200 protein-coding genes, 1 tRNA gene and 1 pseudogene (1 of these 202 running past the window's edge) are annotated in these 227,356 nt (G+C 72.1%); 81 read left to right on the top strand and 121 right to left on the bottom strand.

From position 1 onward, the window contains the following. Window positions 1-143: 143 nt before the first annotated feature. The 17 genes from ITJ64_RS12825 to ITJ64_RS12745 form a co-directional block, all read right to left on the bottom strand. Complete coding sequence (locus ITJ64_RS12825) at window positions 144-449, bottom strand: YggT family protein (protein ID WP_370545177.1); 306 nt, start codon at window positions 447-449, stop codon at window positions 144-146. A gap of 7 nt (window positions 450-456) precedes the next feature. Next, window positions 457-966, bottom strand: a complete 510-nt coding sequence (locus ITJ64_RS12820) for a cell division protein SepF (protein ID WP_173180812.1) — start codon at window positions 964-966, stop codon at window positions 457-459. A gap of 41 nt (window positions 967-1,007) precedes the next feature. Next, window positions 1,008-1,694, bottom strand: coding sequence for a YggS family pyridoxal phosphate-dependent enzyme (locus ITJ64_RS12815; protein WP_194681174.1), 687 nt, complete (start codon window positions 1,692-1,694; stop codon window positions 1,008-1,010). Window positions 1,695-1,744: 50 nt separating this feature from the next. Then, window positions 1,745-2,968, bottom strand: a complete 1,224-nt coding sequence (ftsZ, locus tag ITJ64_RS12810; protein WP_194681173.1) for a cell division protein FtsZ — start codon at window positions 2,966-2,968, stop codon at window positions 1,745-1,747. Between the two features lie 159 nt (window positions 2,969-3,127). After that, the gene (locus ITJ64_RS19390; protein WP_194681172.1) at window positions 3,128-4,228 is read right to left on the bottom strand and encodes an FtsQ-type POTRA domain-containing protein; all 1,101 of its coding nucleotides are present in this window, start codon (window positions 4,226-4,228) and stop codon (window positions 3,128-3,130) included. Further along, complete coding sequence (gene murC / locus ITJ64_RS12800) at window positions 4,225-5,640, bottom strand: UDP-N-acetylmuramate--L-alanine ligase (RefSeq protein ID WP_194681171.1); 1,416 nt, start codon at window positions 5,638-5,640, stop codon at window positions 4,225-4,227. Before murC ends, ITJ64_RS19390 begins: the two co-directional genes overlap by 4 nt. Window positions 5,641-5,725: 85 nt before the next feature. Continuing rightward, complete coding sequence (gene murG, locus ITJ64_RS12795; RefSeq protein WP_194681170.1) at window positions 5,726-6,829, bottom strand: undecaprenyldiphospho-muramoylpentapeptide beta-N-acetylglucosaminyltransferase; 1,104 nt, start codon at window positions 6,827-6,829, stop codon at window positions 5,726-5,728. Then, a complete protein-coding gene (gene ftsW / locus ITJ64_RS12790) occupies window positions 6,826-8,040 on the bottom strand; it encodes a putative lipid II flippase FtsW (RefSeq protein ID WP_370545176.1) in 1,215 nt (404 codons plus the stop codon). The genes murG and ftsW overlap by 4 nt, the downstream gene beginning before the upstream one ends. Further along, entirely contained in the window at window positions 8,000-9,547 is a 1,548-nt protein-coding gene (murD, locus tag ITJ64_RS12785) for a UDP-N-acetylmuramoyl-L-alanine--D-glutamate ligase (protein WP_194681168.1), read from the bottom strand. The genes ftsW and murD overlap by 41 nt, the downstream gene beginning before the upstream one ends. Further along, window positions 9,544-10,638, bottom strand: coding sequence for a phospho-N-acetylmuramoyl-pentapeptide-transferase (gene mraY / locus ITJ64_RS12780; protein WP_194681167.1), 1,095 nt, complete (start codon window positions 10,636-10,638; stop codon window positions 9,544-9,546). The genes murD and mraY overlap by 4 nt, the downstream gene beginning before the upstream one ends. Beyond that, window positions 10,635-12,086 carry a UDP-N-acetylmuramoyl-tripeptide--D-alanyl-D-alanine ligase gene (gene murF / locus ITJ64_RS12775; protein WP_194681166.1) on the bottom strand — a complete coding sequence of 484 codons (1,452 nt, stop codon included), beginning with the start codon at window positions 12,084-12,086 and terminating at the stop codon, window positions 10,635-10,637. Before murF ends, mraY begins: the two co-directional genes overlap by 4 nt. Before the next feature lie 4 nt (window positions 12,087-12,090). Continuing rightward, window positions 12,091-13,677 (bottom strand): UDP-N-acetylmuramoyl-L-alanyl-D-glutamate--2,6-diaminopimelate ligase, encoded by a 1,587-nt coding sequence (locus tag ITJ64_RS12770; protein ID WP_194681165.1) that lies wholly within the window; start codon window positions 13,675-13,677, stop codon window positions 12,091-12,093. A gap of 15 nt (window positions 13,678-13,692) precedes the next feature. After that, complete coding sequence (locus ITJ64_RS12765) at window positions 13,693-15,519, bottom strand: penicillin-binding protein 2 (protein WP_194681164.1); 1,827 nt, start codon at window positions 15,517-15,519, stop codon at window positions 13,693-13,695. A gap of 12 nt (window positions 15,520-15,531) precedes the next feature. Further along, window positions 15,532-16,209, bottom strand: a complete 678-nt coding sequence (locus ITJ64_RS12760) for a hypothetical protein (RefSeq protein WP_194681163.1) — start codon at window positions 16,207-16,209, stop codon at window positions 15,532-15,534. Next, complete coding sequence (gene rsmH / locus ITJ64_RS12755) at window positions 16,206-17,162, bottom strand: 16S rRNA (cytosine(1402)-N(4))-methyltransferase RsmH (protein WP_194681162.1); 957 nt, start codon at window positions 17,160-17,162, stop codon at window positions 16,206-16,208. Before rsmH ends, ITJ64_RS12760 begins: the two co-directional genes overlap by 4 nt. Before the next feature lie 137 nt (window positions 17,163-17,299). Beyond that, window positions 17,300-17,731, bottom strand: a complete 432-nt coding sequence (mraZ, locus tag ITJ64_RS12750; protein ID WP_179548226.1) for a division/cell wall cluster transcriptional repressor MraZ — start codon at window positions 17,729-17,731, stop codon at window positions 17,300-17,302. Between the two features lie 246 nt (window positions 17,732-17,977). Further along, complete coding sequence (locus ITJ64_RS12745; RefSeq protein ID WP_194681161.1) at window positions 17,978-18,373, bottom strand: DUF3040 domain-containing protein; 396 nt, start codon at window positions 18,371-18,373, stop codon at window positions 17,978-17,980. Between the two features lie 77 nt (window positions 18,374-18,450). On the opposite strand from ITJ64_RS12745, the gene ITJ64_RS12740 reads away from it, so the two are divergent. Next, window positions 18,451-19,560: a polyprenyl synthetase family protein gene (locus tag ITJ64_RS12740; protein WP_194681160.1), complete on the top strand. Its 1,110-nt coding sequence runs from the start codon at window positions 18,451-18,453 to the stop codon at window positions 19,558-19,560. A 71-nt stretch (window positions 19,561-19,631) separates the two neighbouring features. Here ITJ64_RS12740 and ITJ64_RS12735 read toward each other — a convergent pair whose 3' ends face one another. Next, window positions 19,632-19,973, bottom strand: coding sequence for an Rv2175c family DNA-binding protein (locus ITJ64_RS12735; RefSeq protein ID WP_370545175.1), 342 nt, complete (start codon window positions 19,971-19,973; stop codon window positions 19,632-19,634). 160 nt (window positions 19,974-20,133) lie between these two features. On the opposite strand from ITJ64_RS12735, the gene pknB reads away from it, so the two are divergent. Continuing rightward, a complete protein-coding gene (gene pknB / locus ITJ64_RS12730; RefSeq protein ID WP_228508846.1) occupies window positions 20,134-22,146 on the top strand; it encodes a Stk1 family PASTA domain-containing Ser/Thr kinase in 2,013 nt (670 codons plus the stop codon). Window positions 22,147-22,232: 86 nt separating this feature from the next. On the opposite strand, the gene ITJ64_RS12725 is transcribed toward pknB, so the two are convergent. From ITJ64_RS12725 to ITJ64_RS12715, 3 genes are read right to left on the bottom strand one after another with little or no spacing between them, the layout of a single operon-like run. Then, window positions 22,233-23,576 carry a class II 3-deoxy-7-phosphoheptulonate synthase gene (locus ITJ64_RS12725; RefSeq protein ID WP_194681157.1) on the bottom strand — a complete coding sequence of 448 codons (1,344 nt, stop codon included), beginning with the start codon at window positions 23,574-23,576 and terminating at the stop codon, window positions 22,233-22,235. A gap of 60 nt (window positions 23,577-23,636) precedes the next feature. Further along, the gene (locus tag ITJ64_RS12720; RefSeq protein WP_173180792.1) at window positions 23,637-24,335 is read right to left on the bottom strand and encodes a lysophospholipid acyltransferase family protein; all 699 of its coding nucleotides are present in this window, start codon (window positions 24,333-24,335) and stop codon (window positions 23,637-23,639) included. 2 nt (window positions 24,336-24,337) lie between these two features. Continuing rightward, the gene (locus ITJ64_RS12715; RefSeq protein WP_194681156.1) at window positions 24,338-25,285 is read right to left on the bottom strand and encodes an ROK family glucokinase; all 948 of its coding nucleotides are present in this window, start codon (window positions 25,283-25,285) and stop codon (window positions 24,338-24,340) included. 102 nt (window positions 25,286-25,387) lie between these two features. Here ITJ64_RS12715 and ITJ64_RS12710 point away from each other — a divergent pair, with 102 nt between their 5' ends. Beyond that, the gene (locus ITJ64_RS12710) at window positions 25,388-27,211 is read left to right on the top strand and encodes a long-chain fatty acid--CoA ligase (protein ID WP_194681155.1); all 1,824 of its coding nucleotides are present in this window, start codon (window positions 25,388-25,390) and stop codon (window positions 27,209-27,211) included. 19 nt (window positions 27,212-27,230) lie between these two features. On the opposite strand, the gene def is transcribed toward ITJ64_RS12710, so the two are convergent. Together def and ITJ64_RS12700 are read right to left on the bottom strand one after the other, a co-directional pair. Beyond that, window positions 27,231-27,722, bottom strand: a complete 492-nt coding sequence (gene def, locus ITJ64_RS12705) for a peptide deformylase (protein WP_194681154.1) — start codon at window positions 27,720-27,722, stop codon at window positions 27,231-27,233. Between the two features lie 58 nt (window positions 27,723-27,780). Continuing rightward, window positions 27,781-31,194, bottom strand: coding sequence for a pyruvate carboxylase (locus ITJ64_RS12700; protein ID WP_194681153.1), 3,414 nt, complete (start codon window positions 31,192-31,194; stop codon window positions 27,781-27,783). Window positions 31,195-31,269: 75 nt separating this feature from the next. Here ITJ64_RS12700 and ITJ64_RS12695 point away from each other — a divergent pair, with 75 nt between their 5' ends. Beyond that, window positions 31,270-32,079 carry a ParA family protein gene (locus ITJ64_RS12695; protein WP_194681152.1) on the top strand — a complete coding sequence of 270 codons (810 nt, stop codon included), beginning with the start codon at window positions 31,270-31,272 and terminating at the stop codon, window positions 32,077-32,079. A 593-nt stretch (window positions 32,080-32,672) separates the two neighbouring features. Here the strand turns inward: ITJ64_RS12695 and ITJ64_RS12690 are convergent. The 3 genes from ITJ64_RS12690 to ITJ64_RS12680 all read right to left on the bottom strand — a co-directional run bounded on the left by ITJ64_RS12690 (window position 32,673) and on the right by ITJ64_RS12680 (window position 34,544). Beyond that, on the bottom strand, window positions 32,673-33,221 hold the full coding sequence (locus ITJ64_RS12690; RefSeq protein WP_194681151.1) for a MerR family transcriptional regulator: 549 nt from the start codon (window positions 33,219-33,221) through the stop codon (window positions 32,673-32,675). A gap of 139 nt (window positions 33,222-33,360) precedes the next feature. After that, window positions 33,361-34,062, bottom strand: a complete 702-nt coding sequence (locus ITJ64_RS12685; RefSeq protein ID WP_194681150.1) for a MerR family transcriptional regulator — start codon at window positions 34,060-34,062, stop codon at window positions 33,361-33,363. Beyond that, entirely contained in the window at window positions 34,062-34,544 is a 483-nt protein-coding gene (locus ITJ64_RS12680; RefSeq protein WP_173180782.1) for an FHA domain-containing protein, read from the bottom strand. Before ITJ64_RS12680 ends, ITJ64_RS12685 begins: the two co-directional genes overlap by 1 nt. 100 nt (window positions 34,545-34,644) lie before the next feature. Between ITJ64_RS12680 and ITJ64_RS12675 the strand changes: the two genes are divergently transcribed. Beyond that, window positions 34,645-35,454, top strand: coding sequence for a DUF1295 domain-containing protein (locus tag ITJ64_RS12675; RefSeq protein ID WP_194681149.1), 810 nt, complete (start codon window positions 34,645-34,647; stop codon window positions 35,452-35,454). Here the strand turns inward: ITJ64_RS12675 and ITJ64_RS12670 are convergent. After that, window positions 35,447-36,277, bottom strand: coding sequence for an aldo/keto reductase (locus ITJ64_RS12670; RefSeq protein WP_194681148.1), 831 nt, complete (start codon window positions 36,275-36,277; stop codon window positions 35,447-35,449). The two genes, ITJ64_RS12675 and ITJ64_RS12670, sit on opposite strands and share 8 nt — an antisense overlap. A gap of 9 nt (window positions 36,278-36,286) precedes the next feature. After that, window positions 36,287-36,739 (bottom strand): pilus assembly protein CpaE, encoded by a 453-nt coding sequence (locus ITJ64_RS12665; protein WP_194681147.1) that lies wholly within the window; start codon window positions 36,737-36,739, stop codon window positions 36,287-36,289. 75 nt (window positions 36,740-36,814) lie between these two features. Here ITJ64_RS12665 and ITJ64_RS12660 point away from each other — a divergent pair, with 75 nt between their 5' ends. Beyond that, complete coding sequence (locus ITJ64_RS12660; RefSeq protein WP_194681146.1) at window positions 36,815-38,281, top strand: FAD-dependent oxidoreductase; 1,467 nt, start codon at window positions 36,815-36,817, stop codon at window positions 38,279-38,281. On the opposite strand, the gene ITJ64_RS12655 is transcribed toward ITJ64_RS12660, so the two are convergent. Continuing rightward, on the bottom strand, window positions 38,220-38,879 hold the full coding sequence (locus tag ITJ64_RS12655; protein ID WP_194681145.1) for a Pr6Pr family membrane protein: 660 nt from the start codon (window positions 38,877-38,879) through the stop codon (window positions 38,220-38,222). The two genes, ITJ64_RS12660 and ITJ64_RS12655, sit on opposite strands and share 62 nt — an antisense overlap. A 229-nt stretch (window positions 38,880-39,108) precedes the next feature. Here ITJ64_RS12655 and ITJ64_RS12650 point away from each other — a divergent pair, with 229 nt between their 5' ends. Beyond that, window positions 39,109-40,119: an alpha/beta fold hydrolase gene (locus ITJ64_RS12650; RefSeq protein WP_194681144.1), complete on the top strand. Its 1,011-nt coding sequence runs from the start codon at window positions 39,109-39,111 to the stop codon at window positions 40,117-40,119. A 3-nt stretch (window positions 40,120-40,122) separates the two neighbouring features. Here the strand turns inward: ITJ64_RS12650 and ITJ64_RS12645 are convergent, their stop codons facing one another. Beyond that, on the bottom strand, window positions 40,123-40,704 hold the full coding sequence (locus ITJ64_RS12645; RefSeq protein ID WP_173180774.1) for a PadR family transcriptional regulator: 582 nt from the start codon (window positions 40,702-40,704) through the stop codon (window positions 40,123-40,125). Window positions 40,705-40,805: 101 nt separating this feature from the next. On the opposite strand from ITJ64_RS12645, the gene ITJ64_RS12640 reads away from it, so the two are divergent. Continuing rightward, window positions 40,806-41,762 carry a Dyp-type peroxidase gene (locus ITJ64_RS12640; RefSeq protein ID WP_194681143.1) on the top strand — a complete coding sequence of 319 codons (957 nt, stop codon included), beginning with the start codon at window positions 40,806-40,808 and terminating at the stop codon, window positions 41,760-41,762. A gap of 17 nt (window positions 41,763-41,779) precedes the next feature. Here ITJ64_RS12640 and ITJ64_RS12635 read toward each other — a convergent pair whose 3' ends face one another. Beyond that, the gene (locus tag ITJ64_RS12635) at window positions 41,780-43,150 is read right to left on the bottom strand and encodes an NtaA/DmoA family FMN-dependent monooxygenase (protein ID WP_194681142.1); all 1,371 of its coding nucleotides are present in this window, start codon (window positions 43,148-43,150) and stop codon (window positions 41,780-41,782) included. 55 nt (window positions 43,151-43,205) lie between these two features. On the opposite strand from ITJ64_RS12635, the gene ITJ64_RS12630 reads away from it, so the two are divergent. Continuing rightward, window positions 43,206-43,832: a helix-turn-helix domain-containing protein gene (locus ITJ64_RS12630; RefSeq protein ID WP_194681141.1), complete on the top strand. Its 627-nt coding sequence runs from the start codon at window positions 43,206-43,208 to the stop codon at window positions 43,830-43,832. On the opposite strand, the gene ITJ64_RS12625 is transcribed toward ITJ64_RS12630, so the two are convergent. The 4 genes from ITJ64_RS12625 to ITJ64_RS12610 all read right to left on the bottom strand — a co-directional run bounded on the left by ITJ64_RS12625 (window position 43,807) and on the right by ITJ64_RS12610 (window position 49,067). Further along, the gene (locus ITJ64_RS12625; RefSeq protein ID WP_194681140.1) at window positions 43,807-45,552 is read right to left on the bottom strand and encodes a cell wall metabolism sensor histidine kinase WalK; all 1,746 of its coding nucleotides are present in this window, start codon (window positions 45,550-45,552) and stop codon (window positions 43,807-43,809) included. The two genes, ITJ64_RS12630 and ITJ64_RS12625, sit on opposite strands and share 26 nt — an antisense overlap. Further along, a complete protein-coding gene (locus ITJ64_RS12620; protein ID WP_194681139.1) occupies window positions 45,552-45,920 on the bottom strand; it encodes a response regulator in 369 nt (122 codons plus the stop codon). The genes ITJ64_RS12625 and ITJ64_RS12620 overlap by 1 nt, the downstream gene beginning before the upstream one ends. Then, window positions 45,917-46,330, bottom strand: coding sequence for a response regulator (locus tag ITJ64_RS12615; RefSeq protein ID WP_194681138.1), 414 nt, complete (start codon window positions 46,328-46,330; stop codon window positions 45,917-45,919). The genes ITJ64_RS12620 and ITJ64_RS12615 overlap by 4 nt, the downstream gene beginning before the upstream one ends. Window positions 46,331-46,520: 190 nt before the next feature. After that, window positions 46,521-49,067, bottom strand: coding sequence for a cell wall-binding repeat-containing protein (locus ITJ64_RS12610; RefSeq protein ID WP_194681137.1), 2,547 nt, complete (start codon window positions 49,065-49,067; stop codon window positions 46,521-46,523). A gap of 320 nt (window positions 49,068-49,387) precedes the next feature. On the opposite strand from ITJ64_RS12610, the gene ITJ64_RS12605 reads away from it, so the two are divergent. Continuing rightward, window positions 49,388-52,036 carry a helix-turn-helix transcriptional regulator gene (locus ITJ64_RS12605; RefSeq protein ID WP_194681136.1) on the top strand — a complete coding sequence of 883 codons (2,649 nt, stop codon included), beginning with the start codon at window positions 49,388-49,390 and terminating at the stop codon, window positions 52,034-52,036. 37 nt (window positions 52,037-52,073) lie between these two features. Here the strand turns inward: ITJ64_RS12605 and ITJ64_RS12600 are convergent, their stop codons facing one another. Beyond that, complete coding sequence (locus tag ITJ64_RS12600) at window positions 52,074-53,378, bottom strand: glycosyltransferase (RefSeq protein WP_194681135.1); 1,305 nt, start codon at window positions 53,376-53,378, stop codon at window positions 52,074-52,076. A gap of 330 nt (window positions 53,379-53,708) precedes the next feature. On the opposite strand from ITJ64_RS12600, the gene ITJ64_RS12595 reads away from it, so the two are divergent. The 4 genes from ITJ64_RS12595 to ITJ64_RS12580 are packed head-to-tail and all read left to right on the top strand — an operon-like array spanning window position 53,709 to window position 58,749. Beyond that, the gene (locus ITJ64_RS12595; protein WP_228508664.1) at window positions 53,709-55,058 is read left to right on the top strand and encodes a nucleotide sugar dehydrogenase; all 1,350 of its coding nucleotides are present in this window, start codon (window positions 53,709-53,711) and stop codon (window positions 55,056-55,058) included. A gap of 34 nt (window positions 55,059-55,092) precedes the next feature. After that, window positions 55,093-56,115: an NAD-dependent epimerase/dehydratase family protein gene (locus tag ITJ64_RS12590; RefSeq protein WP_194681134.1), complete on the top strand. Its 1,023-nt coding sequence runs from the start codon at window positions 55,093-55,095 to the stop codon at window positions 56,113-56,115. Next, a complete protein-coding gene (gene glmS, locus ITJ64_RS12585) occupies window positions 56,115-57,926 on the top strand; it encodes a glutamine--fructose-6-phosphate transaminase (isomerizing) (RefSeq protein WP_194681133.1) in 1,812 nt (603 codons plus the stop codon). Before ITJ64_RS12590 ends, glmS begins: the two co-directional genes overlap by 1 nt. A 7-nt stretch (window positions 57,927-57,933) precedes the next feature. Then, window positions 57,934-58,749: a hypothetical protein gene (locus ITJ64_RS12580; protein WP_194681132.1), complete on the top strand. Its 816-nt coding sequence runs from the start codon at window positions 57,934-57,936 to the stop codon at window positions 58,747-58,749. Between the two features lie 71 nt (window positions 58,750-58,820). Here ITJ64_RS12580 and ITJ64_RS12575 read toward each other — a convergent pair. The 10 genes from ITJ64_RS12575 to rplU all read right to left on the bottom strand — a co-directional run bounded on the left by ITJ64_RS12575 (window position 58,821) and on the right by rplU (window position 65,649). Further along, a tRNA-Ala gene (locus tag ITJ64_RS12575) sits at window positions 58,821-58,893 on the bottom strand. A gap of 80 nt (window positions 58,894-58,973) precedes the next feature. Beyond that, window positions 58,974-59,345 carry a ribosome silencing factor gene (gene rsfS, locus ITJ64_RS12570; RefSeq protein WP_194681131.1) on the bottom strand — a complete coding sequence of 124 codons (372 nt, stop codon included), beginning with the start codon at window positions 59,343-59,345 and terminating at the stop codon, window positions 58,974-58,976. Between the two features lie 38 nt (window positions 59,346-59,383). Next, the gene (locus tag ITJ64_RS12565) at window positions 59,384-60,454 is read right to left on the bottom strand and encodes a hypothetical protein (protein ID WP_194681130.1); all 1,071 of its coding nucleotides are present in this window, start codon (window positions 60,452-60,454) and stop codon (window positions 59,384-59,386) included. Further along, entirely contained in the window at window positions 60,451-61,125 is a 675-nt protein-coding gene (nadD, locus tag ITJ64_RS12560; protein WP_194681129.1) for a nicotinate-nucleotide adenylyltransferase, read from the bottom strand. Before nadD ends, ITJ64_RS12565 begins: the two co-directional genes overlap by 4 nt. 8 nt (window positions 61,126-61,133) lie before the next feature. Next, window positions 61,134-61,355: a hypothetical protein gene (locus ITJ64_RS12555; RefSeq protein ID WP_194681128.1), complete on the bottom strand. Its 222-nt coding sequence runs from the start codon at window positions 61,353-61,355 to the stop codon at window positions 61,134-61,136. A 45-nt stretch (window positions 61,356-61,400) separates the two neighbouring features. Further along, entirely contained in the window at window positions 61,401-62,651 is a 1,251-nt protein-coding gene (locus ITJ64_RS12550) for a glutamate-5-semialdehyde dehydrogenase (RefSeq protein WP_194681127.1), read from the bottom strand. Between the two features lie 10 nt (window positions 62,652-62,661). Next, on the bottom strand, window positions 62,662-63,468 hold the full coding sequence (proB, locus tag ITJ64_RS12545; protein ID WP_194681126.1) for a glutamate 5-kinase: 807 nt from the start codon (window positions 63,466-63,468) through the stop codon (window positions 62,662-62,664). After that, window positions 63,465-64,973 carry a GTPase ObgE gene (obgE, locus tag ITJ64_RS12540; RefSeq protein WP_194681125.1) on the bottom strand — a complete coding sequence of 503 codons (1,509 nt, stop codon included), beginning with the start codon at window positions 64,971-64,973 and terminating at the stop codon, window positions 63,465-63,467. Before obgE ends, proB begins: the two co-directional genes overlap by 4 nt. Window positions 64,974-65,067: 94 nt before the next feature. After that, complete coding sequence (gene rpmA / locus ITJ64_RS12535; protein WP_194681124.1) at window positions 65,068-65,328, bottom strand: 50S ribosomal protein L27; 261 nt, start codon at window positions 65,326-65,328, stop codon at window positions 65,068-65,070. A 12-nt stretch (window positions 65,329-65,340) separates the two neighbouring features. Beyond that, on the bottom strand, window positions 65,341-65,649 hold the full coding sequence (rplU, locus tag ITJ64_RS12530; RefSeq protein WP_173180753.1) for a 50S ribosomal protein L21: 309 nt from the start codon (window positions 65,647-65,649) through the stop codon (window positions 65,341-65,343). A gap of 157 nt (window positions 65,650-65,806) precedes the next feature. Between rplU and ITJ64_RS12525 the strand changes: the two genes are divergently transcribed. After that, the gene (locus ITJ64_RS12525) at window positions 65,807-66,109 is read left to right on the top strand and encodes a DUF4031 domain-containing protein (RefSeq protein WP_194681123.1); all 303 of its coding nucleotides are present in this window, start codon (window positions 65,807-65,809) and stop codon (window positions 66,107-66,109) included. A gap of 10 nt (window positions 66,110-66,119) precedes the next feature. Here ITJ64_RS12525 and ITJ64_RS12520 read toward each other — a convergent pair whose 3' ends face one another. Further along, a complete protein-coding gene (locus ITJ64_RS12520) occupies window positions 66,120-69,155 on the bottom strand; it encodes an Rne/Rng family ribonuclease (protein ID WP_194681122.1) in 3,036 nt (1,011 codons plus the stop codon). Between the two features lie 307 nt (window positions 69,156-69,462). Here ITJ64_RS12520 and ITJ64_RS12515 point away from each other — a divergent pair, with 307 nt between their 5' ends. Then, entirely contained in the window at window positions 69,463-70,077 is a 615-nt protein-coding gene (locus ITJ64_RS12515) for a vitamin K epoxide reductase family protein (protein ID WP_370545174.1), read from the top strand. 1 nt (window position 70,078) lies between these two features. Here the strand turns inward: ITJ64_RS12515 and ndk are convergent, their stop codons facing one another. The 5 genes from ndk to ITJ64_RS12490 all read right to left on the bottom strand — a co-directional run bounded on the left by ndk (window position 70,079) and on the right by ITJ64_RS12490 (window position 76,521). Continuing rightward, window positions 70,079-70,501, bottom strand: coding sequence for a nucleoside-diphosphate kinase (gene ndk / locus ITJ64_RS12510; protein ID WP_194681121.1), 423 nt, complete (start codon window positions 70,499-70,501; stop codon window positions 70,079-70,081). Window positions 70,502-70,524: 23 nt separating this feature from the next. Continuing rightward, on the bottom strand, window positions 70,525-70,923 hold the full coding sequence (locus ITJ64_RS12505) for a DUF4233 domain-containing protein (protein ID WP_370545173.1): 399 nt from the start codon (window positions 70,921-70,923) through the stop codon (window positions 70,525-70,527). Then, window positions 70,920-72,236 carry a folylpolyglutamate synthase/dihydrofolate synthase family protein gene (locus ITJ64_RS12500; RefSeq protein WP_228508827.1) on the bottom strand — a complete coding sequence of 439 codons (1,317 nt, stop codon included), beginning with the start codon at window positions 72,234-72,236 and terminating at the stop codon, window positions 70,920-70,922. Before ITJ64_RS12500 ends, ITJ64_RS12505 begins: the two co-directional genes overlap by 4 nt. A gap of 157 nt (window positions 72,237-72,393) precedes the next feature. Beyond that, the gene (ileS, locus tag ITJ64_RS12495; RefSeq protein ID WP_194681119.1) at window positions 72,394-75,714 is read right to left on the bottom strand and encodes an isoleucine--tRNA ligase; all 3,321 of its coding nucleotides are present in this window, start codon (window positions 75,712-75,714) and stop codon (window positions 72,394-72,396) included. A gap of 231 nt (window positions 75,715-75,945) precedes the next feature. Further along, window positions 75,946-76,521 carry a TetR family transcriptional regulator gene (locus tag ITJ64_RS12490; protein WP_194681118.1) on the bottom strand — a complete coding sequence of 192 codons (576 nt, stop codon included), beginning with the start codon at window positions 76,519-76,521 and terminating at the stop codon, window positions 75,946-75,948. A 98-nt stretch (window positions 76,522-76,619) separates the two neighbouring features. Between ITJ64_RS12490 and ITJ64_RS12485 the strand changes: the two genes are divergently transcribed. The 5 genes from ITJ64_RS12485 (at window position 76,620) to ITJ64_RS12465 (ending at window position 83,274) form a co-directional block, all read left to right on the top strand. Next, complete coding sequence (locus ITJ64_RS12485) at window positions 76,620-78,275, top strand: ABC transporter substrate-binding protein (RefSeq protein ID WP_370545172.1); 1,656 nt, start codon at window positions 76,620-76,622, stop codon at window positions 78,273-78,275. A 7-nt stretch (window positions 78,276-78,282) separates the two neighbouring features. Beyond that, window positions 78,283-79,269, top strand: a complete 987-nt coding sequence (locus ITJ64_RS12480) for an ABC transporter permease (protein ID WP_194681117.1) — start codon at window positions 78,283-78,285, stop codon at window positions 79,267-79,269. Continuing rightward, on the top strand, window positions 79,266-80,123 hold the full coding sequence (locus tag ITJ64_RS12475) for an ABC transporter permease (protein ID WP_194681116.1): 858 nt from the start codon (window positions 79,266-79,268) through the stop codon (window positions 80,121-80,123). Before ITJ64_RS12480 ends, ITJ64_RS12475 begins: the two co-directional genes overlap by 4 nt. Beyond that, the gene (locus tag ITJ64_RS12470) at window positions 80,120-81,805 is read left to right on the top strand and encodes an ABC transporter ATP-binding protein (protein WP_194681115.1); all 1,686 of its coding nucleotides are present in this window, start codon (window positions 80,120-80,122) and stop codon (window positions 81,803-81,805) included. Before ITJ64_RS12475 ends, ITJ64_RS12470 begins: the two co-directional genes overlap by 4 nt. 83 nt (window positions 81,806-81,888) lie before the next feature. Continuing rightward, a complete protein-coding gene (locus ITJ64_RS12465; RefSeq protein WP_194681114.1) occupies window positions 81,889-83,274 on the top strand; it encodes a hypothetical protein in 1,386 nt (461 codons plus the stop codon). Between the two features lie 4 nt (window positions 83,275-83,278). Here the strand turns inward: ITJ64_RS12465 and ITJ64_RS12460 are convergent, their stop codons facing one another. From ITJ64_RS12460 to ITJ64_RS12435, 6 genes are read right to left on the bottom strand one after another with little or no spacing between them, the layout of a single operon-like run. Next, entirely contained in the window at window positions 83,279-84,643 is a 1,365-nt protein-coding gene (locus tag ITJ64_RS12460; protein WP_194681113.1) for an NtaA/DmoA family FMN-dependent monooxygenase, read from the bottom strand. A gap of 52 nt (window positions 84,644-84,695) precedes the next feature. Then, window positions 84,696-85,724 carry a LacI family DNA-binding transcriptional regulator gene (locus tag ITJ64_RS12455; protein WP_194681112.1) on the bottom strand — a complete coding sequence of 343 codons (1,029 nt, stop codon included), beginning with the start codon at window positions 85,722-85,724 and terminating at the stop codon, window positions 84,696-84,698. A gap of 9 nt (window positions 85,725-85,733) precedes the next feature. Then, a complete protein-coding gene (locus tag ITJ64_RS12450) occupies window positions 85,734-86,549 on the bottom strand; it encodes an ABC transporter permease (protein WP_228508662.1) in 816 nt (271 codons plus the stop codon). Next, a complete protein-coding gene (locus tag ITJ64_RS12445; RefSeq protein WP_194681111.1) occupies window positions 86,546-87,364 on the bottom strand; it encodes an ABC transporter ATP-binding protein in 819 nt (272 codons plus the stop codon). The genes ITJ64_RS12450 and ITJ64_RS12445 overlap by 4 nt, the downstream gene beginning before the upstream one ends. Then, the gene (locus tag ITJ64_RS12440; RefSeq protein WP_194681110.1) at window positions 87,361-88,443 is read right to left on the bottom strand and encodes a zinc-binding dehydrogenase; all 1,083 of its coding nucleotides are present in this window, start codon (window positions 88,441-88,443) and stop codon (window positions 87,361-87,363) included. Before ITJ64_RS12440 ends, ITJ64_RS12445 begins: the two co-directional genes overlap by 4 nt. Then, a complete protein-coding gene (locus ITJ64_RS12435; protein WP_173180737.1) occupies window positions 88,440-89,576 on the bottom strand; it encodes an ABC transporter substrate-binding protein in 1,137 nt (378 codons plus the stop codon). The genes ITJ64_RS12440 and ITJ64_RS12435 overlap by 4 nt, the downstream gene beginning before the upstream one ends. 221 nt (window positions 89,577-89,797) lie before the next feature. Between ITJ64_RS12435 and ITJ64_RS12430 the strand changes: the two genes are divergently transcribed. The 5 genes from ITJ64_RS12430 (at window position 89,798) to ITJ64_RS12410 (ending at window position 94,388) form a co-directional block, all read left to right on the top strand. After that, a complete protein-coding gene (locus tag ITJ64_RS12430; RefSeq protein WP_194681109.1) occupies window positions 89,798-90,220 on the top strand; it encodes a hypothetical protein in 423 nt (140 codons plus the stop codon). A 133-nt stretch (window positions 90,221-90,353) separates the two neighbouring features. Then, on the top strand, window positions 90,354-91,466 hold the full coding sequence (locus tag ITJ64_RS12425) for an LLM class flavin-dependent oxidoreductase (protein ID WP_194681108.1): 1,113 nt from the start codon (window positions 90,354-90,356) through the stop codon (window positions 91,464-91,466). Next, a complete protein-coding gene (locus tag ITJ64_RS12420; RefSeq protein WP_194681107.1) occupies window positions 91,463-92,110 on the top strand; it encodes a cysteine hydrolase family protein in 648 nt (215 codons plus the stop codon). The genes ITJ64_RS12425 and ITJ64_RS12420 overlap by 4 nt, the downstream gene beginning before the upstream one ends. Next, window positions 92,107-93,441 (top strand): NtaA/DmoA family FMN-dependent monooxygenase, encoded by a 1,335-nt coding sequence (locus ITJ64_RS12415; RefSeq protein WP_194681106.1) that lies wholly within the window; start codon window positions 92,107-92,109, stop codon window positions 93,439-93,441. The genes ITJ64_RS12420 and ITJ64_RS12415 overlap by 4 nt, the downstream gene beginning before the upstream one ends. A 95-nt stretch (window positions 93,442-93,536) precedes the next feature. After that, complete coding sequence (locus ITJ64_RS12410) at window positions 93,537-94,388, top strand: DUF559 domain-containing protein (RefSeq protein ID WP_194681105.1); 852 nt, start codon at window positions 93,537-93,539, stop codon at window positions 94,386-94,388. Between the two features lie 102 nt (window positions 94,389-94,490). Here the strand turns inward: ITJ64_RS12410 and ispG are convergent, their stop codons facing one another. The 5 genes from ispG to ITJ64_RS12385 form a co-directional block, all read right to left on the bottom strand. Next, window positions 94,491-95,642, bottom strand: coding sequence for a flavodoxin-dependent (E)-4-hydroxy-3-methylbut-2-enyl-diphosphate synthase (gene ispG / locus ITJ64_RS12405; RefSeq protein WP_194681104.1), 1,152 nt, complete (start codon window positions 95,640-95,642; stop codon window positions 94,491-94,493). A gap of 178 nt (window positions 95,643-95,820) precedes the next feature. Then, window positions 95,821-97,152, bottom strand: coding sequence for a site-2 protease family protein (locus ITJ64_RS12400; protein WP_194681103.1), 1,332 nt, complete (start codon window positions 97,150-97,152; stop codon window positions 95,821-95,823). 111 nt (window positions 97,153-97,263) lie between these two features. Continuing rightward, a complete protein-coding gene (locus ITJ64_RS12395) occupies window positions 97,264-98,349 on the bottom strand; it encodes a 1-deoxy-D-xylulose-5-phosphate reductoisomerase (protein ID WP_194681102.1) in 1,086 nt (361 codons plus the stop codon). A 236-nt stretch (window positions 98,350-98,585) separates the two neighbouring features. Further along, window positions 98,586-99,569 carry an FKBP-type peptidyl-prolyl cis-trans isomerase gene (locus ITJ64_RS12390; RefSeq protein WP_194681101.1) on the bottom strand — a complete coding sequence of 328 codons (984 nt, stop codon included), beginning with the start codon at window positions 99,567-99,569 and terminating at the stop codon, window positions 98,586-98,588. An 82-nt stretch (window positions 99,570-99,651) separates the two neighbouring features. Continuing rightward, the gene (locus ITJ64_RS12385; protein WP_228508659.1) at window positions 99,652-101,184 is read right to left on the bottom strand and encodes a DHA2 family efflux MFS transporter permease subunit; all 1,533 of its coding nucleotides are present in this window, start codon (window positions 101,182-101,184) and stop codon (window positions 99,652-99,654) included. 79 nt (window positions 101,185-101,263) lie between these two features. Here ITJ64_RS12385 and ITJ64_RS12380 point away from each other — a divergent pair, with 79 nt between their 5' ends. Next, a complete protein-coding gene (locus ITJ64_RS12380; protein ID WP_194681100.1) occupies window positions 101,264-102,397 on the top strand; it encodes a glycoside hydrolase family 76 protein in 1,134 nt (377 codons plus the stop codon). Here ITJ64_RS12380 and ITJ64_RS12375 read toward each other — a convergent pair. Next, a complete protein-coding gene (locus ITJ64_RS12375; RefSeq protein WP_194681099.1) occupies window positions 102,394-102,798 on the bottom strand; it encodes a hypothetical protein in 405 nt (134 codons plus the stop codon). The two genes, ITJ64_RS12380 and ITJ64_RS12375, sit on opposite strands and share 4 nt — an antisense overlap. Window positions 102,799-102,811: 13 nt before the next feature. Beyond that, window positions 102,812-103,279: an OsmC family protein gene (locus ITJ64_RS12370; RefSeq protein WP_194681098.1), complete on the bottom strand. Its 468-nt coding sequence runs from the start codon at window positions 103,277-103,279 to the stop codon at window positions 102,812-102,814. Between the two features lie 52 nt (window positions 103,280-103,331). Between ITJ64_RS12370 and gabT the strand changes: the two genes are divergently transcribed. After that, entirely contained in the window at window positions 103,332-104,699 is a 1,368-nt protein-coding gene (gene gabT, locus ITJ64_RS12365) for a 4-aminobutyrate--2-oxoglutarate transaminase (RefSeq protein ID WP_194681097.1), read from the top strand. Window positions 104,700-104,755: 56 nt separating this feature from the next. Then, entirely contained in the window at window positions 104,756-105,730 is a 975-nt protein-coding gene (locus ITJ64_RS12360) for an asparaginase (RefSeq protein WP_194682133.1), read from the top strand. Between the two features lie 39 nt (window positions 105,731-105,769). Here ITJ64_RS12360 and ITJ64_RS12355 read toward each other — a convergent pair whose 3' ends face one another. The 11 genes from ITJ64_RS12355 to ITJ64_RS12305 all read right to left on the bottom strand — a co-directional run bounded on the left by ITJ64_RS12355 (window position 105,770) and on the right by ITJ64_RS12305 (window position 124,400). Continuing rightward, window positions 105,770-106,573 carry an ABC transporter permease gene (locus ITJ64_RS12355; protein WP_194681096.1) on the bottom strand — a complete coding sequence of 268 codons (804 nt, stop codon included), beginning with the start codon at window positions 106,571-106,573 and terminating at the stop codon, window positions 105,770-105,772. Beyond that, window positions 106,570-107,481 (bottom strand): ABC transporter permease, encoded by a 912-nt coding sequence (locus ITJ64_RS12350; RefSeq protein ID WP_194681095.1) that lies wholly within the window; start codon window positions 107,479-107,481, stop codon window positions 106,570-106,572. Before ITJ64_RS12350 ends, ITJ64_RS12355 begins: the two co-directional genes overlap by 4 nt. 9 nt (window positions 107,482-107,490) lie before the next feature. Next, window positions 107,491-108,690, bottom strand: coding sequence for an ABC transporter ATP-binding protein (locus ITJ64_RS12345; RefSeq protein WP_194681094.1), 1,200 nt, complete (start codon window positions 108,688-108,690; stop codon window positions 107,491-107,493). Continuing rightward, window positions 108,690-109,916, bottom strand: a complete 1,227-nt coding sequence (locus ITJ64_RS12340) for a PotD/PotF family extracellular solute-binding protein (RefSeq protein WP_228508817.1) — start codon at window positions 109,914-109,916, stop codon at window positions 108,690-108,692. The genes ITJ64_RS12345 and ITJ64_RS12340 overlap by 1 nt, the downstream gene beginning before the upstream one ends. 164 nt (window positions 109,917-110,080) lie before the next feature. Continuing rightward, window positions 110,081-110,716, bottom strand: a complete 636-nt coding sequence (locus ITJ64_RS12335) for an FHA domain-containing protein (RefSeq protein WP_194681092.1) — start codon at window positions 110,714-110,716, stop codon at window positions 110,081-110,083. Beyond that, window positions 110,713-113,244 (bottom strand): transglutaminase domain-containing protein, encoded by a 2,532-nt coding sequence (locus ITJ64_RS12330; protein WP_194681091.1) that lies wholly within the window; start codon window positions 113,242-113,244, stop codon window positions 110,713-110,715. Before ITJ64_RS12330 ends, ITJ64_RS12335 begins: the two co-directional genes overlap by 4 nt. Window positions 113,245-113,372: 128 nt before the next feature. Beyond that, entirely contained in the window at window positions 113,373-114,617 is a 1,245-nt protein-coding gene (locus ITJ64_RS12325; RefSeq protein WP_194681090.1) for a DUF58 domain-containing protein, read from the bottom strand. A gap of 245 nt (window positions 114,618-114,862) precedes the next feature. Next, entirely contained in the window at window positions 114,863-115,834 is a 972-nt protein-coding gene (locus ITJ64_RS12320) for a MoxR family ATPase (RefSeq protein WP_194681089.1), read from the bottom strand. An 18-nt stretch (window positions 115,835-115,852) separates the two neighbouring features. Further along, on the bottom strand, window positions 115,853-122,074 hold the full coding sequence (locus tag ITJ64_RS12315) for an Ig-like domain-containing protein (protein WP_194681088.1): 6,222 nt from the start codon (window positions 122,072-122,074) through the stop codon (window positions 115,853-115,855). Then, window positions 122,071-123,546: a serine/threonine-protein kinase gene (locus tag ITJ64_RS12310; protein WP_194681087.1), complete on the bottom strand. Its 1,476-nt coding sequence runs from the start codon at window positions 123,544-123,546 to the stop codon at window positions 122,071-122,073. The genes ITJ64_RS12315 and ITJ64_RS12310 overlap by 4 nt, the downstream gene beginning before the upstream one ends. 8 nt (window positions 123,547-123,554) lie before the next feature. Then, complete coding sequence (locus ITJ64_RS12305; protein ID WP_194681086.1) at window positions 123,555-124,400, bottom strand: protein phosphatase 2C domain-containing protein; 846 nt, start codon at window positions 124,398-124,400, stop codon at window positions 123,555-123,557. A gap of 284 nt (window positions 124,401-124,684) precedes the next feature. Between ITJ64_RS12305 and ITJ64_RS12300 the strand changes: the two genes are divergently transcribed. Genes ITJ64_RS12300 through ITJ64_RS12290 form a run of 3 tightly spaced genes read left to right on the top strand, consistent with a single transcriptional unit; the run spans window position 124,685 to window position 128,160 of the window. Beyond that, on the top strand, window positions 124,685-125,152 hold the full coding sequence (locus ITJ64_RS12300) for an Lrp/AsnC family transcriptional regulator (RefSeq protein WP_173180713.1): 468 nt from the start codon (window positions 124,685-124,687) through the stop codon (window positions 125,150-125,152). Next, window positions 125,149-126,588, top strand: a complete 1,440-nt coding sequence (locus ITJ64_RS12295) for an aspartate aminotransferase family protein (protein ID WP_194681085.1) — start codon at window positions 125,149-125,151, stop codon at window positions 126,586-126,588. The genes ITJ64_RS12300 and ITJ64_RS12295 overlap by 4 nt, the downstream gene beginning before the upstream one ends. Window positions 126,589-126,603: 15 nt before the next feature. Beyond that, a complete protein-coding gene (locus tag ITJ64_RS12290; RefSeq protein WP_194681084.1) occupies window positions 126,604-128,160 on the top strand; it encodes an FAD-binding oxidoreductase in 1,557 nt (518 codons plus the stop codon). 377 nt (window positions 128,161-128,537) lie between these two features. On the opposite strand, the gene ITJ64_RS12285 is transcribed toward ITJ64_RS12290, so the two are convergent. After that, complete coding sequence (locus ITJ64_RS12285; RefSeq protein WP_194681083.1) at window positions 128,538-129,938, bottom strand: DUF4192 family protein; 1,401 nt, start codon at window positions 129,936-129,938, stop codon at window positions 128,538-128,540. Window positions 129,939-130,151: 213 nt separating this feature from the next. Continuing rightward, on the bottom strand, window positions 130,152-130,706 hold the full coding sequence (locus tag ITJ64_RS12280) for a YceI family protein (protein WP_194681082.1): 555 nt from the start codon (window positions 130,704-130,706) through the stop codon (window positions 130,152-130,154). A 189-nt stretch (window positions 130,707-130,895) separates the two neighbouring features. On the opposite strand from ITJ64_RS12280, the gene ITJ64_RS12275 reads away from it, so the two are divergent. Continuing rightward, on the top strand, window positions 130,896-132,134 hold the full coding sequence (locus ITJ64_RS12275) for a hypothetical protein (protein WP_194681081.1): 1,239 nt from the start codon (window positions 130,896-130,898) through the stop codon (window positions 132,132-132,134). 83 nt (window positions 132,135-132,217) lie between these two features. Here the strand turns inward: ITJ64_RS12275 and ITJ64_RS12270 are convergent, their stop codons facing one another. Together ITJ64_RS12270 and ITJ64_RS12265 are read right to left on the bottom strand one after the other, a co-directional pair. Further along, on the bottom strand, window positions 132,218-133,234 hold the full coding sequence (locus tag ITJ64_RS12270) for a DNA-3-methyladenine glycosylase (RefSeq protein ID WP_194681080.1): 1,017 nt from the start codon (window positions 133,232-133,234) through the stop codon (window positions 132,218-132,220). Between the two features lie 39 nt (window positions 133,235-133,273). Next, window positions 133,274-134,176, bottom strand: coding sequence for an NUDIX domain-containing protein (locus ITJ64_RS12265; protein ID WP_194681079.1), 903 nt, complete (start codon window positions 134,174-134,176; stop codon window positions 133,274-133,276). A 58-nt stretch (window positions 134,177-134,234) separates the two neighbouring features. On the opposite strand from ITJ64_RS12265, the gene folP reads away from it, so the two are divergent. The 3 genes from folP to ITJ64_RS12250 are packed head-to-tail and all read left to right on the top strand — an operon-like array spanning window position 134,235 to window position 136,443. Further along, entirely contained in the window at window positions 134,235-135,131 is an 897-nt protein-coding gene (gene folP, locus ITJ64_RS12260) for a dihydropteroate synthase (RefSeq protein WP_194681078.1), read from the top strand. A 23-nt stretch (window positions 135,132-135,154) separates the two neighbouring features. Continuing rightward, a complete protein-coding gene (locus tag ITJ64_RS12255) occupies window positions 135,155-135,952 on the top strand; it encodes a pyrimidine reductase family protein (protein WP_194681077.1) in 798 nt (265 codons plus the stop codon). Beyond that, window positions 135,949-136,443 (top strand): GNAT family N-acetyltransferase, encoded by a 495-nt coding sequence (locus ITJ64_RS12250; protein WP_194681076.1) that lies wholly within the window; start codon window positions 135,949-135,951, stop codon window positions 136,441-136,443. Before ITJ64_RS12255 ends, ITJ64_RS12250 begins: the two co-directional genes overlap by 4 nt. 58 nt (window positions 136,444-136,501) lie before the next feature. Here the strand turns inward: ITJ64_RS12250 and ITJ64_RS12245 are convergent, their stop codons facing one another. After that, entirely contained in the window at window positions 136,502-139,009 is a 2,508-nt protein-coding gene (locus tag ITJ64_RS12245) for an RNA helicase (RefSeq protein WP_194682132.1), read from the bottom strand. A 142-nt stretch (window positions 139,010-139,151) separates the two neighbouring features. On the opposite strand from ITJ64_RS12245, the gene ITJ64_RS12240 reads away from it, so the two are divergent. From ITJ64_RS12240 to ITJ64_RS12225, 4 genes are all read left to right on the top strand, one after another. After that, window positions 139,152-139,601 carry an RNA-binding S4 domain-containing protein gene (locus tag ITJ64_RS12240; protein WP_194681075.1) on the top strand — a complete coding sequence of 150 codons (450 nt, stop codon included), beginning with the start codon at window positions 139,152-139,154 and terminating at the stop codon, window positions 139,599-139,601. Window positions 139,602-139,667: 66 nt separating this feature from the next. Continuing rightward, a complete protein-coding gene (locus ITJ64_RS12235; RefSeq protein WP_194681074.1) occupies window positions 139,668-141,689 on the top strand; it encodes a hypothetical protein in 2,022 nt (673 codons plus the stop codon). Window positions 141,690-141,809: 120 nt separating this feature from the next. After that, entirely contained in the window at window positions 141,810-142,463 is a 654-nt protein-coding gene (locus ITJ64_RS12230; RefSeq protein WP_194681073.1) for a TetR/AcrR family transcriptional regulator, read from the top strand. 96 nt (window positions 142,464-142,559) lie between these two features. Next, a complete protein-coding gene (locus ITJ64_RS12225; RefSeq protein WP_194681072.1) occupies window positions 142,560-143,150 on the top strand; it encodes a TetR/AcrR family transcriptional regulator in 591 nt (196 codons plus the stop codon). Between the two features lie 10 nt (window positions 143,151-143,160). Here the strand turns inward: ITJ64_RS12225 and ITJ64_RS12220 are convergent, their stop codons facing one another. From ITJ64_RS12220 to ITJ64_RS12210, 3 genes are read right to left on the bottom strand one after another with little or no spacing between them, the layout of a single operon-like run. After that, entirely contained in the window at window positions 143,161-144,894 is a 1,734-nt protein-coding gene (locus ITJ64_RS12220) for an FAD-binding oxidoreductase (RefSeq protein ID WP_194681071.1), read from the bottom strand. Next, window positions 144,891-145,625, bottom strand: a complete 735-nt coding sequence (locus tag ITJ64_RS12215) for a 1-acyl-sn-glycerol-3-phosphate acyltransferase (protein WP_228508654.1) — start codon at window positions 145,623-145,625, stop codon at window positions 144,891-144,893. The genes ITJ64_RS12220 and ITJ64_RS12215 overlap by 4 nt, the downstream gene beginning before the upstream one ends. Next, complete coding sequence (locus ITJ64_RS12210) at window positions 145,622-146,422, bottom strand: SDR family oxidoreductase (protein ID WP_194681070.1); 801 nt, start codon at window positions 146,420-146,422, stop codon at window positions 145,622-145,624. Before ITJ64_RS12210 ends, ITJ64_RS12215 begins: the two co-directional genes overlap by 4 nt. Before the next feature lie 102 nt (window positions 146,423-146,524). Between ITJ64_RS12210 and ITJ64_RS12205 the strand changes: the two genes are divergently transcribed. Genes ITJ64_RS12205 through ITJ64_RS12190 form a run of 4 tightly spaced genes read left to right on the top strand, consistent with a single transcriptional unit; the run spans window position 146,525 to window position 151,108 of the window. Beyond that, a complete protein-coding gene (locus ITJ64_RS12205; RefSeq protein WP_194681069.1) occupies window positions 146,525-147,481 on the top strand; it encodes a hypothetical protein in 957 nt (318 codons plus the stop codon). Continuing rightward, window positions 147,478-149,829, top strand: coding sequence for an SDR family oxidoreductase (locus tag ITJ64_RS12200; RefSeq protein ID WP_194681068.1), 2,352 nt, complete (start codon window positions 147,478-147,480; stop codon window positions 149,827-149,829). The genes ITJ64_RS12205 and ITJ64_RS12200 overlap by 4 nt, the downstream gene beginning before the upstream one ends. An 18-nt stretch (window positions 149,830-149,847) precedes the next feature. Continuing rightward, on the top strand, window positions 149,848-150,642 hold the full coding sequence (locus ITJ64_RS12195; RefSeq protein ID WP_179548133.1) for a ferritin-like domain-containing protein: 795 nt from the start codon (window positions 149,848-149,850) through the stop codon (window positions 150,640-150,642). Window positions 150,643-150,670: 28 nt separating this feature from the next. Continuing rightward, window positions 150,671-151,108: a YdeI/OmpD-associated family protein gene (locus ITJ64_RS12190; RefSeq protein WP_194681067.1), complete on the top strand. Its 438-nt coding sequence runs from the start codon at window positions 150,671-150,673 to the stop codon at window positions 151,106-151,108. A gap of 16 nt (window positions 151,109-151,124) precedes the next feature. Here ITJ64_RS12190 and ITJ64_RS12185 read toward each other — a convergent pair whose 3' ends face one another. Then, window positions 151,125-151,286, bottom strand: a complete 162-nt coding sequence (locus ITJ64_RS12185; RefSeq protein WP_179548131.1) for a hypothetical protein — start codon at window positions 151,284-151,286, stop codon at window positions 151,125-151,127. Between the two features lie 100 nt (window positions 151,287-151,386). On the opposite strand from ITJ64_RS12185, the gene ITJ64_RS12180 reads away from it, so the two are divergent. Further along, entirely contained in the window at window positions 151,387-152,013 is a 627-nt protein-coding gene (locus tag ITJ64_RS12180; RefSeq protein ID WP_370545267.1) for a DNA-3-methyladenine glycosylase I, read from the top strand. 59 nt (window positions 152,014-152,072) lie between these two features. After that, window positions 152,073-152,411 (top strand): GNAT family N-acetyltransferase, encoded by a 339-nt coding sequence (locus ITJ64_RS12175; RefSeq protein WP_194681066.1) that lies wholly within the window; start codon window positions 152,073-152,075, stop codon window positions 152,409-152,411. On the opposite strand, the gene ITJ64_RS12170 is transcribed toward ITJ64_RS12175, so the two are convergent. From ITJ64_RS12170 to ITJ64_RS12160, 3 genes are all read right to left on the bottom strand, one after another. Further along, complete coding sequence (locus ITJ64_RS12170) at window positions 152,408-152,794, bottom strand: VOC family protein (RefSeq protein ID WP_194681065.1); 387 nt, start codon at window positions 152,792-152,794, stop codon at window positions 152,408-152,410. The two genes, ITJ64_RS12175 and ITJ64_RS12170, sit on opposite strands and share 4 nt — an antisense overlap. 104 nt (window positions 152,795-152,898) lie before the next feature. After that, window positions 152,899-153,660, bottom strand: a complete 762-nt coding sequence (locus ITJ64_RS12165; RefSeq protein WP_194681064.1) for a dienelactone hydrolase family protein — start codon at window positions 153,658-153,660, stop codon at window positions 152,899-152,901. 29 nt (window positions 153,661-153,689) lie between these two features. Then, window positions 153,690-155,288 carry an AMP-binding protein gene (locus ITJ64_RS12160; protein ID WP_194681063.1) on the bottom strand — a complete coding sequence of 533 codons (1,599 nt, stop codon included), beginning with the start codon at window positions 155,286-155,288 and terminating at the stop codon, window positions 153,690-153,692. A 119-nt stretch (window positions 155,289-155,407) separates the two neighbouring features. Between ITJ64_RS12160 and ITJ64_RS12155 the strand changes: the two genes are divergently transcribed. Then, window positions 155,408-156,382 carry an NAD(P)H-quinone oxidoreductase gene (locus ITJ64_RS12155; RefSeq protein WP_194681062.1) on the top strand — a complete coding sequence of 325 codons (975 nt, stop codon included), beginning with the start codon at window positions 155,408-155,410 and terminating at the stop codon, window positions 156,380-156,382. Window positions 156,383-156,408: 26 nt separating this feature from the next. Here the strand turns inward: ITJ64_RS12155 and ITJ64_RS12150 are convergent, their stop codons facing one another. Next, on the bottom strand, window positions 156,409-157,425 hold the full coding sequence (locus ITJ64_RS12150; protein ID WP_194681061.1) for a DnaJ domain-containing protein: 1,017 nt from the start codon (window positions 157,423-157,425) through the stop codon (window positions 156,409-156,411). A gap of 119 nt (window positions 157,426-157,544) precedes the next feature. Continuing rightward, the gene (locus tag ITJ64_RS12145) at window positions 157,545-158,414 is read right to left on the bottom strand and encodes a universal stress protein (RefSeq protein ID WP_194681060.1); all 870 of its coding nucleotides are present in this window, start codon (window positions 158,412-158,414) and stop codon (window positions 157,545-157,547) included. A gap of 149 nt (window positions 158,415-158,563) precedes the next feature. On the opposite strand from ITJ64_RS12145, the gene ITJ64_RS12140 reads away from it, so the two are divergent. Next, window positions 158,564-159,616, top strand: coding sequence for an LLM class flavin-dependent oxidoreductase (locus tag ITJ64_RS12140; RefSeq protein WP_194681059.1), 1,053 nt, complete (start codon window positions 158,564-158,566; stop codon window positions 159,614-159,616). A 53-nt stretch (window positions 159,617-159,669) separates the two neighbouring features. On the opposite strand, the gene ITJ64_RS12135 is transcribed toward ITJ64_RS12140, so the two are convergent. Together ITJ64_RS12135 and ITJ64_RS12130 are read right to left on the bottom strand one after the other, a co-directional pair. Continuing rightward, window positions 159,670-160,173, bottom strand: a complete 504-nt coding sequence (locus ITJ64_RS12135) for a methylated-DNA--[protein]-cysteine S-methyltransferase (RefSeq protein ID WP_194681058.1) — start codon at window positions 160,171-160,173, stop codon at window positions 159,670-159,672. Continuing rightward, the gene (locus ITJ64_RS12130) at window positions 160,170-161,756 is read right to left on the bottom strand and encodes an Ada metal-binding domain-containing protein (protein WP_194681057.1); all 1,587 of its coding nucleotides are present in this window, start codon (window positions 161,754-161,756) and stop codon (window positions 160,170-160,172) included. The genes ITJ64_RS12135 and ITJ64_RS12130 overlap by 4 nt, the downstream gene beginning before the upstream one ends. Window positions 161,757-161,921: 165 nt before the next feature. Here ITJ64_RS12130 and ITJ64_RS12125 point away from each other — a divergent pair, with 165 nt between their 5' ends. From ITJ64_RS12125 to ITJ64_RS12115, 3 genes are all read left to right on the top strand, one after another. Then, window positions 161,922-162,989, top strand: coding sequence for a M4 family metallopeptidase (locus ITJ64_RS12125; RefSeq protein ID WP_194681056.1), 1,068 nt, complete (start codon window positions 161,922-161,924; stop codon window positions 162,987-162,989). Next, on the top strand, window positions 162,967-163,395 hold the full coding sequence (locus ITJ64_RS12120) for a protealysin inhibitor emfourin (protein ID WP_228508653.1): 429 nt from the start codon (window positions 162,967-162,969) through the stop codon (window positions 163,393-163,395). The genes ITJ64_RS12125 and ITJ64_RS12120 overlap by 23 nt, the downstream gene beginning before the upstream one ends. A 72-nt stretch (window positions 163,396-163,467) precedes the next feature. Further along, the gene (locus ITJ64_RS12115) at window positions 163,468-164,388 is read left to right on the top strand and encodes an ABC transporter ATP-binding protein (RefSeq protein ID WP_194681055.1); all 921 of its coding nucleotides are present in this window, start codon (window positions 163,468-163,470) and stop codon (window positions 164,386-164,388) included. 393 nt (window positions 164,389-164,781) lie between these two features. Here ITJ64_RS12115 and ITJ64_RS12110 read toward each other — a convergent pair whose 3' ends face one another. Next, window positions 164,782-165,675 (bottom strand): oxygenase MpaB family protein, encoded by an 894-nt coding sequence (locus ITJ64_RS12110; protein ID WP_194681054.1) that lies wholly within the window; start codon window positions 165,673-165,675, stop codon window positions 164,782-164,784. Between the two features lie 58 nt (window positions 165,676-165,733). On the opposite strand from ITJ64_RS12110, the gene ITJ64_RS12105 reads away from it, so the two are divergent. Further along, complete coding sequence (locus ITJ64_RS12105; protein ID WP_228508651.1) at window positions 165,734-166,966, top strand: geranylgeranyl reductase family protein; 1,233 nt, start codon at window positions 165,734-165,736, stop codon at window positions 166,964-166,966. Between the two features lie 45 nt (window positions 166,967-167,011). Here ITJ64_RS12105 and ITJ64_RS12100 read toward each other — a convergent pair whose 3' ends face one another. Further along, window positions 167,012-168,943 carry a cellulase family glycosylhydrolase gene (locus tag ITJ64_RS12100; RefSeq protein ID WP_370545171.1) on the bottom strand — a complete coding sequence of 644 codons (1,932 nt, stop codon included), beginning with the start codon at window positions 168,941-168,943 and terminating at the stop codon, window positions 167,012-167,014. Window positions 168,944-169,041: 98 nt separating this feature from the next. Here ITJ64_RS12100 and ITJ64_RS12095 point away from each other — a divergent pair, with 98 nt between their 5' ends. Together ITJ64_RS12095 and ITJ64_RS12090 are read left to right on the top strand one after the other, a co-directional pair. Next, window positions 169,042-169,794 (top strand): class I SAM-dependent methyltransferase, encoded by a 753-nt coding sequence (locus ITJ64_RS12095; RefSeq protein WP_194681053.1) that lies wholly within the window; start codon window positions 169,042-169,044, stop codon window positions 169,792-169,794. Window positions 169,795-169,900: 106 nt separating this feature from the next. Continuing rightward, complete coding sequence (locus ITJ64_RS12090; protein ID WP_194681052.1) at window positions 169,901-171,307, top strand: LssY C-terminal domain-containing protein; 1,407 nt, start codon at window positions 169,901-169,903, stop codon at window positions 171,305-171,307. Window positions 171,308-171,314: 7 nt separating this feature from the next. On the opposite strand, the gene ITJ64_RS12085 is transcribed toward ITJ64_RS12090, so the two are convergent. The 6 genes from ITJ64_RS12085 to ITJ64_RS12060 form a co-directional block, all read right to left on the bottom strand. After that, window positions 171,315-172,064: a DUF429 domain-containing protein gene (locus ITJ64_RS12085; RefSeq protein ID WP_194681051.1), complete on the bottom strand. Its 750-nt coding sequence runs from the start codon at window positions 172,062-172,064 to the stop codon at window positions 171,315-171,317. Between the two features lie 13 nt (window positions 172,065-172,077). Then, entirely contained in the window at window positions 172,078-172,434 is a 357-nt protein-coding gene (locus ITJ64_RS12080) for a hypothetical protein (protein ID WP_194681050.1), read from the bottom strand. A gap of 101 nt (window positions 172,435-172,535) precedes the next feature. Beyond that, window positions 172,536-173,507, bottom strand: coding sequence for a diacylglycerol kinase family protein (locus tag ITJ64_RS12075; RefSeq protein WP_194681049.1), 972 nt, complete (start codon window positions 173,505-173,507; stop codon window positions 172,536-172,538). Between the two features lie 25 nt (window positions 173,508-173,532). Next, window positions 173,533-174,429 carry a hypothetical protein gene (locus tag ITJ64_RS12070; RefSeq protein WP_194681048.1) on the bottom strand — a complete coding sequence of 299 codons (897 nt, stop codon included), beginning with the start codon at window positions 174,427-174,429 and terminating at the stop codon, window positions 173,533-173,535. Between the two features lie 87 nt (window positions 174,430-174,516). Further along, window positions 174,517-175,152, bottom strand: a complete 636-nt coding sequence (locus ITJ64_RS12065) for a hypothetical protein (RefSeq protein WP_194681047.1) — start codon at window positions 175,150-175,152, stop codon at window positions 174,517-174,519. Between the two features lie 38 nt (window positions 175,153-175,190). Then, the gene (locus ITJ64_RS12060; RefSeq protein ID WP_194681046.1) at window positions 175,191-175,616 is read right to left on the bottom strand and encodes a hypothetical protein; all 426 of its coding nucleotides are present in this window, start codon (window positions 175,614-175,616) and stop codon (window positions 175,191-175,193) included. 80 nt (window positions 175,617-175,696) lie between these two features. Between ITJ64_RS12060 and ITJ64_RS18945 the strand changes: the two genes are divergently transcribed. Both ITJ64_RS18945 and ITJ64_RS12050 read left to right on the top strand, forming a co-directional pair. Continuing rightward, entirely contained in the window at window positions 175,697-176,329 is a 633-nt protein-coding gene (locus ITJ64_RS18945; RefSeq protein ID WP_228508649.1) for a TetR/AcrR family transcriptional regulator, read from the top strand. Window positions 176,330-176,475: 146 nt separating this feature from the next. Next, window positions 176,476-178,068 (top strand): MDR family MFS transporter, encoded by a 1,593-nt coding sequence (locus ITJ64_RS12050; RefSeq protein ID WP_194681045.1) that lies wholly within the window; start codon window positions 176,476-176,478, stop codon window positions 178,066-178,068. 85 nt (window positions 178,069-178,153) lie between these two features. On the opposite strand, the gene ITJ64_RS12045 is transcribed toward ITJ64_RS12050, so the two are convergent. The 6 genes from ITJ64_RS12045 to ITJ64_RS12020 form a co-directional block, all read right to left on the bottom strand. Then, the gene (locus ITJ64_RS12045) at window positions 178,154-179,446 is read right to left on the bottom strand and encodes a glycosyltransferase (RefSeq protein ID WP_194681044.1); all 1,293 of its coding nucleotides are present in this window, start codon (window positions 179,444-179,446) and stop codon (window positions 178,154-178,156) included. Then, window positions 179,443-181,962, bottom strand: coding sequence for a glycoside hydrolase domain-containing protein (locus ITJ64_RS12040; protein ID WP_194681043.1), 2,520 nt, complete (start codon window positions 181,960-181,962; stop codon window positions 179,443-179,445). The genes ITJ64_RS12045 and ITJ64_RS12040 overlap by 4 nt, the downstream gene beginning before the upstream one ends. A 230-nt stretch (window positions 181,963-182,192) precedes the next feature. Then, a complete protein-coding gene (locus ITJ64_RS12035; protein ID WP_194681042.1) occupies window positions 182,193-182,762 on the bottom strand; it encodes a hypothetical protein in 570 nt (189 codons plus the stop codon). Between the two features lie 35 nt (window positions 182,763-182,797). Beyond that, the gene (locus tag ITJ64_RS12030) at window positions 182,798-183,301 is read right to left on the bottom strand and encodes a hypothetical protein (protein ID WP_194681041.1); all 504 of its coding nucleotides are present in this window, start codon (window positions 183,299-183,301) and stop codon (window positions 182,798-182,800) included. Further along, on the bottom strand, window positions 183,298-184,494 hold the full coding sequence (locus tag ITJ64_RS12025) for a hypothetical protein (protein WP_194681040.1): 1,197 nt from the start codon (window positions 184,492-184,494) through the stop codon (window positions 183,298-183,300). Before ITJ64_RS12025 ends, ITJ64_RS12030 begins: the two co-directional genes overlap by 4 nt. Before the next feature lie 264 nt (window positions 184,495-184,758). Continuing rightward, the gene (locus ITJ64_RS12020) at window positions 184,759-185,343 is read right to left on the bottom strand and encodes a cupin domain-containing protein (RefSeq protein WP_194681039.1); all 585 of its coding nucleotides are present in this window, start codon (window positions 185,341-185,343) and stop codon (window positions 184,759-184,761) included. Window positions 185,344-185,599: 256 nt separating this feature from the next. Here ITJ64_RS12020 and ITJ64_RS12015 point away from each other — a divergent pair, with 256 nt between their 5' ends. Genes ITJ64_RS12015 through ITJ64_RS12000 form a run of 4 tightly spaced genes read left to right on the top strand, consistent with a single transcriptional unit; the run spans window position 185,600 to window position 189,010 of the window. Beyond that, on the top strand, window positions 185,600-186,448 hold the full coding sequence (locus ITJ64_RS12015; RefSeq protein ID WP_194681038.1) for a hypothetical protein: 849 nt from the start codon (window positions 185,600-185,602) through the stop codon (window positions 186,446-186,448). Continuing rightward, entirely contained in the window at window positions 186,445-188,058 is a 1,614-nt protein-coding gene (locus ITJ64_RS12010; protein WP_194681037.1) for a polysaccharide deacetylase family protein, read from the top strand. The genes ITJ64_RS12015 and ITJ64_RS12010 overlap by 4 nt, the downstream gene beginning before the upstream one ends. A gap of 47 nt (window positions 188,059-188,105) precedes the next feature. Continuing rightward, window positions 188,106-188,510, top strand: coding sequence for an ArsR/SmtB family transcription factor (locus tag ITJ64_RS12005; protein WP_370545170.1), 405 nt, complete (start codon window positions 188,106-188,108; stop codon window positions 188,508-188,510). A gap of 14 nt (window positions 188,511-188,524) precedes the next feature. Continuing rightward, a complete protein-coding gene (locus tag ITJ64_RS12000) occupies window positions 188,525-189,010 on the top strand; it encodes an SRPBCC domain-containing protein (protein WP_194681036.1) in 486 nt (161 codons plus the stop codon). Between the two features lie 6 nt (window positions 189,011-189,016). Here ITJ64_RS12000 and ITJ64_RS11995 read toward each other — a convergent pair whose 3' ends face one another. Beyond that, a complete protein-coding gene (locus tag ITJ64_RS11995; RefSeq protein ID WP_194681035.1) occupies window positions 189,017-190,420 on the bottom strand; it encodes an anthranilate synthase component I family protein in 1,404 nt (467 codons plus the stop codon). 208 nt (window positions 190,421-190,628) lie between these two features. Here ITJ64_RS11995 and ITJ64_RS11990 point away from each other — a divergent pair, with 208 nt between their 5' ends. Then, on the top strand, window positions 190,629-191,795 hold the full coding sequence (locus tag ITJ64_RS11990) for a TerC family protein (protein ID WP_194681034.1): 1,167 nt from the start codon (window positions 190,629-190,631) through the stop codon (window positions 191,793-191,795). 504 nt (window positions 191,796-192,299) lie between these two features. Then, on the top strand, window positions 192,300-192,653 hold the full coding sequence (locus ITJ64_RS11985) for a hypothetical protein (protein WP_194681033.1): 354 nt from the start codon (window positions 192,300-192,302) through the stop codon (window positions 192,651-192,653). Between the two features lie 41 nt (window positions 192,654-192,694). On the opposite strand, the gene ITJ64_RS11980 is transcribed toward ITJ64_RS11985, so the two are convergent. Next, window positions 192,695-193,042 (bottom strand): hypothetical protein, encoded by a 348-nt coding sequence (locus tag ITJ64_RS11980; RefSeq protein WP_194681032.1) that lies wholly within the window; start codon window positions 193,040-193,042, stop codon window positions 192,695-192,697. Window positions 193,043-193,328: 286 nt separating this feature from the next. Between ITJ64_RS11980 and ITJ64_RS11975 the strand changes: the two genes are divergently transcribed. Both ITJ64_RS11975 and ITJ64_RS11970 read left to right on the top strand, forming a co-directional pair. Beyond that, window positions 193,329-193,535 (top strand): hypothetical protein, encoded by a 207-nt coding sequence (locus ITJ64_RS11975; protein WP_194681031.1) that lies wholly within the window; start codon window positions 193,329-193,331, stop codon window positions 193,533-193,535. Between the two features lie 206 nt (window positions 193,536-193,741). Continuing rightward, the gene (locus tag ITJ64_RS11970; protein ID WP_194681030.1) at window positions 193,742-193,942 is read left to right on the top strand and encodes a hypothetical protein; all 201 of its coding nucleotides are present in this window, start codon (window positions 193,742-193,744) and stop codon (window positions 193,940-193,942) included. A 122-nt stretch (window positions 193,943-194,064) separates the two neighbouring features. Here ITJ64_RS11970 and ITJ64_RS11965 read toward each other — a convergent pair whose 3' ends face one another. Continuing rightward, the gene (locus ITJ64_RS11965) at window positions 194,065-194,418 is read right to left on the bottom strand and encodes a hypothetical protein (protein ID WP_194681029.1); all 354 of its coding nucleotides are present in this window, start codon (window positions 194,416-194,418) and stop codon (window positions 194,065-194,067) included. Next, window positions 194,415-194,654: a hypothetical protein gene (locus ITJ64_RS11960; protein WP_194681028.1), complete on the bottom strand. Its 240-nt coding sequence runs from the start codon at window positions 194,652-194,654 to the stop codon at window positions 194,415-194,417. The genes ITJ64_RS11965 and ITJ64_RS11960 overlap by 4 nt, the downstream gene beginning before the upstream one ends. A gap of 122 nt (window positions 194,655-194,776) precedes the next feature. Between ITJ64_RS11960 and ITJ64_RS11955 the strand changes: the two genes are divergently transcribed. Next, window positions 194,777-195,916, top strand: coding sequence for a serine hydrolase domain-containing protein (locus ITJ64_RS11955; protein WP_194681027.1), 1,140 nt, complete (start codon window positions 194,777-194,779; stop codon window positions 195,914-195,916). Between the two features lie 40 nt (window positions 195,917-195,956). On the opposite strand, the gene ITJ64_RS11950 is transcribed toward ITJ64_RS11955, so the two are convergent. Next, window positions 195,957-196,619, bottom strand: a complete 663-nt coding sequence (locus ITJ64_RS11950; RefSeq protein ID WP_194681026.1) for a hypothetical protein — start codon at window positions 196,617-196,619, stop codon at window positions 195,957-195,959. A gap of 289 nt (window positions 196,620-196,908) precedes the next feature. Between ITJ64_RS11950 and ITJ64_RS11945 the strand changes: the two genes are divergently transcribed. The 4 genes from ITJ64_RS11945 to ITJ64_RS11930 all read left to right on the top strand — a co-directional run bounded on the left by ITJ64_RS11945 (window position 196,909) and on the right by ITJ64_RS11930 (window position 200,923). Next, window positions 196,909-198,354 (top strand): GH1 family beta-glucosidase, encoded by a 1,446-nt coding sequence (locus ITJ64_RS11945; protein ID WP_194681025.1) that lies wholly within the window; start codon window positions 196,909-196,911, stop codon window positions 198,352-198,354. Between the two features lie 88 nt (window positions 198,355-198,442). After that, window positions 198,443-199,006 (top strand): TetR/AcrR family transcriptional regulator, encoded by a 564-nt coding sequence (locus ITJ64_RS11940; RefSeq protein ID WP_194681024.1) that lies wholly within the window; start codon window positions 198,443-198,445, stop codon window positions 199,004-199,006. A 74-nt stretch (window positions 199,007-199,080) separates the two neighbouring features. Next, a complete protein-coding gene (locus ITJ64_RS11935) occupies window positions 199,081-199,917 on the top strand; it encodes an SDR family NAD(P)-dependent oxidoreductase (protein WP_194681023.1) in 837 nt (278 codons plus the stop codon). Window positions 199,918-200,020: 103 nt separating this feature from the next. Continuing rightward, a complete protein-coding gene (locus ITJ64_RS11930) occupies window positions 200,021-200,923 on the top strand; it encodes a siderophore-interacting protein (RefSeq protein WP_194681022.1) in 903 nt (300 codons plus the stop codon). A 33-nt stretch (window positions 200,924-200,956) separates the two neighbouring features. Here ITJ64_RS11930 and ITJ64_RS11925 read toward each other — a convergent pair whose 3' ends face one another. Together ITJ64_RS11925 and ITJ64_RS11920 are read right to left on the bottom strand one after the other, a co-directional pair. Beyond that, on the bottom strand, window positions 200,957-202,663 hold the full coding sequence (locus tag ITJ64_RS11925; protein ID WP_194681021.1) for a PQQ-binding-like beta-propeller repeat protein: 1,707 nt from the start codon (window positions 202,661-202,663) through the stop codon (window positions 200,957-200,959). Continuing rightward, window positions 202,660-203,253: an RNA polymerase sigma factor gene (locus tag ITJ64_RS11920; RefSeq protein ID WP_194681020.1), complete on the bottom strand. Its 594-nt coding sequence runs from the start codon at window positions 203,251-203,253 to the stop codon at window positions 202,660-202,662. The genes ITJ64_RS11925 and ITJ64_RS11920 overlap by 4 nt, the downstream gene beginning before the upstream one ends. 87 nt (window positions 203,254-203,340) lie before the next feature. On the opposite strand from ITJ64_RS11920, the gene ITJ64_RS11915 reads away from it, so the two are divergent. From ITJ64_RS11915 to ITJ64_RS11900, 4 genes are all read left to right on the top strand, one after another. Beyond that, on the top strand, window positions 203,341-204,117 hold the full coding sequence (locus tag ITJ64_RS11915; RefSeq protein ID WP_194681019.1) for a 1-acyl-sn-glycerol-3-phosphate acyltransferase: 777 nt from the start codon (window positions 203,341-203,343) through the stop codon (window positions 204,115-204,117). Window positions 204,118-204,228: 111 nt separating this feature from the next. Then, complete coding sequence (locus ITJ64_RS11910) at window positions 204,229-205,710, top strand: NAD(P)/FAD-dependent oxidoreductase (RefSeq protein ID WP_194681017.1); 1,482 nt, start codon at window positions 204,229-204,231, stop codon at window positions 205,708-205,710. Window positions 205,711-205,791: 81 nt separating this feature from the next. Further along, a complete protein-coding gene (locus ITJ64_RS11905; protein WP_194681014.1) occupies window positions 205,792-207,099 on the top strand; it encodes a cell wall-binding repeat-containing protein in 1,308 nt (435 codons plus the stop codon). A 268-nt stretch (window positions 207,100-207,367) separates the two neighbouring features. Further along, complete coding sequence (locus ITJ64_RS11900) at window positions 207,368-208,687, top strand: cell wall-binding repeat-containing protein (RefSeq protein ID WP_370545169.1); 1,320 nt, start codon at window positions 207,368-207,370, stop codon at window positions 208,685-208,687. A 21-nt stretch (window positions 208,688-208,708) separates the two neighbouring features. On the opposite strand, the gene ITJ64_RS11895 is transcribed toward ITJ64_RS11900, so the two are convergent. Next, entirely contained in the window at window positions 208,709-210,385 is a 1,677-nt protein-coding gene (locus ITJ64_RS11895; RefSeq protein WP_228508645.1) for a SulP family inorganic anion transporter, read from the bottom strand. 135 nt (window positions 210,386-210,520) lie between these two features. On the opposite strand from ITJ64_RS11895, the pseudogene ITJ64_RS19385 reads away from it, so the two are divergent. Together ITJ64_RS19385 and ITJ64_RS19380 are read left to right on the top strand one after the other, a co-directional pair. Next, window positions 210,521-211,240 (top strand): annotated as a pseudogene (locus tag ITJ64_RS19385) (epoxide hydrolase family protein); the annotation flags it as partial. Window positions 211,241-211,278: 38 nt separating this feature from the next. Then, complete coding sequence (locus tag ITJ64_RS19380) at window positions 211,279-211,740, top strand: alpha/beta fold hydrolase (protein ID WP_370545279.1); 462 nt, start codon at window positions 211,279-211,281, stop codon at window positions 211,738-211,740. On the opposite strand, the gene ITJ64_RS11885 is transcribed toward ITJ64_RS19380, so the two are convergent. Together ITJ64_RS11885 and ITJ64_RS11880 are read right to left on the bottom strand one after the other, a co-directional pair. Then, window positions 211,731-212,780, bottom strand: a complete 1,050-nt coding sequence (locus ITJ64_RS11885) for a hypothetical protein (RefSeq protein WP_194681012.1) — start codon at window positions 212,778-212,780, stop codon at window positions 211,731-211,733. The genes ITJ64_RS19380 and ITJ64_RS11885 overlap by 10 nt on opposite strands. 102 nt (window positions 212,781-212,882) lie before the next feature. Next, entirely contained in the window at window positions 212,883-214,538 is a 1,656-nt protein-coding gene (locus tag ITJ64_RS11880; protein WP_194681011.1) for an ABC-F family ATP-binding cassette domain-containing protein, read from the bottom strand. Between the two features lie 203 nt (window positions 214,539-214,741). On the opposite strand from ITJ64_RS11880, the gene ITJ64_RS11875 reads away from it, so the two are divergent. Together ITJ64_RS11875 and ITJ64_RS11870 are read left to right on the top strand one after the other, a co-directional pair. Further along, on the top strand, window positions 214,742-215,827 hold the full coding sequence (locus ITJ64_RS11875; RefSeq protein WP_194681010.1) for a cell wall-binding repeat-containing protein: 1,086 nt from the start codon (window positions 214,742-214,744) through the stop codon (window positions 215,825-215,827). A gap of 160 nt (window positions 215,828-215,987) precedes the next feature. Beyond that, window positions 215,988-217,241: a LuxR C-terminal-related transcriptional regulator gene (locus tag ITJ64_RS11870; RefSeq protein WP_194681009.1), complete on the top strand. Its 1,254-nt coding sequence runs from the start codon at window positions 215,988-215,990 to the stop codon at window positions 217,239-217,241. Between the two features lie 6 nt (window positions 217,242-217,247). On the opposite strand, the gene ITJ64_RS11865 is transcribed toward ITJ64_RS11870, so the two are convergent. The 3 genes from ITJ64_RS11865 to ITJ64_RS11855 are packed head-to-tail and all read right to left on the bottom strand — an operon-like array spanning window position 217,248 to window position 220,957. Continuing rightward, window positions 217,248-217,928, bottom strand: coding sequence for a hypothetical protein (locus tag ITJ64_RS11865; protein ID WP_194681008.1), 681 nt, complete (start codon window positions 217,926-217,928; stop codon window positions 217,248-217,250). Between the two features lie 12 nt (window positions 217,929-217,940). Continuing rightward, window positions 217,941-219,494, bottom strand: coding sequence for a GMC family oxidoreductase (locus tag ITJ64_RS11860; protein ID WP_194681007.1), 1,554 nt, complete (start codon window positions 219,492-219,494; stop codon window positions 217,941-217,943). Further along, complete coding sequence (locus ITJ64_RS11855; RefSeq protein WP_194681006.1) at window positions 219,491-220,957, bottom strand: alpha/beta fold hydrolase; 1,467 nt, start codon at window positions 220,955-220,957, stop codon at window positions 219,491-219,493. The genes ITJ64_RS11860 and ITJ64_RS11855 overlap by 4 nt, the downstream gene beginning before the upstream one ends. Window positions 220,958-221,115: 158 nt before the next feature. Here ITJ64_RS11855 and ITJ64_RS11850 point away from each other — a divergent pair, with 158 nt between their 5' ends. Together ITJ64_RS11850 and ITJ64_RS11845 are read left to right on the top strand one after the other, a co-directional pair. Continuing rightward, window positions 221,116-221,904 carry a hypothetical protein gene (locus ITJ64_RS11850; protein ID WP_194681005.1) on the top strand — a complete coding sequence of 263 codons (789 nt, stop codon included), beginning with the start codon at window positions 221,116-221,118 and terminating at the stop codon, window positions 221,902-221,904. Next, on the top strand, window positions 221,904-222,365 hold the full coding sequence (locus tag ITJ64_RS11845) for a hypothetical protein (protein WP_194681004.1): 462 nt from the start codon (window positions 221,904-221,906) through the stop codon (window positions 222,363-222,365). Before ITJ64_RS11850 ends, ITJ64_RS11845 begins: the two co-directional genes overlap by 1 nt. On the opposite strand, the gene ITJ64_RS11840 is transcribed toward ITJ64_RS11845, so the two are convergent. Together ITJ64_RS11840 and ITJ64_RS11835 are read right to left on the bottom strand one after the other, a co-directional pair. After that, entirely contained in the window at window positions 222,362-224,107 is a 1,746-nt protein-coding gene (locus ITJ64_RS11840) for an AarF/UbiB family protein (RefSeq protein WP_194681003.1), read from the bottom strand. The genes ITJ64_RS11845 and ITJ64_RS11840 overlap by 4 nt on opposite strands. A gap of 5 nt (window positions 224,108-224,112) precedes the next feature. Next, window positions 224,113-224,667: a PadR family transcriptional regulator gene (locus ITJ64_RS11835; protein ID WP_194681002.1), complete on the bottom strand. Its 555-nt coding sequence runs from the start codon at window positions 224,665-224,667 to the stop codon at window positions 224,113-224,115. 344 nt (window positions 224,668-225,011) lie between these two features. Between ITJ64_RS11835 and ITJ64_RS18940 the strand changes: the two genes are divergently transcribed. Further along, window positions 225,012-226,739 (top strand): ABC transporter permease subunit, encoded by a 1,728-nt coding sequence (locus tag ITJ64_RS18940; RefSeq protein ID WP_370545168.1) that lies wholly within the window; start codon window positions 225,012-225,014, stop codon window positions 226,737-226,739. A gap of 91 nt (window positions 226,740-226,830) precedes the next feature. Continuing rightward, on the top strand, window positions 226,831-227,356 hold the start of the coding sequence (locus ITJ64_RS11820; protein WP_194681001.1) for a PotD/PotF family extracellular solute-binding protein. 548 nt of this gene lie beyond the right edge of the window; the window shows 526 of its 1,074 coding nt (coding positions 1-526); the start codon lies at window positions 226,831-226,833; its stop codon lies beyond the right edge, outside the window.

The following is a 227,356-nucleotide window of genomic DNA, read 5'->3' as shown; positions in this document are numbered from 1 at the left end:
CACCTTTATTGCTCTGACAGACAGTGATAACGCGTTGCTAACCGTAGCAACATTCCTGACGAACGTCCCATGAACGGGTCGATCGGGGCGGTGCGAGTGCTTTCAGACTACATGCGCCCCCGGTCGGGGCACATGGCCGAGCCTCAGGATGCGCGCAGGAAGCCCGCGACCGAGAGGCCGATGATCACGATGAGCATCACGATGCTCCAGCCGAAGTCGAGGGCAACGGGGCCCACGCGCAGCGGCGGGATGATGCGCCGGAAGAACCGGATGGGCGGGTCGGTGACCGTGTAGGCCACCTCCGCCACCACCAGGAGCGCGCCGGTCGGCCGCCAGTCACGGCGGACCGTCCGGACGAGGTCGAGGATGAACCGACCCCACATCAGGAAGAAGTACAGCAGCAGCGCGAAATAGACGACGGTCGCGATGATCGCTACGAGTGAACCCACTCAGCAATTATGACTGGACGAAGAAGGACGACTCCGCACGGGCCTCGCCACCGGCGTCTCCGGAGACCGAGACGTGCGACGGGGAGAGCAGGAAGACCTTGCTGGTGACGCGCTCGATCTTGCCGTAGAGGCCCTGCGAGAGGCCGCCGGCGAAGTCGATCAGACGGCGCGCATCGGCATCCGTCATCTGCGAGAGGTTCATGATGACCGGGATGCCCTCGCGGAAGTTCTCGGCGATGACCTGGGCATCCTTGTACTGCTTGGGGTGCACGGTGAGGATTTCGTTCATTTCAGCAGGAGCCACATTCTTCGTCTGAGTGGTGTGCGAGGTCTTGCGGAGGGGGGTCACCGGCGCACGGGTGGCCTGGGGCGCGGGGGCCTGGCTGGGAGCTGCCTGAGGATGCGGCACGGGCGCGACGGGCGCCTGTCGCTGCGGCTCGGCGGCGGGAGTCTCGTAGTCGAGCTCCTCGTCGGCGAGTCCCAGGTAGACCATGGTCTTGCGGAGCGGGTTGGCCATCGGAACCTCCGGTTGGGTGCGTGTTCTTCCTACCCCCGAGATTAATCGCGGGGCGGGCGATTTCCGGTGATTGCCGTCCCGATCCGCAGGTGTGTCGCGCCCTCGGCGATCGCCTCGGCGAAGTCGTTCGACATGCCGGCCGACATCCAGCGCGCCTCGGGCACGACCGTGCGCACCCGGTCGCCGACGGCCCGGAGCCGGGCGAAGGCGGCGCGCGGCTCCTCGTCGAGGGGGGCGACCGCCATCACGCCGAGAAGGCGAAGACCGGATGCCCGGGCCACCCGCTCGGCGAGGGCCTCCGCCTCGTCGGGCCGCACTCCCCCGCGCTCGGGGTCGTCGGTGAGATTGACCTGGAGGAACGCGTCCAGTGGCCCGCCGCCCTCGGCGGGCACGGCCAGGGCGTCGACGAGCGCCTCGCGGTCGAGCGAGTGCAGCACGGTGGCGTACTCGCGGGCCTGGCGCGCCTTCTTGGTCTGCAGCTGGCCGACGAAGTGCCAGGCGAGTCCGAGGTCGGCGAGCTCCACGGCCTTCTCGCGCGCTTCCTGGTGGCGGTTCTCGCCGAAGTCGCGGAGCCCGGCGGCGTGCAGCTCGCGCACGAGCGAGGCGGGGTGGAACTTCGTGACCGCGATGAGGGTCAGCTCGTCGCGGGTACGACCGGCGGAGCGCGCCGCCTCCGAGATCTCGGATTCGACGCGCTCGACCCGCTCCGCGGGAGTGGGCTCGGTCACTACTGGAGGACGTCGGTCACTTGAGGAACCCGGTCACTTGAGGAAGCCGGTCACTTGAGGAAATCCGGGACGTCCAGGTCGGCGTCGTCGTCCTCGGAGGCCGGGTCGAGCGCCACGGCACCGGTGAGGCCGAGGTCGGCCGACGGGGTCGACCAGTGCTGCGCCGGAGCGGGGGCGGCGGCGGGCGCCTCCTCGGCGGGCTCGGCGCGCTGGTCGCGGCGCAGGGTCGCGGCCGCGCCGCCGCCTCGGCCGAACGGGTCGACCTCCTCGGCGTTGCCGACGAAGCTGCCGCGGCGCGACTCGACCGCCGGGGTGTTGGCGTTCGGCTCCCCGCCGTCGAAGCCGGCGGCGATGACGGTGACGCGCACCTCGTCGCCGAGGGTGTCGTCGATGACCGCACCGAAGATGATGTTCGCCTCGGGGTGCACCGCGTCCTGCACGAGCTTCGCGGCGTCGTTGATCTCGAAGATTCCGAGGTTCGACCCGCCCTGGATCGACAGCAGCACGCCGTGCGCGCCGTCGATCGACGCCTCGAGCAGCGGCGACGCCACGGCGAGCTCGGCGGCCTTGATGGCGCGGTCGGCTCCCCTCGACGAGCCGATGCCCATGAGTGCGGAGCCCGCGCCCTGCATGACCGACTTGACGTCGGCGAAGTCGAGGTTGATGAGGCCGGGGGTGGTGATCAGGTCGGTGATGCCCTGCACACCGGCGAGCAGCACCTGGTCGGCGGTCGAGAAGGCCTCGAGCATGCTGATGCCGCGGTCGCTGATCTCCAGCAGGCGGTCGTTCGGCACGACGATGAGGGTGTCGACCTCGTTCTTCAGCGTGGCGACTCCGTCCTCGGCCTGGGCCGCGCGGCGCTTGCCCTCGAAGCCGAAGGGCTTCGTGACGACACCGATGGTCAGCGCGCCGATCGACTTGGCGATGCGGGCCACGACGGGCGCGCCGCCGGTTCCCGTGCCGCCGCCCTCGCCGGCGGTTACGAAGACCATGTCGGCGCCCGCGAGGGCTTCCTCGATCTCCTCCGCGTGGTCCTCCGCCGCACGGCGGCCGACCTCCGGGTCGGCACCGGCACCGAGGCCACGGGTGATCTCGCGGCCGACGTCGAGCTTGACGTCGGCGTCGCTCATCAGGAGCGCCTGCGCATCCGTGTTGATGGCGATGAACTCGACTCCGCGGAGACCGAGCTCGATCATGCGGTTCACGGCGTTGACGCCGCCTCCGCCGATACCGACGACCTTGATCACGGCGAGGTAGTTCTGGTTTGAAGTCACGTCCGGCCTCCGCTGGAACCTTAAAGTTCGACTTGAAAGTTAAAGTTATTCCGAGTATGTATTTCCTACGACGACGCTACGGGAGGATGCTCCCCACGGCCGCGAATCCCACCGCGTGTCGCGATCGGATCGTGCGGATCCGGCTGACGCGGCCGCGTCTCAGCGGATGACCGGGCTCTGCGGGCTCGACACGTCGTACTCCACCGGCAGCGACGGGTCCTGGGTCGCGATCAGCTTCTGCAGGATCTGGGCCTTCAGCTCGCTCTCGTCCGCGTCTCCCCAGACGACCCGCTGCCCGGCTCCCGCGAAGACCATCGTCACGCTGTCGGGTGTGGTGCCGCTGATCCGGTCGACCTGCGCGAGCAGGGTGTCGGGCAGCGACATCAGCACGGCGGCGGCCGCCTGGAACCCGGGACTTCCGATCTCGGTGCCGGTGAGGTCGAGCACGGGGAAGCCGGGGATCCGCTCCCCCGACTGCTGCACGACGACGCCGGCCGCGTCGATCAGGTCGAAACCGGTGGCGGTCTGCAGCAGGGCGACGGGCCGGCGCTCGACGATGCGCACGGCGAGGGTGTCCGGCGGGCGGGCCTCCACCGAGTACGACTCGATGTAGGGGAAGCCCGCGAGGTCGCGCTCGATCGCGCCGTAGTCGACCAGGGCGAGCGGCTTGCCGAGCTGGTCGTCGAGGGCCGAGCTCACAGTGGCGGGGTCGAGCCGGGTGGTGCCCTCGACGGCGAGCTGGCGCACGGCGAGCAGCGGCGAGTAGGCCGTCAGCAGCACCACGAGCACGAGACCGGCGAGGGTGCCGCCCACGATCATCCAGGTGATCCGCCGGCGCCGGGAGCGCTGCGTGAAGCGGCGGGCCTCCGAGCGCTCGAAGCGACGCCGGGCGGCCGTGGCCTTGCGCAGCTCCCGCTTCGCGTCGGGCCCGGCCGTGCGCTTCCGCCCGGCGGCCGGCGGGCTGTCGGGCTTCCGGGGTGCGGTGCTCTCCGCCGGCAGCGTCACACTGCGGGTGCGCCCGAGGGCTCCGGTGAGATCGACCGGCCGCGAGGGGTCGACCGGGCGGCCCCGGTCGAGAGGCTCGATCGGCTGGGTGGCGTCCTGATCCCGCGACGGGCCCGCGGAGCGCGACGGCGCTGCGGGGCGCACCGCCGGGGTGGCCCGCGGCGCGCGCGGCGCCCGCTTCGGCCGCTCCGCCGGCGGTTCGGCGGCCGACGGCGGCGGTGGAGGGGGCGGGGTGATGCCCGGAGGCCGCTTCACTCCCCGGCGACGCCCGCGACCGAGCGGGACTCCAGCTGCTCCAGCAGCTGCGGCACGATCAGGTTGACGTCGCCGCAGCCGAGCGTGACGACGAAGTCGCCCGGCTGGGCGACGGCGGCGAGGTGCTCGGCGGCGCGCTGCCAGTCGTCGACGTAGGCGACCTTCGAGGCGTCGTCGAAGCGCGAGGAGACGAGCTCGCCGGTGACGCCGGGGATCGGGTCCTCCCGGGCCCCGCAGACCTCGAGCACGATCGTGTAGTCGGCGGTGCGCTCGAGCGTCTCGGCGAACTCCCCCGCCATCAGCTTCGTGCGGCTGTACAGGTGCGGCTGGTGCACGGCGATGATCCGGCCCTCGCCCACGACGGTGCGGGCGGCGGTGAGCGCCGCGTCGACCTCGGTCGGGTGGTGGGCGTAGTCGTCGTAGACGCTGACGCCGCCGACGGTGCCGTGCAGCTCGAACCGCCGGCCGGTGCCGCCGAACGCGCCCACCGCGGCGATGGCCGCATCCGGAGCGAAGCCGAGACCCACCAGCACCGCGACCGCGCCGGCCGCGTTGATGGCGTTGTGGTGGCCGGGCACCCGCAGGCCGGCCGGGTAGCTGACGCCCTCGTAGTCGAGGGTGAAGCGCACGGGCCCATCGGTCTCGATGGAGTGCACCCGCAGGTCGGCGTCGGCGGCCTCGCCGAAGCTCAGCACGCGCTGGTGCGCGAGCCGCTCCTTCACCCGCAGGGCGCCGGCGTCGTCGGAGGAGATGACGACGAGCTCGGAGGCGGCGTCGGCGAAGGTGACGAAGGCGTCCTCGACGGCCTCAACCGAGCCGTAGTGGTCGAGGTGGTCGGGGTCGACGTTGGTGATCAGCGCGACCGCCGTGTCGTAGAGCAGGAACGAGCCGTCGCTCTCGTCGGCCTCGACGACGAACAGCTCGCCGTCGCCGAAGGCCGAGCTGGTGCCGAGCTCGGAGATGACCCCGCCGTTGACGAAGCTCGGGTCGGCGTCGAGGCCGAGGAGGCCGGTGACGATCATGCCCGTCGAGGTGGTCTTGCCGTGCGCACCCGCGACGGCGACGAGGCGCTTGCGGTTGGTCAGCCAGGCGAGCGCCTGCGAGCGGTGCAGCACGGTGAGGCCGCGCTCCTTTGCGGCGAGGTACTCGGGGTTGTCGGGCCAGAGCGCGCTGGTCACGACCAGGGTGTCCGCGTCGCCCACGTTCGCCGCGTCGTGCCCGACGGCCACGGGGATGCCGAGCGCGCGCAGCTTGGCCGCGGTCTTGGAGTCGCTGCGGTCGGACCCGGTGACGGTCAGGCCGGCGGCCTGGAACAGCCGGGCGATGCCGCTCATGCCCGCGCCGCCGATGCCCACGAAGTGCACGGCGCCGAGCGTCTCGGGGATGGTCAGGCTGAGGTCGGGCTTGATCACGGGTTCATGCCCTTTCTGATCGGGGCTCGGTGGGGCGGGGTTCTCGGATGCTCGGTGCTGCCGGACATCCGACACAACGTTACGCTCACCGGCGCCCGCCCCCGTCACGAGCCCGTGCGCGCGCGACGAGGTCGGCGACCCGCTCGGCCGCGTCGGGGATGCCGACCGAGCGCGCGGCGGCCGCCATCGCGTCGATGCGCGGACGATCGCCGAGCAGCGGCACCAGTTCCGACGCGACCCGGGCCGGGAGGAACTCCGCGTCGGGCACGATCGTCGCCCCGCCCGCGTTCACGAGGTCGAGCGCGTTGAAGCGCTGCTCGCCGTTGCCGACGGCGTAGGGCACGAGGATCGAGGGGACCCCGACGACGGCGAGCTCCGAGACGGTCGATCCGCCGGCCCGCGACACCGCGAGGTCGGCGGCGGCCAGTGCGAGGTCCATGCGGTCGCAGTAGCTGAGGAAGGTGTAGCCGGGCAGGCCCGGGTCGGCGACCTCGGCCTGGTTCCCCGCGATGTGCAGCACGTTCCAGCCGGCTCCCACCAGGGCGGGTGCCGAGGCCACGACGGTGGCGTTGATGCGGCGGGCGCCGAGCGATCCGCCGGTGACCAGGAGCGTCGGCCGGGCGGGGTCGAGCCCGAAGGCCGCGGCCGCCTCCGCGCGCGCGGCGTCGCGGGCGACGGGGTCGGCCAGGGCGGTCACCTCGCGCCGGAGCGGCATGCCGGTCAAGGTCGCGTTCGGCAGGCGCGTTGCGGCGAAGCTGACGCCCACCCAGGGGCTGAAGCGCGCGCCGAGCACGTTGGCGAGCCCCGGCTTGGCATTGCCCTCGTGGATGACGAACGGCACCCGGGCGCGGCGCGCTCCGAGGTACCCCGGCGCCGAGGCGTAACCGCCGAAGCCGACCACCGCGTCGACACCGCGCGAGCGGATGAGCGCGGCGACCTGGGCGATCGTGCGGCGCAGGGCATCCGGGAACCGCAGGGCGGCCCCGTTCGGCCGGCGCGGGAACGGGAGCTTCGGGATGGTGAGCAGCTCGTAGCCGCGCTCGGGCACGAGCCGGGCCTCGAGGCCCTCGGCGGTGCCGAGCACGAGCACGGTCGCGTCGGGCTCGCGACGGCGCAGTTCGTCGGCCGTGGCCAGCAGCGGGTTCACGTGGCCCGCGGTGCCGCCCCCGGCGAGGAGGTACGTCGTCATCGGGCGGCCGCCTGCTCGTTCTGCGAGTTCTCGCGCGCGATCGCCAGCACGATGCCGATGGCGGCGAGCGTGGTGAGCAGCGCCGACCCGCCCGACGAGATCAGCGGCAGTGGCACGCCGAGCACGGGCAGCACACCCAGCACCACGGCGATGTTCACGAAGGCCTGGCCGATCAGCCACACCATCACGGCGCCGGTGGCCACCCGCGAGAACATGTCGGTGGACGAGCGGATGATGCGCACGAACGCGACGGCCAGCGCGATGAACAGCAGCAGCACGACGACTGCGCCGATCAGCCCGAGCTCCTCGCCGATGATGGCGAAGATGTAGTCGTTGTCGGCGGCCGGCAGCCACGACCACTTGGCGCGGGAGTTGCCGAGACCCACGCCGAAGACGCCGCCGCTCGCGAGTGCCCAGAGGCCGTGCTGGGCCTGCCAGTCGGTGCCCTCGTAGTCGGCTCCGCTGCCGGTGAAGAACGCCATGATGCGCGTGGTGCGGCTCTCGCTCGAGAAGGCGACGACCACGGCGATGAGGGCTCCCGCGATGACGGGGAGGAAGAGCATCCTGAGCTTGATGCCGGCGTAGAACAGCGCACCGAACACGAGGCCGGCCATGATCATCACGGTGCCGAGGTCGCCGCCGAGGAGCACGAGCAGGATGGCGCCGCCCGCCACCGGGAGGATGGGGATGACGACGTGGCCGAGCTGCCCGAGCAGCGGCTCCTTCTTCGTCAGGATCGACCCCATCCAGATCACCAGGGCGAGCTTCACGAGCTCCGAGGGCTGGAAGTTGAAGCTGCCGACGCCGATCCAGTTCAGGTTGCCGCCGACCTCGATGCCGAGCGGGGTGAACACGAGCAGCTGAACGCCCACGGCGACGAAGATCGCGACCCATGCCCAGCGCTTGAAAAAGCGGATGGGCAGGCGCGAGATGACGAGCATCAGCGGGATGCCGATCAGGGCGAACATGCCCTGCTTCCAGAACACGCCGAAGAAGCCCTGGCGGCCGACGTAGGAGTCGATCGAGCTCGAGGAGAGCACCATCACGAGGCCCAGCAGCACCAGGAACAGCGTGGTGCCGAGCAGCAGGAAGTAGTTGCCCGACTCGGCGGTGAAGACCTGGCCGAGCGAGATGCGGGCCGAGCGGGGGCCGCCGTCGAGACGGGTGCGGTCAGTGGGCCGCGGGAGGCTCCGGGAGGGCGTCGTGGTCACCGTCTGTACCTCCCACGTGCTTGCGCACAGCCTCCGCGAATCGGTCACCGCGGTCGGCGTAGTCTGCGAACTGGTCCATCGATGCCGCGGCCGGGGCCAACAGCACGACGTCTCCGGGCAGAGCCGCACCGGCCGCCAGGGCGACCGCCGCGGTCATCACGTCCTCAGTCTCTGCGTGATCGACCTCGAACAGCGGAAGCTCCGGCGCGTGTCGCCGGATGGAGGCGAGCACCTCGCTGCGGTCGACGCCGATCACCACGGCGGCGCGCACGCGGCGGCGCCCCTGGCCCCCCTCGCCTACGGCCGACTGCACGAGCGGGTCGATGTCGACGCCCTTCAGCAGCCCGCCGACCACCCAGACCACCGACTCGTAGGCCTTGATCGAGGCGGCGGCGGCGTGCGGGTTGGTGGCCTTGGAGTCGTCGACCCAGGTCACTCCCCCGGCGCTCACCACGTGCTCGATGCGGTGACGGTCGAGGCTGAAGCCGGCGAGGGCGGCACGCACGGCCTCGACCGAGATGCCGTAGCTACGGGCCAGGGCCGCGGCCGCCAGCACGTCGGCGACGGTGTGCGGCGCGCCGAGTCCGCGGAGGGCGAGCTCGTCGACGGTCGCGATCTCGAGGGCCGAGTCGCGGCGCTCCTCGAGGAAGGCGCGGTCGCAGAGGATGCCGTCGACGATGCCGAAGTCGCTCGGGCCGGGCACGCCGAGCCCGAAGCCGATGGCGCGGGCGCCCTCGACGACCTCGGCCTCCTCGACCATGCGCATGGTGAGCTCGTCGGACTTGTTGTAGACGCAGGCCACCTGGGTCTTCGAGTAGACCCGCGCCTTGGCGGCGGCGTAGGCCTCGAACGAGCCGTGCCAGTCGAGGTGGTCGTCGGCGACGTTCAGCACGACCGATGCCCAGGGCGACATGCTCGAGGTGGAGTGCAGCTGGTAGCTCGAGAGCTCCACCACGAGCACGTCGAAGCCCTCGGGGTCGCGGATCGCGTCGAGCACCGGGATGCCGATGTTGCCGCACGGGGCGACGCGGTGCCCGGCGGCCAGCAGCATCGAGGCGGTGAGCTGCACGGTGGTGGTCTTGCCGTTGGTGCCGGTCACGGCGATCCAGTCGGCGGGACGGCCCGTCTGCGGGTTCACGACCTTGTCGCGCAGGCGCCAGGCCAGCTCGACGTCGCCCCAGACCGGGATGCCGCGGGACTCGGCCCACGCGATCAGGGCGTCGTCGGGGTGGTAGCCGGGAGACGCCACGACCAGCTCGGGTTCGTGCTCGACGAGCGCATCCGGGATCTCGCCCGTCGGGGCCAGCTCGAGCCGGGCGCCGATCACGGGCACGAGGTCGGAGTACTCCTTCGACGCCTTCGCGGCGACGACGAGCACCGAGGAGCCGAGCTCGGTGAGGGTGTCGGCCACCGAGAAGCCGGTCATGCCGAGGCCGAGCACGGCGACACGCAGGCCGCTCCAGTCGGCGTGCCAGCTGGTCAGCCCCTCGAGGCGCTCGGCACTCATCGGGACAGCCACTCGAGGTAGAACGACCCCACGGCGCCGGCGACGAAGAGGCCGGCGATGATCCAGAAGCGCACCACGATGGTGACCTCGGCCCAGCCCTTCATCTCGAAGTGGTGGTGCAGCGGGCTCGCCCGCCAGATGCGCTTGCCCTTGGTGAGCTTGAAGTAGGTCAGCTGCACGGCGACCTGGCCGGCCACGATCACGAAGATGCCGCCGATCAGGATGAGCAGCAGCTCGGTGCGCGACAGGATGGCGAGAGCCGCCAGCGCGCCGCCGAGGGCGAGCGAGCCGGTGTCGCCGAGGAAGATCTTGGCGGGGTTGGTGTTCCACCAGAGGAAGCCGATCAGGGCGCCGACGATGCTCGCCGCCACGACCGCGAGGTCGAGCGGGTCGCGCACGTCGTAGCACTTGTCGAGCACGTCGAGGTCGAGCGTGGCGTTGGCGCAGGACTGGTTGAACTGCCAGAAGCCGATCACGATGAACGAGCCGATGGCCAGGATGCTCGACCCGGGCGCCAGGCCGTCGAGGCCGTCGGTGAGGTTCACTCCGTTCGAGGTGGCGATCACCATCACGCAGATCCAGATGACGAAGGCGATGGTGCCGAGGATCAGACCCCACGACAGGAAGTCGAACGGCAGGTCGCGGATGAAGGAGATCTGCGTCGAGGCCGGGGTCTCGCCCTGCGTGTTCGGGAACTGGATCGCGAGCAGCGCGAAGATCACCCCGACGATCACCTGACCGGTGATCTTCGCCCACGGGGTGAGGCCGAGGCTGCGTTCCTTGTGCACCTTGAGGAAGTCGTCGAGGAAGCCCACGATGCCGAGCCCGGTCATCAGGAACAGCACCAAGAGGCCCGACATCGTCGGCGCCTCCTGGGTGGCCAGCGCCGAGACGAAGTAGCCGAAGAGCACCGCGAGGATGATCACGATGCCGCCCATGGTGGGCGTGCCGCGTTTCACGTGGTGGGCGTCGGGGGTGTCGACGTTGATGAATTGGCCCCACGCGAAGCGCTTGAACAGCCGGATGAACACCGGTGTCAGGAAGAGCGAGAACGCCAGCGAGATCGAGGCCGAGGCGAGAAGGGTGATCATGTCGTCGCCTCCGCGATCTTGTCGCCGAGGAAGCGCAGGCGCGCCGAGTTCGACGACTTCACCAGCACCAGGTCGTCGGGCCGCAGCTCGGCGGCGATCAGCGCGTAGGCCTCGTCGGCGTCGGCCGCGAAGACGGCCTCCCCGCCCCACGATCCCTCGTGCTCGGCGGCGAGGTGGATGGCGCGGGCGCCCTCGCCCACGACGAAGAGCTTGCCGATGTTCAGCCGCACGACCATCCGCCCGATGCGGTCGTGCTCCTCGACGGAGTACGGCCCGAGCTCGCTCATCTCGCCCAGCACGGCGACCGTGCGCTGCCCGGGGGCGGCGATCTGGGCGAGGGTCTTCAGCGCGGCCGCCATGGAGTCGGGGCTCGCGTTGTAGGCGTCGTTGATGACGGTGGGGCGGTCTCCGCCGCCCATCACCTCCATGCGCCAGCGCTCGGCCCGGGTCACGGTCTCCAGCGCGGCGACGATGTCGTCGATGCCGACGCCGAGCACGTGCGCCGCGGATGCCGCCGCGAGGGCGTTCATCACGTGGTGCTCGCCGAGCACGGCGAAGCGCACGGGGCGCGACTGCCCGTCGGGCAGGTGCAGGGTGAAGGTCGTGCCCGAGGCGCTCGCCTCGATCTCGGTGGCGCGCACCCCGGCGTCGTCGCCGAGGCCGAACCAGAGCACGCGGGCGCGAGTCTTCCCGGCCATCCCGGCCACGCGGGCGTCGTCGCGGTTGAGCACGGCGACGTCGCTCTCGTCGAGGTCGATCACCATCTCGGTCTTGGTCGCGAGCGTGGTCTCGATGCCGCCGAACTCCCCGGCGTGCGCGAGGCCCACCGTGAGCACCACGCCGACGTCGGGCTTCGCCATGCGGATCAGCCGGGTGATCTCGCCCTTGCCGCTCGCCCCCATCTCAGCCACCAGGAACCGGGTGGTCGGCGTGAGCTTCAGCATGGTCAGCGGCGCGCCCACCTCGTTGTTGAACGAGTCGCGCGGCGCGACGGTCTCGCCGACGCGCTCGAGCACGGCGCGCAGCAGGTTCTTGGTGGTCGTCTTGCCGTTCGACCCCGTGATGCCGACGATCTTCAGGTCTCCGGATGCCCGTACCCGCCGCACGACGTCGGTGGCGAAGTGGCCCAGCGCGATCACCGAGTCGTCGACGACGATCTGGGCGACGGGCAGCTGCCGGCCGGCCTCACGCTCGGAGTCGGCGAAGGCGTGCTCCACCACCACGAGCGCGGCACGCGACTCGACGGCCGCACCGACGAAGCGGTGGCCGTCGTCGAACTCACCGCGCTTGGCGACGAACACGTCGCCCTCGCCGATCAGCCGGGAGTCGGTGTCGACGGTGCCGTTCACCACCGTCGCCGGGGAGTACCCGGCGTCGGCGGCCGCGTCGGTGATCACGAGTTCGCCCTGGAGCGCCTCCGCGATCTCGGTCAGTGTGAGATCGAGCATGTCGTCAGAGCCATCCGTGTTCGTGCAGCGCACTGCGCGCGTCGTCGCGGGCGGAGTAGGGGATGCGCTCCCCCGCGACCTCGTGGTAGTCCTCGTGGCCGGGACCGGCGTAGAGGATGACGTCGCCCTCGCCCGCGAGGGAGAGCGCCGTGCGGAAGGCGGCCCGCGGGTCGGGCACCTCGTGGATCTCGCGATCGGGCACGGCCGCCCGCGCGCCGGCGATCAGCGCGGCGCGGATGGAGGCCGGGTCCTCGAAGCGGGGGTGGAAGTCGGTGACCACCACGGCGTCGGAGAGCCGGGCCGCGATCGCGCCCATCTCCTCGCGCTTGGAGGGGTCGCGGTCGCCGTCGGCGCCGAAGAGCATGATCACGCGTCCGTCGGAGACCCGGCGGATCGACTCGAGCGTCGAGGTGAAGGCGTCGGGGCTGTGGCCGTAGTCGATGTAGACGATCGGGCCCGACTCGCCGGAGACCTTCTCGGCCCGGCCCGGGATGTACACGTCGATGCCGGCGACGAAGCCGTCGTCGTCGATCTCGGCGCCCTCGGCGTCGTGCGGGATGTTCAGGGCGTGCGCGATGGCGTCGAGATCGAAGCCCGACTCCACCAGCATCACGATGGCGAGGGCCGCGTTGGCGGCCATGTACGACCCGAGCAGCGGCACCGAGGTGGTGAGCGTGCGGTGGTCGGGGCCGCGCAGGGTGAAGGTGGTGCGCTCGGGTCGCTCCTCGTCGATCGTCAGCGTCCACTCCGCGTCGGCGGCGGGGTCGGTGGCGATCGTGGTGATCGGGATACGCGACTCCTGGGCGAGCCGGCCGCCCCAGTCGCCGTCGACCATCACCACGCCGCGGCGGGCGCGGTCGGGCTGGAACAGCTCCCGCTTCGCCGCGTAGTAGACGTCCATGGTCTCGTAGTCGTCGAGGTGGTCGTGGGTGAGGTTGGTGAACCCGACCACGTCGAAGACGATGCCGTCGACGCGGTGCTGGGTGATGGCCTGCGCCGAGACCTCGAGCACGACCGAGCGCACGTCGGCCTCGCGCATCCGTGCCAGCATCGCGTGGATCTCGGTGGCCTCGGGGGTCGTGAGCTTGGAGACGATGACCTCGTCGCCGATGCGCCGCTCGGCGGTGGTGCTGATGCCCGCGACGACGCCCAGCTGACGCAGGATCGCCTCGAGCAGGTAGGCCACGCTCGTCTTGCCGTTGGTGCCGGTGACGCCGAACATCGTCGGCGGCTCCTCGCGGGTGCGGTAGATCCAGGCCGCGAGCTCGCCGAGCGCGAGGCGCGGCTCGGGGGTGACGATGATCGGCAGGCCGGCGTCGGCCGCGATGCGGGCGCCCTCGTCGTCGGTCAGGATCGCGACGGCCCCGGCCTCCTTCGCGGCCGCGGCGAAGCGGGCGCCGTGGTGCCGCTTGCCGGCGAGCCCCACGTAGAGGTCGCCGGGAACGACGTCGTGCGACGACAGAGTGATGCCCGACACGACCTCGGAGACGGGCAGGCCGCGCTGCTCGAGGCCGAACTCCTCCACGAGATGCGGCAGGGACCGCTCGATCGGATGCTCGGGTCGAAGCGCCGAAGAACCCCGATCAGCCACTGGTCTCCTTGGTGCTCAATACGTCGTCGGCAGGTCTGGCGAAGGAACGGTGGAGGGAAGCACGCGCTTCTCCTTCAGCACCTGCGACATGATCTTCTGGAAGACCGGCGCCGCAGCCAGGGCCGACTCAATGGTAACGGGCTTCGCGATGGTGACCGAAACGACGTACTGCGGGTCCTCCGCCGGAGCGAGGCCGGCGACCGAGGTGATGTAGCTGTCGCCGTAGGCACCCGACCCGTCGCTCATCTGCGCCGTTCCGGTCTTCGCGGCCACCCGGTAGCCCGGGATCGACAGCTCCTTCGAGGCGTAGCCGCCCGAGACGACGGTCTCCAGCATGTTCACGACGTCGGTCGAGACGGTGCTCGGCACGATCTGCTCGCCCGTCGCATCCGGAACCTGCGTCATCGTGCCGTCCTCGGCCTTGCAGCCGTCGAGGAGCTGCACGGGCAGGCGCACGCCGCCGTTGCCGAGGGTCTGGTAGAGGCTCGCGATCTGGATGGCGGTGTTCGACACGCCCTGACCGAAGGTGGTGGTGAGGTTCGTCTGGTCGTCCCACTCGTCCCACGGCGCCAGGATGCCGCCCGACTCGGCCGGGAAGCCGACCTCGCTGGGCTTCGTCATGTGGAACTTCTCGATGTAGTCGTAGCGCTGCTGGCTGGAGAGCAGCTCGCCGAGCATCGCGGTGCCGGTGTTCGAGGACTCCTGCATGACGCCGGCGAAGGTGAGCCGCAGCGGGTCGACGTGGAACTCGCTGTCGCGGGTCGACGCCCCGTTCGGGTCGGTGTAGATGAACGGCGCCTCGACCTGGGTGCCCACGTTCGCGAGCCCCGCGTCGAGCACCGAGGCCGCCGTCAGCGCCTTGAAGGTCGAGCCGGGCTCGAACGGCGACTGGAAGGCGATGGAGCCGCGCTGGTCGGCCGGGGTGGCGTCGATGTCGTTGGGGTCGACGCTCGGGTAGTCGGCGACGGCGAGCAGCTTGCCGGTCTTGACCTCCTGCACCACCACCGTGCCCCAGGCGGCGCCGGTCTCCTGGATGCGCGCCAGCAGCGCCTGCTGCGAGAACCACTGCAGGTCGCTGTCGAGCGTGAGCACCGCGGTGCCGCCCTGCTGCGCCTTCACCACGGTCTCGCTCGATCCGGGGATCGCGACGCCGTCGGCTCCCCGCTCGTAGGTCTCGACGCCGTCGGTGCCGGTGAGGCACTGGTTCTGCATCTGCTCGATGCCGGAGAGCCCGACCTCGTCCTCGGTTCCGGCGCTGTCGCCGGTCTCGGTGGCGCCCGGGTCGGCGTCGGGATCTTCGCCCATGAAGCCCACCACGCTGCCGGCGACGGCTCCGTTGGGGTAGGTGCGCACGGGGTTCGACTCGTAGTAGAGCCAGGGGATCTCGAGGTCGCGGATGGCGCGGAAGGCGTCGACGTCGATGCCCGTCACGACGACCACGTGGTTCGAGGAGGGGTCGGCCGTTAGCGTGCCGTAGACCTGCTCGGGGGTCTGGCCGATGACCGCGGCGATCTCGCCGGCGGCCTGCAGCGCGGTCACGTCGACGGTCTTGCCGTCGTCGCCCGTGCGCTCGAAGTCGGTGACCGACTTCGGCGAGGCGGTGACGTCGTAGCGCAGCACGGTCGTCGCCAGCACCGTGCCGTCCTCGTCGACGATGTCGCCGCGGAGGCCGTAGGAGGTGGTCTCGGCCGACAGCTTGTCGAACGACTCGGCGTTCAGCGTGTCGGCCTGCACGATCTGGATGCTGACCAACCGGATCACGAAGACGGCCACGACGGCCATCACGGCGACGACGGCGACGGCGGCGCGACGCCGGGTGGTGCGGTTCGCGGCGGTGTTCACGAGCGCCGGGGATCAGCGGGTCGTCGGGGAGGGAAGAGCACCCGTCCACGGTACGTCGGCGGGCGCCTCGGCCACGGGAGGCGCGCTCGCCGTGTCGGCGGTCGCGGCGGCATCCGCCGCTGCTCCGGCCGCCGCAGCGGCCGCGGCGTCGGCCGGGGTCGCCGCGGTGCCCGTCACGGGGTTCAGCGAGGCGTTCGGGATGAGCGACTGCCCGGCCGTGATGGCCCCGGTCGCTCCGCTGGCCGCGACCGGCGAGCCGAGCACGGCGCCGTCGGAGAGCCGCAGGTAGACCGGAGCGCTGTTGGCGACCATGCCGAGCGCCTCGGCGCTGGCAGCGAGGTTCTGCGGCGACGACAGCGAGTCGTACTGCTCGCTCAGTGTCTGGTTGGTGCGGTCGAGCTCCTTCTGCTGCTGCTGCAGCGAGGAGATCTCGTAGGCGCCGTCGGAGAGCCCGATCGAGAGCATCAGCTGGGTGACGACGATGGCGAGCACGCCGGTGACGACCACGGCCGCGTAGGCGATCTTCGGGCGGGCCCGGCGCTGCTGGCGGGTCGGCACGACCTGGATGCGCCGCGGCGCGATCGGGTGCTCGACGCCGGGCAGGTCGAGGTCGAAGTCGGGCTCGACCGCGACCGCCTGGGCGAAGGCGGCACGGGGGCGGCTCATGGATGCACTGGCCAGGTTCGTCATGCGATCCTCCTGATTCGTTCTGCTGCACGGAGGCGGACGGGGATGGAACGGGGGTTGCGGGCGCGCTCGTCGTCGTCGGCGAGCTCGGCGCCGCGCACCAGGAGCTTCAGCTCGGGCCGGTGCTCGGGCAGCTCGACCGGCAGGCCGGCGGGAGCGGTCGAGGCGGCGCGCCTGGTCAGCTCGCGCTTGACGATGCGGTCCTCCAGCGACTGGAAGGCCAGCACGACGATGCGGCCGCCGACGACCAGGGCGTCGATGGCTTTGGGCAGGGCCCGCTCGAGCACCGAGAGCTCGGCGTTGACCTCGATGCGGAGGGCCTGGAAGACGCGCTTGGCGGGGTGGCCGGAGTTCGAGAACTTGGCCGGCGTGGCCGCCTGGATGATGTCGACGAGCTGACCCGACCGCAGGATCGGTGCCTCGTCGCGGGCCCGCACGATGAACCGGGCGTAGCGGTCGGCGAGCTTCTCCTCGCCGTAGTCGCGGAAGATGCGGCGGAGGTCGGCCTCGGAGTAGGTGGCGACGATCTCGGCGGCGGTGAAGGCCGCCGTGTCGTCCATGCGCATGTCGAGCGGCGCATCCTTGGAGTAGGAGAAGCCGCGCTCGACCTCGTCGAGCTGCATCGACGAGACGCCGAGGTCGAACAGTACGCCGTCGACCTCGTCGATGCCGAGGCCCTCGAGGGCCTCGTCGATCTCGTCGTAGACGCAGTGCACGAGGTCGATGCGGTCGGAGAAGCGCTCGAGCCGCTCCCCCGCCAGGCGGAGGGCGTTCGGGTCGCGGTCGAGGCCGACGAGGTGCAGCTCGGGAAAGGCCTCGAGGAAGGCCTCGGAGTGACCGCCGAGCCCGAGGGTGCAGTCGACGAGCACGGCTCCGGGGCGGCCGAGGGCCGGGCCGAGGAGCTCGATGGAGCGTTCGAGGAGAACCGAGGTGTGGATGCCGGAGTAGTCGGTCATGGTGATGCGGCCGGTGCTTCGCAGTCCCTGATCCCCGTCCGTTCCGACCTGCCACCGGGGAAGTGCGGCAGGGCGTCCGACCTGGCACCGGGGAAGTGCGCCAGGGCGATGAACGGCTGGGAGTCAGGGACGACGACTCAGAAGAGGCCGGGGATCACCTCCTCGTCGGTGTCGGAGAACGCGGCCTCCTGGGCCTCGAGGTAGGTGGCCCAGGCCGTGGCGTCCCAGATCTCGGCGCGCGAGCCGACGCCGATGACGACGAGGTCGCGGTCGAGGCCGGCGTAGCTGCGGAGCGGGGCCGGGATGGTGACCCGGTGCTGCTTGTCGGGCGTCTCGGCGCTGGCCCCGGAGAGGAACACGCGCTGGTAGTCGCGGGCCTGCTTGCTGGTGACGGGCGCCTGCCGGATCTTCTCGTGCAGGTTCTCGAACTCGCGGGTGGAGAACACGTACAGGCAGTTCTCCTGGCCGCGCGTCACGACCATGCCCCCGGCCAGCTCGTCCCGGAACTTCGCCGGGAGGATGATGCGCCCTTTGTCGTCGAGCTTGGGTTCGTAGGTGCCAAGGAACATCTACCTCCCCGTTCTCTCCGGCCAGATTGTGTGGGCTTGACCTCCACTTTACTCCACTCCCTTCCACATACCTACGACATTCGGGCTCAATGTGGGCTCATACGCAAAAACTTCCGCGTCAATGCACGGAAGTTCGGGGTGGAGGGGAATGGAGGGAGATGGGCGGCCGGGACGGGCATCCGGGCACAAAAAAAGACCGGCCCGAGGGCCGGTCTTCTTCAGGGGAGGAAAAGGGAGGGCAGTGCCCTACTCGCCGCGATCGTCGTCGCGTCGCTCCCAGCGGTCGTTGAGTCGATCCATGAAGCCGGACTTCGACGAGGCCGTGGCGCCGCCGCGACCCGTCGTGGGCGTTCCGCCGAGCGGGGCCTTGGGGGCCGGACCGCGGGAGGTTCGTCTCAGGGCGAGCAGCACGCCGCCGAACATGGCGACGAAGCCGGCCAGACCGATCAGCGGCTGGTGCAGCACCACGCCGACGATGACGACGCCGAGCCCCAGGATCCCGACCAGGATCCCCAGCACGAGCGCGCCGTAGTTGAGTCGACCTCGCGCCCCGCTGACGGCCGACACGAAGTCGGCGTCGTTGTGGTAGAGACTGCGCTCCATCTCATCGAGGAGTCTTTGTTCTTGCTCCGAAAGCGGCATCCTATTTCACCTCAGGCTCGGGACCGACGCGTGATACTTGCTGATTGTAGTGCGCGGGGTCTAGCTAGGCTAGGCGAGTGATGGAAAGCCCGCGCCTAGTCAATCTCGTCGATGCTCGGATCGTGGAGTTCCTCGCATCGCGCGAGTCCATTCTCGGTCGTGTGGCCCCCGACCTCGCCCCCTTCTCCCGGTTCTCGCGGGATCTTCTCAGCGGCGGCAAGAGGTTCAGGGCCCTGTTCTGCTACTGGGGCTGGCGGGCGGTGTCGCCGGCCGCCACCGCCTCGGCCGTGCCGGGCGAGAAGGAGCTCGACTCCCTGGTCGACCTCTGCGCCGGCCTCGAGCTCTTCCACGCCGCCGCGCTGGTGCACGACGACATCATCGACAACTCCGACACGCGCCGCGGCATGCCCTCGGCGCACCGGCGGTTCGAGACGCTGCACGCCGACGGCGGCTGGCGCGGCGACCGTCGCACGTTCGGCGAGGGCAGCGCCATCCTGCTCGGCGACCTGCTGCTCGCCTGGAGCGACGAGCTGATCGCCCGGGCCGTGCTCGGCGCCCCCTCGCTCGAGACCCATCTCGCCGCCCGCGAGGCGGTCGACACCATGCGCACCGAGGTCACGCTCGGCCAGTACCTCGACCTGCTCGAGGAGCGTGCCTGGGCGACCACCGACCCCGAGGCGTCGCTCGAGCGCGCCGAACGGGTGATCGTCTACAAGTCGGCGAAGTACAGCGTCGAGGCCCCGCTCGTGATCGGGGCGTCCCTGCGCGGCAGCTCGCCCGAGCAGACGGATGCGCTGCGGCGCTTCGGGCTCCCGCTCGGCATCGCGTTCCAGCTGCGCGACGACGTGCTGGGCGTCTTCGGCGACGCCGAGCTCACGGGCAAGCCCTCGGGCGACGACCTCCGCGAGGGCAAGCGCACGGTGCTCGTCTCGCTCACCCGCTCCCGGCTCGACCCCTCGTCGCGGCGGCTCTTCGACGAGCTGCTCGGCGATCCCGAGCTCGACGAGGGCCAGATCCGGATGCTGCAGCAGACCATGGTGGGCACGGGTGCCGTCACCGAGGTGGAGGGCATGATCTCCCGCCGCCTCCGCACCGCGCTCGAGGAGCTCGACCGCGCCCCGCTAGGCGACACGGCCAAGGCCGAGCTCACGAGCCTCGCGAAGCGCCTCGTGAACCGCCAGGCCTAGACCGGGTCGCGCAGACGGCCCTTCGTGGGCGCAGCACGGGCCGTTTGCGCGACCCGGGCTCCGGATGCGCGCTAGAAGTCCTGGGCCTGGGCGATGCGGCGCACCTCGGCCTTGCGGCCGGCGCGCAGCGCGGCGATCGGCGTGGCGTCGAGCAGCTCGTTCGGCGACAGCAGCCACTCGAGGATCTCGTCGTCCTTGTACCGGTTGTCGGCGAGCACCATGATGGTGCCGCGCAGCTCGGTCAGCGGCTCGCCGTCGCGGATGAACTCCGCCGGCACCGAGAGCACGCCGTCGCGGCGCGTGGCCACCAGGTGGTGGTCCTCGATCAGGCGCCGCACCTTGCTCGGCGTGAGGCCGAGCAGGTCGACGAGGTCGGGAACGGTCAGCCACTCGGTGGCGGGCAGATCAGTCACCAGTACAGATTGCCACGCGCCGGGGCGCCGGTCGCAATCGGCTCTCATCACGAATGCATAAAAATGCGCATCCGGATGCCCGATCGCCCGGTGTCTATGCGGCCAGGGCGATGCCCCCCTCTCTAGACTCGGAACTGTGACAAGCGCCCCGCCCGACCCGATGATCGGACGTCTCATCGACGGCCGCTACTCGGTGCGTTCGCGCATCGCGCGCGGCGGCATGGCGACCGTCTACCTCGCCACCGACCTGCGCCTGGAGCGCCAGGTGGCCATCAAGATCATGCACGGCCACCTCGCCGACGACGCGGTCTTCAAGGAGCGCTTCGTGCAGGAGGCCCGCTCGGCGGCCCGGCTCGCGCACCCGAACGTCGTGAACGTCTTCGACCAGGGCCAGGACAGCGACATGGCGTACCTCGTCATGGAGTACCTGCCCGGAGTCACCCTGCGCGACCTTCTCAAAGACTACGGAAAGCTCACCACCGAGCAGACCGTCGACGTGATGGACGCGGTGCTCGGCGGCCTCGCCGCCGCCCACAAGGCCGGCATCGTGCACCGCGACCTCAAGCCCGAGAACGTGCTGCTGGCCGACGACGGCCGCATCAAGATCAGCGACTTCGGCCTCGCCCGCGCCGTCTCGGCCAACACGGCCACCGGGCAGGCGCTGCTCGGCACGATCGCCTACCTCTCCCCCGAGCTGCTCACGCGCGGCACCGCCGACGCCCGAAGCGACATCTACGCGGCCGGCATCATGATGTACGAGATGCTCGTCGGCGCCCAGCCCTACGTGGGCGAGCGGCCGATGGCCATCGCCTTCCAGCACGCGAACGACCCGATGCCCGTGCCGAGCGTCGCGCAGCCCGGTGTGCCCGAGCAGCTCGACGACCTCGTGCTCTGGGCCACCGCGAAGAGCCCCGACGATCGGCCGAGCGACGCGCGCGAGATGCTCGAGCGGCTGCGCGAGGCCGAGCGCGAGATCGTCGGAGCACGTCCGGTCACGAACGCGACCGGTCGCACCGTGGTGCTGCCCGAGACCTTCGACGCCGACCTCGACCACGCCCAGACGCAGGTGCTCGAGTCGCGCCGCCGTACGGGCCAGATGGCCGCCGTGGGGGGCGCGACCGGTGAGACCACGGCCTACGGGTCGCCGCTCATCCCGCCCACCGGTCCGATCCCGCCCGGGTCGCCCGGCTCCCCCGGCTCGCTCGCCGCGCTGAACGACAGCGGGCCGCACTCCGAGACACGGCAGCGGTTGGCCACCAAGACGGGCCGGCGCAAGCGCCGGGGGCTCTGGGTGTTCGCGCTCATCCTGTTCGTCGCGGCCGGGCTCGGCACCGGCGCGTGGTACTTCGCCGCGGGCCCGGGTGCGATGCTCACCGTGCCCGACGTCACGTCACAGGCTCCGGATGCGGCGGTCGCCACCCTGCAGGGTCTCGGCCTCGAGGCCTCCCAGTCCCCGGCCACCAGCCCCACTGTCCCTGCGGGCTCGGTGATCGGCACCGACCCCGCCTCGGGCACCAGCGTGCAGACCGGGTCGGGCGTCTCGGTGCTCGTCTCGTCGGGGCCCGCGATGCTCCCCGTGCCGACCCTGACCGGTATCCCGGAGGATCAGGCGCGCTCCGCCGTCGAGGAGGCGGGCTTCACGAACACCGACTCGCAGACGCAGTTCAACGGCGACGTCGAGGCCGGCGTCGTGCTCGCGGCGCTCGACGCGGCGGGCAACCAGCTCGGCGCGGAGTACGGCGAGCAGCAGCCGGTGACCCTCGTGGTCTCGCTCGGCCCGGTGCCCGGCGTGATCGGCCAGACGCTCGAGGAGGCGCAGGCGACCCTGTCGGCCGTCGGTCTCGTGGGCGTCGAGGGCTCCTCCGACTTCAACGAGGAGGTGCCGGCCGGCCAGGTCTACAACGCCGTGCTGCCGTCTGACATCGTGCACCAGGGCGACTCGATCACCCTCGACATCTCCCGCGGCCCCGAGCCGGTCACGGTTCCCTCCGACATCGTGGGGCAGTCCTGGGCCGACGCCAAGCCGAAGCTCGTCGAACTCGGCTTCGACCTGCGCTACAACGCGGTGGCCGACGCCCTCCCCGACGCCTTCAAGATCAGCGCCACCGACCCGGCGCCGGGCACGAGCCTCCCCCGAGGCTCCTCCCTCACGGTCTCCTTCAGCGTCTTCTAGCGGCCCACCCCAGGCGAGTTGCCGAAAAACGCCCTATCCGAGCTCCGGAAGGGCGTTTTTCGGCAAGTCGCCGGGTGGCCTGGGCGTCAGGCGCGGGCGGCGCTCGAGACCTTGAGCTCCTCGGCCACGAGGAAGGCGAGCTCGAGCGACTGCATGTGGTTCAGGCGCGGGTCGCAGAGCGACTCGTAGCGCGTCGAGAGGGTGGCCTCGTCGATGTGCTCCGACCCGCCGAGGCACTCGGTGACGTCGTCACCGGTGAGCTCGACGTGGATGCCGCCCGGGTGCGTCCCCGCCGCCCGGTGCGCCTCGAAGAAGCCCTTGACCTCGTCGACCACGTCGTCGAAGCGACGCGTCTTGTAGCCATTGGGCGTCGTCAGTCCGTTGCCGTGCATGGGGTCGGTGACCCAGAGCGGCAGCGCGTCGCTCGACTTGATCGCCTCGAGCAGCGGGGGCAGCGCATCCCGGATCTTGCCCGCGCCCATGCGCGTGATGAACGTCAGCCGCCCGGGCTCGCGCTCGGGGTCGAGCTTGTCGATCAGGCGCAGCATGTCGTCGGCGGTCGTGGTCGGGCCGAGCTTCACGCCGATCGGGTTGCGCACCCGCGACAGGAAGTCGACGTGCGCGCCGTCGAGCTCGCGCGTGCGCTCCCCGATCCAGATGAAGTGGCTCGAGGTGTTGTACGGCGTGCCCGTGCGCGAGTCGATGCGCGTCATAGGCCGCTCGTAGTCGAACAGCAGACCCTCGTGGCTGACGTAGAACTCGGTGCGCTTCAGCGCCTCGAAGTCGGCGCCGCACGCGACCATGAACTTCACGGCGCGGTCGATCTCGCCGGCCAGCTGCTCGTAGCGCACGTTGGCGGGGTTCGAGGTGAAGCCCTTGTTCCACATGTGCACCTGGCGCAGGTCGGCGAAGCCGCCCTGCGTGAAGGCGCGGATGAGGTTCAGCGTCGAGGCGGCCATGTGGTAGCCGTCGAGCAGGCGCTTCGGGTTCGCGGTGCGCGACTCGGGCGTGAAGTCGTAGCCGTTCACGATGTCGCCGCGGTAGGCGGGCAGCGTGATGCCGTCGCGGGTCTCGGTGTCGCTGGAGCGCGGCTTGGCGAACTGCCCGGCCATCCGGCCCATCTTGATGACGGGCATCGAGGCGCCGTAGGTGAGCACGACGGCCATCTGCAGGATGGTCTTCACCCGGTCGCGGATCTGGTCGGCCGTGGCGCCCGCGAAGGTCTCGGCGCAGTCGCCGCCCTGCAGGAGGAAGGCCTCACCCCGGGCCGCCGTGGCGAGCCGGGAACGCAGGTTGTCGACCTCGCCCGCGAAGACGAGCGGCGGCAGCGTGGCGATCTCGCGCGAGACGGCCTCGACCGCGGTCTGGTCGGGCCAGGACGGCTGCTGCTTCACCGGGAGGGTGCGCCAATAGTCCAGACCCGCGATCACCGATTCATCCGCTTCGACGATTTGCTCTGTTGGATCTACCACTGGTTTGGATTCCCGTATCTATTTGGCGGTGGCGCGCGGTCGCACGCGTTTCTCCTTGACCGAAGTCGCATAGACGTCCGCGTATTCCTGGCCTCCCAGGCGGTGCAGCTCGTACATGATCTCGTCGGTCACGGAGCGGAGGATGAACCGGTCTGATTCCAGTCCCTCGAACCTACTGAAATCTAGTGGCTCCCCGATGACGATGCCAATCCGCCTGATCTTCGGCAGCTTCGTGCCGATGGGCATGACCTTCTCGGTGTCGATCATGGCGACCGGGATGATCGGCACATGCGCCTCGAGCACCATCCGTGCGACGCCGGTGCGTCCGCGGTAGAGCTTCGCGTCGGGGCTCCGGGTGCCCTCGGGGTAGATGCCCAGCAGGTCGCCGCGCGCCAGCACCCGGAGGCCCGTGTTCAGCGACGCCTCGGAGGCCTTGCCGCCCGCGCGGTCGATCGGCAGCTGCCCGGACGCGATGAAGAACAGCCGCACCAGGAAGCCCTTGATGCCCTTGCCGGTGAAGTACTCGCTCTTGGCGAGGAACGACACCTGCCGGTCGACCACCACGGGCAGGAACACCGAGTCGCTGAACGAGAGGTGGTTCGAGGCGAGGATCGCGCCGCCCGAGGCGGGGATGTTCTCGAGCCCGATCACCCAGGGCCGGAACAGCGTCTTCAGCACCGGGGCGATGAGCAGGTATTTCGCGAGGAAGTAGAACACGGTCAGATCGATTCGGCGTACTGACGGGCGAGGTCGGCCGCGCCGACGACACCGGCGTCGTTGACGAGCTCGGCGATCGCGAAGGCGGGTTCGGGGTGGTACCCCCGGGCCGGCAGGCTCTCGAGGAACGATTGGCGGATGGGGTCGAGCAGCAGGTCGCCGGCCTGGGCGACCCCGCCGCCGATCACGAACAGCTGCGGGTCGAGCACCGCGCCGAGACTCGCACAGGCCTGGCCGATCCAGGTGCCGAGGGTACGGAGTGCGGACAGGGCGCCGGGGTCGCCGATGGTCACCAGCTCGCTGACGTCCTGACCGGTGAGCACGCCCTTCCGCTGCCGCACCGAGGCCAGCACCTGACCGATGCCGCCCGCGTCGGCCAGCTCGTTCGCGAGCCGGAGCAGCGCTCGGCCGGAGCCGTACTGCTCGATGCAGCCGTGGGCCCCGCATCCGCAGGGCAGGCCGCTGGGGACCACCCGCATGTGCCCGAGCTCGGCGCCGGCGCCGAAGCCGCCGCGGAACAGCCGGTCGCCGCTGACGATCGCCCCGCCGACCCCCGTGCCGATGGTGAGCATGACCATGTCGCTGACCAGTCGGCCGGCGCCGAAGCGGAACTCGGCCCAGCCGGCCGCGTTCGCGTCGTTCTCGACGATGATGTGCATGCCCAAACGGTCCTGGAGCTTCTCGCGGAACGGCTCGTTGCGCCAGTTGATGTTGGGCGCGTAGTAGACGACCGACTGCGAGGCGTCGATGAAGCCGGCGGCGGCCACCCCGACCGCGGCGATCTCCTCGCCCTCGGCCAGGCTCTGCACCATCGCGACGACGGAGTCCTCGATGACCTGGGGCTCGGCCGCGATGGTGGGCGTGCGATCGTGCTTGACGATCGTGCCGAACTCGTCGACGACCGCTCCGGCGATCTTCGTGCCGCCGATGTCGATGCCGATGGCGCGCATGGAGGTTCCTTCCGACCGGGCGAAACGGCGCCCCCGGGAAGCCCCGGGCGCACCAAGTAGAGTGTAGAGGAGAAGAACCTGACCGGTACCGAAGGAGCTGCCGTGGACCAGTACGAGAACCCTCCCGCCGTCACAGCCGACCCCGGGGCGAACGTCACCGATCTGCTCGTGGAGCGGGTGCGCCAGACCCCCGACCAACCGCTCTTCGCGGTTCCCGAGAACGGCGGCTGGCGTGACATCACCGCCGCCGAGTTCCTCACCCAGGTGAAGGCCGTGGCCAAGGGCCTGATCGCGGCCGGCATCGAGCCGGGCGACAAGATCGGCCTGATGTGCCACACCCGCTACGAGTGGACGCTGATCGACTTCGCCACCTGGTTCGCCGGTGCCGTGCTCGTGCCGATCTACGAGACCTCCTCCCCCGCGCAGGTGCAGTGGAACCTCAGCGACTCGGGCGCGACCGCGATCATCGTCGAGACGGCCGACCACTTCGCCCGCTTCGACGAGATCCACGCCGACCTGCCGCTGGTCACCCGCGTCTGGCAGGTCGACCTGGGCGACCTCGACAAGCTCGCCGCGACGGGGGGTGCGGTGTCCGACGACGAGGTCGAGCGCCGCCGCAACCTCGCGCAGGGCTCCGACCTCGCCACGCTCATCTACACCTCGGGCACGATGGGGCGGCCCAAGGGCTGCGTGCTGACCCACTCGAACTTCGTCGAGCTGAGCCGCAACGCCGCGGTCTCGATGGCCGACGTGCTCGCCCCCGGGTCGTCGACGCTGCTGTTCGTCACCACCGCCCACGTCTACGCCCGGTTCATCTCGGTGCTCTCGGTGCACGGCGGCGTGAAGGTCGGCCACGAGTCGAACACGAAGAACCTGCTTCCGGCGCTCGGGTCGTTCAAGCCGACCTTCCTGCTCGCCGTGCCGCGCGTGTTCGAGAAGGTCTACAACTCCTCCGAGCAGAAGGCCGAGGCCGGCGGCAAGGGCAAGATCTTCCGTGCCGCCGCGGCGGTCGCCGTGCAGCACTCCGAGGCGCTCGACGCCGGGCACGTGCCGCTCGGGCTGAAGCTGCGCTTCGCCGTGCTCGACCGCCTGGTGCTCTCCAAGCTCCGGGCCGCCCTCGGCGGGCGCGTCAAGTACGCCGTCTCGGGCTCGGCCCCGCTCGGTCACCACCTCGGCCACTTCTACCGCAGCCTCGGCGTCAAGATCCTCGAGGGCTACGGCCTCACCGAGACCACCGCGCCGGCCACGGTGAACGTGCCCGAGCAGTTCAAGATCGGCACCGTCGGCCCCCCGCTGCCGGGCGTCGCGGTGAAGCTCGCGGGCGACGGCGAGATCCTGATCAAGGGCGTCAACGTCTTCGCGGGCTACTGGAACAACCCCGAGGCGACCGCCGAGGTGATGGACGGAGAGTGGTTCAAGACGGGTGACATCGGCACCCTCGACGACGACGGCTTCCTCACCATCACCGGCCGCAAGAAGGAGATCATCGTCACCGCCGGCGGCAAGAACGTCGCCCCGGCCGTGCTCGAGGATCCGATCCGCGCGAACCCGGTCGTGGGGCAGGTCGTCGTGGTCGGCGACCAGCGTCCGTTCATTTCGGCGCTGATCACGCTCGACTCCGAGATGCTTCCCGTGTGGCTGAACAACAACGGCCAGGATGCGACGATGAGCCTCACCGAGGCGGCCGTCAACCCGGCGGTGCTGGCCGAGATCCAGCGGGCCGTCGACACGGCCAACGCCCTCGTCTCGCGGGCCGAGTCCATCCGCAAGTTCGTGGTGCTCACCGACGAGTTCACCGAGGACAGCGGGCACCTCACGCCCAAGATGTCGATCAAGCGCAACGTGATCCTCAAGGACTACGCGGCGGTCGTCGACGGCATCTACTCGGCGGCCCCGGCCACCGAGGGCCAGTCGCTGGTATTCTGAGCCTTCCGACCCGCGACGGTCAGAACCAGTTCGACTCGCGCACCTGCCGCATGGCCTCGCGGCGGGTGGGCTTGTCGAGCCGGTCGAGGTAGAGCAGGCCGTCGAGGTGGTCGGTCTCGTGCTGCAGCGCCTGGGCGAGCACGCCTGTGCCCTCGACGACGACCTCGTTGCCGTCGAGGTCGGTGCCGCGGGCCTTCGCGTAGGGGTAGCGGCTCGTCTTGAACCAGAGCTCGGGCACCGAGAGGCAGCCCTCGTCGACGAGCTCGGGCTCGCCCGAGGTCTCGACCAGCACCGGGTTCAGGATGTAGCCGACCTGCCCGTCGACGTTGTAGCTGAACGCGCGCAGGTTCACCCCGATCTGCGCGGCGGCGACGCCGGCGCGGCCGGGCACCATCACGCTGTCGAGCAGGTCCTCGACGAGGGCGCGCACGCGGTCGTCGATCTCCACGATCGGGTCGGACACGGTCTTCAGCACGGGGTCGCCGAACAGGCGGATCTCGCGAACAGTCACAGCGGTGGTTCTCTTTCGGTGTCTTCGGGCGGGGTCGGCGGGGCGACCCCGGTCGGGTTCAGGATGCGGGGGTCACCACGGCGATCAGGTCACCGGCCTCGACCTGCTGGGTGGTGGGGATGGCAAGGCGGGAGACGGTGCCGGCGATCGGGGTGGTGATCGCCGCCTCCATCTTCATCGCCTCGATGGTCGCGACGGGGGCGCCGGCCTCGACGGTGTCGCCCACGGCGACCTTCACGGTGACGACGCCGGAGAACGGAGCCGGCACCTGCCCGGGCTGGGCCGCATCCGCCTTCTCGGCCGTCTTGGTCTCGACCTTCACCGAGCGGTCGCGCACGTTCACCGGGCGCAACTGCCCGTTGAGGGTGGTCATGACGGTGCGCTCGCCCTTGTCGTCGACCTCGCCGATCGCCTCGAGTCCGACGAACAGGCGCACGCCGCGGTCGATCTCGACCACGTGCTCGGTGCCCTGCTGCAGCCCGTAGAGGTAGTCGACCGTGTCGACCACGGACAGGTCGCCGAACAGTTCGCGGAGCTGCTCGAAGGTGCGGGTCGGGGCCGGGAACAGGAGCCGGTTCAGGGTCGCGCGCCGTTCGCGGCCGTCCGCATCCGGTGCGATCGCGGCCAGGTCGGCGTCGTCGACCGGGGTGACCCCGACCTTCACGTCTCGGCCCGCGAGCACCTTGGTGCGGAACGGCTCGGGCCAGCCGCCCGGCAGCTCGCCGAGCTCGCCGGCCATGAAGCCGACGACCGAGTCGGGGATGTCGTAGTTGCCGGGGTTCTCTTCGAAGTCGGCCGGATCGGCCTTCACCGCGGCGAGGTGCAGGGCGAGGTCGCCCACGACCTTCGACGACGGGGTGACCTTCGGGATGCGGCCGAGGATCTTGTTCGCCGCGGCGTAGAGGTCCTCCACCCGCTCGAAGTCGTCGGCGAGACCCAGCGCGATGGCTTGCTGGCGCAGGTTCGACAGCTGCCCGCCCGGGATCTCGTGGTTGTAGACGCGCCCGGTGGGGCCCGCGAGGCCCGACTCGAACGGCCGGTAGACCTGGCGCACCGCTTCCCAGTAGGGCTCGAGGTCGCTGACGGCCGCAAGCGACAGCCCCGTGTCGCGCTCGGTGTGGGCCAGGGCGGCGACCAGAGCGGATGCGCTGGGCTGACTCGTGGTGCCCGCCATCGGTGCGCTGGCCACGTCGACCGCGTCCGCGCCCGCCGCACTGGCGGCCAGCAGCGTCGCGAGCTGCCCGCCGGCGGTGTCGTGCGTGTGCACGTGCACCGGCAGGTCGAACCGCTCCCGGAGGGCCGACACCAGCTTGGCGGCGGCGGCCGGGCGCAGGAGGCCCGCCATGTCCTTGATCGCCAGCACGTGCGCGCCGGCCGCGACGATCTCGTCGGCCAGGCGCAGGTAGTAGTCGAGGGTGTACAGGTCTTCGGCCGGGTCGAGCAGGTCGCCGGTGTAGCAGACGGCGACCTCGGCGATCGTGGTGCCGGTGGCCAGCACCGACTCGATCGCGGGGCGCATCTGGTTCACGTCGTTGAGGGCGTCGAAGATGCGGAAGACGTCGACGCCGGTCGCGGCGGCCTCGCGCACGAAGGCGTCGGTCACCTCGGTCGGGTACGGGGTGTAGCCGACGGTGTTGCGGCCGCGCAGCAGCATCTGGATCGCCACGTTCGGCAGGGCCTCGCGCAGCACGGCGAGGCGCTCCCACGGGTCCTCCCCCAGGAAGCGCAGCGCCACGTCGTAGGTCGCGCCGCCCCAGGCCTCGACGCTCCACAGCTCGGGCGTGAGCCGGGCGACGTAGGGCGCGACCGCGACGAGGTCGCGGGTGCGCACGCGGGTCGCCAGGAGGGACTGGTGGGCATCCCGCATCGTCGTCTCGGTCACTGCGAGGGCGGTCTGCGCCCGGAGCGCCTCGGCGAACCCGACCGGGCCGAGCTCGAGCAGCCTCTGCCGGCTGCCGGCCGGGGCAGGCACGGTGAGGTCGACGGCGGGGAGCTTGTCGACCGGGTGCACGGTCACCGTGCGCGGCCCGTTCGGCTGGTTCACGGTGACGTCGGCGAGCCAGTTCAGGATCTTCGTACCGCGGTCTTTCGACGGATGCCCGGCCAGCAGCTGCGGCCGCTCCTCGATGAAGCTCGTGCTGAGGTCGCCGGCGGCGAACGACGGGTCGTCGAGCACGCCCTGCAGGAACGGGATGTTCGTGGACACGCCCCGGATGCGGAACTCCGCCAGCGCGCGGCGCGCCCGTCGCACGGCGGCCGGGAAGTCGCGGCCGCGGCAGGTCATCTTCGCCAGCATGGAGTCGAAGTGGGGGCTGATCTGCGCGCCGACGTCGACGGTGCCGCCGTCCAGGCGCACGCCCGCGCCACCGGGTGAGCGGTAGGCGGCGATCTTGCCGGTGTCGGGGCGGAACCCGGCGGTCGGGTCCTCCGTCGTGATGCGGCACTGCAGGGCGGCGCCGTGCAGCACGATGTCGTCCTGGTGCATGCCGAGCTCGTCGAAGGTGCTGCCGCTCGCGATCAGCATCTGCGACTGCACGAGGTCGACGTCGGTGACCTCCTCGGTGACCGTGTGCTCGACCTGGATACGCGGGTTCATCTCGATGAACACGTGCTGCCCGGCCCGCTCGCCGACCGTGTCGACCAGGAACTCGACGGTGCCCGCGTTCACATAGCCGATCGACTTCGCGAACTTGATCGCATCCGAGTGCAGGGCCGCGCGCAGCTCGTCGGAGATGTTCGGGGCCGGGGCGATCTCGACGACCTTCTGGTTGCGGCGCTGCACCGAGCAGTCGCGCTCGAAGAGGTGCAGGGTCTCCCCCGTCGCATCCGCGAGGATCTGCACCTCGATGTGACGGGGCCGGAGCACCGCCTGCTCGAGGAACATCGTCGCGTCGCCGAAGGCACTGTCGGCCTCGCGCATGGCGGCCTCGAGCGCACCGCGGAGCTCCTCGCGGGTCTCGACCCGGCGCATCCCCCGGCCGCCACCGCCCGCGACGGCCTTGGCGAAGACCGGGAAGCCGATCTCGTCGGCCGCGGCGACCAGCACGTCGAGGTCGGTCGTCGCCGGCGAGGACTTCAGCACGGGCACCCCGGCCGCGATCGCGTGCTCCTTCGCGGTGACCTTGTTGCCCGCCATCTCGAGCACGTGCTCACCCGGGCCGATGAAGGTGATGCCGTTCTCGGCGGCGGCCTTGGCCAGCTCGGGGTTCTCCGACAGGAAGCCGTAGCCGGGGTAGATCGCGTCGGCGCCCGACTCCTTCGCAACCCGGATGATCTCGCTCACATCGAGGTAGGCGCGCACCGGATGCCCGACCTCACCGATCTGGTACGCCTCGTCCGCCTTCAAGCGATGCATCGAGTTGCGGTCTTCGTAGGGGAACACCGCGACGGTCTTCGCACCCAGCTCGTACGCGGCCCGGAACGCACGGATCGCGATCTCCCCGCGGTTGGCGACCAGAATCTTCGTGAACATGGAGACCTTTCAGGCGCATGCGCGTACAGCGAACAGTTAGGTAGTCAAAGCCTAGTGAAGGTAACGTTGTCGACTGTGCATGTACTCAGCGTCTCTTCCCTCAAGGGGGGTGTGGGCAAGACCACAGTGACGCTCGGACTCGCTTCCGCCGCGTTCGCCAAGGGTCTCCGCACCCTCGTGGTCGACCTCGACCCCCAGTCCGACGTGTCCACGGGCATGGACATCCGTGTCGCCGGCCACCTCAACGTGGCCGACGTGCTGGCCTCTCCCAAGGAGAAGGTCGTGCGCGCGGCGATCGCGCCCTCGGGCTGGACGAAAGACCGCGGCGGCAAGATCGACGTCCTGATCGGCAGCCCCTCGGCCCTCAACTTCGACGGGCCGCACCCGTCGATCCGCGACATCTGGAAGCTCGAGGAGGCCCTGGCCACCGTCGAGAGCGAGTACGACCTCGTGCTGATCGACTGCGCCCCGTCGCTGAACGCGCTCACGCGCACCGCCTGGGCGGCCTCCGACCGCGTGTCGGTCGTCACCGAGCCCGGACTGTTCTCGGTGGCCGCCGCCGACCGCGCCCTGCGCGCGATCGAAGAGATCCGGCGCGGCCTCTCCCCCCGACTGCAGCCCCTCGGCATCATCGTGAACCGCGTGCGGTCGCAGTCGCTCGAGCACCAGTTCCGCATCAAGGAGCTCCGCGACATGTTCGGCCCGCTGGTGCTCTCGCCCCAGCTGCCCGAGCGCACCTCCCTCCAGCAGGCGCAGGGCGCTGCCAAGCCCCTGCACGTCTGGCCGGGCGAGGGCGCCCAGGAGATGGCCCGCAACTTCGACCTCCTCCTCGAGCGCGTCATGCGCACGGGCCGCGTCGGCGAATACGCCGACCTCAAGGCCTGAGCTAGCTGCTTCGCGGGCCGGTGCGGCGCGACGGCTGCGCCGCCGTGCCGCGCCGGCGCGCTCAGGCGTCGCCGGTCCCTGCCCGGCGCCGCGCGACGTGTTCGGGTGCGGTCGCTCACGCGGCCGCGCCCTCACCGGTGGTCACCGGGTACGGCCCGCGGCCCCCACTCGCGACCGCCCTCCCCCGCGAGTGGTCGCTCGCTCGCGCCCTTGTTCGCTCACGCGCCCGAGTGGTCAGTAGTTGCGCCAAAGGCGCCGCGTTCGCGCCGAAACTGACCACTCGCGAGCGGAGACGCGTCACTTCGGGCGTGCTGCGCCGCGGGGCTCCCGCGACTGGTCGCTCGTTCGCCCGAGTGGTCAGTAGTTGCGCCAAAGGCGCCGCGTTCGCGCCGAAAGTGACCACTCGCGGGCGGGGGACGCGTCGCTGAGCGGGAGGCGCGCCGCGGGGCTTCGGCGAGTGGTCAGTATTTGCGCCGAAGGCGGTGGGTTCGCGCCGGAAGTGACCACTCGGGGGCGGGGGCGCGTCACGGAGGGTGAGGTGCGCCGAGGCGCGGCGCGGCGCCGCGCGGCGGGCCGCCGCCGGGGAGGGGCGGTCAGCTGATCTTGCGGGAGGCGCGGCGGGCCGCGAGTTCGTCGGCCGGGTCGGTGACGACCGAGTCGAGGTCGACGAGCGAGTGCTCGACCTCGCGGAGGACCTTGCCTACGGCGATGCCGAAGACGCCCTGGCCGCGGCTGACGAGGTCGATGACCTCGTCGTTGGAGGTGCAGAGGTAGACGCTGGCGCCGTCGGACATGAGCGTCGTCTGGGCGAGGTCGTTGATGCCGGACTCGCGCAACTGGTTGATCGCCGTGCGGATCTGCTGCAGCGAGATGCCGGTGTCGAGCAGCCGCTTCACGAGCTTCAGCACGAGGATGTCGCGGAACCCGTACAGGCGCTGCGAACCGGATCCGGCGGCCCCGCGCACGGTGGGCTCGACGAGCGCGGTGCGCGCCCAGTAGTCGAGCTGACGGTAGGTGATGCCGGCGGCACGGGCGGCGACGGCACCGCGGTAGCCGTTGGCGTCGTCGAGGTCGGGCAGTCCGTCGGTGAACAGGAGGCCGAGGTCGTAGCGAGAATCGTCGCCTTGGCTGAGCTCGCTCATCGGGGCCTTCCGTCGTCGGGCGCACCCGGAACCGGATGCATCACGTCAACGCTATCGACGCAGACCCCCCGGGGCAACGACCGCGCCGTTTGCACCCCCGGCGTGTCGCGGACGCGCGAGAGATCGTGACCGGATCGTGTCACGGGACGATGCGGCTGAGCGCCGACCGGATGAGACTCGACCGCACGACCTCGAGCTGCCCCGCGATCTCGACGGCCAGCTCGGCGGCCTTGACGCGGCTCGACGGGTCGCGGCGACGCGCCACCGGCATCAGGGCGCTCTCGATGAGACCGAGCTCGCGCTCCGCCGCCTGCCGGAACCCGCGCAGGTGCCGGGGCTCGATGCCGCTGCGCTGCAGCTCGACGAGCGCCTTCAGCACGATCAGCGAGTCTTCGCCGTAGGTCTCGGCCGGCGTGATCACCGACGCCGAGAAGGCATCCTGCACCAGCATCGGCGTCGCACCAGCCTCGCGCGTGAGCTCCTCGCGGCTGAGTCGCCGCCCCGTCTGCAGAATGGATGCGCCACCCGGCAGCGCCGCCCCCGGCATCGGCGGGTTCAGCCCCGCGTCGACGTCGGCGAGGTAGTCCTTGATCACCGCGAGGGGCAGGTAGCAGTCGCGCTGCAGCGTCAGGATGAGCTTCAGCCGGCTCAGGTCGTTCTGCGAGAACTTGCGGTAGCCCGACGGGGTGCGGGCCGGATGCACGAGCCCGCGCTCCTCGAGGAAGCGCAGCTTCGACGGGGTGAGGTCGGGGAACTCGGTGGTCAGCCTCGCGAGCACCTGACCGATGCCGAGGAGCGGCGCGCCGGGCTGCTGCCCGGGCGCGGGAGCGGCGTTCGGCACTACTCTCCCGCGGCGGTGACGACGTCGATGCGCGACGGGTAGAACGTGAGCCGGAACTTGCCGATCTGCACCTCGGCCCCGTCGTCGAGCAGGGCCTCCTCGACCCGGGCCCCGCCGACGTAGGTGCCGTTCAGCGACCCGAGGTCGCGCACGATGAAGGTGTGGCCGTGGCGGGAGAACTCCGCGTGGCGCCGCGAGACGGTGACGTCGTCGAGGAAGATGTCGGCGTTGGGGTGCCGGCCGACCGTGGTGGTGGAGGTGTCGAGCAGGAAGCGCGCACCGGCGTTCGGCCCGCGGCGCACGATCAAGAGCGCCGAACCGGACGGCAGCGCCGCGATGGAGTCGAGCTCCTCGCCGCTGACACCGCCCTCGAGGGCCGCTAGCTGCGCGGCGAACTCGCCGGTCAACGACAGGGTCGTGTCACCGGTGGGGGTGGGCACGGTGATCCGGGTCGTGCGGTCGTCGTTCACGTTGCTCGTCATCCTGCTGCCCTCCTTGCTCCGTCCAGCGTAGTCGATCGGGAGGGGTGCAGAACCCGCGAATCTGCCGAGCGGCCGGGCACCCGTGCCCTACTATTCGACCATGATCCCGTTGCTGGCCTCGGTCTGGGTGCTGATCGCGAGCGTGCTGGTCACCTGGGTGCTCTCCCTCGTCACCCGCGAGTACTCCTGGGTCGACCGGATCTGGTCGATCGTGCCGGTGCTCTACGTCTGGATCTTCGCCGGCGCGACCGGCTTCACCGACCTCCGGCTGGTGCTGATGGCCTCCGTCGTGACGCTCTGGGGCGCCCGCCTGACGTTCAACTTCGCCCGCAAGGGCGGCTACGGCCGCGGGGGCCAGGACTACCGCTGGGGCATCCTGAAGAAGCGGATGCCCGCAGCCGCGTTCCAGGTGTTCGACCTGCTGTTCATCGCGGGCTTCCAGAACCTCGTGCTCTGGCTCATCGCGATGCCGGCCTACTTCGCCTACCAGCATCGCGCGACCCCGTTCGGGCTGCTGGACATCGCGCTGCTCGTGCTCTTCGCGGCCGCGCTCGTGGGCGAGTCGATCGCCGACGAGCAGCAGTGGCGCTTCCACCGGCGGAAGCAGGCGGGCACGGCGCAGATGCCATTCCTCACGACCGGGCTGTTCCGCGTGAGCCGCCACCCGAACTATTTCTTCGAGCTGGCCCAGTGGTACCTCTTCTTCGGCGTCGGCGCGGTGGCCGCTGGCACCGTGCTGCAGTTCTCGGCGCTCGGGCCCCTGCTGCTGACCGTCGTCTTCATCGGCTCGACGATCTTCACCGAGAGCATCTCCCGCGGGAAGTACCCCCAGTACGACGCCTATCGCCGGACGACGTCGGCGCTCGTCCCGTGGTTCCCCCGCAGGACGAGCGCCGAGCCCGCTAGTTGAACTCGAGCGGGTTGGTGCCGTTGCGGCCGTCTTCTCCGCGGTCGAGCGTCGCGATGGTGGCGATCTCGGAGGCCGAGAGCTCGAAGTCGAAGACGTCGAAGTTCTGAGCCATGCGGCCTTTGTCGTTGCTCTTCGGGATGACGATGTTGCCCACGTCGAGGTGCCAGCGGATGATCGTCTGCGGAACCGACTTGCCGTGCGCCTCGGCGATCGCGGCGAGCTCGGGCGACTCGTTGATCTTGCCCTGGCCGAGCGGCCCCCAGGCCTCGATGGCGATGCCCTGCTCGGCGGCGAACGCGCGCAGCTCGGCCTGCTGGAAGTCGACGTGCAGCTCGACCTGGTTGACGGCCGGCACCACGTCGGTCTCGGCGATCAGGCGCTCGAGGTGATCGATGGTGAAGTTCGAGACGCCGATGGCCTTGGCGCGGCCGGACTGCGCGATCTCGATCAGCCCGCGCCAGGCGTCGACGTAGGTGTCGCGCTCGGGGGTCGGCCAGTGGATGAGGTACAGGTCGACGTAGTCGGTGCCGAGCCGGGCCAGGCTCTTCTCGAAGGCCTCGAGGGGCCGGGTCTGGTCGTCGTTCCAGAGCTTCGTGGTGATGAAGAGGTCGTCGCGGGCGATGCCGGACTCGCGCACGGCGTGGCCGACGCCCTCTTCGTTCTGGTAGATGCGGGCCGTGTCGAGGTGGCGGTAGCCGACGTCGAGGGCGTCGCGCACCACGCGGTTCGTCTTGTCGGGATCGACCCTGAAGACGCCGAAGCCGAGCTGCGGGATGGTGGTGCCGTTGTTCAGGGTGACTGTGGGGACTGAGTTCTCCGTCATCCCTTCACCCTATGACTCCCCGCCGACACCCGCCTCGTCGTCAGCGACCAGACTGCGGACGATCAGGTCGAGCACAGCTTCGCCGTAGGCGTCGGCCGCGCTCAGCGCCTCGTACCGTCGCTCGTCGCCCCGGATCACGGCCGTGACGAGGTAGAGCGTGTCGCCGTCGACCCGCTCGGTGGTCAGCGAGACGAAGCCGTCGCGCAGCAGCTCCCGCAGCTGGTCCTCCCGCGGCAGCCAGAGCGTGTCGCCGAGATCGACCGAGTCGAGCGCCCACTCGGTGGTGCCGTTGAAGCCGATCAGGCTGCCACCCGGATGCTCGTGCACCTCGACGGTCATCTCGCTGACCGTGTACACCTCGCCGCCGGCCTCGGCCGTCTCGATGACGAAGCCGTCGCCCGAGCGGGGGTGCCAGCGGAGCCCGGCGGTGCGGAGCGCGCGGGCGAGCTCGATGGAGATCATCTCCCCATCATTACAGCGTCGGCTAACGTTGAGGTGACCGCACGGGCTCACCGAGGCAGAAACGGCACCGCAGAATTGGCAATCGAGCGACGAACCTTCCTCGCAGGGGCCGTGTCGGCCCTGTCGCTGGCCGCGCTGACGGCGTGCACGCCCGACGCCCCCCGGCCGACGCCCACGCCGACCGGATCGCCCGCCCCGACGCCGCTCTCCCCCGTTCCGCGCCCGGCCGGGTACCTCCGCAGCTCCTGGTCGACCGACCCGTTCTCGCTCGGCTCGTTCAGCAGCACGCCGGTCGGCGCGGGCCCGGGCGACCGGGCGACGCTCCGCGAGACCGTGGGCGACCGGGTGGTCTTCGCCGGCGAGGCGGTGGCGTCCGAGCATCCGGGAACCCTGCAGGGCGCCCTCGAGTCGGGAACCTCGGCCGCCGAGCGGGTGCGCGCGATCGCCGACGACGGTGAGCGCATCGCCGTGATCGGGGCCGGGCTCGCGGGGGCGACGGCGGCCCGGGCACTGGCCGACGCCGGTTTCGACGTGGTGGTGCTCGAGGGGCGCGATCGGGTGGGCGGGCGCATCCTGACCCGGGAGGAGAGCGGATGGCCGTTCCCGGTCGAGCTCGGCTCCCCCACCGTGTCGGGCGCCGACATCGACGACGCGCTGCTGGCCTCCGACGTCGACACGCTGAGCCTCGCGGGCGACTCCGAGGTGCGCACGGCCTCGGGCGAGGTCGACCCGCCGAGCACGGTGGGGCCGGATGCGGTGTCCGCCGCCGTGGCGTGGGCCCGCGCCCAGCCCGCCGACGTCTCGCTCGCCTCGGCCCTGTCGGCCTCCGGCGCCGAGGCGGTGCCGACCGCGCCCGACGCCGACGGCGTCTCGCCGGCCGACCGGCTGGCGCACTACCTCGACACCGCGGTGGCCACCCGGGCGGGCGCCAGCGCGTTCGAGCTCTCGGCGTCCTACGGTGTCGCCGAGCCGCCGTCCGGCGACGGGCCCGACGCCCCCCGCCTCGTCGTGGGCGGGCTCGACGCCGTCGTGGAGGCCGCGCTCGACGATCTCGACGTGGTGCTCTCGAGCACGGTCATCCGCATCGGGTACGACGACGACGGGGTGAGCCTCCGGCTCGGCCGCGGCGAGTCGCTGAACGTCGACCGCGTGGTGGTGACCGTGCCGCTGGGTGTGCTGAAGACCGGGGCGATCGAGTTCGCCCCGGCGCTGCCGCAGCCGACCCTCGACGCCATCGACGCCCTGGGGGTGGGCGAGCTCGAGCAGCTCTGGCTGCGCTTCGACGAGCCGTTCTGGTCGACCGAGGCGACCGTTCTCTCGGTGATCGACGACACCGCCGTGGTGGCGGAGTGGATCAACCTGCTGCCCTCGACGGGTCAGGCGATCCTCGTGGGGCTGACCGCGGCCGACGACGTGCCCGTGGGAGCTGCCCTCGGCGACGACGAGTTCGTCGAGGCGGCCCTCGCGACCCTCGTGCCGTTCATCGACCCCGACGCCGTCGCCACCCCGACCGCCACTCCGGAGCCGACGGCAGCCGGCTGATCCAGGCGAGCAGGGCGGTGATGCCCGCGAACAGCGCCAGGGCGATGCCCGCGTAGAAGACGAACTCGGGCGGCGTGACCTGGCCGGGGTCGAGGAAGAAGTACGGGTACCAGCCCACGATCGACCCGCGGATGAGCGTGAACACGCCCCAGACGATCGGGAACCCGAGCGAGATCGGCACCGTGCGCCAGAGCAGGCGCGGGCGGCCGATGCCGACGATCCAGTCGAGGATCAGGTAGCCGGGGATCCAGAAGTGCAGCACCTGGCTGGAGAGCGGCACCTCGATGCGGTACTGGTGGCTCGAGGCCTGGGTGACGATGGTGCCGAAGACGATGCCCGAGACGATCACGTAGGTCGTCACGATCCCACGGATGCCGCCCGCCCAGGCGGAGAGGCGCCGGCGGGACGGGCGCAGCATCGCGAGCCCCGAGGCGGCGAGCACCAGCACGTTCACGGCGTTGCTCTGGAAGGTGAAGTAGAGGAAGTAGTTGACCGTCGAGAAGGTGCTGAAGCCGAGCGTGTACTCGACGTCGAAGACCAGGGCCACCACCGCGACGACCGCCACCGCGAGTCGGACGAGGGCGGCAGCACGTCGCACGCGGGCTCCGATCGTCGGAAGGATGCCGGGGCCTCCGGCCGGTCGTGCATCTACGCTAGTCGCTCGTGGCCGGAGGGCCCGTCGCCCGGGCCGCCCGGCGCCCTGGTGGGCAATCCGGTCGAGCCGCCGGCTCCGAAGAATCGACGTGGCTCCATTGCACGATGCCCACGAGCCCGGACGACCCGATCAGAACCCTGCTGAGCCGGTCGAACCCACCCGGCGCTCCGGCATGACCCGACACGACTCAGACGACGACCCACCGCGCTCCGGCCCCGGGTCGTCGACCCTGCGCGCGTTCTACGCGCCCTTCGAGCTCGTCCACGACCCCGCGCGGGTCGGACTGCGACGCCGGGAGGTGCGCACGCGGGTGGGGCCCGTGGTGCTGCACGCCGGCGAGCGTCGCGGCGACGGCCCGGCCACCGTGCTCCTGCACGGTGCCGCGGGATCGTGGACGACGTGGACGCCCCTGCTGCTGGCCGCGGCGGCCGAGGGCTGCCGTCCCACCGACATCGTCGTGCTGGACCTGCCCGGCTGGGGCGAGTCGCCGCTGCCCGACCGTCCGCTGTCCAACGGCCGCTCGGCGCTGACGATCGACGCCTACGCCGGCGCGGTGCGGGATGCGGTCGAAGCCCTCGGCTACCGCTCCTGGCACCTGGTCGGCCACTCGATGGGCGGGCTGATCGCCCTGCACCTCGCGGCGCGCGAGCCGGCCCGCACCGAGTCCGTCGTCGTGGTGTCCCCGACCGGTCCGTCGGTGCTGGAGGCGGCCGCGCACCCGGTGCGCTCGTTCACCCGGGAGCCCGCGTTCGTCTGCCTCCGCGCCGTGATGTCGGCCTTCTCCCGCGGGGGCCGCACCGCCTCGGTGCTGCTGCGGGCGCTCGACCGGATGCACGTGCTGCGCCCCGTGGTCGCGCCCCTGTTCGCCCGGCCGTCCCAGATCCCGCCCGGCGTCGCCTCGGCGCTGGCACGCGAGGTGCGCCCGGAGGCGTTCTCGATCGCGGCCCGCCTGGCGGCCGGCTACGACCCGGAGCGATGGAGCACCATCACCGCGCCGGTGCGGGTGCTCCGCGGGCGCCGGGACGCCTTCGCGGCCGAGACCGACGACGCGCGCCTGGCCGGGCTGCTGCCCGGCTCGACGCTGACGGTGCTCCCGACCGCGGGTCACTTCGCCCACCTCGAGGCGCCCTTCGCGGTGCTCGACGAGCTCGGCTCGTCGGTCTGCGCGGGCGCCGGAGGCTAGCCGCTACTCGGCCAGGATGAGGTAGAGGGCGCGGCGCGCCTCGTCGATCTTCTCGACGGCCTGAGCGCGCTGCTCGTCGGTGGCCGCCGTGCGGAACTGGTGCAGCACGCCGAGGAGCTTCGCGGCGCTGGCCTGGAACTCCTGGTCGGCAGGCGACTGACCGGCGGTGGCCTGCCAGGCGCGCTCCAGCTCCTCGCCGTGCTCGGCCACGTAGGCCCGCCCGGAGTCGCTCAGCTCGAACTCGGTGCGCCGGCCGTCTCCGGTGGAGACGATCAGCTCCTCATCGACGAGCTGCTGAAGAGTGGGGTAGATGGAGCCGGGGCTGGGGCGCCAGACTCCGCCGGTCTTCTCGGCGATGGCCTTGATCAGGCCGTAGCCGTTCGAGGGCGACTCGGCGAGCAGCGACAGGATGGCCGCCCGCACGTCTCCGCGCTGGGCCCGGCCTCCACGACCGCCGCGCGGCCCGAAACCGGGGCCGAAGCCGCCGCCGAAACCGCCGGGGCCGAAGCCCGGACCGAAACCGCTGCCGGGGCCGTGCCCGTGGGGAGAGCGCTCGAAGGAGGGGGTGTGATGAATGCGTCGCATGAGCATCCGCCTTTCGTTGTCAAATCTGAATGTCGCGACTGTTCGCGATAGCTTTACGATATATCGGTACTGTTCGGCTGTCAAGCCAATAGGATTTCGTCATGCACGACGAAGCGTGGGACCGCACCCCCATCCAGCCGCAGAGCGTCGACGCGCCCCTGTCGACCTCGGCCATCTTCCTGGTGGTCTCGATCGCCGAGGGCGACGAGGCGGCCGAGCGGGTGCGGGACGTGATCTCCGACATCGGCGGGCTCGTGCGCGCCGTCGGCTTCCGCGACCTCAACGGGCACCTCTCCTGCAACGTCGGCATCGGCTCCGACGCCTGGGACCGGTTCGGCCAGGATGCCCGTCCCGCGCAGCTGCGCCGCTTCTTCGAGGTGCGCGGGCCGGTGCACACGGCTCCCTCGACCCCGGGCGACCTGCTGTTCCACATCCGGAGCGAGCGGGCCGATCTCGCCTTCGAGCTGGAGCGGCTGCTGCTCGGAAAGCTCGGCGACGCCGTGACGGTGGTCGACGAGACCACGGGCTTCCGCTACTTCGACTCGCGCGACCTGCTCGGCTTCGTCGACGGCACCGAGAACCCGACCGGCGCCGGCATGGCGCACTGGTCGATCGTCGGCGAGGAGGACGAGGCCTTCGCGGGCGGCAGTTACGTCGTCGTGCAGAAGTACCTGCACGACCTCACCGCCTGGAACACGCTGCCGGTCGAGCTGCAGGAGAAGATCATCGGCCGCACGAAGCTCGACAACGTCGAGCTGGAGGACGAGCCCGGTGCGCGCAAGTCGCACAAGGGGCTCGCGACGGTCGTCGACGCGAACGGGGTGGAGCACGACATCCTGCGCGACAACATGCCGTTCGGGCGGCCCGGGGCCGGGGAGTTCGGCACCTACTTCATCGGCTACGCCCGCGAGCTCTGGGTGATCGAGCAGATGCTGCGCCAGATGTACGTGGGCGACCCCGTCGGGTCGTACGACCGGATGCTCGACGTCTCGATCCCCGTCACGGGCACGACCTTCTTCGTGCCGTCGAACGACGTGCTCGAGGGCCTCGCCCCCTAGGCGCCGCCCGCACGCGGTCAGCGCCCCGCGCGGAAGGCGTGCCCCCGGTGCGTCGCGGGCAGGTGCGGCCCGCCCTCGGGGAAGAAGCGCTCGCGCAGCGTGTCGCCCGTGTACTCGTCGCGGGCGAGCCCCCGCTCCCGCAGCACGGGAAGAAGCAGCTCGATCAGGTCGTCGTAGGTCTGGGGCGTCAGGTGCGGCTGGATCAGGAAGCCGTCGACGCCGGTGGCCGCCACGAACTCCTCGATCTGGTCGGCGACCTCGTCGGGGCTGCCGACGAAGACGCTGCCGTTGATGCCCGTGCGGCGGAAGTTCTCGAGGATGTCGCGCACCAGCGGGGCCGGCGTGCCGTCCTTGCCGAGGTAGCGCTCGAGGTTCGACTGCCCCATCTCGGTCTCGGTCTGGGCGATCGGCTTGTCGGGGTCGAGCGCCAGCAGGTCGATGCCGGTGTTGCCGGCGTAGATCGCCGCGGCGCCCTCGTCGCTCGACAGCTCCAGCATCCTGGCGTGCTTCGCCCACGCCTCCTCGCTCGTCGGGGCCGTGATGAACAGGGCGCCGACCAGGATCTTGATCGCGTCGGCCGGGCGCCCTGCGGCGACGGCGCTCTGCCGGATGCCCGTCACGTTCGCCGCGACGGTGGCGGGCTCTCCCCCGCCGACGAACACCGCCTCCGCGTTGCGCCCGGCGAACTCCCGCCCGCGGCCCGAGGCCCCCGCCTGCACGAGCAGCGGCGTGCGCTGCGGCGACGGCGGCAGGTTCAGGATGCCGTCGGTGCGGAAGTACGGGCCCTCGTGGTGCACGAGATGCACCTTCTCCGGGTCGGCGTAGACGCCCGTCGCCTTGTCGAGCACGAGCGCGTCGTCCTCCCAGGAGCCCTCCCAGAGGGTGAGGCTGACGTCGACGTAGTCGTCGGCCATGTCGTAGCGGAGGTCGTGCCGGATCAGCTCCTTGCCCATCAGCGCCGCGGCCGTGGCGCCGGAGGAGCCGGTGACGATGTTCCAGCCGATCCGGCCGTCGGTGAAGTGGTCGAGGGTCGCGAAGCGGCGGGCGTTCGCGGCCGGCGGCTCGACGGTGGTCGACGTCGTCAGGATGAAGCCGAGCCGCTCGGTCACGGCCGCGAGGGCGGAGATCAGCGGCATCGGGTCACCGTGCGGGATGCCCCGGCCCTCGCGCACCGACGCCGGGATCAGCTGCCCGTCCAGCGCCGGGAAGCCGTAGCTGTCGGCCAGGAAGAGGAAGTCCAGGCGCGCGTCCTCGAACTTCTTCGCGAGCCCGGTCCAGTGCGAGAGCTTCGTGAACTCCGCCGAGGTGTCGTCGGGATGCTGCCATGCCGATCCGACGGTGCCGTTCGGGCCGATGTACTGGAAGATGCCGAGGAGGAGAGGCTGCATGGCTATATTTATGACATAAATATCTTTCCACGGTGTTACCGGAGGTGTCAGGCGGATGAACGATGGCGGCGGGGTGGAGCGCTCGACGCGGCCGCTCGATGACGACGCCGTCGCGATGGGGGCGCGCATCCGGGCCCTCCGGCACGAGGCCGGCCTGACCATGGTGCGGCTGGCGGCGGCGACCGGGGTGTCGCAGCCGTTCCTGAGCCTGGTCGAACGGGGGCACGCGCGTCCCGGCCTCGCGACGCTCGCCCGCCTCGCCGAGGCGCTCGGCGTGCCGTCGGGATCGCTGCTCGCCCGGCCGGCCGCGAGCCGCGTCACGGCGGCCGGGGTGGACGTGGTGCACGTCGAGGCGGAGGGCAGGGCATCCGCCGGTCACCCGGGAGAGCTCACCGTGTGGCAGCTCGCGCAGCTGCCCGGCGGACTGTTCGCGACCGAGATCGTCGGGGAGGCCGCCGGGGACGGGGGGCAGCGCTTCGCGGAGTTCGCCGACCACGACGAGGAGGAGTTCCTCTACCTCCTGGCGGGGGTGCTCGAGGTGGAGCTCGGCGACGGCACCGTGCACCGGCTCTCGGCCGGCGACACCCTCGCCCTCGGCGCGGGGGTGCGCCACCGCTGGCGCGCGGACGGCCCGGAGGGCTTCCGGGCCGTGACCGTCACGTCCGGACGGCACTCCCACTGACGCTCGCGCGCGGCAGGGCGATCGCGATCGAGGTGCCCTCGCCGAGCACGCTCGAGATGTCGATCCGGCCACCGTGCGCGGTGACGATGGCCTTCGTGATGGTGAGGCCGAGGCCAACCCCCTGCACGGCGTTCTTGGTGGCGGTGCCCGCCCGGAAGAAGCGCTCCGACAGCCGGTGCAGCTCGTGCTCGGCGATGCCGTAGCCCGTGTCGCCGACGACGATGCGCACCTCGTCGGGCGCCGACTCGAGCGCCACGGTCACCGATCCGCCGCGGGGCGTGAACTTGACCGCGTTGGAGAGGATGTTGTCGACGGCCTGGCCGAGCCGCACCGGGTCGGCCCCGAGCACGAGCTCTCCCGCGGCGACCTCCGAGCGCAGTTCGACGCCGGCGGCCTCGGCGACCGGCCGAGCGCTCTCGAGCGCGGCGCGCAGCACACCCGGCAGATCGGTCGGGACGGCCTGCACCCGGAAGCCGCCCGAGTCGACCTGGGCCGTGAAGAGCAGGTCGCCGACGAGCTGGAGCAGCCGGCGCGCGTTGCGGTCGACGACACCGAGGTACTTCTCCTGCTGCCGGCTGAGCGGCTCGTCGTCGTCGGAGCGGAGCAGCTCCACGTAGCCGAGGATCGAGCTGAGCGGCGTGCGCAGCTCGTGCGAGATCAGCCCCGCGAACTCGTCTTTCAGGCGCTCGATCTCCTTGGCGTCGGTCTCGTCGGTGGCGACGAAGACGAAGCCGGCGGGCTCACCCTCCTCGTCGAGCCGTTCGGCGATCGACACCTGGGCGGGGAAGACGCTGCCGTCCTTGCGGAGGTAGCTCCAGTCGCGCACGTCGCGGAGTCCGGCGCGGGCCGTGCCGACGAGGCCGGCGAAGTCGCGCAGCTCCTCGCGCCGGTGCAACTCGGTGACGTTCAGCCGGCCGATCGCCTCCTGCGCGGTGTAGCCGAGCAGCGATGCGGCACCGGGGTTCCAGACGGTGACGAGCCCCGACCGGTCGGTGCCGATGATGGCGTGGCCCGTGATGTCGTTCCAGACCCCGTCGAGCAGCGCGTTCGCGTTGATCGCCTGCAGCTCGCGCTTGCGGGCGGCCCGGTTGGCCCGCTCCAGGGTCTCCACCAGCCGGTCGCGTTCGGCGTTCAGCTCCTCGAGCTGCTGCAGCCGGCGGTTCACCACCCGGGCGATCTGGTTGATCAGCACGGCCGCGATCGTGAAGGCGACCGGGGTGAAGACCAGGCGCACCGCATCCGCCGGGCTGGTGACCGCGGAGATGCCAAACAGGAACGGCAGAGCGATCGTCAGCACGACGCCGGCGGCGGCGATGACCACCGAGCGGACGCCCGGCTCCGACGCGATCCAGACCAGCGGGATGATCATCAGGGCGCCGAACGGCGACCCCTGCCCGTCGGTGCCGAGGCGGAGCAGGGCGGCGGCGACGAACGTCGTCACCGGGACGGCGAGCTCCCAGCCCGGGGCGAGGGTCGTGCGCGGCAGCACGAAGGCGAAGGCCGCCGCGGCCAGCACGAGCACGTCGGCGACGATCACGAGGGCCGGCACGACCTCCACCACGACGGGCGAGAGCAGCACCAGGTTCGCCAGCACGAAGGCGACGATCGCGGCGACCTGCTTGAGCAGCGGCGACCACGAGCCGAACGAACCGCCGCGGCGATGAGCGGATGTGCGGGCCGCGGCCACCCGGACGGTCGCCGGGTCCCTCTGACCGTCCATCAGACTCGGTCGGCGACGCCGCGCATGAACTCGACCAGCTCGCGCACCTGGAAGGGCTTCGTGATCAGCCCGTTGGCCCCGGCGAGGTGCACCGCCTCGGCGGTGCTCGGCTGCGCGTTCGCGGTGATGATCAGCACGTGCTGCTCGCGCAGCTCGTCATCGGCGCGGATGCGCTGCACCAGTTCGAGCCCGGTGAGGCCCGGCATCGAGATGTCGAGCACCGCGAGGTCGATCTCGTCGGCCTTCAGGGCCTCCCACGCGGAGAGCCCGTCGCCGACGGCGGCGGCCACCTCGTAGCCCGCCTTCTCCACGGCGATCGAGACGAGATCGCGCAGATCGGCGTCGTCGTCGGCAATCAGAACCTTCATCGTCCCTGTCCCCCATCGTCATCGGCCTCGACGGCCGCGGACGCGGCCGGGAAGAGCGGAGTGAGCGTTCGCGCCACGTCGGCGGCGGTGAACGGCTTCGGCAGCACCCCGTCGACGATCGGGAACTCCTCGAGCCCCAGCACGGAGGTGACGACCAGCACGCAGTCGGGCACCTCCTGCTTCATGGTGCGCACGAGCTGCCAGCCGTCGATGCCGGGCAGCAGGAGGTCGATGATCGCGACCGCGGGCACGAGACGACGGTAGGAGTCGATCGCGGCCTCGGCGGTCGTCACGACCACGACGTCGTAGCCCAGCCGCTCGAGATGCAGGCGGAGCAGGTCACCCTGATCGGCGGAGTCGTCGACCACCAGAGCGGTGCGGCCGGTGACCGGGATGCTGCTGGGGGTCACGCCGAGATCCTCTCGCGCCCCGGTCTCCCTGGATCCGGCACGGATACAGGCTGAGAGCGCTACCAGCATCCTGGCACGCGGGGGGCCCGGGGTCCAACCGGTGTCGACGGGTGTCGGCCGGACACGCGGATGCCGGCGGCACCCCCGCAGGGATGACCGCCGGCCGGCCGCGTCGCGCGAGTCGTGCGTGTCAGGACACGTACGACCCCGCGGCCGTGGCCACCGCCGCCGACACCGCTTGGGTGCCACCGACGATGACGATCTTGCCGGGGTTCAACCGGTCGAGCTCCGCCTTCACGGCCGCCGGGATGCTGTCCCGCGTGACGAGCAGCACCGGCCCGCCCTGCTTGGTGGCCGCCGCGGCGCCGGACAGGGCGTCGGGGAAGTTCTGACCCGACACCAGGTAGACCACGGGCACGCCCGGGGTGAAGGTCGCCGCCGACACCGCCGCCGAGACCACGAAGCGGTCGGCACCCGCGATGCGGGTCGTGGGGGCGATCGCCTTCAGCGCCTTCTCGACCGCGGGCGAGAGCGACACGGTGCCGCCGAGCATCACGATCTTCGCGGGCTTCAGCCGCCCCAGCTCGGTCGCGATGGCCGCGGGCACCGAGGTCGGCGTCACCAGGAGCAGCGGAGCCTTCTTCAGACCGGCCGCGGCACCGCCCGACAGGGCGTCGGGGTAGTTCGCGCCGGAGGCCACGTAGACCACGGGGGCGTTCGGGGCGAACACCGCCTTCGACACCGCCGCCGAGACCGCGAAGCGGTCGGCACCGGCGATGCGGGTGGTCGGCGCGGTCGCCTTGAGCGAGGTGACGACGCTCTCCGCGATCGCCGCGGTGCCGCCGAGCACCACGATCTTCGCCGGCTTCAGCCGGGCGAGCTCGGCCGCGATCACCGTCGGAACGGCGTTCTTGGTGACGAGCAGCACCGGGCCGCCCTGCGCTCCGGCGGCGGGACCGGCCGACAGCGCGTCGGCGAAGGTCTCGCCCGAGGCGATGTAGGCCACCGCCACTCCGGGCGAGAACACGCCGGCCGAGGCCGCCGCCGAGGTGGCGAAGCGGTCGGGGCCGTCGTAGCGCACCGTCTTGGCATCCGCCGGCTGCACCGCCGCCGTGGCCGCGGAGGTCGCGGTCAGCGGCGCGTAGCCGTCCTTCGTACCCGACACCGCGATGGTGAGCGTGGCCCCGACGTCGGCGGTGGTGGGCACGTAGCTGAGGCCGGTGGCACCGGCGATCGCCGTGCCGTTGCGCTTCCACTGGTAGGTCAGCGCCACCGGGGCCGGAGCCCAGGGCGCGACCGTCGCGGTGAGCACCGCACCGACCTGCGCGGTGCCGGCCACGGTCGGCAGCACGGGGCTGATCGCCAGGAGCGGGGCACCGTTGCTGTCGTAGAGGGCGTAGTCGTCGGTGATCAGCTCGCCGTTGGCGGTGATGTTCAGGCCGAAGCTGATGCCGGTGACGTCGGCCGGGATGGCCGGGGTGGTGAAGTTCGCCTCGGTGTAGATGGTGGCGGGGGCGAACAGGGGGCTCGACGTCCAGTACTTCCAGACGCCCAGGGTGTCGCGGGTGTAGACGGCGAACTGGGTGTTCGCGGTGGACATGTAGAACGCCCGGAGGGAGTAGGTCGCGCCCGGGGTGACCGTGGGCGAGCATCCGGATTCGTCGAACAGGGCGAGCAGCTTCGCGTCGCCGTCGACGTAGTTGGTCACGGTGACCTTCTCGGCAGTGGCCCCGGTGCGACCCGGGGTGACGGTGCTGAAGACGGGCGTGTTGGAGCCGAAGCTCGAGCCCCACCAGCACTGCGGGATGTTCGCGACGGCGCCCGGGGTCTCCAGGCTCGGGTTCGTGACACCGTTCTCGCCGGGGCCGGGGGCCGGAGCGAGCGGAGGGCCGGCGACGACGGGCTTGACCGCTCCGCCGACCGCCTGCTGCACGGTCTTGACGGTGCCGTTGCCGCCCGCCTGCCACTGGGCGAGCCAGGTGGTGAACTCGTCGAACAGCGCCGAGCTGATCGTGGCGTTCTCGGGCGAGGTGTCACAGGTCGAGGCGCAGATGTGGTGGAACGTCAGCTGCACCCAGCCACCGACCGCGTCGGCCGCGGTGACGGTGGACTGCAGGCGGGCGAGGTCCCAGGTGCTGTCGACCTGGTCGGCCGCGGCCGTGAGCGTCGGGTCGGCCGGCGGCAGGGTCTCGGAGACCGCGCAGTCGGCACAGGGCGTACCGGGCGCCGTCTTCAGGTCGCCGAGGCCGCGGGCGGTGTTGTAGCCGCAGTCGGCGACCGTCTGCTGCACCGCGGGCGTCGACGAGGCGAAGGGATAGGCGAAGCTCGTCACCGAGTAGCCCCAGTTGGTGAGGTTCACCCGGTCGTTGCAGACCTCGCGCTTCACGTCGTCGGCTCCGAGGGTGGCGAGGTCGAGGTGGTGCACCGTGTGCCCGCCGATCTCGTTGCCCGCACCGGCGATGGTGGCGACCTCGGGGCGGGTGAGGTAGCCCGGCTGGTCGACGTAGCCCGAGATGAGGTAGAAGGTGCCCTTCAGGCCCTTCGCGTTCATCGTGGCGGCGGCCGCCAGTTGGTCGGCGTTGCCGTCGTCGAAGGTCAGCGAGACGACGGTGCTGCCCGCCGCCTGCGCGGGGGCCGCCGGGGCGACGACGGCGAACCCGACGAGGGCCGCCGCCGCCACCGCGATGGAGAGCAGGCCGGCGGTGAACCGCCGGGAATGGACTGTGGACTCGGTCATCTTCGACCCCCTGTTGCTGCCGGAGCCGGCGCCCTGCCCCCAGACGGCGGCGACGACGGCGGAACGCGGAGGGCGTTCCAGGGGCGACGGTAACAGCGCCGGAGAGCCCCGCTCACGCACCTTTCCCGCACCCCGGGGATGCGGTTCCGATGCGGTTATCCGCACTACTTCTGTGCAGGCGCTGAGATTGCTCGCGCCGACACGCCCGGCAGGAGCACAATGTCCCTACTTCGTGGCGACTGTCGATTCCACTTCGTTGGGGGACGTCGGAGGAACTCTCGGCTCGATGTGACGCTCATCCGAGCCCATTGGAGCGCTGCATGAAATTCCTCGCCAGAGCCGTCGAGCTCGATGCGATCGCGCGCCTCGCCGCGTCGGCCGCCGGCGGGGCGCTCGTCTTCACCGGCGAGCACGGCATCGGCAAGTCGCGGCTCATGCAGGAGGCGCTCGACCGCTCGGTGCTGCACGCCGTGCTGGTGCAGACGAACCCCGCCGAGGCGGCCTGGCCGCTCTCGGGCTTCTCCGCGGTGTTCGCGTCGATCGACGATCCGCGCGCCGTCGAGTTCGCGGGCCGCTTCACCCTGCGCTCGACGGAGCCGCAGCAGGTCTTCGCGGCGGCCCGCGACCTGCTGACGATGCTCCGCGGGCTCGGGCTGCCGCCGCTGCTCATCCTGATCGACGACCTCGACCGCATGGACGAGATCAGCCAGACCCTGATCGGCTTCATGGCCGGGCGGCTCGCCGGCACCGGCCTCCGCTTCGTCGCGACCGCCAAGCGGCTCGGCGGCGACCACATGCTCGCGTTCCGCGAGTCGCCGCTCGCGCCGCTCAGCTTCGCCGAGGCCGCCGAGCTGGTGCAGGGCGAGCTCGGCCCGGTCGCCGACGCGGGCACGGTGCAGATCCTGGCCGCCCGCAGCGGCGGCAACCCGCTCGTGGTGGAGCAGTCGGCCCGCGCGCTGACCCGCGACCAGATCGTCGGGCGCGAGGCGCTGGTGCTGCCGATGCGGCCGCCGAAGGCCACGAAAGCCCTCGCGGCCGAGCTCCTGGACCCCCTCTCCCCCGTCGCCCGTGCCGTCGCCGACGACGTGGCCATGGCATCGCTCAGCGACGTGGGGCTCATCACGGGCGACGACGTCACGCGCGTCGACGCGCTCGAGGAGCTGCTCTACTCCGGCCTCGTCGACGTGCACGGTCAGGTGGTGCGGATGCACGACCCTCTGCTGCGCTCGTACCTGTACTGGAGCCTCGAACCGCACCGCCGTCGCGACCGGCACCAGGAGCTCGCCGCCCTCGCCGCCGGAGCCGACGGCCCCCGCGGACGCAACCGCGCCTGGCACGAGAGCTTCAGCCCCACGGGCCGGGCGGCGGTCGGCGGCCTGCTCGACGCGGCCTCGGCCCTCGCCGAGGACGGCGAGACCGACGCCGCGGTCGAGTTCGCCGAACGGGCACTGCTGATCGAGCCCGAGCTGAGCCGCGCCCACCGCGGTCTGCACCGCTTCGCGTCGGTGCTCGCGCTGCAGGGCATGCTCGACCTCGCCTCCCGCTACCTCGCCCGGGTGCGCGTCGACGTCCCGTCCCCCGCGCTCAGCCTGAAGCTCGCCTCCACCCGCATCGGCATCGAGCTCTCCCGCAGTCACGTCGTGCCGACCGACGACGTCGAGTCGTCCGTGAGCCTGTACGGCGACGACGACCCGGTCGGTGCGGCCGAGCTGCTCAGCATGGTGTCCTCGTTCCACAGCGGGCGGTGGGACCTCGAGGAGGCCCGCCGCTGGCAGCGCCTCGCCGCTCTGTTCGTGGCGAAAGCGGGCGGCGCGGCCCCGGCCGGGTTCATCGACGCGAGCGGCATGATCGACGCGATCGACGGCCGCGAGGAGGTGCGTCCGGTCGCCGCCCGGCTGAGCTCCGACGAGCTGCACGACCTGCCCGTCGGCTCGCTGATCGCCTTCGCGACGGTGCTCTGCTACCAGGAGCGCTACGCCCAGGCCCGGCGGGTCGTGAACGTCGTCCTGCACGACCATCCCACCGAGCACCTCGCGCGCTCCTGGGCCTGGAGCCTCTCCCTGATCAACGAGATCCGCGCCGGCGACTTCCACCGGGCGCACGCCGTGGTCGATAACTGGACGGCCGAGCCCGTCGACAGCGAACCGCCGCACGCCGCACGCACCCTCGCGATGACCTGGCACGCCCTGACGCTGGGACTCCACGACGAGGCCCAGGAGCTCGCCGAGGAGTGCTCGGCCCTCGCCTCGGCCGAGCGGAACCCCGCGGTGCTGGCGCGCCTGTCGACCTTCCTCGGCACCGACGCGCTGCTCCGGCGCGACATCGACGAGGCCGTGCGTCTGCTCGGCCTCGCCGACGCGGGCTCGGTGCAGATCGAGAACCCCGGCCTGGTGCGGCACTCGGCGAACCTGATCGAGGCCTACGTGCTCTCCGACCGCCGCACCGAGGCCGAGGCGGTGATGCAGCGGCTGCTCCGGCAGCAGCACGAACGACCGAGCGAGTGGCTCGAGCTCGCGGTGGCGCGCTCGGCCGCGATGCTCGCCCCCGACGACGAGGCGCCGGCGCAGCTCGCCGCCGCCGTCACCCTGCACGAGGAGCGCGCCTGCGACTACGAGCTCGGCCGCATGCTCACCGTCCAGGGCGACCGGCTCTCGCGGCTCGGCCTCCGGGGCGAGTCCGAGGCCGCCCTCGCCATGGCCGCCGCCACCTTCGAGCGGGCGGGCGCCACCCTCTGGGCCCGCCGCGCCTCGGCCGGTGAGCCGGTCGTCGTGCGCGACGCCGACAGCATCCTGGCCCTCCTGAAGGCCGAGGAGCGGGTGATCGCCGAGTTGGTCAGGCGGGGTCTTCGCAATCGCGAGATCGCCGGCGAGCTGTTCATCTCGCTGCGCACCGTCGAGCTGCGGCTGACGCACATCTACCGCAAGGTGGGGGCCCGCTCGCGCTCGCACCTGGCGTCGCTGCTGAACTGACGAGCGCCCGCGGCGGGCTGACGCCGGCCCGCCGCCCTCAGGCGACGGGAGCGGCGACCGGCCGCCGCGACGGGCTCGTCCACTGCCCCGTCGACCGCCGGAACGCCGCCTTGTACAGCGCCACCAGGCAGAGCAGGGCGTCGGTCACCCGCAGCAGCGGGAAGACGAGTCCGTAGGCGAGATAGGCCACCCGGCGCGACACGACGGCGGCGAGCAGCGTGAGGAGGTAGTCGGGCACGACGACACCGAGCACCAGCGCGAGCGGGGGCAGAGCATCCGCCAGCCCGTCGAGCGGCTCGCCCGCCGGGAGCCCGAGCCCGCCCGCGAGGGTGACCGCCGTCGACACCGCGATCACCGGCAGCACGAGCACGAGCACGACGCTCGAGACCAGCAGCTCGACGATGAACAGCCCGAGCGAGAGCCAGAACGCGCTCAGCCGGAACCGGTGCCGCAGCACGGTCTGCCAGAAGCCGAGGTTCCAGCGCTCGACCTGCTTGACGTAGTCGACGAGTTCATCCGGGTCCTGCGTGTGCGCGATGGCGCTGTGCGGGTGGAAGGCGATGCGGCCGAGGCGCTTGGCGTGCACCTCGAAGGTCATGTTGTAGTCCTCGATCTTCAGGCCCGGGGCCGCGATGTCGATGTCGGCCAGGATGCGCGTGCGGTACATGCTGGCGAAGCCGGGCACGATCGGCACCACGTTCACGAAGCGTCCCGCCTGGCCGAACTTGAACAGGTACTGCATGGCGACGTACACGCGCTCCCGGTAGGCCACGAGGATGCGCCCGGCCCGCGTGGGCGAGCGCGGGGTGAGCAGCGTCGTCGCCCGCCCCGCGACGGCCACCACCCCGGGGTCGTCGAAGGCCCGGAGGCCCGTCTCGAAGTAGTCGGGGGCGAGCCGGGTGTCGGCGTCCAGCAGCATCACGACGTCGAAGCGCTCGGCGAGCTCGAAGTGCCGGATGGCCTCCACCAGCGCTCCCGCCTTGCCGCGGTTCGGGTTCAGCTCGAGCACCGTCGCGCCGTGCTCGCGGGCGATGTCGGCGGTGGCGTCGGTGGAGCCGTCGCTGACCAGGAAGAGCTGCACGCCCGCCTGCAGGGCCTGGAGCGCCGCCAGGGTGCCGCCGATCACGGGCTCCTCGTTGTGCGCGGCCATCAGCACGGCGACCCGGTCGCGGTCGGGCCGGCCCGCGGCGAGAGTGGTGACGGGCGGCTCCCCGGTGGGACGGTGGGTGACCCGGCGGAGCGGGGCCAGCCGGGCGGCGACGAGGCGGATGACGCCCGCGGTCGTCCAGATGAGGGTGCTCAGCCCGAAGACGAGCAGCAGGGTGATCACGAACGCCGACATCGAGGGCTCCCTCCCGCCTCGCGCGGGGAGAAGCCTCCTCGCGTCCCTCCACGGTAGGGGCGGACCGGGCGGGCGGTCGGGCCCGGATCCCGCCGTCCTCGTGCGGGAAGCCGCAAACCCCGCGACCGCGACCGCAAGCCCACGCCAACCCCGCGGGGGAACCCGCACTCCTCGCCGATCGCGTTGACGACGCCAGCCGCCGCCGCGGATGGTGAGGACCGGGGGCCAGAGCCGGACGTTCCGCTCATCCGCCCACCAGGACGACTGCAGCCGCTGCAGGGCGGTCCGCACCACGGACAGAGGTCCGCACGGACAACGAGGGGAATGACGATGACGACGTTCGAGAGCATCAGCCGGCCGACCGACGAGGAGGCGTGGCTCGCCACCATGGCACCGCCGCTGGCGGCGCCGGCCCGCCACGAGTTCGACTTCGACGTCGCGATCGTGGGGCTCGGCTACGTGGGGCTGCCCACGGCGCTCGCCTACCACGCCAGCCACAGCCGGGTGCTGGCGCTGGACGTCTCGGCCCGCCGCATCGACACGATCCGCGCCCAGGGCGCCGATCTGCTCGACAGCGACCGGCTGCGGCTGGCCGAGGCGCTCGACCGCCCCGACTTCGTGCTCACGAGCGACCCCGAGCAGCTGCGCCGGGCGGCCGCCGTGATCGTCTGCGTGCCGACCCCGATCGACGAGCACCTGGTTCCCGACCTGTCCATCCTGCGGGCGGCGTGCACGACCATCCTCTCGACGGTCACCCCCGGGCAGACGCTGATGCTGACCTCCACCACCTACGTCGGCTGCACCGACGACCTGCTGGTGAAGCCGCTCACCGAGATGGGCCTCAGCGTCGGCAACGACGTGTTCGTGGCCTTCAGCGCCGAGCGCATCGACCCGGGCAACGCGTCGTTCGGGCACGACGAGGTGCCCCGCGTCGTGGGCGGGGCGACGCCGCAGTGCGAGGAGGAGGCGACCCGGCTGCTGCTGCGCTACGTCACGACGGTGCACCGGGTGCGCTCGCTCGCCGCGGCCGAGATGACCAAGCTCCTGGAGAACACGTTTCGCGCCGTCAACATCGCCCTCGCCAACGAGTTCGCAGACATCTGCAGCTCGCTCGACATCGACGTCGCCGATGTGATCGACGCCGCCTCGACGAAGCCCTACGGCTTCATGCCCTTCCTCCCCGGCCCCGGGGTCGGCGGGCACTGCATCCCCTGCGACCCGCACTACCTGCTGTGGCAGCTGAAGCGCTCGCGGGTCGCGGCGCCGATGATCACCCAGGCCATGACCGAGATCTCGGCCAGGCCCCACCGCGTGGTCGACCGGGTGCAGACCGTGCTCTCCCAGCAGGGGCGCGGCATGACGGGCGCCCGGGTGCTCGTGGTGGGCATCGCCTACAAGCCCGACGTGGAGGACCTGCGGGAGTCGCCCGCCCTCGAGATCCTCGACGAGCTGATCCGGCGCGGAGCGCGCGTCGGCTACCTCGACGCGCACTTCGACAGCGTCGCCCTTGCCGGCGGCAGCTCCCTCGCGGGCATCGTCGACCCGGTCGCGTTCGACGCCGACCTCGTGCTGCTGCACACCCGGCACCGCGACACCGACCTGAGCTGGATCGACGACCGTCAGATCGTGCTCGACACCACCTACCGCGGGGTCGACGTGGCCCACCGCGTGAACCTCTGACCCCCGCCGCACCGGCAGAAAGAACAGTGAACTGATGCGTACCATCGTGACCGGCGGCGCCGGCTTCATCGGCAGCCACCTCGTCGACCACCTCCTCCGCGCGGGCGACGAGGTCGTCGTGCTCGACGACATGTCGACCGGCTCCCCCCGCAACCTGCTCGACTCGCTCGTCGACCCCCGGCTCAGCATCGTGCACGGCTCCGTGCTCGACCGCGACCTGCTCCTCCAGACGGTGAAGGGCGCCGACCGGGTGTTCCACCTCGCCGCCGCCGTCGGTGTGAAGCTGATCGTCGACCACCCGCTGGCGAGCCTCCGGGTGAACATCCACGGCACCGAGAACGTGCTCGACGCCTGCTCGGCCACCGGCGCCACGCTGCTGCTGGTCTCCACCAGCGAGATCTACGGCAAGAACACCTCCGACCGCCTGCACGAGAACTCCGACCGGGTGCTCGGCTCGCCGCTGCGCTCCCGCTGGACCTACGCCGCCGCCAAGGGCATCGACGAGGCCTTCGCCCACGCCTACTGGAGCGAGCACGGCCTCGACGTCACCATCGTGCGCCCGTTCAACACCGTGGGGCCGCGTCAGACGGGCCGCTACGGGATGGTCGTGCCGAACCTCGTGGGTCAGGCCCTCCGCGGCGAGCCCCTCACCGTCTACGGCGACGGCGAGCAGACCCGCTGCTTCTCCTACGTCGGCGACGTCGTGCCCGCCATGGTGCGGCTGCTCGAGGAGCCGAGCGCGACCGGAGACGCCTTCAACCTCGGAGGCGCGGAGGAGGTCTCGATCAACGCCCTCGCCCGTCGCGTGATCCAGGTCACCGGCAGCTCGAGCGACGTCGTGCACGTCGACTATGCCGACGCCTACGCGGCCGGCTTCGAGGACATGCGCCGCCGGGTGCCGGACTACAGCAAGGCCGCCGCCCTCGTGGGCTTCGACCCCGCGACGCACCTCGACGAGATCATCCGCCGCGTGGCCGAGAACCTCGGCGGCCGCTCCGACGAGCGCGCCGGCGGACTGCGCGCCGGCGGCCTGCCCGCCGCCGCCGGACGACACTGATGTGCGGCATCGTCGCGGCCCGCACCACGGAGCCGGTCGCGCCCATCCTGCTCGGCGCGCTCAAGCTGCTCGAGTACCGCGGCTACGACTCGGCGGGCGTCAGCATCCGCACGAGCGGCGGGGACTCCGCGACCACCCGCACCATCGACCGGGTCGAGTCGCTCGAGGCCCGGGTCGGCGCCTGGTCGGGCGCCGAGCTGCCCGGCACCGGCATCGGCCACACCCGCTGGGCGACGCACGGCGCCGTGACCGAGCAGAACGCGCATCCGCACCAGGACTGCTCGGGGCGCCTCAGCCTCGTGCACAACGGCATCATCGAGAACGCGGGAGCACTGCGTCGCGAGCTCGAGGAGCAGGGTCACGTCTTCGCCTCCGAGGTCGACAGCGAGGTGATCGGCCACCTGGTCGAGGAAGGCCTCCGGCACGACGACGACCTCGCCCGTGCCGTCACGGCCGCCGTCGGGCGACTCGAGGGCTCCTGGGCCGTCGTCGTGCTCGACGGGCAGACCGATCGGCTCGTCGCCGCCGCGCACCGTTCACCGCTGCTCGTGGCGCGCTCGGCCCGCGGGGTCTTCGCCGCCAGCGACATCAACGCGATCGGCGAGTGGGTCGAGCACTTCCAGGCCATGCGCGACGGCGACGTCGTCGAGCTCGCCGACGAGCTCCGCTGGAGCCGCGGCGGGCTCGCGAGCGAGGAGCCGCCGATGGCCGATTCCGTCTGGACGGGTGCGTCGATCGGCGTCGACGGGCATCCTGACTTCATGAGCAAGGAGATCGCCGAGCAGCCCGACGTCGCGGCCCGCATCGTCGACCGCCTGGCGCCGCACGTGCTCGACGGCTCGCTCTGGGCCGATCTCGCCCTGCCGCACTTCGACCGGGTGACCGTGCTCGGCTGCGGCACCTCGCTGAACGCCGGGCGGATGATCGGCGGCGCCCTCTCGTCGCTCGGCCGGGTGCCCGTGCGCACCCTCGTGGCCAGCGAGGCGGCCGACGCCGTGATGGAGCCGCGCACCCTGGTGCTCGCGCTCAGCCAGTCCGGCGAGACGGCCGACCTGCTGAACGCCATCGAGCACCTCGACCTGACCCGCTCCTCGCTCGTCGCCATCACGAACAACGAGCACTCCACCCTCGCCAGGCGGGCCGACTCGGTGCTGACCTGCGACGCCGGCCCCGAGATCGGGGTGGCGGCCACGAAGACCTTCGTGGCGCAGGTGATCACCGGGGTGGCCGCCGCCCTGTCGGCCCTGGTGGCGAGCGAGCGGATGCTCCGCTCCGACGCCGTGCGCCACAGCGACGAGCTCCGGCTGATGCCCGAGCTGCTCGCGCACGCCATCGCGGTGTCGCACGAGGTGCTGCCCGCCATCGTCGCCGACGTGCTCGACGAGCCGGGGTTCCTCTTCCTCGGCCAGGGCACCGGAGTCGTGCTCGCCGCCGAGGGGGCCCTGAAGCTGAAGGAGCTGAGCTACCGGTGGGCCGAGCACCAGCCCGCCGGCGAGCTCAAGCACGGTCCGCTCGCCCTCGTCGATCGGGGCACCCCGGTGCTCGTGATCGACTCCGGCGACCCGAGGATCGACCGCAGCATCGCCGAGGTCGACGCGCGGGGCGGGCGGATCGTGCGCATAGGCGGCCCGGGCAGCACCGTGCCCGTGGTCGGGCTCGGCCGGCCGGCCGGGCCGATGGCCGGAGCCCGGCGCTGGGGACCGCTGGAGGCCGTCGTGCCGCTGCAGATCTTCGCCCGCGACCTCGCCCTCGCGCTCGGCCGCGACGTCGACAAGCCCCGCAACCTGGCCAAGTCGGTCACGGTCGAATGAGCGCTCCATGAGCCCTCTCCCCAAGCCGCGGTGCCGGGCGGTGATCAGTCGCCCCGGGCCCCCCACCGGTCGACGCATCGCCCGGCACCGCCTTCCCGCCGCCGTCGCCCTCGTGGCGGCGGCGGCACTCCCCCTCGGCGGCTGCAGCCTGCTGCCCGACGGGGACCTCTCCGGCGGGTACCCGCTGCACACCGGCATCGTCGCGACGACGTTCTGGGTCGGCGAGGTCTTCGACCCGACCGCCTCCGACGGCAGCCAGGTCTACTCCACCTATGACTCGCTCTGGATGGAGAGCTTCGGCGGCTGCGACGGCACAGAGGTCGACGGGGTCTGCCAGACCGAGCCCCGCAGTGCGGAGGACGACTTCTTCCCCAGCGCGACGGTGCCGCTCGAGAATCCGTTCTACCTCGACCTGCCCTTCGACGACGTCAACGACCCGGGCGCCTTCGCCCGGCGCGACGAGGTCGTGCCCTGGGCCGGGCAGGAGCCATACCGCTCGCACCAGGGCGACCGGCTGTTCAGCTACCTGAAGAACCGGTGGGTGGAGCTCTCCTACGCCGGAGCCACCTGCTACGCCCAGATCGAGGACGCCGGTCCGGGCGAGTACGACGACGCGGAGTACGTCTTCGGCGACGACGACCCGCGACCGCTGAACGACCGCTACGGCGGAGCCGGAATGGACGTCTCCCCGGCCGTCGTGGGCTGCCTCGGCTTCGACGAGCTGAACGGCGAGCAGGCGGGCGTCTCGTGGCGCTTCGTCGAGGAGGCGGACGTTCCCGAGGGGCCGTGGACCCGCATCGTGACGACGAGCCAGGTGCGCTGAGGCGCCCCGCTCCCCGCCTCGCCGGGAACGACGAAGCCCCCGGTCTCTCGACCGGGGGCTTCTCGTTTCGGTGGACCCGAGGGGATTCGAACCCCTGACCCCCTGCATGCCATGCAGGTGCGCTACCAGCTGCGCCACGGGCCCATTCTCATGGGCGCCATTTCCGCCTTGCGGCTGAAACAACTTGTCTAGGTTACTACATCTTCAGACCGGCTGTGACCACATCAGGCCTCGGGCGCGGTGACTGCCAGCGGCACGACCGGGCAGTCCTTCCAGAGGCGCTCGAGGGAGTAATACATGCGGTCCTCCTCGTGGAAGACGTGCACGACGAGGTCGCCGAAGTCGAGCAGGATCCACCGGCCCTCGGACATGCCCTCACGACGGAGCACCTTGCTGCCGCTCTCGCCCAGACGGTCCTGGATCTCCTCGGCGATGGCGATCACGTTGCGCTCGTTGCGGCCGGAGGCCAGCAGGAAGACGTCGGCGAGGGGCAGCGGGCCCGAGACGTCGAGGGCGACGAGGTTCTCGGCCTGCTTGGAGTCGGCGGCCTCGGCGGCCAGCTGGGCGAGTTCGATGGATGCGGTGGAAGCGGTCACGAAGACTTTCTGATGAGTGCGGGGTGCAGACGGCAGGTCTAGAAGACCTGGAAGACGAAGACGGCGAGCAGCAGCCCGACGACGCCGACGGCGAGCACGCCCGCCGTGATGGCGAGCACCACGGGCGCGTTGGCCCTGGCCCGCTTCGGAGGGGCGATCAGCGAGGTCGAGGAGGTGTTCGTGCTGATGGCACGGCTCGCGCTGACCGGAGCGACGTCGGAGCCGCTCTGCTCGGCCTCGGAGCGCTCGAGGAGCGTGTCGAGGTCGTTGGACTCGAGGCCCGACGCGGGTGCGCCGAGCGAGCCGAAGCTCTTGGGCAGGTCGATCGACCCGGTGATGATGACCTCGCCGGTCTCGTCGAGCGCGGTGCCGACGTCGCCCGAACCGGGGACGGTCGGCAGCACCAAGGCGCTGGTCGTCGAGATCGAGTTCGTCGCCGCCGTGTTGCGCAGCGAGATGAGATCGTCGAACGAGGAGGGGAGCTCGTCGCTCGAGGGGTGGACGCGGTCGTTCGGGCTCTGGAACACGGGGGCCAGGTTCGGCTCGTCACCGGCTCCCGGCGTCGGCGTGCCGGCGGAGACCGGGGCGGGCTCGTCGATCACCATCTCCTCGACGACCGTGTCGTCGTCGGAGTCGTCGGTGTCGGAGTTCGGCACGATCTCGGCGTGCTCGGCCGTGTCGTCGGGCTGCGCCTCGTCGGGCGGCGACTGCACGAGCACGGGGTCGGAGATGGGCACGACCTCGATGATGGGCTGGGGGGAGCCGGCGGGCTCGGCGTCGTCGACGGCCTCGTCGGGCGAGACGACCTCGGGCACGATGGTGTCTTCGTCGACGCCCTCGTGCACCGTGTCGGCATTCTGCACCGTGTCGGAATCGTGCGTATCGGTGTTCTGCACCGTGTCGGCCGGGCCCTGCTCGCGCACGACGCGACGGGAGCCGCCCGCGGAGACGGGGGCGTTGGTGGCGGCGGCATCCGCCTCGGCGGCGCCCTCCGCGGCGTCGGTGGGCGCGCCGTCGTCGCCCTCTTCGGGCAGGGGCGCCTGGCCCTGGCGCTCCATTTCACGCAGCTGACGCCGCGTGAGCGGCTGACCATCGTGTGACAAGCTCATTCAACACTCCGATATAGATGGTGCTTGGTGATGTACTGAACGACACCGTCGGGTACCAAGTACCACACCGGAAAACCCCGGCCGACCCGGCTGCGACAGTCAGTGGACGATATCGCAAGCGCCGGAACTTCCAGATAGCTTACGTCGTGCCGTGGCAAAGACGAAACCGCGAAGGTGTGACCGGGCCGGGAGACCGCCACGAAGTGGGCGAGATCCCAGAGCGCGTCGACGTCCTTCCAGTTGAGGATCTGCGCGATCGCGTCGGCCCCCGAGATGAAGAAGAGGTCGGCGTCGGGGTGCGCGGCCTGCAGGTCGCGCAGGGTGTCGATCGTGTACGTCACTCCGCCGCGGTCGATGTCGACGCGGCTGACGGTGAAGCGGGGGTTCGAGGCGGTCGCGATGACCGTCATGAGGTAGCGGTGCTCGGCGGGGGTCACCGGCTCCTTGTGCCAGGGCCGCCCGGTGGGCACGAAGACGACCTCGTCGAGGTCGAAGGAGGTGGCGACCTCGCTGGCGGCCACAAGGTGGCCGTGGTGCACGGGGTCGAAGGTGCCGCCCATCACGCCGATGCGGCGCCGGCCCTGGCGCTCGACGGTCGGTTCGCCCTCAGGCTGCCGGGTCGGGTCGCCCGGCTCCCGGGTCGGGTGCCCCGCAGGCGTCGAAGAGGTCATGGACCGGACTAGTGATCCGCACCCGTGCGGTCGGCGTGGCCGTGGACGTCGTGCGACGAGGCGAACTTGGCCGACTTCTGCGGGTGACGGTTCGCGACGTCACGGTAGCTCCAGGTGACGAAGCCGAGCGCGATGAAGATGACGGCGGCGATCAGGCCGAAGACGATCGGGGGCATCGGAAGAGCGACGGGCTCGTTGACGGCGGCGAGCGTGCTCACGAGTACGGACATTGCTTCTCCCGGTGTTTCGGACGGAACGACCCTTCTACGATACCGCTAACCGCGGGACTGGCCCGACCCCCGCACCGTCCACTTCGTGCTGGTGAGCTCCGGCAGCCCCATCGGGCCGCGCGCGTGCAGCTTCTGCGTCGAGATGCCGACCTCGGCCCCGAAGCCGAACTCGCCCCCGTCGGTGAAGCGGGTGGAGGCGTTGACCATCACGACGGCGCTGTCGACCTCGTTCAGGAAGCGCTCGGCGTTGCCGAGGTCGTTCGTGATGATCGACTCGGTGTGATGGGTGGAGTAGCGGCGGATGTGCTCCATCGCCTCGTCGAGGCCCGCCACCACCCGCACCGACAGGTCGAGGCTCATGTACTCGGTCGACCAGTCCTCCTCGGTGGCCGGCACCGCGTCCGGGAAGATCGCACGGGTCGCCTCGTCGCCGTGCACGGCGACCCCGGATGCCCGCAGCCGCCCCAGCACCGACGGCAGCAGCCGCTCGGCCGCCGCCTCGTGCACCAGCAGCGTCTCGACCGCGTTGCAGACGCTCGGCCGCTGCACCTTGGCGTTGTGCACGATGTCGACCGCCCACTCCTCGTTCGCCGAGGCGTCGAGGAAGACGTGCACGACACCGTCGCCCGTCTCGATCACGGGCACCGTCGACTCCGTGACGACCGCCTGGATCAGTCCGGCGCTGCCGCGCGGGATGAGCACGTCGACGCCGCCGCGGGCGCGCATCAGGCGGGTGCCGCCCTCGCGCCCGAACTCGTCGACGGTCTGCACGGAGGCCGGCGGGAGGCCGGCCGAGCCCAGGGCATCCTGGATCAGGGAGACCAGCACGCGGTTGGTGCTCTCGGCCGCGGAACCGCCGCGCAGCACGGCCGCGTTGCCGCTCTTCAGGGCGAGGGCCGCGATGTCGACCGTCACGTTCGGGCGCGCCTCGTAGATGACCCCGACGACGCCGAAGGGCACCCGCACCTGGTCGATGCGCACCCCGTTGGGCAGCTTGCTGCCCCGGATGCTCTCGCCCACCGGGTCGGCGAGGGCGACGATCTCGCGCACCGCCGAGGCCAGGGCGACGATGCGCTCGGGGGTGAGGCGCAGCCGATCCTGCAGGGCGGTGGACAGGCCGTTCTCGCGACCGCTCGCGAGGTCGGCCTCGTTGGCCAGGAGGATCTCGTCGGCCCCGGACTCGAGGGCCGTCGCGATGGCCTCGAGGCCACGGTTCTTGGCGTCGGACGTGGCGGTGGCGAGCGTGCGGGAGGCCGTTCGGGCGGCGGCCAGCTTCTCGTCGAAGGCGTCGGGCATGCCCGAGAGTCTACGGGGCGGGTGCGAAGAAGGTGCCGATGTCGGCACCCGTGAGCGCCTCGGCCACCCGGCCCGTGGAGGTGACGAGCACCGCGGTTCCGGAGGCCGCCGCGAGCCGCGCGGCGCTGACCTTGGTGGCCGCTCCCCCGGTGCCGACGCCGGCCGCGCCGATGTCGCCGAAGGTCACCCCGGCCAGGTCGTCGCCGACCGGCACCTCGCTGATCATCACGGCCCCCGGCTCCTGCGGGGGGCGGGTGTAGAGCGCGTCGACGTCGGAGAGCAGCACGAGCGCGTCGGCCTCGACGAGCTGCGAGACGAGGGCGGCGAGCCGGTCGTTGTCGCCGAAGCGGATCTCGTGGGTGGCCACCGTGTCGTTCTCGTTCACGATCGGCAGGATGCGGAGGCCGAGCAGCCGGTCCATGGCGCGCTGCGCATTGGAGCGGTGCGTCGGGTTCTCGAGGTCGCCGGCGGTGAGCAGCACCTGACCGGCGGTGATGCCGAAGCGGCGGAGGCTGTTCTGGTAGCGGTAGATCAGCACGTTCTGGCCCACGGCCGCGGCGGCCTGCTGGGTCGCCAGGTCGTTCGGCCGCGCGTCGAGCTTCAGGAACGGCATGCCGGTCGCGATGGCGCCAGAGGAGACCAGGATGATCTCGGTGCCGCGCGCGTGCGCGGCCGCCAGGGCGTCGACGAGGGGTTCGATCTGGCCCGCGTTGTCGCCGCTGATCGACGAGGAGCCGACCTTGACGACCACACGCCGGGCCGACGGGATACCGCTGCGGGTCGTGACCCGGGCGCGGCCGTCGTGACCGTCGGTCACGACTCGTCCTCGTCGTTCCAGAGCCCCGCTTCCCTCTCGCGCACGAGCTCGGCCCGGGCCTCCGCCTTCGCGTCCATCAAGTCGTAGTAGTCGTCGCGGCGCTCCACGTTGGTGCGGCGGCGACCGCCGTCCAGGCGCGGGTCGGAGCCGCGCGGGGCGACCACGAGCTCGGCCGTGGAGGTGAGGGTGGGCTCCCAGTCAAACACGATCGCGTTGCCGCGGCCGATGACGACGGTCGAGCCCGAGACGGCGCCCTTCTTGAACAACTCGTCCTCGACACCGAGCTTCGCGAGCCGGTCGGCCAGGAAGCCGACGGCCTCGTCGTTGGTGAAGTCGGTCTGCTGCACCCAGCGCTCAGGCTTCGTGCCGATGATGCGGAAGACGTCGCCGTAGCTGCCGCCCTCGACCTCGATGCGGAAGCCGGACTCGTTGACGGCGCGGGGGCGCAGCACGATCTTCGCGGGCGCCGGGTTCTCGGCGGCCTCGCGGCGGGCGCGGTCGACCAGCTCGGCGAGGGCGAACGACAGCTGCCGCAGGCCCTCGTGGCTCGCGGTCGAGATCTCGAAGACCTTGTAGCCACGCTCCTCGAGCTCGGGCCGCACGAACTCCGCGAGCTCGCGGGCCTCGGGCACGTCGATCTTGTTCAAGGCGATCAGCTGGGGGCGCTCGAGCAGCGGCACCTGGCCCTCGGGCACCGGGTAGGCGCCGAGCTCGCCGAGGATGACGTCGAGGTCGCTGATCGGGTCGCGGCCGGGCTCGAGCGTGGCGCAGTCGAGCACGTGCAGCAGGGCGCTGCAGCGCTCGACGTGACGCAGGAACTCCAGGCCCAGGCCCTTGCCCTCGCTGGCGCCCTCGATCAGACCGGGCACGTCGGCGATGGTGTAGCGCGTGCCGCCCGACTCGACGACCCCGAGGTTCGGGTGCAGCGTGGTGAAGGGGTAGTCGGCGATCTTCGGCTTCGCGGCCGACATCGCGGCGACGAGGCTCGACTTGCCGGCCGACGGGTAGCCCACCAGGGCGACGTCGGCGACCGTCTTGAGCTCGAGCAGCACGTCGCCGGTCCAGCCGTCGGTGCCGAGCAGGGCGAAGCCCGGGGCCTTGCGCTTGGTGGTGGCGAGCGACGCGTTGCCGAGCCCGCCCTGACCGCCCTCGGCGATCACGAAGCGCATGCCGGGCTCGCTCATGTCGATGATCTCGGCGCCGTCGGCGTCTTTCACGACCGTGCCGACGGGCACGGGGAGCTCGAGCTCCTCGCCGTTGGCCCCGGCGCGGTGGTCGCCCATGCCGGGCCCGCCGTTCTGCGACGAGCGGTGCGGGGCGCGGTGGAAGCCGAGCAGCGTGGTGGTCTGCGGGTCGCTGACGAGCACGATGTCGCCGCCGTGGCCGCCGTTGCCGCCGTCGGGGCCGGCCAGCGGCTTGAACTTCTCGCGGCGCACGGACACACAGCCGTTGCCGCCGTTGCCCGCCTTGAGATGGAGGGTCACATGGTCGACGAAAGTCACCATTTGCGGTTACCTCACGATCTTTCTGGAGAACGAACGACGATGGGCGGGCCGAAGCCCGCCCATCGCGCGAAGATGATGCCGAAGCGCCGGGAGGTTACTCCGCGACCGCCGCGACGATGTTGACGACCTTGCGGCCGCCCTTCTGGCCGAACTCGACCGAACCGGCCGAGAGGGCGAACAGCGTGTCGTCTCCGCCACGGCCGACGTTCACGCCGGGGTGGAAGTGAGTGCCGCGCTGGCGGACGATGATCTCGCCGGCGCCGACGACCTGGCCGCCGAAGCGCTTGACACCCAGACGCTGAGCGTTGGAGTCACGACCGTTGCGAGTGGAGCTCGCACCCTTTTTGTGTGCCATGTTTCCTGATCCCTACTTGATTCCGGTGACCTTGACGCGGGTGAGCTCCTGGCGGTGGCCCTGGCGCTTCTTGTAGCCGGTCTTGTTCTTGAACTTCTGGATGACGATCTTCGGGCCGCGGAGGTCGTTGAGGACCTCGGCGGTGACCTTCACCTTGGACAGCGACGACGCGTCGGAGGTGATGGTGTCACCGTCGACGAGCAGCACGGCCGCCAGCTCGATGTTGCCGTTCTCGTCGGCCTTGATGCGATCGAGGGTGACGATCGTGCCGACCTCGACCTTTTCCTGCCGACCACCGGCGCGCACAACTGCGTAAACCAATTTACGTACCTAACTCTTCTTCGGGGCCCTCACGAGCGCACTCTGCAGCTCATGGAAGTCTTGGCAAACGGCGGAGCGACGCTCCACGCACACCAGCGGTCAAGCCTACTCGACGGAGTGATTTCGGTCAAACCGGGGCGAGTGGGATACTCGCACCATGACCGTGCTGATCGACGAGCCGATGTGGCCAGCCCACGGTACCATCTGGGGCCACCTCGTAAGCGACGACTCGCTGGAGGAGCTGCACCGCTTCGCCCGGGCGGCCGGACTGCCACCCCGGAGCTTCGATCTCGACCACTACGACGTGCCCGTCGACCGGCACGACGAGCTGGTGGCCGCGGGCGCGGTGCCGGTCAGCTACCGCGAGCTCGTGGTGCGGCTGCGCGCCAGCGGGCTGCGGGTGCGCGGGCGGGACCGGGACGCGGAGCGCGCCCACCGGGGGGCGCGCTCCGCGCACTAGCGGGAGCGGCTCAGGAGTCGCTCGACTCCGCGGGTGCCGAGACGACGGCGGTCGTCGACACGCGGCGGCTGCGCGAGCGGCCCTGCCCCGGCTGCTTCGGCGCCGGGAGGGCGTCGAGCACGGAGTCGAGAAGGTGCGACGCCTCCTCGGGCTTCACGCGCGGGGCGCGGGCGGCCTTCGTGACGGGGATGTCGAGGATCGCGATCGCGGGCTCGTCGTCGGCGGCGGGCTCGGCGACGGCGGGCTCCGCAGCCAGGGGCTCGGCGGCTGCGGGCTCGGCGACGGGCGCCTGCTCCGGTGCGGCCGGCTCGGTCGGTGCGTCGAGGACGACCGGAGCGGACACCTCGTCGAACGACGGGGCGGAGACCGGCTGAGCCGGCTCCGACGCCTCGTGAGCGGCCTCGGTGGCGGGCGCCTCGGCGGGTGACTGGGCAGCGGGTACCTCGGTGGCGGCCTCCGCCTCGGCGGCTTCGGCGGCCGGGGTCTGCTCGGCGTCTCCGCGGGAGTGGCGCGACTTGCGGCGCCGCGTCGAGCGCTCCGCCGCGACCGCCGCGTCGGGGCGACGGGCGGGCTCGGCGGCGGGCGCCTCGGCGGCGGCCGCCGGAGCGTCGGACGGGGCGGCGGCCGGCTCGGTCACGGGGGCGGGACCGGCATCCGGAGCTTGCCCGTCGGCGTGCTTGGCCGCGGCGATCGTCGAGGCCGCGATCTGCGCGAGCGCGTTCTTGGCGTTCTCGGTGATGGCGTGGGTGCCGCCGACGGGAGCCGTCTGCGAACCGGAGCCCGTGGAGCCGTTGCCGTTCGAGCCGGAGCCGTTGCCGTTGCCGTTGGAGCCGTTGCCGTTCGAGCCGCCTCGGCCGTTGCGGCGGCCGGCGCCGTTCGAGCCGTTCGACCCGCCGTTGCCGGAGCCGCCGTTCGACCCGGCCGAGGACTGCTGGCTCGAGCGGTGCTTCACGACGGGGTCGTGGTGCACGATGATGCCGCGGCCGGCGCACTGCTCGCAGGGCTCGCTGAACGACTCGAGGAGGCCCAGGCCGAGCTTCTTGCGCGTCATCTGCACGAGTCCGAGGGAGGTGACCTCGGCCACCTGGTGCTTGGTGCGGTCGCGGCTGAGGCACTCGATCAGGCGCCGGAGCACCAGGTCGCGGTTGGACTCGAGCACCATGTCGATGAAGTCGACCACGATGATGCCGCCGATGTCGCGCAGGCGCAGCTGGCGCACGATCTCCTCGGCGGCCTCGAGGTTGTTCTTCGTGACCGTCTCCTCGAGGTTGCCGCCCGAGCCGACGAACTTGCCGGTGTTCACGTCGACGACCGTCATGGCCTCGGTGCGGTCGATCACGAGCGAGCCGCCCGAGGGCAGCCAGACCTTGCGGTCGAGGGCCTTCTCGATCTGCTCCGAGACGCGGTACTCGTCGAACGCGTCCTTCTCGCCCTCGTACTTCTCGACGCGGTCGAGCAGGTCGGGGGCGACGGCCGCCAGGTAGTTCTCGATGGTCGCCTGGGCGTCGTCGCCCGAGATGACGAGCTTGTGGAAGTCCTCGTTGAAGACGTCGCGGACGATCTTGATCAGGAGGTCGGGCTCGGAATGCAGCAGGTGCGGGGCCTGCTGCTTCTGCACCTGCTCGCTGATGTGGGCCCACTGCGCGGTGAGGCGGTTGACGTCGAGCGTCAGCTGCTCCTCGGTGGCGCCCTCGGACGCGGTGCGCACGATGACGCCCACGTTCTCGGGCAGCACCTCCTTGAGGATGCGCTTCAGGCGCGCCCGCTCGGTGTCGGGGAGCTTCCGCGAGATGCCGTTCATCGAGCCGTTGGGCACGTACACGAGGTAGCGGCCGGGGAGGCTGACCTGGCTGGTGAGACGGGCGCCCTTGTGGCCCACGGGGTCTTTGGTGACCTGCACGAGCACGGTGTCGCCCGACTTCAGGGCGAGCTCGATGCGGCGGGGCTGCGAGCCCTTGCCCTCGTTGTTCTCGGCCGCGGCGTCCCAGTCGACCTCGCCGGAGTAGAGCACGGCGTTGCGGCCTCGGCCGATGTCGACGAAGGCCGCCTCCATGCTCGGCAGCACGTTCTGCACCTTGCCGAGGTAGACGTTGCCGATCAGCGAGGCGTCCTGCGCCTTGGCGACGTAGTGCTCGACGAGCACCCCGTCCTCCAGCACGGCGATCTGGATCTTGTCGTTCTTGGCTCGCACGACCATCTGACGGTCGACGGCCTCGCGGCGGGCGAGGAACTCGGCCTCGGTCACCACGGGGCGGCGGCGGCCGGCGTCGCGGCCGTCGCGGCGGCGCTGCTTCTTGGCCTCGAGGCGGGTGGAGCCCTTGATGCGCTGCGGCTCGGTGATGAGCTCGGGCTGGCGCTCCTCGCGCTCGCGCGGGGTGCGCACCTTGACGACGGTGTTCTCGGGGTCGTCCTGGCCGCCGCGGGTGTCTTCGCCGGAGCGACGGCGGGAGCGGCGGCGCACCGAGGACTCGGCGGCCTGCTCGTCGCGGTCGCGGGGGTCGCGGTCGCGGGGGTCGCGGTCACGGTCGCGCGGGTCGCGGTCACGCGGCGGCAGCGGCGGGAGGTCGGGCAGGTCGGGCGCCTGGAAGATCAGCGACGTCGTGCTCAGCGCCCGGGGGCGCTCGGGCGCCTGGAACGCGGAACCGGCGGCGCTGAACGGGGCGAGGCCCGGCTCGTCGTCGTGCGGCTCGGCGTCGAGCACGGGGGCGTCGGGAGCAGGGGCGTCGGGCACAGGGGCGTCGGGAGCCTGCTCGGCAGCGGGGGCCTCGGGGGCCGCCGCCTCGGGAGCGGGCGCCTCGGGAGCGGGTTCGGCCGGGGCCACGTCCGCGGGCGCCTCGGCTTGGGCCTGAAGTACCTCTACGGGCACCTCGGGCTCGGCCGGCGCCGCGGGCTGCGGCTCGGGCGTCGTGGGGGCGTCGCGGTACGAGGTCACCGGAGCATCCGTCTTCTTGCCCGCCCGGCGGCCGCCGAACAGCCGCGTCTTGCGCCGGCCCGTTCCCTCCTGGTTGTTCGCGTCGTTGTCATTGTGTGAACTGTTCTCCACCATCTCTGGTGCACTCCTTGCCAGCCAGGGGCTCTCACCCACCGGCAGGTACTCTCACGAGCGAAGGTCCGCCTGCGCGTCTCCTCCGCTGATCTCGCTCATGCGCCGGCCCGCCCGCTGGCGGACCCGGTCGCTCTGTCTGTCTTCGTGTCGGGGTCTGACGCCTCGTGGGGCAGCGCGCGTGCGGTGCCCCGGGACGATGAGCCCGGAAAGCCTTCGTTGGCGGTTTCGATGACGATCACCGAAACCTCCGTCGATTATCGCACGCATTCCCAGAATGCTCGCGAACGCGCTCTGCGATACTGGCCGGGTGCCTGCCGAAACAGCTGAATACCGCCGCCCGATCGGCCTCGCCGTTCTGCTCATCGTGGCGGGGGTGCTGGGCTGGTACTCCTCGTTCGATCTGACGCTCGAGAAGATCCAGACGCTGATCAACCCCGACTACGTGCCGAGCTGCAACATCTCGCCGCTGGTCACCTGCGGGCCGAACATGGCGAGCGAGCAGGGCTCGGTGTTCGGCTTCCCGAACCCGATCATCGGCGTCGCGGCCTTCATCGCGCCGATCGTGGTGGGCATGGCCATCCTGGCCGGGGCGCGCTTCGCGAAGTGGTTCTGGGTGCTGTTCAACCTGGGCTTCGTGGGCGCCGTGGCGTTCATCGTCTGGCTGATGGGCGTCAGCATCTTCGTGCTCGGCACCCTCTGCCCCTACTGCATGCTCGTCTGGGCCTCGGTGATCCCGATGTTCTGGTACGTCACCGCTTACAACGTGAAGCAGGGCCATTTCGGCAACGGCCGGAGCAGCCGCGAGGTCGGGGCGCTCGTCTACCCGTGGATGTGGACGCTCGTGCTGCTGAGCTTCCTGGTGATCGTGGTGCTGGCGCAGCTGCGGCTGGACGCCGTCACCACGATCCTCCGGATGCTCTAGCTCAGCCGAACCAGAGCGCGAGCTCGCGCTGCGCCGACTCGGGCGAGTCGCTGCCGTGCACGAGGTTCTGCTGCACGGCGAGGCCCCAGTCGCGGGCGAGGTCGCCGCGGATGGTGCCGGGAGCGGCCGTGGTGGGGTCGGTGGTGCCGGCCAGCGAGCGGAAGCCCTCGATCACGCGGTTGCCCGCGATGCGGAGCGCGACGATCGGGCCCGACTCCATGAACTCGACGAGGGGCTCGTAGAACGGCTTGCCCTGGTGCTCCTCGTAGTGCGACGCCAGCAGCTCCCGGTCGGGCTCGATCAGCTTGATGTCGACGAGCTGGTAGCCCTTCGCCTCGATCCGGCGCAGGATCTCGCCGGTCAGGTTGCGGGCGACGCCGTCGGGCTTGACGAGGACGAGGGTTTCTTCGACGTAGGTGGTCATGCCGTAAACCCTAGCGAATGAAGCTAGACGGTCTCCGCCGCGGGGCCGTCGGGGGCGTCGCGCTCCTCGGCCTCCTGCGCGGCCCGCCAGGCGGCGCGCTGGCGGTCGATCTGGGCGCCCTTGACCATGCAGTAGATCCACAGCCCGATGAAGATCGCCGCGACGATCGCGAGCGAGGGCACGAGGAAGCAGGCCGCCACGATCACGGCCTGCAGCGCCCAGCCGAGCCAGTAGCCCCAGCGGAAGCGCAGCAGCGCGACGTTCGCGACGAGCAGCAGGCAGAGCACCGCGCCACCGATCAGCGCGGCGGGCGCCGGCAGCGCCTTCAGCCCGAAGATCACCAGCGCCGCGAAGAACATCACGATCGACTCGAAGCCGAGGACGATCGAGGCGAGGCTCCGGCGGACGGATGATCCCCTCACTCGGTCTCGCCCTTCCAGCCCTCACGGGCGGCCAGCGTGATGACCTCTCCCACGAGGGTGATCGAGCCCGTCACGAGCACGGCGCCCTTCTCGGTCTCGCCGGCCAGCTCCCGCGCCTGCTCGAGCGCGTCCTCGAGCGACGGCTCGACGAGCACGCGATCGGCACCGGCGATTCCGACGACCACCGAGGCGAGCTCGTCGGGATCGATCGCCCGCTCGGAGGAGCTCGACGTCACGACGAACTCCGACACCACGGGGTCGAGCGCACGGATGATGCCCGCCACGTCCTTGTCGGCCAGGATGCCGACGACCGCGACCACCTTGTCGAAGGTGAAGTACTCCCCCACGGCGGTGGCCAGCGCCTCGGCGCCTCCGGGGTTGTGCGCGGCGTCGACGAGCACGGTGGGCTCGGTGCCGACGAGCTGCAGGCGGCCGGGCGAGGTGGCCGTGGCGAGCCCCTCGGTCACGACGTCGTCGGCGAGGGCCTGGGTGCCGCCACCGAGGAAGGACTCCACCGCCGCGATGGCGACGGCGGCGTTGTGGCCCTGGTGGGTTCCGTAGAGCGGCAGGAACACGTCGCGGTAGGTGCCGGCGAGGCCCTGGATCGTGACGAGCTGGCCGCCGACCGCGACCGTGGAGTCGAGCATCCGGAATGCCGTGCCCTCGACGGCGAAGGTCGCCTCGGAGAGCTCGGCGGCGCGCTCGAGCTCGGCCAGCGCCTCGGCCGGCTGGGCCGCGGTGACGACCTGGGCCGAGGGCTTGATGATGCCGGCCTTGGTGCGCGCGATCTCGGCGACGGTCGAGCCGAGCCGGTTGGTGTGGTCGAGCGAGATGGGGGTGATCACGGCCACCTGGCCGTCGCCGACGTTCGTCGAGTCCCACTCGCCGCCCATGCCGACCTCGATCACGGCCACGTCGACCGGCGCCTCGGCGAACGAGGCGAAGGCGAGCACCGAGAGGGCCTCGAAGAAGGTCAGGTGCGGTTCCCCCGCGGCCTCCAGCTCGCTGTCGACGAGCTCGAGGAAGGGCTCGATGTCGCCCCAGTTCGACGCCAGCGCCTCGTTCGTGATGGGCACGCCGTCGATCATGATGCGCTCGTTCAGGCGCTCGAGGTGGGGGCTCGTGAACAGGCCCGTGCGAAGGCCGAGTGCCCGCAGCAGGCTCTCGGTCATCCGGCTCGTCGAGGTCTTGCCGTTGGTGCCGGTGATGTGGATGATCGGGTACGCGTGATGCGGATCGCCGAGCAGCTCGACCACCCGCCGCGTGGCCGAGAGCCGGGGCTGGGGCTGCGCCTCCCCGAGGCGCGAGAGCAGCGCCTCGTAGACGGCGTCGCCCTGCTCGACGTACTCGTCGGGCGCGTCGAGACCGACGCGGTCGAAGTCGTCGCCGGGCGAGACGCCCGCCTCGGTGCCGTTCTCGTTCTCGTCGGGGTCGTCAGCGGGCGGGCCGAAGTCGCCGCCGAAGAAGTTGTCAGACAAGGGCGTTCTCCAATTCGATCGACACGCGGCCAGAGGCCCCCACCGGCACGGGCTTCACCCGCTCCTCCTCCGAGATCTCCGCGAGCACCGGGACACCGGCCGCCAGCACCTCGCGGCCGACCAGCTCGAGCAGCTCGGGGAACTCGGCGAAGCTGCTGCGCGATTCGTCGTCGAGCTTCAGGGTGAGACGGATGCGGTCGGTGACGAGCAGGTTGCTCGACTTGCGCTGGCTCTGCACCGCGCGGATGACGTCGCGGGCGAGACCCTCGGCCTCGAGCGCGGCGGTGAGCGTGGTGTCGAGCAGCACGAAGCCGCCGGAGGGCAGCAGCGCCAGCGCTGTGCTCCGCCCCGACTCCCCCTCGGCCGAGTCGGCCGCGGCCTCGAGCACGAGCTCGTACTCGCCCTCGAGCAGGTCGATGCCGCCGGCGTTCACGACGCCGTTGATCTCGTTCCAGTCGCCCGAGCGGGCGCCCTTGATGGCCTGCTGCACGCTCTTGCCGAGGCGCGGGCCGGCCACGCGGGCGTTCACCGTGAGGCGCGAGGTGATGCCGAACTCGGCGGCGCTCGTGGCGTGCTGGTCGACGAAGCTCACACTCTTCACGTTCAGCTCGTCGCGGAGGATCGCCTCGAACTGCGCCAGGTTCGACGCGTCGTCGGTGACGATGGTGAGCCCGGCGAGCGGGAGGCGCACGCGCAGGCCGTTCTGCTTGCGCAGCGACAGCGCGGTGGACGAGATGGCGCGTACGGTGTCCATGGTGTGCACGAGGCCGGCGTCGGCCGGGAAGTCGTTCTCGTCGGGCCAGTCGGTCAGGTGCACGCTGCGTCCGCCGGTGAGGCCCTTCCACATCGCCTCGGCGACCAGCGGGATGAGCGGCGCGGCCACCCGGGTCACGGTCTCCAGCACGGTGTAGAGGGTGTCGAACGCGGCGTGGTCGTCGCCCGACCAGAAGCGGTCGCGCGAGCGGCGCACGTACCAGTTGGTCAGCACGTCGGCGAAGTCGCGGAGCTTGGCCGAGGCGACGGTCGCGTCCAGCGCCTCGAGGTCGGCGGTCACCGACTGCACGAGCTCGCGGGTCTTGGCCAGCAGGTAGCGGTCGAGCACGTCGGTCGAGTCGGTGCGCCACTGCGCCTCGTACCCGCCCTCGGTGGCCGAGTTCGCGTAGAGGGTGAAGAAGTAGTACGTGCTCCACAGCGGCAGCAGCAGCTCGCGCACGCCCTGGCGGATGCCCTCCTCGGTGACGACGAGGTTGCCCCCGCGCAGCACCGAGCTCGACATCAGGAACCAGCGCATCGCATCCGAGCCGTCGCGGTCGAAGACCTCGGACACGTCAGGGTAGTTGCGCAGCGACTTCGACATCTTCTGCCCGTCGGAGCCGAGCACGATGCCGTGGCTGATCACGTTGCGGAACGCCGGCCGGTCGAACAGCGCGGTCGAGAGCACGTGCATCACGTAGAACCAGCCGCGGGTCTGACCGATGTACTCGACGATGAAGTCGGCGGGGCTGTGGGTGCGGAACCAGTCCTGGTTCTCGAACGGGTAGTGCACCTGGGCGAACGGCATCGATCCCGAGTCGAACCAGACGTCGAAGACGTCGGGGATGCGGCGCATGGTGGAGCGCCCGGTGGGGTCGTCGGGGTTCGGCCGGGTGAGGTCGTCGATGAAGGGCCGGTGCAGGTCGGGCTCGCCGTCGCGGTTCAGCGGCAGCGTGCCGAAGTCGGCCTCGAGCTCGGCCAGCGAGCCGTAGACGTCGACGCGCGGGTACTCGGGGTCGTCGCTCTTCCACACCGGGATGGGCGAGCCCCAGTAGCGGTTGCGCGAGATCGACCAGTCGCGGGCGCCGGAGAGCCACTTGCCGAACTGCCCGTCCTTGACGTTCTCGGGCACCCAGTCGATCTGCTGGTTGAGCTCCTCCATGCGGTCGCGGATGCTCGTGACGCGCACGAACCAGCTCGACACCGCCTTGTAGATCAGCGGGTTGCGGCAGCGCCAGCAGTGCGGGTAGCTGTGCTCGTAGCTCGCCTGGCGCATCAGCCGGCCCTCGGCCTTCAGCAGCTGCGTGAGCGGCTTGTTCGCCTCGAACACGTGCTGCCCGGCCACGTCGGAGACGGTCGAGAGGAAGCGCCCGCCGTCGTCGACCGAGATGATCACGGGGATGCCGGCGGCCTCGCAGACCTTCTGGTCCTCCTCGCCGTAGGCGGGCGCCTGGTGCACGATGCCGGTGCCGTCGGTGGTCGAGACGTAGTCGGCCACGAGGATCTGCCAGGCGTTCTGGGTGCCCCACTTCTCGGTGTCGGCGTAGTAGTCCCAGAGCCGCGCGTAGGCGACGCCCTCGAGTTCGCGGCCCGTCAGGGTGCGGGTGACGGATGCGCGGGCCTCGTCGGCCGAGTCGTAGCCGAGCTCCTTGGCGTAGTTGCCGACCAGGTCGCTCGCGAGCAGGTAGTCGGCGACGAGCACCGTCTGCCCGCCCTCCCCTTCGCGCGCCACCTCGGCGTCGGCGGTTCCGTTCGGACCGGCGGGCACCACGGCGTAGTCGATGTCGGGGCCGACCGCGAGCGCCATGTTGGTGGGCAGCGTCCACGGCGTCGTCGTCCAGGCGAGGGCGCGCACGGCGGTGAGCCCGAGCGCCTCGGCGCGCGATCCGACGAGCGGGAAGGTGACCGTGACCGTCTGGTCCTGGCGCATCTGGTAGACGTCGTCGTCCATCCGCAGCTCGTGGTTGGACAGCGGCGTCTCGTCCTTCCAGCAGTAGGGCAGCACGCGGTAGCCCTCGTAGGCGAGGCCCTTCGTGTGCAGCTGCTTGAAGGCCCAGAGCACGCTCTCCATGAACGTGGTGTCGAGCGTCTTGTAGTCGTTGTCGAAGTCGACCCAGCGGGCCTGGCGGGTGACGTAGGCGCGCCACTCGTCGGTGTACTTCAGCACGGACTTGCGGGAGGCGGCGTTGAAGACCTCGACGCCCATCTCCTCGATCTGGCTCTTCTCGGTGATGCCGAGCTGTTTCATCGCCTCGAGCTCGGCCGGCAGGCCGTGGGTGTCCCAGCCGAAGCGGCGGTCGACCTTCTTGCCGCGCATGGTCTGGAAGCGCGGGAACACGTCCTTGGCGTAGCCGGTGAGCAGGTGCCCGTAGTGAGGCAGGCCGTTGGCGAACGGCGGGCCGTCGTAGAAGACCCACTCGGCGCCGCTCTCGCGGTTCGCGATGGACGAGCGGAAGGTGTCGTCGCCCTTCCAGAAGGCGAGCACGCCCTCCTCCACCTCGGGGAAGCTCGGCGACGGGACGACGGAGCTGAACTCGTCGGAGTCTTTGGGGTACGTCATGGTTCTCCTGGACGGCCTGATCGGTGCTGCCTGTTCCACGAGGACGGTGGGCTCTCACCCGCCGTGGTACCACCTCGCTTGCCGCCCGGTGCGTTCGCCCCGGATGGCCGCTCGTTCATAGGCTGTGACGGGCCCGACCCGTTCGGTTCTACTTGGCCTCCGGTCGCCCGGCCGCCGTTCTTCCGAAGACTCCCCGGTGATGGCCGGTTCACAGTCGTTCAGTAGGCGATTCTAACCGATGCCGAAGCCCGAGAGCACAGGATGCACGACCTTCTGCAGATACGTCTCGAGCGGTGCGCGCTCCGGTCCGTCGGCGGCCCACCGCCCCACGGCGGCCGAAGCGGCACCCACCACCGCGAGGGCGATCCCCCGTGCGGTCAGGGCGTCGAGGCCGCGACCGAGGACGAAGGCCTCGACGACTCCGGCGTGGGCGAGCGCGCGGGCGAGTCCGGCGGCCTTCAGCTCCTCGTCGATGCCCATCACCTCCCACTGGGTGAGCACGAGCGGCGCTCGGCCGGGGGTGAGGGCGGCCGCCGTCGTGACGAGGGCCGCCTCGACGGCGGCCAGGGGGTCGGTGCTCGCGGGGGCTGCGGCGAGAGCATCCGTCAGCACCGCCCGGCTCGCGTCGAGCTCGACCCAGAGCAGATCGGCCTTGCCGGGGAAGTAGTTGAAGAAGGTGTTGCGGCTGACCCCGGCGCGGCGCGTGATCTGCTCGATGGTGGTCTTCGCGTAGCCCTGCTCGAGGAAGAGCTCGGAGGCGGCCTCCTCGAGCATCCGCTGCGACGAGGCCCTGGGCCGACCGGCCATTCTCGCTCCCGGGAATAAATAGATCGCGTACAAGAATTAGACTGGGTGACGATCACAGCAGATCGCCCTCCCACCATCCCATACAGAACGGCTCCGTCGTGCCCCTGCGTCACCGCTCCCTCGCCCTCTCCCTCGCCGGGCTGGCCACCGCCTCCGCCCTGCTGCTGGCCGGATGCTCGGCCGACGCCGGACCGTCGGACACCCCCGCGACTCCCGTCGCCGGCGGCACCCTCACCTACGCGACCGGCTTCGGCGAGCCCACGTGCCTCGACCCGCACGTCGGAGGCAACATGCCGCAGGCCCTCGTGGGCACCAACGTGCTCGAGTCGCTGTTCTCGCAGGACGAGACCGGCGCCATCGTGCCCTGGCTCGCTGAGTCGGGCGTCGCGGCCGAGGACGGCCTGAGCTGGGACGTCACCCTCCGCGACGGCATCGCGTTCACCGACGGCACGCCGATGGATGCCGCCGCGGTCGCCGCGAACGTCGCGCACATGAAGGACCCGGAGACCGCCTCCTCGACCGCGATCCTCGCGCTCGGCAAGGTCTCCTCGGTCGAGGTCGTCTCCCCCACCGTCGCCCGCTTCGTGCTGAGCGAGCCCGACAGCGCGCTGCTCGAGTCGCTCGCCCAGACCTGGCTCGCGATGGAGTCGCCCGCCGGCCTCGAGCGCGGCATGGGGGCCAACTGCGAGGCGCCGATCGGCACCGGCCCGTTCGTGTTCTCGGAGTGGGTCAAGCAGGACCACGTGACCCTCACCCGCAACGACGACTGGACCTCGGCGCCTGCGGGCGCGACCCACGAGGGCCCGGCCTACCTCGACACGATCGAGTGGCGCTTCATCCCCGACCCGGCCACCCGCTTCGCCGCGCTGCAGTCGGGCGAGGTCGACGTGATCGACGAGATGCAGCCCGACAACGTCGTGGCCGCGACCGCCGACGGCAGCGGCCTCGACGTGCTCACCGGCGCGCTGCCCGGAGCCTCGATCCGCCTCGAGCTGAACTCGGGCTACGCGCCGTTCGACGACGAGTCGGTGCGAAAGGCCTTCATCGCCGCGGCCGACGTGAACCCGGGCATCCAGAGCCTGTTCTTCGGCACCGTCGAGCGCTCGTACTCGGTGCTGTCGTCGTCGACGCCGTTCGGCGCCTCGTTCGAGGACGACTACGCCATCGACGCCGACAGGGCGAACCAGCTGCTCGACGAGGCCGGCTGGACGTCGCGCGACTCCGAGGGCTACCGCACCAAGGACGGCGAGCGGCTGACGGTCGACTTCCCTGTCTCGACGAACCAGTCGATCCCGGCGGAGGTGTCGCTGTTCGAGCAGATCCAGGCCACCACGAAGGCGGTCGGCTTCGACGTCGAGCTGCACCCGATGGACCTGTCGAGCTGGTACGCCGCGCTCGGCTCCTGGGACTTCGACCTGACCAGCGCGATCTACACGAAGAACTCCCCCGACGTGCTGCGCATCCTCTACGACTCGGAGAACATCATCCCGGCGCCGAGCGGCTACCACCCGAACAACGCGCACGTGTCGATCCCCGAGCTCGATGACGCCGTGACCGCGGCGGGGCAGACCACCGACCCCGACGAGCGGGCCGCCCTGTACGAGAAGGCGCAGCAGTTGCTGGCCGACGGCGCGTACGTGCTGCCGCTGTACGACCACCTGCAGAAGATCGGCTACGGCGACCGGGTGCAGGGGCTGTCGCTCCTGCCGACGCTGCAGATCCCGTACTTCGGCGACACCTGGGTGAGTGAGTAGCGGGCGGATGCGCGGCGGCGCGCTGCGCGGCGGCGCCCTGCGCGGGGGTGCCCTGCGCGTCGGGGCCCTGCGCGTCGCGGCCGCTCTCGGCGGCGCCGTGTTCGTGCTCTGGGCGGCGGCGACCCTGACGTTCTTCGGGCTGCGGCTGATCCCGGGCGACCCGGCGCAGGCCGTGCTGGGCGGGCCCGGATCGCAGGCGAGCGCCGAGGCGCTGGCCGCCGTGCGCACCGAGTACGGCTTCGACCAGCCGATCTGGGTGCAGTACCTGCGCTACCTCGGCCGGCTCGTCTCCGGCGACCTCGGCTCCTCGTACTCGCAGCGGCAGTCGGTGGCATCGATCATCGGCAGCCAGATCGGCGGCACCCTGCTGCTGGCCGTGCTGGCCCTGACCGTCGCGTGGCTGCTCGCCCTCGGGCTCGCCGTGTGGTCGACCCGCGGGGGCCGCGTCGCCGCCGCCGTCGGCTCGGGCCTCGAGATCGTCGCCGCCGCGGTGCCGCACTTCTGGCTGGCGACCGTGCTGGTGCTCGTGTTCAGCACGACCCTGCGCTGGTTCCCCGCGGTCAGCACCGACGCGCCGGCCGGGCTGGTGCTGCCCGTGCTGACCCTCGCGCTGCCGCTCGCCGGATTCCTCGGCCAGGTCATGCGCGAGTCGGTGCTCGACGCCCTCGAGGCGCCGTTCGTGCTCTCGGCCCGCGCCCGCGGCGAGGGCGAGGCGGGTGTGCGGTGGCGGCACGTGCTGCGGCACGGGGCGCTGCCCGGCATCGCCCTCTCGGGCTGGGCGTTCGGCTGGCTGATCTCCGGCGCAGTGGTGGTCGAGACGATCTTCGCCCGGCCGGGGCTCGGGCGCACGCTGCTGAACGCCGTGCAACTGCGGGACGTGCCGCTCGTGATCGGCGTCGTGCTCGTGGTGGCGGTGGGGTACGTGGCGATGACGCTGCTGACCGACGTCGTGTCGCGGATCGCCGACCCGCGGCTGGCGGGGGTGCGAGCATGAGCCTTCCTCCCGTGTCGACGGTGGCCGCCGTCGCTCCGGCCGACCGGCGCGGGCGACGGATGATCGGCCCCGCCCAGTGGGTCGCCGTCGCCGTGCTGGCGCTGCTCGTCGTCGCAGCCGTGGCGCCCGCGGTGCTCGCACCGGGAGACCCGTTCGCGATCGCCCCTGTCGACGCGTTCCTGTCGCCGCGGTGGGGGCATCCGCTCGGCACCGACGAATCGGGCCGGGACATCTACACCCGCATCGTGCACGGCGCCGGCACCTCGCTCGTGATCGGCGTCGCCGCGACCGCGATCGGCATCGTGCTCGCGCTCGTGCTGGGACTCGCCGCCGCGCTCGGCGGGCGGTTCGTCGACTTCGGCGTGAACCGGCTGCTCGAGGTGCTGTTCGCGTTCCCCGGGCTGCTGCTGGCGCTGCTCGTGATCACGGTCTACGGGCCGGGCATCGTCACCTCGACCATCGCGGTGGGGCTGGCGACGGCGCCGGGGTACGCGCGGATCATCCGGGCCCAGGCGCGCTCGGTCGCGACCTCGCCGTACGTGGAGGCGGCCGTGGTGCTGGGGCGGTCGCGGGGGCGGATCCTGGTGCGGCACATCCTGCCGAACGCCGTGCTGCCCGTGTTCGTGCTGGTCACGCTGGGCGTCGGGCAGGCGATCGTCTGGGCTGCCGCGCTCAGCTACCTCGGGCTCGGTGCCTCGCCGCCCGCCGCCGAGTGGGGCGCGATGCTCTACGCGGGCAAGAACTACCTGGCGACGGCGTGGTGGATGACGTTCTTCCCAGGGCTCGCGATCGTGCTGGCGGCCGCGGCGACGACGGTGCTGGGGCGGGCGCTGCAGACGCGGGGGGCGCGATGAGCGGCGTGCCTGGCGAGGTTCTGCTGCGGGTCGAGGGGCTGCGGGTCGGGTTCGGCGGGCGGGGGGCCCGGCGCGGTCCGGCGGTGGTCGACGGGGTGTCCTTCACGCTCGAGGCCGGGCGGGCGCTCGCGATCGTGGGCGAGTCGGGGTCGGGCAAGTCGGTCACCGCGCGATCGCTGGTGGGGCTGGCGGGTGCCGGGGCCTGGACGTCGGCGACGGCGCTGAAGGTGGGCGGAGCATCCGTTCTCGGAGCGGTCGGCGCCGACGGGATCGCCCGGGGCCTCTCGGGCGCCGCCTGGCGACGGCTTCGCGGGCGGGAGGTCGGGCTGGTCGTGCAGGACGCGCTCGTGTCGCTCGACCCGCTGCGGCCGATCGGGCGCGAGATCGGCGACGCGCTGCGGCTGCACACCAGGCTCTCGGCGGCCGAGCGGCGCGCGCGGGTGCTCTCCCTGCTCGAGTCGGTCGGGATGCCCGACCCCGCCTCGCGCGTGCACCAGCGCTCGGGCGAGCTCTCGGGCGGCCTGCGCCAGCGCGCGCTGATCGCCTCGGCGCTGGCCGCGTCGCCGCGCCTCGTGATCGCCGACGAGCCGACGACGGCGCTGGACAGCACGGTGCAGGCGCAGATCCTCGCGCTGCTCGAGGGCGTGCGCGACGCCGGAACCGGGCTGCTCTTCATCAGCCACGACCTCGCGGTCGTGTCCCGCATCGCCGACGACGTGCTCGTGATGCGCGCGGGCCGCGTCGTCGAGTCGGGGCCGGCGGCACAGGTGCTCGGCGACCCGCAGCACGAGTACACGAAGGCGCTGCTGCGCGCGGTGCCGACGGGGGTGCCGCGCGGGGTGGCGCTGAGCGCGGCGGCAGCGTCGCCGGCGCGACCCGTGCCCGCCGCCGCGTCGACGGCCGCTCGGCCGGTGCCTCCTGTGTCGGCGGCTCCCGTGCTGGAGATCTCGGGCGTCTCGAAGCGGTTCGGCGACCGGCTCGCGGTCGACGACGTCACGCTGACACTCCCCGCGGGCACCACCCTCGGCCTCGTCGGCGAGTCCGGATCGGGCAAGACCACCCTCGCCCGCATCGCCCTCGGCCTCGCCGACCCCGACGCGGGCACCGTGCGCCTCGACGGGCTCCCCTGGGCGCCCGGCCCCGAGCGCGACCGCCGCTCCCGACGTCCGCTCGTCGGCGCCGTCTACCAGGACGCCCTCTCGTCGTTCGACCCGCGGATGACCGTGCGGCAGATCCTCGCGGATGCCCTCCGGGGAGCATCCGCCGCCCGCCCCGTCGATGAACTGCTCGCCGAGCTGCTCGACAATGTCGGGCTCTCACCGTCGCTCGCCGGAGCCCGCCCCCTCGAGCTCTCGGGCGGACAGCGCCAGCGCGTCTCCATCGCCCGCGCCCTCGCTCCGTCGCCGCGCGTGATCGTGCTCGACGAGCCGGTGTCGGCGCTCGACGTGTCGATCCAGGCGCAGATCCTCGACCTGCTCGACCGGCTGCAGCGCGAGCACGGCGTCGCCTACCTCTTCATCTCGCACGACCTCGGCGTGGTGCAGCACATGAGCGACACGCTCGCCGTGATGAAGGACGGTCGCGTGCTCGAACAGGGACGCGCATCCGCTGTCTTCGACAGCCCGGCGCACCCGTACACGCAGGCGCTGCTGGCAGCGGCCCCGCGCATCCGCCTCGGCTGAACCCGCCGTATCCCCGGGGGCCTTCCGCCGCTACACTCTCGCGCAACACGCGCGACGTGCGCGTGCCCGCCACGGAGGTCGCCATGCCCGAGAACGTCAGCTCCACCGCCCTCACCACCGATCCGGTCTCGCCGGAGTTCGAGCGGCGGTTTCCCCGCCGCTTCCTGTTCGCGGGCGCGGCGGCCGGCGTCGCCGCCCTCTCCCTCGCCGGCGCCCCGGCCGCCGAGGCGGCTCCCGCCACGACCCCGTGGACGCTCGGCGGCAACACCGGCGTCACCACGAGCAACTTCCTCGGCCCGACGAATGCGGGTGCACCGCTGGTCTTCAAGACGAAGAACGACTCCGCCTCGAGCCTGAGCGAGAAGATGCGGCTCTCGGCCATCGGCCGGCTCGGACTCGGCGTCACCGACCCGAAGGCCCGGCTGGACGCGGTCGGGAGCACGATCGCGGTGCAGGGCACGAGCACCGCCGCCACCACGGCGGGCCGGGCGCTCTCGGGCATCGCCAAGGGCGGGTACGGCGTGTTCGCGAAGTCGAACGAGACGGCGGCCTACTGCGACGGCGGAGGCCTCGGCGTCTATGCCCGGGGAGCCATCGCCGTGCGCGGGGAAGGAACGACGTACGGGGGCGCCCTGTCTGGGGCCGACACCGGCCTGCAGGCCGACGGAGCCGTCTTCGGCGTGCGGGCGTTCGGGGCGACCGCCGTCTACGCGTCGGGCACCGACTACTCCGTACGCGCCACCGGGGGCCAGTACGCCGTGCTCGCCGAGAACGGCGGCACGGCGAGCGTGCGCGGCAACAGCCCCTATGTCGGCGTCTGGGGCGATGGCGCCACCTTCGGGGTCTACGGGCGCGCGACGGGTGCCGGCGGAGAGAACTACGGCCTGTTCGGCTCGTCCGCGAGCCCGCAGGGCTACGCCCTCTACGCCTCGGGGAACGCCCGGGTCACGGGAACCCTCTCGAAGTCGGCCGGCTCTTTTCAGATCGACCATCCGCTCGACCCCGACAACAAGTGGCTCTCGCACTCCTTCGTCGAGTCGCCCGACATGATGAATGTCTACAACGGCAACGTCACCACCGATGCGAAAGGCGACGCGACCGTGACGCTGCCCGACTACTTCGAGGCACTCAACCGCGACTTCCGCTACCAGCTGACCGTCATCGGCGGCGGGTTCGCGCAAGCGATCGTCTCGCGGAAGATCGCGAAGAACAGCTTCGCGCTGAAGACCGACAAGCCCGGCATCGAGGTGTCGTGGCAGGTCACGGGCATCCGTCACGACAGCTACGCGGAGGCGAACCCGATCGTCGTGGAGACCGCGAAGACCCCGGCCGACACGGCGCGGCGCGGCGCGGGCGCCGAGCCGGGCAGCGGCCCGGTCGAGGCCCCGGTCGCGCCGCTCCCGGACGCGGCCGTCGTCCCGCCGGCACCCACCGCACCCAAGGCCTCGGCTTCGACGACGGCCCCCTGACGGCTCAGGCGCCCTGCTCGAGGTTCTTCGTCGAGGGGCGGAAGCCCGGGTGCGGGCCGGGGAAGCCGAGGCGTTCGCGCAGGGTGAGCGAGCGGTCGGGCTGCCGCCACGCACCGCGGGCCTCGAGTTCGGGCAGCACCAGGGCGATGAACTCCTCGTAGGCCCCGGAGTCGCCGAAGGTGGGCTCGAGCAGATAGCCGTCGAGGTCGGCGGTCTCGGCCGTGGCGATGAGCTCCTCGGCGACCTCGGCCGGCGAGCCGGTGATCACGAAGCCGCGCTCCTGCACCCGGAAGGCGTCGAGCACGTCCTGCACCGTCTCGATGCCGGGCATGGAGCGGTACCGGTCGAGCGGGGTGTGGCCCTGGTCGGTGCCGGCGATGTCCGCGATCGGCATCGAGCGGTCGAGGGCGCGCAGGTCGATGCCGGTGAAGCCCGCGAACAGCACCGCCGCGTCGTCCATCGAGAACTGCTCCTCGAGCTCCCTGCGCTTCGCGAGCGCCTCCTCGCGGGTCGGGGCCACCGTGACCGTGACGCCGCTGATGATCTTGAGGTCGTGCGGGTCGCGGCCCGCGGCGGCGACCCGGGAACGGATGTCCTGCGAGGCCGTGCGCGCCTGCTCGGCGGTCTGGCCCTGGATGAACATCGCCTCGGCGTTTCGCGCGCCGAAGTCGCGGCCCCGCCCCGACATGCCGGCCTGGAACAGCACCGGGGTGCGCTGCCGACCCGGCGGCACCTTGAACAGCCCGTGGCTGGAGAAGTGCTCGCTGCGGTACGACACGGGGCGGATCCGCACGGGGTCGATCAGCGTGTTGCTCTCGCGGTCGAAGACCCAGGCGTCGTCGTCCCAGACGTCCTCGAGCAGGCTGCGCGCGAGGTCGACGAACTCGTCGGCCACGTCGTAGCGGGCGTCGTGGTCGAACTGGGTGATGCCGAACAGCTGCTCGGTGACCTGGGCGGTGCTGCCGGTGACGACGTTCCAGCCGATGTGCCCGTTCGTGAAGGCGTCGAGGGTGGCGAAGCGCCGGGCCGTGGGAAACGGCTGCTCGAGCGAGGTCGACGAGGTCACCACGATGCCGAGCGAGGGGGCGGCCTGCGAGAGCGCAGCGACGAGCAGCATCGGGTCGTAGCCCGGGAACAGGATGCCGTGCGTCAGCACCTCCTCGGGCACGTCGCCGTCGATCTGCGGGTAGCCGTAGCTGTCGGCGAAGAGGATGAAGTCGAAGCCGGCGTCGTCGAGCGTCTTCGCGAGCCCGGCCCAGTACTCGGGGCTGCCGTAGCGGTCGCCCCGGCCGTTCGGGTGCCGCCACGTCGGGACGCCGTTGGAGGGGGTGAGGATCTCGAACACGCCGAGGGAGAGGGGCTTGACCATGCCTCCAGCATCGCCGAGGCGATCGGGCCGCCGCGAGCCACCCTAAAACGTTTTACACACTCGTAACGCGACGCGTCGACGCCCGTTCCACGAGTGTCACGGGGAAGACCGTCACCTCGGGCGCTCCCCCGTGGGTGACGAGCTCGACCAGCTGCTCGAACGCGCGGCGGGCCATGCCGGCGGAGTCCTGGCGCAGCGTGGTGAGGGCCGGGGTGATGCGGGACGCCCAGCTGATGTCGTCGAATCCGCAGACGAGCAGGTCGTCGGGGACGACCCGGCCGAGGTCGTGCGCCTCGAAGGTGGCGCCGATGGCCTGGTTGTCGGTGCAGGCGAAGAGGGCGTCGACCTCGGGGTGCCGGGCGAGCATCCGGCGCACCCCCTCGCGGCCGCCCTCGAAGGAGTAGGGAGCGGTCACCCGATGGAGGCGGGCGGGGTCGACCCCGCGCCCGGCGAGCCCCGCGGCGAAGCCGGCGCTGCGCTGGGCGGCCGTGGTGAGGCTGGCCGGGCCGGCGAGCAGGCCGAAGAACGTGCCGCCGACGTCGACGAGATGTTCGGCGGCGAGCCGTCCCCCGCCGGCGTTGTCGGAGTGCACGCCGCCGATGCCCTCGAGCTCGAAGCCCTCGTCGACGGCCACGATCGGCAGGCCGCCGGCGAGAGCCGGAGCGAGCATCGTCGCCCTCGGGTTCGTGGAGAACAGCAGCACGCCGTCGACCGAGCCGGCGAGCCGGGTCAGCGACGCCGACTCGCGCCCGGCGTCGAAGCCGGTGTTGACGAGCGAGAGCTGGAAGCCCGACTCGTCGGCCAGCCCCTCGATCACGCTCACCATGCCCGCCCAGAACGGGTTCGTCACGTCGGGGATGACGAGGCCGATGCTCCGGTGGAGCCCCGTGCGGAGCGACCGCGCGACCCCGTTCGGCCGGTAGCCGAGCTCGGACGCCGAGCGGAGCACCCGCTCCACGGAGTCGGGGCCGACGCGGCGCGCGCCTGTCAACGCGTTGCTCGCGGTGGCGATGCTCACCCGCGCGTGCTCGGCGACGTCGCGGAGCGTGACCGGGCCGCGGCCGGGCGGGACGATCTTCATGTGCCGACGCTACCAGCGCACCACCAGGCGTTCGAGGAGCCCCACCAGACCGAGCAGCGCCAGCGTGGTGAGGGCCGAGAAGAAGATCGCCGCCCACATCTGCGGCAGGTTGAGGTACGTGGTCGCCATCACGATCACCGCACCGATCCCCTTGCTCGAGCCGGTGAACTCCGACACCACCGCGCCGATCACGGCCGCCGCCACCGACAGACGCGCCCCGGCGAAGATGTAGGGCAGGCTCGACGGCACCCGGAGCCGGAAGAACACCTCCGTGCGCGACGCCGACATCGCGTCGAACACCTCCAGGGCCTGCGGGTCGACCGCGCGGAGCCCGGTGATCGAGTTGATCAGGGTCGGGAAGAAGGCGCTGAGCGCCGCGACGATCACGTGCGGGATCTGGTTGAACCCGAACGCCACCACGAGAGCGGGAGAGATCGCGACGATCGGCGTGACGTTCAGCAGCAGCGCCACGGGCATGATCGCGGCCCGCAGGAAGCGGAAGTGCACGATCGCCGCAGCCAGCAGCAGCGCGACGACCACGCCGATCACGAAGCCGAGGAGCGCGGCCTCGAGCGTCACGAGGAGGTTCTCGAGATAGAACTCCGGCCGCCCCGCGATGTCGGTCACGATGTCCTGGATCGGCGGCAGCACGCTCTTGAACGTCGCCGCGGTCCACTGCCAGGCGATCGCGAGCAGCACGAACAGGGCCAGCGGGGCGCCCACCGTGAGCAGGGCCCCTCCCGTGCGCGAGGACATCCGCGGGCGGCCGCGGCGCGCGGGCGCGACGGCCACCGCGGGGTTCAGGGGATCGATTCCGACGGTCATTCGTCACCCTCCCAGGCGCTCCAGAGGATCTGTTTGACCTGCGCGACCTTGGCGGTGAACTCCGACGTCTCCGTGAGCTCCCAGGTGCGCGGCCGGGGCAGGTCGATGTCGACCACCTCGCGGATGCGGCCCGGCCGTGGGCTCATTACCACGACCCGGTCGCTCAAGAGCACCGCCTCCATCGCCGAGTGGGTGACGAAGACGATCGTCTTGCGGTGGTGCTCCCAGAGCTCCAGCAGACGGATGCGCAGGGTGTCGCGGGTGAGCTCGTCCAGTGCCGAGAACGGTTCGTCCATCAACATCAGCGGCGCCCCCTGCGCGAATCCGCGCGCGATCGAGGCACGCTGCCGCATCCCGCCGGAGAGCTGGTCGGGGCGGGAGGCGCGGAAGTCGCCGAGCCCCACCTCCTCGAGGATGCCGACGGCGGCCTCCGGCCGCCGGGTGGTCGCACCGCTGCGGTCGGCGCGGGTGTTGACCACCGACGACAGCGAGGCGTTCGACTCGATGTCGAGCCAGGGCAGGAGCGCCGAGGACTGCGGGATCCACGCGATGTCCTTTCGCGACGACGCCTGTTTCGGGGTGCTGCCGAAGATCGAGATCTCTCCCGTGGTCTGGGTGTCGAGCCCGGCGATCAGCCGCAGCAGCGTCGATTTGCCGCAGCCCGACGGGCCGAAGAGGGTGATGAACTCCCCCTGCTCGATGGTGAGGTCGACGCCCGTGAGCGCCTCCACGGTCTTCTTGCCGCGGGTGTAGGTGCGGCCGACCCCGGTGAGTTCGATCTGCGCCGTCGTGTCGCTCATGGCTGTGTCGCTCATGCGGCGTCCTTCCGTTCGGGTGCGGTGGAGGTGGAGAACGACGGGCCGAGCACGACGATCTTGCCGAAGAAGGCGTCGCTCTCGAGCCGCGCCTCGGCCTCGGGAAGCTGCTCGAACCCCCACACGCTGTCGATCACGACCTCGAAGTGGCCGGTGCCGAACGCCGCGACCGCCGCCGCCATGTCGGCCCGGCTGTAGCTGCCGTGCCCGATGATGCTGCGGCCGCGCTGGTAGAGGTCGGGAAGGTGCAGCTCGGTGTCGAGCCCGTCGGTGGTGCCGGAGAGCACGACCCGGCCGCCCGCGCGGGTGGCGCGGAGGGCCTGGCCGAGGAAGCGTCCGCCGACGTGGTCCCAGACCAGGTCGGCACCCCGGCCGTCCGTGGCGCCGAGCACCTCGGCGACCCAGTCGTCGGTGGCCGTGCGGTCGATCACGAGCCGGGCGCCGCTCTGCTCGGCCCGCGTCTTCTTGGCGGGGCCCGAGACGAGGGCGATCACGTCGGCCGCGTGGGCGAGCGCGATCTGGATGCCCGCCGCCCCGAGACCCGAGCCGGCGCCGGGGATGACGACGGTCTCCCCCGCGCGCAGCCCGCCGGCTCCGAGCAGCCCTCGCCAGGCGGTCGCGCCGGCGACCGGCACGGCGGCGAGCCGCGCGAGCGAGTCGGAGTCGTCGGTCGCCACGTCCACCACGGTGCAGTTGCGCGCCGGGACCGTGACCAGTTCGGCCATCCCCCCGTCGCGCGTGGAGCCGATGGTCTGGAACGCCTCGCAGTACGTCGGCGTCTCGGCGAGGCACAGCTCGCACCGGCCGCAGCTGACGACCGGATCGATCAGCACCACGGCGCCGAGCAGGTCGTCCGCCGCTCCCGCCGCCACGACCTCCCCGATCAGGTCCATCCCCGCCACGTGGGGCACGGTCATGCCCGGGATGACGGGCTCCCGCCGCTGCAGCACGTCGAGTCGATTGAGGGCGACCGCGAGCATCCGCACCGTCACCTCGCCGTCGGCGGGAGCGGGTGCGGCGACCTCGGTCAGCCGCCGCACCTCCGGCCCCCCGAACCCCGTCTGCAGCCAGGCTCTCACGGAGCGGGCCAGATGAGCTCGGTGCCGTCGTGGATGGCCTCGATGAAGCTCGGGTCGATCGCGGCCTCGACGTCGGGCTCGGCCTTGACGAGGTCGAACTGCACGAGCATGTCGGCCTCCGGCGTCCACTGCTCGACGGTCTCGCCGCCGATCGGCAGGCCTTCGGGCTGGCTCTCGTCGATCAGGCCGACCTCCGTGGCCCAGCGGGCGCGGCTCGACTCGAGGTCGTAGCCCGCATCCGACAGCGCCTCGGCGTACGACAGCGCCTCGTCGAGGTTCGCGTCGGACTCGTTGATCCAGTCGTAGGAGTACAGGCTCGCGCGCAGGAAGTCCTCGACCGCGGTGGGGTGCTCCTCCTTGAAGGTGTTGTTGACGATCTGGGTGTTGAAGGCCGACTCGATGCCGTACTCGGCCGGGTCCCACTCCGTGATGTCGTAGTCCTGAGCCTTGAGCGCCAGCGGCTCGTTCGACTTGTACCCCGTCAGCGCCTGCACCTGGTCGTTCGGCAGGATGGTCGGGTCATAACCCACCGACACCCAGTTGATCGTCGCCGGGTCGACGTCCTCGGCGAGGAACATCGCCTGGATCTGCGGCGGGATCGCACCCTTGTAGCCGGCGGTCAGGCCGCTGAAGTCCTTGAGCGACGCCGGTCCGCCGTCGGTCATCGTCATCAAGGTGATCGCCACGGTGTTGCCGTAGGTCGCGACTCCCGAGATGTCGGCGCCATTGTCGATGGCGACGAGCACGTCGGAGGGGCTGCCGACCCCGGCGAACTGGGCGGTGCCGGCGCTCACGAGCTGGGCGTTGTTCGAGCCGGGCTGCAGGGTGACGTCGAGGCACAGGTCCTCGAACACACCCCGTTCCTTGGCCGTGATCACGTCGAGGAGGCCGGCCGACGCGACGTAGCCGAACGAGGTCAGGAAGGTGATCGGGCCGGCCGCCTCGTTCTCGGCGCAGCGCTCGGCGCTGATCAGGTCGCTGCCGCCCGAGGCCGAGGCGCTCGGCTCGGAGGCGGTGCTCGAGCCCGAGCATCCGGTGAGCACGAGGGCTGAGGCGGAGAGGGCCGCGAGGGCCACGAGGGGCTTGGTCTTCAGGAGCGAGGGCTTGGTCTTCAGGAGCGGTGCAGGTGACATACGAGGCCTTCCGAGAGGCGCCGGGGAGGTCCCGGCTGACTGAGGGGGGAATTTCGTGGAGCCGGCGTGCCCGTGATGGAGCTGCGTGAGCGATCGCGTGTTCGGCACACTAACAACACCCCGCGCCCCGATGTAAATCGTTTTATTTCGAGCGTGTAAAAGGTTCGTCACGGACTCTTTGCGCCGCCCGCTGCACTGGCATCCTGTTCGCGGGTGGTGAGATGAACGAGACGGACAGCACGCGCTACGGCCCCGGGAGCCCGGAGGCCGAGGCGGCCGCGGCCCTCGCGGAGCACCTCGGCACCGCCCTCCGGCCCCGTCGGCTGACCCTCCCCGACGGCACCGCCGTCGAGGTCGAGGCGATGGACGCCGAGGGCACCGTCGTCGCCCAGTTCGTGCTGAACGGCGGGGCGGTGAAGTCGACCCTGCGCAACAAGGTGGCGGCCGATCTGTTCAAGCTGGTCTGGGTGCGGCAGGCCCTGGTTCCGGATGCTCGCGCCGTGCTCTGCGTCAGCCCCACCGTCGCCACCCTCCTCGCCCGCCGCGGCTGGCTCGCCGCCGCCGCGCGCGACCTCCGCATCGCCGTTCTCGTGGTGCAGGGTCCCGGCCGCGTGGAGCCGCTGACGGAGTCGTCCGCGGCGTAACCCGCCCGAAACGCGGGGTTCCTATACTCGGACCAGGCTGGACTCCGCGACGCAACCACGGTTCGCATCGCACGCTTCCCACCGTGTCCTGGTTCGTCGGCGTCCGCCGGCGCACTCGAACTGGAGGAGCACCATGTCCGCATCACCTGTTTCGCCCGTGCCGCCCGCGTCGCCTGCGTCGCCCGTTTCGCCCCGCGAGTACGGCGTCTTCCTGCCCAACGCTGCCGGCGGATGGCTCGTCTCGACGACGGCCCCGTACCCGCCCGCCGACTACGACCACAACAAGCAGATCGCGAAGGTCGCCGAGGAGATCGGCCTCGACTTCGTGATGGCCATGGCCAAGTGGCGCGGCTTCGGCGGCTCGACCGACCACTGGGGCGAGACCATCGAGTCGATGACGATGATGGCGGGCATCGCCGAGGCCACCGAGAGGGTGAAGGTCTGGGCCACGATCCACGCCAACATGCAGAACCCGGCCTTCGCCGCGAAGGTCTTCACGACCCTGCAGCAGATCAGTCACGGCCGCGCCGGCATGAACATCGTGAATGGCTCCTACGCCGACGAGTTCGAGCAGATGGGAATATGGGACGCGGACATGACCAAGGACGAGCGCTACCGCATGACCGCGGAGTGGGCCCACCTCGTCACGCGGCTCTGGAGCGAGGACTCGGTGACGCACGCCGGCGAGTTCTACACCCTCACCGACTGCCAGTCCCGGCCGCATCCGGTCATAAGGCCCGAGATCATCAACGCCGCGACCTCGCCGGCGGGCCGGGCCTTCCAGGCGCAGTACGCCGACGGCGCGTTCCTCGGTGCCGACACCCTCGAGGACATGCGGGCCTCCTCCCGCGACGTGCACGACCGAGCGGCCTCGCTCGGGCGCTCGGTCAAGACCTACGCGATGCTCACGGTGGTGCTCGGTGACACGGATGCCGACGCCACCGCCCGGGCCACGGAGTACGGCCGCGGGCTCGACCGGGTGGCCCTGGCGAACATGCGGAAGTCATGGGGCATGCCCGAGGAGCGGGCGCTCGCCTGGGCGGAGGGCGCCGACGGCGAGCAGGCCTTCCAGACCGTGTACGTCGCGGGCGGTCCGTCGAGGGTCGTGGAGCACATCGCGACCGTGATGGACACCGCCGAGCTCGACGGGCTGATGCTGATCTTCCCCGACTACCTGGCGGATCTTCCGGTGTTCGGGGAATCCGTGCTGCCGGAGCTGCGAAGCCTCGAGGGGGTGCGGGCATGAGCGGGGACGAGGACGTGCGCGGGGCCGGGTTGCGTGCGGCCGGGCATCCGGTGCTCGTGCTGGTCGACGTGCAGCGCGACTTCGCCGACCCGGCGCTCTTGGCCGAATGGGGTGTCGACGAGGCGGGCCTCGCCGCGGTCGACGCCGCAGTCACCCGGTGCGGCGAGCTCGTGGAGACCGCGCGACGGCTCGGTGTGCCGGTGGTCTGGGTCGAGCTCGCCTACGACCCGGCGCGTCCCTGGCGGGCGAGCGCGTGGCTGCAGACCGGGAACCTCGACTCCCCCACCGACGCCTTCCCCTGTGTGGCCGGGAGCCCCGGTGCCGAATGGTGGCGGCTCGCGCCCGGCCCCGATGAGCCCCGGGTGCCGAAGCGGTTCTACAGCGGTTTCGTGGGGACCTCCCTCGCCGGGGTGCTCGACGAGCTGCAGGCCGGCTGGCTGGTGGTCGCCGGGCTGACGACCGAGTGCTGCATCCAGGCGACGGCGACGGATGCGGCCCAGCACGATCTGCCGGTCGTCATCGCCCGGGACGCGACCGCCGCCTATGACGTCGCCCTGCACGAGGCGGCACTCGCGAGCATGGCGCTGAACGTCGCCGACGTGCGGGGCGTCGCGGACATCGAACGACTCTGGAGCGCCGCATGACCGGGATGCACACCGCCTTCGACCTGTCGTTCGCCCACACCGAGGGGCGCTGGGCGCGGCCCGGGTCGTGGATCGGCGCCGGCTTCCCCGACGTGCGGATCTATCAGGAGATCGCCCGCACCGCCGAGCGCGCCGGGGTCGACCTGCTCTTCTTCGGGGACGGAAGCGGCATCCCCGACACCTGGCGCGGTTCGATGGACGCGGCGCTGGAGTGGGGCATCCAGTGGCCGCGCCACGACATGAGCCCGGTCGTGACGTCGATGGCCGCGGTCACCGAGCGCATCGGCTTCGGGCTGACCTACTCGTCGACCTTCCTGCATCCGTTCACCGTGGCCCGGCTGCTGAACTCGCTCGACCACGTGACGAACGGGCGCATCGCCTTCAACGTCGTGGCGTCGGCGCGCGGGGCGGACGCCGCCAACTACGGCTTCGACGAGCGGATGGACCACGACGAGCGCTACGACAGGATGAGCGAGTTCATGGCCGTCTGCCGGGCACTCTGGGCATCCGTACCGGCCTCGGCGATCATCGCCGACCGCTCGTCGGGACGGTTCGCCGACCCCTCGCAGATCGCCGCCATCGATCACGTCGGGCGGTACTTCCGCGTGAAGGGGCCGCTGGCCAGCATGCCGAGCCCCCAGGGGTCGCCCGTACTCGTGCAGGCGGGCAACTCGCCGAAGGGCATCGCGACCTCGGCGGAGTTCGTGGAGCTCGTGTTCGGCTTCGGCGGGAGTGTCGCCGGCCAGCAACGGCACCGTTCTGCCCTGGACGCGGCGCTCGTCTCCGCGGGGAGGGACCCCGCCTCAGTCGGGATCCTCTGGGCGACGCAGGCGATCGTGGGGCGGAGCGCCCGTGAGGCGGCAGCTCGGCGCGACGAGGTCGCGGCGTTCTGGCACGAGGAGGCGGTGGGCGCGTTCCTCTCGCACAACGTCGGCTTCGACTTCTCGACGCTGCCCGAGCGCTTCACCCTCGGCGAGCTGATGGACGAGGTCAAGCGCGTGCAGGGCGCCCAGGGCGGCTTCGTCGGGGCACTCGTCGCCGAGCTCGGGCCGTCGGCGTCGCTCACGCGGGCGGAGCTGTTCGAGCACGGCTGGCGGCACGCGACCGGACTCGACCACACGCTCTGCGGAACGGCCGCCTCCATCGCCGACGAGCTCGAGCAGAACTTCGCCGCCACCGGTTCGCGCGGCGGCTACATGTTCGCCAGCCCCCTCGCCGCACCCTCGGGCGTCGCCGACCTCGCGGAGCTCCTGGTGCCCGAACTCCGCCGCCGCGGCGCCCTCGCGCCCCGCTACCCCGGCCCCACCCTCCGCGACAACCTCCGCCCCTGACCCGTCCCCTCCTGCACAGACGCGGCCGGCATTCGGCCGTCCACCATCTGCACCTCGACCTCACCGGGCGTTGTTTCTTTAACCATCCTCGGTGGATGATCGAGCAGCTGGCGTCGGCGGGAGGCGTGGCGTCAGTATCGGCGTTTGCCGGGCGCGGGATCCCACCGCGGGAGGTCGACGCGGCCGTTCGGGCCGGCACCATCCGCCGACTGCGACGCGGCTGGGTGGCCCTGCCCGACGCCTCGGCCCTCCTGGTCGATGCGGTCACCATCGGCGGCGCTCTCAGCTGCACCTCGCTCCTCGACCACAGACAGGTCTGGACCTCCCATGATGGCCGGCTGCACGTGCGGGTCGCGCCGCATGCCGGCCACTCCCGCTCGGTGGATCGCGCCGCACGGTTGCATCGCTCGGCGCTGATCGCCCCACCGCGCACCGCGTTCGACGACGTCGCGACCGCGCTCGCCTGCGCATCCCTGTGCCAGTCGAGGCTGGATGCGGTCGTGTCGCTCGACTCGGCGCTCGGCCAGGGCCTGGTGACGATAGCCGAATTGCGACGGGTCCTCGCGCCCCTTTCGGTGGTGCACCGCGACCACCTGCTGCTGGTCGACCCCGCCTCCGGCTCGGGCCTCGAGACCAAGGCCCGGTTGCGCATCCGGAGTCGGCGGGTGCGACTGCGGAGCCAGGTTCAGATCGAGGGCGTCGGCCGGGTCGATCTGCTGCTCGGCGACCGTCTTGTGCTCGAGCTGGACGGGTACCGCTGGCACTCGTCGAGGACGGCGTTCGAGGAGGACCGGCGCCGTGAACTCGAGCTCGCCCGGCGCGGGTACCGCGTGCTCCGGCTCAGCTGGCGGCAGGTCACGTTCGACTGGGACGCGTGTGAGCGGGTGATCCTGCAGCTCGTGCGGGCGGGCGAGCACCGATGGCCGCCGGGCGGCCGCCGCGCGTGACCCCACAGGTCGGTCCGGGAGGAGAATCGGGCCCTTGACCCGTATATGGGGTCAAGGGCAGCATTCTCCTCCCGTACCGACGCTGATGCACGGCGGGGCGGGTCAGACCGTGACGACCTCGGGGGCGCCGAGCTCGCCGGGGGGCATCTCGGCCGCCAGGCGGTTGGCCTCCTCGATCAGGGTCGCGACGATCTCCGACTCGGGGACGGTCTTGATGACCTCGCCCTTGACGAAGATCTGGCCCTTGCCGTTGCCCGAGGCGACGCCGAGGTCGGCCTCGCGGGCCTCGCCCGGACCGTTCACGACGCAGCCCATCACGGCGACGCGGAGCGGCACGGTCATGCCCTCGAGCCCGTCGGTGACGTCGTTCGCGAGCTTGTACACGTCGACCTGCGCACGCCCGCAGGAGGGGCACGACACGATCTCGAGCTTGCGCTCCCGCAGGTTCAGCGACTGCAGGATCTGCAGCCCGACCTTGACCTCCTCGGCCGGCGGGGCCGACAGCGAGACGCGGATGGTGTCGCCGATGCCCTCCGACAGCAGGATGCCGAACGCGGTCGCGCTCTTGATCGTGCCCTGGAACGACGGCCCGGCCTCGGTGACACCGAGGTGCAGCGGCCAGTCGCCGCGCTCGGCGAGCAGGCGGTACGCCTTGACCATGACGATCGGGTCGTTGTGCTTGACCGAGATCTTGAAGTCGTGGAAGTCGTGCTCCTCGAACAGCGACGCCTCCCAGACGGCGCTCTCGACGAGCGCCTCGGGGGTGGCCTTGCCGTACTTCTCGAGCAGGCGCGGGTCGAGCGAGCCGGCGTTCACGCCGATGCGGATCGAGACCTCGGCGGCCTTGGCCGCGGCGGCGATCTCGCCCACCTTGTCGTCGAACTTGCGGATGTTGCCGGGGTTCACGCGAACCGCCGCACAGCCCGCGTCGATCGCGGCGAACACGTAGTTCGGCTGGAAGTGGATGTCGGCGATCACCGGGATCTGCGACTTCTTCGCGATGATCGGCAGCGCCTCCGCGTCGTCGCGCGACGGCACCGCCACACGCACGATGTCGCAGCCCGAGGCGGTGAGCTCGGCGATCTGCTGCAGGGTGGCGTTGATGTTCGGCGTGGGAGTCGTGGTCATCGACTGCACGCTCACCGGGGCGTCGCCGCCCACGAGGACCTTGCCGACCTTGATCTGGCGGGACTTCCGACGGGGAGCGAGGGTTTCGGGCGGGGGTTTGGGCATCCCCAAGTTGACTGCAGGCACGGGTTCAGTCTAGATCCGCTGGCTGGATGCACGGTCAGGGCGGGCCGCATCCTGAGTGTCGCCCGAGCCTCGGCCGACAAGGCGCGGGGCTGCGGGTGACGAGCGGATGCGCGGCCGGAGCGGTCGGCGCCCGTGCGGTGGTGCCGTGGTGACGAGCGGATGCGCATCCGCTCGCCCGTCAGCCGAAGAGGTCGATCGGCTTCACGATGTCGGCGTACACCAACAGCGCGGTCATTCCGCCGAACAGGATGACGACCGCGAAGGTGAGCGGCATCAGCTTCGCCGCGTCGACCGGCCCCGGGTCGGGGCGCTTGAAGAGCTTGGCGAAGAAGCGGCGGATGCCCTCCCAGAGCGCTGACACGACGTGGCCGCCGTCGAGCGGGGTGAGCGGCACGAGGTTGATCACGAGCAGCGCGATGTTCAGCGAACCGAGGAGGCCGAGCAGGCTCGCGGCCTTCGACGCGAGCGGGATCGTGTCGATCGAGGCGATCTCGCCCGCGACGCGACCGACGCCGACGACGCTGATCGGACCGTTCGGGTCGCGCTCGCCCGAGCCGAAGGCGGCCTGCGCGACGTCGTAGAGGCGCTGCGGGAGGTTCGCGACGAGGGCGACCGTGTGGCCGATGTTCTCGCCGATGAAGGCCGGGACCGCCGTGATCGGCTGGGGCACGAGCTCGCTCGCGGCGCCGATGCCGACGAAGCCGACCTCCTCGGTGAGGTTCTGGCCGTCGGGGCCGGTGGCGATCTTGCCGTCGTCGCCGTAGACGTAGCGCTCGGTGAGGAGCGGCGTGAGGCTCAGGGTCTGCTCGGCGCCGTCGCGCTCGACCACGACCGGGAGGGTCTCGCCGGCGGCGTCGCGGATGATCGCGGTCGACTGCTCCCAGGTGTCGATCGGGGTGCCGTCGATGCTGACGAGGGTGTCGCCCGGCTGGAGACCGGCCGCGGCACCGGGCGAGGGCTGGTCGCCGGTCTCGCAGGTCTGGCGCTCGCTGGTGGCGGGCAGCACGCAGGCCGACACGCTTCCGATGGTGGTCGAGGACTGGGCCGTGCCGAAGCCGACGAGCGTGATCGAGAAGAACAGCACCGCGAGGACGAGGTTCATGAACGGCCCGCCGAGCATCACGATGACGCGCTGCCAGACCGGCTTGCGGTAGAAGGCGCGGTCGTCCTCGTCGATGCCGATGGTGAGCTGGGACTGCTCACGCGCATCCTGAGCCATCGACTGGAAGAAGCCCGTGCTGTTGGCCACCGCCTTCTGGCCCTGGCGGCGCGGCGGGAACATGCCGATCATCGAGATGTAGCCGCCGAGCGGGATGGCCTTGAAGCCGTACTCGGTCTCGCCGCGGCGGCGCGAGAACACGGTGGGGCCGAAGCCGATCATGTACTGCGTGACCTTGATGCCGAACAGCTTCGCGGGCACCAGGTGGCCGACCTCGTGCAGGCCGATGGAGACGGCGAGCCCGACGGCGATGATGAGCACGCCGAGAATGAACTGCAGGACCGTTTCCACAGGAGGACACTACCCGCCGGCCCGATGGCGGCGCTGATCGTTGGCTGAACGGATGCTCGACGCGCTCGTCGCGCCCGTCGCGCCCAGCGAACCTGGGCGCGCCCGATGGCGCTAGTGGGCGGCGATCAGCTGGTCGGCGGTGGCGCGCGCCCAGAGCTCGGACTCGGCGAGCGACTCCCGCGTGACCGCCTCGCCCGGCATCTCGTGCGCGTCGACCACGCGCTGCACCGTGTCGACGATGTCGAGGAAGCCGATGCGCCCCGCGTGGAAGGCCGCGACCGCCTGCTCGTTGGCCGCGTTGAACACGGCCGGGAAGCTGCCGCCCGCGCGCCCGACCTGCTTCGCCAGGGCGACGGCGGGGAAGGCGACCTCGTCGAGCGGGGCGAAGGTCCAGTCGTGCGAGACGGTCCAGTCCAGCGGGGTGCCGACGCCGGCGACGCGGTTCGGCCAGTCGAGGCCGAGCGAGATCGGCAGGCGCATGTCGGGGGGTGAGGCCTGGGCGATGGTCGACCCGTCGACGAACTCGACCATCGAGTGCACGACCGACTGCGGGTGCACGGTCACCTCGATGTCAGCGTAGGCGACGTCGAACAGCAGATGCGCCTCGATCACCTCGAGGCCCTTGTTCACGAGGGTGGCGGAGTTGGTGGTGACGACGAGGCCCATGTCCCAGGTGGGGTGGGCGAGGGCCTCGCCGGGCGTGACGTCCTTCATCTGGTCGCGGGTGCGGCCGCGGAAGGGGCCGCCGGAGGCCGTCAGGACGAGGCGCGAGACCTCGGCCGCGGTGCCCGAGCGGAGGGCCTGCGCGATGGCGGAGTGCTCGGAGTCGACGGGCACGATCTGGCCCGGGCTCGCCGCGCCGCGCACGAGGTCGCCGCCGACGATGAGGCTCTCCTTGTTGGCGAGGGCGAGGGTGCGTCCGCTCTCGAGGGCGGCGAGGGTGGGGCCGAGACCGACGCTGCCGGTGATGCCGTTCAGCACGACGTCGGCGTCGATGTCGCGTACGAGCTGCTCGGCCTCGATCTCGCCGAGGCCGGTGTCGGCGACGCCGAACTCGGCGGCCTGGGCGTCGAGCACCGTGCGGTTGGATCCGGCGACGAGGCCGACCACCTCGAAGCGCTCGGGATTGGCCCGGATCACATCGAGCGCCTGAACGCCGATGGAGCCGGTGGAACCGAGGATGATGACGCGTCTCACCCCGCCATCATCTCGCATCCGCCCGAACCGCGCTCGGGGCGGCGACCGGCCGGCCGGCTGCGGCCTTCGCGCACGCCCGGCAGGTGCCGAGCGCGTGGTCAGTCCGGCGGCCGGCTCCCGTGCGCGAACGCCCACCGGTCGCAGAGGTGCCGGATGGCCGGGCACCCCGGGTGGAACGCGGACGGGGCCGGCCTCGGTGGAGGTCGGCCCCGTCGGGGTGGTGGTGCTGCGGCGGGTTAGGCCGAGGCGCTCGCCAGGATGTCGACGACGAAGACGAGCGTGTCGGTGCCCGAGATGCCGGCGGCGGTGTTGCCCTCGGAGCCGTAGCCGAGCTCCGGCGGGATCACGACGAGCACCTGGGATCCGACGGTCTGGCCGACGAGGGCCGCCGCGAAGCCCTTGACGACGCCCGTGGTCTGGAACGTGGTCGGACCGCCGGTGCCCCAGCTCTGGTCGAAGACCTTGCCGGTGCCCCAGATGACGCCCTGGTACTGGACGGTGACGTTGTCGCCGTCGCCGACGACCGCGCCGTCGCCCTTCTTCAGGGTCTCCATCTGGAGGTCGGTCGGCGGGTCGGCGTCGGGGATCGTGACGGTCGGGGCGCCGTCGTCGGCGAGTTCGACGGTCGGGAAGCCGTCCTGCGCAGGCTGGTCGACGCCGTTCGCGCGGTCGGGGATGATCGCCTCGACGTCGGCCACCATGACGAGCGAGTCGGTCGCCGCGACGCCGAGCGACTCGTTGCCCTGGTCACCGAACGCCTCGGCCGGCGGGATGACCGCGACGACGCGCGAGCCGACCGTGCTGCAGAGCACGGCCTTCAAAAGGCCCGGGATGTACTGCTTGTCGTCGGTGCTGAGCTGCAGCGCGGTGCCGCCCGCGTCGAGGGTGGAGAAGACCTTGGTGCCGCTGGTGCCGTTGTAGACGGTGAAGTCGACGGTGGCGGTCATGCCCGTGTCGATGGTCTCGCCGTCACCCTCGATGGCGACGGTGCGCTCGGTGGTGTCGACGTTCAGCGGGCCGGTGAAGCTCGTGGTGGGCAGGGCGCCGAAGTCGCCGGTGACGGTGACGGCCTTCGAGGCGCTGCCGTCGGTGGCGCACTGGACGGCGTCGGCGGCCGGGGACGAGGTCGCGTCGTCGGTCGAGGGGGTCGAGGCCGAGCAGCCGGCCAGCAGGAGCGTGGCGGCGACGGCTGCGGCGGCGAAGGCCGGGAGTGAGCGCATGAGTCCTCTTCGTGACAGTGGGGGGAAGCGCCCAGTCTCGCCCAGCCGCCTTGCAGCAAGCTGGTGACGCGCTGGGAGCGCCTCAGCCGGCGGGGCTGCCGGGGGCGGGGGCGGCCGGCGACGACGTGGGCGCGGCGGGGGTGGGCGCCGGCGCGCTCGGGGCGGGCGCCGGCCCACCCGGGGTGGGCGCCGAAACACCCGGGGTGGGCGCCGAAACACCCGGGGTGGGCGCCGACACACCCGGGGTGGGGGCGGCGCGCTTGGGGTTCTGGATGCCGGCGAGGGAGACGAGGCCGCCCGCCACGAAGAAGATCGCCGTGACGAGGACGACGCGGTGGAAGCCCTCGAGGTCGAGCACGGCCGTGCCCGCGATGAGGCTCGCGAGCGCCACCGCGATCAGGCCCGCGACCCGCGAGACCGCGTTGTTGACCGCCGAGGCGATGCCCGAGCGCGCCGGGTCGATGGCGCCGAGGATGGCCGCGGTGAGCGGGGCGACGGTGATCGACATGCCGAGCCCGAACACGATGACCGCGGGCAGCACCTGCGTGAGGTAGTCGGCACTCTCGTCGACCCGGAGCATCAGCAGGAAGCCGGCACCCGCGAGGATCGGGCCCACCGTCATGAACAGCCGCGGCCCGATGCGCCCCGACAGCCGCCCGAACAGCGAGGAGAGCGCGATGAGCAGCAGGCTCGTCGGGATCATCGCGAAGCCCGCCTCGGTGGCGCTGTAGCCGGCCACCTGCTGCAGGAACACCGCGATGCTGAAGAAGCCGAGCGACAGTGCTCCGTAGATGAGGAAGGTCGAGATGTTGCCGACCGAGAAGTTGCGCACCCGGAACAGCGCGAGCGGCAGCATCGGCTGCTTCGCGAGCCGCTCGTTCACGAGGAACCCGGCGAACGCGAGCACCCCGACGACGAGCGGCACGAGCACGACGGGCGAGCCCCAGCCGAAGTTGGCCTGCTCGATCAGGGCGAACACCGGCAGCCCGAGACCGAGGATGCCGAGCACCGCACCGAGCACGTCGATGCGCGCCCCGGTGGCGTGATGCGCGTCGCGCGGCAGCCGCGCCACGAGGAACACGGCGACGACGATCGGCAGCACGTTGATGCCGAACACGAGCCGCCAGGACAGCTGGTCGACGAGCACCCCGCCGAGGATCGGCCCGGCGATGTTCGCGACGCTGGTGAACGCCGTCCAGGTGCCGATGGCGCGGCTCTGCGCCGCCCCGCTGAAGTTCGCCAGGATCAGGGCGAGCGAGGAGGGCACGAGAAGCGCCCCGGCGACGCCCTGCAGCCCGCGCGACACGATCAGGAACTCGATGGTGGGCGCGAAGGCGCACGCGAGCGACGTCATCCCGAAGCCGATCAGCCCGACGAGCAGCACCCGCTTGCGGCCGAACACGTCGCTCAGCGACCCGGCCAGCAGGATGACTGCGCCGAGCGTGATCAGATAGGCGTCGACCACCCACTGCTGCGACGACAGCTCGCCCCCGAGCTCACGACTGATGGCGGGCAGGGCGACGTTGATGACCGTGGCGTCGAGGAACGAGATGAACGCGCTCAGGATCGCCACGATCAGCACGAGGCGCTGCGGGGAGGACATCTTCTCGGCCATCTGCTCAGTCTCGTGCATCCGTGCCCGCGCGACGACAGCAGGATGTCGAATGTGCACCGATCCGCCGTAGGGTGTGGCTGTGCAGGAGCAGACGCGCGCCGCAGCCGAGCGGGCAGCAGCGGTGCACGCCGCCGCCGAGCGGGCAGCAGCCGTGCACGCCGCCGCCGAGCGGGCTCAGCGCACGCTCGACCGCACCTTCACGCTCGGCCTGCTCCCCGGCGCCGCCCTGAACGTCGCCCCGCCGAGCCTCCGCCGCCTCCCGCAGCTGCTCCCCCTCAACCACTGGTGGCTCTCCCACCTGATCGACGCCCGCCTCGACGCCTTCCACCGCACCGGCGACGAGCACCGCCTGCGCCAGGCCGAGAGCGTGCTGCGCCTGCTGAGGGTCCGCAACCGCGGCCTCGCCAACGACTACTTCGACGACATGGGCTGGCTGACCCTCGCCCTGATCGGCCTCTTCGACGCCACCGCCGACCCGCGGCACCTCCGCGACGCCGAGGCGCTCTGGCAGCGCATCCGCACCCGTGGCTGGAACGACCGAGAGGGCCCGAGCGTCGCCTGGCGCGAACAGCAGCCCGCCTACAAGAACGCACCCAGCAACGGCACCTTCGCCCTCGCCTCGGCCCGACTGCACGCCCGCACCGGTGAGCCGCGCTATCGCGACGCCGCCGACGAGACCGTCGGCTGGCTCGAGCAGCGCCTCGTCGCCGCCGACGGCACCGTGCTCGACGGCGTCAATCGCGAGGGCGACCACCGCGTCGACGCCGAGTGGGTCTTCAGCTACAACCAGGGCGTGGTCGCCGCGGCGATCCTCGAGCGGGCCTGGGTTCCGGATGCTCCCGCCGCCGCAGCCCGGATCGCCCGCGCCGCGCTCCCCCACCTGGCCCCGCACGGTCTCGTCGAGGGCGAGACGGCCCGCGCCGACCACGCCGGCGGAGGCGACGCCGGCCTCTTCAAGGGCATTCACATCCGCTACCTGGCCGAGGTGGCTGCCGCGCTGCCTGCCGGGCCAGACCGAGAGGCTCTCACACTCTTCATCGCCGGGTCGACGGATGCCCTGATCCGCACCCAATCGGCAGCAAGAACCGGCCGCGTGGGCGACGACTGGAGCCGCCCGGCCCCACCGGCGACGTTCCTCTCCACCCAGCTCGCGGCCACCCTCGCGCTCGAGGCGCGCTGGCGCCTGGATCGGATGACTCGAGCCCCGGCCTAGCCCCGCTCAACGACGTGCACCTCGAGCCCAGGCCACACGCCATCGGGCGCCGCGACGTCCACCGTCACCGTGCGCGCGAGGTCCACTCCCGGTGGCCCGACGAGCGGCCGGATGCCCGCCACCTCGTCCACTGCGACGACGAACCGCTGCCACCCCTCCCGAACCGGCTCAGCACCCGCACCGCCACCCGGAAACGCCGGATCGGCGATCGACGCCCCCACCCGCACCGCCCCGACGGAACTCACCGCGACCGCCGTCAGCTCCACCGTCCGGCTGATGGCCGAGGCCGCATCGGCCGTAGCGCCCACCAGAGCCAGAGCCTCCGCCCGGAACTCCTCCCCGAGAGTCCCCCGGAGCGTGCGCCCGACCAGGACGAGGTGCACCGCATCCCCGCCGCTCATGCCCGCGGGACGATCAGCCGACGACGAGGCGCGGCTCGTGCCGCACCGGGAAGTTCACCGAGTTGGCGATGAAGCACGCCTCGCCCGCCTCGTGATGCAGGGTCGCGAACAGCTCGTCGTCGAGCGGCGCCGAGACGGTGACGACGGGGTGCAGCGTGACGGAGGTGAACCGGCCCCCGTCGCCCTGCTGCTCCATGGTGCCCCGGGCGGCATCCGTGTAGTCGGTGACGACCACCCCGTGCTTCACCGCGACGTGGAGGAAGGAGAGCATGTGGCACTCGGCGAGGGCGGCGAGCAGCAGCTCCTCGGGGTTCCAGCGGTCGGCGTCGCCGTGGAAGGTGCGGTCGGCCGAGGTCTCGAGCTCGTGCTTGCCGGCGGCCGTGACGACGCTCTGCCGGCCGTACTCGCGGTAGCCCCTCGTGCCGGTGCCGCGATTGCCAAGCCAGGCGACATCGACGCTGTAGTGATGCTCACGATTCACCCGGCCATGCTAGCGCGGGGCCACAGGAAGGCTGGCCTAAACTCGGAGGACTATGACTGACATCCTCGACACCCCCGTCGCCACCCCCGTCTACACGGTCCCCCAGGAGCGGAAGATCGTCACCGCCGTTCCCGGCCCGAAGTCGGAGGAGCTGCACCGGCGACGCCTGGAGGTCGTGCCGCCCGGTGTGTCGAGCGCGCTGCCGGTGTACATCGCGAAGGCGAACGGCGCCATCCTGGTCGACGTCGACGGCAACCAGTTCATCGACCTCGGCGCCGGCATCGGCGTCACCACGATCGGCCACACCGAGGCCTCGGTCGTCGCGGCCGCCGCGGCCCAGCTGCAGGACGTGACGCACACGCTGTTCACCATCACGCCCTACGAGGAGTACGTGCGGGTCGCCGAGCTGCTCGCCCAGCACACCCCCGGCGACTTCGCCAAGCGCACCGTGCTCGTGAACTCGGGCGCGGAGGCCGTCGAGAACGGCGTCAAGATCGCCCGCAAGCACACCGGCCGCAACGGCGTCGCGGTGCTCGAGCACGCCTACCACGGCCGCACCAACCTCACGATGGCCATGAACTACAAGGCCTCGCCCTACGCCACCGGCTTCGGGCCCTTCGCCGGCGACGTCTACCGTGCGCCGAACTCCTACCCCTACCACGACGGCCTCTCGGGCGCCGAGGCGGCGGCCCGCACCATCGCCTACCTCGAGAAGACGGTGGGCGCCGCCGACCTGGCCTGCCTCGTGGTCGAGCCGATCCAGGGCGAGGGCGGCTTCGTCGTGCCGGCCGAGGGCTACCTCACCGCGCTCCAGGAGTGGTGCACCGCCGAGGGCATCGTCTTCATCGCCGACGAGATCCAGTCGGGCATGGCCCGCACGGGTGAGTACTTCGCGAGCACCCACTTCGGCCTCGTGCCCGACATGGTGCTCTCGGCCAAGGGCATCGCGGGCGGCCTGCCGCTCGCCGGCGTCACCGGCCGCGCCGAGATCATGGACTCCGCCCAGCCCGGCGGCCTCGGCGGCACCTTCGGCGGCAACCCCGTCGCAGCGGCCGCCGCGGTGGCCGTGTTCGAGTCGATCGAGTCGAACGACCTGCTCGCCGAGGCGGCCCGCATCGAGACCGCTCTGGTCGGCGGCCTCACGTCGCTGCAGAAGAAGTACGACATCATCGGCGAGATCCGCGGCATCGGCGCGATGATCGCGATCGAGCTCGTGCAGCCCGGCACCGCCGAGACCACGAAGGCCCCCAACACGGATGCCGTCAATGCGATCGTGTCTTACGCGACCCAGCGGGGCGTGCTCGTGCTTACGGCCGGCACCTACGGCAACGTGCTGCGCTTCCTGCCGTCGCTCGCCACGAGCGACGCGCTGATCGCCGACGCGCTGTCGGTCATCGACGAGGCGTTCGCGCAGCTGTGAGCGGGCAGCACGCGCGGGTCGAGCCGGTGAGCGAGGGCGGGTCGCGCGGGGACGGCATGCCCGGCACCGCCGGCCTCGCCGAGTCGGTCGAGCTCGCCGTGCTCGAGCGCAACGGCTTCGTCGAGTCGCGCCACATCGGCTCAGCCGTCGTGCTCGACGCCGCCGGCGAGGTGGCGATCGCGGTCGGCTCCCCCGAGCTGCCCGTCTACCCGCGCTCGTGCATGAAGCCGTTCCAGGCCCTCGCCGTGCTCGAGTCGGGCGTCGAGCTCGACCCGGTGCAGACGGTGCTCGCCACGGCGAGCCACGCGGCCACCCCCGAGCACGTGCGCGTGGTCGACTCCATCCTCGAGAAGGCCGGACTCGACGCCGACGACCTCGGCTGCCCGCCCGACTGGCCCGGCGACTCCGCCGCCCGCGACGGCGTCATCCGAGCGCACGGGCATCAGGAGCGCATCCTGATGAACTGCTCGGGCAAGCACGCCGCCATGCTGCTCGCCTGCGTGCAGAACGGGTGGGACACGGCGAGCTACCTCGACCCCGCGCACCCACTGCAGCAGCGCATCCTCGCCGTGGTCGAGCGCGAGACCGGCGCTCCCGTCGCGCACTCGGGGGTCGACGGATGCGGTGCTCCCGTGCACGCGATGTCCCTGGTCGCCCTGGCCCGCGGCATCGGCCGTCTGCGCCGGGCCACCGAGGGTCCGGCGAAGCAGCTCACCGAGAGCATCCTCGCGAACGGGTGGGCGATCGATGGGCCGGGACGGGCGAACACCGTCGTCATCGACCGCCTCGGCGTGGTGGCGAAGCTCGGCGCCGAGGGCGTCATGGTGATGGCGACGCCGGATGGCGCATCCGTCGCCCTGAAGATGCTCGACGGCTCTCTGCGCGCGGCCACGGTCGTGGCGCTCGAGCTGCTCGCCCGGCACGGTTCGATCACCCGCGAGCAGGTCGCCGAGCTGACGCCCGAGCTCGGCCTCGCGGTCTACGGCGGCGCGAACCCCGTCGGCACCATCCGCGTCTCCCCCACGCTGTAAACGGCCCACCCTGTAGCGGGCGTGCCCTGTGACGGGGTCTCAGCCCATCTGCCGCGCGAGCCGCTTCGCCCTAGCCGCCCGCGAGACCTGCGTCACCACCACGATCACGATCGCCAGCAGGAACACCGCCGACGCGATCACGTTCACCTGCGCCGGGATGCCGCGAGCGGCCGCGATGTAGATGAACTTCGGGAAAGTGTCGACCGCGCCCGAGTTGAAGTTCGTGATGATGAAGTCGTCGAACGAGAGCGCGAACGACAGCAGCGCCGCCGCCGCGATGCCGGGGATCAGCAGCGGGAACGTGATGCGCCAGAACACCTGCCCGGGCGAGCCGTAGAGGTCGCGCCCCGCCTCCTCGAGCGCCGGGTCGAGCGACGCCACGCGCGCCTTCACCGTCACCACCACGAAGCTGATGCAGAACATGGTGTGGGCCAGGATGATCGTGCCGAGCCCCTTCTCGGCGCCCACCGTCAGGAACTGCGCGGCGAGGCCGGCGCCCAGCACCACCTCGGGGGTCGCCATCGGCAGGAACAGCAGCAGGCTGATCGCCGACCGCGCCTTGAACCGGTAGCGCACCAGCGCGATCGCGATCAGGGTGCCGAGCGCGGTGGCGAGCACCGTCGCGACGACGCCCACGAGGATGCTGTTGCCGAACGCCTCGCAGAGCCCCTGCGTGTTGCAGACCGTGAGCCACTTGTCGAGCGTGAAGCCCTGCCACGCGATGTTGAGCTTGCCCGAGTCGTTGAACGAGAACACGAAGGTGTACGCGATCGGGATGAGCAGGAAGACGAGGGCGATGATCGTGTAGATCCAGAGCCCGAGGCCCTTCGTGCGGCGGTTCATACGAGGTCCTCCGTTCCGGAGCGGCGCACGTAGACGCCGACGATCACCAGGATGACCGCCATCAGCACGATCGACAGCGCCGCGGCCGCGGGGTAGTTCTGCAGCACCAGGAAGTTCGCCTCGATCGCGTTGCCGACCATCGCCGTCGACGAGGAGCCGAGGAAGTCGCGACTCGCGTTGATGTAGTCACCGGCCGCCGGGATGAAGGTCAGCAGCGTGCCCGACACGATCCCGGGCATCGACAGCGGGATGGTGACCTTGCGGAAGACCGTGAACGGGCTCGCGTAGAGGTCGGCGCCCGCCTCGATGTACCGGAGGTCGAGCCGTTCGAGCGTCGCGTAGAGCGGCAGCGTCATGAACGGGATGAAGTTGTAGGTCAGACCGAAGATCACCGAGAAGGTGGTGCCGGTGAGGTGCCCGTCCGACGGGAGGATCGCGACCGCCTTCAGCGCCTGGACGATCGGCCCCTCATCCGACATGATCTGCTTCCAGGCCAGCGTGCGCAGCAGGAAGCTGATGAAGAACGGCGCGATCACGAGCGTCAGCAGCAGGCTCTGCAGGAGCGGCCAGCGCCGGGCCTTCACCCCGATCACGTAGGCGATCGGGTAGCTGATCACGAGCGCGAGCACGGTCGCGACGAGCGCGTAGCCGAACGCGCGCAGGATGAGCGGCCAGTACTCCCCCACCGAGTCGCTGTAGTTCTGCCAGTTGAAACCGGCCTGGTACTCCCCGATGTCGCCGTCGAGAACGGGCTGCTGGAACGAGGTGAGCACCAGCGAGATCAGCGGCGTGAGGAAGAAGAGAACGAGGTACAGGATGCCCGGCAGCAGCAGCACGAGCGCGATGAAGCTGCGCTTCCTCGGCGCCTGCTCGACGGCCGGGGTCGACGCGAACGCGGTGAAGGCCATGCCCGCGCCCTACGCCTGCTCGAGCTCTTCTTCGAGCGCGATGCGGCGCTGGATGGCGATCGACTCCGTGGAGTCGTCCGCCACGAAGCGCGGCACCGTGCCCGGCTCGTCGTCGAGCCCGAAGCCGTGCTCGACGTTCCACGACAGCCACACCTCGGCGCCCACGTTCACGACCGGCCCGAAGACCATGTTCTGAGCGAACACGACGAGCTCGCCGACGTGCGGCACCTCGACGAGGTACTGGGTGCTGACGCCCGAGAACGACACGTCGGTGACCCGGCCCGGGCCGAGCACGTTGCGCCCGGTCTCGGCGGCCGGCGCCGTGGTGAGCAGCGTGACCTTCTCGGGCCGCACGCCGATCGCGACCTCGCCCGCGTGACGACGGCTCCGGATGCGCGGCACCACGATCGGCACCCCGGCCACGTCGACCGTGATGTGGTCGGGCCCGCTCGCGACGACGTCGCCCGTGAACAGGTTCGACTGCCCGAGGAAGTTGGCGACGAACGCCGTGCGGGGCAGCTCGTAGAGCTCCTCGGGGGCGCCGAGCTGCTCGATGCGGCCCTTGTTCATCACCGCGACGGTGTCGGCCATGGTCATGGCCTCCTCCTGGTCGTGGGTGACATGCAGGAACGTGAGCCCGACCTCGGTCTGGATGGTCTTCAGCTCGAGCTGCATCTGGCGCCGGAGCTTCAGGTCGAGCGCCCCGAGCGGCTCGTCGAGCAGCAGCAGGGCCGGGCGGTTGACGATGGCGCGGGCCAGTGCGACGCGCTGCTGCTGGCCGCCCGAGAGCTGCGCGGGACGGCGGGACGCGAGGTGGTCGAGCTCGACCAGCTTCAGCGCCTCGTGCGCCTTCGCGACCGCGTCGCCGATCTTGCGGCGCTTCAGCCCGAAGGCGACGTTCTCGAGGATCGTCATGTGCGGGAACAGCGCGTACGACTGGAACACCGTGTTGACCGGCCGCTGGTAGGGCTTCGTCTCGGTGACGTCCTTGCCGCCGATCAGGATCTTGCCCTCCGTGGGCTCCTCGAGCCCGGCCACCAGCCGGAGCGTCGTCGTCTTGCCGCAGCCGGAGGGGCCGAGCAGGGCGAAGAACGAGCCCGCCGGGATCGTCAGATCCAGGTCTTCGATGGCGGTGAAACCGGGGAACCGCTTGGTGATGCCGGTCAGCTGGAGGTCGGCGCCGCTCTCGGCGAAGGATGCGATGGCCATCAGCTGCCCAGCAGCACCTTCTGGAACTGGGCCTGGTAGTCGTTCTCCTCCTGCGGGGTGAGGGTGCGGAACACGTGCACCGTGCTCAGCGTGTCCTCGTCGGGGAAGATCAGCTGGTTCGCCGCGAGCTCGGGGTCGATGGCGTCCATCGCCTCCTTCGCTCCGTTGACGGGCGTCACGTAGTTGACCCAGGCGGCGAGCTCGGCCGCGACCTCGGGCTCGTAGTAGTAGTTCATGACGGCCTCGGCGTTGGCCTTGTGGGTCGCACCCATCGGCACGACGAAGGTGTCGTTCCAGAGCGTGCCCCCCGCATCCGGAATAGCGAACTCCCACTTGTCGCCCGCCTGCGCGTTCAGCGAGGTGATGTCGCCCGACCAGCAGATGGCCGCGTAGGTGTCTTCGGACTGCAGGTCGTTGAGGTAGGCGTTGCCCTTGATGTTGCGGATCTGGCCGTTCTCGACCTGCTCGGTGAACGCATCCATCGCGTTGGCGAACTCGTCGTCGCCCCACTCTCCGGTGATGTCGGTGCCCTGGTTCAGCATGATCAGGCCCATGGTGTCGCGCATCTCGCTGAGCACGCCGACGCGGCCCTTGAGGTCGGCGGCCCAGAGGTCGTCGACCGACTTCAGGCCGTTCGGCACCTTCTCCTTGTTCCAGCAGATGCCGGCGAAGCCGCCCTGCCAGGGGAGCGAGAGGTTGCGGCCCTTGTCGAAGTCGGGGTTCGCGAAGCTGTCGCTGAGGTTGGCGATGTTCGGGATGTTCGCGTGGTCGAGCTCCTGGAGGTAGCCGTTGCGGACGAGCCGGGCGACCATCCAGTCGGTGAGGCAGACCGTGTCGGCGCCGATGGCCTGACCGAGCGCGAGCTGGTCCTTGACCTTGGCGTAGTAGCTGTTGTTGTCGTCGACGGCCACGTTGTAGGTGACGGTGATGCCCGACTCGTTCTGGAAGCCCATCAGGGTGGGGTAGTCGCCGGCGTCGTCCTCGTCCATGTAGGCGGGCCAGTTGTCCCAGGTGAGGGTCTTCTCGGTGGCGCTGACGTCTTTCGCGGGGGTCAGCTCCTTCTTCTCCGAGGGTGCGCAGGCGGCCAGCGCGAGCGCCGTGGCACCGACGCCGGTGGCGCCGAGGAAGCCACGTCGCGTGAGCTGAAGGGCCCGGGCACGCTGCAGCGCCTGGGAGTGCTTGATCGCCTGCAGGATCTGGGGGTCTCGCGGAGTGCGCACGGTCATCATCCTCCCTGAAATAAGTGACTCGATACTGGCACACGGGCGCTGCGGAGGGTTAGCGAGAACGACGAAAAACACGCCTCGGAAACATACTCGTTACGAAATCAGTGTCCGAAGCGGGGTTCGACCGCTCTTTCCGCAGGTGGAGCGGCGTCGCGGGGTCGCGGTCAGCGCACGTCGAACCACTCGTCACCGATGCCGACCCGGCTGCCGCGGGGCACGGGGGTGGGAACGCCCGGCTCCAGCTCGGCGCTGCGCGCGCGGCCGGCGGGGTCGCCCGGGGCCGCCTCGGGGTCGGGCGGGGTGACGACGCGGGTGCCGTTGGAGGAGCGGCGGTCGGTGATGACGAGGGTGTCGCCGGTCACGTCGAACGCGAGGTGCGTCTTCGAGACGCTGCGCTGCGGGTCGATCAGCTGCACGCGGTAGTCGACGTGCTCGCCGTCGGCGGGCTGGGGGTTGCGGCCGACGAGGCCCGGGCCGTGCACGTGGATGCTCTCGCCGGTGCTGAAGACGAGGGTGAACGGGGTGGGCGCCGGCGGTTCGGGTGTTGCCCGGGGGGCGGGCTGCTGCTGAGGCTGCGGCGTTGCTCGGGAGGCGGGCTGCTCGCGGGCAGGTCGCTCGGGGGCCGGCGGCGGGGTCGCGGCGCGGGCGGCGGCTTCGGCCGCGAGGGCCTCGAGGAGGGCGCGGCGGTCGTGCCGGGCGGTGTCGCCGAGAGTGGGGCGCGGGGCGATCGCCGAGGTTCCGCACTCTCCGCACAGCACGGCGCCCGCGCTCAGGGTCGTGCCGCAGGTTCTGCACTTCACCGCTCGGTCCGCCTGTTCATCTCCTTGCCATGATAGGTGCGGAGCGACCGCAGCGAGAGCCGGGCCCGCAGGCGCGCGAGCCCGCCCTCCCGGGCGAGGAGGTGTCGGCGTTCGGCATCCGATGCGGCCCAGAGGGCGTCGAGCTCGGCCGCCGTGGGCTCGCCGGGGCCGTACAGCGCGGCGTCGACGCGCTCGGCGAGCAGCAGGCCGCCCTCGGAGTCGAGGGCCACCGCGGCCTCCCGCCGAGTCGCCCGGGGCGGCGGCGGCTCGCCCCGGTCACGGGCGGTGTCGACGAGCTCGGCCCAGCTGCCGGCGGCCCGCGCTCGGGCGCTGCCGGTGCTCCGCCGGCGTCCGCGCCGTCGCGCCTTCAGCGCCAGCACCGTCAGGAACGGCGCCAGCAGCACCGCGAGCACCGCCAGGCCGAGGCCCGCGCCGAGGACGATCGCGAGCAGCGGGCCGGCGTCCTCCGTGCGCGGGTCGGGCTCGTCGTCGCTCTGCTGCGCGGGAGTACCGCTGGCGTCGTCGTCGAGCCCCTCGGAGGCCGGCGGCAGCACCTCGGGGGGCTGCACCGAGGTGGGGGTGTCCTCGAGCGCGCTCGGCGGGACGGGGCGGAGCTCGGGCGTGGGATCGATCGCGACCCAGCCGGCGCCGGCGGTGTAGACCTCGATCCAGGCGGTCGCGTCGCGCCCCCGGACGACGATGCCGACGTCGGCTGCGTCGTCGGCGGGAGCCGGCGCGGTGGCTGCGGGCGTCGACGCGGTGTCGGCGGCGTCCGACGGCACCACGAAGCCGACGGCGACGCGGGACGGGAAGCCCGCGGCCCGCGCGAGCAGGGCGGCAGCCGCGGCGTACTGCTCCGCGTCGCCGAGCATGGGGGACGCGGTGAGGAGCTCCTGGAGGCGGTCGGCCCCGTGTCCGGATCGGCTGAAACCCTCGTCGCCCGGCGCTCCCGACCGGTAGCCGCTGTGCAGTCCCGCCACGATGCCGGCGAGGCGCTCGCCCGGCGGCCGCGAGTCGGGGGCCCACTCCGCGAGTCGCTCGGACAGCGCATCCGGAGCCGTCGCCGCGGGAGTCGCCGCCGCGCCCGGCTCGAGCTCGGCGAGCGAGTCGGCGTCGGCGAACGGCGCGGAGGCCGCGCCCGTCACCGTGTACCCGTCACCCGCGCGCAGGCCCGCGAGATCGGCGACCGTCGCCAGCCGAGTGCTCGCGAACAGCGCGTTCTGCAGCGCGGCCCCGTCGGGACCGCTGAACTCGACACTTGACGCACTGTCGGGCAGCGGCACCCACACCCCCGAGTACCCCTCGACCGCGACCGACACGTCGCCGCCGGCGGCCCCTGCCCCTGCCCCTGCGCTCGTGCCGTCGTCGAGAGCACCGTCGCCGGTCGCACCGAGGCGGCCGGTCACCCGCTGGAACCGGTCGACGGGCCCGGCGGACGCAGCCCACACGGCCGGGGTGTCGGTTCCGGCGGCCGTGAAGACGACACCGTCGTAGGCGTCGAGGCGGGCGAGGGCGAGGCGGGATCCGGGCTCGGCGCCGGTCACGGTGAGCAGGGTCGCGTCGGCCGCGGGATCCTTCAGGAGCGCGCGCAGCCCGGACAGCGGACTGGCGTAGTCGCGGGCGTCGAACGACGGCTCGACCGCCTCCCGGGCGACCATCCGGTCGGGGGCCGGAAGCGCCCCCACCGCGAGCACGGCCACCACCGCGGCCCCCGCGACGAGCGCCACCGCGACCCCCCGCGACCGAGCTCCCCCGGCCCCCGAGCTCACTTCCGGCGAACGGCCAATCGACGCGGGCCCGTCCGACGCGGGCCCGTGCGACGCCGGCCCGTCCGACGCCGTCGCGCCTGACCTCCGCCGCGGCCCCACCGCGCCGGAGCCCGGAAGCGGCCACGACTTGTCGGAGCCAGACCCCGACACCTCCCCACCCGAGCCAGACCCCAACGCCGACCCACCCGAGCCGGAACCGGGCGACACGCGGAGCGATTCCGGGCGGGGCCTGACGAGGACGAGCCAGAGCAGTGACGCGGCCGCGAAAGCCCCGCCCACGAGACCCGGCGCGAATCCGCGGGCGGAGCCGAGCGCGATGCCCGCGACCAGCACCGCCGTCGGCAGCAGCAGCGCGGCCGCCGGGCGGGAGGTGCGGGTGGCGATCGTGGTGCCGACGACCGCCGCCGCGAGGGTGAGCGAGAACACCGGGACGAGCAGCGCCTGGTAGTCGCCGACGGGCAGCTCGATCGTGACGAGCTGGTGCCAGCCGGTGGCCGTGGTGACGATCAGGTCGAGGAGGCCCTCGCCAGACGGCAGCACTCCGCCGAGCGCCTTGCCGGGCACCGCGAACGGCACTCCGAGCACGAGCCACGCGACGACGGTCGCGCCGAGCACGACCGGCCCGCTCCACCTGAACGCCGCACCGAGCGCACCGATCGCCACCCCCGCCACGATCGCGACACCCGCCGCCAGCACGAACGACAGAGACTCGTGCACCGGCCACCAGGCCGCCGCGGCGACCGCGAGCAGCAGCGCCATCCCGGCTGCGCGGCTCCGGATGCTCCGGGCGGCCGCGCGCCCCCCGCCCCCGCGTCGAGGCCGTCGCGACGGCGGCGCCACCGACGGCGGCGAGGGCGTGGGGACAGTTCCGACCGGGGATATCGCCGTCATGCGCCCACCGCCCGAGTCAGCCCCCGCACGAGGTCGTCGAGGTAGCCGATGCGCATGATCCGCAGCGCACCGACGCGCACGACGGTGGCCGGGGACTCGGGCGCGGCCACGACCGCGACCACCTCGACCCCCGGCGCGAAGTGCGACGCGGCGGCGCGCAGGCGGCGGGCAGGCACGGTCGACCCGCACACCACGAAGACGAGCGAGGCGTCGGGCGCCTGTTCGGCGACCACGCGGGCCAGCGCGGCGACCGACGCGGCACCGGGCGTCTCGTCGATGCCGCTCAGGTCGTCGAGCAGCTCCCGCCGCCCCCGCGATCGCAGCCGGCCCGCCTCACCGCGGGTGCGTGGAGCGCCGGCGAAGACCGACAGGCTCGTGCCGTCGGCGATCGCCCGGGTGCCGATCGACCCGACCGCGCTCACGGCGAGCTCGAACTCCTCGTCGGAGGCGTAGTCGTCGGGCGCGAGCGACTGCAGCACGATCAGGTGGCTCCGCCGGGTCTGCTCGAACTGCCGCACGAGGAAGCTGCCCGTCTTGGCGGTGCTCTTCCAGTGGATGTGACGCCGGTCGTCCCCCGCCACATACGGCCTGAGTGCGTGGAACGCGATGTCGCTGTCGGTGAGGTCGGGGGTCGCGATGCCCTCCAGATCGCGCAGCAGTCCGCTCGTCGAGACCGTGAGGGCAGCGGTCGCCGGATGCACGTACAGCACCGCCCGCCCGCTCCGCGGCGACTCGCGCCGGGCGAACCCGAACGGATCGCGGCGCACCAGCGTCACGGGCCCCAGCTGCACGATCCCCCGCCGCCCGGCCGGCACCGGCAGCCGCACCTCGCGGGACTCCCCCGCTGCGACAGGCGGCAGACGGATGCTCGCCACCGCGTCGCCCACGGGCAGCTCGGCATCCTGACCCCGCTGCGCTCTGCCGCGCTGGCGCCGCCCGCCCCGACCGCCTCCGTCGCTCTGACCACCACCGCTCTGACTATCGCCGTCGCCGGTCACGCGGACGACGACCGTCGCCGTGCCGCCCGCGACGACCTGGCGTTCGAGCACCGAGATGTCGACCCCGCCCGAGCTGCGGCCGACGAGGAAGAGGGCGGCGACCACCGCGAGCAGGGTGGCGGCGAGGCCGACGACGACGAACTCGGTCCAGCCGAGGGCGACGCCGAGCCCGAGCCCGATGACGGCGGCCGCCACGACGGCCCACCCCGCGGCCGACACGGCGACCGGACGGACCGCGGCCACGGTGGGCGCGGCGGAATCGGGCTGCCGAGCATCCGTCGACCGGCCACCGAAGCCGGAGACCCCACGACCAGAGCCGGAATCACCGGGGCCGCCGGGACCGCCGGTGCGAGGACCGACGAGGTCGCCGGTGCGAGGCCCGCCGGGGTCGCTGGGGTTGCCTGTGCCGGGGTCGCCTGCGCCAGGACCGCCGGGGCCGGCGGAGCGGCCGGGGCCACGGGGGCGGCCGGGGCCGGGTCGTCGACCGGTCATGCCCCCGGTGCGTCCCCGGGAGGTGCGACGTCGAGCAGCACACGCGAGATGACGCCGAGGGCCGTGACGCCGTCGAACTCCGCCTCGGGGTCGAGCACGAGGCGGTGCGCGAGCACGGGGCCCGCGAGCGCCTTGACGTCGTCGGGCACGACGTAGTGCCGGCCGTCGGACGCCGCGTAGGTCTTGCTGGCGCGAACCAGGGCGAGCGCGGCGCGCACGCTGCCGCCGAGCCGGGTCTCCTCGGCGTCGCGGGTGGCCTGCACGAGGCGGGTGACGTAGTCGTTGATCGCCGCGTCGACGTGCACCGAGCGGGCCTCGGACGCCAGGAGGGTGACGCCCTCGGCCGTGATCACCGCCGGCTTCGCCTCGCCGTGGGCGCGCTCGGTGGCTCCCTCGAGGATGCGCAGCGTCGTCGCGTGGTCGGGGTAGCCGATGGACGTCTTGATCAGGAAGCGGTCGAGCTGCGCCTCGGGCAGCCGGTAGGTGCCCGCCTGCTCGATCGGGTTCTGGGTCGCGATCACCATGAACGGCTCCCCGACCGGGTGGGAGACCCCGTCGACCGTGACGCGCCCCTCTTCCATCACCTCGAGCAGCGCCGCCTGGGTCTTGGGGCTCGCGCGGTTGATCTCGTCGGCGAGCACCACGTTGGCGAAGACCGGCCCGGGGTGGAAGTCGAAGGCACCCGTGCGCTGGTCGTACACGCTGACACCCGTGATGTCGCCGGGCAGCAGGTCGGGCGTGAACTGCAGGCGGCTCGACGAGCCCCGCACGCTGTCGGCGATCGCCCGCGCCAGCGAGGTCTTGCCCGTTCCCGGCGCGTCCTCCAGGAGCAGGTGGCCCTCGCTGAACAGGGCGACCAGCGCGAGTCGGATGACGTGCGCCTTGCCGTGCAGCGTCTGCTCGATCGTCGCGGTGAGGCGGTCGAAGACGTCGGCGAACCGGGCCGCCTGTTCGCTCGTCATCGTCATCGTGGTGCTGCCTCTCTGTTAGCCACGGTACACATAGTGGTGGTCGCCGATCTGCACCGCGAGACCGGCGTCGCCGGGGGCCGCCGGGGTCGCCGGGGTGCAGGAACCGGGCAGCACGATCTGCCCGCCGGGCTCCCCCTCGGGGGTGATCGCCCCCGTACCGCAGGTGTAGCCGGGCGTCAGGGTTCCGTTCACCGGCTCGCCCGCCCAGGTCCAGCGGGTGCCGTCGTAGCTCGGTGCTCGGTCGAAGGCGAAGGTGAGCGACGGCTCGGGCGCCGTGACGGTGTCGGAGAACGATCCGCACACCTCCGCCGCCCCCCAGCGGTTGCAGGCCTGCAGCTGGAAGCGGTACGCCTCACCGAAGGCGCCGCCCGTGAGCGAGCGCGGGAAGCCGCCGAGGGTGAACGACTGCGCCTCCCCGGTCGGCGACCCTCCGGCGTCGACCCGGCGCACCCGGTAGCGGGTGTCTCCCGAGAGCGTGCCCGACACCGGCGCGGCGAGCACCTGCGCGTCGAACTCGGTGCCCGTCTGAACCATGGCGACCGAGACCTGCCCCGCCTGCACCTGGCCCGGGCTCGGATAGGCGACCGCCGCCGCCACCGGCGAGGCGACGCAGCCGGCCGCGTTGTAGCCCCACACCACGAAGCCGTAGGCCGCGTCGACGTCGGTCAGCCCGGTGAAGGTCGCAGAGCCGGCGCCAGCGCCGAGCGCCTGCTGCACGAGCACGTCGCCGCCCACCACGGGTGCCGTCGGCCGGCCCGGCGCGGGTGTCGAGACCGAGCAGGCCTGAGCCCCGGTCGGCTGACCGGCCCCCGGGCGGAGCGCCTGGGCGTAGTAGCCGGCCACCGCGCTGCCGTTGCCCTCGAACTCCGGCCAGCTGACGACGACGGTTCCGGGGCCGGCCTCCGGGGTGGCCACCGCGGTGATCGCGGATGCGGCCGGCGCCCCGTAGGGCGTGCCTGATGCACCGGCCGACGGCCAGGCCGCGAGCGGTGGGTAGGCGCCGTTCCGCGCGGTGACGACCACGTCGACCGAGGAGCCGTTCTGGAGGCCGGTGATCGTGGTCGAGCATCCGTCGCCCGCGCAGCTCGCGGCGTCGACCGTCGCGGCGGACACCCCGTTCGCCGTGACGTCGTACTGGCGCACGGCCGAGCCTCCGGCGGGCACCGTGGCCGGCGCCCAGCGCACGACGAGGGCGCCGTCGAGCGGGGCGAGCTCGGGGGTGCCCGGTGCGGACGGCAGCAGGTCGGACCAGACCGGGGCCGAGTAGCTCCGCGCATCCGAGACACCGATGGCGTTCACGGCCGAGACGCTCAGCGTGACGGCGGAGCCCGGCCCGTTGCCCGGGGTGCCGACGTCGCAGCTCGTGCTCGCGCACCGGGTCGTCGTCACCTCCCCGGCGGCGGTGCGGGCCTCGATCTCGAAGCCGCTGATGGGAGCATTGTTGGCCGGACCCGGGGAGAACGCCAGCCGCACGCTGCGATCGCCGAAACCGGTCACCGACAGGCCGGTCACGGGAGCCGGCCGATCGGCGACCGAGATGCGCACGGTGCCCCAGGCGGCGCGGGACGGGTCACCGGTCGCGTCGAGCACCTGGTACTGCACGGCGATGTCGGCGGCGGGGGCGTCGGGGGCGACCGTGATGGCGAGCACGCTGCCGGAGGTGCCTTCGCTGCCGGTCGCGATGCTCACCCCCGCGGGGAGCCGGGCGCGGTCGAGGCCCCGCACGGCGGTGACCCGCAGCGGCGTGGCCGGGAACGGGTTCGTCGCGGCGTCGTTCTCGAGCACGTCGACCGTGGTGGTACGGCCCCGGGGCGCCACGATCGCGTCGGGCGCCGGCGCGGCGAGGGGACGGGTCGAGGGCACCACCGACACCGCGATGCGCCCGGTCGTGGTGGCGGTGCCGTCGCCGTTCGCCGTGACCTCGACGCTCAGCTCACCGGCGGTGCCGATCGGGGCACCGGGCGCGGCAGTCACGGTGAGGGCGCCGCCGATCAGCACGGCCTCGAACCCGCTCGGCGGAGTGCCCTTCAGCGCGAAGGCGAGCGGGCCGGGTGTCGCCGAGGTCGTGAGCCGGGACAGGTCGATGACCTTCTGCTGACCGGGCTCGAACTCGACGACCGCCCCGGCGAAGACCGGGGGCTGGTTCTCGCGCGGTGTCACGGTGATCGGCAGCACCAGTGTCGCCCGCCGGGCCGAAGGGCCGTCGCCGTCGGCCACCTCGAACGACAGCGAGGCGGGGCCGAAGTAGCGGTCGGCGCTGCGGAAGGCGAGCGTGTCGTCGCCGATCACCAGGGCACCGCCGTCGGCGTGCGTCGCGCGCACCGCGGTGGGGTCGGTGATCCGCACGGGGCGGCCGCCGACCGCGACGACGACGTCGTTCACGTCGACCTCGAGCAGCGCTCCCGAGACGACCTCGAGCGTCGGCAGCCCCTGCCGCAGCTGGGGCAGGGCGTCGTCGGTGCCGGGCACCCAGACGAAGCCCGACGAGCGCACCGCCGGGTCGTCGGGATGGGCCACGGTGAACGGGATCACCTGCGCGGACCCGCCGATCCGCACCCGCACGCGGCCGTCCACCACGCGAGCGGTGTCGGAGAAGCCATCCTGCACGGTCAGGGCGAGGTCGCTCGGCGATCCCTCGGCGAAGAACACGTTCTTCCGCACGTCGACGTCGACCTCGGTGCGGTCGAGGATGTCGCCGAGCGTGAGCACCGTGTCGTCGACGACCGGTCGCGCGAGCGGGGCGTCGGGGTCGACGTCGATCGTCGCGAAGCTCGATCCCGTGCCGCCCTGGTCGTCGGCGACCGTGTAGATGACGCTGTAGCGGCCGGGGTCGTCGGGCGCACGGATGCTCAGCAGCCGACCCTCGATCGTCACCGCCGCCACCGCCTCCCCGGCCGACGCGGTCGCCGGCCCGCCGCCGACCGCTGCTCCCCCGAGACCGGTGAGCGGCTCGACGGCCGCGATGCTCAGCGGGCTGCCGCCGGGAGCCGAGTCGTTGTCGAGCACCCGCAGCAGGACCGTGCGCCCGGGTCGCACTCGCACCTCGTCGGGCGTGGCGACCGGATTTCGAGCACCGTCGGGGCGCGGGCCGATGCCCACCCGCACCGTGCCGCTCGCCTCGGCCCCCAGGCGGTCGACGACGGTGTAGCCGAACACGTCCGTGCCCGAGGAGTACTCGCCGGCGGCGAACTCGATCCAGTCGGGGCCCGTCTCGACGACCTGCCCCTTGGCCGGCGTCGAGTCGATGCCGCGGAACTGCACCGAGTCGCCGTCGGGGTCGATGCCCTGGATCGGCACGCTGATGCGCACGGTCTCGCCCGCGATCACCCTCGCGGTGACGAGCGCCGGCACCGGGGCGGCGTTCACCGTCGCATCGGCCTCACGCACGCTGATGGTGACCGACGCCGTCGCCCACTGTCCGTCAGGAGCGTCGACCCGGTACACGGCGGTCACGTCACCCGGTGTCGAGGGTGCGAGGAAGCGAAGGCGGTCGCCCGAGGCGAAGAGCAGTCCGGCCTCCGCGGCCGGGGCGGTGACGAGCTCGGGGTCGAGACTCAGCCGGTCACCGTCGGGGTGCACGTCGTTGGCGAGCACCGGGATGTCGACGACGTCGCCGACCCGCACCGCCGCCCGGTCGGGCACGGCGGTCGGAGGCTGACGCACGGCGGGCTCGGGGATCTCGACCACGGTGACCGTGCCCTGCGCGGCGGTGAAGCCGTTGGTGACGATGTAGCCGGCGGTGGCGCGCCCGCCGGTGAGCGGGCCCGTGAGGGTGACGCGGAGCATCCGCTGCTCGATCACCTCGACGCGCAGGGCAGGATCGGTCGCGCCGTCGGCGCCGGTGACGATGAGCACACCGCCCGCCGGGTCGAAGTCGCCGGCGAGCACATCGACCGGCACCTCGGCGCCCTGCCGGGCGAAGGCCGCGTGGGGCACGGTGACCGGGCGCGCGTTGGCGTCGGGGGGCAGGGTCGCCACCACGCGGATGACGCCGGCCGCGCTGCGGCTGCCGTCGCCGACGGCGTAGTCGAGCATCGTGGACCCCGCCGCCTCGGCGGTGATGCGCACGGTGCCGCCGGCGAAGTCGGGGACGATCGCGAACCCCTCGCGGGCGGGCACCCCGGCGAGCCGGAGCCCGGAGCCCCCGCCGGTCACGTGCGCGAGCGGTGAGACCTCGACGGCCTGACCCACCCGGGCGAGCACGACGAAGCCCTCGGCCCGCAGCGGCACCTGGTCGGGCGGGTGCACCTCGGCCGTGAACGACCCCGTCGTCGAGGCGACACCGTCGCCCACCGTGACGGTGACCTCCTTCGTGCCCGTGGTCGCGCCGGCGTCGGTGACGGTGACGATGCCCTCGGGGGTCCAGCTGACGGTGTCGGGCGCCGCGATCGTCGCCGACTGCAGGTAGAAGGCGTCGCCGTCGGGGTCGTACCAGTCGCCGCGGAGATCGAGCTCCGCCCGGCCGCCGAGACCGAGGTCGAGCAGCTCGCGCGTGCTCTGCACCGGGGGCGAGTTCTCGTCGTCGCCGCGGAGCGTCACCCGGACCACGGCGTCGTCGGTGCCCCCGTGGCCGTCGGAGATCGTGTAGCCGAACTCGAGCACACCGCTCGCGCCCGCCGGCGTCGTCAGCTGGAGCTGCTGGTCGTCGGACACGAGGTCGACCGTGAAGCCCGCGCCCTCCGGCAGGGCGACGGAATCGATGACGATGACGTCGTCGTTCGGGTCGACGTCGTTCTGCAGCACCGGCAGCACGACCGAGCGGCCCGGGCGTGCGCCGAGCTCGTCGTCGGCCGCGACGGGTGGCTGCTGGTCGGGGTCGGGGGCCTCGTCGACGTCGGCGGCCACCTCGGTGCTCGTGGGGCGGGCGGTGGTGTCGGGGAGCAGGGCGTCCCAGTCGTCGATGGGGGCGTTGCCGCGGGTGACGTCCCAGGAGCGGCCGCTGGCCGCGTCGCTGAGCAGCACGCCGCCGGTGCCGTTCGTGCGGAAGACGAGGCGGTCTCCGGAGGCCGCGCCGGGCAGCCGGCCGTCGGCGCCGCCTGCGGCCGCCGAGGGGCGGCGGGAGGGCGCGGCTGTTGGGTCGACCGCGGTGAAGCCGACGCCGTCGGCGAGACCCGTTCCGCCGATCGTGCTGCCGCCGTCGCCCCGGTCGTCGTCGGCGCCGGCGCGGTCGTCGCAGCCCGTCCAGGTGCGGCCGTCAGTCCAGGCCGCGAACCAGCAGCCGTCGATCTGCACCGGAGCGGTCGAGGTGCCGGAGTGGCCGTCCGAGAGCACCTCCACCGCGCCGTCGGCCAGTGCGACCGAGAGGAGAGCCGCCGGTGTCGCCACCAGCACGTTGTCCGCGCCCTCCGACGGGCTCTGCAGCCAGGTGGCGGGCGGCTCGGCACCCGCACCCACCGCACTCGATCCGGAGCCGGAGGAGGCATCGGCTCCGCCCTGATCAACGGAGTCGGCCGGCTGGTCGCCCGGCGGTGGCGATCCGCCGGCATCTCCTGCGCCCGACCCGGTGCCGAGATCGACGGGCACGCTGCCCTCGGCGGTGATCAGGCGGCCCGCGGACCGGTCGAGCACCACCCAGCGGTCACCGACCGCGCTGATCGCCAGGTCGGCGTCGGGGGTCACGTCGAGGGCTCGAGCATCCGCTCTCTCACCGCGCGCCAGAGCGTCGGGGTCGACGCTCTGCACCGAGCCGCTCGCCGCCGAGACCGCGACGACGGTGCCCGCGGCGGTGACGGCCGTGGCGCCGCCGACCCCGAGCGTGAGGTCGGGCGGGCTCGCGGGGTCGAAGGTCGCGAGGGCGGCGACCGGGATGATCCAGACGTCGCCGGAGGCCCGGGCGGTGACGACCGCGGTGTTTCCGGCGAGCGCCACCTCGACGTCGCCGGAGGGCAGCGGGAACGTGTCGGACACCTCGGCGGACGCCGTGTCGACGAGCCGGCCCTCCCCGCCGCCCTCGTCGAGCACGACGACGTGCTGCCCCGACTGCGCGACCGAGAGCGACCCCGACTCCATGCGGATGGCCGTGTTCAGCTCGCCCACCTGGGGGTTCGCGCGACCGACGGCCTGGTGCAGGTCGCTCGTGACCCAGACGGCCGCGTCGTCGAGGTCGACCTTCTGCGCGTCGTACCCCGTGGACACGACGGCGGTCACCGCGACCACCGCCGCGATCAGCGCACCGACGCCGATGCTCGCGGCGAGAGAGCGGCGGCGGAGCTCGGTGCCGCTCCCGGTCGATCTCACGGCAGGCTCGCGCACGTCTCGGCGCCGGCGTCGCCCGAGCGGCCCTCGCGCACGACCGTCACGGTGATGCAGACGGGTGTCGTGTCGTTCGGGAACGCGGCGAACTCACTGCTGCGCTGCACCGAGGTCTCCCCCGTGGAGGTGTCGACGCGGAAGCTGTCGCCCTCGGTGAGGCCCGGGTCGTTCCACCGGAACAGGATGCGCCCGTCGGCCACCTCGGTGGTGATCTCGCCGACCCGCGGGAGGTCGTCGCCCCGCGGCAGCATGGCCAGGCCGGCGGCGACCGCTCCCCCGGCGACGACGACCACGGCGATCACGACGCCGGCCACGAAGGCCGGGCGGCGAACCCTTCGGCGCCCTCTGACGGTGCCGGCACCCCTGCCTGCGTCAGTACCCGCGCCCCCACGTCCGGCGGCCGCGCGGTCACCTCCTGCCGAGCGGCTACCGGAGCTCCGTCCTCCCGTGGACCCGTCGGCGTCGACGCCCCCTCCCGCGCGACGGGGGCGCCTCGCCTCGGTGGGACCCGCGGCAAGCTGCGTGCGGTCGGCGCGGTCGAGCCCGTTCGGCCGGTCACGGTCGTACTCGACGGCCCACTCGGCGCGAGCGACCTCCACGCCCGTCGGCGCGAGGCCGAGCTCGGTCTCGATCGCCTGCAGCTCGTGGAGCAGCTCGAGCGCCGACGCGGGGCGGTCGCCGGGCCTCTTCGACATCCCGCGGACCAGAGCCCGCTCGAGCGAGGCCGGCACGTCGGGGCGGCCGAGGGGTGCGGGCCTGGCCTTGACGATCCGGGTGGTGAGCTCGGACGAGCTCGTCGACACCGCCCCCGGCACCTCGAACGGCGAGCGCCCGGCGAGCAGGGAGTACAGCGTCGCCGCGAGACCCCACACCTCGGACGCGATGGTGCCTTGGGTCTGTTCGGACACGACCTCGGGAGCCGACCACGGAACCGACAGGCCCACGGCGTCGGCGCCCGCCGAGCGCCCGCGGGTCGACTGGGCGATGCCGAAGTCGGAGAGCACCGGCGCACCGTAGGCCGTGACGAGGATGTTCGACGGTTTCACGTCGCGGTGCAGGATGCCCTGCTGGTGGGCGGTGTGCAGGGCTCCCGCGATCTTCACCCCGATGCGCAGCACCTCGGGCACCGGCAGGGGCTCCTGCCGGTAGCGCTGACCGAGCGACGAGGAGCAGAGCTCCATCACGAGGTAGGGCCGGCCGTCGCCCGACACCCCGGCCTCGTACACGGTGAGGATGGACGGATGCGCGCTCAGCCCCGCCATCAGATCGGCCTCGACCTGGAACATGCGTCGCACCTGCTCGTTGACGACCTCGGGCAGCATGACCTTCACCGCCACCTGGCGGCGCGGCATGTTCTGCTCGAACAGGAACACGTCGGCGAACCCGCCCGAGCCCAGCACGCGCACCGGGGTGAACCCGGGGAGCGTGGGGGGCGGCGAGGGGAGGCGGCGCGGCACGGTGCGGCCTAGGGCTGCGAGGCGTCGCGGTCGCCCGCGCGTTCATCGGCGTCGCCCGCGGGCGCACCGTCGTTCTCGTCGGACTCCACGTCGACCACGACGACCGTCACGTTGTCGCGCCCGCCGTTGGCGAGCGATGCGGCGACGAGCTCGTTCGCGGCCCGCTCGGCCGTGGGCGAGATGGAGAGGTAGTGCCGGATGCCGACGTCGGTGAGCTCCTTGGTGAGCCCGTCGGAGCAGATCAGCACCCGCTGCCCGGCGACCACCGGAATGGTCGAGTAGTCGGGGATGGGCCGCTCGTGGAACCCGACCGCTCGCGTGATGACGTTGCTGTCGGGGTGGCGCTCCGCCTGCTCGGGCGTGATCAGCCCCGCGTCGATGAGCTCCTGCACCACGGAGTGGTCGACGGTGAGCTGCTGCAGCTCGCCGTCCTGCAGCAGGTAGACACGGGAGTCGCCGATGTTGAAGACCATCCAGGCGAGGTCGTCGTCCACCTCGGCGAGCGCGACCCCGGTGACGGTGGTGCCCGTTCCGAGCACGGACTCGTCGCCCACGCGGTCGATGTCGGTCAGCGCCTCGGCGAGCGCCTCCTCGATGCGGTCGGCGGTGGTGACGGCGTCGCCGATCTCCCCGAGCCGGTCGACCACGGCGGCGGAGGCGACGTCACCGGCCGAGTGTCCGCCCATGCCGTCGGCGACCGCGAAGACCGGGATGTCGGAGATCGAGCTGTCCTCGTTGCCGGCCCGCTTGTTGCCCTTGTCGCTGATGGCGGCCCAGGAGAGGGTGACCTGGCGGGGCACGGCGCCGTCGCGCGTGACGCTGACCCGCGCACTCGTTCGACCGATCTGGGTCACGGTGACTGCTCCTGACGACGTTCCGGAACCCTACGGTGTGATCCCGGTGCTATTTCGGTCTGTGGCGAGCTGCGGATGACGGTCCCGTCGCCGGTTCCGACGATAGTCGACCCACCCCCGACCACCGAATCACCGTGCCGCGGAAACGCGGGTGCGTGGACTACGGAGTGCCCGGTGATGCCGACGTGGTTGTTCCGGGGCGATGACGACGGAATCCGCGTTATCGGGGGCTTCGACCTACGGATCCGCTTGCCCGAGGGCCGATCACCTGACAGGATCGAAGCATGAGCACGAAGCCGAAGCCCTCCGCTCTCGACGACACCTCCAAGGCGATCATCGAGCAGCTGCAAGACGACGGGCGCCGCTCCTATGCCGAGATCGGCAAGGCGGTCGGTCTGTCGGAGGCAGCGGTGCGGCAGCGGGTGCAGAAGCTCACCGAGTCGGGCGTCATGCAGATCGTGGCCGTCACCGACCCGCTGCAGCTCGGCTTCTACCGTCAGGCCATGATCGGCCTCAAGGTCTCCGGCGACACCCGCGAGGTCGCCGACGCCCTGGCCGCCATGCCGGCGGTCGACTACGTGGTGCTCACCGCGGGAACGTTCGACATCCTGGCCGAAGTCGTCTGCGAAGACGACGACGACCTCATCGCCCTGCTGAACTCCGAGATCCGGAAGCTCGACGGCGTGCAGTCCACCGAAACATTCGTCTATTTGAAGCTGCACAAGCAGCTCTACAACTGGGGTACACGATGACCACCACCGAACAGCCCGTCACGTCCACCGGCACCGGAGCCCCTCTCGGCGGGCGGGCCGCGCGCTCCGACGCCGAGCTCCAGCAGATGGCGAAGGACCACCTGTGGATGCACTTCTCCCGCCAGTCGGTGATGGAGTCGGGCGGCGGCGTGCCGATCATCACCAAGGGTGAGGGTCACCACATCTGGGACTCCACCGGCAAGAAGTACATCGACGGCCTGTCGGGCCTGTTCGTGGTGAACGCCGGTCACGGACGGCGCCGTCTCGCCGAGGTCGCGGCGAAGCAGGCCGAGGAGCTCGCCTTCTTCCCGATCTGGTCGTACGCCCATCCGTCGGCCATCGAACTCGCCGACCGCCTGGCCGACCTCGCGCCCGGTGACCTGAACCGCGTCTTCTTCTCCACCGGCGGCGGCGAGGCCGTCGAGACGGCCTTCAAGCTGGCGAAGCACTACTGGAAGCTCCAGGGACGGCCCACCAAGCACAAGGTCATCTCGCGCTCGATCGCCTATCACGGCACGCCGCAGGGTGCTCTCGCGATCACCGGAATCCCCGCGATGAAGGAGATGTTCGAGCCGGTCACGCCCGGTGGCTTCCGGGTGCCGAACACGAACTACTACCGTGCTCACGAGATGGGCTTCGAGGGCACCGAGGAGGCCTTCGGGCTGTGGGCCGCGAACCGCATCGAGGAGATGATCCAGTTCGAGGGCCCCGAGACCGTGGCCGCGATCTTCCTCGAGCCGGTGCAGAACTCGGGCGGGTGCTTCCCGCCGCCTCCCGGCTACTTCCAGCGCGTGCGCGAGATCTGCGACAAGTACGACGTACTGCTCGTCAGCGACGAGGTGATCTGTGCGTTCGGGCGCATCGGCAACTACTTCGCCTGCGACACCTACGGCTACCAGCCCGACATGATCACCTGCGCGAAGGCGATGACGAGCGGCTACTCCCCCATCGGTGCGACCATCGTGAACGAGCGGGTGTACGAACCGTTCAAGCACGGCCAGACGGCGTTCTACCACGGGTACACCTTCGCCGGGCATCCGGTCTCGGCGGCCGTCGCGCTCGAGAACCTCGACATCTTCGAGGAGGAGAAGCTGAACGAGCGCGTGCGGGAGAACTCGCCGCTGTTCCGCCAGACGCTCGAGAAGCTCACCGACCTGCCGATCGTCGGCGACGTGCGCGGCGACGGGTACTTCTTCGGCATCGAACTGGTCAAGGACAAGGCGACGAAGGAGACCTTCGACGACGACGAGTCGGAGCGCCTGCTGCGCGGCTTCCTGTCGAAAGCGCTGTTCGACGCCGGACTCTACTGCCGGGCCGACGACCGGGGCGACCCGGTGATCCAGCTGGCTCCGCCGCTGACGATCGGGCCGAGCGAGTTCGACGAGATCGAGCAGATCCTGCGGGGCGTGCTCTCCGAGGCCTGGACGCGGCTCTAGGCCCCGCCCGCGCGCATGACGGCGACCGACTACCGCGACCTCTCGTTCTGGTTCGACTCGCTGGCCGGGTCGGGGCGTGACGACCTCACACCCCGCCCGGGCCTCGCCGGCGATCAGCGCACCGACGTGTGCATCATCGGCGGCGGGCTGACCGGGCTGTGGACCGCGTACTACCTCAAGCGCGCGAACCCGTCGCTCGCGATCACGATCGTCGAGAAGCACATCGCGGGCTTCGGAGCGTCGGGGCGGAACGGCGGCTGGTGCTCGGCCCTGTTTCCGACGTCGACGGCCGGGCTCCGTCGCGCCTACGGCGACGAGGCCGCGATCGCGATGCGGCAGGCGATGATCGACACGGTCGACGAGGTCGGCCGGGTCGTCGCCGCGGAGGACATCGACTGCGACTACGCCAAGGGCGGCACGATCACGTTCGCCCGAGGTGGGGTGCAGCTCGCGGCGGCCCGGGCCGAGGTCGAGGCGGCGAGCGCCTTCGGCCCCGACCGTCTGGAACTCGTCACGCCGAGTACCGGCGACACCGCCGGCGGACCGGGCACCGACGACGGGAGAGGCAACACTGCCGGCAACGCGAGCCCGGGCCAACGTGAAGTCGACGCGGGCGACCGTCGCGATGTCGGTGCCGTGGGCGGTGTCCCCTCCGGAGCGCCGTCCAGTCGTTCGGCAGCACTGCGGCAGGCGCTCGGGGCCACCGGGGCGTCGGCCGCGTCCTTCGATCCGTCCTGCGCCCGGCTGCAGCCCGCGAAGCTCGTCCGCGGTCTTGCGGCGGTGGTGGAGCGGATGGGCGTGGTGATCGCCGAGCAGACCGAGGTGGTGGAGTGGGCGCCGCGGCGTGTGCTCTGCCAGGGTGCGGCCGGGCAGTCGCTCGTGCACTGCGACACCGTCGTGATCGCCACCGAGGGGTACGGCGCGACGCTGCCCGGCGTGCGGCGGCGCATCCTGCCCCTGTACTCGCTGATGATCGCGACCGAGCCGCTGCCGGCCGCACTCTGGGACGAGCTGGGCATCGAGCACGGCACCACCTTCTCCGACTACCGCCATCTGCTCGTGTACGGGCAGCGCACCGCCGACGACCGCTTCGCCTTCGGCGGTCGCGGCGCCCGCTATCACTGGGGCAGCAGCATCACGCCCGACCACGACCGCTCGGCCGCCGTGTTCGCTCATCTGGAACGTGCGCTCATCGACCTCTTCCCCGCCGCCGAGGGCGCCGAGGTCACCCACCGCTGGGGTGGACCGCTCGGCGTTCCCCGTGACTGGCACGCCTCGGCGAGCTACAACCCGCGCACCGGCGTGGCGTTCGCGGGCGGGTACGTGGGCGACGGCCTCAGCACGACGAACCTCGCGGGCCGCACCCTCGCCGACCTGATCGGCGGTCGCGAGACGGAGCTCACCGGGCTGCCGTGGGTGAACCATCGCTCGCCGCGCTGGGAACCGGAGCCCCTCCGCTTCATCGGCGCGAACCTCGGCCTCCTCGGCACGACCGCCGCCGACGCGGAGGAGGCACTCACCGGCCGCCCCTCGATCGCGGCCCGCCTCCTCGGCCCCCTCACCGGCCACTGATTCGGGGTGTGGCAGCTGGATGCCCTCACAGACCTCTGACCTGTCCCTCATATCCACGGCTGACCGGTTGCTCCCCTCCATGGCCGACCTGCGGCTCACCTCTTCGGCGCACTCACCGACCACCGACCCGCGGGATGGCAGCTGGGTTCCTTCATGGACCACTGACCTACCGCTCACCTCCATGGCTGACATGCGGCGCACCATTGTGGCCGGTCTGCCGCATACCTCCTCGGCGCGCCCACCGGCCGATGACCCGCAGACACCAACGATCGCGAGGGATGGGCGGGATGGACAGGCCACCCCGTCACGGTGACGGCGCGTACCCCGGGCACCGGAGCGGGGCGCCCAAAGCTGAGAGACGGAGCCCGAGGGATGGGTCAGTCGAGCCATTGCGGCACCAGGCCCTGGTCGAGGATCTGGCGGAAGAGGTGGGCCAGGGAGCAGGCCGGGTCGGCCGCGAGGCAGTCGTCGAGGTAGGCCGCGGCGACCGTGCCCCGGCCTCGGCACCATTCGAGCCAGGCCAGCATGACGAGCGGAGAGGCGGCGAGCGAGGGCGGCACGCATTCGGCGATGCGGCGGAGCACCTCGACCGATCGGCGGAGCGTCTGATCGCGCGGGGCGTCGTCGGCGGCCCCGAGGAACGTCGAGAACACCGATCCGGCGCGGGCGTCGCTGCCGTCGAGCGATTCGGCCAGCGCCCTGACGGCGCCGTCGAGCCCCCACGCGCACTGCATCAGCACGAGGTCGCGGAGCAGCCGTCGCCTAAGCGGCCAGGCCAGGCGGATGGCGCCGATCTCGGTGGGCAGCCCCGCCGCCGGATCGAGCGCGCTGCACCAGAGCTGGAGCGCCCGCATCGGGTCGACCTCGGCACGCTCCTGGTCCTCGGCGGGGAGACCGAGGGCGGCGAGCGCAGCGCTGGTCAGCTCGTCCGGGATGTGGGACAGGGGCACGAAGGCTCCCCGGTGCAGGTCGGGCGGAGGTGCCGATCGCGTCGAAGGCGCTTGCCCGGGTGTGTCGGCATCGGTCTGCCGGGTGGGCCCGGTCAGCAGCTCGGGCAGGGTGACGGCCTCACCGGTTCGCGGCGGACGCGGCGCGTCGCCGCGCCAGGAGCCGGGCTCGAAGCGGCGGACTACGTCGCCCGAGACCTCCAGCAGCTCACCGATCGAGAATCCGGCCGCGTCCAGCCCCGCGGCCAAAGTGGTCAGCAGCTCGCCGGCAGACGCGGTCGGGTGCCTCGGACGTCTTCGGCGGTTGCGCCGAGGGAGCGGTTCGGTCGACGGCCCCGCGGAGCTCGGTGATGGAGCGAAGTAGACGAAGTCGACGCGGGCCACACCCGTGAGCCGGGAGAGCAGGCCGGTGAGAGTGCCGGCGAGCTGGAGCACGGCGTCGGAGTCGGCTGCTGGGACGGAGACCGGGTCACCAGCCGTGCCGGGATCGGGCGCAGCGGGCAGATCGACGCGCAGAACCGCGAAAGGTCGTCGTCGTCGGCGGATGCGCAGGGCGAGACTGCCCCGCGGCCAGAAGCCGAGCGTGCGGACGATGTCGGCGACGACGTCGACCTCGACGGGATGGACGTCGGAAGGCCGGGCGCCAGACGGGCGGGGTGGGGGTTCGGCGTCGCCACGCCCTCTGGGGGACGGCGGGCGCGGTTCGGCGTCGGGGCGGGGATCAGGCTCCGGCGCCGGGACGGGGACGTGATCGACGGTCACGCCGCGGGGCGGGTGAGCGGCCGGAGGGAGGGTCGTGGGGAGCGCACTGGGGGCGGTCGACGGTGTCATGGCCAAAGTGTGGGCGGGGTGGTGCGGAGCGAGCCGCTCGAGGAGGTGATCTGTGGACGGCGTCGGCGCATCCGGGATCTGTGGAGGAGGCACGCACGAGGCGGGCCGCCGGAGACGAGGCGCACGAGACGAGGCGCAAGAGGCGGGCCGCAGCCCCGACGCACGACGGCCCGGCGCGCGCAGTGCGCGGCCGGGCCGTCGGGACGGGGTGGATCAGGCGGAGAGGACGGCCTGCACGTCGAGCGTGATGGTGACCTTGTCGCCGACGAGGACGCCACCGGTCTCGAGCGCGGCGTTCCAGTTGACGCCGAAGTCGTTGCGGTCGATCTCGGTCTTGGCCTCGAAGCCGGCCTTGTAGTTGCCGTAAGCGTCGGTGCCGAAGCCGCCGAACTCGAAGTCGAAGGTGACCGGCTTGGTGACGCCCTTGATGGTGAGGTCGCCGTCGATCTTGTAGTCGCCGCCCTCGACGCGCACGCCGGTGGAGACGAACTTCAGCTCGGGGTGGGTGGGGGCGTCGAAGAAGTCGTTGGTCGCGAGGTGGCCGTCGCGGTTCTTGTCGTTGGTGTTGACGGAGGCGACGTCGGCGGTCGCGGTGACCTTGGTGTCGAGCGGGTTCTCGGTGGTGACGAAGGTCGCGTCGAACTTCTCGAACTTGCCCTTGACCTTGCTGATCAGCATGTGGCGGACGGAGAAGGCGACCTCGGAGTGCGAGGGGTCGACGGTCCAGGTGCCGGCCTTGTACCCGGGGATCTCGATGGTGTCGGTCATGTGTTCCTCTTTCGTGAGTGTGAACGATGGCGGGGGGAGCGATCACCCGTCCCCACGGTCTATACAAATGCATGAAAGCACAGCTTTATTCCGGGCTGGTGTCCAGAACCTCCGAATCGGCGTGGAAGCGGATGGACGCGCCCGGTGTCATCGCCCCGTCTTTCACTTTCGTCACATACCCTGGAGGCCATGTGGAAGCCGTCCGCCCGCAGCTGGGGCACCGTCGCCGTCGTGAGCGCGCTCGTCGCGTGCGCCGGGGTGCCGGCCAGTGCGGCTGCCGGGACGAGCGTCACGACCGGCTCGGCCGCCACGACCTCAGGCGCCGCCGCCACCACGTCCGGCGCCGCCGCGACCACGACCGCCGTGACCGCCGGCGTCGCTCCCCGCGTCGACTACCCCAGCTGGGACGAGGTCAACGCCGCGAAGCAGAACGAGCAGGCCACCGCCGCCGAGGTCACCAAGATCACGTCCCTCCTCGACGAGCTCTCGTCGGTCTCCGCCCAGCGTGCCAACGAGGCGCTGCAGGCCGGCCAGGAGTACCTCCAGGCCAAGGCCGCCGCCGAGGCCGCGACCGCCTACGCCACGACCCTCCAGACCCAGGCCGACGACGCGAGCGCGAAGGCCGACACCGCGACGACCCAGGCCGGACTCCTCGCCGCGCAGCTCTACCGCTCGGGTGGCGACACGACGATGAACCTCGTGCTGAACCAGAACAACTCCGACTCGCTGCTCTACCAGCTCGGCACGATGACGAAGCTGACGGAGCGCACGGGCCAGATCCGCGAGGCCGCCGAGGCCGCGAAGAACACCGCCAAGGCCCTCGAGGAGCAGGCCCAGGCCGCCAAGACCGAGCGCGACCAGCTGGAGACGGCCGCCGACGAGCGGCTGCAGGCCGCCGAGGACGCGCAGGCCGCCGCCGACGCCCAGCTCGCCGAGGAGCAGAACCGCAGCGACTTCCTCGTCACCCAGCTGGCGTCGCTGAAGAACGTCACGGCCGACGTCGAGTCGCGCTACCGCGCCGGCGAGGAGGCCAAGCGGCAGGAGGAGGAGCGGCAGCGTCAGGCTCTCGCCGATCAGGATGCCCCGGGCAGCGCCTGGGTGCCGGGCGAGGTCGCTCCGGCCTCGGTGGCGCAGGCCTACGCGCAGAGCATCCTCGGCAACTACGGCTGGGGCGGCGACCAGTTCGGCTGCCTCGTACAGCTGTGGATCGGCGAGTCGGGCTGGCGCGCGAACGCCTACAACCCCTCGAGCGGGGCCTACGGCATCCCGCAGTCGCTGCCCGCGTCGAAGATGGCCTCGGTCGGCACCGACTACGTCACCAACCACGAGACGCAGATCATCTGGGGCATGAACTACATCTCCGACCGCTACGGCACGCCCTGCGGTGCGCTCTCGGCCTGGAACGCCCGCAACCCGCACTGGTACTGAGCCGCACACGCCACGAGCCGGGCAAGCGCCGAGCGCCGAGCGCCGAGCGCCGAGCGCCGAGCGCCAAGGGGCGAACGAGGCCCTCAGTACCCCCGATGATCCTGGATCGTCATCCGCGGCCCCCGCCGCGGCGGCCTGAACCCGCTCGCGAGCACCAGCCGCACGATGCGCTGCCGCTGACCGCGCCACGGCTCGAGCAGCTCGGCCAGCGCGTCGTCGTCGATCGGCTCGCCCACGAGCGCCCAGCCGACGGTGGCCGCCAGGTGGTAGTCGCCGAAGCTCACCGCGTCGGCGTCGCCGTGCGCGCGCTGAGCCGTCTCGGCCGCCGTCCAGACCCCCACCCCGTTCACCGTGCGCAGCCGGCGGAGCACCTCGTCGCCGCCCCGGCCGAGCGCGAGCGTGCGTTCGAGCCCCGACGCGACGGTCGCCGCCTGCAGCACCGTGCGCGAACGACCCGGGTCGACCCCGGCCCGGTGCCACTCCCACGACGGGATGCGGCGCCACTGCTCGGGCGTGAGCGGCAGCCGCAGCGGCGCGTGCCCGAAGGCCGGCCGGCCGTACGCCGCGTGCGAGTGACGGTCGGCGGCACCGCTCCCCAGCGGCCCCGGCGCGATCTCCCCGTACGCCGTCAGCAGGATGCGCCACGCCCGGAACGCCTCGACCGACGTCACCCGCTGCTCGATCACCGCCGGTGCCAGCGCATCGAGCACGCGCCCCGAGCGGGTGAGCCGCAGCCCCGCGTTGCGGCGCGCGGAGTCGGCGAGCAGCGGGTGACCCGAGGTGTCGAGATCGCTCCAGTCGTCACCCTCGCCGAGCAGTTCGGGCACCATCGACACGGCGACGGATGCTCCGCTCCCCCAGGCCCGTACCCGAACCTCGCCCGCCCCCGGCGTGAGCAGCAGCGTCGCGACGCCCGGCGTCTCACCACCCGTGCGCAGCGCGATCCACACCCCGCCGTTCTCGTCGAGCCGCGTGCACGGATCTCCGGCCCCACGCCGATGGGGCGACAGCGTGCCCCGCAGATCGAGCGGACCCCGCGGCCGGTAGACCGTCTCGAGCTCGGGAGCGTGCGCCTGGGGCGAAGCGGTCGAGGAGCTCATCGTGGCATGAAGACTACGTCACACCCCGGACACCGGTGCTCAGTCCAGCGCGTCGATCAGTCCGCGCAGCCAGCCCGGCCCGCGCACCTCGGCCCCGTGCTCCCGCACCCGCTCGATCAGCCCGCGATCCGCGGTCACCACGACGACCCGCTCGGGCACCGGCTGCCGCGCCGCCCGCGCGACCTCGTCGACGATCGCGTCGTCGCCCGAGCCGGCCGCACGCAGCACGGTGACCTGCCCCGAGTCGGCGGCCACCGCATCCTTCGCCTGCCCCTCGAGCACGACGTCGATTCGGGGCCAGCTGCGCCCCGCACCGGATCCGGGTGCGAGCTCCGAGGTCTCGATGCCGGCCTCGCCGAGGCGGGCGAGACGGGCGACCAAGCGGTCAGCGGCCCCCGCCCGGTCCTTCCACCAGCCGTCGGGCACCGAGCCGACCACGTTCGCCGCGTCGACCACCACCCGGATGCGCTCCCCCAGCCGCTCGCGCAGCACGGGCCAGGCCGAGCCGAACCCCGGGTGCAGCGGCAGGGAGTCGACCTCCTCGAGCGGCACCCAGCGCAGCTCCAGGCTCTCGGCGTCGCCGATGCGCGGGGCGAACGGGCGGGACGTCGTGGTGACCACGGTGACGTACGACCAGTAGCCGAGGTCGAGCACCGAGGTGAACGCGAGCTGCAGCGCGTCGGCCGGCACCCCGGCCTCCTCCTCCGACTCGCGGATGGCGCCCTCGACCGCCGACTCTCCCTCGTGTCGGGCGCCGCCGGGCAGGCCCCAGGTGCCGCCGAAGTGGCTCCACTCGGCCCGGTGCTGCAGCAGGATGCCCGCCGCCTCGTCGTGCACCAGCAGCCCGGCCGCACCGTAGCGGCCCCAGAACCGGCGGCCGTCGGGCCCCTCGACCCAGGCGTCGCCGCTGTCCCGCGGATGCGTCGGGGGAAGTGCCGTCATGACTCCACCTTCTCACGGAGCGACCCGGGCGACCCGCCCGAACGACCATGATGGAAACATGATCGTCACACCCGAGCTCCGCCACCCGCTGCGGCGCTTCCCGACGCGGCACGGCGAGCGCGTCATCGACTTCGACCGGCGCATCGCCGTGATGGCGATCGTCAACCGCACCCCCGACTCCTTCTTCGACCGGGGCGCCACGTTCGCGCTCGACAAGGCCGTCGCGAGCGCGGTCGCCGCGGCCGAGGCGGGCGCCGACTGGGTCGACATCGGCGGGGCGAAGTTCGCTCCGGGGCCCGAGATCGAAGAGGCCGAGGAGCTCGACCGCGTGCTGCCGGTGGTGGCGCAGCTGGCCGGGGTGAGCGACGTCGTCATCTCGGTCGACACCTTCCGCGCATCCGTCGCCGCCGCCTGCCTCGCCGCGGGCGCGCACGTCGTGAACGACACGACCGGGCTGAGCGACCCCGAGATGGCCGCCGCGGTCGCCGACGGGGGCGGGTCTCTCGTCGTGACGCACTCGCTCGCCGAGCCCCGCACGCCGTATCCACGGCCGCAGTACGACGACGTGGTCGACGAGGTGCGGGCGTTCATCGTCGAGCGGGTCGGGCGCGCGATCGACGCCGGCATCGCCGAGAGCGCGCTCTACATCGACCCGGGGCACGACCTCAACAAGAACACGCTGCACAGCCTCGAGCTCACGCGCCGCTTCGACGAGATCGCCGCGATCGGCCTGCCCGCCCTCGCCGCGGTGTCGAACAAGGACTTCGTGGGCGAATCGCTCGACGCCGCCAAGCCCGACCGCCTCGAAGGCTCGCTCGTGGCCGCCACCGTCTGCGCCATGCTCGGCGCCCGTATCGTGCGCATGCACGACGTGCGCGCCTCGGTCGCGTCGATGCGCATGCTCGAGACCGTGCTCGGCTTCCGCGAACCCTCCTTCCTGTCGCACAACGTCTGACCCCCGCCGAGAGAGGCCTGAGGATGACCGTTCCACCCACCCCCGACATCGTCGAGCTCTTCCCCACACCGTCGGCCCCGCTCGCCCCCGAGGAGCTGCTCTCGCTCTACTCGCCCGACCGCGCGACCCCGCGGCTCCGGGTGAACTTCGTGCAGAGCGTCGACGGATCGGCGACCGTCGACGGCCTGTCCGGCGGTCTCGGCGGCCCCGCCGACAAGGTCGTCTTCAACATCCTGCGCGGGGTCGCCGACGTGGTGCTGGTCGGTGCCGGCACCGCGCGCGCCGAAGGGTACGGCGCCCTCACCGTCGACGAGCGCTTCCACGGCTGGCGCGAGGCACTCCGGATGCCCGTGCACCCCGCCATGGCGCTGGTGAGCGGTCGGCTCGACCTCGACCCGGCATCCGACCTGTTCGCGAAGGCCCCCCGCCGACCTCTCGTGTTCACCTCGAAGGCAGCGCCGCCGGACGCCCGGCGGCGGCTCGCCCCCGTCGCCGACGTCGTCGACGCCGGCGACGAGCGGGTCGACCCCGCACTCGTCGTGCGGGAGCTGCACGAGCGGGGCCTCACCCAGATCCTCTGCGAGGGCGGCCCGTCGTTCTTCGGCGACCTGATCGCGGCCGACCTCGTCGACGAGCTCTGCCTCACGCTCAGCCCGGTGCTCGAGGGCGGCGCCGGCCCCCGCATCGCCCGAGCCGGCGGCGCTACCAGCGGCGCCGGCGGCAGCACCGGCGCCCCCGTCGTCCCCCGCCACCTCGCACTCGCGGGCCTCCTCCAGAGCGACAGCCTCCTGCTCTCCCGCTGGACCCGCGCAGCCGCATGACCACCCCGGCCCCGCTGCACGTTGACCCCTGGAACCCGTCCGACGCCGCCGATCGGGCTGCGGTCGCGGCGATGGTGGGGCACTACCACCAGCAGACCGAGAGCGAGAAGGGGGCGTCGGCGGTCGAGCTGTCCGACCGCTACCGGGCCGAGACGGAGGATCCGGTGACGGCCTTCGCCGGGTCGACGGTGCTTCTGGCGCGGTCACTCGACAGGCCCCTCGGCATGCTCGTCCTCAGCTCCACCTCGCCGGACTGGGTCGAGGTGAAGAGGCTGTGGGTGGAGCCCGAGGCCCGTGGGCGAGGCCTGGCGAAGCACCTGCTGCTCGAGGCCGCCTCCCGCGCCACTGCCGCCGGCGAGGGCCTCCGGCTCTCGGTCTGGGAGTGGCGAACCACGGCGATCGCCCTCTACGAGCGGCTCGGGTTCACGCACGTGCCGTCGTGGGACTCCCGCGCCGGGCTCGTCTGCCTGGAACGGCCCGCCGACGGGTGACCGCCGGACGGGCATCCGCTCGTCGTCGGCCACCCGGGAACCAGGACGGGACCCGCGCCTAGAGCTGGTCGACCGCCGTCACCCGCACGACCGCCGTGCCCGCCTCGTTCGAGGCAGCGAGGTCGATCTCGGCGGTGATGCCCCAGTCGTGGTCGCCGGCCGGGTCGTCGAAGATCTGCCGGGCGCGCCACACCGTCGGCTGCTCCTCGAGGATGAGGAGGGCCGCGCTGCGGGCGTGCGGGCCGATGCCCACCGAGTCGTGCACGTCGTAGTAGTCGTCCATCGCGGTGGCCCAACGGTCGGCGGTGAAGCCCGAGGAGGCGTCGAGCTCGCCGAGCTCGTCCCAGGCCTCGCGGGCGGCCAGCGTGACCCGACGGAACAGCTCGTTGCGCACCAGGATGCGGAACGCCCGCGGGTTCGAGGTGAGCAGCTTCGGCGCCGGGGGCACCACGGCCTCCTCCGACTCCTCGCGCCGGGCGGCGGCCTCGACGGCGGCGGGGTCGATCAGCGCCTCCCACTCGTCGAGCACGCTCGAGTCGGTCTGCCGAACGAGCTCGCCGAGCCACTCGATCAGGTCGAGCAGGTCGTCGTTCTTCAGCTCGTCGGGCACCGTCGAGCGCAGCGTGCGGTAGGCGTCGGAGAGGTAGCGCAGCACCAGGCCCTCCGAGCGGGGCAGCCGGTAGAACGCGATGTACTCGCCGAACGACATCGCCCGCTCGTACATGTCGCGGATGACCGACTTCGGCGAGATGTCGAAGTCGCCGATCCACGGCTGCGAGGCGCGGTAGGTGTCGAACGCCTCGCTCAGCAGGCCGAGCAGCGGCTTCGGGTAGGTGACCTCGTCGAGCAGCTCCATGCGCTGCTCGTACTCGATGCCCTCGGCCTTCATCGCCTGCACGGCCTCGCCGCGTGCCACGAACTGCTGCGCCGAGAGCACCGGCCGGGGGTCGTCGAGGATGGCCTCGGTGACCGACACCACGTCGAGCGCGAACGACGGCGAGTCCTCGTCGAGCAGGTCGTAGACGGCGAGTGCGAACGGCGACAGCGGCTGGTTGAGCGCGAAGTTCGGCTGCAGGTCGACGGTGGGGCGGATGATCGTGATGCCCGTGACCGCGTCGGTGACCTGCTCGACCACTCCCGCCGTGCGGAGCGTGCGGTAGATCGCGAGGGCCTGCCGGATGAGCTCGCGCTGCTTCACGCGCGGCTCGTGGTTGTCCTCCAGCAGGGCGCGCATGTTCGCCACGACGTCGCCGCCGCGCGCGATCGTGTTCAGCACCATCGCGTGCGTGACCGTGAGCTGCGAGGTGAGCTTCTCGGGCTCGGCCGCGATCAGCTTCTCGAAGCTCGGCTCGCCCCACGAGACGAAGCCCTCGGGCGCCTTCTTGCGGATGAACTTGCGGCGCTTCTTGGGATCGTCGCCGATCTTGGCGAGCGCCTTGAGGTTCTCGGTCTCGTGCTCGGGCGCCTGCACCACGACCGTGCCCGCGGTGTCGTAGCCGGCGCGGCCCGCGCGACCCGCTATCTGGTGGAACTCGCGCGCGGTGAGCTGGCGCATCCGCGTGCCGTCGAACTTGGTCAGCGCCGACAGCAGAACCGTGCGGATCGGCACGTTGATGCCGACACCGAGCGTGTCGGTGCCGCAGATGACCTTGAGCAGGCCCCGCTGCGCGAGCCGCTCGACGAGACGACGGTACTTCGGCAGCATGCCCGCGTGGTGCACGCCGATGCCCATGCGGATCAGCCGCGCGAGCGTCTTGCCGAAGGCCGTCGTGAAGCGGAACGGCCCGATCAGCTCGGCGATCTCGTCGCGCACCTCCCGGCTCGCGACCTTGATGCTCGACAGGGCCTGCGCCCGCTCGATGGCGGCGAGCTGGGAGAAGTGCACGATGTAGACGGGGGCGCGCTGGGTCTGCAGCAGCTCCTCGACCGTCTCCTGGATGGGCGTCGTGGCGTAGTTGAACGTCAGCGGCACGGGTCGCTCGACGCCCGTGACGACCGTGGTCTCGCGGCCGGTGCGGCGCGAGAGGTCTTCGGCCAGCCAGTCGACCTCGCCGAGGGTGGCCGACATCAGCACGAACTGCGCGTTCGGCAGCGCGAGGATCGGCACCTGCCACGCCCAGCCGCGATCGGGGTCGGCGTAGAAGTGGAACTCGTCCATCACGACCTGGCCGGCCTCGGTGTCAGCGCCGTGCCGGAGGGCCAGGTTGGCGAGGATCTCGGCGGTCGCGCAGATGATCGGAGCATCCGGATTCACCGACGAGTCGCCCGTGACCATGCCCACGTTGGTGGCCCCGAAGATCTCGACCAGGTCGAAGAACTTCTCGCTCACCAAGGCCTTGATCGGGGCCGTGTAATAGCTGCGGATGCCCTGGGCCAGCGCCGTGGCATGGGCACCGACCGCCACGAGCGACTTGCCCGTGCCCGTGGGGGTGCTGAGGATGACGTTCTCGCCCGAGACGATGGCGAGCACCGACTCGTCCTGCGCCGGATAGAGGGGAGTGCCGCGGCCGGCCGCCCACTCGGCGAAGGCGTCGTAGGCCGCATCGGGGTCGAAGGGCTGCGGCATCGCCGGGCGGGAGGGGGTGGAGGTCACGAGCCCAGCCTACGGCGGGCCGCCGACGCTCCCGGGTGCGGGCGCGGGCGCTCGGCCGCGAGGGTGGTGGCCGCGGGGCCTCCCGGCTGTCGGCGGCCTGTGCAAGGCTTGACGGATGAGCGAGGGCGTGCGCATCGACAGCTGGCTGTGGGCTGCGCGCGTCTACAAGACCCGCTCGCTCGCCACCGCGGCGTGCCGGGCCGGTCACGTGAAGCTGAACGGCGACCGGGTCAAGGCGGCGCAGCCGGTGCGGCCTGGCGACGAGGTGCGGGCGCGCATCAGCGGCTTCGACCGCATCCTGACGGTGCAGAAGCTCGGTGCCAAGCGCGGTTCGGCCGCGGTGGCCGCCGAGCTGTTCGCGGATCTCACTCCCCCGCCGCCGCCCCGCGAGGAAGTCGCCTTCGTGCCCGTGCGCGACCGCGGCACCGGGCGGCCGACGAAGCGCGACCGGCGCGAGCTCGAGCGGCTGCGGGGCCTCAGCCCGGCCGGTCCGGGCGGCCCGGCCCGCGACGGGGACGAGGACGACGACGGAGACCTCGGACTCAGGCACGGCCAGTACCCTTGATCACGACGAGCCGCGACGACGAGCGGCAGCCCTCACCACCACCCCCGCGAGGCCAGTAGGAGCATCATGTCCGACGCCACCCCCACCGACCCCGACGCCACCCGGCCCCACACCACGCACCCCCAGGCCGTCGAGCCGGAGACCGCCGGGCGCGAGACCGCTGAACGCGAGACCGACGAGCCCGAGACCGATCTGTTCGCGAGCCTGTCCGACGACGATGACGACGCCACCGCCACGGCTGCCCAGCCGGCCCCGGCCTCCGAGCCGTCCCCCGAGCCCGCCCCGGGCTACGAGCTGACCGGGCGCGACCGCACCGCCCTCAGCTTCGTCGGGGCGTCGCTGAAGATCGGCACCCCCGAGTTCCGGGCCCGCTACGCCGCCGTCATCGACGACCTCTACCGCCAGCACTTCATCGACCCGAAGGCGCACCCGGCCTACGAGCCGCCCCCCGTTCCGCCGATCGAGGACGTCGAGGAGACCGACCCGCTCGAGATCATCCGCTCGCAGCTCGGCCTGGTCTTCGACGACCGGCGCCTCCGCGACGACGCGCGCGCCGACGCCGAGCAGCGCCTCGCCGACACCAGCGAGCGCCTGGCCGAGATGACCGCCCGCTACGAGCGCACCCAGGCGACCCTCGACTCCACCGCCGCCGACCTGGCCGAGCGCGAGGAGCAGCTGCTCGCCCTCCAGGCCCGCCTCGCCTCGGAGACCACGGCGCTGCAGCAGCGCCTCGCCTCGGAGACCGCCGCGCTCCAGGCGCAGCTGGCCGACGAGACCGCCCGCCTCGAGGCCCAGCGGCTCGACGAGACCGGCCGCCTGCAGACCGAGCTGAGCTCGACCACCGCGCGCCTCACCGACGAGCACCAGGCCATGGCCTCGGGCTACGAGGTGCAGATCGCCGGCCTGCACACCGCGCACGCCGCCCAGCTCGAGGAGGTGCGCGGCTCGCACGTCGCCCAGCTCGAGCAGCTCAGCGCCTCGCACTCCGGCCAGATCGAGCAGCTCACCGCCGCGCACGCGGCCCAGGTCGACGAGCTGCGCAAGGCGCACGCCGCCGAGACCGACCAGCTGCGCGCGGGCCACGCCTCCGAGAGCGACCAGCTGCGGATGCACGACGAGCAGCTGCGCGCCGCCCACGTCGCCGAGATCGAGCAGCTCACCGCGGCCCACCTCGCCGAGCTCGAGCAGCTGCGCACGCAGCACGAGGCCGAGCTCGAGCAGCAGCGCACCGACGCGGCCGCCGAGCTCGACGGGCTCCGCAGCGAGAACACCACCCTCACCGAGCGTTTCGGCGCCGAGATCGAGCAGCTGCGCACCGACCACGCCACCACCGTCGCCGCCCTGTCGGCCGACGGCGAGGGCGCGGCCGCCGCGATCGCGCAGACCGCCGACGAGCTCGAGCAGAGCCGCGCGCGGGTCGTGCAGCTCGAGAACGAGCTGGCCGCCGCCCGGGCCGAGAGCGACGCGGCGACCGCGGCGTCGTTCGCCGACGAGAGCCCGGCGACGGATGCGGGGGCCGAGCACGAAGCAGCCCTCGCCGAAGCGCGGGGCCGGGTCGACGGCCTCGAGCGCGAGCTGGCCGAGGCGCAGGCCGAGGCCGCCCAGGCCCGCCGCGACGCGGATGCGGCGGCGGCCACGGCGGCCGCAGCCGCGTCGGCCGCCGCGACGGCCTCGAGCCGCGACGCCGAGCGCGAGCCCGAGGGCTTCGAGGCCCTGGGACTCGGAAGCGGCGACGACGACCTCGGCGACGCCCGCGACCGGGTCGCCCGGCTCGAGAGCGAGCTGCGGGCCGCCCGCACCGAGATCGGCATCCTCGCCGACGAGCGCGACCGTGCGCTGTCCGACGCCGCCATCTCGCTCGAGGACCGCGAGAAGCTCAGCGACGCCCTGATGGCCGCCCAGGCGAACCGCTCGACCCAGGCGTCGACCCTCGAGGTCGAGCTCCAGCAGGCCAAGGCCCTCGTCACCGAGATCGAGGAGATCGCCACCGGCCAGCTCTGCGACGAGGACGAGACGAGCGAGTACGCCATCGGCGCGAACGACTCCGCCGTGCTCGTGCTCAACGCCATCGCGGGCGCCGACGAGTAGAGTCCGTTCGTTCCGCGCCGCCGCTCCGTCCCGTCGGGGGCCGGAGCGGCGGCGCCATGTGTACGCTGTCCACAAGAGCGTCCGGTCCCCGGACACGCTTCCCTACCCCGAAGGTCCAGCATGAGCGATGAGGAGCAGCCGCCGTCGCGGTCGACCTACCGGCACGGCGGACTCCGCGAGGCCCTGCTCGAGGCCGGCATCGAGATGGCGCGCGAGGGCGGCCCCGACGCCGTCGTACTGCGCGAGGCGACCCGGCGCGCCGGAGTGTCCCCCAACGCGGCCTACCGGCACTTCGCCGACCGGGAGGCGCTGCTGAAGGCCGTGAGCGACAGCTGCCTCGGCTTCTCGGCCGACCGCATCGAGCGGGAGCTGGCCGAGCATCCGCCCACCGGCCCCGGCGGAACCCCCACCGAGGCCGACGCCCGCGCGATGCTGCGCGCCGTGGGCCTCGGCTACCTGGCCTTCGCCCGCGAGGAGCCCGGGCTCTTCCGCACCGCGTACTCGGTGCCCGACGACCTCAGCCACGCCTTCGACCCCGCCAAGGCGGGCCGGGCGGGCCGCACCCCCTTCCAGCTCGTCGGCATCGCCCTCGACGCGATGGTCGAGACGGGTGCCATGCCCGCCGCCCGCCGCCAGAACGCGGAGTTCCTCGCCTGGGCCACCGTGCACGGCCTCGGCATGCTCATCATCGACGGGCCCCTCCGCGGACTCGACGACCGCATGGTCGACTTCGCGACCTCCCGCCTCCTCGACATGGTCGACCGCGGCCTCTGACCCGTACACGACGCCGGCCTCGCCCGGCCCCAAGGGCGTCGGCACTCCGCGGTCAAGGCTCAGGGGAGATCCCGCGCCGACTGGCATGATGGCAGGATGAGCGGCTCCGGCGCCCCCGCGGGGCAGCACGACGGCGCGCAGCGCGGTGCCGCCGATGAGCGGATCGTGGCGGCGACGCTGCAGCTGCTGCGCGACCGCGGGCCGGCGGGCGTGACCGTCGAGGCGGTGGCCGCGACCTCGGGCGTCGCGAAGACGACGATCTACCGCCGCTACGAAGACCGCGAGGCCCTGCTGACCGCCGCCATCGACGCGGCGACCACCGAGGTCACCCTGCCGAGCGGCATGAGCACCTACGACACCCTGCACTGGCTGCTGGGGGCCGCCCGCGTGCGCGTGCAGGACATCGTGGGGCGCGGCACGGTCGCCGCCATCCTGGTCGACGACGGCGACGCGCCGTTCACCGAGCAGCTGCGCGACATGATCCGGATGCGCAGCCACCAGCTCGTCTCGTTCCTCGACGAGGCCGTCGCGCGGGGCGACCTGCGTGCCGGCCTCGACGTGAAGCTCGTGGTGAGCGTGCTGCTCGGCTCGGCGGTCGGCCACGTCATCCGTGGCGGCGAGCCCGACGAGGAGTGGGCCGACCGGCTGCTCACGCTGCTCTGGCCGGCCCTCACTCCCCCGCAGTAGCCCCCGTCGGCTAGTGGCCGGCGGGAGCGTCGGCGCGAGGGGCGTGCGCGACGCGGGCCGCGACCTCCTCGGGCGTGATCGGCGTGCCGAGGATCTTGCCCGGGTTGAACTGCTGGCCCGGGTCGGCCGCGTCGAACAGGCCCTGCATGAGGGCGACGCCGCCCGCCGAGATGTCCTGCTCCATCCACGGCGAGTGCTCGACGCCCACCGCGTGGTGGTGCGACAGCGTACCGCCGGCGTCGATGAAGGCCTGCTGGATGCTCGACTTCACGACCTCGTACTGGGCGATCGGGTCGTCGCCGTGCACGAACGCGAAGGTGAAGTAGAGGCAGGCGCCGGAGTGGTACGAGTGCGAGAGGTGGCACATGATCCAGCCGTGCACGCCCAGGGCGTCGTAGGCCTTGTTCGCGGCCGCGACGGTGTCGTCGTAGACCTTCTGCAGCTTCGACCAGGGGGCGGCTGTCTCCGACACGTCGGCGGCGGCACCCCGGTCGAGCAGGAAGTCACGGAGGTAGGGCGTGTCGAACTTCTTCTGGTCGTAGAGGGCGCCCGGGCCCTTGCCGACGCCGAGGCCGCCGTGCTTCCGCACGATCTTCGACACGAGCTTCTTCTCGTAGGCGACGTGCGACGAGCTGCCCTCGAAGCCGATGAACGACAGGCACATGTCCTCGAGCACCCAGCCGCGGCGCTGGAGCACCGACATGAGCGTCTTCGTCACGAACGAGGAGACACCCTTGGACTCCTTGCGGGTGGCCAGCGAGAAGCCGCTCTCCCGCGCATCCGACACCCGGGTGATCGACGGCGAGGCGTCGGACTCCGAGATCTCGTGCATGGCGGCGAGGCCGGCCTTCCAGTTCGGGAAGAAGTAGGCCTGAACCTCGCGCACGGCGGGCTGGCGGTGCACCTGCACGGTGACCTCGGTGATCACGCCGAGGCGGCCCTCGGAGCCGACGATCATCTCGCGCACCGACGGGCCGGTGGAGGTGGAGGGCAGGGGGCGCAGCACGACGACCGTGCCGGGGCGCACCATGCGGAGGCCTCGGGCGATGTCGGCGATGTCGCCGTACTTGTCGCTCTGCATGCCCGAGGAGCGGGTCGCGACCCAGCCGCCGAGCGTGGAGTGGGTGAAGCTGTCGGGGAAGTGACCGAGCGTCCAGCCGCGGGCGTTCAGCTGCGCCTCGAGGTCGGGGCCCTGGGCACCGGCCTGGATGCGGGCGAGACCCGAGCCCTCGTCGATGTCGAGCACGCGACGAAGGCGCCCCAGGTCGAGCGAGACGATGGTGCGCTTCTCGTCGGCGAGGGGTTCGAGGCTGCCGGCGATGTTGCTGCCGCCGCCGAACGGGATGAGCACGGCGCCCTCGGTGATGGCCGCGTCGACGATGCGCTGCACCTCGGCCTCGTCGGCCGGGTAGACGACGACATCGGGCACGCGGGCGATCTCGTTGCGGCGGACGCGCAGCAGGTCGCGGATGCTCTTGCCATAGGTGTGCACGACACGGGCCATGTCATCCGTGGTGGAGTTGGCCTCGCCGACGATGGCGACCAGCTCGGCCTCGAACGACGGTGTCAGGCGCGGCGGCTCGACGGTGAGCTCGTCGAACGCCAGCGGCGGCACCGGCGGGACGCTGATGTCGAGCGCCACGGCCTTCTTCACGAAGGGGGCGAAGTCGGGCTTGTCCTCGAAGTGGAATCCGACGCCCTCGAGGCCCCAGCCCCACCACTTCATGTGCTTCACGTCGGTCATGCGATTCCTTTCGGGGTGCTGCGGGGTGAGCCGTCGGCGGTGGCGGCTCCGGTCGAGTGCAGTCGCTGCACCTCGGCCCTGATGCGCTGGGAGAACTGGTCGGGCGTCTCGCCGGGCAGTCCGATCATAGGCTCCCCGAAGACGACCGCCACCGGCGGGCGCCCAGGGATCGGCCAGTTGCGGCCGCGCGGCATGGCGGCGCTCGCGCCGACCAGGGCGACGGGCACGAGCGGCACGTTGCAGGAGAGCGAGAGGGCGGCGGCCCCGGCCTTGAAGTCGGCCATCTCGCCGGTCTTCGAGCGGGTGCCCTCGGGGAAGACGAGCAGCGGCACCCCGCGGTTCAGCAGCTTCTTCGACACGCCCTGCTTCTGCGCGGTGCCGGTGCGGTCGATCGGGAAGGCGTTGAAGAACAGGGCGGTCAGGATGCGCCGCCACCAGATGTCGAAGAAGTAGTCGGCAGCGGCTCCGGCCGCCAGGTACCGGCCCATGCGCCGCGGCAGCGCGCACATGATCAGCGGCGCGTCGAGGTGGCTGGAGTGGTTCGCGACCGCGATGAACGCACCCTGCACGCCCTTGACCGCGTCGTGGCCGCGCACGGTCACGCGGGTGATCGACCAGACCACCGGCTTCAGCAGCATCCGCTGCGCGACGAAGCGCATGTTCGCCATGACGCTGCTCGTGAAGCGGTCTTTGGGGGCACGGATGAGGTGCGGGTGGTTGTGGGTCATCATGAGGTCTTCGCCTCCGACGGCACGATCGGTTTGCTGCGGCTGGACGAGATGCGGCCCGAGACCCAGCGGATGGTGCGGCGGGGCAGGTGGCGGGTGAAGAGCATGAGGAAGCGGAACCGCTTCGAGGGCACCGAGAGCACCTTGCCGTGGGCGACGTCGCGCAGGCACTCTTCGACGAGCGCGTCGGCGTCGAGCCAGAGGAAGTCGGGGATCGACTTGGTGCGGATGCCCGCCCGGTCGTGGAACTCGGTGCGCACCCAGCCCGGCAGCACCGCCGTGACCTGCACGCCCGTGCCCTTCAGCTCGACCGCGAGCGCCTCGGTGTACGCCGTCGTCCACGCCTTCACGGCCGAGTAGTTGCCCGTGGCGATGGTGCCGGCGACGCTCGAGACGTTGAGGATGGTGCCCTTGTGCCTGGCCTTCATGGCGCGGCCGGCCGCACCGCCGAGCACGAGCACCGCGAGGCACATCACCGACAGCGCCCGCTCGTGGATCGAGATGTCGCGCTCGAGCAGCGAGCCGTGGATGCCGAAGCCGGCGTTGTTGACCAGGAAGTCGATGGGCGACTCCGTCGACTCGAGCCGCTCGGCGATGCGGTCGACGTCGGCGCGCACCGAGAGGTCGGCCGAGATGGTCTCGACCTTCGTCGCCCCGTCGCGGGAGAGCTCGGCGGCCGTCTCGCGCAGCCGCTCCTCGTCGCGAGCGACGAGCACGAGGTCGTACCCTCGAAGGGAGAGGGCTCGGGCGAATGCTGCACCGATCCCCGAGGTTCCACCGGTCACCAGAGCCGTCGCCATGGTGCTTAGGATACGCTACGGAGTGCGTAGCGTTAGACGAGCGCATCCGTTCACCCCTCCTCGCCGACCACGCCGGGGACCGCCCGCCTCCGGAGAGACCAGATGTCCGTCGAAGAACGAGTTCCCGAGCGTTTCGACGTGCGCGACTTCGCCCGCACCGCGGTCGGCAGCCACCGCGGCGAGATCGATCTCGCGGCGTTCGCCGAGCATCCGCTCACCGATCGCACCGTGCGCCTGCTCGCCTACCTGCGCGAGCTCGAGCGCTCGACCATGACCTACCTGCGCAACGTGCTCGTCACGCCGACGCACAAGGACGCGCGGGTGACCGCGTTCCTCACCACCTGGGCGTTCGAGAAGTACTGGATCGCCGACGCCCTCGAGGTGATCGTGCGCGCCCACGGCGTCGACCCGACCGCGATCGAGGAGCTCCCCCGCTTCAAGGCCCTCGCGCTCGAGCTCTCCGAGCGGGCGACGCCCATCGTCGAGTCGTTCCGCGCGAACGCCATCGGCCCCGACGTGATCGGCGTGCACCTCACCACGGTGGCGGTCGACGAGTGGATGACCGAGGCTGCGTACCTCCGCCTCAAGACGCTCGACCCGAACCCCGAGCTGGTCTCGCTGCTCGAGCGCATCCTCGAGGTGAAGAAGCGGCACCGTGCGTTCGTCGAGCCCGACGCCCGCGCCCGCCTGACCGCCTCGCGCCGGGCGCAGAACCTCGCCCGCCGCGCCCTGCCGCGCACCCCGTGGCCGATCGGGGCCGCGAGCGTGCAGCAATCCGCCTCGGCCTTCTTCTACGAAGAGCTCCTCGACGCCGAGCTCACCGCCGGCGTCGACGCGAAGGTGCGCGAGCTCCCCGGGCTCGGCGCCCTGCACGTCGTGCGGGCCGCTCGGGAGCGCGCGCTCACCCCGTCGCGCGGAGCCGGTCACGCCCTCGGCCGCCGCCTCGCCGGGCTGCGCCACCGTCTGGCGCCCGCGCGCCCCGCCTCGACCGGCGCCACCCCGACCACGAACTCGACCTCGACCACCTCGACCTCCACGAAAGGCGGAGCGACCGGATGACCGACGCCACCCCCACCGACCCGACGACGACCCCCGCCGACCCCGCCTTCTCTCTGGGCGGCTCGCACGTGCTGCTCACGGGCGCCACCGGCTTCGTCGGCCAGGCGGTGCTGGAGCGGCTGCTCTCCTCGCACCCCGACACCCGCGTCTCGCTGCTGATCCGGCCGAAGTCGCGCACCACCGGTGAGACCCGCCTGCAGACGCTGCTGAAGAAGCCGGTGTTCCGCACCTGGCGCGAGGCCGTCGGCGAGGCCGAGGTCGAGCGCACGATCCGCGAGCGCCTCTCCGTCATCCAGGGCGACCTGGCCAACCCGGGCGAGCTGCCGGGCGACATCGACGTGGTGCTGCACGGCGCCTCCACCGTCTCGTTCGACCCGCCGATCGACGAGGCCTTCCAGACCAACGTCGACGGGGCCACCGGCCTCTACGGCGCGCTGCTCGCCTCGGGCAGCGACCCGCACGTGGTGCACGTCTCCACCGCCTACGTCGGCGGCATGCGCAAGGGCGTCTCGCCCGAGGCGTCGCTCGAGCACGAGATCGACTGGCGCGCCGAGAACGCCGCCGCCAGGTCGGCGCGCCGACGCGTGGAGATGGCGTCCCGCCAGCCCGAGGTGCTGCGGGGCCTGCTCGCGAAGAGCCGTGCGAAGCTCGGCAAGGTCGGCCCGCAGGCCGTCGCCGCCGACGCCGAGGCCGCCCGCATCGAGTGGGTCACCAAGCGCCTGATCGACCACGGCCGCATCCGCGCCGAGTCCCTCGGCTGGACCGACGTCTACACGCTCACCAAGGCCTTCGCCGAGCGCGCCGCCGAGGAGCTGTGGGGCACGGCCGGACACCGCCTGTCGATCGTCCGCCCCTCCATCATCGAGAGCGCCCTGCGCCACCCGTTCCCGGGCTGGCTCGACGGCTTCAAGGTCGCCGACCCGCTGATCATGGCCTACGGCCGCGGCCAGCTGCCCGAGTTCCCGGGCGTGCCCGACTCGATCCTCGACGTCATCCCGGTCGACTTCGTGGTGAACGCGATCCTCGCCGCCGCCGTGACCCCGGCGCCCGTCGACGAGCCGCAGTACTACCAGGTCGTGTCCGGTGCGCGGAACCCGCTGCCGTTCCACACGATGTACGAGAACGTCAAGGAGTTCTTCACCGAGAACCCCATGCCCGGAGACGACGGCGGCATCGCCGTGCCGTCGTGGCGCTTCCCCGGCGGCCGCTCGGTCGAGCGCACGCTCCGCCTGCAGGAGCGCCTCGCCTCGGTCGCCGACCAGGCGGTCATCCGCATGCCCTCGAACCCGCGCACGCGGCAGTGGACCGAGACGCTCCGCCGCCGCCAGCAGGGCCTGGATCAGCTGCGCTACTTCGCCGAGCTCTACCGCGCCTACGTGCAGACCGAGCTGATCTTCGACGACCGCAACACGCGGGCGCTGCACGCCTCGATCCCCGACGAGCTGAAGGCCGACCGCGGCTTCGACGTGGCCGAGATCGACTGGCACGAGTACTTCCAGAGCATCCACTTCCCCTCGATCACCGGGCTCACGAAGGCCTTCGCCAAGCGCCCCGCCGGCCGCGCCCGCGCCAAGCGCGCGCTGCCCGTTCGCAGCGACGTGCTGGCCGTCTTCGACTTCGAGGGCACCGTCGTCGAGTCGAACCTCGTCGAGCAGTACCTCTGGATGCGCCTCGGCATGACCCCCAAGGCCCAGTGGCCGCAGGAGTTCGCGAGCCTCCTGGTCTCGGTGCCCGCCTACCTGCGCGCCGAGCGGCGCGACCGCGGCGAGTTCATCCGCACCCTCGTGCGCCGCTACAAGGGCATCCGCGTCGAGGAGCTGCAGGAGCTCGTGCAGGGCCGCTTCGGCGCCGCCATGCTGAGCCGGGCGATTCCGGATGCGCTGGACCGCGTCGCCCAGCACCGCGCCGCCGGGCACCGCACCGTGCTCGTCACGGGTGCGATGAGCTCGGCCGCCGAGCCGTTCTCCGCGTTCTTCGACGAGGTCGTCGCCGGCGAAATGCACGCCTCCAAGGGCGTGCTCACCGGCTATCTCGCCGCTCCCCCGCTGGTCGACGAGGCGCGCGCCGCGTGGCTCCGCGAGTACGCGGGCGCCCACGGGGCGAACCTGACGCAGTCGTACGGCTACGGCGACAGCCTCGCCGACGTGTCCTGGCTGAAGCTGCTGGGAAACGCCACAGTCGTGAATCCCGACACCGATCTGTATCGGCACGCGCAACGAATGAAGTGGACGGTGGAGGACTGGACGAGACGATCGTCCGACCGCCCCGTCGCACCGGCTAATCTGGCTCTGCTGCCCGACGCACCGGCATCCGCACCCGAGGAAGGAGACCGGTCGAGCGCCACCTGACGCTCTCCCGACACACCCATGGCATTCGACATCGACAAGTACACGGAGACCTCCACCAAGGTCGCGTGGCAGGACCTCGACTTCTCCGACTTCCGCGAGCACCCCCTTCCCGAGGGCACCCTGCGGAGCCTCCGCTACATGTGCGACATCGAGTACCACACGGTCTGCTACCTGCGCGACATGCTCGTCACCCCCTCCCACAAGGACGAGGACGTCACGGCGTTCATGACCATGTGGAACCGCGAGGAGTTCTGGCACGGCGAGGCCCTCGCGGCCGTGCTCGCCGAGCACGACGTGATCGTCGACTTCGACGAGCTGAAGGCCACCCGCCTGAAGCTCGGCTGGAAGGACCGTCTCGACCCGGTGAAGCAGTCCCTGCTCGGCAACATTGTCGGCTCGGGCTTCATCGCCGTGCACATGGTGTGGGGCGCGGCCAACGAGTGGTCGGCCGTCGCCGCCTACAACCGGCTCGCCGACCTCGAGGCGCATCCGGTGCTGGCCGAGCTGCTGCGCCGCATCGCGAAGCAGGAGGCGCGTCACGTCGCCTTCTACGCCACCCAGGCCCGCGAGCGTCTCGGCAAGAGCAAGAAGGCCCAGGTGCTGGCGCGCTTCGCGCTGAAGAACTTCTGGGGCCCCGTCGGCTCGGGCGTGATGAGCGACGACGAGGTGAAGCATGTGATGGGCCACCTGATGGGCGGGCCCGAGGGTCGTCGCGAGGCCGCCAAGATCGACGCGCACATCGCCCGCATGCCGGGGCTCGAGGGTCTCACCATCGTGCAGGACGCGCTGGACGCACGCGGCATCGCCGCCTGACACCATTTCGCTGGGCCATACTGCTGACATGGAGTTCAGCACGACGATCCTCGCCAGCGGCAAGAACAACACGGGCATCCCGGTGCCCGAGAGCGTGGTGACGGCGCTCGACCGCGGCAAGCGCATCCCGGTCGTCGTCACCATCGGCGGCCACAGCTACCGCAGCTCGATCGTGTTCTACACCGGGCAGTTCCTGATCGCACTGAGCGCCGAGAACCGGGCGGCCGCGGGCGTCGCCGCCGGTGACACGGTCGTGGTCGGGGTCGAGCTCGACGAGGCGCCGCGCGAGGTCGAGCTTCCGGATGCTCTGGCCGCCGCTCTGGCCGGGGACGCCGATGCCGCGGCCGCGTTCGCCGCGCTCTCGTACACGAACAAGAAGCGCATCGCGACGTCGATCGTCGACGCGAAGACCGACGCCACGCGCGAGCGACGCCTGGCGAAGGCGCTGGAGGAGCTGGTCTCCTGAGCCGGATGCTTCGCGGCTAGTGGCGGCGCTGCGTCGAGAGGATCGACGTGGCCAGGAAGACCGAGCCCGAGACGCACAGGATGCCGGCGAAGAAGACCCACGCGTTGGCGAGCGTGCCGAACAGGAACATGCCCAGGAGGAACAGCAGAATGGCTCCGATGGCAGCGAGCACGTTCATCCGGTGATCCTCCTCAGTAGTGGCTTCGTTCAATACTAGACGGGTGCCGCCCGCAGAGAATGCCCCCGCCGCCTCCCCCGCCGTGTCGGGCCCCGAGGTCGTGTCCAGCCCCGACGTCGTGACCGGTCCCGACGGCCTGGCCCGCCCGGCCTGGGCGTCGGTCGATCCGCTGCTGCGCGAGTACTACGACACCGAGTGGGGTGTGCCGGTGCACGACGAGCGCGGGCTGTACGAGCGGCTGAGCCTCGAGGGCTTCCAGTCGGGACTGTCCTGGGCCACCATCCTGCGGAAGCGGCCGGCGTTCCGGGCCGCGTTCCGCGACTTCGACCCCGACACCGTGGCCGGCTTCGGCGACGACGACGTCGCGCGTCTCCTGGCCGACCCGGGAATCGTGCGGAACCGCGCCAAGATCCTGGCGACGATCGGCAACGCCCGGGCGACCGTGGCCCTCCGCGACGACCCCGGAACGCCAGGCGGACTGGCCGGGCTGATCTGGTCGTTCCGGCCCGCCCGCACCCCGCTGCCGCGCACGATGGCGGAGGTGCCGACGATCAGCCCCGAGTCGACCGCGCTGGCGGCGGCGCTGCGGGCGAAGGGGTTCCGCTTCGTCGGGCCCACCACGATGCACGCGCTGATGGAGGCGGTCGGCATCGTCGACACGCATCTGGTCGGCAGCCACCGGAGGGGCAGCTCGGGGGTGTGGGCGCCCGACGGCTCGCCGAGGTGACCCCGGCGGGGCCACGCGTGCCGCTCGCGCATCCGCTCGGAATCTGCTTCGCTGGGGACATGACCGAGAACGAGAGCGACAACCCGCAGGCGACCGTCGAGGTCGTGCCCCAGCCCGAGCAGAACCGCTACGCCCTGCTCGTCGACGGCGAGGAGGTCGGGTTCACCGTCTACACCGACCGCGGCATCGACCGTGTGTTCCTGCACACCGAGATCGACCCGGCTCAGGAGGGCCACGGCTACGGCAGCACCCTGATCAAGGGCACGCTCGAGCAGGTGCGCGACGCGGGCCTGCGCGCGGTGGCGATCTGCCCCTTCGTCGAGCGCTACGTCGAGAAGCACCACGACTTCGACGACATCATCGACCCGGTGTCGATCGAACTGCGCGCGTCGCTCTAGTCGCTGAGGATCGACAGGATGTTGCCCGAGGGGTCGAGGAACCACGCGATGTCGGGGCCCTGGCCGGCCGCCTTGCCCCGCATCACGCCGCGCTCGTCCTGCGGCATGCCCTCGTAGCGCTCCAGGCTCACGCCGGCGGCCTCGAGCTCGTCGATCGCCCGGTCGATGTCGTCGACGGCGAAGTTCAGGATGGTGAACACCGCCGGCACGTGATCCTGCTTCGGGTAGGCGAGCACGTGCGCGCCGTTCGCGGGCAGCGCGATGTCGAGGATGCCCATCTCGTTCATCGAGACCTCGAGCCCGAGGACGTCCTGGTAGAACCGCCGGGACTCGTCGACGTCCGTGACGCTGAAACCGCTGAAACCGTGGCTGGTCGTGAGCATGCGCACCTCCTGTGTACAGTGTCCACAATGCCACGGCTCCGGCGGCGGGTAAAGGCCCCCCCCCCCCCCGGGCCGGTGGCGGGTGAAGACCTCCGGGTGACGGGTTAGGCGAGCACCTCGTCGAGGAACGCCCGGAACGCCCGCCAGCTGCGTGCGTCGGCCACCGGGCGCCAGCTCGACTCCTCGGGCAGCGTGAAGGCGTGCGGAGCACCGCTGTAGAGCACGATCTGCCAGTCGATCGCGGGGTTCTGCCGCAGCTCGTCCTCGAACGCCACGACCGCCTCGTCGGGCACGACCGGGTCGTCGGCGCCGGTGAGCACCAGCAGGGGCGTGCGGATGCTCTCGACGTCGGCCGGATCATGCGTGACGAGACCGCCGTGGAAGCTGACGGCTCCGGCGAGCGCCGCCCCGGTGCGGGCGAACTCGATCGAGGCCGAGCCGCCGAAGCAGTAGCCGATCACGACGATGCGCGACGGGTCGACCCGCGGATCGCTCGCGAGCACGTCGTAGGCGGCCTGCACCCGGCGACGGAGCAGCGGAAGGTCGCCGTAGTACCTGCCCGCCTCGGCGGCCGCGTCGTCGCCCGTGGGGCGCACCCCGGCCCCGTACAGGTCGGCGGCGAAGGCGACGAGGCCGAGGCGGGCGAGCATCTCGGCACGCACGCGGGTGTACTCCTGCTCCCCCGTCCAGTCGTGCAGCACCAGCACCGCCGGACGCGGGCCGTCGGTCGCGGCGTCGGCGACCAGGAAGCCGTCGAGCGCGGTGCCGCTCTCGTCGTAGTGCATGCGCTCGCCCTCGATGCGGGCACCCGCGGGGAGCGGGACGGTGTCGAGCAGGGCCTGGTGGGTCGGGCTGTAGTCGGTCATGGTCTCGGTCTACCACTCCCCGCCGACAGTCAGGTCAGAGCGTGCCGCCCCACCCGCGAGCGCAGGTCCTTCCGCAGGATCTTGCCGGAGGTCGACTTCGGGATGGCGTCGATGAACTCCACCAGTCGCACCTTCTCGTGCGGGGCGACCCGCTCGGCGACGAAGGCCATCACCGCGGCCTCGTCGAAGTCGTCCCCGGCGTCGGGACGGCGCACCACGAAGGCCTTGGGCACCTCCTGCGCGTCCTCGTCGGGCACGCCCACGACGGCCGCGTCGACCACGTCGGCGTGGGAGAGCAGCACCGCCTCGAGCACCGCGGGGGCCACCTGGTAGCCCTTGTACTTGATCAGCTCCTTCAGCCGGTCGACGATGGCGTAGACGCCTTCCGAGGTGACGGTCGCGATGTCACCGGTGTGCAGCCAGCCGTCGGGCTCGATGGTGCGGGCCGTCGCCTCCTCGTCGTTGAGGTAGCCGCTCATCACCTGGGGACCGCGCACGAGGAGCTCACCGGCCGCGCTGGTGCCCGCATCCGGCACCTCGATGTCGGCGCCGGTCTCGGGGTCGACGAGCCGGCACTCGGTGTTCGGGATGGCCAGCCCGATCGAGGACAGGTCGATGTCGCCCTCGATCGGGATGGCGTGCGTGACCGGGCTCGTCTCGGTCATGCCGTAGCCCTGGCGCACCTGGCAGCCGATGCGGCCGGCGACCGCCTTCGCGAGCTCCCGGTCGAGCGGGGCGGCTCCCGAGAAGATCACCTCGACGCCCGAGAGGTCGTACTCGTCGACGAGCGGATGCTTGGCCAGCGCGACCGCGATCGGTGGCGCGATGAACACCCACGTGCAGCGCTGTTCACTCACCGTGCGCAGGAACTCGGCCAGATCGAACTTCGGCATGGTGACCAGGGCGGCCCGCTGCAGGAGGGCGTAGTCGAGCAGCACCGACATGCCGTAGATGTGGAAGAACGGGAGCACCGCGAGCGCCCGGTCGTCGCGGGAGAGCGGGATGACGTCGCGGCACTGGTGGATGTTCGCCACCAGGTTGCGGTGCGTCAGCATGACGCCCTTCGGCCGCCCGGTGGTGCCCGAGGAGTACGGCAGCACGGCGAGGTGCGTCGCCGGGTCGAACGAGACCTCCGGCGGCGCCGCCCGCTCGAACAGCAGATCGCGGAGCGACGGGTGGCCCTCGGCACCGTCGATGACGACGAGGTGGTCGGCGTCGATACCGGCCTTCGAGGCGGCCTCGGCGGCGTGGGCGTAGAGCGGCGAGACGGTGAACAGCCAGGTGGCACCGGCGCTCGTGAGCTGGTTCTCGATCTCCCCCGCGGTGTAGAGGGAGTTGATCGTGGTGGCGGTGCCGCCGGCCCGCAGCACGCCGTGGAACACCGTCGCGAACGCGGGCACGTTCGGGCAGAGGATGCCGACGCGGTCGCCGACCGCCAAGCCCCGGGCCGCGAGCGAGCCGGCGAGCGCGTCGATCTGGGCGATCAGGGCGCGGTAGCTGGTCTCGTCGCCGCTCGGGCCGTCGACGAGCGCGACCCGATCGAGGTCGGCCTCGGCGATGCCGGAGAACAGGGCGTCGTAGACGCTGAGGTCGGGGATGTCGACGTCGGGGTAGGACGAACGGGTCATGAGCTATCTCCTTCGATAGTCGTTGGCCTATTCGACACCGAATCGAGGAGTTCTCGCAAGTTCCCCGGCGTTCTCGCGGGTGCGGCGCCGAGGGCGGACAGAGGCGTAGCGTGGCCGTCATGCAGGCCGTTCTGATCGCCCACCCCGGCGACGCATCCGTTCTCGAGCTCTCCGACGTCGACGACCCGCGCCCCGGGCCGGGTCAGCTGCTGATCGAGGTGGCCGCCGCCGGGGTGAACCGGGCGGACGTCAGCCAGCGGCAGGGGCACTACCCACCGCCGCCGGGAGCGCCCGCGTGGCCGGGGCTCGAGGTGTCGGGCACGGTCGCCGAACTCGGCGCGGGTGCCGAGTCGTCGGGCTTCGCGGTGGGCGACCGGGTCTGCGCCCTGCTGGGCGGCGGGGGCTACGCCACCCGCGTCGTGGTCGACGCCGGGCACGTGCTGCCGGTGCCCCACTCCGTCGACCTGGTCGACGCCGCGGGGCTGCCCGAGGTGGTGGCGACCGTGTGGTCGAACGTCTTCCAGCTCGCCGGGCTGCGTTCGGGCGAGACGCTCCTCGTGCACGGCGGCTCGAGCGGCATCGGCACGATGGCCGTGCAGCTCGGCCGCGCCTTCGGCGCCCGGGTCGCGGTGACGGCGCGCTCGGCCGAGAAGCTCGAGGCGTGCCGGGAGCTCGGGGCGAGCATCCTGATCGACTACACCCGGGACGACTTCGTGGAGCGGGTGCAGAGCGAGGCCGGCGGCGCCGACGTCGTGCTCGACGTGGTGGGCGGCGACTACCTCGACCGCAACGTCGCCGCGCTGGCGGTGAACGGGCGGATCGCGAACATCGCCTCCAGCGGCGGGCCGGCCGCCCTCGACCTCGGGGCGCTGATGCGCAAGCGCGGCACGCTCCGCTCGACGAGCCTGCGGGCCCGGCCGGCCGAGGAGAAGACCGAGATCATCCGCAGCGTGCTCGAGGACGTCTGGCCGCTCGTCGCCGACGGGCGCGTGCGGCCGGTGATCGGGGCGCGCTTCCCGCTCGCGGAGGCGGCCGAGGCGCACCGGCTGATGGAGTCCTCGGCGCACATCGGCAAGATCCTGCTCGTGGTCTAGCCGGTCGCTCCGGTCGCTCCGGCCGATCAGGCCAGGCGGATGCCGTTCTGCAGCCGGGTGCGCAGCTCGAAGACGCGGTCGATGCTCGTGCGCTCGGCGCCGCCGCCCCAGCCGCCGCGCCCGCCCGCGGCTCCGTCGACGCCGTTCCGCAGCAGCTGCGGCAGCAGCGAGCGGCGCACCACGATCGAGCCCGACAGCCGGCCGCGATCGACGGTCTCCGCGGGCTCGGCGAGTGCGGCATCCGGAACCACCACGACGAGCGAGGTGAACTTCACGCCCAGCGAGCGGCCGAGCGACTTGGCGGCGCGGTGCAGCTCGTGCAGCGGCTCGTCGTCGGGGTGCACGGTCTCGCCGACGAGCTCGTCCTTCTTCAGGCGCACCTCGCCGCCCCAGTCCTCGGACTGGATGGCGTAGAGGCCCGAGGGGCCGAGCACGACGTGGTCGATCGTCTCGGGGACGCCGTTCGCCGAGCGACCCGAGAGCACGTTGTTCCAGATCGTGTAGCCGATGCCGAGCGTCGAGACGAGGCCCGCGGTCGACTCCTCGGCGATGGCCTTCGCGAGCCAGCCGCGGATCTCGCGCGGGGCGCTGCGCACGAGCGCCGCGTCGTAGGGGTCGGCGATCTCGACACCGCGGCCCACCCATTCGCGCAGCAGCGTGAGGTAGACCTCGCGCTCCTGGCCGCCGGGGTGCCCGTAGGTGCGGGCCTTCACGGTCGAGCTGGCGGGGCGACCGGATGCGCGGCCGCCCGTCGCCGGGCCGAAACCCGACCCCGGGGTCGACGCCGAGCCCGAGGCCCCGGCGGCGTGCGTGCTGCCGGAGCCGCCGCCGCGCGACCCGCGGTCGTAGGCGGCGCGGTCGTCGGGGCTGCCGACGAGCTCCCAGGCGCGCTGCACGGCGACGAAGCGCACGGCGTCGCCCCCGGTGTCGGGGTGGGTCTCGCGGAGCAGGCGGCGGTAGGCCTTCTTCAGCTCGTCCTGGGTCGCAGCCGCGCCGACGCCGAGCACCTCGTAGGGGCTCTGGGCGAGAGGGCTGTCGGACACGCGTTCACGATACCGGGCGTTTCCGGGGTGTTCGCCGAATGCGCGCAGAGCGGAATCGGCGCCGTGGCCCGCCCGCCTGGTGGCTCAGCAGCTGCCGCGGCCGGCTCGGCCTCCACGGGTCAGGCCGCCTTGTCGGTCACCCGCAGCACGAGCACCGGGCACTGCGCCCCGAGGATGACGTCGTGGCTCACCGAGCCGAGCAGGAACCGGCCGATGCCGTGCCGGCCGTGGCTGCCCACGACGAGCAGGGCCGCCTCCTTGCCCGCGGTCACCAGCGCGGCCGACGGAGCGGCGAGCACGACCTGCGTCTCGACGACGACGCCGCTGCCGTCCTCGCGCTGCGCCTGGCCCGCGGTCTCCTCGGCGACGTCCTTGGCGCGCTGCTCGAGGGCCTCGTAGAGCTCCGAGCCGTCGGTGAACTCGGGCTGCATCAGGGGCGGCAGCGTCCACGCGGTCAGGATGCGCACGGGCTCGCCGAGCAGGGCCGCCTCCGCGAGCGCGGTGCGCACGAGCCGCGCCGAGGAGGGCCCGCCGTCGACGCCGACGACCACGCCGTGGCGCTTGGTCGCGGGCAGGTCGGGGATGACCGCGACCGGCACCGTGGCCGACGCCGCGACCCGGAGGCTGACCGCGCTCGTGGTCAGGCGCTCGTACAGATCCTTGCGGTAGCTGCCGACCACCAGCAGGCTCGCGCCGATCGCCTCGGCCTCGGCGACGAGCTCGGTGACGGGGTTGCCCCGCCGCACCTTCGACGTGACGGTGACGTGCGGCGCCTTGCTGTCGGCGTGGAACGCGGCCTCGGCGGCCACGACCTCGCCCTTCTGCTGCAGCAGCGGGGCGGCCGTGAACGCCTCCGAGTCCCACGAGGTGTCGGCGACGTAGAGCACCTCGACGTCGCAGCCGGTGGCCTCCGCGCGGCGGAGGGCCCAGTCGAGGGCGGTCTGGGCGGCGGTCGAGCCGTCGAATCCGACGAGGATGTGGGCGGACATGGGTGGCTCCTCACGACGGGTGACGGGGCTCCAGTCTGGCAGGCGGGGGCCGCGCGGAATACTGCTGACGAGCATCCGGTTGTCTGCTTTCATACACACGCATGGATAATGGGCGTGAGGCGCGGCATCGACGGACAGGACTTCAGACCATGGCAGAGCAGCTCCAGCTCGGACTCGACACCTTCGGCGACGTGACCGCCGCCCCCGACGGCAGCCTGCTGCCCGCCGCGCAGGTGCTGCGGAACCTCGTCGACCAGGCCGTGCTCGCCGACGAGGTGGGCGTCGACTTCATCGGCTTCGGCGAGCACCACCGCGACGACTTCGCCGTCTCGGCCCCCGAGGTCGTGCTGGCGGCGGTGGCGGCGCGCACCTCGCGCATCCACCTCGGCTCGGCCGTGACCGTGCTCTCGAGCGACGACCCGGTGCGGGTGTTCCAGCGCTTCTCGACCCTGGATGCGCTGTCGAACGGGCGCGCGGAGGTCATCCTCGGGCGCGGGTCGTTCACCGAGTCGTTCCCGCTGTTCGGCTTCGAGCTGGGCGACTACGAGCGCCTGTTCGAGGAGAAGCTGAACCTCTTCGCCGCCGTGCGCTCGGGCGAGCCCGTCACCTGGGAGGGCTCGACGCGTGCTCCCCTGAAGGGCCAGCAGGTCTTCCCGCAGCTCGAGACCGGGCTGCTGAAGACCTGGGTCGGCGTCGGCGGCAGCCCCGAGTCGGTCGTGCGCGCCGCCCGCTACGGCTTCTCGCTGATGCTCGCGGTGATCGGCGGCGACCCCGCGCGCTTCGCCCCCTTCGCCGACCTCTATCACCGCGCGCTCGACCAGTTCGGCTTCGACCGCCAGCCGGTCGGCGTGCACTCCCCCGGGCACGTCGCGGCCACCGACGAGGAGGCCCGCGAGCAGCTCTGGCCGCACTACCAGTCGCAGATGAACCGCATCGGGCGCGAGCGCGGCTGGTCGCCGATGGGGCGTGCGCACTTCGAGCAGGAGGCGGGGCCGCACGGCTCGCTCTACGTCGGGTCCCCGGAGACGGTGGCGCAGAAGATCGCGTCGGCCGTGCGGGTGCTCGGGGTCGACCGTTTCGACCTCAAGTACGGCAACGGGCCGCTGTCGCACGCGAACCTGATGACGAGCATCGAGCTGTACGGCACACAGGTCATCCCGCGGGTGCGGGAGCTGCTGGCGGAGGCGCCGGTTCCGGCCTGACCTTCACTGCCGCCGCATCGGCGCGGTCGGCGAGCCGGGCCGACCGGGCCGCCTCAGGCCGCGACGGCTTCGGCCTCGCGGGCGAGGAGGGAGCGCTTGACGGCGGTGCCCCAGGCGAAGCCGCCGAGGGTGCCGTCGGTGCGCAGCACCCGGTGGCACGGCACGAACAACGCGACCGCGTTGCGCGCGCAGGCGCTGGCCGCCGCCCGGACGGCGGTGGGGCGTCCGAGGTGCGCGGCGAACTGCTGATAGCTGAGCGGATGCCCGGGCTCGATCGTCCGCAGCGCCTCCCATCCGGCGCGGTGGAATCCGCCTCCCGTCTGGGCGACCTCGACCGTGTCGATCGCCCGGACGTCGCCGGAGTAGTAAGCGGTGACCGCCTCCGCCGCGCCGGTCACGCCCGGCTGCAGCTCGGTCGGCCGCAGCGCGGGCGCGAGGCGCGCCAGGAGCGCGGCGGGGTCGGCCGTCCAGCCGGACGCGATGACGCGGCCGTCGGCGTCGGCGATCAGGCCGAACGGCCCGTCGGGGGTGTCGACGAACTGGATCAGGGCGGTCATGGGGTCTCCTCGGTGGGGGTGGTGGACGTGTCGCGTTCGGGGCGGGGCGGTGGGGCCGACGCCGACCAGAGGTGCAGCGAGAGGTAGGTGCGCCACGGCGCGAAGGGGGTGGCCCAGGCCGCGAGGGCTCGCGGAGCATCCGGGAACCCGAGGCGGCGGGCGCCGGTTCGCAGCGCCACGTCGCCGGTGGGCAGCACGTCGGGGTTCTTCAGCACGCGCATGGCGAGGTAGCCGGCGGTCCAGTCGCCGATGCCCGGGAGTGCGACGAGGCGGCGGCGCTGCTCGGCCGCGTCGTCGCCGAACGAGAGCTCGAGGGCGCTGGACGCCAGCAGCTCGGCCGTGTTCACGACGGTGGCGATCTTCGCGCGGGGGCCGGTGAGCACGGATCCGGCGTGCTCGGCGATCTGCGCGGGCGTGGGGAAGAGCAGGGTCGGCGCGGACGCGTCCGGGGTGGCGCCCGGCGGCGGGGCGGGGAAGGTCGACCCGGCGGCGAGCGTCAGGCGGTGCAGCAGGGTGCGGGCCGCGACGACGGTGATCTGCTGGCCGACGATGGCGCGGAACAGCATCTCGGCGGGATCGACGGCGCCGGGCATCCGGATGCCCGGGGTCGCCGCCACCCGGGCCGCCAGCGCGCGCCCGGCCACCGCCGACGAGCCACCCTCGGCGGCGATCGCCTCGGCGCCGACCGACAGCGCCTCGTCGATCGCCACCGGATCCGCGTCGAGGTCGAACAGGCGGCGGATGCGCGACACCAGCACGGGCAGGTCGCCGAGGGCGGTGAGCCGGGCGTCGAGGAGGAGGCGCGGGGTGGTGCCGCCGGGCATCCGTCGCACCCTGAACCACGCGGGGCCGCCCGGCAGCGCGAGCGAGCGGGAGTAGGAGTCGAGGCGGCCCTCGGCGTCGGTTCCGAGCTGCTCGACGCCCGGGATGGCGCGGACGGCGAGCCAGACGAAGAGGCCGTCGATGTCGAGGGGCTCGCGGTAGGGCAGGGCGAGGGTGATCGAGCCGGGGGCGGCCGTGTCGTGGCGGGACTGGCGCTCGCGGATCGCCGTCGGGGTCAGCCGGAACACCTCGGCGACGGTGTCGTTGAACTGGCGGATGCTCGAGAAGCCCGCCGCGAAGGCGATGTCGGCCATCGGCAGGTCGGTCGAGGTGAGCAGCGTGCGGGCGGTCTGCGCGCGGTGGGCGCGGGACAGGGCGAGGGGGCCGGCGCCGAGCTCCTCGGTGAGCACGCGGGTGAGGTGACGGGTGGAGTAGCCGAGGCGGCGGGCGAGGCCGTCGACGCCCTCGCGCTCGATCACGCCGTCCGAGATGAGGCGCATCGATCGGCCGGCCAGGTCGTCGCGGAGGTTCCAGGCGGGAGTGCCCGGGACGGCCTCGGGGAGGCAGCGCTTGCAGGCGCGGTAACCCGCCTCGTGGGCGGCCGCGCTGGTCTCGTAGAAGGTGACGTTCTGCTCCTTGGGGGTGCGCGCGGGGCAGCTGGGGCGGCAGTAGATGCCCGTGGAGCGGACGGCGGTGATGAACTGTCCGTCGAAGCGGGGGTCGCGCGAGGAGATGATGCGGTAGCGCTCGGCGAAGTCCATGAGAGGGAGTCTCGCACGGGCATCCGCTCGGTTCTAGCGGGAATCGGACATGGCAGTGGGGTGGTCTGGCGGATCGACCGGGTCGGCGGCTCGACTCGCTCGACGGCTCGTCGGCTCGGCGGCTCGACGCGAGCGGGTGTCGGAGGGTGGCCGTAGGGTCGGGGCATGGCGCACTCGATCGTTCCCCCGTATCTGCTGGCCCGCATCGCCGAGACCGAGGCCGACGGCATGCAGCGGGCCGCTCAGGCGGCGCGACGGTCGTTGCTGGCCGATCCGCCGCTGCGCGAGGAGCGCCGGCGGGAGGCGTTCGTGCCGCCGGTGCCCGGGCAGCCGGTGGCGGCGGAGGATGCGGCGCCGCTGCGCACGATCTCCGACGCGGGTCGCACCGAGACGCTGCCCGGCCGCGTGGTGCGGCGCGAAGGAGATGCGGTGTCGGGCGACCCGGCCGTGAACGAGGCCTACGAGGGGCTCGGCGCGACCCACGCGCTGCTGGCCGAGGCCTTCGGGCGCGACTCGATCGACGGGCGCGGCCTGCCGCTCGACGCCACCGTGCACTACGGGGTCGACTACGACAACGCCTTCTGGGACGGGCAGCGCATGGTCTTCGGCGACGGCGACGGCGAGGTCTTCGGCAGGTTCACGGCGTCGCTGTCGGTGATCGGGCACGAGCTGGCGCACGGGGTCACCCAGTACACGGCCGCGCTGGAGTACCAGGGGCAGTCGGGGGCGCTGAACGAGTCGTTCAGCGACGTGGTCGGGGCGCTCGTCGAGCAGCACCGACTCGGGCAGACCGCCGACGAGGCGAGCTGGCTGATCGGCGAGGGGCTGTTCACCGCCGCCGTGGAGGGGCGGGCGCTGCGCTCGATGCTCTCGCCCGGCACGGCCTACGACGACGACGTGCTCGGCAAGGATCCGCAGCCGGCGTCGATGGACGACTACGTCGACACCGCCGACGACAACGGCGGGGTGCACCTGAACTCGGGCATCCCGAACCGGGCGTTCGCGCTCGCGGCGATCGAGCTCGGCGGCTTCGCGTGGGAGCGCGCGGGGCAGGTCTGGTACGACGCGATCACCGGGTCGCTCGCGCCGACGGCCGACTTCGCGGCGTTCGCCGAAGCCACCGTGTCGGCTGCTCGCTCGCGCTTCGGCGACGACTCCACGGAGGCTGCCGCGATCGTGACGGCATGGGCTACCGTGGGCGTGAGGAGCGATGACCGACCAGACCCCGCCTGAATCCGCCGCCGACCCCGCGCGAGCACCGCAGCCCGCGGGCGCCGCCGCCGCGCCTGCTGGTGGTGGTGGGCGCGAGCTGCGCATCACGGTGGCGCGGTCGGGCGGCGTCGCCGGCGTGTCGCCGAAGTGGAGCATCGAGGCGTCGGAGGAGAACGACGTCGACTCGTGGCTCTCGCTCGTGGAGTCGTGTCCGTGGGACGCCCCCGACCCGGCGGACGATAGCGGAGCATCCGGGCCCGACGGAGCCGGAGCATCCGGTGCCGACCGCTTCGTCTACACGATCCGGGTGCTCGTCGACGCGCCCGACGAGCCCGAGGTCTCGCACGGTGCCCGCGTGCCCGAGCAGCACCTCGACGGCCCCTGGCGCGACCTCGTCGACCGCGTCAAGGACGCGTCCCGCCGCTGACCGCGCCGCCCGCCGCCGACCGCGCGGCCTGCGCGCACCACCTGCGTCCCCGGCCCGGGTGAGAATGGACGGATGAGCGTCCCACCCTCCTCCCCCGACCCCGGCGCGCGGGTTCGACCACGCGAGACGCCCACCGAGGCGCATAGCGGCTCGGTCGGCGCCACGCGTGCGCCAACCGACATCGAGGCGCCCGCGAGCGCGGGTGCGGCGGTGCTCGAGTTCCGCGGGGTGCGGTTCGTGCGGCAGGGGCGGGTGCTGTTGGATGACGTGTCGTTCGAGGTGCGGTCCGGCGAGCACTGGGCGCTGATCGGGCCGAACGGGGCCGGGAAGAGCACGATCCTCAGCCTCGCGGGGGCGGTGCAGCATCCGTCGAGCGGAGAGGTGCACGTGCTCGGGCAGCGCATCGGGCGCGTCGAGCTCCAGGCGCTGCGGCGGTCGATCGGGCACGTGAATCCGCGGCATCCGCTCGGGTCGGGGCTGAGCATCCGCGAGGTGGTGCTCACCGGGCTGACCGGCTCGGTCGAGATCGTGCCGCGGTGGGCACCGAGTGCGGATGATCGCGACCGCGCCGAGGCCTTCATCGAGCTGCTCGGGCTCGCCGACCGCGCCACCGAGCCGTGGACCACGCTCTCGCAGGGCGAACGCGGCCGCACCCTGATCGCGCGGGCGCTGATGACGGATCCGCAGCTGCTCCTGCTCGACGAGCCGTCCACCGGCCTCGACGTCGCCGCCCGCGAGCAGCTGCTCGACACCCTCGACCGCGTGCGCGAGACGCACCCCGGCCTCGCCTCGGTGCTCGTGACGCACCACCTCGAGGAGCTGCCGAGCACGACGTCCCACGCGATGCTGCTCGCGCACGGCCGCGTCACGGCGATCGGCCCGGCCACCGACGTGCTCACCACGGCGAACGTCACGGCCACCTTCGCCCACCCCATCGACATCGAGCACCACCGCGGCCGCTGGCACGCCCGCTCAGGCGCCCACCGCCCCTGACCGTCGCCGGCCCCGCCCGGCCGGGTGACGGATGCGCGTCCCGCCCTCGCCCGCGGGTGGGTGACGGATGCGCGTCCCGCCCACCCCCACCGCAACCCCCATCGATCCGACCCTGCCAGAGCGTGAGATGAACGCGCGGCGAGTCTCGCAGGAGACGATCGCTGTGACCCCTCCACCGATGGACGCCACCGCCGAGGCGGCTCGTGCGCAACGGTCCGAGCAGCCCGCAACCGCGGGCTACCACGTGGGGCTCGGTGAATGGACGTGTGGCAGGAGCCGCGGGTAGGAGAGCGCCGCAGGTCGGAGCACGGCTGGTGGAGACATGGCGGGTGCGGGCACCGGGGGTGCCGGCACCGCGAGTGCGGACGCGGCCGGTAAGGCTCCACACAGGGGTCAGGGGTAGCGGCGGGCCAGGGTGGCGAGGTAGCGGCGCTGCGGGAGGTGGCGGAGGGGGCGCGGGAGGCGGCGGTAGACGGGGGCTATGACGCGGAAGAGGCGGTCGAGGCGGTGCTGCTGGGCGGGGGTCCAGCGGAAGCCGAAGAGGGGGCGGACGCTCGGCGGCAGCAGGCCGATGGTCGCGAAGCGGGCGAGCGGCATCACCACCCGGATGGGCAGCGCCGCCTTCTCGGCCTTCAGCAGCTCGCGCGCCACCGCGCGGATCGGCGGGTCGGCCCGAAGCCGCGGCAGCATCCCGTGCCAGTACGCGCGGAAGGCCGCGCGGTCGGCCGGCCAGAGCTCGGCCGGCATCTGCAACGCGGTGCCGAGCACGGCGTACTCGCGGTAGACCCGCTCGGCCTCGTCGGGGGCGAGCGGCCCGAACACCCGCTCGTACACGGAGATCGCGGTGTCGTAGAGCGTGGCCGCCACCCACAGCTGCAGCTCGGGGTCCCGCGCGTCGTACCGCGGGTCGCCCGACGTCCGGTGGTCCCGCGTATCGGCGTCGGCGACGGATGCGACGGCTGCGACGGTGGCGTCGTCCGTGGGCTGGGCACCGGGCCGGCCGGCGCCGGGCGGGCGGGCGGCCGCGGGGCCGCGCGGCGGGTTCGCGACCGGGGCGTGTGCCCGGTTGACGGCCTTGCGCATCCGGCGGACGTCGTCGGCCGAGCCGTTCGAGAGCGCGTAGACGTAGCTGAGGGTGGCGTTCAGGCGGCTCATCGGCCGCGACGCGAAGTCACTGTGCCGCGCAACTCCGTAGCCCACGCCGGGCAGCGCGATCTGCAGCAGGATCGCCCGGCCGGCACCGGCGAGCAGGATGCCCTCCGGCGCGATGTCCGCGAGCCCGACCATGCCGCCGACGCTACCACCGGCCCCTGGCAGGGGGCGCGGGGCACGTAGGCTCGGGGGCATGCCCGAGAACGATGCGTCTGCGCCCGAGTGGTCGGCCGACCGCGTCGTGTGGGACGTGATCGTGATCGGCGCGGGGCCGGCCGGGGCGAGTGCGGCGCGGGCCGCGGCGGAGGGCGGAGCATCCGTTCTGCTGGTCGATCGGGCGACGTTCCCGCGGTACAAGACGTGCGGCGGGGGGCTGCTCGGCGAGTCGCTGCGGTACGTGCCCGAGGCGGCCCGGCACACGATCGAATCGCGGGTGCGGGCGTCGCTCGTGACCGAGCGGTTCGGTCGGGCGTTCGAGCTGCGGCGGCCGTCGCCGTACCTCGCGATGGTGCGGCGATCCGAGTTCGATCAGGCGCTGGTCGAGGCCGCGACCGAGGCGGGGGCGGTGTTCGTCGACGGGGTGGCGGTGCGGGAGATCCAGGCGGATGACGACCCGGCCCGACCGGTGCTCGTGCGCACGGCCACGGCGACGGCGGCGGCGCGGGTCGTCATCGGCGCCGACGGGACCGGCGGACGCACCGCCCGGCACGTGGGCGTCGAGATCGGCGGCGTCGACCTCGGGCTCGAGGACGAGGTCGCGATGCCCGCCGACTCCACCGCCTGGCGCGACCGGGTGCGCCTCGACTGGGGCGGCGCGGCGGGCAGCTACGCCTGGGTGTTCCCGAAGCGGGACTCGCTGACGGTGGGAGTCATCCAGCGGAAGGGCCGGCCCGACGAGACCCGCGAGTACCTCGCCGCCTGGCGCCGGCACCTCGGACTCGAGCACGCCGAGACGCTGCACTCCTCGGGGCACCTCACGCAGTGGCGGGTGGCGGGCTCCCCCGTGCGCCGCGGACGCGTGCTCGTGGCGGGCGACGCCGCCGGCCTCCTCGAACCGTGGACCCGCGAGGGCATCTCGTTCGCCCTCCGCTCCGGCACCTGGGCGGGCGAGGCGGCGGCCGCGGCGGTCGCGACGCCTGCGGCCGGCGCAGCAGGGGTGGCGGGTGCAGGGGGTGCGTCCGGGTCAGACGAGCGGATGCCCGACCTCGACGCCTACGCGGAGCGCATCCGCCGCGCGCTCGAACCCGAGCAGGTGCTGGGTGCCGAACTGCTGCGCTTCTTCGAGACGCGGCGCGGCCTCGTGCACTCGCTGCTGCGGACACGGTGGGGCGCGCGCTGGTTCGCGCGCTTCTGCCGCGGCGAGACCTCGCTCGCCCGCGTGGCACGGCACCCGATCGCGCGTGCGGTCGCCCGCCGCCTCGCCTGACGGCCCGCGCCTCGCGCGTCGTCGCCCGACTGACGGAGGCGCGAGCTACTTCGCGGTGAGCGTGACCTCGGGCGACGCCGGGGTCGACGTCGACTGCACCTGCGCGCCGACCGTGATGGTCTGGCCCGGGGCGATGTAGGTGCCCCAGTCGGCGCCCGTGCAGGTGATCACGCCGGCGGCGAGCTCGCAGCGCATGCCCCAGGAGTTCACGACGGCGGTGGCGCCCGGGTCGGACCAGGAGGCCGTCCAGCCGGACGATCCGCCCGTGTTGGTGACCTTGAGCTCGGCGACGTAGCCCTCGTCCCAGGTGCTCTGCAGCGACCAGGCGGCCGAGAGGTCGTCGGCGGAGGCCGATCCGGGCGTGGTCGGCGTGGGAGTGGGGGCGGGCGAGCCGGGGGCGGTCACCGGTCCGGGTGCGCCGTCGCGGGCCGTTCCGCCGATGCGGGCACCGGGGGTCGCGGGGCGGGCGGGAGCGGCGCCCGAGGGGGTGGCGGTGCCGGGGGTGCCGGGCTGGGCATCCGGAGCCGGAGAACGAGTGGGAGTGGGAGAAGACGTGGGCGTGGGCGACGACGACCCGCCCGCCGACGGAGCCGCGGCGTGCGGCGCGACGGTCGTGCCCGCCCCGAGCAGCGGCCCGAGCGCGGCGACCTTCTCGGCCTGCGGGGTGACCCAGTCGTCCTGCACGATGCCGCCGGTGTCGCCGCTGTTGGGGTTGAACGACCAGTACGAGAAGCTGATGCCGGTCGAGCCGAGGTAGGACACGATGTTCTCGAACCATTGCCGGTCGCTGGTGGTCTGCAGCTTCGAGCCGAACTCGCCGACGAGCACCGGGGCGATGCCCTCGCGGGCGAGGTAGCCCCAGTTCGCGTCCCACACGCCGGGCAGGTTCGCCGGGTAGGCCGGGTCGGAGAACCAGGTCTGCGCGTAGATCGACGCCGGGTAGTCGTGCGGCGAGTAGACGACCCGGTCGGGCACGGCGAGCGAGACGAGGTCGCCGCCCGCATCCGCCAGACCCCCGCCCCACCAGGTGGTGCCGCCCGAGCCCTGCCGCTCGACGCCCTCGACGATGACGAGCAGCTCGGGGTTCACGGCGAGCACGGCGTCCCCGGCGCGCTCGGCGGCGGCCCGCCAGTCGACCGAGGAGTCTCCGCAGCCCCAGCAGGCTGCGCCGTGCGGCTCGTTGTGCAGGTCGACCCCGATGACCGACGGCTCGCCGCGGTAGCGCTCGGCGAGCATCTGCCAGTCGGCGATCCACGCCTCCTCGGGGAAGCGCTCGGTGTACCAGAGGTCGGACTGCGCGGCCGAATCGGGCCGGTGCCGGTCGAGGATGACGTTCAGGCCGTAGGACTTCGCCGCCTGCACGATGGCGTCCATCAGCTCGAGCGGCGTGAGGTCGACGAGGGTCGGATTCTCGAAGGCGTTGATCGAGGTCGTCACGGACTGCGCGAGGCACTCGTTCGAGAACGGCAGCCGGATCGTGTTGAACCCCAGCGACGCGATCTGCGCCAGCCCGGCGTCGAGGCTGATCGACCAGAGGCCGTGCGGGGCGCAGTTGGTGGTCTCCATGCCGAACCACGAGATGCCCTTGATCACGTAGGTGCTGCCGTCGGCGGTGACGATGCGGCCGCCGTCGGTGTGCAGCGGGCCGGGCAGGGTGGCTGCGAGGTCGCCCGCGAGCGGCACAGCGGGCGGGGCTGCCGGGGCCGAGGCGTCCGGGGCGGTTCCGGATGCCGACGCGGGCGGCGGCGTGGCCGGGTCGCTCTGCGGAGTGGCGGGCAGCGGTGACATGGTCTCCCCCGATCCGATGGGGCCGGGGCCCGCGGTGCCGCTGTGGCGCGGTGACGACGTCGGGGCGGTGTCACCCGGCAGTGCGGAGGCCGCGCCCGCCGGCAGCGCGGACGCCGAGGCGACCGAGGCCGTGCCCACGACGGCCGCGACGAGCAGCATCGCGACCGCTCCGGCCCGCCATCCCACCACGTCGTCCCCCGTCCCCGCGCGGCTCGTGCCGGCTCGCAGCCCGTGCCTGCTCGCACGAGACTACCCGCCCGCCGAGCCTGCGGTGCGAGGATGGTCGCATGGCGAAGGATCCGCAGTACGCACTGAGTTTCGGCACCGAGGCCGCCGCCTACGACGCCGGCCGACCGGGCTATCCTGACGACGCGGTGGAGTGGCTGCTGTCCCGCGCCGCCACCGACGACGACGCCCGGCCCGACGTGGTCGACGTGGGAGCCGGGACGGGCAAGTTCACGGCGTCGCTGGTGGGCCGCAGCGCATCCGTCACCGCCGTCGAGCCCGACGAGCTGATGCGCGCCCGGCTGGCCGCCAAGCTGCCGACGGTGGTCGCCGTCGAGGGCACCGGCGAGCAGCTGCCGCTCGGCGAGGACTCGGCCGACGTGGTCACCTACGCCCAGTCGTGGCACTGGGTCGACGTCGGGGCGGCGTCGCGGGAGGCCGCGCGGGTGCTGCGGCCGGGTGGCGTGCTGGCGCTGGTCTGGAACGTGCGCGACGAGGAGGTCGACTGGGTGCGGCGCCTGACCGCGGTGATCGGCGCCTCGATCGCCGACGAGTACGAGACGTCCGCTCCCCCGGTGGCCGAGCCGCTGCGCCGCGACGCCTACGCCGAGTTCCGCTGGACCAACGAGCTCGACCGCGCCGCCCTGCACTCCCTCGTCAGCTCCCGCAGCAGCGTCATCGCGCTCGACGAGCCGGCCCGGGCCGAGCTGCTCGCCGCCCTCGACGAGCTGCTCGACACCCACCCCGACCTCGCCGGCCTCGACCGCTACCCGCTGCCGTACCTGACCCGCGTCACGATCGCCCGCCCGATCTGAGCGGATGCGCATTTGGGCGGGTGCGCATCCGAGCGGATGCGCGGCCGCCGCATCCCGTCGGCGAACCGCCGCACGGCGTGACACGGCGGGCCGCTATCGTGGGGACATGCCCGAGACGCCGGCCCCCGCCGCCGTGGGCGAGCGCGTTCCAGGTCACGGCCCGCGCACCCGGCTGCGTCGCTTCTCGATCAACGCGGTGCTCGACAACCTCTTCTTCGTCATCGCCGGAGCGGCCTCGGTCTGGCTGGCCTACCTGGTGCTCACCCAGGGCTTCGAGTCGGGCTGGGCGCAGGTCTGGTTCTACCTCGTGTTCTGGGTGCTCGTGGCCTACATCGCGCTGCCGCGGCTGCACCGCATCCTGACCAACATCTACGTGCCGAACTACTTCATCGGCCGCACCCGCACGAGCGACGGGCTGCTCGGCGACCCGGTGAACCTCGGCCTGCTCGGCGCCGAGGAGCAGCTGCACACGGCGATGAGGGCCGCGGGCTGGACCCGCGCCGACGACCTGAGCCTGCGCAGCGGCCTGCGGATCGTGCGCTCCACCGTGCTCCGCCGGAGCTACGACGAGGCGCCCGTCAGCCCGCTGATGCTGTTCGGCCGCAACCAGGACTTCGCCTACCAGCAGGAGGTGAAGGGCAACCCGTCCAAGCGCCACCACGTGCGGTTCTGGCGCTGCCCCGACGACTGGCTGCTGCCCGGCGGGCACTCGACCGACTGGCTCGCGGCCGGCACCTACGACCGAGCGGTCGGCTTCTCGCTGTTCACGCTGCAGGTCACGCACAAGATCGACGAGAACACCGACGTCGAGCGCGACCACATCGTCGCCACGATCGAGCAGTCGGTGCCGGCGGCCGAGATCGACCTCTTGAAGGACTTCGCGACCGGCTACCACTCGCGGAACGGCGGCGGCGACGCCATCGTCACCGACGGCGACCTACCCGTGATCGACCTGCGGGCGGTGACGCCGACCGCGGAGGCCGCCGCCCAGACGCACGCGCCGGTGCCGACGCCGCACGTCGGCCCGAACGCCTCTCCCGTGCCCGACAAGACGGTGCGGCGCCCGGCGCAGATCGTGTTCGGTGCGGCCGTGGTGGTGCTGCGGGCGTTCTCGCCGCTGTTCGTCATCGCCGCCGTGGTGTTCGACTGGCAGGGCGTGCGCGACCTGATCTCGATCGACTCCGACGACGTGCTGCCGGCGGGGGTGGATGCGCGGGAGGTGGTGCTCTGGGGCGTCGTCGTGATCTCGGCGCTGTTCGGTCTGGCGCAGCTGCTGTTCGGGGTGCTGATGTTCTTCGGCAGCAACGTGGCCCGCGTGCTCGTGATGCTGTTCAGCACCATCAACATCGTGATCGCGCTGATCGACCACCTGGGTGGCGCGCAGATCACGCTCGGCACGAACCTGATCGGGGTGTCGCTCGACATCCTGATCCTGATCGCGCTGTCGAGCGGGCGGGCGCGGGACTACGCGCGGCGGCCCCGGCTGAAGAAGGCGGAGCGCCGGGCGCTCTGAGCGGTCGTCACGGCGCCGGGCGCGGCGCGATCGCGGCGAGCTCGCGGGGCGGAAGGGCGATCCAGCCCTCGCGGCGCGCGCGGTCGAGGTGCTCGGCGGGCGGCGGGGGCGTGAGTCCGAGCGCGTGCGCCCGGGCGACGAGCGCCGCCACCACGGCGTCGAACGCGTCGTCGTCGGCGACCATGAGGTCGGCGAACGACCCGAGGTCGAGCCAGGGCATCCGCTCGCCGAACCGGGCCAGGAGGCCGGCCCGCACCGCGGCGTCGGTCTTGTAGCCCCGCGTGTCGAAGCCCCAGAGCCGCAGCGACGCCCCCGGATACACCTCGGCGACGGGGCCCGCGCCCGAGCGGTCGACCGGGCCGATCCGATCGGCGATGCCCTCGAGCAGGGCCGCGCAGTGCATGGCGGTCAGGCCGAGGCGGTCGGTCGAGACGCTGAGCGGCCAGCGGCCGGTGACCTCGCGCGTCACTCGGTCGGTCTCGCGATAGGCGAGGGTGCGGCGCCAGGGCATGCCGGCGAGCTCGCCGGCGATCCGTTCGCCCCGGGCGTGGGCCGCGACGAAGGCGACGAACTCGTCGGGCCAGCCGAAGGCGCAGTCGATGCCCGTCGACACGGCGGTCTCGGCCACGGCGGCGATCCGAGCATCCGGAACAGCCTTCTCGAGCGAGCGCAGCACGGCCGCCGACGACGACCACTGGACGGTGGCGAGGGCGGTGCCGGCGGTCTCAGCCGCGAGGTCGACCCCCGCCGTCAGCACCGTGGGATGGGGGTCAGGCGGCGATGACGGTGAGGCCCATGCCCACCATCGAGAGCGCCACGACCGCCGAGACGATGGCGACGTTCGACAGCACGCCGACGGGCAGACGCCCGGCGATCGGGCCGCGGTCGACGGCAGCCATGGCCTGGCCGAGGTCGCTGAAGCCGCCGAGGTCGAAGCCGGTGGCACCCGTGGCCAGGAAGTGGCCCTCGGTGTACTCGATCATTCCGGCGTACTCCCCGTTGCGCGAGGCGATCCAGAGCTTCGACTCGGGGGTGGCCCAGCTGAGCGGTGCGGCGATCGGCGTGACGGTGGCGGACTCCTCGATGCGCGGTGCCCGCACTGCGGTGATGTTCGTGAGCAGTGCCATGACGAAGCCTTCCCGTGTAACGCCGACTGATTATTAGAGAGACTAGCAATAAGTTCGTCAGGTTATACGGGCTTGTCAGAAAGATTCGACTGGTGTAGCACTCACTGTTCGTTCTGCGGCACCTTGACGCGCAGGGCGCCGGGGTCGATCCAGGTCTTCATGGCGATCGCGGTGCCGAAGCCGTCGCCGTCGAGCTCGATCTCCTCGGGCCGTCGCAGGCGCAGCACGAGCTCCTTGCCGCGCAGGTAGTTGAGCGCCCGCACCTCGCGGGCCGAGCCCATCAGTCGGCGGCCAACGGCCGTGCGCCGCAGCACGCCGTTCTCCCAGAAGATCTTGCCCATGATCTGCAGCCAGCCGAAGAAGCCCTCCGGTCGCAGCAGCACGATGTCGAACAGGCCGTCGTCGACCGCGGCGTCGGGCAGCAGCAGGATGTTCGCCGGCAGCGACCCGCAGTTGCCCACCATGATCGTGTGCGCCCGGACGCTCCGCGGCGCCTTGCCGTCGAGGCTGTAGCGCAGCCGCAGCTGGTTCTTGTCGCGGAGCACGGTGGCGATCGCCTTCGCGTAGGCCAGCCAGCCGACCTTCGCCTTCAGCTCGTCGTCGGTGGCGGCGAGCATCTTCGCGTCGAGGCCGAGCCCGACCATCACGAGGTAGGCGTGCTGGGTGACCTTCTCGTCCTCGTGACGGATGCGCACCAGCCCCAGATCGATGGCCCGCTCGGTGCCGCGGAAGGCCGTCTGCAGCGCGTTCTCGACGTCGTCGAGCGTGAGGTCGAGGTTCCGCGCGAGCAGGTTGCCCGTGCCGGACGGGAGCAGCCCGAGCGGCACCCCCGTGCCGCCGAGCACCTCGGCGACCGCGCGCACGGTGCCGTCGCCCCCGGCGGCGATCACGAGGTCGACGCCCTCGTCGAGCGCCTTCTTCGCGGGGCCCTGACCGGGGTCGTCGACGGAGGTCTCGAGCCACAGGGTCTCGGCCCAGCCCGCCTCGGCCTCCTCGGCCGCGACGGCGGCCTTCAGGGCGTCGAGGTCGACTTTGATGGGGTTGTAGACGAGCGCTGCTCGGGGTGCGGTCATCTCCGAGACCGTACCAGGGGGGTCGCTACTCCCCCACCCCCGGGAACGCGGGGCCGAAGAGGGCGCGGAGGCAGCGGGCCACCTGCGCGGAGTCGCCGTCCATGTAGGCGTTGATCGCCCCGCGTGCGGTGGAGGCCGCCCGCTCGACGGCGAACTGCTCCTCGATCGACCGCGCCAGCGAGGCCTTGGGCAGCACCCGCTGGGTGCCGGTGGGGCTCGTGAGATCGGGCAGCGGCAGCAGGCCGTCGTTGGCGAGCCGCTCCCAGACCCAGCAGACGTCCCAGAGCAGGCTGAAGGAGCGCTGCTGCAGCGCCTGCCGCAGGGCGATGGTCTCGAGGTAGTAGGAGGTGATGCCGATGCCGTGCTCGTGCTTCCACGCGATCAGCAGCCGGATCAGCGCCCGGAGCGCCCCGTCGTCGTCGATGCGGGACAGCAGCAGCTCCCGTGACCCGGGCAGGTGCGGCACCCAGCGGTGCGCCGCGTCGGGCACCCAGACGGTGTCGACGGTTCCGGCGTCTTTCGCCTCGTAGGAGGGGATCAGTCGGAGGCCGGCCGTGCCGGGTCGGTCGATCACGAGCGAGTCGCCGTTCTCGAGGCGGGAGGCGAAGACGCCGAGCGCCGACGCCGGGGCGCCGGTCGACCCGGCCCCCTCGACGAGGGCGGCGCGCAGGGTGTCGATCGCCTTGGCGAGGGTGCGGGGCTTCGGGCCATCGAGCACGACCAGGCAGTCGAGGCGGCTGCGGCCGGCCACCGCGGTGCCGTGCGCGAACGATCCGGTGTCGAGGATGCGGCGCACCCGCGGACTGTGCAGCAGCGCGCCGCCGACGTGGGATCGCAGCAGCCGCGTCTCGTCGACCACGATCGACGACGGCGTGAGGGCGTCGCCGTAGGAGCGTATGGCTTCGGCGACATCATCCGGCACGGCTCGACCTCCCGAGGACGAACCTACTCCGGCGGGGGCCGGGTGCGGGGCAGGGGTCAGCGGCGGGGGCCGGGTGCGGGGCGGGGCTCAGCGCCGGCGGCGCGCCTTGAGGGCCCGGCTGTCCTCGAGCTCCCAGAGGTCGAACTCGCGCACCCGCCGCATGCGCTCGGCGCGGTGCCGGCGGTACTCCTCGTCGACCACGAGGTTCGACGAGGCCCGAACCTGGTCGAGCCGCGCCTCGATCTCGCGCGAGATCTCCTCCCACGTCCGCTTGCGGGCGTCGTCGACGAGCAGCGCCACGGCGACGTCGTCGGCGGCGTCACGACGGATGCTCTCGGCCACGTCGCGGTAGACCCGACGCCGCGCCGACAGCAGCTCGAGGTCGCGCGCCTTGTAGTCGTGCTGGTGCCGGGCGACCCCGCGGTCGCTCTGCGCCTCCTCGATCACCTCGAGGGCGTGCTCGAGATTGTTCTCCTGCTCCTCGGCGAGCTCCTCGAGCACCTCCCGTGCAGCCCGGGCGGCCCGGTCGCGGTCGAACGACTCGTCGTCGCGGAGCGCCGAGACGATCAGCCGGTTCTTCAGCGCCAGCACGGCCGAAAACCGGGCGATCAGCAGCCCGTCGGCGATGGCCGCGTCGATCTCGTCGGCCGACAGCGGCTCGGGGGGTGCGATCGGCTCACCGCTCGCCAGCCAGCGAGGTCTCTTCGCTCGCCGCCGTGCCATGGTGCGCCTCCTCGACCCCAGCTTAATCGTTCGCGGGCTCAGGCGCAGAGCCGCTCGCGCAGCCAGTCGGCCGCCTCGGAGCGCGGGAGCCCGCCCGACCACAGCAGGCGGGTGAACTCGACCGCCGCATCCGTCAGCCGCCCGTCGGCGGAATCGGGCCGGTCGCCCCCGATCCGGATGCTCGCCCAGCGCGCCGCGCCCGGCCCCACCCGTGCTGCCACCGCCACGATCCCCGCGAAGTGCCGCGCCTGCCCGCGGGTGGCGTCGTCGTACTCCGGGGCGAAGCCGCGGCCCCGGATGACGTTGCGGCCCCCGGTCGCCGCGTCGAGCATCCAGAGCGGACCGAGCCTCACACCGGCCCCGGCCCGACCGATCTCGACGAGGAAGCGACGGGTCGACCAGCGCGCCGGGGCACCCTCGTCGATCGCCGCGACGAGTGAGCAGAGCCGGGAGCACGCATCCATCCCCTCGACAGTACGGCGACACCTCGAGGGCCGCTTTCTTTCGCGTTGCGAAAAGTTTTAGCGTGTGCAACTATTGCCGCATGACGATCGACTCCCCGCCGGCCCCGCCCGGGCTGCGCGAGCGCAAGAAGCGCGAGACGGCACGGGCGATCGAGGTCGCGGCCGTCGAGCTGGCGGCCGAGCAGTCGCTCGCCGAGGTCACGATCGAGGCGATCAGCGCACGGGCCGACGTCACCAGCCGCACCTTCTTCAACTACTACGCGAGCAAGGAGGACGCGGTGCTCGGTGTGTCGCGGGCCATCCCGCGCTCGCGGTTCCTCGACGTGCTGCCTCGGCCCGGCCGCTCGGTGGTCGAGACGCTGCTCGACGCCGTCGTGCAGGAGCTCGGCTCGCTGGAGCTCGGCAGCGCCGAGTTCCAGGCCAAGAAGCGGCACGTGCTGATCGAGAACCCGCACCTGCTCGCCCGCGACTTCCAGACCATGGGCGACATCGAGGCCGACCTCGTCGCCGTGACGCGCCGGCTGCTCGACGCGCAGGACGTCGTGCCCGAGGCCGAGCGGGAGGACCACGCCTGGGCGGTCGTCACGCTGCTCGGCGCGGTGCTGCGGCTCGCGATGCAGAGCTGGAGCCGCGACGCCGGCTCGCGCGCCCCCGTCGCCGACCACATCGGCGCCGCCTTCCGCACCCTCCGCGCCGTCGCCCGCGACGCCTGACGCGCGCCCGCCCATCTCGCTCGACCGCCCCACCTCGCTCCCGCCCCACCTCGCTCGACCGCCGCACCTCGCTCGACCGCCCCATCTTGCTCGACCCCCGCTCTGTCCGACCCGCTCTCCGAAGCCACCACGACCCCGAGGACCTCATGACCGCCAACCCCGACGTGAACGGCGCCGCCGTCCCCGCCTCCGCGCCCGCCGCCCCCGACCCCGCCGCGTCCACCGGGCTCACCAAGCGCCGCGTCAACCTGATCTTCGCCGCCCTGCTCGTGGCGATGCTGCTCTCGGCGCTCGACCAGACCATCCTCGGCACCGCCCTGCCGACGATCGTCGGCGAGCTCGACGGCGTCAACCACATGCTCTGGGTGGCGACCGCCTACATCCTCGCCTCCACCATCGTGATGCCCGTCTACGGCAAGGTCGGCGACCTGATCGGCCGCAAGTCGCTGTTCGTCATCGCGCTCAGCATCTTCGTCTTCGGCTCCGCGATCGGCGGCTTCGCCATGTCGATGGAGTGGCTGATCGCCGGCCGGTTCATCCAGGGCCTCGGCGGCGGCGGGCTGATGATCCTCTCGCAGGCGATCATCGCCGACGTCATCCCCGCCCGCGACCGCGGCAAGTACATGGGCTTCATCGGCGCCGTCTTCGGCCTCTCCTCCGTCGCCGGCCCGCTGCTCGGCGGCCTGTTCACCGACACCCTCAGCTGGCGCTACGCCTTCTGGATCAACGTCCCCCTCGGCATCGCCGCCATCGTCGCGGCCGTCGCCCTGATCAAGCTGCCGAAGCTGAACCGCGCCGCCCGCCCGAAGATCGACGTCGCCGGCATGGTCACCCTCGCCATCGCGGCGTCGGCACTCGTGCTCACCGCCTCCTGGGGCGGCACCGAGTTCGAGTGGAACTCCCCCGAGATCATCGGCCTGATCATCGCCACGGTCGTCGCGGCGGTCGCCTTCGTGCTGATCGAGCGGAAGAGCTCCGAGCCGGTCATCCCGATGTCGCTGTTCGCCAACCGCAACTTCACCCTCACCACCCTCGGCGGGCTCGCGATCGGCATCTCGATGTTCGGCGCCATCGGCTACATGCCGACGTTCCTGCAGATCGTGAATAACGTCAACGCGACAGTCTCGGGCTTCATGCTGCTGCCGATGCTCGCGGGCCTCCTCGTCACCGGCATCGGCGGCGGCTTCCTGATCTCCAAGACGGGCCGCTACAAGTGGATGCCCATCGTCGGCTCACTCGTCGTCGCCGGCGCCCTGGTGCTGTTCTCGACCATGCGCGCCGACACCCCGCTCGGCCTGGTGCTGGTGTACCTCGCGATCCTCGGCCTCGGCATCGGACTCGCGATGCAGGTGCTCGTGCTGATCGTGCAGAACTCGGTGCCGCACTCGATGGTCGGAACGGCCACCGCGGGCAACAACTTCTTCCGCGAGATCGGCGCCTCGCTCGGCTCCGCCGTCGTCGGCTCGCTGTTCGTCGCCCGGCTCACCGAACAGCTCGCGTCCTCGGCCGCCCAGCTCGGCGGCGGAGCCGGCGCGCTGCCGACCGACACCAACGCGCTCACCCCGGCCGCCATCAACGCGCTGCCGCCCGAGGTTCACACGATCATCGTCGAGGCCTACTCGAACGCGCTCAGCCCCGTGTACCTCTACCTGGTGCCGCTGATGCTCGTGGCGGCCCTCCTGCTCTGCTTCGTCAAGGAGATCCCCCTCGAGACCACGGTCGTGCGCCCCGAGGCCTGACCCGCCCGCTCCCTCCGTCGACCCGTCGGAAAACGCCCTCTCAGAGCCTTGAGAGGGCGTTTTCCGACGGGTCGACCGCTCTGCGCTAGGCCGAGACCTCCTCGGGGCGGGGGAAGCGGGCGAAGAGCTTGTCGAAGACCGCGTGGCGGTCGAACTGCAGCGCGTACTCCCGCGCCTCGTCGGCCCACTGCCGCCGCTGCTCCGGGGTCGTGTGCAGCACGGCCCGGTCGATGGCCGCGGCCACCGCGTCGGGGTCGTTCACGGGCACGACGATCGCGTGGTCGCCGATGGCCTCGCCGATGCCTCCGGTGAGGGTCGTGATCACAGGGCCGCCGCCCGCCAGCATCTTCTCGGCCAGGGCGATGCCGAAGGTCTCGACGAACTCGGGGCGGGGCTTCGACGGCAGCACGAAGGCCGCGCATCCGGCCATCAGGTACGGCTTCTCGGCGTCGCCCACATCGTCGAGAAAACGGATGCGGTGGGCCAGCGGCGAGGCCGCCGCCAGCTCCTGCAAGGCCTCGGCCTGGGGCCCCCGGCCCGCGATCATCAGGGGCAGCTCGGTGGTGCGACCGACCTCGCTGCGTTCGAAGCCGGCGATCAGGTCGTCGACGCCCTTCGCGTCGGTGAGCCGCGAGAGGAACAGCAGGTAGCCGTCGTCGACGAGCCCCCGCGACTCGAGCTCGGCGGCCTTCGCCCCCGGGTCGAGGTCGAGGTACTGGGCGGCGTCGATCGCGGGGTAGGACACCTCGATGCGCTCCCGGCACTGGTCGGCGAAGCGGGTGCCGTGCTGCTCGTCGACCCGCTCGGCCTCGCTGACGATGAGGTCGCGGGTGTACTCGGAGACGGCGACGCAGTGGTCCTGCGAGAGGTAGGAGGAGAGGATGTGCGCGGCCGCCCCGAGCCGGCCCTCCTCGACCGCGGTGCGCACCACGTTCGTGACGTCGCTGCCGACCGCCTCGGCGATGGTGGTGACGTTCACCGGCAGGCCCGTGCCCCAGGCGGCGCGCACGGCGTCGGCCACCGCGATGGTGTGCGGGCTGAGGTAGAGCGAGAGCGCGACCGTGGGCACGCCGTCGGTGAACAGCTCGACGAGGCGTCCCGTGATGCCGGCGAGGTAGCGGCCGTCGGGCACCTTGTAGTCGCCGACCGGGGCCGGGCGCTCGACGATGATGCCGTCGCTGTAGGGCAGCATCGAGTCCAGCGGCTTGAGCGGCAGGCCCGCCGCCTCGAGGCGGTCGATCGGCCAGGTGACGATGCGCACCTCGTCGAAGCCGCGGGTGAGGGCGGTCTCGGCGAGGTTGCGGCCCTCGACCGAGTGTCCGCAGATCACCGGATCGGCGCGCACCACGATGACCAGGCGGTTTCGGATGGGGTTCATGGGGTGTCTCCTGTCGTGCGGGCGGCGCCCGGCTGCTGCTCGGTGCTCGAGGGGGTGGCCGGTTCGGCCGGGGTCGGTGGGGTGGGTCGTTCGTCGTCGAGGTCGGGTTCGGATTCGGTCTCGACCGCACCGGTAGGGAGCTGGAGGGTGTCCTCCGGGGAGGCGGCGGGCGGAGCATCCGGAACCTCACGCGGCGTAGGCTGCTCCGGCTGGGCGGAGGGCTCGGTCTGCAGGGCCTCGGCCACGAGCGACGCCACCTGCTGCGCCGTCGCGAAGGCGGCCGCCGCCCCCGCCTCGGCCGAGGTCGGCCCCGAGGCACCCGCCGCGACCGGGTGCGAGGGCGGCACGTCGCGCGTGCCCCAGTCGCTCGGGGTGGGCCCGAGCTCGACGACCAGCTGCCCGCCGCGGTGCCACTCGTCGCCCGTCAGCCAGCTGCGCTCGAGCGGATGCCCGTTCAGCCACATCCGCTGCACGTACTGCACCGGCCCGCCCGCGACGGGCTCGACGAAGTTCTCGGTGCGGATGGCGAAGTCTCCCCCGGCCACCGCCACCGTCGACTCGCGGAACGACGGCGCGTTCACCAGGAAGAGGTTCTGCCCGGCGACCGGGAACACCCCGAGCGACGCCCAGACGAACCACGAGCTGAGCCCGCCCGAGTCGTCGTTGCCCGGCAGGCCGCCGCGGCCCGTGCCGAACTGCTGGTGCACGATGTTCTGCACGATCTCGGCGGTGCGGTCGGGGCGGCCGGCGTAGTGGTAGGCCCAGGGCGCCTCCATGTCGGGCTCGTTGTTGAGCCCCTCGAAGCGGCCCAGCACGTAGCCCGCGAGCAGCTCCTGGGCGTCGGGCTTGTTGCCCGGCTGCACCACAGGCTCGGCGCCGTAGCCGAAGAAGGCGTCGAGCTGCTCGACGAAGCGGTCGCGGCCGCCGCTCACCTCGATGCGCCCGGCCATGTCGTGCTGCAGCCGGAACGAGTAGTTGTAGCGGCTGCCCTCGTAGTAGGTCGAGTCCTTCAGCAGGCCCGAGGTGGGGTCGTAGGCGTTGATCCACCGGGCGGCGAGCGCCTCGAACTGCGCCGCGAGCGCGGTGTCTCCGACGTGCCGGGCGACCTTGGCGGTGCACCAGTAGCCGAACGCCAGGTCGAGGGTGTGGCTGATCGGATGCGCCTCCCCGCGCAGCAGGAACTCCTCGCCGTAGGTGCGGCGCAGGTCGTCGCTCATGTGCACGAGCGCCCACTCCCAGTCGATGCCGGGGAGCCCGGCCTGGCAGAGCTCGGCCAGGAAGGTGTGCGCGAGCGCGCTGCCCTGGCGCGAGAAGCGGTCGCCGCCGCGGGCGAGCCGGTAGCCGATCGGGAAGTTGCCCTCCTCCTCGCAGATCGTCAGCAGCGCGTTGGCCAGCTCGACCGCCTTGTCGGGGAAGAGCGTGATCAGCAGGGGCAGCTGGGTGCGGTAGATGTCCCACATCGTCGAGAGGTCGAAGGCGAACGGCCCCTCGCTCGGCCAGAACGGGCTCTCGGAGTCGGCGAAGCAGGGCTTGATCAGGGAGTGGTAGAGCGCGGTCGAGAACACCGTCTTGCGCTCGGGGCTCGGCGTCTCGACCGAGATCGTCTTGAGGTGCTTGCGCCAGGTCTTGCGGGTGCGCTCCCGGCGCGCCTCGAACCGGCCGGGGCCCGGTCCGCAGTCGGCGCGGAGGTTGCGCTCGGCCTGCTCGACGCCGCGCAGCGAGAAGCCGATGCGCAGCTCGATGGTCTGGCCCGGCTCGCTCGGGCCCGCCCACATCAGGCCGAACGGGCGCAGCGTCGTCGGCCGGATATGGTCGAGCGCCAGCTTCGTTCCGCCCGGCATCAGGCGCCGGTCGTACCAGAGCATCTGCCGCCACTGCGGGGTGTCGCACTCGATGTGCACCGCGATCGGCGCGCCCTCGGCGACGATCTCGCCGCGGGCGACCCCGGGCTCCAGGGTCTCGAGGTTCGCGCGCAGCGGGATGGTCGCGCCGTAGGGGATGCCGAGACCACCGAGCGAGAAGTCGATCACGACGCGGGCGTTCGAGTGCCGCGGGAAGGTGTACCGGTGCACGGCGCTCTTCGGCCCGACCGTGATCTCGGCGGTGACGCCCGAGTCGAGGGTGGCGGAGTAGTAGCCGGGGCTCGCGCTCTCCTCGGTGATGTCCCAGCTGCGGCCGAGCACGTCGAGCGGCTCGACCATCGGCGTGACGCGGAAGTAGTTGTAGTACTTGCGGATGGCGCCGGTGCCCGACTGCTGGAAGTGCGTGAAGCCGCTGGCCAGGAGGGTGTCGTGGATCGTGCTCGGGATGCCCTCGAGGCTCAGGTCGTAGCGGCCGTAGCCCGTGGGGTAGCCGCCCGAGTAGGCGCAGGCCGAGACCATGCCGAGCGGGTAGGTCGCGCCCGGGTGGGTGTTGCCGATCTGCGGCTTCGGCCACCACCAGGTGGCGGCGAGGCCGGTCTGGGGCGGGAGGGCGGTGGCCTCGGTGCCGATGAAGGGGTCGACGCGGTCGATCATGCGCGGGGGCTCCTTCGGGGTCGGGCGGGGTTCTGGCCGGCGGTGTCGGCCGTTGTTGCGGTGGCGGTCGTGCCGGAGGTGTCGGTCGTGGCTGCGGTGGCGGTGATCGTCGGAGCGTAGGTTCCGCCGGGTACCGCGCGGTGAACCGAAGGTGGACGGACGGCGAACGGATGCGACGGCCGGGTGCGGTGCGGTTCCATGGGGCTCCTCGTGTTCGTCTCGGGGTCGGGTCAGGGCGGGGGCGCGGTGAGCAGCTCGGCGCGTTCGGCGAGGTAGGGGCCGAGCGCGGTGAAGGCGTTCTCGCCGGGCTGCGCGTTCCAGCGCACCGCGACGGTGTCTCCCCGCATAATCACGAGCGGCGTGCGGTCGCCCGCCTGCACCGCCGCCGCCTGCGCGCGGAGGGTCGGCGGATCGAGGGCGAGCGCCACGGTGTCGAAGTTGACGGTGTCGCCCTCGGCGAAGCGTCCGTGGGCGGCACGCCGGTAGTCGCGGCGTTCTTCCGCCCGGGGGTTCTGGTTCGTGACGCGGCCGGGTTCGATCGCGCGGGTGACCCGGCCGACGCCGTGCAGCCGCGCATCCGTGTCGAGCAGGAGCACGCCGAGCCGCCAGACGCGACCGAGCGGCGTCATCACGGGGCCCCGCCGGATGCCGAGGATCGCGCGCCGCTCGTCGAAGCGGGCCAGGGCCTCGGTGCGCGCATCCGCTCGCTTCAGGGCCGCCACGGTGCCCGCGAGCAGGGCGTCGAGCCCGGCCGCGACGGCCGCGTCGCCCTGCTCGGTGCCCCCGGTGGTGCCGCTCATACGACGACGCTACCGGTCGCCCCGTTTCGCCCGTGTTACCGGATGCTCCCCCGCCCCTGTGCGTCGGGCCACGGCCACCCGAGGCCGTCGATCACCACGAGCCCGGCCACGGCGTGCAGGAGGGCGGCCGACGCCAGGGCGATCAGCTGCGCATCCGGCGGGAAGAGCACGAACAGGTAGACCCAGAGCCCGAGCACCAGCCCCGCGGACGCCAGCGCGACCGCCCACGGCGCCGCGAGCCGGAGCGCCCAGGCGAGCAGCAGCCCGAGCGCGGCCGGCACCGCGAGGAAGCCGCCCGAGACGGCTCCGACGGCCGCGCCGATCAGCATCGCGGTGGATGTCAGCCCAGCCGACCCGGTGCCGCCGGCGCTCGACGGGTCGAAGAGCTGTGGAGGCAGGAAGGCGATGAGAGCGAAGAACGACCCGAAGAAGGCACCTTCCACGATCCCGCCCGCGATCGCGAGCAGGGCGAAGAACGCGGCGGGCGCCCGGGCACCGCGCGATGCGATGCCCGGGCGCTGCGCCTCAGACGAGCTCACACACCGCCGCCGCCCGAGGCGCCGGCGTGGTCGGCGACACGCTGCCAGAAGAGCATCCAGTTCGCGGCGGCGACGTGGGAGTTGGCAATGTTCACCGTCGGACCGTTGTCGACCTTGACCATCGCGTGCACATAGAGATGAAGGTAGCCGCTCGGGTCGTTGTACCAGGAGAAGGTGATGAGCGAGCCGGCTCCGTCGAAGTGACCCGGGAGGGCGACGAACTGCATCGCGCCGCCGTTGGCCGTCTGCACCTTGACCGGGGCGGCGAAGGCCCGCAGTGAGAAAGGGCTCGCGTTGAGGTTGAGCACCTGGCCGTCGACGGGGTAGCCGCGCGGGGCGCCGAAGATCGGGAAGGAGCAGTTGAAGCAATTGTGGAGGAGGTGGCTGGCGGCGAGCTCGGTGGCCTTCGGGTAGCGCGCGCTGTAGAGCGGGAGCGCGGCCGAGAAGTCGTAGGAGTAGTACCAGTTGGGGTCGAGCAGCACCGGATAGGCCGTCTGCGCGTCGAGGTCGACGTGCTGGGTGAGGGTGTTCCCCGTCCACTCGTAGCGGGTCGGGAGGTCGCGGCCGGCCGCGTCACGAGCCCAGGGGGCGGCGAGGGTGCCGATGTAGTGGTGGGCGGCGTCGGCGAGGAGGGTGTCACCGTCGGGGAGCTCGGTGCGGGTGGCGCCGTCGGGGAGGTCGAACGTGTAGTCGAAGTCGCCTCCCGCGGCGGGGCCGGTGAGGGCGGTCAGCAGGCGCACGCCGTTCATCAGCGGCTGCACGTAGGCGGCGGCGCTCTGGCCGATCGCGAACGAGTCGATGCCCGCGTCGCCCGGGCCCCGTGTCGCCGGGCCGCGCGCGTCGTCGATGGAGAGGGAGATCGGGAGGCCGGCACCCTCCGTCTGCGGGGGCGAGAGGTCGACGACGGGGGCGCCGTCGCCGGTCGAGAGCCGCAGCTCGAACGGGCGGGCTCCCTGCTCGGCCGCGATGGCGTCGGCCTCGGCGGTCGTCGGCGGGCGGCTCGTCTCACCGAGCAGCTCGGGCGCGACCCGCCCGATGACGGCAGCGGGGTCGGTGAGCGGTGGGTTCGTGGTGGCGGCCGTCGCGGGGAGCGCGCCGGCGGGGAGGGTGATTAGGGTGGCCGCCGCAGCGGTCGCGACCACGGCCAGCGCCGCGGAGGCGCGCCGCAGCAGGGGTCGGTGGAGTCGTGACATCGAGTGACCTTTCGTCGGAGTGAACCGTTCCCCCGGCCTGTCCGCATGCACAGCTTAGACACATATGGCGTTCGTGCCACATGCTTTTCTGATTAATCCTCTGATTCTTTTTTCGCGTCGACGCCGGTTGTCGGGGGTCGGGTGCAGGGTCGTCCCAGGGACGACGAAGAGACCCGTCACCGCGCTGGCGCGCGCCAGCAGGGTGGGCGGTAGCGGGGTCTGAGAGGCGGGTCGGTCAGGAGGAGCGGTGCCACCCGGATGGGGTCAGGGTGTGGGGAGCGGCGTCGCCAGGGGGTCGCACTGGCTCAGGTCGGTCTGCGCGAGCGGCTGGCCCTCGGCGATGACGTAGGTCACGAGCAGCACCACGTCCTCCGTGCCCTCATTGATCCCCTCGTGGATGTACCCCTCGCCCTCCACGATCGAGTCCCCCGTCTCGTACACGTGCACCCCGCCCGGGTAGATCGGCGCATAGTGGGTCAGCTCGCCCTGCTCCACGACCGCGACGAGCTGCCCCGCGTGGCAGTGCTCCCCCGTGCCCGCGCCCGGCTTGATCGTGATGCGCCGGAACGCCACCTGTGTGGGCCCCGCGACCTCCACGTCGACGGCGGCGTCCTGCTCGCCCTTGCCGAGCTCCTCGACCACGATGGGCGCGTCGGTCGCGGGGGCGGTCGGCGTGGGCGTGACCGCGGACGTCGAGACGTCGGCCGTCGGCGTCGGGACGGTCGAGGCGGCGGTGTCGGAGGGGGCCGCCGCCGAGCATCCGGAGACCGCCAGCAGCAGGGCCAGCCCCGTCGCGGCGAGCGCCGAGCGCACGGCGGTGCGGGTGGAGCGGGGCGGGGTGTGCGTCATCGGGTCCTCCGAGCTCGTGGCGGGCGTGCCGCCGGGGCCGGCGCGTGCCCTCATGGTGGCAGAGCGGCAGCCCGGGCGCGGCGGCGGCCCGACCCCCAGTTCGGGTGCGATGCGCCGCGCCGACACCCCGGCGTCGCCCGGCTCCCCTACCCTGAGGGCGGATGCGGCACTCGCCGGCCTCGGGCGGTCGCGAGCGCGTGTCCCGGCGACGCGGGGTGCGGTCGCCGCCGAGCGAAACCGGCCCGGGAACAGTCGCATGTCCAGCAGGGACCTCCTCGATCGCCGCCGATCGGCCGGGCGCATCGTCGCGGTGGTCGCGGGCGTGCTGGCGCTCCTGCTCGGTGTCACGGCGGCGCTCGGGCTCTGGCTGCTGCCGCCCGTGCTCGCCGGCACCCCGCGTGAGCGGCTGACGACGGCCGCCCCGACGGTCACGGTGCACGACGGAACCACCGCGGCGACGCTGACCCCGGGCGCGGGCTGGCTGCTGCTCGGGGTCGGCCCCTTCCTGCCGACGGATGCCCAGACCCTCGTCTCACCCGACGACGCGTACCGGCTCGTGGTGACGCTCGCCCCCGTCCCCACGCCGCTCGCCGGGGCCGACCCCAGCTCCCCGCCCGGGCTCGAGCCGGACGCGCTCGAGGCGCTCCTCGCCCGCACCGGCGCGGCGGATGCAGCGTCGGCCGGCGACGACGCACCGACCGACCCCTCGGCCACGGGCGCCGCATCGACAGGGCCCTCGCCCACGGGCTCCGGCGGTTCCCGCGGTTCCGGCGCGCCACGTCCGGTCGCGGAGTGGAGCCGCGAGGTGCTGGCGAGCGGCGTGACGGTGAGTTACGCCGACATCGTCAGCGGTTCGGACACGACCACGGTCGCGCTGGTCGCCCCGCCTGCCGAGCCGGCCGGTGCGCCGGCGCTCGCCCTCGTGGCCACCGTGCCGACCACCGACGCCGCTCGCTACCGCACGGTGACCGCCGACCTCGCCTCCACCGCCGCGTTCACCCCCGCCTCGACCGTCACGCAGACCCCCACCGCGACCGCCACCTCGACCGGCGCGCGGAACCCCGTCGACGGGCCCGCCGCGCGGGACGGACGGGGGACGTCATGAGGCGGCGGGCGGGCACGGCCGTCGGCGCCGCCGTGGTCGTCGGGCTGCTGGCGGGATGCGCGAGCGTGCCACCGGCCGCCGGGCCGTGGGAGCCGCGGCACAGCGAGCCGGCCGTCGTGAGCGTGACGGTCGACGACGGGGCGACCACCGCATCCGGAACCACCGGACAGGCCGCGGTCGGCCAGTCGGCCCCCGGCTTCGACGCCCGCCTGCTCTACAACGCCGACCCGGCCTCGCCGGTCGCGGCGCGGTGGGGCGAGATCCCGGGGAACGCCGGCTTCACCGAGCTGCTGCGCGGCCGCGTGCTGGCCGCCGTCGCCGACCATGCCGCCGCGACCGGGGTGCCCTACACCTCCGCCGCCGATGCAGCCGAGCTGCCGCCCGAGACGCGGGGCTGCGTGGCCGGATCCACGTCGCAGCCCGCCGCCGACCTCCTCGCCGACCCGGCCTTCACTCCCCCGTCGAGCGCGGGCGCCCCCACGCTCACGATCACCTGCGAGGTCGTCGCCGGCGCCGGCACGGTGATCGCCGAGGCCCTCCGCATCGTCACCTCGGCGGCCGGCCAGGTCACCTCCGACGAGACCACCGTCTACTTCGCCGAGACCTCCGGGGCGTTCACCGTCACGAGCGACGCGTTCCTCAGCGACGACGGGCTCCGGCAGCTGCTCCGCGACACCGTCCAGTCGCTGAAGGCGGGCGCCGGGGCGATGCGGCCCGAGATGGTGCAGAGCACCGACGACTTCGCCCCCGATCAGCTGCGCGACCTCTTCTCGCATCTCGCCCTCGGCGCCGACGGCTCCCTCACCGTGCGGGTCGCCGCCGGATTCACCGTGCCCGAGCTCGACGCCCTCGCCGCCGCGCGCGCCGCCACCGACCGACCCCACGTCGTCACGGTGCCCGCCGCTCTCGCGACGCCGCTGCTCAGCGAGCAGGGCCGGCAGATCCAGGCGGCGCTCACCTCGGGCGCCCCGCTGAGCCTGCCCGCCGCCGGCTGGCGCGGTGACGAGACCGTCGACTGCGCCGTCTTCGCCTGCGTCGCCGTGACCTTCGACGACGGCCCCGGCCAGTACACCGGCGCCGTGCTCGACGCCCTGGCCGAGCGCCGGGCCGCGGCGACCTTCTACGTGCAGGGCTACCGGGTCGAGCAGAATCGCGGGATGCTCGTGCGCGCCGACGCCGAAGGCCACCAGATCGGCAACCACACCTGGAACCACCCCGACCTCACGAAGCTCCCGGACGAGGAGGTGAAGTCGCAGCTCGAGCGCACGAGCGCCCTGATCAAGGCCACGATCGGCGCCCCGCCCAGCACCTTCCGCCCGCCCTACGGCGCCGTGGACCAGCGGGTGCTCGGTGACACCGCGCTGCCGGCCATCCTCTGGACCGTCGACACCCTCGACTGGCAGCTCCCCGACGACGACGTGCTGCTCGGCCGAGCCGTCACGAGCGTCGACCCCGGCGACATCATCCTGCTGCACGACGTGCACGAGAACACGGCGCGGATGACGCTTGCGATCCTCGACGGGCTGCTCGGGCGCGGGTTCACGCTCGTCACGGTGCAGCAGCTGCTCGGCGGCACGCCGGCCGCGCACACGACGACGCGCGCACGCTGAGCTCGAGGCCTTGACGCCGCGTTCGCCGAGGTCTAACGTACAACCAAATGGTTGCACGAACGATGGATCCCCCGCAGCGCCTCCGCGACGACGACGCCGACGCGGTCTTCCGGGCGCTCGCCGACGGCACCCGCCGTGACATCCTGCGGCGCACACTCACCGGGCCGCAGTCGATCAGCGCCCTGGCCGGGCGCTACGAGATGAGCTTCGCCGCCGTGCAGAAGCACGTGACGGTGCTCGACCGCTGCGGGCTCGTCGAGAAGCAGCGGTTCGGGAAGGAGCAGCTCGTCAGCGCGCGTGTCGAGCGCATCGCGCAGGCCTCAGGCCTGCTCGCCGAGTTCGAGCGGCTGTGGCGCTACCGCGTGGGCCGGATCGACCTGCTGCTCGACGGCGAGCCATCGGAACGTGCATCCGAGGAACACCCCTCGACTCACCCCTCAACCGACCCCTGAAGGAAGGAACGACCATGCCCGTCATCAGCACCGAGCGCGACACCGAGGCGCTCACCCTCACCATCGTGGCCCGGTTCGATGCCCCGGCCGAGCGCGTCTGGCAGGTCTGGGAGGATCCGCGTCAGCTCGAGCGCTGGTGGGGTCCGCCGACCTGGCCGGCGACCTTCGAGCGGCACGACTTCGTGGCCGGCGGGGAGTCGCGCTACGTGATGACCGGCCCCGACGGCACGAGGGCCGGCGGGTGGTGGCGTGCCATCGAGGTGCGGCCGACCGAGCGGTTCGAGTGGGAGGACGGCTTCGCCGACGCCGACGGGCAGCCTGATCCCTCGATGCCCGTGACGCACGCGGTCGTGACGCTCGAGGAGTCGGACGGCGTGACGACGATGACCACCGTGTCGACGTTCGCCTCGCTCGAGCAGCTCGAGCAGCTGCTCGCGATGGGCATGGACGAGGGGATGCGCGAGGCGATGGGCCAGATCGACGACCTGCTGGCGGGGTGATCCCCGTCAGTCGGCTCCGAGCGCCTCGAGCAGGGCGGCGGCCTTCAGCAGCACCTCGTCGTACTCCTCCTCGGGGATCGACAGGGCCGTGATGCCGCCTCCGACGCCGATCGTGGCGCGGGTGGGTCGCAGGGGTCGCGACGCCAGCGCGGGAGCGGGAGCGGGAGCGTCGAGCACGATCGAGCGGATGGTCATCGCGAGGTCGGCGCTGCCGTCACGGCCGATCCAGCCGAACGCGCCCGAGTAGAGCCCGCGGGCCCGCTGCTCGAGCCCGTCCAGGATCTGGACGGCACTCCGTTTCGGAGCCCCCGTCATCGACCCCGCCGGGAAGGCCGCCTCCAGCACCTCGGTCACCCCGGCACCGGGCCGCAGCCGGGCCGCGATCGCGCTCACGAGCTGGTGCACCCGCGGATGCGTCTCCACCGCCAGCAGCGACGTCACCTCCACGCCGCCCGGCACGCTCACCCGGGCGAGATCGTTGCGCATCAGATCGACGATCATGACGTTCTCGGCCCGCTCCTTGACGCTTCCCGCGAGGTCGGCGCGGAGGGCGGCGTCGTCGCGGGCATCCGTCGACCGCCGCCGCGTGCCCTTCACGGGGTGGGTCGTGACCGTGCCGCCCGAGATGCGCACGAAGCGTTCCGGCGACGAGCTGAGCAGGGTGACGCCGCCGATACGCATAACGCCGCCGTGCGGGGCGGGTGAGATCGCGCGAAGTCGGTCGTAGACGTCGAGCGGGTCGAAGCCGGTCGCGGATGCGGCGGTCACCTCGATCTCGGTCGACAGGTTGAGCACGTACGCGTCTCCGCGGGTGATGGCCGCCTGGCAATCGCGCACGGCGGCGAGGTACTCGGGGCGGGTGTCGCGCCAGCGCACCGTCGGCCGGACGGACGGCGCTGGCGGGATCCGCGGCGGGTCTTCGGTCAGGCTGCGGAGGGCGTCCAGAGTGCGCTGCCGCCAGGAGCCGAGCTCGCCCGTCCAGGAGGACGCGGCGGCGAGCAGCTCGACGCGGCGCGCGCCCTCGACGACCGGGCCCAGGGCCACGGCACGGTCGACCTCGAGGAACGCGGCGTCGGGATGCCGGGTGGGGCGCGCATCCGGAACCCCCATCGTCTCGCGGGCCACCTCGTAGCCCAGCCAGCCGACGAGACCGGGGCGAAAGGGAGGTGCGTCCCAGCCGTTGTCGACCGTGAAGGGATCGTGGCGCCATTCCTCCTCCCGGGCGGCGAGCGCCGGCAGCAACGGGCCGTCGATCCGCCAGCGCGGGCCGGTTCCGATGACGCTCCAGCCGTGCGCGTCGTCGAGCCAGAACGCGTCCGAGGACGGGTCGTCGTGCAGCGCCCGGAAGACGGCGGCGGGATCGAGGGTCGTGACGCCCGCGACGCGGTGACGCAGCAGCCGCGGTGCCATGACCCCGAGTCTGCCATGCCGGCGGGCCGGGGAACGGTCGGCTGGCCGGGGGTCGGTGGGCGGGCCGAGCCGGGAGGCGCATCCGGCCCCTCATCGGGTCGTTCTGCGGCAGCCCACCCCAGTACCTTCTCAGGCGAGCTGATTATTGTTCGCAGTACTACCACCCGGTACCCGCTCACGCCCGCCCCGCTCCCCGAAACGAGGAAAATTGGACGTCCCCGGATACGTCTGGACGCTGACCATCGTCGGCATCATCGGCCTGCTGGCCTTCGACTTCATCTTCCATGTGCGAAAAGCGCATGAACCGACGTTGAAAGAGGCGGCCATCTGGTCGTCGATCTACGTCGGCATCGCCATCCTGTTCGGCATCGGCGTGCTCGTCTTCGGCGGAGCCACCGCCGGCAGCGAGTACTTCGCCGGCTACATCACCGAGAAGGCCCTGTCGGTCGACAACCTCTTCGTGTTCCTGATCATCATGTCGAGCTTCGCCGTGCCGCGCGCGGATCAGCAGAAGGTGCTGCTGTTCGGCATCGTCTTCGCGCTGATCGCCCGCACCGGCTTCATCCTGATCGGGGCCGCCGCGATCTCGGCGTTCTCGTGGGTGTTCTACCTGTTCGGCGCCATCCTGATCGTCACGGCGATCAACCTGCTGCGGCCGCACGACGAGCACGCCGGCGACAGTCTCATGGTCAGGCTCGCCAAGCGCATGATCAAGACGAGCGACAACTACGACGGCGACAAGTTCTTCACGGTCGAGAACGGCAAGCGCGTGCTCACGCCGATGCTGCTCGTGATCGTGGCGATCGGCCTCACCGACATCCTGTTCGCGCTCGACAGCGTGCCCGCCATCTACGGCCTGACCGAGAACGTGTTCATCGTGTTCACGGCCACCGCGTTCTCGCTGCTGGGTCTGCGGCAGCTGTACTTCCTCATCGACGGACTGCTCGACCGGCTCGTGTACCTCTCGATCGGTCTCGCGGCGATCCTCGCGTTCATCGGTGTGAAGCTCGTGCTGCACGCGCTGCACGAGAACACGCTGCCGTTCATCAACGGCGGCGAGCACGTGCCGGTGTTCGAGATCAGCACGGGGCTGTCGCTGTCGGTGATCGTCGGCATCCTGGTCGTCACGGTCGTCGCGTCGCTGCTCAGCCCCAAGGGGCGCGCGCAGAACTTCGCGTCGGCGATCCGCCGGCACGCGACCGACGCGGTCGACACCACGAAGCCGACGCCCGAGCGTGCCGCCGCCTTCGACCGCCTGCGCGAGACCCACTCGAAGGCGTCGGCTCTTCCGCCGAAGCACCGCGAGGCCGTGCTCGGTGACGAGTCGCTGAAGTCGGCCGTCGAACGGGCGCACGAGGAGCACTCCTCGCGCTGACCCGCGTCTCCTCCTGCACATCCCGCGGCCGCCGCCGCTCGTCCACAGCTGTGGGTGGGCGGCGGCGGTTCGTCGTCGGCGCCGGTAGGTTCGGCGTGCCCTCGGGAATGGGCGGCGGAAGGAGGGGTGGGCGGTGGGTGGTCATAGGTCAGGTCGGCCGGGGCTGGGCTCTGGCGCGAGCGTCTTCATGTGCGCCTGCTTCGACTTCGGTCGAGGCCGACTCGACGGCTGGGGCGCACCGTGAGCCCGGAGCTCGTGCTCGCGTGGGGTGCGCTGACGGTCTCGGCCGCGCTGTTGACCGGGCTGGCGGCGATGGCCCTGACCCTCGCAGCGACATCCCGGCGTGACCGACCGGGAGCCCGGGGGCGCTGGCGGCAACGCGAACGGTGCCGATGCACCTGCGTCGCACCCGCGCGACATCACCACCTGCTCGACACCCACCTCGACCATGACGTCACTCGCCGTGGCGTCCAGGCTGACGGATGCTCGTGCCCACCGACCCGGGTGGCGACCGCCTCTCCACCCTCCTTCCACCCCACCGCGCCATCGCGACTCGGCGGCGAGACCGGCTGGGCGTCGCCGGCCGGCATCCAACCGTTCGGAGAGCTGGACGAGCACGACGACACCATCGTCACCGTGCGCTTCGGAGGCCCCGACGACCCGACGCCGAGACGCCGTCCGCAACGACCACCCGTCATCACTCCGGACAGCCGATTCGCCTTCCCCGCCGCACTCGGCCGCCACCCGCCGGCGGACGGGCCACCCGACGCCGACGTCGAGCCGCCCTCGCGCGACCGGTCACCGCCGCCGATGCTCGAGGTGGAGCTGATCCCGCTCGAGTCCGACGAGGACGAGTGACCGCCTCCGGCTGCGGGCGAACCCGGCCGGAGGCGCGGACCTCAGTGGGCCTGCTCGAGCGCCGACTTGGCGTCCGCGAGTGTGGCATGGAGTCCGAGGTCGAGGCCCCAGGCGGTGGTGACCGCGAAGCCGCGTCCCCAGTTCTCCGAGACGATGCCGAGGGGCTCGCCGTGCTCACCCGACGCGACCCACAGCCCCGCCTGCACGCACCGCCAGGACACCGCCGACCCCGCCTCCGTCGTCGTCCGCGCGGCCGTGCGCGTCGCCGTCCTGCCGGCCATGCGCGTGGCCATCGTCTCAGCCGTGCGCACCGCCGTCATGTCAGCCGTGCGGGTCGCCGTCGTCTCAGCTGTCTGCGTCGCTGTCATCTCCTGGTATCCGATCATCATCGACCGCCCTCCACTCGTGGTCCTTCCAGCAAAGACCGCTCGCCGGATCCCGCCACCCGCTTGACATCACCTCCGCGGTGCGCTTCCCCGAGCGGCACAGTACGCACCATCTGAACCGGTGCCCGTGGGAGGCGGCACCGCGTAACCGCTGCTCGGCGAGTTGTAAAGTCCCTCGTCGGAAGTCGGTCGTCGACCGCAGGCTGGAGAGGTCGGTCCGCTTCGAGCGTTCCGGAACCCGCGACCACGATCGCAACCCTTCGACACCCCGATGCACCGAGGAGGCCCTGTGCCCGCACCTGCCGCCGCCGCCGATCTCCCCCGCCCGGCCCACCAGGCAGACCGTCCCGCCCCGTCCGCCGATCTCGCCCACGCTGCCCGTCCTGCGTCGAACGCCGATCCCTCCGGCTCGGCCCGGCTGCCCGATTCCGCCGACGCAGCCGTCTCCACCGAGACCCAGCCGATCGACATCAGCCCCATTCTGGCGATGCCGTGACCGGCGAATGCCTCAGCCGACGCCGTCTCGACGGCGTCCACCGGCCGGAATCCAGCGCCCGGCCCCGGGCACGAGGCAACCGGCCTCGACCCTCAGCACGACACGACACGAGCACCTTGCGAGCCCCCATGCCCCATAACGACCACCCCGCCCGACTTCGCACGCCGGCCGACCCGAACCGGGACCGAGACCGGGATCGCCTCGAGATGGTCCCGGTGCTGCCCGACGGCTGGCGGATGCGCGACCGCAGCCGCAGCGAGGCCGACGCCCTCGGCCTGCTGGGCTTCGCGCAGTCCTCGGGCACCGGCCTCGACGTGGTGTGGCTCTCCCCCGAGCCGCGCACCGAGCACCTGCGCTCGATGGACGAGCTCATCGACGCCGCAACCGCCCGCTGCAGCGCCGCCTGAGGCGGTCGCCGCCCGAAGAGCGCCGCCGGCAAGACCGACGCCGCTGGGAAGCGCCGCCGCCCGAAGAACGCTCCCTGCAGGGCCGACGCCATCCAGGGAGCGGACGCCGGCTAGGCCGAAGCTCAGCTGTGCGCGATGACCCCGAACATGGCCAGCTCGGGAGAGTCGAAGCCGCCGAGATCGGCGCCCCGCGCATCCGTCGCCGTGTAGAGCTGGTCGGTCTTGGTGATGGTGCCGACGACGTCGTCGGTGCCGCTGACGCGGACGTCCCAGGTCGAACCCGAGGTCTGCACCATGACCACGTTCTGAGCGTCGTCGCCGATGATGGTCGGCGGGTTCTCCGGATCGGGCCCACCGCCGTCGCGCGTGTACGGCTGCCCGGCGGTGTCGGGCGCGCCGGCGGTCGCTGCGGTGTCGGGCGCGCCGGCGGCCGCTGCGGCATCCGCCGCGCCCGGGCTCTGCGGGGCCGCGGTCACTCCGAGCCGGGTTCGGGCTCGGTGGTGGGCACGCCGTCGGGCCCGAGGTCGGACTCGATGTCGTAGGGGTCGGGGCCCGTGTCGGCCGTGCCGCCGGGCGAGGCGGGCTCGTGATCGTCGGAGCCGTTGCCGTCCGACGACGACGAGGGCGCCTGCCCGGCGGAGGTCGAATCCGTGTCGGGCACGGTGCCCGGGGTGTCGTGCTCGTCGCCGCTGCCGTCGTGGTGCTCGGTCATCGTTGCCTCCCGTCGAGCCGCACCGGATGCGCCGCCCACCTCAAGCCTGCACCCCCTTCCCCGCCCGCGCCCCACCGACGGCGCCCGATCGGGCAGACTGGTGGGCTGTCGAGAGGAGCTCCGTGCCACCCACCCCGCCCCTGACCGTCGTCGCCGTGCCCGAGCTGGAGCCCGCGGCCGACGTCTTCCGCGCCCTGCTCGCGGACGGGCTGGACGCCGGAAGCTCACTGGCCGTGATGCGCGGCGGGCAGACGCTGCTGAGCGCCGCCGGCGGCTGGGCCGACACCGAGCGCACCCGCCCCTTCACCGACCGCACCCTCACCCGCGTGTTCTCGGCCGGCAAACCGGTCGCCGCCCTCGCAGCCCTCACCGCTGTCGCCGACGGACACCTCACCCTCGACGACCCCCTCGGCCGCTGGTGGCCCGCCTACGCGACCCGCGGCAAAGCGGCCACGACCCTCCGCCACCTGCTCAGCCATCGCGCCGGCCTCCCCTCCTTCTCCCCCGCGGCCGAGCAGATCGACGCCCTCGACGCCGAGGCGCTGCTCGACGACCTCGTCGCCTCGACCCCGATCGCCCCGCCCGGCGAGGTCATCGCCGAGCACGCGCTCACCTACGGCACGCTGATCGACGGGCTGCTCGCGCAGGCGGGGGCTCCGGATGCGCGAACCGCCGCCGCGCGACTGGAGGCCCTCTGGGCCACGGGCGCCGCGCCCGGCGACGGCCCGGTCGAGCTGCGGTTCGGGGTCGGGAGGGACGAGCATCCGCTGGTCGCCGACCTCGAGGCGATCGACCCCGACTGGGCGGCCCCCTACCTGGCACGCGAGGGCGGGCAGCGGATGCTCGACCGCCCCCGCGGCCACCTCGACCCTGCGCGGCTGAACTCGGCCCCCTGGCGCGCCGCCTCGATGCCGGCGACCGGCCTGTTCACGACGGCGTCGAGCCTCGCCCGCTTCTACGACGACGTGCACCGCGCGAACGGGCGGGTCGCGGCTCGACTCGGATCCGCGCTGCACGCCGAGTACCTCGCCCCGCAGGCCGTCGGGCACGACCTCTTCGTCGACGGACCGGTCGAGTGGTCGCTCGGCCTGCGGATCGACGGCGGCGAGATCGGCATGGGCGGCATCGGCGGGAGCTCGGCGTGGTACTCGCCGGGGCGCGACTACTCCTTCGCGTTCGTCACCCGCTCGCTCGGCACCTTCGCCCGGGTGGACGCCCTGGCCGACGCGGTGGAGGCGGCCCTGCCGGCCCCCGCGGCCTGACGGCGCACCCCGCACCGCACGCCGTGCCGACGACCGCCGCTCAGCGCGAGCGCGTGCGCGCCACCAGCGCCTCGACCGCCGACGACGGCAGCGGCAGCGCCCCGAGCGACCACGCGCGCGGGAACCCGAGCACCAGCCGCGGATACCCCTCGACCGCCACGGCCACCGTCGCGTCGCCGCCGCCGAAGCCGCCGCGCTCCTCGACGCCGAGGCGGGCGTAGGCGGTGTCGAACGAGACGACCTCGGTGCCCTCGCCGGAGAGCAGGGTGAGCATCCGAGGGCCGAAGGAGGCGTACAGCGGGCCCGAGAACGCGGGCAGCGGGCGGCCGGTGTCGAGCCAGTAGCGGTCGGCGAAGGCGTCGAGGCCGCCGACGGGCCGGGCGCGCACGATCGACGACTCCGGGAAGCGGCGCTGCAGCCGGTTCAGCCGCAGCTGTCCGCTGATCGCGATCAGCAGCACGACGACGACCACCGCCGTGGCGACGCCCACCACGGCCGGGGCCCCCGCGAGCTGCGAACCGTCAGCCGAACCGGACGACCCCGCCGGCAGCCCAGACCCAGACCCCGAGCCCGAGCCCGAGCCCGAGCCGGCCCCCGCCGAGGCACCCGCGAGCTGCACCGCGTACCAAGCCCAGTACCCCGCGAACACGAGCGTGGTCAACCCCGACAGCGCCCACACCGCCACCATCAGCCTGCGATCCACGTTCCGCCTCCACCTCGATGATCCCGACCCGCCCGGGCAGCGCCGAACCGACCCGCCTGGGCGGTGCCCGAACAGACCAGCCCGGGCAGCACCCGAACCGGCCCGCCCGAACCCTAGCGCGCGAAACGTCACTCCCGCCGAGAGCGCCGGCCGAGCATCCCCCTCACCCCACCGGGGGGATCGACAGAGAGCGCTCTCACGGGCATCATGGACCCAGGGCGCACCGCTGCGCCCGCACGAATCGCGACGGCCCCAGGTCGTCGTCCGACGGAAAGGCGACCCTCCCGGTATGAGCTCCACCACCGGCAACCCCGACTACCGCGACTCGGGGCTGACGTTCCCCGACGGCTTCCTGTTCGGCTCGGCCACCGCGTCGTACCAGATCGAGGGCGCCTACGACGAGGACGGCCGCGGCCCCTCGATCTGGGACACCTTCAGCCACACCCCCGGCAAGGTCTGGAACGGCGACACCGGCGACGTCGCCGACGACCACTACCACCGCTGGGAGAGCGACCTCGACCTGATGGTGGAGCTCGGGCTCGAGTCGTACCGGTTCTCGATCGCGTGGCCGCGCATCCAGCCGACCGGTCGCGGGCCGGCCGTGCAGGCGGGGCTCGACTTCTACTCCACGCTCGTCGACGGCCTGATCAGCCGCGGGATCACCCCGATCGCGACCCTCTACCACTGGGACCTGCCGCAGGCGCTCGAGGACGAGGGCGGCTGGACCGTGCGCACGACCGCCGAGGCCTTCGCCGACTACGCCCGCCTCGTGGGTTCGGCGCTCGGCGACCGGGTCGCCGTGTGGACGACGCTCAACGAGCCCTGGTGCTCGGCCTACCTCGGCTACGGTTCGGGCGCGCACGCCCCCGGGGTCACCTCGCCGCTGGCCGCCCTGCAGGCCGTGCATCACCTGAACCTGGCGCACGGGCTCGCGATCCAGGCGCTGCGGGAGGTCGTCACGAACGACCCCCAGTACTCGATCACGCTGAACCTGCACGTGCTGCGCGGCTCGGGCGACCAGGGCGCCGAGGCCGTGCGCCGCATCGACGCCATCGCCAACCGCGCCTTCACCGGGCCGCTGCTGCACGGGGCCTACCCGCCCGACCTGTTCACCGACACGGCGTCCATCACCGACTGGTCGTTCGTCGAGAGCGGCGACCTCGAGATCATCAACCAGCCGCTCGACGTGCTCGGCGTCAACTACTACTCGACCACCCTGGTGGCGGTGTGGGACGGCGTCTCGCCCCGTCAGATGGCGGATGGCCACAAGGACGCCGGCGGCTCGCCGTGGCCGGGCGCCGACGACATCGAGTTCCTCCCCCAGCCGGGGCCGTACACCGAGATGGGATGGAACATCGACCCCTCGGGGCTCGAGGAGCTGCTGCTCGAGCTGCACGCCGAGTTCCCGTCGCAGCCGCTGATGATCACCGAGAACGGCGCGGCCTTCGACGACACCCCCACGACGGATGCCGACGGCGAGGCGCGGGTGCACGACCCCCTGCGGGTCGACTACCTGCGGCGCCACTTCACCGCCGCGCACCGGGCGCTCGAAGCCGGGGTCGACCTGCGCGGGTACCAGGTGTGGAGCCTGATGGACAACTTCGAGTGGGGCTACGGCTACTCGAAGCGGTTCGGGATCATCCGCGTGGACTACGACACGCAGGAGCGCACGCTGAAGGACAGCGCGCTCTGGTACGCGGCCCTGATCGCGTCGAGGGCGATCCCGGCCGCGTAGCCCGGCCCTCGGCCGGGTCGCCGGCACCGTCGAACGACCCTGCGCCGGTTTTGGCACAATCTGCCAGAACCGGCGTAGGGTCGTCGCCATGGCCAGTGTGCGCGTCGACGAGTCCCGGCTCCGCGCCTCCGAGGCCGTCTGCGCCCTCTTCATCGAGCGGGGCACCACCAAACTGACGGTCGCCGAGATCACGTCCGCCGTGGGCGTGCCCACCCGCACCTTCCACCGCTACTTCGCCAGCAAGGCCGACTGCGTCCAGCCGGTCTTCGACTGGACCACAGCCGCCTTCAACGACCACGTCTCGACCGCACCCGCCGGCTCCCTCGACGAGCTGCTGCGCTCCGGCTTCGAGCGGATGCTCGGCGGTGCGGTCGCGGAGCGCACCCGCCTCCTCTTCCCGCTCGTCTTCCGCGACGACGAGATGTGGTCGGTGTTCCTGCGCGCGGTCCACGTCGGCGAGCTGTCCCTCGTGCCGGCCCTGGCCCGGCGTCTCGAGCTCGACCCCGCGTCCTCCGCCGCCCGGGTCGCCGCGGCCGCCGTCGCGAGCGCCACCCGGCTCGCGCTCGAGGATCTCGTCGCCGACGGTCGCGACCCCGCCGCCGCCTTCGCCCTGCACCTCCGGCACTTCGGAGCGGGCATCCCCTCGCTCTGACCGGGAGAAAGAACGACCCAGAGAACGAACGACCCAGAGAAAGAACCACCGAGAGAAAGAAAGAAGGAATCACCATGACCGGGCTCCTGACCGGCAAGGTCGCCATCGTCACCGGCGGCACCAGCGGAATCGGCCTCGCCTCCGTGCGACGCTTCGTGGAGGAGGGCGCCAAGGTCGCCATCGCCGACATCTCCGACGAGCTGGGAACCGCCCTCGCCGCCGAGCTCGGCGACGCGGCCCTCTACGTGCACACCGACGTCACCGACGAGGCGGCGATCGAGGCCCTCGTGGCCACGACCGTCGACCGCTTCGGCAAGCTCGACGTCATCCACAACAACGCCGGAGCGCAGGGCGACCCGTCGACGATCCTCGAGGTCGGCTCAGAGGGCTTCGACAAGACCCTCGCGCTGCTCACCCGCTCGGTGCTGCTCGGCCACAAGTACGCCGCCCGCCAGTTCCAGGCGCAGGGCACCGGTGGCGCGATCGTCTCGACGGCCAGCGCCGCCGCGCTCCAGGGCGGCTGGAGCGCCGCCGGCTACACCATCGCCAAGCACGCCGTCGTGGGGGTCGTGCGGCAGGCCGTCGCCGAGCTGGCGCCGCTGGGCATCCGCTCGAACGCCATCGCCCCGGGCATCATCATGACGCCGATCATGGCGCGCTCGTTCGGCGTGCCGCTCGAGCGCGCAGAGGAGTTCACCGACTTCCTCGGCGAGCGCCTCGGCCCCACCCAGCCGATCGGCCGGGTCGGCCAGCCCGAGGACATCGCCGACGTCGCCGTGTTCCTCGCCAGCGACCTCTCGCGCTTCATGACGGGGGCCGTGGTGCCCGTCGACGGCGGCGCGACCGCGGTGACGCAGGGCACCTTCGCCGCCGACGTGGCGGCCGCCGGGGCCGAGTTCCTCGGAAGGTAAGGGTACCCTCAGGCGGAACCGCTAGCGTGGTCGTGGGGGCGACGGATGCCCGTGCATCCGCTGCCCTCTCGACACGCCTTCGCGCGAACCCCTGGAGCCCCCCATGACCGACGTCGCCCCCGCCGCCCCTGCACCCGCCTCGGCCGCACCCGGCTCTGCCGCATCCACCGACGCCGGACGCCGGCCCGCCCGCCCGCCGCAGCCCCAGCGCGTGCTGCAGGTGCGGCGCACCGAGCAGCTGACGCCGCACCTCGTGCGGGTGGTGGTAGGCGGGGAGGCGGTGGCGGGCATCCCGTCGTCGCCGCACACCGACCGGTACGCGAAGATGCTCTTCGCGCCCGCCGGCTCGACGTTGCGGCCGCCGTACGACCTCGCGGCCCTGCGCGCGACGCACGATCCCGTCGAGCTGCCGTCGCAGCGCACCTACACGGTGCGGCGGGTCGACGTCTCGCGCAACGAGGTCTGGATCGACTTCGTCGTGCACGGCACCTCGGGCGTCGCCGGGCCGTGGGCCGCGGCCGCTCAGTCCGGTGACGACGTCGTGATCTCGGGCATCGGCTCGGGCTACGCGCCCGACCCGTCCGCGTCGTCCCACCTCTTCGCCGGAGACGAGTCGGCGATCCCGGCCATCGCCGCCGCGCTCGAGTCACTGCCGGCCGACGCACGCGGGCTCGCCCTGATCGAGGTCGATGGCCCGGCCGACGAGCTGCCCCTCACGGCACCCTCGGGCGTCGGCGTCACCTGGCTGCACCGCGGCGGCGCAGCGGCCGGAACCTCGACGGCCCTCGTCGACGCCCTCGCCGCCCTGCCGGCGCCCACCGGCGACACCCAGGCCTTCGTGCACGGCGAGCGCGGCGCGATGAAGGCGCTGCGGCCGCTGCTGCTCGACACCTGGGGCCTCCCCCGGGCCCGCCTCTCGCTCTCGGCCTACTGGGCCCACGGCCGCGCCGAGGACGCCTTCCAGGCGGAGAAGCGCGAACCCGTCGGCCAGATCTTCCCGGCCTGACGGGCCTGCCCGCCGGCCGCCGCCCGCCGCCGCCTAGCCGAGCCCGGCGATGGTCGTGCCCGTGATGCTCACGAGGCGCCCGCCCGCGAAGGTCCAGCTCTCGTCGTAGGCGATCGGCCGGCTCCAGAGCTCGGCGCCGGTGGTGATGTCGTACACCGTGCCCGAGCCGGGCACCGACGGGTCGGTCTGCTCCCACTTGTACGTCCACAGGCCACCCGTGCCGAAGCCGCCCGTCAGTCGATAGCGGGCCAGTGCGCCGTCCGTCGTCGACCTCGGCACCTCGGGGGCGTCGACCGCCTTCCCGGTCGCGAGGTCGAACGCGCAGCCCCCCGACTGGTACTGCTGGCGGAGCACGCCGGCCCCGTCCACCGCGAATTCCCGGGACGGGAGACCGTCGGTCGCACCCCCGTAACCGAGACAGGCCGAGTCGTCCGCCACCCACCGGGTCTCACCGGTGAGCCCGTCGACGGCCTCGATGCGGCCGTCGTCGCCGAACAGGAGCACGGTCGATGCGATGGGCACGGGTGAGCCCGGCCGGACTCCCGTCTCCCCCGCGAGCGAGATCCCCAGCGCCGTGTCGCTCGAACGGGTCCAGAGCTCGTTGCCGGCGGGGTCGATCCCCGCAACGGTGTGCGGGCGGCCATCGGAGTCGAGATCGCTCTCCCGCACCGAGAACCGGTCTCCGTGGAGATAGCTCCGATCCACCGAGTCCTGCACCATGACGGAACCGCTGTCGATGTCGAGGACGTCGGTCGACCGCCGCCCGGTCGCATCCTGGTGGCCCAGCTCCAGCAGGAAGCTGCCGTTGCCCGGGGCCCGCGCCGTCAGCCCCGTGGCCGCCACCGCGTAGGTCCACGAGGGAGCCGAGAGGTCGAGCGGGTCGGCGCGCTGCACGGTCCAGGGGCCCGTCGGCTGTCCGCTCGCATCGAGCTCGGCCGCCGCCACCTCGATGACGTCCGACGACGAGCCGCCGACCGGCTGGAGGGGCTGCATCGATGCCCACGCGGCCGCCGACCGATGAACCGGTCCGAGCGTCGCGCCGCTCGCCAGGTCGAGCACCTCCTGGGGGCCGACGTCCCGATAGGTCGAGGAGACGAGGACCCGACCCGAGGTTCCGAGCAGCTTCACCTGCAGGTCCCCACCGAAATGGGCACCCTGCTGGTCGTTCTGCCAGGTCCACTCGCGGTTCCATCTCGCCACCCCTGTGGTGGTGTCCACGAGCGACAGGCCGAGGCGCACCGAACCCAGATCGCAGTCGAAGCTCAGATCCTCGGGTTGCGCGGTCGGACCGACCTGGATGAGCGCGTAGCCGTCGGCCACGCTGAGCACCGACACGTAGTCGCACTCCTGGCGCCAGCTCGGCAGGGCGAGTGTCCAGAGCGGATCGGCGGCCGGCGCCGAGAGCACGTCGTGCGGCACGATGACGTCGTCGCTGAGCACGAGCGGATGCGCCGTCGGGACCGGGGCGGTCGGCGGGGGCGGGGGCGCCGGGGTCGCGGGAGCGGTCGGCGCCGCGGGGGCGGTCGCCGCCGGAGGGCCGGACAGCGCATCCGGAAGCCCGACCCCGCCCGTGACGGCGACGGCCACCGCGGCCGTGCCGAGCCCGCCGCCGAGGGCCGCGAGCACCGCGATGATCGCGATGCGGAGGTGCCGCCGGTGGTCGCGGCGGGGCGTCTGCTCGACGGTCTCGATGAGCAGCGAGCGGATGGCGTCGCTGCGGGTGGGATCGAATTCGGTCATTTGGCACCTCCAGTGGCACTCGCGGTCTGACCCAGGACTTCGGTGGTGTGGACGGTGAAGCGCTGCTTCGCCCGCGACAGCCGCGACTTCACGGTGCCGGCCGGGACGCCGAGCACGCGGGCGGCCTGACCGGTCGAGAGCTCCTCGAGCACGCAGAGGGTGATGACGTCCTGATCGGACTTGCTCAGCCGCGCGAAGGCGACCCGCACCTGTGCGTCACGGCCCTCGCGATCGAGCCGGTCGGCCACCTCGTCGGCGTGGTCGTCAGTGTTCGTCGGTGCCGGGAGGCGGTCGATCACGGCCCGGTAGCGCCGGGTGCTGCGGCTGAGGTTGCGCACGACGTAGTTCGTCGTGACGAGCAGCCAGCCGATCACCGAGCCGTCGACGACCCGCACCGCGTCGCGCTTCCGCCACGCCTCGAGGAAGACCAGCGCGGTCACGTCCTCGGCGTCGTGCGGCGACCTCATCAGCCGGAGCGCCTGCCCGAACACCCGGTCGCGATGCGCGTCGAACACCCGCGCGAACGCCCCGGAATCACCTCCGATGGCGGCAGCCCAGGTCTCCGCCTCGTCGAAACTCTCCGTCCCCATACCCACTACTGTCCGCGCGCCCCCGATCGGTTCCATTCTCGTTCACGGCACCGGCGCTTTCCCATCTGGCCGCCCTAGCGTTGCAGCATGACCCGCCGCCGACCCGAGCCCGTCTACGCCGCCGCCATCGCGATCGGCCGCACCCTGTTCGCCTCCTGGCGCCTGAAGCGGCACGCGACCGGCCTGTCGAACATCCCGTCCACGGGTGGTGCGGTCGTCGCCATGACCCACTTCGGCTACCTCGAGTTCGCGCTGGTGGAGTGGCAGACGTGGCTGCACAACCGCCGGCGCATCCGCTTCATGGCCACCAAGCGCGCCTTCGACAAGCCGGTCGTCGGGTCGCTGCTGCGCGGCATGAAGCACATCGAGGTGGACATGTCGGCCGGCGGCGAGGCCTACGCCCAGGCCGTTCTCGCACTGAAGCGCGGCGAGCTGATCGGCGTCTTCCCCGAGGCCGGCGTCAGCGCGAGCTTCACCGTGCGGTCGCTGAAGACCGGTGCCGTGCGACTGGCCGCCGAGGCGGGCGTGCCGGTCATCCCGGTCGCGGTCTGGGGCGGTCAGCGCCTGCTCACCAAGAACCGAAAGCTCAGGATGCGCGACCGCATCGGCATCCCCGTGCACTTCTCCTTCGGCGCCCCGCTCGTCGTCGCGCCCACCGACGACCCGGCGGAGGCCACCTCCCGGCTCCGGGACACCCTGGCGTCGCAGACCGATGCCCTGCAGCGCTCCTACCCCGCGGACGGCACCGGAGCCTGGTGGCAGCCGCGCCACCTCGGCGGCACGGCGCCCACCCCGGAGGAGGCAGCGGCGGCCGACGCGGCCCGCGACGCGCGCCGGGCGGCGGAGGCGGCGGCGCGCCCTTAGTCACCCATTCCCTGGTGCCGGCGCGCGAAGCGTGATTGCCTGAAGGCAGGCCCTCAGCCGCGAGCGCTCCGAGACGACGGATGCGCAGCCTCACCCGAAGGACGCCGCACCATGCCCGAGCCGACCACCCCACCCACCTCAGCCGACGTCGCAGCGGCGACCACCGCATCCGGAACCATCGCCGAAGCCGACTCGTTCGACGTCGCCGTGATCGGCGCCGGCCCGGCCGGGACCGCGGCCGCCCTGCGCGCCGCCGAGCTCGGAGCGCGGGTCGTCGTGCTCGAGGCGGGCCGTGTGGGCGGCACCTGCGTCAACACCGGCTGCGTGCCCACGCGCGTGCTCGCCAAGACCGCGCGGCTGATGCGGGACGCGCGGCACGCGGACGACTACGGCATCCAGCTCGGGGCGCCCCGGATCGACTGGGCCGCGACCGTCGCGAACGTGCACGCCCGCGTCGACCGGGTGCGCGACATCAAGCGCGAGGCGGAGCGCTTCGCCGCGGCCGGGATCACCCTCGTGCAGGAGGGTCGCGCGCGCTTCGAGGACGAGACGACCCTGGTGCTGGACAGCGGGCGGCGGGTGCGGGCCGCATCCGTTCTGATCTGTGTCGGTGGGCACTCGCGGCGGCTGCCGATCCCGGGGGCCGAGCTCGCGACCGTGCCCGAGGACGTGCTGCACCTGCCCGAGCTGCCCCGCCGCGTCGCGGTGATCGGGGCGGGCAACACCGGCGCGCAGCTGGTGACGGTGTTCAGCTCGTTCGGGTCGGACGTGACGCTGCTCGACGTGGCGCCGCGCGTGCTGATGGCGTCGGATGCCGCGATCTCCGCGGTGGTGTCGGACGCGTTCGCCCGGCAGGGCGTCGAGGTGCACACGGGGATCGAGACGGTCGAGCGGCTTTCTCGTTCTTCTTCGGGTATATCGGGTATAGATGTCTCATGGCGCGCGGCCGGCGTCTCGGCGTCGAAGACGGTCGACGCCGTGATCATGGCCACCGGATGGCCCGCCGACGTCGACGACCTCGGTCTCGACAAGGCGGGCGTCGAGGTCGTGCGGTCGGCGATCCCGGCCGACCGGTACTTCCGCACGGCCGTTCCCCACATCTTCGCGGTCGGCGACGCGAACGGACGCGACATGCTCGTGCAGGCCGCCCAGTTCGAGGGCGAGGCCGCCGCCGAGAACGCGGTGCTCGGCGTGAACCGCCGCACCCCGCAGCACCTGCTCCCGGCGGGCGGTTTCACCGATCCCGACTACGCGGGCGTCGGGCTCACCGAGGTCGAGGCGCGGGAGCGCGACCCGCAGTGCGTCGTGGCGACGGTGCCGTTCAGCGGGGTCGACCGGGCCGTGATCGACGACCGGGAGACCGGCTTCCTCAAGCTGATCGCGGACCGGCGGCGGGAGCTCATCCTCGGCGCCCATGCCGTCGGCGAGAACGCGATCGAGGTGGTGCAGTCGGTGACGACGGCCATGGCTGCCGGTGTCGACGTCTCGACGCTCGCGAACGTGCGGTTCGCGTACCCCACCTACAGCGCGGTGATCGGGCTGGTGGCGCGGGCGCTGCTGGCGGAGTCGCCGCGCCCGACCGAGCTCGACTGAGTACCAAGTACTCATAACTCCCCCGGTCGCTTCGCCGTCAGGATCGTTTCTCTACCCCGACTCGATCGAAAGCGACCTCTCATGCCCCTCACCTCCACCCGCCGCCTGACGTTCGGTGGCCTCGCCACGGCCGCCGTGCTCGGCGCCGCCCTCCTGCCCGCCGTCGCCACGTCGGCGTCGGCCCTCGAGGCCGTCTCGCCCGCCTGCCCGCAGACCCTGGCGGCCGTCGGCTTCCCGGTCACCGCGACCGACATCGTCGCGCCCGTCACGCCTCCCACCACCCTCGCCGTCACGCTCACGGGCGCCCTTCCCGACGGTCTCTCGCTCTACGCCGACGCCGAGCGCGCCTACGTCTCCGGCAAGCCCACCAAGGCGCAGACCGCCACCTTCTCCCTCACGGCGAAGGTCACCGCCGGCGGCACGACGACCACCGGCACGACCGCGTGCACCATCACCGTCAAGCCCGCCCCCACCGTCACCCGCATCGCGGGCAAAGACCGCTTCGAGCAGAGCGCCCTCGTCTCGAAGGCCACCTTCGCCACGGCCGACACGGTCTACCTGGCGAGCGGCGAGAAGTTCCCGGATGCCCTCAGCGCCGCCTCGGTCGCCGCTGACCACTCGGCGCCGCTCCTGCTCACCACCTCGGCCCGTGTCACCGACGAGGTCGTCGCCGAACTGAAGCGCCTCGCGCCGAAGGACGTCGTCGTCGTGGGCGGTCCGCTCGCCGTCGCACCGGCCGTCGTCGACCAGCTCGGGGCGGCCCTCGGCACCTCGTCCACGATCACCCGCATCGGCGGAGCGGACCGCTTCGAGGTCTCGCGCAAGCTGATCGGCGACCGCACCTTCGGCATCCCGGCCTCCGACAGCCTGGTTGTCGCGACAGGCACCAATTTCCCCGATGCGCTGGGTGCTTCGCCGGCGGCCGCACTCGCCGACGCGCCCGTGTTGCTCGTCAATGGCGAAGCGACGGCGCTGACCGCTCCGGAGAAGTCGACTCTGACCTCGCTCGGTGTGAAAGCCGCAGCGGTGGTCGGCGGGCCCCTCGCCGTCAGCGCTGCCCTCGAAGCCGACCTGGCGAAGTCGTACACGACGACCCGCTTCGGCGGCGGCGACCGCTTCGAAGTCAACGCGGGCCTCAACGCGGCCGCCTTCAAGCCGGGTGTCGACACCCTCTACCTCGCCAGCGGTGCGAACTTCCCCGACGCCCTCAGCGGCGGCGCGGCGGCCGGCGTCCAGGGCAACCCGCTCGCGATCACCGAGACCACCTGCGTCTCGGGCGCCACGGCCTTCAGCATCGGCCGCCTCGTCCCGTCAAAGGTCGTCATCCTGGGCGGCACGGCCAGCCTGGGCACGGCACTCGACAGCCTCTCCATCTGCCCCGCGGAGTAACTCTCTCGCACCACTGGCGGGGCTCCCACCAGGGAGCCCCGCTGCACCTGTCCCCAGGTCTTCAGACACGATCACCTCGACCTACTCACACACGACCGCCTCTTCCCGATCACCACCGCACCATCATGTGGACCTGACTTGTCGGGGGCCAATAGACCTGCGCTATCGATTCAGTCACCGCACTAGCCGCAGTCGCCGGTCCAACCGGTCGCGCGAAGCCGCAGAATTCGCACCTTCAATTAGCCGCCCCAGATGAAAGCCGAATCCCATGCCTATTCACTCCTCCGCGCGGTCGACCGGGCGGCGGGTCGCCCCTGGCGGTCTCGCCGTCGCGGCGATCTTGGGAGCGTCGCTCGTGCTCGCGGTTCCGGAATCGGCTCGTGCCGCGGCCATGCCCAATCCGACCTGTCCCCAGGCTCTCGCAGCCGTCGGGTTCCCCATCTCTGCCGAAGACGTGATCCCGCCGGTCCCCGCACCCGTCGAGCTGACGGCCACCGTCGAAGGGGCCCTGCCGGACGGTCTGCACGTCTACAACGACTCGCACCGGGCCTACATCTACGGCACGCCGACAACGGTCCAGACGCTGACCTTCACCGTCAAGGCAACGGTGGACGATGATGGCAACGGCACGACCAGCGCGAGCACCTGCACGGTCACGGTCCGTCCGGCTCCGGTCGTCTCGCGCATCGGAGGGAAGGATCGTTTCGAGCAGAGCGCCCTCGTGTCGAAGGCCAGCTTCACGAAGGTCGACCGCGTGTACCTCGCCAGTGGAGAGAAGTTCCCGGACGCATTGAGCGCCGCCTCGGTCGCGGGCCGGCTGGACGCCCCTCTCCTCCTCACACCCTCAGCCCACATCACCATCGAGGTCCTCGATGAGCTCAAGCGTCTCGCGCCGGGCAACGTGATCATCCTCGGCGGTCCACGTGCCGTGTCGACGACCGTCATGGACGAGGTCGCGATGGCGCTCGGCACCGCCACCACCGTCACCCGCATCGGCGGCGCCGACCGCTTCGAGGTGTCCCGCAATCTGACGACCAGTCAATACGGTATCCCCAACCCCGACGGGGTCTTCGTGGCGACGGGCAACAACTTCCCCGACGCTCTCGGGGCCTCGCCGGCGGCCGCGCTCGGGAACTCGCCCGTGCTGCTCGTCAACGGGGGCGCGACGTCCCTGGGTCCTGCGGAGAGGCTGACGCTGTTCAGGCTGGGCCCGAAGGCGACGACGATCATCGGGGGGCCCGCCGCCGTCAACGCGTCTCTCGAGACCGACCTGGCGGCGTCCTATCCGACGACTCGGGTCGGAGGCGCCGACCGCTTCGAGGTCAATGCCCGGCTGAATAAGGCCACGTTCAAGCCCGGAGTCGACACGCTGTACCTCGCCAGCGGGAGCACGTTCCCCGACGCCCTCAGCGGCGGTGCCGCCGCGGGCGCGCATGACGATCCGCTGGCCATCACCGAGCAGAACTGCGTCTCGGCGGCGACGGCGTCGACGATCGGGCGGCTCGTGCCGTCGAAGGTCGTCATCCTCGGCGGCACGGCCAGTCTCGGCAGCGCGCTCGACTCGCTGACGCTCTGCCCGACCGAGTAGCCCGGCGGGGCTGGAGCAGGGTCAGCGGAGGAATCCCGTGAGCTTGCCGTGGAAGAGGGAGCTGCGGTCGTCGAGGCCCTCGAGGTGCGCCTCGATGCCGTGCTGGCGGTACTTCGACACCACGGCGTCGAGGGCGGCGACGCTCGAGGCGTCCCAGATCTGGGAGCCGCTGAAGTCGATCGTCACCTGCGCCGGGTCGGCGGCGTACGAGAAGTGCTCGACGAGGTCGTTCGAGCTGCCGAAGAAGAGCGGCCCCCGCACGACGTACCGGACGCCACCGTCGGGCCCGAGGTCGGCACGAGCATCCGCCGTCCGCGCGGCGTCGGTGCCGGGACGAGCATCCGTCGACGAAGAACCGGGAACAGGACCCGCCAGACCACCGCGCACAGCACCAGACGAAGCACCGGGCACAGCACCAGACGAAGCACCAGACGAAGCACCAGGCGCAGCCGCCGGCACCACGACCCGCGTCACCGTGATCACGTGTGCCACCCGCCGCGCGAACAGCACCATCGCCAGCACCACCCCCACGAGCACCCCGATCGCGAGGTTCCCCGTCGCCACGACGACCGCCACGGTCACGGCCATGACGAGGGTCTCGGGCACGGGCATCCGCCGCAGGGTCGACGGCCGGACGCTGTGCCAGTCGACCGTCGTCACCGCCACGATCATCATCACCGCGGCGAGCGCCACCATCGGGATCTGCGCCATCAGGTCGCTCAGCAGCGTCACCAGCGCCAGCAGCACGAGCCCGGCGACGAAGGTCGAGATGCGGGTGCGGGCCCGGGCCATCTTCACGTTGACGACGGTCTGGCCGATCATCGCGCATCCGGCGATGCCCCCGTAGAAGCCGGCGAGGATGTTCGCGACCCCGAGCGCCCACGACTCGCGGTTCTTGTGCGAGCGCGTCTCGGTGATGTCGTCGACGAGCTTCGCGGTCAGCAGCGTCTCCATCAGCCCCACGAACGCCACGCTCAGCGCGGTGGGCCAGATCAGGGCGAGGGTCGAGAGATCCAGCGGCGCGAGGAAGGGCGTGAGCCCGGGCAGTGCTCCCCCGATCTCGCCCTCGTCGCCGACGTTCGGCACGCCGAGGTGCGCGATCATCACGATCGCGGTCACCACGACGATCGCCACGAGCGGGGCGGGCACGGCCTTCGTGAACCGCGGCAGCACGAGGATGATCGCGACCGTCAGCGCGAACAGCGGGTACACCAGCCACGGCACGTCGATCAGGTGCGGCACCTGCGCCACGAAGATCAGGATGCCCAGCGCGTTCACGAACCCGACCATGACGCTCCGCGGGATGAACCGGGCGAGCCGCGCCAGCCCCAGCGCCCCGAACGCGATCTGCACCAGCCCGGCGAGCAGCACCGTGGGCAGCAGGTACTCGACCCCGTGGTCCTTCACGAGCGGCGCCACGACGAGCGCGACCGATCCGGCGGCGGCGGTCACCATCGCGGGCCGCCCGCCGAGCACCGACATGCTGAGCGCCAGCACCACCGACGCGATCAGGCTGACCTTCGGGTCGACCCCGGCGATCACCGAGAACGAGATCACCTCGGGGATCAGCGCAAGGGTCGTCACGATCCCGGCGAGCACCTCCCGGCTGAGCAGCACGGGGCTGCGCAGCGCCGCCCGCGTGGTGATCTCCTGCTGTGGTGCCGTACTGTCTGCGAGCGCGATCGTCGTCCCCCTCATGCGCTGAGCGGACCGGGTCGGATCCGCGCCCGTCAATGCTACGCACAACGGTCCCGATGCGCCGACGCCGGGGCCCCGCAGCGAACAGGTTCCGGATGCTCGCGACCGCCGCCTCCGCAGCTGTAGCGTCGTTCCATGCCGAGTGCTCCCTTCCGTCCCGAGCCGTTCACGTCGAGCACCGGTCCCGCCGAGCTCGACGACCTCCGCCGCCGCCTCCGGCAGACCCGCTGGCCCCGAACCCCCGCCGACGCCGGCTGGGCGGAGGGAACCGACCTCGCAGCCCTCCGCACCCTCGTCGAGTACTGGGCGGACAGCTTCGACTGGGCGGCCGTCGAGGCACGCCTGAACGAGCTGCCGCGCTACCGGGCGACGCTCGACGCGAGCCGCGGCGCGGGCACCGGCACCGGCGGAGGCGTCGGCACCGGCACCGGCACCGGCGGAGGCACCGGCACCGGCACCGGCACGATCGGCGTCCACTACGTCCACGTCCGCGCGGCCTCGGGCGCGCATCCACTGCCCCTGATTCTCACCCACGGCTGGCCCGACTCGTTCTGGCGCTACTCGAAGGTGATCGGGCTGCTCACCGACCCGGCGGCCCACGGCGGCGACCCCGAGGACGCCTTCGACGTGATCGTGCCCGACATGCCCGGCTTCGGCTACTCGGATCAGCCTTTCGAGGCCTTGGACTCCCGCGACGTCGCCGCGCTGTGGGCGCAGCTGATGACGGGCCTCGGCTACGAGCGCTTCGTGGCGGCGGGCGGCGACATCGGCAGTCATGTCAGCCGTTACCTCGCGCTCGACGAGCCGTCGCGGGTGATCGCGGTGCACCGCACGGATGCCGGCCTTCCCTTCCCCGCCCTCGACCCCGCCGCGCTGTCGGAGCCGGAGCGCGAGTGGCTCGCGGGCGCGGCGGGCTGGGCCGCGAGCGAGGGGGCCTACGCCGCGATGCACCGCAGCAAGCCGCTGACGGCCGCCGTCGGGCTGAGCGACTCCCCCGCGGCCTCGCCGCCTGGATCCTCGAGAAGCTGCACGCGTGGAGCGAGGCTGATCTCGAGCCGGACGACATCCTCACGAACCTCTCGATCTACTGGTTCACCGGCACGATCGGCTCGTCGATGCGGATGTATCGCGCCAACGCCGCCCTGCCGCCGGAGCAGCTCGCCCGCCGGGTCGAGGTGCCGTCGGGCTTCAGCCTGTTCCCGGCCGACATCGTGCGGCCGCCGCGCGAGTGGCTCGACCGTTCGGCGAACACGGTCTCGGTCACCCACCCGCCCCACGGCGGCCACTTCGCACCGCTCGAGCACCCGGCCCGCTACGCCGACGAGCTCCGCACCTTCTTCCGCCCCTACCGCTGACCCGCGATGATCGCCGGGTCGGGGTCGTTCCAGCGCTCGGCCGACTGCAGCACCCAGAACACGACGAAGAGCGCCAGGGCGACGGCCTCGCCCACGAAGACCGGCGGCGGCGCCGTGTCGTCGGCGTGGCCCGTCAGCACCGCGACCACCGTCACGGCCAGGTCGACCACCAGCGCGACGGCCACCACGCCGTAGCTCCGGCGGAGCCACGGGGCCGTCGGCGCTCCCCACGCCGACGGCGGAGCCACGGCGTTCACCACCGCGACCGCCGCCACCAGCCCGAAGAAGACCACGGCCGCCACGAGGTGGGCGCTCGCGAGGAAGACGTCGCGCGCGAGCATCCACCCGCCCGCCACGACCGCCAGCACGACGGCGGCGACCCCGGCCGACACCAGCGCACCCCGCGCCGAAGTGGCCACCGCACCGGCGCCGTCCAAACCCCGCACCGAAGTGGCCACCGCACCGCCGCCGCCCATACCCCGCACCGAAGTGGCCACCGCACCGCCGCCGCCCATACCCCGCACCGAAGTGGCCACCGCACCGCCGCCGCCCGTACCACGCACCGCAGCACCACCCGCGCCGAGCGAGGCCGCACGGTCGCGGCCCGAGCCGAGCGCCGACAGCACCACCACGACCCCCACCGTCAGCGCCCCCGCGATCAGGTACACCGCGACCCCCACGTCGATGTCGGGCAGCACCTCGGCCGGCACACAGCGGTCTCCGGATGCGCAGTCCACCGCCACACCGGGCACCGCCCCCGCGCTCACCGGCGTGGGCACCAGCGCGATGACGGGCGCGACGACCGCCGCGGCATCGAGCAGTGCGCGCTGCGCACCCCGCCCCGACAGCACCAGGATCGCGACCGCCGCCGCCAGCAGCGCCCCGACCAGCACGTTGCGCGCCGGCGTGTAGTAGTAGGCGCTGATCGACCCCAGCACCCCGGTGCGCGCCGACGTCACGGCCACCGCGATGCCGATCAGCACGACGGTGCCGGCGATGGCGATCCGCCCGTTCCGATAGGTCCGCTCCAGCGCCGTCACGGCCCCGACACTACCCCGCCCCACCGACACGACGAGCTGCCACCGACACGACGAGCCCCTCCTGCACGGCGAGCCCGCCACCCACACGGCGAGCCGCGCGGCTCAGACCTCCGTCGCGACCCCCGCCGCCACACTCCAGTGCCGCCCCAGCTCGACGGTCTCGAGCATCCGCCGGTCGTGCGTGACGAGCAGCAGCGTCCCTTCGTACGAGGTCAGCGCCTGCTCGAGCTGCTCGATCGCCACGAGGTCGAGGTGGTTCGTCGGCTCGTCGAGCACGAGCAGGTTCACGCCCCGCGCCTGCAGCAGCGCCAGCCCCGCCCGGGTGCGCTCCCCCGGAGAGAGCTCGGCGAGCGGCCGGTTGACGTGGTCGGCCTTGAGACCGAACTTCGCCAGCAGCGTGCGCAGCTCGGCGACGGGCAGAGCAGGCAGCAGCGACGAGAAGCGGTCGACCAGCGGCCCGGGACCGGCGAGCACGGCCCGCGCCTGGTCGATCTCGCCGATCTCCACCGAGGTGCCGAGCGAGGCCGTGCCCGAGGTCGGCTCGAGCCGTCCCAGCAGCAGCTTCAGCAGCGTCGACTTGCCGGCCCCGTTCGGCCCGGTGATGCCGATGCGGTCGCCCGCCGTGATCTGCAGAGACACGGGGCCGAGCGTGAAAGACCCCAGCGTCACGGTCGCGGCCGACAGCGTCGACACCACCGTCGACGACCGCGGCGCCGACCCGATCGTGAACTGCAGCTGCCACTCCTTGCGCGGCTCCTCCACCTCGTCGAGCCGCGCGATGCGGCTCTCCATCTGCCGCACCTTCTGCGCCTGCTTCTCCGACGACTCCGCCGAGGCCTTGCGCCGGATCTTGTCGTTGTCCGGCGACTTCTTCATCGCGTTCCGCACGCCCTGGCTCGACCACTCGCGCTGCGTGCGCGCCCGCGAGACGAGGTCGTCCTTCTTCGCCGCGAACTCGTCGTACTCCTCGCGCGCGTGCCGCTTCGCGACCTCCCGCTCCTCGAGGAACGCGTCGTAGCCGCCCCCGTAGACCCGGTTCGTGCCCTGCGCGAGGTCGAGCTCGAGCACCCGCGTCACGCTCCGCGCCAGGAACTCCCGGTCGTGGCTGACGAGCACCACCCCGCCGCGCAGCCCCCGGATGAACCCCTCCAGCCGCTCCAGCCCGTCGAGGTCGAGGTCGTTCGTGGGCTCGTCCAGCAGCACGATGTCGAACCGCGACAGCAGCAGCGCCGCGAGCCCGACGCGCGCCGCCTGGCCGCCCGAGAGCGAGGTCATCAGCGCATCCGCCGACAGCTCGAGGCCGAGCTCGGCCAGCACGACCGGCAGCCGCTCGTCGAGGTCGGCGGCCCCGCTCGCGAGCCAGCGCTCGAGGGCGGTCGAGTACGTGTCGGCGGGGTCGGGGGCACTGGATGCGCGGTCCGCCGTGTCCCCGAGCGCCGACGCCGCGGCGTCCATCTCGGCCGTCGCGACGGTGGTGCCGGTGCGCCGGCCGACGTACTGCGCCACCGTCTCGCCGGGGATCCGCTCGTGCTCCTGCGGCAGCCAGCCGACGAACGCATCGGCGGGGGCGAGCGAGACGGTGCCCTCGAGCGGCGTGGACAACCCGGCCAGCAGGCGCAGCAGCGTGGACTTCCCCGCCCCGTTCGCGCCGACCACTCCCACCACGTCACCGGGGGCGACGACGAGGTCGAGCGAACTGAACAGGGTGCGGTGGTCGTGGCCCCCGGCGAGCCCCTTGGCGACGAGCGTTGCGGTCATCCCTCCATGCTCTCGCATCCGCCGCCGCCCTGCGGCCACCGGGGTTCCGGATGCTCGTGCCGCGCACCCCGCCCGACACCCTTTACGCGGCGGGCCCCCGGGTCTACTCTCGCCGTGGGGAGATCGACGCGGGGCTCCGAGCGCGATCGGCGCAGTGACCCGACCGTTCCGTTCCATTCCGCTCCGACCGCGATCGAGGAATCATGAACCCCAGCCGTTCCCGCCGTCCGTTCCTGCCGGCGCTCACCGCCGGCGCCCTCGCCGTGCTGCTCACCGGCGCAGCCCTTCCCGCCTCGGCCACCACCGCCGACACCGCAGCAGGCCCTGCCGGCACCACCACCGCCGAAGCCGACACCGCAGCCGCCGCCCCCACCGTCGACCGCATCGCCGGCGCCGACCGCTTCGCCGTCGCGGTCAACGTCTCGAAGGAGGGCTACCCCGGCGGCAACGGCGTCGCCTACCTCGTCACCGGCCTCGACTACCCCGACGCCCTCGGCGCCGCCCCGGCCGCCGTGCACACCAACGGCCCGCTGCTGCTGACCACCCGCGACAGCATCCCGCCCGTGGTGCTCGCCGAGCTGAACCGGCTGAAGCCGAACCTCGTGATCATCGTCGGGGGCCCGAACTCGGTCTCCGCGGCGGTGCAGACCGAGCTCGCCGGCGTCGTCTCGGCCCCCGTCGTGACCCGTGTGCAGGGCACCGACCGCTACGACACCTCCCGGAAGCTGGTCGACTACGCCTTCGGGTCCAGCGGCGGGCCGATCGCCTACGTGGCGACGGGCCGCAACTTCCCCGACGCCCTCTCGGCGGGAGCGGCCGCCGGCTCGGCCGACGCCCCCGTGGTGCTCGTCGACGGTACACAGACCGCGCTCGACCCCGCGACCTCCGGCACGCTCACCGCGCGCGACTTCGCGACCGTCAAGGTCGCCGGCGGCCCGTCGGCCGTCTCGCCGGGCATCGTGACCGACCTCGACTACCTCATCGACTCCGTGGTGCGGCTGAACGGGGCCGACCGCTACCAGACCTCGATCGCGATCAACCGCGACGGCTTCAGCACCGCGAGCCGCGTCTTCCTGGCGACGGGCTCGACCTTCCCCGACGCCCTCGCCGGCGCCGCCCTCGCCGGCACGCTCGACGCACCCCTGTTCGTCGTGCCGAGCACCTGCGTGCCGTCCGAGGTGCTCGCCGAGATCGGTCAGCTCAAGGCGAGCCGCGTCACGCTGCTCGGCGGCCCGGCTGCTCTCGCCCCGAGCGTGCAGGCGCTCCAGCCCTGCAGCGGGCCCGAGTAGCCAGGCCATCCGCAGGGCGACCGCCGCCTGAGTGGAACCGCAGAAAGACCTCTACACTCCCCGACCCCCTGTCGGGGACCCTTGCCATCGGGCCGCCCTGATGCGAACGTGGGCGGAGTGGGTGAGCGAAACTCGTCACCCGGGTGAACAGGGAGCCCTTTTGGCATCACACATCGAGTCCCTTCTGCGACTCGACGAACTCACCCGCCAGGGGGTCGCGAAGCGTCAGGCGGGCGATCTCGCGGCGGCGGTCGAGTCGGTGCGGGCCTGCCACGCGCTGCTCGACGGCTTCGACGACGACACCGTGTTCGACCTCGGCCCCGACCTCGTGGCCATGCGCGCCGAGTGGGCGCTCACCTCGACGCTGCAGGGCGACGAGGAGCTGGCGCTGCGCGGCTGGGAGCGCTGCTGGGACCAGGCGGAGCGCTTCGAGCTCGACGACGTCCGCCGCGAGGCCGCCGCCGCGGTGGCGGTCGTGCACGCCTTCAACGGCGACTGCCGCTACGCCACCCGCTGGCTCGACCGCACCGACCCCGACGTGCCGAGCTCGGCGACGCCGCTCGCCGCCGTGGCCCGCGCCACCCTCTCGCTCGACGCCCTCGACCTGCCCGCGGCCGAGCGCGACCTGGCGGCGGCGCAGGAGCTCGCGACCTCCGAGCGCTGGGCCGACCTCGCGTTCGTGGAGGCGCGTCTGGCCTCCCTCGACGGCAAGCACGTCTCGGGCATGGCCCGCCTGCGCGCGACCTGCCTCGCCCACTACCCGAAGCAGTGGTCGGGCGGCGCGAACTGGGAGCTGATCGACTCGGCCACGCGCATCCTCGACCGCGTCGACGCCCGCGTGCCCCGACAAGAGCGCGGCAGCGGCGGCTCGGCGGTCACCGAGTACGCCGACCTCGTGATCGCCCTGCGCGCCCTCGACGACGGCAAGACCGAGACGGCACGGATGATCGCCCTCGACGACCTCGACCAGCCGATCGTGTCGCTGCGAACCGGCGCCGCCATGCGCCTCATGCTGGCCGTCACGGCGCCCGACGAGGAGTCGGCGCGGGTGCCGGCCGAGGCCGCGCTCGAGACCATCCGCTCCGAGCACCTCTACTACCTGCTCCGCCGCTTCCCGCAGGAGCGCGTGCGGGCCCTCGCCTCCCGCTGCGACGACCTCGTGCCCTATCTGAGCGAACCGGATGCGCTGCCGCAGCGCCCCGCTCTCACGAAGCGCGAGCGCGAGGTGCTCTGGTACATCGCGCAGGGCTACCGCTTCGAGCAGATCGCGGCGGCGGAGTACATCTCGGTCAACACCGTGAAGAGCCACGCGAAGAACCTCTACCTCCGCATCGGTGTGAACGACCGGTCGTCGGCCGCCCGCTACGGCGAGGAGAACCCCGACGAGACGCTGGCGCCCGGCGACGAGTACTGAGCGCGCCTACTGCGTCAGCAGCTCGCTGCCGCTGACCGTGCAGGTGGCCGTCGCGAAGGCGCCGGTGGCCGTCTGCTCGATCAGCACGCGGTCGTCGAGCGTGATGCGGCAGGTCACGTCGCCGTCGTTGTCGCCGTTCACCGCGGTGAGCGTGTAGCTGTTGTAGGTGGCCGCGCCGCCGTAGGCCACGTCGAAGTCGCGCTCGAACGGCAGCCGCTGGGCGGTCTCCTGCTCGGTGCTGTCGATGCCGCCGATGAAGGTCGTGTAGGTGATGTCGACGTCCGAGCCGGTGCCGTCGACCTGATAGCTCAGCGGGATGCTCGACTCGCCGAGCGGCGGAGGCGGCGTCGACTCGAACGAACCGGTGATCGCGCTGATCAGGCTCCCGAAGAGCACCACGGTGTAGAAGATCGAGGTGCCGATCGACACGACCAGCGCCACGAAGCTCACGATCGAGCCGGCCGTCGCCGCCTTCTTGCGCCGCCGCGGCAGCACGAGCGCGATGACACCGAGCACGATGCCGACGAAGGCGACCAGCACCGCGAAGTAGCTGAAGAACGGGATGAGCGCCGCGACGAACGCCCCGATGCCCACCCAGAGCGCCGCCAGCCCGAGCTTATTGGGTAGCAGACCGCTGCCGGGCGGCGCGGACGGCGCGGTGTACGGGGGCTGCGGTGGGTGGCTCATGCGTCCAGCCTGTCAGACACGGGCGACATCGAGGAAGCGGTCGGCCGTGCGCAGCGCCAGCGCCATGATCGTCAGCGCCGGATTCGCGATCAGCGAGCTCGGGAAGACCGAGTTGTCCGAGATCCAGAGGTTCGGCACGTCGTGCGAGCGCCCGTCGGCGTCGACCACCGAGCTGCCCGGGTCGACGCCCATCCGCGCGGTGCCGACCGTGTGGGCGGTGCGGGCGAGCACCCGCGTGCTGGTCGCGCCGGACGCCTCCACGATGGCGATCATGGTGGCGGTCGCGTGCTCGTCGAGCGCCTTCTCGTTCTCGCCCGCCGAGAACAGGATGCGCGCCTTCGGGATCCCGAACTCGTCGGTCTCGGACGACAGCTCGAGCCGGTTCCCCTCGGCGGGCAGGCACTCGCCGTTGATGCCGACGCCGGCCACGAACGCGTAATCGTCGAGCGCGTCCATCAGTCCGCGGCCCCAGAGCCCGCCGCCCCGGGTCAGCGAAGTGGCGTAGGTGAGCGGCATCACGCCGAGGCTCTGCATCAGGTAGCCGCCCGCGAAGGAGGCGTCGGCGGGCCGCACCATGTCCTCGCTGATGATCGACGAGGGGTAGCCGCGGTAGCCGCGCATCTCGGTGTCGAACGTCCCCCACACCTGGGTGCCGCCGTGCGCCATGAAGTTGCGGCCCACCTGACCGCTGCTGTTCGCGAGGCCCGTGTGCAGCAGCAGCCGCGGCGTCTCGATGCCGCCGGCACAGAGGAAGACGTTCGCGCAGCGCTGCCGGTGGTCGACGCCGTGCTGCCGGTAGACGACGGCGACGACGCGGCCCGAGGCGTCGGTCTCGATGGCGTGCACCATCGCCTCCGCCCGGATCTCCGCGCCCGAGGCCACGGCCGCCGGTAGGTAGGTGGTGTCCATGCTGGCCTTCGCGGCCGTGCGGCATCCTTGGTGGCAGGCGCCGCAGGAGACGCAGGCCTGTCGCGGGCCGGCGTTCGGCTGGTGGCGGTCGCGGGTGAGGACGGCCGCCGGGGCGTCGGTGGCGCGGATGCCGAGGGCCGAGCATCCGCTCATCATCATGTCGCTCGACGCATTGCGGCGGGTGGCCGGGTAGTCGTAGCGGCGGGCCGGATCCCAGGGGTAGTCGGCCGGGCCCGAGACGCCGATGTCGCGTTCGGCGCGCTCGATGTAGCGGGTGAGCTCGTCGAAGTCGACGGGCCAGTCCTCGCCGAGGCCCGAGTCGCTCTTCAGCCGGATGTCGGTGCGCTGCGGGCGCGGCGTGAACGCGCCCCAGTGCAGGGTCGAGCCGCCGACGCCGCGTCCGCTGTTGTTCTGGCCGAAAGCGGTGGGGTCGGTGCCGCCGCTCAGGCGCTCGGCCATCCAGTTGATCTCGACGGCCTCGGTCTCGTCGGGGGTGTGCTGCCCGGGTTCGAAGTTCGGGCCGGCCTCGAGGGCGACCACGCTGAGGCCGCGGGCGGCGAGGCTCGCAAGGATGGGGGCGCCGCCGGCTCCCGTGCCGATCACGACGGCGTCGACCACGTCGGTCTCGGGGTAGGTCTTCATGCCGGTGAGGTTCATGCGGTGGCCTTCGGGTCGAGGGCGGATGCGGTGGCGGCGCGTGGTCGTGGCGTTGGCTCCCACTCCTCGCGCGCTCCCGCGACGAGCAGCTGGAAGCCCTGCTTCCGCACCCCGTCGCCCCCGGTCGCGAAGCCGTCGAAGCCGACGCGGGCGAGAGAGGCCGGATGCGCGAGCCAGAGCCGCGCGAGGTCGGCACAGGCGTCCTCGAACCAGCTCGCGAGCTGCTCGGGCGAGAGGGTGCCGGCGACCGGTCCCCGACCCGCGGCGAGACGCTCTAGGCGCGAGTCCTGCTCGTCCGGAGCCAGGCCCGCGAAGCCGCCGCCGGCGAGCGCGTCGAGCGCGAGCGCGTACGCCTCGGGGTCGGCCGGGAGGTCGGCGTTCCGCCAGCCGTCGCCCGTGCCGGCGGCGAGCTGCGCGTCGAGGCGGGCGGCCAGGTCGATGGCCTCGCCCTCCTGCGGAACAACCCGGCCGGCGACGGCCCGCAGCGTGGCGAGCTGCGCGGCCGTGAGCACCTGGGGCTCGTACAGCACGTCGTCGCCGAGCGCGCGGCGGGCCAGGATGCCGCGGGTGCGGCGGCTCGTACGGTCGGACGCGATGACCGCCGCGACATCGCGCGGAATCGCCGGCGCGCGGCCGGCCGACAGCTGCCAGAGGCTCTCGATCAGGGCGGCCACCTCGCCCGGCTGCTCGAGCGGCAGCAGGTGCGCGGCATCGTCGACGACGGCGAAGGTGGCGCGCGGATAGAGGGGGCCGTTCAGCTCGCGCTGGGCCTTCTCGCCGAGGTCGCCGTCCTCGCGGCCGCTGACGATGAGGGCGGGTACAGGGAGCGGCTCGACGACCGGGCCCCAGTCCTCCTCGCTCCCCCGGTTCAGCCAGGCGATCCACGCCTCGGGGGCGGTGCGGGCCAGGTCGCGGAGCATGAGAGCATCGTCGGCCGGCGACAGCGGTCCGGCCGTGTTGGCCTCGATGAAGGTGCGGGCGTCGTGGCCGGTGATCGGGCCGGGGCTCGCCCAGCCGATCATCTGCTCGCGGCGCTCGTCCTCCATGGGCTCGGGCGAGGGTGGCGAGCCGGCCAGCAGCACGACGCCGGCCAGACCGAAGACGGGGGCCTCTCCGCTCAGCACGCGGGAGGCGACGATGGTGGCGATCTTGCCGCCCATCGAGTATCCGAGGAGCAGGAAGCGCTGCGGGGCCGCGAAGGCGATGCGCGCCAGCACGTACTGCACCGTCTCCTCGACGGTGGCCGCGCCCCGCGCCGCTTCGTCGCCGAAGCCGGGGAGGTCGAGGGCGAGCATCCGGAACCGGCCGTCGAGCCGGGCCCCGAGCTCGTCGAAGGCGCGGCTGCTGGAGCCGAGGGCGTGCAGGCAGACGAGGGTGGGCAGCTCGTCGGGTCGAACTGCGGGAGTGTGAGGGATGGCGATGCCGTTTCGCTGGAGGCGGGTGATGCTCGCAAACCTAGTCACTTGGCGGCGCGCGGCAAGGGCGCGCCCCCGACCTCGCGGTCGACGCCCAGGCCGGATGCGCGGGCCGCCGTGCTGCGCCACCGACCCTGCGGCGCGGCACGCTCGCCCCCTCGCCCCTCCGCCCGACACGTGTCGCCCAGTCTCGCTAGATTGGGCGGATGCTCTACCTCCTCGCCGCCGTGATCGCGCTTGCCGGCCTCTGGTGCCTGCTGGCCCCGCCCCGCGCCATGCTCTTCGGCTCGCGCTGGCAGCTGGCCGACGGCGACAAGGCCATGCCGAGCGCGGCCTGGATCGCCTACACCCGCGGATCGGGCGTCGTGCTGCTGATCGTGGCCGTCGTGCTGGTGATCGTCACGCTGGTCACCCAGGGGCAGAACCGCGACCGCGCGTCGCTGAAGGAGGCGTGGGAGATCGGGCGCTACCTCTCCTCGGACGAGCTGCAGATCGACCTCGACCCCGAGGTGCGCGAGGTGTCGAGCGTGCAGTCGACGATCGGCGGCTACAGCGGCGAGACGCAGGGGCTGCGCGTCTACCGCTCGGCCGTCGTGGGCGTCGACCCGGTCGGCGACATCGGCGACGTCGACGACGGCGACCTGCTCGTGGCGGTGCTGGCGGGCGCCTGCCGCCCGGGCCCGGTGCTCGTCACGGAGACCGACACCACCGTGACGGCGGCGGTCACGGGCATCGGCTTCGAGGTGCTCGACGAGCCCATCACCTGCGGCGCCGACGGCCTGCGATTGGGCGACCCCGACGCCGAGGACCTGCTGATCGTGCGCATCCCCCTCGCCTCCCCGCTCGGCGACCGCACCCTCGTGCTCCCCGACCCGCCCGTGCGCGAGCGCACCCCGCGCCCCATTCCGGGCCTCCCGGCCCTGCCGCCGAGCGCGCCCACCGGCACCCCGGCGCCGACCGCGACCCCTGCGCCGGCTGCGACCCCCGCGTCCTGATGCTGTCCACCCGCCGCGCCGACCCGGCCGTCTCCCCGCGCATCCGGCGCGTCGTGATCGTCGCGATCGTCTCTGCGGCGGTCTACTGGCTGCTGACGACCGCGAGCAGCGGCCGCTGCGACGGCCCCGGCACGCAGGTCCCCGACGGCAACGGCGGCCTGCTCGTCTCGCAGGAGTGCCTGCAGCTGACGCTGAGCCCCAGCCCGCTGATGGTCGTCGCCTTCGCGGTCATCCTGCTCGTGGCGGTTCGCCGCGCATCCGTCGCCAGCATCGACCGAGCGGATGCGCGGCGCACCCTCGACCGTGCCGCCACCGCCATCGCGCTGCTCGCCGCGGCCGCGGTGGTGATCTCCCTGGCCTGGTTCGCCGTGCTCGCCGGCTCCGAGTGGACGCCCGGCACGCCCTTCAGCTACCTTCTGCCGTTCCCCTTCGCCGCCCTGGACGTCGAGATCACCGGCTAGCGCCCGCGGCGGCCCGAGAAGAGCGCGTGCAGCAGGGGCACGACCGAGACCGCCATCAGCACCGTGCCGAAGACGACGTCGTCGCCCCGCAGCACCGTGCCCGCCACGAGCAGGGCCGCGAACACGATCGCCGACACGACGCGACCGATCGAGCGCTCGAGCCGCGCGACCCGCTTCTCGATCGCGGGGCTCTGCACCGAGAGCGTGCCCTCCTCGAACTGCGTGGCGAGCGAGTCGAGCCGCCCGGGCAGCCGCAGCGCGACGCGGGCACTCTCGGCGGCCTGGCGGGCCACGTCCTGCACCACGTTGCCGCGCTCCTCGCGGATCAGCCGCTGCGCGTAGGGCTCGACCGAGTCCCACAGGTTGAAGGCGGGGTCGAGCGCACTGGCCACCCCCGACGTCAGCGACATCGCCCGGATGATCAGCAGGAAGTTCTCCGGCAGCTGGAACGGCAGCGCCCGCACGACGTCGCCGAACTGCACCGCGAACTCGCGGAACTCCCGCGGATCGACCTCGCGCAGCTCCGCGAACCCCATCCCGCCGAACCGCGCGAACAGCTGCGTCATCGCCCGCTCGAGCTCACTGGTGTCGGCCGAGGGGAGCAGCACGCCGAGGTTGCGGGCCGCATCCACGAGCCCCTTGCCGTCGCGCGAGGCGGCGGCGATGAGCATCTTGCGGAGGCCGGCGCGCGTCGACGGCGGCACCATGCCCATCATGCCGAAGTCGATGAAGGTGAGGGTGAACGGATGCTCGACCGCCGCATCCGTCGCATCACCGCCCACGGCCGGAGCACTCACCTCCCGCGGCGTCACGAAGATGTTCCCCGGGTGCGGGTCGGCGTGGAAGAACCCCGTGGTGAACAGCTGGTCGAACATCACGGCGGCGAACACCGGGGCGACCTCGGCCGGGTCGATGCCGGCGGCCAGCAGCGCCTCGTGGTCGGTGATCTTGATGGCGGTGACGTCTTCGAGCGTCAGCACCCGACGGGTGCTCCGCTCCCAGACGATCTCGGGAACGTTCACGCGGGCGTCGTTCGCGAAGATCTCGGCGAACTGCACCGAGCTGCGCGCCTCGTGCAGGTAGTCGATCTCCTCGAGTGAGGTGGCGGCGAACTCTTCGACGAGCGCAGGGGCGTCGACGCGCGAGTAGACGAGCCGCACGTGGCTGAGCCATCCGCCGACCTTCCGCAGCGCGGCGAGGTCGACCCGCACGATCTCGTCGATGCCGGGGCGCTGCACCTTCAGCACCACCGCATCCAGCCCCGTGTCGGCGGCGTCGAGTGGCCCGAGGCGAGCCCGGTGCGCCTGCCCGAGCGAGGCGGCGGCGACCGGCGTCTCGTCGACCCAGGCGAACGCCTCGGCGAGCGGCACGCCCAGTTCGGCCTCGGCCAGCCGCCGGATCAGCTCGAACGGCACCGCCGGCACCTCGTCCTGCAGCCCCTCGAGCTCCTTCGTGATCTCAGGCGGCAGCACGTCCAGGCGCGACGACATGAACTGCCCCACCTTGATCATCAGCCCGCCGAGATCGACGGCCAGCACGTGAAACTTGCGCGCGAACTTCTGCATGCGCCGCGTGCGCGTGCGCTCGGCGATCTTCACCAGCCCGATGCGCGGCAGCGCCAGCTCGAAGAACCACGTCACCGCGAGGTTCCAGCCGGCGAAGCGCAGGATGCGGTTGTAGCGCGCGCGGGCGACCCGCGCCGCGGGAACCTCGTCTCCGCGGTCGGGTCGGACCGTGCTCACCCGGGTCAGTCCTGGGCGAGGATCGCGTACAGCCGGCGGCGCGCGTCCTCGAGCTCTTTGACGGCCTGCTCGACCTGCGCCGGCGTGCCGGTGCGGCCCACCTGCGCGGCGGCCTGGGCCAGCTCGAAGCCGGCCTTGGGCAGGGCGCCGTGGTCGCGCTTGCTCTCGCTCGACGGCTCGTCGTCGCCGCTGAAGGTCGACTTCACGCCCTCGTTGGCCGCCACGACGTGGCCGGCCTCGGTGAGCGCGTAGGTCTTGCGGCCGTTGGACTCCTCGGCGCTGACGAGACCCTCGTCGGCGAGCAGCTGCAGGGTCGGGTAGACCGAGCCGGCGCTGGGCTTCCAGCTGCCGCCCGAGCGCTCCTCGATCTCGTGGATGATCTGGTAGCCGTGCATCGGCTGCTCGGCCAGCAGTGCCAGCACGGCGGCGCGCACGTCGCCCTTGCCGACACGGGTGCCGGTCTTCTTCTCGAAGCGGGCGCGGAACTGCTCCATGGCCTGCCAGATGCTGTCGGCGTTCATGCCGGCGCCGAAACCGCCGGTGGGAAACGAGTTGCTCATGATGACCTCCGTTGTGATCGCGAACGATACTCAACGATATGCCTCACCGACACTGAACGACAGGATGCGCGACGAGCCCCCAGCCAATCACCAGCGTTCGCTCGCGCACCGGGCAGGGTCGATGGTGAGACCTGCGTTTCCCCGACGCCCGCGACCCCGGAATTCTGCGGAAGCCGCCCCCGTATTTCGGCGCGCACTGCGAAATGCGTCGACACGAAACACGGCGCCGACGGATTTCGAGGCACTCCCCGCGAGACCGGCTCGCCCGGTATCGCAGGATGGACGTCAAGCGATGAGACTGCCGGTCCCGTCGATACTCCCGCCGAACATCCGAGGAACGAACCGTGAACGCACCGAGATCAGCCCGCCGGGGCCGCATCGCGCCGTCGGCCGCCGGCTACCTCATGCTGCTGCCCGCCCTCGCCGTGATCGTGCTGCTCGTGATCGTGCCGATGCTCGTCATCGCCCGGGACAGCTTCGCGATCAGCGACCCCCTGGGCGGCAACCTCGGCGGCTTCACGCTCGACAACTACGCGAAGCTGATCGACCCGGTGTACCTCAAGACGCTCGGCTACAGCCTCGGCATGGCACTGCTGAACGCGGTCGTCTGCACGGTCGTCGGCTACATCGTGGCCTACTACATCGCCACCCGCCGCGCCTCGCTGCAGCCGGTGCTTCTGGTGCTAGTGATCATCCCGTTCCTGACCGACTTCCTCGTCCGCACCTTCGCGTGGATCACGCTGCTCGGCTCGGGCGGCCCGTTCATCTCGCTGCTCCGGGCGTTCGGGGTGGATGCGCAATCGCTCGTCCCGTCGCAGCTGGCCGTGACCCTGTCCCTCCTCTACGCGTTCCTCCCGGTGGCGGTGTTCCCGATCTACGCCTCGATGCGCTCGATCGACCCGAGTCTGAAGGAGGCGGCGGCCGACCTCGGCGCCGGCTGGTGGCAGACGCACGCTCGCGTCTTCCTGCCGCTTTCGGCCTCAGGACTCGCCTCGTCGGTGATGCTCACCTTCGTTCCCACCCTCGGGGTCTTCGTCATCCCGGTGCTGCTCGGCGGCGGCAAGGATCCGCTCGTCGGCAACCTGATCGTCACGCTGTTCACCGAGTTCCGCAACGAACCACTGGGGGCCGCGCTGTCGATGGTCGTGCTCGTCCTGATGCTCGCCTCGGTCGCCGGGGCGGGGCTGCTGCTGCGGAAACGGCGCCCGGCGCAACCGCGCCACACGCACGGGTGCCGCCGCGACCGGCGCCACCCGAACCACCGCCACCCGAAAGGCCGCGTGATGGATCGCCTCACTTCCTGGATCGCCCGAGCGGTCTTCCTCTTCCTCTACCTGCCGATCGCCGCGCTGATCGTGTACTCCTTCAACTCCTCCGAGGTCAGCTACCGCTTCGACGGCTTCACGTTCCGCTGGTACGCCGAGCTGTTCGCCGACCGGATGCTGCTCGAAGCGCTCCGCACGAGCGCGATCGTCGGGCTGATCGCCGCGCTGCTCGCCACCGTGATCGGCTTCCTCACCGCCTTCGCCCTGGTGCGGTTCCGAGTGAAGGGCCGCGCGTTCTTCGTCGGCGCCATCCTGATCCCGCTGATCGTGCCCGAGATCGTGCTCGGGGTGTCGCTGCTGACCGTGTTCAGCACGGCGGGCATCCCGACCGGGCTGCTGACGCTGGTGCTCGGGCACGTCGTGATCACGCTGCCGCTCGCCACCCTCGTGCTGATGGGGGCGATGAGCTCGCTCGACCCGAGCCTCTCCGAGGCGGCCACCGACCTGGGCGCGTCACCGTGGGTGACGTTCCGGCGGGTGCTGTTCCCACTGCTGCGGCCGAGCATCCTGGCGGCCTTTCTGCTCAGCTTCACCACCTCGTTCTCGAACATCGTCATCTCGACGTTCACCGCGGGCGTCGGCACCACCACGCTGCCGCTCCGCATCTACTCGACCCTGCGCACCGGCCTCACCCCCGAGCTGAACGCACTCGGCACGCTGCTGGTCGTGGCGACGCTCGGCGTCATCCTCGCCGTCGGCGTCTCGCAGATGCGCCGCATCCTGGCCGGCCCGAGCACGACCCCCTGAGGCGGCTCGACCCCAGCCGCCCCACCCCAGACCGCACCACCGCACCACCCACCCTCCTGCACCATCCGACCCCTCACGAAAAGACACCCACATGAACAAGAAGGTCCTGGCGCTCGGCGCCCTGACGCTGGCCTCGGCCACCGTGCTCGCCGGCTGTTCCGCCGGCGGCGACGCCTCCTCCTCGGGAGCGGCCGGCGACGGCTCGCTGTCGATCTACGCCTGGGCGGGCGAGATCCCCGACTCGGTCATCGCGGGCTTCGAGAAGGAGACCGGCATCACTGTCACCGTCGACACCTTCGACAGCAACGAGACGATGATCTCCAAGCTCGCCGCGGGCAACTCCGGCTACGACGTCGTCGAGCCGAGCCAGTACGCCGTGCAGCTGATGGTCGAGCGCGACCTGGTCGCCCCGATCGACCAGTCCAAGCTCGAGGGCTTCGACAACCTGGCCGAGAAGTTCGTCGACCCCTCGTTCGACCCCGGCAACGAGCACTCGATCCCGTGGGCCTGGGGCACCACGGGCATCCTGTACAACGAGGCCTGCACCGGCGCACCGGTGACCGGCTGGAAGGACATGTGGAACCCCGCCTACTCCGGCAAGGTCTACATGCTCGACA

Source organism: Herbiconiux sp. VKM Ac-1786, from assembly GCF_015350805.1.
GTDB lineage: Bacteria > Actinomycetota > Actinomycetes > Actinomycetales > Microbacteriaceae > Herbiconiux.
Note: the sequence above shows the minus strand (reverse complement) of the source record. Positions and strands in the feature narration are given on the sequence as shown.

Excerpts from the sequence above, each read along its gene's own strand:
- ITJ64_RS12010 (WP_194681037.1), top strand. The coding sequence starts at position 186,445 with ATGAGGCGGCGGGCGGGCACGGCCGTCGGCGCCGCCGTGGTCGTCGGG.
- ITJ64_RS12165 (WP_194681064.1), bottom strand. The coding sequence starts at position 153,660 with ATGACCGACTACAGCCCGACCCACCAGGCCCTGCTCGACACCGTCCCG.
- ITJ64_RS11835 (WP_194681002.1), bottom strand. The coding sequence starts at position 224,667 with ATGAGCAACTCGTTTCCCACCGGCGGTTTCGGCGCCGGCATGAACGCC.
- ITJ64_RS12690 (WP_194681151.1), bottom strand. The coding sequence starts at position 33,221 with ATGAGCGAGCTCAGCCAAGGCGACGATTCTCGCTACGACCTCGGCCTC.
- ITJ64_RS12415 (WP_194681106.1), top strand. The coding sequence starts at position 92,107 with ATGACCGGGATGCACACCGCCTTCGACCTGTCGTTCGCCCACACCGAG.
- ITJ64_RS12125 (WP_194681056.1), top strand. The coding sequence starts at position 161,922 with ATGGCGCACTCGATCGTTCCCCCGTATCTGCTGGCCCGCATCGCCGAG.
- ITJ64_RS12435 (WP_173180737.1), bottom strand. The coding sequence starts at position 89,576 with ATGTCACCTGCACCGCTCCTGAAGACCAAGCCCTCGCTCCTGAAGACC.
- ITJ64_RS18945 (WP_228508649.1), top strand. The coding sequence starts at position 175,697 with ATGACGATCGACTCCCCGCCGGCCCCGCCCGGGCTGCGCGAGCGCAAG.
- ITJ64_RS12255 (WP_194681077.1), top strand. The coding sequence starts at position 135,155 with ATGACCGTTCCACCCACCCCCGACATCGTCGAGCTCTTCCCCACACCG.
- ITJ64_RS12220 (WP_194681071.1), bottom strand. The coding sequence starts at position 144,894 with ATGACCGACGTGAAGCACATGAAGTGGTGGGGCTGGGGCCTCGAGGGC.
- murF (WP_194681166.1), bottom strand. The coding sequence starts at position 12,086 with ATGCTCGATCTCACACTGACCGAGATCGCGGAGGCGCTCCAGGGCGAA.
- ITJ64_RS12120 (WP_228508653.1), top strand. The coding sequence starts at position 162,967 with ATGACCGACCAGACCCCGCCTGAATCCGCCGCCGACCCCGCGCGAGCA.
- ITJ64_RS11860 (WP_194681007.1), bottom strand. The coding sequence starts at position 219,494 with ATGAACCTCACCGGCATGAAGACCTACCCCGAGACCGACGTGGTCGAC.
- nadD (WP_194681129.1), bottom strand. The coding sequence starts at position 61,125 with ATGACCTCTTCGACGCCTGCGGGGCACCCGACCCGGGAGCCGGGCGAC.
- ITJ64_RS12420 (WP_194681107.1), top strand. The coding sequence starts at position 91,463 with ATGAGCGGGGACGAGGACGTGCGCGGGGCCGGGTTGCGTGCGGCCGGG.
- folP (WP_194681078.1), top strand. The coding sequence starts at position 134,235 with ATGATCGTCACACCCGAGCTCCGCCACCCGCTGCGGCGCTTCCCGACG.
- ITJ64_RS12275 (WP_194681081.1), top strand. The coding sequence starts at position 130,896 with ATGTGGAAGCCGTCCGCCCGCAGCTGGGGCACCGTCGCCGTCGTGAGC.
- ITJ64_RS12235 (WP_194681074.1), top strand. The coding sequence starts at position 139,668 with ATGTCCGACGCCACCCCCACCGACCCCGACGCCACCCGGCCCCACACC.
- ITJ64_RS11850 (WP_194681005.1), top strand. The coding sequence starts at position 221,116 with ATGCTCTACCTCCTCGCCGCCGTGATCGCGCTTGCCGGCCTCTGGTGC.
- ITJ64_RS12480 (WP_194681117.1), top strand. The coding sequence starts at position 78,283 with ATGCGCGGCGGCGCGCTGCGCGGCGGCGCCCTGCGCGGGGGTGCCCTG.
- ITJ64_RS12665 (WP_194681147.1), bottom strand. The coding sequence starts at position 36,739 with ATGATCTCCATCGAGCTCGCCCGCGCGCTCCGCACCGCCGGGCTCCGC.
- ITJ64_RS12745 (WP_194681161.1), bottom strand. The coding sequence starts at position 18,373 with ATGCCGCTTTCGGAGCAAGAACAAAGACTCCTCGATGAGATGGAGCGC.
- ITJ64_RS12525 (WP_194681123.1), top strand. The coding sequence starts at position 65,807 with ATGACCGTGCTGATCGACGAGCCGATGTGGCCAGCCCACGGTACCATC.
- ITJ64_RS12045 (WP_194681044.1), bottom strand. The coding sequence starts at position 179,446 with ATGAACCCCATCCGAAACCGCCTGGTCATCGTGGTGCGCGCCGATCCG.
- ITJ64_RS11995 (WP_194681035.1), bottom strand. The coding sequence starts at position 190,420 with ATGGCACCGCGGCTGCTGCGTCACCGCGTCGCGGGCGTCACGACCCTC.
- gabT (WP_194681097.1), top strand. The coding sequence starts at position 103,332 with ATGACTGACATCCTCGACACCCCCGTCGCCACCCCCGTCTACACGGTC.
- ITJ64_RS12645 (WP_173180774.1), bottom strand. The coding sequence starts at position 40,704 with ATGCGACGCATTCATCACACCCCCTCCTTCGAGCGCTCTCCCCACGGG.
- ITJ64_RS12675 (WP_194681149.1), top strand. The coding sequence starts at position 34,645 with ATGATCCCGTTGCTGGCCTCGGTCTGGGTGCTGATCGCGAGCGTGCTG.
- glmS (WP_194681133.1), top strand. The coding sequence starts at position 56,115 with ATGTGCGGCATCGTCGCGGCCCGCACCACGGAGCCGGTCGCGCCCATC.
- ITJ64_RS12550 (WP_194681127.1), bottom strand. The coding sequence starts at position 62,651 with ATGCCCGACGCCTTCGACGAGAAGCTGGCCGCCGCCCGAACGGCCTCC.
- ITJ64_RS12240 (WP_194681075.1), top strand. The coding sequence starts at position 139,152 with ATGAGCGAGGGCGTGCGCATCGACAGCTGGCTGTGGGCTGCGCGCGTC.
- ITJ64_RS12135 (WP_194681058.1), bottom strand. The coding sequence starts at position 160,173 with ATGACCGCCCTGATCCAGTTCGTCGACACCCCCGACGGGCCGTTCGGC.
- ITJ64_RS12000 (WP_194681036.1), top strand. The coding sequence starts at position 188,525 with ATGCCCGTCATCAGCACCGAGCGCGACACCGAGGCGCTCACCCTCACC.
- ITJ64_RS12105 (WP_228508651.1), top strand. The coding sequence starts at position 165,734 with ATGCCCGAGAACGATGCGTCTGCGCCCGAGTGGTCGGCCGACCGCGTC.
- ITJ64_RS12265 (WP_194681079.1), bottom strand. The coding sequence starts at position 134,176 with ATGACGGCACTTCCCCCGACGCATCCGCGGGACAGCGGCGACGCCTGG.
- ITJ64_RS12225 (WP_194681072.1), top strand. The coding sequence starts at position 142,560 with ATGAGCGGCTCCGGCGCCCCCGCGGGGCAGCACGACGGCGCGCAGCGC.
- ITJ64_RS12155 (WP_194681062.1), top strand. The coding sequence starts at position 155,408 with ATGCAGGCCGTTCTGATCGCCCACCCCGGCGACGCATCCGTTCTCGAG.
- ITJ64_RS11930 (WP_194681022.1), top strand. The coding sequence starts at position 200,021 with ATGACCGACGTCGCCCCCGCCGCCCCTGCACCCGCCTCGGCCGCACCC.
- ITJ64_RS11980 (WP_194681032.1), bottom strand. The coding sequence starts at position 193,042 with ATGATGATCGGATACCAGGAGATGACAGCGACGCAGACAGCTGAGACG.
- ileS (WP_194681119.1), bottom strand. The coding sequence starts at position 75,714 with ATGACGTACCCCAAAGACTCCGACGAGTTCAGCTCCGTCGTCCCGTCG.
- ITJ64_RS12250 (WP_194681076.1), top strand. The coding sequence starts at position 135,949 with ATGACCACCCCGGCCCCGCTGCACGTTGACCCCTGGAACCCGTCCGAC.
- ITJ64_RS12210 (WP_194681070.1), bottom strand. The coding sequence starts at position 146,422 with ATGGCGACGGCTCTGGTGACCGGTGGAACCTCGGGGATCGGTGCAGCA.
- pknB (WP_228508846.1), top strand. The coding sequence starts at position 20,134 with ATGATCGGACGTCTCATCGACGGCCGCTACTCGGTGCGTTCGCGCATC.
- murD (WP_194681168.1), bottom strand. The coding sequence starts at position 9,547 with ATGAGTGCCGAGCGCCTCGAGGGGCTGACCAGCTGGCACGCCGACTGG.
- ITJ64_RS11960 (WP_194681028.1), bottom strand. The coding sequence starts at position 194,654 with ATGACCGAGCACCACGACGGCAGCGGCGACGAGCACGACACCCCGGGC.
- ITJ64_RS12060 (WP_194681046.1), bottom strand. The coding sequence starts at position 175,616 with ATGGATGCGTGCTCCCGGCTCTGCTCACTCGTCGCGGCGATCGACGAG.
- ITJ64_RS12140 (WP_194681059.1), top strand. The coding sequence starts at position 158,564 with ATGGCAGAGCAGCTCCAGCTCGGACTCGACACCTTCGGCGACGTGACC.
- ITJ64_RS12470 (WP_194681115.1), top strand. The coding sequence starts at position 80,120 with ATGAGCGGCGTGCCTGGCGAGGTTCTGCTGCGGGTCGAGGGGCTGCGG.
- ITJ64_RS12450 (WP_228508662.1), bottom strand. The coding sequence starts at position 86,549 with ATGACCGTCGGAATCGATCCCCTGAACCCCGCGGTGGCCGTCGCGCCC.
- mraY (WP_194681167.1), bottom strand. The coding sequence starts at position 10,638 with ATGATCACCCTTCTCGCCTCGGCCTCGATCTCGCTGGCGTTCTCGCTC.
- ITJ64_RS12820 (WP_173180812.1), bottom strand. The coding sequence starts at position 966 with ATGGCCAACCCGCTCCGCAAGACCATGGTCTACCTGGGACTCGCCGAC.
- ITJ64_RS12080 (WP_194681050.1), bottom strand. The coding sequence starts at position 172,434 with ATGGCACTGCTCACGAACATCACCGCAGTGCGGGCACCGCGCATCGAG.
- ITJ64_RS12115 (WP_194681055.1), top strand. The coding sequence starts at position 163,468 with ATGAGCGTCCCACCCTCCTCCCCCGACCCCGGCGCGCGGGTTCGACCA.
- ITJ64_RS12430 (WP_194681109.1), top strand. The coding sequence starts at position 89,798 with ATGAACGAGACGGACAGCACGCGCTACGGCCCCGGGAGCCCGGAGGCC.
- ITJ64_RS12605 (WP_194681136.1), top strand. The coding sequence starts at position 49,388 with ATGAAATTCCTCGCCAGAGCCGTCGAGCTCGATGCGATCGCGCGCCTC.
- ITJ64_RS12195 (WP_179548133.1), top strand. The coding sequence starts at position 149,848 with ATGGCATTCGACATCGACAAGTACACGGAGACCTCCACCAAGGTCGCG.
- ITJ64_RS12760 (WP_194681163.1), bottom strand. The coding sequence starts at position 16,209 with ATGACGAACCTGGCCAGTGCATCCATGAGCCGCCCCCGTGCCGCCTTC.
- ITJ64_RS12635 (WP_194681142.1), bottom strand. The coding sequence starts at position 43,150 with ATGCAGCCTCTCCTCCTCGGCATCTTCCAGTACATCGGCCCGAACGGC.
- ITJ64_RS12280 (WP_194681082.1), bottom strand. The coding sequence starts at position 130,706 with ATGACCGACACCATCGAGATCCCCGGGTACAAGGCCGGCACCTGGACC.
- ITJ64_RS12445 (WP_194681111.1), bottom strand. The coding sequence starts at position 87,364 with ATGAGCGACACAGCCATGAGCGACACGACGGCGCAGATCGAACTCACC.
- ITJ64_RS12630 (WP_194681141.1), top strand. The coding sequence starts at position 43,206 with ATGAACGATGGCGGCGGGGTGGAGCGCTCGACGCGGCCGCTCGATGAC.
- ITJ64_RS12360 (WP_194682133.1), top strand. The coding sequence starts at position 104,756 with ATGCCCGGCACCGCCGGCCTCGCCGAGTCGGTCGAGCTCGCCGTGCTC.
- ITJ64_RS12475 (WP_194681116.1), top strand. The coding sequence starts at position 79,266 with ATGAGCCTTCCTCCCGTGTCGACGGTGGCCGCCGTCGCTCCGGCCGAC.
- ITJ64_RS12020 (WP_194681039.1), bottom strand. The coding sequence starts at position 185,343 with ATGACGCACACCCCGCCCCGCTCCACCCGCACCGCCGTGCGCTCGGCG.
- mraZ (WP_179548226.1), bottom strand. The coding sequence starts at position 17,731 with ATGTTCCTTGGCACCTACGAACCCAAGCTCGACGACAAAGGGCGCATC.
- ITJ64_RS12555 (WP_194681128.1), bottom strand. The coding sequence starts at position 61,355 with ATGTCCGTACTCGTGAGCACGCTCGCCGCCGTCAACGAGCCCGTCGCT.
- ITJ64_RS12390 (WP_194681101.1), bottom strand. The coding sequence starts at position 99,569 with ATGCGCTCACTCCCGGCCTTCGCCGCCGCAGCCGTCGCCGCCACGCTC.
- ITJ64_RS12375 (WP_194681099.1), bottom strand. The coding sequence starts at position 102,798 with ATGAGCGGCGGGGATGCGGTGCACCTCGTCCTGGTCGGGCGCACGCTC.
- ITJ64_RS12460 (WP_194681113.1), bottom strand. The coding sequence starts at position 84,643 with ATGGTCAAGCCCCTCTCCCTCGGCGTGTTCGAGATCCTCACCCCCTCC.
- ITJ64_RS12620 (WP_194681139.1), bottom strand. The coding sequence starts at position 45,920 with ATGAAGGTTCTGATTGCCGACGACGACGCCGATCTGCGCGATCTCGTC.
- ITJ64_RS12355 (WP_194681096.1), bottom strand. The coding sequence starts at position 106,573 with ATGAACCGCCGCACGAAGGGCCTCGGGCTCTGGATCTACACGATCATC.
- ITJ64_RS11970 (WP_194681030.1), top strand. The coding sequence starts at position 193,742 with ATGGTCCCGGTGCTGCCCGACGGCTGGCGGATGCGCGACCGCAGCCGC.
- ITJ64_RS12270 (WP_194681080.1), bottom strand. The coding sequence starts at position 133,234 with ATGAGCTCCTCGACCGCTTCGCCCCAGGCGCACGCTCCCGAGCTCGAG.
- ITJ64_RS12670 (WP_194681148.1), bottom strand. The coding sequence starts at position 36,277 with ATGACGGAGAACTCAGTCCCCACAGTCACCCTGAACAACGGCACCACC.
- ITJ64_RS12610 (WP_194681137.1), bottom strand. The coding sequence starts at position 49,067 with ATGACCGAGTCCACAGTCCATTCCCGGCGGTTCACCGCCGGCCTGCTC.
- rpmA (WP_194681124.1), bottom strand. The coding sequence starts at position 65,328 with ATGGCACACAAAAAGGGTGCGAGCTCCACTCGCAACGGTCGTGACTCC.
- ITJ64_RS12520 (WP_194681122.1), bottom strand. The coding sequence starts at position 69,155 with ATGGTGGAGAACAGTTCACACAATGACAACGACGCGAACAACCAGGAG.
- ITJ64_RS12590 (WP_194681134.1), top strand. The coding sequence starts at position 55,093 with ATGCGTACCATCGTGACCGGCGGCGCCGGCTTCATCGGCAGCCACCTC.
- ITJ64_RS12455 (WP_194681112.1), bottom strand. The coding sequence starts at position 85,724 with ATGAAGATCGTCCCGCCCGGCCGCGGCCCGGTCACGCTCCGCGACGTC.
- ITJ64_RS12160 (WP_194681063.1), bottom strand. The coding sequence starts at position 155,288 with ATGACCCGTTCGTCCTACCCCGACGTCGACATCCCCGACCTCAGCGTC.
- ITJ64_RS12385 (WP_228508659.1), bottom strand. The coding sequence starts at position 101,184 with ATGGCCGAGAAGATGTCCTCCCCGCAGCGCCTCGTGCTGATCGTGGCG.
- ITJ64_RS12350 (WP_194681095.1), bottom strand. The coding sequence starts at position 107,481 with ATGGCCTTCACCGCGTTCGCGTCGACCCCGGCCGTCGAGCAGGCGCCG.
- ITJ64_RS11905 (WP_194681014.1), top strand. The coding sequence starts at position 205,792 with ATGCCCCTCACCTCCACCCGCCGCCTGACGTTCGGTGGCCTCGCCACG.
- ndk (WP_194681121.1), bottom strand. The coding sequence starts at position 70,501 with ATGACCACCTACGTCGAAGAAACCCTCGTCCTCGTCAAGCCCGACGGC.
- ITJ64_RS12075 (WP_194681049.1), bottom strand. The coding sequence starts at position 173,507 with ATGACCGCACCCCGAGCAGCGCTCGTCTACAACCCCATCAAAGTCGAC.
- ITJ64_RS12285 (WP_194681083.1), bottom strand. The coding sequence starts at position 129,938 with ATGACACCGTCGACCGCCCCCAGTGCGCTCCCCACGACCCTCCCTCCG.
- ITJ64_RS11865 (WP_194681008.1), bottom strand. The coding sequence starts at position 217,928 with ATGAGCCACCCACCGCAGCCCCCGTACACCGCGCCGTCCGCGCCGCCC.
- ITJ64_RS12300 (WP_173180713.1), top strand. The coding sequence starts at position 124,685 with ATGAGCACGAAGCCGAAGCCCTCCGCTCTCGACGACACCTCCAAGGCG.
- ITJ64_RS12005 (WP_370545170.1), top strand. The coding sequence starts at position 188,106 with ATGGTTGCACGAACGATGGATCCCCCGCAGCGCCTCCGCGACGACGAC.
- obgE (WP_194681125.1), bottom strand. The coding sequence starts at position 64,973 with ATGGTGACTTTCGTCGACCATGTGACCCTCCATCTCAAGGCGGGCAAC.
- ITJ64_RS12580 (WP_194681132.1), top strand. The coding sequence starts at position 57,934 with ATGAGCCCTCTCCCCAAGCCGCGGTGCCGGGCGGTGATCAGTCGCCCC.
- ITJ64_RS11945 (WP_194681025.1), top strand. The coding sequence starts at position 196,909 with ATGAGCTCCACCACCGGCAACCCCGACTACCGCGACTCGGGGCTGACG.
- ITJ64_RS11915 (WP_194681019.1), top strand. The coding sequence starts at position 203,341 with ATGACCCGCCGCCGACCCGAGCCCGTCTACGCCGCCGCCATCGCGATC.
- ITJ64_RS11875 (WP_194681010.1), top strand. The coding sequence starts at position 214,742 with ATGAACCCCAGCCGTTCCCGCCGTCCGTTCCTGCCGGCGCTCACCGCC.
- ITJ64_RS12215 (WP_228508654.1), bottom strand. The coding sequence starts at position 145,625 with ATGATGACCCACAACCACCCGCACCTCATCCGTGCCCCCAAAGACCGC.
- ITJ64_RS12700 (WP_194681153.1), bottom strand. The coding sequence starts at position 31,194 with ATGTTCACGAAGATTCTGGTCGCCAACCGCGGGGAGATCGCGATCCGT.
- ITJ64_RS12065 (WP_194681047.1), bottom strand. The coding sequence starts at position 175,152 with ATGGCACGGCGGCGAGCGAAGAGACCTCGCTGGCTGGCGAGCGGTGAG.
- ITJ64_RS12295 (WP_194681085.1), top strand. The coding sequence starts at position 125,149 with ATGACCACCACCGAACAGCCCGTCACGTCCACCGGCACCGGAGCCCCT.
- ITJ64_RS11880 (WP_194681011.1), bottom strand. The coding sequence starts at position 214,538 with ATGACCGCAACGCTCGTCGCCAAGGGGCTCGCCGGGGGCCACGACCAC.
- ITJ64_RS12025 (WP_194681040.1), bottom strand. The coding sequence starts at position 184,494 with ATGTCACGACTCCACCGACCCCTGCTGCGGCGCGCCTCCGCGGCGCTG.
- ITJ64_RS12290 (WP_194681084.1), top strand. The coding sequence starts at position 126,604 with ATGACGGCGACCGACTACCGCGACCTCTCGTTCTGGTTCGACTCGCTG.
- ITJ64_RS12095 (WP_194681053.1), top strand. The coding sequence starts at position 169,042 with ATGGCGAAGGATCCGCAGTACGCACTGAGTTTCGGCACCGAGGCCGCC.
- rsmH (WP_194681162.1), bottom strand. The coding sequence starts at position 17,162 with ATGACCGACTACTCCGGCATCCACACCTCGGTTCTCCTCGAACGCTCC.
- ITJ64_RS12200 (WP_194681068.1), top strand. The coding sequence starts at position 147,478 with ATGACCGACGCCACCCCCACCGACCCGACGACGACCCCCGCCGACCCC.
- ITJ64_RS12465 (WP_194681114.1), top strand. The coding sequence starts at position 81,889 with ATGCCCGAGAACGTCAGCTCCACCGCCCTCACCACCGATCCGGTCTCG.
- ITJ64_RS12090 (WP_194681052.1), top strand. The coding sequence starts at position 169,901 with ATGCCCGAGACGCCGGCCCCCGCCGCCGTGGGCGAGCGCGTTCCAGGT.
- ITJ64_RS11920 (WP_194681020.1), bottom strand. The coding sequence starts at position 203,253 with ATGGGGACGGAGAGTTTCGACGAGGCGGAGACCTGGGCTGCCGCCATC.
- ITJ64_RS11845 (WP_194681004.1), top strand. The coding sequence starts at position 221,904 with ATGCTGTCCACCCGCCGCGCCGACCCGGCCGTCTCCCCGCGCATCCGG.
- ITJ64_RS12130 (WP_194681057.1), bottom strand. The coding sequence starts at position 161,756 with ATGGACTTCGCCGAGCGCTACCGCATCATCTCCTCGCGCGACCCCCGC.
- ITJ64_RS12230 (WP_194681073.1), top strand. The coding sequence starts at position 141,810 with ATGAGCGATGAGGAGCAGCCGCCGTCGCGGTCGACCTACCGGCACGGC.
- ITJ64_RS12145 (WP_194681060.1), bottom strand. The coding sequence starts at position 158,414 with ATGTCCGCCCACATCCTCGTCGGATTCGACGGCTCGACCGCCGCCCAG.
- ITJ64_RS11895 (WP_228508645.1), bottom strand. The coding sequence starts at position 210,385 with ATGAGGGGGACGACGATCGCGCTCGCAGACAGTACGGCACCACAGCAG.
- ITJ64_RS12175 (WP_194681066.1), top strand. The coding sequence starts at position 152,073 with ATGACCGAGAACGAGAGCGACAACCCGCAGGCGACCGTCGAGGTCGTG.
- ITJ64_RS11940 (WP_194681024.1), top strand. The coding sequence starts at position 198,443 with ATGGCCAGTGTGCGCGTCGACGAGTCCCGGCTCCGCGCCTCCGAGGCC.
- ITJ64_RS12040 (WP_194681043.1), bottom strand. The coding sequence starts at position 181,962 with ATGATCGACCGCGTCGACCCCTTCATCGGCACCGAGGCCACCGCCCTC.
- ITJ64_RS12015 (WP_194681038.1), top strand. The coding sequence starts at position 185,600 with ATGTCCAGCAGGGACCTCCTCGATCGCCGCCGATCGGCCGGGCGCATC.
- ITJ64_RS12170 (WP_194681065.1), bottom strand. The coding sequence starts at position 152,794 with ATGCTCACGACCAGCCACGGTTTCAGCGGTTTCAGCGTCACGGACGTC.
- ITJ64_RS12050 (WP_194681045.1), top strand. The coding sequence starts at position 176,476 with ATGACCGCCAACCCCGACGTGAACGGCGCCGCCGTCCCCGCCTCCGCG.
- ITJ64_RS12410 (WP_194681105.1), top strand. The coding sequence starts at position 93,537 with ATGATCGAGCAGCTGGCGTCGGCGGGAGGCGTGGCGTCAGTATCGGCG.
- ITJ64_RS12185 (WP_179548131.1), bottom strand. The coding sequence starts at position 151,286 with ATGAACGTGCTCGCTGCCATCGGAGCCATTCTGCTGTTCCTCCTGGGC.
- ITJ64_RS12035 (WP_194681042.1), bottom strand. The coding sequence starts at position 182,762 with ATGAGCGGCACCACCGGGGGCACCGAGCAGGGCGACGCGGCCGTCGCG.
- ITJ64_RS12340 (WP_228508817.1), bottom strand. The coding sequence starts at position 109,916 with ATGACCGTGCGCACTCCGCGAGACCCCCAGATCCTGCAGGCGATCAAG.
- ITJ64_RS12490 (WP_194681118.1), bottom strand. The coding sequence starts at position 76,521 with ATGGCCGGTCGGCCCAGGGCCTCGTCGCAGCGGATGCTCGAGGAGGCC.
- ITJ64_RS12330 (WP_194681091.1), bottom strand. The coding sequence starts at position 113,244 with ATGGCGCTGCTGCTCGCGGTCGCCGCGGCGGCCTGGTGGCCGGTGCAC.
- ITJ64_RS12595 (WP_228508664.1), top strand. The coding sequence starts at position 53,709 with ATGACGACGTTCGAGAGCATCAGCCGGCCGACCGACGAGGAGGCGTGG.
- ITJ64_RS12190 (WP_194681067.1), top strand. The coding sequence starts at position 150,671 with ATGGAGTTCAGCACGACGATCCTCGCCAGCGGCAAGAACAACACGGGC.
- ITJ64_RS12110 (WP_194681054.1), bottom strand. The coding sequence starts at position 165,675 with ATGGTCGGGCTCGCGGACATCGCGCCGGAGGGCATCCTGCTCGCCGGT.
- ITJ64_RS12320 (WP_194681089.1), bottom strand. The coding sequence starts at position 115,834 with ATGACGATGACGAGCGAACAGGCGGCCCGGTTCGCCGACGTCTTCGAC.
- ITJ64_RS12640 (WP_194681143.1), top strand. The coding sequence starts at position 40,806 with ATGCACGACGAAGCGTGGGACCGCACCCCCATCCAGCCGCAGAGCGTC.
- ITJ64_RS12345 (WP_194681094.1), bottom strand. The coding sequence starts at position 108,690 with ATGGCCATCGCATCCTTCGCCGAGAGCGGCGCCGACCTCCAGCTGACC.
- ITJ64_RS11925 (WP_194681021.1), bottom strand. The coding sequence starts at position 202,663 with ATGACCGAATTCGATCCCACCCGCAGCGACGCCATCCGCTCGCTGCTC.
- murG (WP_194681170.1), bottom strand. The coding sequence starts at position 6,829 with ATGACGACGTACCTCCTCGCCGGGGGCGGCACCGCGGGCCACGTGAAC.
- ITJ64_RS12565 (WP_194681130.1), bottom strand. The coding sequence starts at position 60,454 with ATGAGCTTGTCACACGATGGTCAGCCGCTCACGCGGCGTCAGCTGCGT.
- ITJ64_RS11910 (WP_194681017.1), top strand. The coding sequence starts at position 204,229 with ATGCCCGAGCCGACCACCCCACCCACCTCAGCCGACGTCGCAGCGGCG.
- ITJ64_RS12715 (WP_194681156.1), bottom strand. The coding sequence starts at position 25,285 with ATGCGCGCCATCGGCATCGACATCGGCGGCACGAAGATCGCCGGAGCG.
- ITJ64_RS12650 (WP_194681144.1), top strand. The coding sequence starts at position 39,109 with ATGACCCGACACGACTCAGACGACGACCCACCGCGCTCCGGCCCCGGG.
- ITJ64_RS12625 (WP_194681140.1), bottom strand. The coding sequence starts at position 45,552 with ATGGACGGTCAGAGGGACCCGGCGACCGTCCGGGTGGCCGCGGCCCGC.
- ITJ64_RS12680 (WP_173180782.1), bottom strand. The coding sequence starts at position 34,544 with ATGACGAGCAACGTGAACGACGACCGCACGACCCGGATCACCGTGCCC.
- ITJ64_RS12600 (WP_194681135.1), bottom strand. The coding sequence starts at position 53,378 with ATGTCGGCGTTCGTGATCACCCTGCTGCTCGTCTTCGGGCTGAGCACC.
- ITJ64_RS11935 (WP_194681023.1), top strand. The coding sequence starts at position 199,081 with ATGACCGGGCTCCTGACCGGCAAGGTCGCCATCGTCACCGGCGGCACC.
- ITJ64_RS12245 (WP_194682132.1), bottom strand. The coding sequence starts at position 139,009 with ATGCCGCAGCCCTTCGACCCCGATGCGGCCTACGACGCCTTCGCCGAG.
- ITJ64_RS12205 (WP_194681069.1), top strand. The coding sequence starts at position 146,525 with ATGTCCGTCGAAGAACGAGTTCCCGAGCGTTTCGACGTGCGCGACTTC.
- ITJ64_RS12425 (WP_194681108.1), top strand. The coding sequence starts at position 90,354 with ATGTCCGCATCACCTGTTTCGCCCGTGCCGCCCGCGTCGCCTGCGTCG.
- ITJ64_RS11900 (WP_370545169.1), top strand. The coding sequence starts at position 207,368 with ATGCCTATTCACTCCTCCGCGCGGTCGACCGGGCGGCGGGTCGCCCCT.